Annotated in this window: 151 protein-coding genes and 9 pseudogenes (1 of these 160 cut by a window edge); 65 read left to right on the top strand and 95 right to left on the bottom strand. The window is 59.4% G+C overall.

What is annotated here, in order from left to right:
• Positions 1-22 precede the first annotated feature (22 nt).
• The 6 genes from O8B93_RS08145 to O8B93_RS08120 all read right to left on the bottom strand — a co-directional run bounded on the left by O8B93_RS08145 (position 23) and on the right by O8B93_RS08120 (position 5,992).
• Positions 23-952 carry an IS110 family RNA-guided transposase gene (locus tag O8B93_RS08145; protein ID WP_269709328.1) on the bottom strand — a complete coding sequence of 310 codons (930 nt, stop codon included), beginning with the start codon at positions 950-952 and terminating at the stop codon, positions 23-25.
• A gap of 446 nt (positions 953-1,398) precedes the next feature.
• A complete protein-coding gene (locus O8B93_RS08140) occupies positions 1,399-2,115 on the bottom strand; it encodes an ABC transporter ATP-binding protein (RefSeq protein WP_269709327.1) in 717 nt (238 codons plus the stop codon).
• Positions 2,096-2,860 (bottom strand): ABC transporter ATP-binding protein, encoded by a 765-nt coding sequence (locus O8B93_RS08135; protein ID WP_269709326.1) that lies wholly within the window; start codon positions 2,858-2,860, stop codon positions 2,096-2,098. Before O8B93_RS08135 ends, O8B93_RS08140 begins: the two co-directional genes overlap by 20 nt.
• Positions 2,857-3,864: a branched-chain amino acid ABC transporter permease gene (locus O8B93_RS08130; protein ID WP_269709325.1), complete on the bottom strand. Its 1,008-nt coding sequence runs from the start codon at positions 3,862-3,864 to the stop codon at positions 2,857-2,859. The genes O8B93_RS08135 and O8B93_RS08130 overlap by 4 nt, the downstream gene beginning before the upstream one ends.
• 1 nt (position 3,865) lies before the next feature.
• Positions 3,866-4,729, bottom strand: a complete 864-nt coding sequence (locus O8B93_RS08125) for a branched-chain amino acid ABC transporter permease (RefSeq protein ID WP_269709324.1) — start codon at positions 4,727-4,729, stop codon at positions 3,866-3,868.
• 90 nt (positions 4,730-4,819) lie between these two features.
• Complete coding sequence (locus O8B93_RS08120; protein WP_269709323.1) at positions 4,820-5,992, bottom strand: ABC transporter substrate-binding protein; 1,173 nt, start codon at positions 5,990-5,992, stop codon at positions 4,820-4,822.
• 344 nt (positions 5,993-6,336) lie between these two features.
• Between O8B93_RS08120 and O8B93_RS08115 the strand changes: the two genes are divergently transcribed.
• Entirely contained in the window at positions 6,337-6,711 is a 375-nt protein-coding gene (locus O8B93_RS08115; protein ID WP_269709322.1) for a hypothetical protein, read from the top strand.
• Between the two features lie 84 nt (positions 6,712-6,795).
• Here O8B93_RS08115 and O8B93_RS08110 read toward each other — a convergent pair whose 3' ends face one another.
• The 7 genes from O8B93_RS08110 to O8B93_RS08080 all read right to left on the bottom strand — a co-directional run bounded on the left by O8B93_RS08110 (position 6,796) and on the right by O8B93_RS08080 (position 17,193).
• Positions 6,796-7,620 carry an AraC family transcriptional regulator gene (locus tag O8B93_RS08110; RefSeq protein WP_269709321.1) on the bottom strand — a complete coding sequence of 275 codons (825 nt, stop codon included), beginning with the start codon at positions 7,618-7,620 and terminating at the stop codon, positions 6,796-6,798.
• Between the two features lie 119 nt (positions 7,621-7,739).
• Positions 7,740-9,473 (bottom strand): M14 family metallopeptidase, encoded by a 1,734-nt coding sequence (locus tag O8B93_RS08105; protein ID WP_269709320.1) that lies wholly within the window; start codon positions 9,471-9,473, stop codon positions 7,740-7,742.
• A gap of 5 nt (positions 9,474-9,478) precedes the next feature.
• Complete coding sequence (locus O8B93_RS08100; protein WP_020811984.1) at positions 9,479-10,327, bottom strand: ABC transporter permease; 849 nt, start codon at positions 10,325-10,327, stop codon at positions 9,479-9,481.
• Positions 10,328-10,333: 6 nt separating this feature from the next.
• Positions 10,334-11,257 (bottom strand): ABC transporter permease, encoded by a 924-nt coding sequence (locus tag O8B93_RS08095; protein WP_003505487.1) that lies wholly within the window; start codon positions 11,255-11,257, stop codon positions 10,334-10,336.
• 76 nt (positions 11,258-11,333) lie between these two features.
• Positions 11,334-12,869, bottom strand: a complete 1,536-nt coding sequence (locus O8B93_RS08090) for an ABC transporter substrate-binding protein (protein ID WP_269709319.1) — start codon at positions 12,867-12,869, stop codon at positions 11,334-11,336.
• A gap of 41 nt (positions 12,870-12,910) precedes the next feature.
• Positions 12,911-14,731: an ABC transporter ATP-binding protein gene (locus O8B93_RS08085; protein WP_269709318.1), complete on the bottom strand. Its 1,821-nt coding sequence runs from the start codon at positions 14,729-14,731 to the stop codon at positions 12,911-12,913.
• A 560-nt stretch (positions 14,732-15,291) separates the two neighbouring features.
• Positions 15,292-17,193, bottom strand: coding sequence for a bifunctional sugar phosphate isomerase/epimerase/4-hydroxyphenylpyruvate dioxygenase family protein (locus O8B93_RS08080; RefSeq protein WP_269709338.1), 1,902 nt, complete (start codon positions 17,191-17,193; stop codon positions 15,292-15,294).
• Between the two features lie 122 nt (positions 17,194-17,315).
• On the opposite strand from O8B93_RS08080, the gene O8B93_RS08075 reads away from it, so the two are divergent.
• A complete protein-coding gene (locus O8B93_RS08075) occupies positions 17,316-18,008 on the top strand; it encodes a TetR/AcrR family transcriptional regulator (RefSeq protein ID WP_121692129.1) in 693 nt (230 codons plus the stop codon).
• On the opposite strand, the gene aroQ is transcribed toward O8B93_RS08075, so the two are convergent.
• From aroQ to pcaD, 12 genes are all read right to left on the bottom strand, one after another.
• Entirely contained in the window at positions 17,983-18,426 is a 444-nt protein-coding gene (gene aroQ / locus O8B93_RS08070) for a type II 3-dehydroquinate dehydratase (protein WP_269709317.1), read from the bottom strand. The genes O8B93_RS08075 and aroQ overlap by 26 nt on opposite strands.
• Positions 18,423-19,292, bottom strand: a complete 870-nt coding sequence (locus O8B93_RS08065; RefSeq protein WP_269709316.1) for a shikimate dehydrogenase — start codon at positions 19,290-19,292, stop codon at positions 18,423-18,425. Before O8B93_RS08065 ends, aroQ begins: the two co-directional genes overlap by 4 nt.
• 71 nt (positions 19,293-19,363) lie before the next feature.
• On the bottom strand, positions 19,364-20,125 hold the full coding sequence (locus tag O8B93_RS08060; protein WP_006316555.1) for an amino acid ABC transporter ATP-binding protein: 762 nt from the start codon (positions 20,123-20,125) through the stop codon (positions 19,364-19,366).
• A gap of 30 nt (positions 20,126-20,155) precedes the next feature.
• Positions 20,156-20,992, bottom strand: coding sequence for a transporter substrate-binding domain-containing protein (locus tag O8B93_RS08055; protein WP_269709315.1), 837 nt, complete (start codon positions 20,990-20,992; stop codon positions 20,156-20,158).
• A 34-nt stretch (positions 20,993-21,026) separates the two neighbouring features.
• Positions 21,027-21,866: a transporter substrate-binding domain-containing protein gene (locus tag O8B93_RS08050; RefSeq protein ID WP_269709314.1), complete on the bottom strand. Its 840-nt coding sequence runs from the start codon at positions 21,864-21,866 to the stop codon at positions 21,027-21,029.
• A gap of 43 nt (positions 21,867-21,909) precedes the next feature.
• Complete coding sequence (locus tag O8B93_RS08045) at positions 21,910-22,560, bottom strand: amino acid ABC transporter permease (protein WP_006316552.1); 651 nt, start codon at positions 22,558-22,560, stop codon at positions 21,910-21,912.
• A 10-nt stretch (positions 22,561-22,570) separates the two neighbouring features.
• The gene (locus O8B93_RS08040; RefSeq protein WP_269709313.1) at positions 22,571-23,239 is read right to left on the bottom strand and encodes an amino acid ABC transporter permease; all 669 of its coding nucleotides are present in this window, start codon (positions 23,237-23,239) and stop codon (positions 22,571-22,573) included.
• A 368-nt stretch (positions 23,240-23,607) separates the two neighbouring features.
• Positions 23,608-24,669: a 3-carboxy-cis,cis-muconate cycloisomerase gene (locus O8B93_RS08035; protein ID WP_269709312.1), complete on the bottom strand. Its 1,062-nt coding sequence runs from the start codon at positions 24,667-24,669 to the stop codon at positions 23,608-23,610.
• A gap of 18 nt (positions 24,670-24,687) precedes the next feature.
• A complete protein-coding gene (gene pcaG / locus O8B93_RS08030) occupies positions 24,688-25,308 on the bottom strand; it encodes a protocatechuate 3,4-dioxygenase subunit alpha (RefSeq protein ID WP_269709311.1) in 621 nt (206 codons plus the stop codon).
• Between the two features lie 2 nt (positions 25,309-25,310).
• Positions 25,311-26,051, bottom strand: coding sequence for a protocatechuate 3,4-dioxygenase subunit beta (gene pcaH / locus O8B93_RS08025; protein WP_080812824.1), 741 nt, complete (start codon positions 26,049-26,051; stop codon positions 25,311-25,313).
• A complete protein-coding gene (gene pcaC / locus O8B93_RS08020; RefSeq protein WP_269709310.1) occupies positions 26,048-26,497 on the bottom strand; it encodes a 4-carboxymuconolactone decarboxylase in 450 nt (149 codons plus the stop codon). The genes pcaH and pcaC overlap by 4 nt, the downstream gene beginning before the upstream one ends.
• 3 nt (positions 26,498-26,500) lie before the next feature.
• On the bottom strand, positions 26,501-27,298 hold the full coding sequence (gene pcaD, locus O8B93_RS08015) for a 3-oxoadipate enol-lactonase (RefSeq protein ID WP_269709309.1): 798 nt from the start codon (positions 27,296-27,298) through the stop codon (positions 26,501-26,503).
• Between the two features lie 94 nt (positions 27,299-27,392).
• On the opposite strand from pcaD, the gene pcaQ reads away from it, so the two are divergent.
• Positions 27,393-28,337, top strand: a complete 945-nt coding sequence (pcaQ, locus tag O8B93_RS08010) for a pca operon transcription factor PcaQ (protein ID WP_269709308.1) — start codon at positions 27,393-27,395, stop codon at positions 28,335-28,337.
• Here pcaQ and pobA read toward each other — a convergent pair.
• Positions 28,331-29,503: a 4-hydroxybenzoate 3-monooxygenase gene (gene pobA, locus O8B93_RS08005; RefSeq protein WP_269709307.1), complete on the bottom strand. Its 1,173-nt coding sequence runs from the start codon at positions 29,501-29,503 to the stop codon at positions 28,331-28,333. The two genes, pcaQ and pobA, sit on opposite strands and share 7 nt — an antisense overlap.
• 117 nt (positions 29,504-29,620) lie before the next feature.
• Here pobA and O8B93_RS08000 point away from each other — a divergent pair, with 117 nt between their 5' ends.
• Positions 29,621-30,550, top strand: coding sequence for a helix-turn-helix domain-containing protein (locus tag O8B93_RS08000; RefSeq protein ID WP_269709306.1), 930 nt, complete (start codon positions 29,621-29,623; stop codon positions 30,548-30,550).
• On the opposite strand, the gene O8B93_RS07995 is transcribed toward O8B93_RS08000, so the two are convergent.
• On the bottom strand, positions 30,520-31,281 hold the full coding sequence (locus O8B93_RS07995; protein ID WP_269709305.1) for an IclR family transcriptional regulator: 762 nt from the start codon (positions 31,279-31,281) through the stop codon (positions 30,520-30,522). The two genes, O8B93_RS08000 and O8B93_RS07995, sit on opposite strands and share 31 nt — an antisense overlap.
• 139 nt (positions 31,282-31,420) lie before the next feature.
• Here O8B93_RS07995 and O8B93_RS07990 point away from each other — a divergent pair, with 139 nt between their 5' ends.
• The 10 genes from O8B93_RS07990 (at position 31,421) to O8B93_RS07945 (ending at position 41,829) form a co-directional block, all read left to right on the top strand.
• Entirely contained in the window at positions 31,421-32,128 is a 708-nt protein-coding gene (locus tag O8B93_RS07990; RefSeq protein ID WP_269709304.1) for a 3-oxoacid CoA-transferase subunit A, read from the top strand.
• Complete coding sequence (locus O8B93_RS07985) at positions 32,125-32,820, top strand: CoA transferase subunit B (protein WP_269709303.1); 696 nt, start codon at positions 32,125-32,127, stop codon at positions 32,818-32,820. The genes O8B93_RS07990 and O8B93_RS07985 overlap by 4 nt, the downstream gene beginning before the upstream one ends.
• A 10-nt stretch (positions 32,821-32,830) precedes the next feature.
• Positions 32,831-34,036, top strand: coding sequence for a 3-oxoadipyl-CoA thiolase (gene pcaF, locus O8B93_RS07980; RefSeq protein WP_269709302.1), 1,206 nt, complete (start codon positions 32,831-32,833; stop codon positions 34,034-34,036).
• Positions 34,037-34,498: 462 nt separating this feature from the next.
• Positions 34,499-35,527: a LacI family DNA-binding transcriptional regulator gene (locus O8B93_RS07975; protein ID WP_269709301.1), complete on the top strand. Its 1,029-nt coding sequence runs from the start codon at positions 34,499-34,501 to the stop codon at positions 35,525-35,527.
• A 283-nt stretch (positions 35,528-35,810) separates the two neighbouring features.
• On the top strand, positions 35,811-36,752 hold the full coding sequence (locus O8B93_RS07970; protein ID WP_269709300.1) for a sugar ABC transporter substrate-binding protein: 942 nt from the start codon (positions 35,811-35,813) through the stop codon (positions 36,750-36,752).
• Positions 36,753-36,904: 152 nt separating this feature from the next.
• Complete coding sequence (locus O8B93_RS07965; RefSeq protein ID WP_269709337.1) at positions 36,905-37,813, top strand: sugar ABC transporter substrate-binding protein; 909 nt, start codon at positions 36,905-36,907, stop codon at positions 37,811-37,813.
• Between the two features lie 48 nt (positions 37,814-37,861).
• Positions 37,862-38,758: a sugar phosphate isomerase/epimerase family protein gene (locus O8B93_RS07960; protein ID WP_269709299.1), complete on the top strand. Its 897-nt coding sequence runs from the start codon at positions 37,862-37,864 to the stop codon at positions 38,756-38,758.
• Between the two features lie 10 nt (positions 38,759-38,768).
• On the top strand, positions 38,769-39,779 hold the full coding sequence (locus O8B93_RS07955; protein ID WP_269709298.1) for a Gfo/Idh/MocA family protein: 1,011 nt from the start codon (positions 38,769-38,771) through the stop codon (positions 39,777-39,779).
• An 8-nt stretch (positions 39,780-39,787) separates the two neighbouring features.
• Entirely contained in the window at positions 39,788-40,573 is a 786-nt protein-coding gene (locus O8B93_RS07950) for a TIM barrel protein (RefSeq protein ID WP_269709297.1), read from the top strand.
• A gap of 209 nt (positions 40,574-40,782) precedes the next feature.
• A complete protein-coding gene (locus tag O8B93_RS07945) occupies positions 40,783-41,829 on the top strand; it encodes a LacI family DNA-binding transcriptional regulator (protein ID WP_269709296.1) in 1,047 nt (348 codons plus the stop codon).
• Positions 41,830-42,072: 243 nt separating this feature from the next.
• Here the strand turns inward: O8B93_RS07945 and O8B93_RS07940 are convergent, their stop codons facing one another.
• The 6 genes from O8B93_RS07940 to O8B93_RS07915 are packed head-to-tail and all read right to left on the bottom strand — an operon-like array spanning position 42,073 to position 50,213.
• Entirely contained in the window at positions 42,073-43,122 is a 1,050-nt protein-coding gene (locus O8B93_RS07940) for a carbohydrate ABC transporter permease (RefSeq protein WP_269709295.1), read from the bottom strand.
• Between the two features lie 2 nt (positions 43,123-43,124).
• Positions 43,125-44,120 (bottom strand): carbohydrate ABC transporter permease, encoded by a 996-nt coding sequence (locus tag O8B93_RS07935; RefSeq protein ID WP_269709294.1) that lies wholly within the window; start codon positions 44,118-44,120, stop codon positions 43,125-43,127.
• 1 nt (position 44,121) lies between these two features.
• Positions 44,122-45,225 carry an ABC transporter ATP-binding protein gene (locus tag O8B93_RS07930; protein ID WP_269709293.1) on the bottom strand — a complete coding sequence of 368 codons (1,104 nt, stop codon included), beginning with the start codon at positions 45,223-45,225 and terminating at the stop codon, positions 44,122-44,124.
• On the bottom strand, positions 45,225-46,577 hold the full coding sequence (gene pglB, locus O8B93_RS07925; protein ID WP_269709292.1) for a polygalacturonase PglB: 1,353 nt from the start codon (positions 46,575-46,577) through the stop codon (positions 45,225-45,227). Before pglB ends, O8B93_RS07930 begins: the two co-directional genes overlap by 1 nt.
• Positions 46,578-46,582: 5 nt before the next feature.
• A complete protein-coding gene (gene bglB, locus O8B93_RS07920) occupies positions 46,583-47,677 on the bottom strand; it encodes a beta-galactosidase BglB (RefSeq protein ID WP_269709291.1) in 1,095 nt (364 codons plus the stop codon).
• 13 nt (positions 47,678-47,690) lie between these two features.
• Positions 47,691-50,213, bottom strand: a complete 2,523-nt coding sequence (locus O8B93_RS07915) for a hypothetical protein (protein ID WP_269709290.1) — start codon at positions 50,211-50,213, stop codon at positions 47,691-47,693.
• 194 nt (positions 50,214-50,407) lie between these two features.
• Here O8B93_RS07915 and O8B93_RS07910 point away from each other — a divergent pair, with 194 nt between their 5' ends.
• Positions 50,408-51,688 (top strand): ABC transporter substrate-binding protein, encoded by a 1,281-nt coding sequence (locus O8B93_RS07910; RefSeq protein WP_269709289.1) that lies wholly within the window; start codon positions 50,408-50,410, stop codon positions 51,686-51,688.
• Positions 51,689-51,921: 233 nt separating this feature from the next.
• Positions 51,922-53,904: a phosphatase PAP2 family protein gene (locus tag O8B93_RS07905; RefSeq protein WP_269709288.1), complete on the top strand. Its 1,983-nt coding sequence runs from the start codon at positions 51,922-51,924 to the stop codon at positions 53,902-53,904.
• Between the two features lie 56 nt (positions 53,905-53,960).
• On the opposite strand, the gene O8B93_RS07900 is transcribed toward O8B93_RS07905, so the two are convergent.
• From O8B93_RS07900 to O8B93_RS07880, 5 genes are all read right to left on the bottom strand, one after another.
• Positions 53,961-55,184 carry an MFS transporter gene (locus tag O8B93_RS07900; protein WP_269709287.1) on the bottom strand — a complete coding sequence of 408 codons (1,224 nt, stop codon included), beginning with the start codon at positions 55,182-55,184 and terminating at the stop codon, positions 53,961-53,963.
• On the bottom strand, positions 55,184-57,613 hold the full coding sequence (locus O8B93_RS07895) for a TonB-dependent siderophore receptor (RefSeq protein WP_269709286.1): 2,430 nt from the start codon (positions 57,611-57,613) through the stop codon (positions 55,184-55,186). The genes O8B93_RS07900 and O8B93_RS07895 overlap by 1 nt, the downstream gene beginning before the upstream one ends.
• A 118-nt stretch (positions 57,614-57,731) precedes the next feature.
• Positions 57,732-58,715 carry a FecR family protein gene (locus O8B93_RS07890; RefSeq protein ID WP_269709285.1) on the bottom strand — a complete coding sequence of 328 codons (984 nt, stop codon included), beginning with the start codon at positions 58,713-58,715 and terminating at the stop codon, positions 57,732-57,734.
• An 84-nt stretch (positions 58,716-58,799) separates the two neighbouring features.
• The gene (locus O8B93_RS07885; protein WP_269709284.1) at positions 58,800-59,306 is read right to left on the bottom strand and encodes an RNA polymerase sigma factor; all 507 of its coding nucleotides are present in this window, start codon (positions 59,304-59,306) and stop codon (positions 58,800-58,802) included.
• Positions 59,307-59,513: 207 nt separating this feature from the next.
• Positions 59,514-60,662 (bottom strand): ROK family transcriptional regulator, encoded by a 1,149-nt coding sequence (locus O8B93_RS07880; RefSeq protein ID WP_269709283.1) that lies wholly within the window; start codon positions 60,660-60,662, stop codon positions 59,514-59,516.
• A gap of 145 nt (positions 60,663-60,807) precedes the next feature.
• Here O8B93_RS07880 and O8B93_RS07875 point away from each other — a divergent pair, with 145 nt between their 5' ends.
• From O8B93_RS07875 to O8B93_RS07850, 6 genes are all read left to right on the top strand, one after another.
• A complete protein-coding gene (locus O8B93_RS07875; RefSeq protein WP_269709282.1) occupies positions 60,808-62,037 on the top strand; it encodes an ABC transporter substrate-binding protein in 1,230 nt (409 codons plus the stop codon).
• Between the two features lie 84 nt (positions 62,038-62,121).
• A complete protein-coding gene (locus O8B93_RS07870; RefSeq protein WP_269709281.1) occupies positions 62,122-63,162 on the top strand; it encodes an ABC transporter ATP-binding protein in 1,041 nt (346 codons plus the stop codon).
• Positions 63,162-64,016: an ABC transporter permease gene (locus tag O8B93_RS07865; protein ID WP_269709280.1), complete on the top strand. Its 855-nt coding sequence runs from the start codon at positions 63,162-63,164 to the stop codon at positions 64,014-64,016. Before O8B93_RS07870 ends, O8B93_RS07865 begins: the two co-directional genes overlap by 1 nt.
• Positions 64,013-64,879 (top strand): ABC transporter permease, encoded by an 867-nt coding sequence (locus O8B93_RS07860; protein WP_405049046.1) that lies wholly within the window; start codon positions 64,013-64,015, stop codon positions 64,877-64,879. Before O8B93_RS07865 ends, O8B93_RS07860 begins: the two co-directional genes overlap by 4 nt.
• A 46-nt stretch (positions 64,880-64,925) precedes the next feature.
• Positions 64,926-65,822 carry a glycerophosphodiester phosphodiesterase family protein gene (locus O8B93_RS07855; protein ID WP_269709277.1) on the top strand — a complete coding sequence of 299 codons (897 nt, stop codon included), beginning with the start codon at positions 64,926-64,928 and terminating at the stop codon, positions 65,820-65,822.
• Complete coding sequence (locus tag O8B93_RS07850) at positions 65,819-66,604, top strand: inositol monophosphatase family protein (protein ID WP_269709276.1); 786 nt, start codon at positions 65,819-65,821, stop codon at positions 66,602-66,604. Before O8B93_RS07855 ends, O8B93_RS07850 begins: the two co-directional genes overlap by 4 nt.
• Before the next feature lie 77 nt (positions 66,605-66,681).
• Here the strand turns inward: O8B93_RS07850 and O8B93_RS07845 are convergent, their stop codons facing one another.
• The 4 genes from O8B93_RS07845 to O8B93_RS07830 form a co-directional block, all read right to left on the bottom strand.
• On the bottom strand, positions 66,682-67,257 hold the full coding sequence (locus O8B93_RS07845; RefSeq protein WP_269709275.1) for a flavin reductase family protein: 576 nt from the start codon (positions 67,255-67,257) through the stop codon (positions 66,682-66,684).
• 11 nt (positions 67,258-67,268) lie between these two features.
• On the bottom strand, positions 67,269-67,604 hold the full coding sequence (fdxA, locus tag O8B93_RS07840; RefSeq protein ID WP_269709273.1) for a ferredoxin FdxA: 336 nt from the start codon (positions 67,602-67,604) through the stop codon (positions 67,269-67,271).
• A 103-nt stretch (positions 67,605-67,707) separates the two neighbouring features.
• On the bottom strand, positions 67,708-68,307 hold the full coding sequence (locus O8B93_RS07835) for a superoxide dismutase (RefSeq protein ID WP_269709271.1): 600 nt from the start codon (positions 68,305-68,307) through the stop codon (positions 67,708-67,710).
• A 163-nt stretch (positions 68,308-68,470) separates the two neighbouring features.
• On the bottom strand, positions 68,471-69,040 hold the full coding sequence (locus O8B93_RS07830) for a TetR/AcrR family transcriptional regulator (RefSeq protein ID WP_269709336.1): 570 nt from the start codon (positions 69,038-69,040) through the stop codon (positions 68,471-68,473).
• 45 nt (positions 69,041-69,085) lie between these two features.
• On the opposite strand from O8B93_RS07830, the gene O8B93_RS07825 reads away from it, so the two are divergent.
• Positions 69,086-69,610: a dihydrofolate reductase family protein gene (locus tag O8B93_RS07825; protein WP_269709269.1), complete on the top strand. Its 525-nt coding sequence runs from the start codon at positions 69,086-69,088 to the stop codon at positions 69,608-69,610.
• 93 nt (positions 69,611-69,703) lie between these two features.
• Here O8B93_RS07825 and O8B93_RS07820 read toward each other — a convergent pair whose 3' ends face one another.
• Entirely contained in the window at positions 69,704-70,744 is a 1,041-nt protein-coding gene (locus O8B93_RS07820; RefSeq protein WP_269709267.1) for an aldo/keto reductase, read from the bottom strand.
• 159 nt (positions 70,745-70,903) lie between these two features.
• On the opposite strand from O8B93_RS07820, the gene O8B93_RS07815 reads away from it, so the two are divergent.
• Entirely contained in the window at positions 70,904-71,809 is a 906-nt protein-coding gene (locus O8B93_RS07815; protein WP_269709265.1) for a LysR family transcriptional regulator, read from the top strand.
• A gap of 99 nt (positions 71,810-71,908) precedes the next feature.
• Here the strand turns inward: O8B93_RS07815 and O8B93_RS07810 are convergent, their stop codons facing one another.
• From O8B93_RS07810 to O8B93_RS07800, 3 genes and pseudogenes are all read right to left on the bottom strand, one after another.
• Positions 71,909-72,694 (bottom strand): 2-keto-4-pentenoate hydratase, encoded by a 786-nt coding sequence (locus tag O8B93_RS07810; RefSeq protein ID WP_269709264.1) that lies wholly within the window; start codon positions 72,692-72,694, stop codon positions 71,909-71,911.
• A 176-nt stretch (positions 72,695-72,870) separates the two neighbouring features.
• Positions 72,871-73,164, bottom strand: coding sequence for a hypothetical protein (locus O8B93_RS27885; protein ID WP_309568498.1), 294 nt, complete (start codon positions 73,162-73,164; stop codon positions 72,871-72,873).
• Positions 73,164-73,379: pseudogene (locus O8B93_RS07800) on the bottom strand (transposase domain-containing protein); the annotation flags it as partial. The pseudogene O8B93_RS07800 and the gene O8B93_RS27885, both read right to left, overlap by 1 nt.
• A gap of 76 nt (positions 73,380-73,455) precedes the next feature.
• Between O8B93_RS07800 and O8B93_RS07795 the strand changes: the two are divergent.
• Positions 73,456-74,557 (top strand): annotated as a pseudogene (locus O8B93_RS07795) (IS110 family RNA-guided transposase).
• Between the two features lie 282 nt (positions 74,558-74,839).
• Here O8B93_RS07795 and tnpC read toward each other — a convergent pair.
• The 4 genes and pseudogenes from tnpC to O8B93_RS07775 form a co-directional block, all read right to left on the bottom strand.
• Positions 74,840-76,204, bottom strand: a pseudogene (gene tnpC / locus O8B93_RS07790) (IS66 family transposase); the annotation flags it as partial.
• Between the two features lie 72 nt (positions 76,205-76,276).
• Entirely contained in the window at positions 76,277-76,591 is a 315-nt protein-coding gene (gene tnpB / locus O8B93_RS07785) for an IS66 family insertion sequence element accessory protein TnpB (RefSeq protein WP_269709335.1), read from the bottom strand.
• A gap of 29 nt (positions 76,592-76,620) precedes the next feature.
• Complete coding sequence (tnpA, locus tag O8B93_RS07780) at positions 76,621-76,983, bottom strand: IS66-like element accessory protein TnpA (RefSeq protein WP_269709262.1); 363 nt, start codon at positions 76,981-76,983, stop codon at positions 76,621-76,623.
• Positions 76,984-77,308: 325 nt separating this feature from the next.
• A complete protein-coding gene (locus O8B93_RS07775; RefSeq protein WP_269709261.1) occupies positions 77,309-79,072 on the bottom strand; it encodes an ABC transporter ATP-binding protein in 1,764 nt (587 codons plus the stop codon).
• A gap of 458 nt (positions 79,073-79,530) precedes the next feature.
• Between O8B93_RS07775 and O8B93_RS07770 the strand changes: the two are divergent.
• Positions 79,531-79,680, top strand: a pseudogene (locus O8B93_RS07770) (integrase core domain-containing protein); the annotation flags it as partial.
• A gap of 290 nt (positions 79,681-79,970) precedes the next feature.
• On the opposite strand, the gene O8B93_RS07765 reads toward O8B93_RS07770, so the two are convergent.
• The 12 genes and pseudogenes from O8B93_RS07765 to O8B93_RS07715 form a co-directional block, all read right to left on the bottom strand.
• Positions 79,971-80,597, bottom strand: coding sequence for a hypothetical protein (locus O8B93_RS07765; protein ID WP_269709260.1), 627 nt, complete (start codon positions 80,595-80,597; stop codon positions 79,971-79,973).
• 415 nt (positions 80,598-81,012) lie between these two features.
• Positions 81,013-81,699, bottom strand: a complete 687-nt coding sequence (locus tag O8B93_RS07760; RefSeq protein WP_269709259.1) for a recombinase family protein — start codon at positions 81,697-81,699, stop codon at positions 81,013-81,015.
• Entirely contained in the window at positions 81,689-81,886 is a 198-nt protein-coding gene (locus tag O8B93_RS07755) for a hypothetical protein (RefSeq protein WP_269709258.1), read from the bottom strand. The genes O8B93_RS07760 and O8B93_RS07755 overlap by 11 nt, the downstream gene beginning before the upstream one ends.
• Before the next feature lie 161 nt (positions 81,887-82,047).
• Positions 82,048-82,290: pseudogene (locus O8B93_RS27925) on the bottom strand (integrase core domain-containing protein); the annotation flags it as partial.
• Positions 82,291-82,308: 18 nt separating this feature from the next.
• A pseudogene (locus O8B93_RS27920) lies at positions 82,309-82,503 on the bottom strand (transposase); the annotation flags it as partial.
• A gap of 85 nt (positions 82,504-82,588) precedes the next feature.
• Positions 82,589-82,871 (bottom strand): annotated as a pseudogene (locus O8B93_RS07745) (transposase); the annotation flags it as partial.
• 78 nt (positions 82,872-82,949) lie between these two features.
• Positions 82,950-84,587: a rhamnan synthesis F family protein gene (locus O8B93_RS07740; protein WP_269709257.1), complete on the bottom strand. Its 1,638-nt coding sequence runs from the start codon at positions 84,585-84,587 to the stop codon at positions 82,950-82,952.
• Between the two features lie 262 nt (positions 84,588-84,849).
• The gene (locus O8B93_RS07735; protein WP_269709255.1) at positions 84,850-85,974 is read right to left on the bottom strand and encodes an acyltransferase family protein; all 1,125 of its coding nucleotides are present in this window, start codon (positions 85,972-85,974) and stop codon (positions 84,850-84,852) included.
• Positions 85,974-87,827, bottom strand: a complete 1,854-nt coding sequence (locus tag O8B93_RS07730; RefSeq protein ID WP_269709254.1) for a methyltransferase domain-containing protein — start codon at positions 87,825-87,827, stop codon at positions 85,974-85,976. The genes O8B93_RS07735 and O8B93_RS07730 overlap by 1 nt, the downstream gene beginning before the upstream one ends.
• Positions 87,827-88,747, bottom strand: coding sequence for a glycosyltransferase (locus O8B93_RS07725; protein ID WP_269709253.1), 921 nt, complete (start codon positions 88,745-88,747; stop codon positions 87,827-87,829). Before O8B93_RS07725 ends, O8B93_RS07730 begins: the two co-directional genes overlap by 1 nt.
• 54 nt (positions 88,748-88,801) lie before the next feature.
• Positions 88,802-89,878 carry an NAD-dependent epimerase/dehydratase family protein gene (locus tag O8B93_RS07720; protein ID WP_269709251.1) on the bottom strand — a complete coding sequence of 359 codons (1,077 nt, stop codon included), beginning with the start codon at positions 89,876-89,878 and terminating at the stop codon, positions 88,802-88,804.
• 322 nt (positions 89,879-90,200) lie between these two features.
• A pseudogene (locus O8B93_RS07715) lies at positions 90,201-91,047 on the bottom strand (IS3 family transposase); the annotation flags it as partial.
• 64 nt (positions 91,048-91,111) lie between these two features.
• Between O8B93_RS07715 and O8B93_RS07710 the strand changes: the two are divergent.
• Complete coding sequence (locus O8B93_RS07710; protein ID WP_405049045.1) at positions 91,112-92,143, top strand: IS110 family RNA-guided transposase; 1,032 nt, start codon at positions 91,112-91,114, stop codon at positions 92,141-92,143.
• A 256-nt stretch (positions 92,144-92,399) separates the two neighbouring features.
• Here O8B93_RS07710 and O8B93_RS07705 read toward each other — a convergent pair.
• From O8B93_RS07705 to O8B93_RS07670, 8 genes and pseudogenes are all read right to left on the bottom strand, one after another.
• Positions 92,400-92,657 (bottom strand): annotated as a pseudogene (locus O8B93_RS07705) (transposase); the annotation flags it as partial.
• A gap of 208 nt (positions 92,658-92,865) precedes the next feature.
• Positions 92,866-95,217 carry a glycosyltransferase gene (locus O8B93_RS07700; RefSeq protein WP_269709250.1) on the bottom strand — a complete coding sequence of 784 codons (2,352 nt, stop codon included), beginning with the start codon at positions 95,215-95,217 and terminating at the stop codon, positions 92,866-92,868.
• 157 nt (positions 95,218-95,374) lie between these two features.
• Positions 95,375-96,361 (bottom strand): glycosyltransferase family 2 protein, encoded by a 987-nt coding sequence (locus O8B93_RS07695; protein WP_309568497.1) that lies wholly within the window; start codon positions 96,359-96,361, stop codon positions 95,375-95,377.
• Complete coding sequence (rfbA, locus tag O8B93_RS07690; protein WP_269709248.1) at positions 96,348-97,214, bottom strand: glucose-1-phosphate thymidylyltransferase RfbA; 867 nt, start codon at positions 97,212-97,214, stop codon at positions 96,348-96,350. The genes O8B93_RS07695 and rfbA overlap by 14 nt, the downstream gene beginning before the upstream one ends.
• Positions 97,211-98,104 (bottom strand): dTDP-4-dehydrorhamnose reductase, encoded by an 894-nt coding sequence (rfbD, locus tag O8B93_RS07685; protein WP_269709247.1) that lies wholly within the window; start codon positions 98,102-98,104, stop codon positions 97,211-97,213. The genes rfbA and rfbD overlap by 4 nt, the downstream gene beginning before the upstream one ends.
• 4 nt (positions 98,105-98,108) lie before the next feature.
• On the bottom strand, positions 98,109-99,164 hold the full coding sequence (gene rfbB / locus O8B93_RS07680) for a dTDP-glucose 4,6-dehydratase (protein WP_269709246.1): 1,056 nt from the start codon (positions 99,162-99,164) through the stop codon (positions 98,109-98,111).
• A gap of 2 nt (positions 99,165-99,166) precedes the next feature.
• On the bottom strand, positions 99,167-99,736 hold the full coding sequence (rfbC, locus tag O8B93_RS07675) for a dTDP-4-dehydrorhamnose 3,5-epimerase (RefSeq protein ID WP_269709245.1): 570 nt from the start codon (positions 99,734-99,736) through the stop codon (positions 99,167-99,169).
• A 333-nt stretch (positions 99,737-100,069) separates the two neighbouring features.
• Positions 100,070-100,306, bottom strand: a complete 237-nt coding sequence (locus O8B93_RS07670) for a helix-turn-helix domain-containing protein (RefSeq protein ID WP_269709244.1) — start codon at positions 100,304-100,306, stop codon at positions 100,070-100,072.
• A gap of 401 nt (positions 100,307-100,707) precedes the next feature.
• Here O8B93_RS07670 and O8B93_RS07665 point away from each other — a divergent pair, with 401 nt between their 5' ends.
• Positions 100,708-101,118, top strand: coding sequence for a hypothetical protein (locus O8B93_RS07665; protein WP_269709243.1), 411 nt, complete (start codon positions 100,708-100,710; stop codon positions 101,116-101,118).
• A gap of 167 nt (positions 101,119-101,285) precedes the next feature.
• Here the strand turns inward: O8B93_RS07665 and O8B93_RS07660 are convergent, their stop codons facing one another.
• The 5 genes from O8B93_RS07660 to O8B93_RS07640 form a co-directional block, all read right to left on the bottom strand.
• Entirely contained in the window at positions 101,286-103,352 is a 2,067-nt protein-coding gene (locus O8B93_RS07660; RefSeq protein WP_269709242.1) for an ATP-dependent helicase, read from the bottom strand.
• Positions 103,353-103,618: 266 nt separating this feature from the next.
• Positions 103,619-104,356, bottom strand: a complete 738-nt coding sequence (locus O8B93_RS07655; RefSeq protein ID WP_269709241.1) for an ABC transporter ATP-binding protein — start codon at positions 104,354-104,356, stop codon at positions 103,619-103,621.
• Positions 104,353-105,198 (bottom strand): ABC transporter ATP-binding protein, encoded by an 846-nt coding sequence (locus O8B93_RS07650; RefSeq protein ID WP_269709240.1) that lies wholly within the window; start codon positions 105,196-105,198, stop codon positions 104,353-104,355. The genes O8B93_RS07655 and O8B93_RS07650 overlap by 4 nt, the downstream gene beginning before the upstream one ends.
• A complete protein-coding gene (locus tag O8B93_RS07645; RefSeq protein ID WP_269709239.1) occupies positions 105,185-106,084 on the bottom strand; it encodes an ABC transporter permease in 900 nt (299 codons plus the stop codon). The genes O8B93_RS07650 and O8B93_RS07645 overlap by 14 nt, the downstream gene beginning before the upstream one ends.
• A complete protein-coding gene (locus tag O8B93_RS07640; protein WP_269709238.1) occupies positions 106,081-107,109 on the bottom strand; it encodes an ABC transporter permease in 1,029 nt (342 codons plus the stop codon). The genes O8B93_RS07645 and O8B93_RS07640 overlap by 4 nt, the downstream gene beginning before the upstream one ends.
• 206 nt (positions 107,110-107,315) lie before the next feature.
• Between O8B93_RS07640 and O8B93_RS07635 the strand changes: the two genes are divergently transcribed.
• From O8B93_RS07635 to ligD, 7 genes are all read left to right on the top strand, one after another.
• Complete coding sequence (locus tag O8B93_RS07635) at positions 107,316-108,029, top strand: FadR/GntR family transcriptional regulator (protein ID WP_092733321.1); 714 nt, start codon at positions 107,316-107,318, stop codon at positions 108,027-108,029.
• Positions 108,030-108,095: 66 nt separating this feature from the next.
• Complete coding sequence (locus O8B93_RS07630) at positions 108,096-109,076, top strand: mannonate dehydratase (protein ID WP_269709237.1); 981 nt, start codon at positions 108,096-108,098, stop codon at positions 109,074-109,076.
• A gap of 127 nt (positions 109,077-109,203) precedes the next feature.
• Complete coding sequence (locus O8B93_RS07625; RefSeq protein WP_405049047.1) at positions 109,204-110,742, top strand: ABC transporter substrate-binding protein; 1,539 nt, start codon at positions 109,204-109,206, stop codon at positions 110,740-110,742.
• Between the two features lie 292 nt (positions 110,743-111,034).
• The gene (locus O8B93_RS07620) at positions 111,035-112,138 is read left to right on the top strand and encodes a hypothetical protein (protein WP_269709235.1); all 1,104 of its coding nucleotides are present in this window, start codon (positions 111,035-111,037) and stop codon (positions 112,136-112,138) included.
• 188 nt (positions 112,139-112,326) lie between these two features.
• Entirely contained in the window at positions 112,327-114,666 is a 2,340-nt protein-coding gene (locus tag O8B93_RS07615) for a bifunctional diguanylate cyclase/phosphodiesterase (protein ID WP_269709234.1), read from the top strand.
• Positions 114,667-114,909: 243 nt separating this feature from the next.
• Positions 114,910-115,743: a non-homologous end joining protein Ku gene (ku, locus tag O8B93_RS07610; protein ID WP_269709233.1), complete on the top strand. Its 834-nt coding sequence runs from the start codon at positions 114,910-114,912 to the stop codon at positions 115,741-115,743.
• A gap of 3 nt (positions 115,744-115,746) precedes the next feature.
• The gene (gene ligD, locus O8B93_RS07605; protein WP_269709231.1) at positions 115,747-118,239 is read left to right on the top strand and encodes a DNA ligase D; all 2,493 of its coding nucleotides are present in this window, start codon (positions 115,747-115,749) and stop codon (positions 118,237-118,239) included.
• 3 nt (positions 118,240-118,242) lie between these two features.
• Here ligD and ku (O8B93_RS07600) read toward each other — a convergent pair whose 3' ends face one another.
• The 3 genes from ku (O8B93_RS07600) to O8B93_RS07590 form a co-directional block, all read right to left on the bottom strand.
• A complete protein-coding gene (gene ku, locus O8B93_RS07600) occupies positions 118,243-119,034 on the bottom strand; it encodes a non-homologous end joining protein Ku (protein ID WP_269709230.1) in 792 nt (263 codons plus the stop codon).
• Positions 119,035-119,120: 86 nt separating this feature from the next.
• Complete coding sequence (locus O8B93_RS07595; RefSeq protein WP_262518960.1) at positions 119,121-120,125, bottom strand: inorganic phosphate transporter; 1,005 nt, start codon at positions 120,123-120,125, stop codon at positions 119,121-119,123.
• Positions 120,125-120,769 (bottom strand): DUF47 domain-containing protein, encoded by a 645-nt coding sequence (locus O8B93_RS07590; RefSeq protein ID WP_010974029.1) that lies wholly within the window; start codon positions 120,767-120,769, stop codon positions 120,125-120,127. The genes O8B93_RS07595 and O8B93_RS07590 overlap by 1 nt, the downstream gene beginning before the upstream one ends.
• Positions 120,770-120,882: 113 nt before the next feature.
• On the opposite strand from O8B93_RS07590, the gene O8B93_RS07585 reads away from it, so the two are divergent.
• Positions 120,883-121,422, top strand: a complete 540-nt coding sequence (locus O8B93_RS07585; RefSeq protein WP_269709332.1) for an NUDIX hydrolase — start codon at positions 120,883-120,885, stop codon at positions 121,420-121,422.
• Between the two features lie 20 nt (positions 121,423-121,442).
• Here the strand turns inward: O8B93_RS07585 and O8B93_RS07580 are convergent, their stop codons facing one another.
• Both O8B93_RS07580 and O8B93_RS07575 read right to left on the bottom strand, forming a co-directional pair.
• Positions 121,443-124,589, bottom strand: coding sequence for an efflux RND transporter permease subunit (locus tag O8B93_RS07580; protein WP_269709229.1), 3,147 nt, complete (start codon positions 124,587-124,589; stop codon positions 121,443-121,445).
• A 1-nt stretch (position 124,590) separates the two neighbouring features.
• Positions 124,591-125,748, bottom strand: a complete 1,158-nt coding sequence (locus tag O8B93_RS07575; protein WP_269709228.1) for an efflux RND transporter periplasmic adaptor subunit — start codon at positions 125,746-125,748, stop codon at positions 124,591-124,593.
• Between the two features lie 179 nt (positions 125,749-125,927).
• Here O8B93_RS07575 and O8B93_RS07570 point away from each other — a divergent pair, with 179 nt between their 5' ends.
• The 4 genes from O8B93_RS07570 to O8B93_RS07555 all read left to right on the top strand — a co-directional run bounded on the left by O8B93_RS07570 (position 125,928) and on the right by O8B93_RS07555 (position 130,393).
• Positions 125,928-126,602: a response regulator transcription factor gene (locus tag O8B93_RS07570; protein WP_269709227.1), complete on the top strand. Its 675-nt coding sequence runs from the start codon at positions 125,928-125,930 to the stop codon at positions 126,600-126,602.
• Entirely contained in the window at positions 126,599-127,933 is a 1,335-nt protein-coding gene (locus O8B93_RS07565) for a sensor histidine kinase (protein WP_269709226.1), read from the top strand. The genes O8B93_RS07570 and O8B93_RS07565 overlap by 4 nt, the downstream gene beginning before the upstream one ends.
• 450 nt (positions 127,934-128,383) lie before the next feature.
• Positions 128,384-129,370, top strand: coding sequence for a DUF535 family protein (locus O8B93_RS07560; RefSeq protein WP_269709225.1), 987 nt, complete (start codon positions 128,384-128,386; stop codon positions 129,368-129,370).
• 144 nt (positions 129,371-129,514) lie between these two features.
• Positions 129,515-130,393, top strand: coding sequence for a DUF3313 domain-containing protein (locus tag O8B93_RS07555; protein ID WP_269709224.1), 879 nt, complete (start codon positions 129,515-129,517; stop codon positions 130,391-130,393).
• Between the two features lie 59 nt (positions 130,394-130,452).
• Here O8B93_RS07555 and O8B93_RS07550 read toward each other — a convergent pair whose 3' ends face one another.
• Positions 130,453-131,361 (bottom strand): hydrogen peroxide-inducible genes activator, encoded by a 909-nt coding sequence (locus O8B93_RS07550; RefSeq protein WP_269709223.1) that lies wholly within the window; start codon positions 131,359-131,361, stop codon positions 130,453-130,455.
• A gap of 208 nt (positions 131,362-131,569) precedes the next feature.
• On the opposite strand from O8B93_RS07550, the gene katG reads away from it, so the two are divergent.
• The gene (gene katG / locus O8B93_RS07545) at positions 131,570-133,741 is read left to right on the top strand and encodes a catalase/peroxidase HPI (RefSeq protein WP_269709222.1); all 2,172 of its coding nucleotides are present in this window, start codon (positions 131,570-131,572) and stop codon (positions 133,739-133,741) included.
• An 89-nt stretch (positions 133,742-133,830) separates the two neighbouring features.
• Here the strand turns inward: katG and O8B93_RS07540 are convergent, their stop codons facing one another.
• Positions 133,831-134,007: a hypothetical protein gene (locus O8B93_RS07540; RefSeq protein WP_269709221.1), complete on the bottom strand. Its 177-nt coding sequence runs from the start codon at positions 134,005-134,007 to the stop codon at positions 133,831-133,833.
• Positions 134,008-134,215: 208 nt separating this feature from the next.
• Between O8B93_RS07540 and O8B93_RS07535 the strand changes: the two genes are divergently transcribed.
• Positions 134,216-135,109, top strand: a complete 894-nt coding sequence (locus O8B93_RS07535; protein ID WP_269709220.1) for a helix-turn-helix domain-containing protein — start codon at positions 134,216-134,218, stop codon at positions 135,107-135,109.
• Between the two features lie 148 nt (positions 135,110-135,257).
• Here O8B93_RS07535 and O8B93_RS07530 read toward each other — a convergent pair whose 3' ends face one another.
• Positions 135,258-137,378, bottom strand: coding sequence for a TonB-dependent siderophore receptor (locus O8B93_RS07530; RefSeq protein ID WP_269709219.1), 2,121 nt, complete (start codon positions 137,376-137,378; stop codon positions 135,258-135,260).
• Between the two features lie 221 nt (positions 137,379-137,599).
• On the opposite strand from O8B93_RS07530, the gene O8B93_RS07525 reads away from it, so the two are divergent.
• Genes O8B93_RS07525 through O8B93_RS07510 form a run of 4 tightly spaced genes read left to right on the top strand, consistent with a single transcriptional unit; the run spans position 137,600 to position 141,499 of the window.
• Positions 137,600-138,610 (top strand): iron-siderophore ABC transporter substrate-binding protein, encoded by a 1,011-nt coding sequence (locus tag O8B93_RS07525; RefSeq protein WP_269709218.1) that lies wholly within the window; start codon positions 137,600-137,602, stop codon positions 138,608-138,610.
• Positions 138,607-139,650: a FecCD family ABC transporter permease gene (locus O8B93_RS07520; protein ID WP_269709217.1), complete on the top strand. Its 1,044-nt coding sequence runs from the start codon at positions 138,607-138,609 to the stop codon at positions 139,648-139,650. Before O8B93_RS07525 ends, O8B93_RS07520 begins: the two co-directional genes overlap by 4 nt.
• Positions 139,647-140,687, top strand: coding sequence for a FecCD family ABC transporter permease (locus tag O8B93_RS07515; protein WP_269709216.1), 1,041 nt, complete (start codon positions 139,647-139,649; stop codon positions 140,685-140,687). The genes O8B93_RS07520 and O8B93_RS07515 overlap by 4 nt, the downstream gene beginning before the upstream one ends.
• On the top strand, positions 140,684-141,499 hold the full coding sequence (locus O8B93_RS07510; RefSeq protein WP_269709215.1) for an ABC transporter ATP-binding protein: 816 nt from the start codon (positions 140,684-140,686) through the stop codon (positions 141,497-141,499). Before O8B93_RS07515 ends, O8B93_RS07510 begins: the two co-directional genes overlap by 4 nt.
• Here O8B93_RS07510 and O8B93_RS07505 read toward each other — a convergent pair whose 3' ends face one another.
• The 3 genes from O8B93_RS07505 to O8B93_RS07495 all read right to left on the bottom strand — a co-directional run bounded on the left by O8B93_RS07505 (position 141,500) and on the right by O8B93_RS07495 (position 143,120).
• Positions 141,500-141,790, bottom strand: a complete 291-nt coding sequence (locus O8B93_RS07505; RefSeq protein ID WP_269709214.1) for an addiction module antidote protein — start codon at positions 141,788-141,790, stop codon at positions 141,500-141,502.
• Positions 141,783-142,085, bottom strand: coding sequence for a type II toxin-antitoxin system RelE/ParE family toxin (locus O8B93_RS07500; RefSeq protein WP_269709213.1), 303 nt, complete (start codon positions 142,083-142,085; stop codon positions 141,783-141,785). Before O8B93_RS07500 ends, O8B93_RS07505 begins: the two co-directional genes overlap by 8 nt.
• A gap of 162 nt (positions 142,086-142,247) precedes the next feature.
• Positions 142,248-143,120: a helix-turn-helix transcriptional regulator gene (locus O8B93_RS07495; protein WP_269709212.1), complete on the bottom strand. Its 873-nt coding sequence runs from the start codon at positions 143,118-143,120 to the stop codon at positions 142,248-142,250.
• Positions 143,121-143,254: 134 nt separating this feature from the next.
• Between O8B93_RS07495 and O8B93_RS07490 the strand changes: the two genes are divergently transcribed.
• From O8B93_RS07490 to O8B93_RS07465, 6 genes are all read left to right on the top strand, one after another.
• Positions 143,255-144,469 (top strand): amino acid ABC transporter substrate-binding protein, encoded by a 1,215-nt coding sequence (locus O8B93_RS07490; protein ID WP_269709211.1) that lies wholly within the window; start codon positions 143,255-143,257, stop codon positions 144,467-144,469.
• Between the two features lie 69 nt (positions 144,470-144,538).
• Positions 144,539-145,411, top strand: coding sequence for a branched-chain amino acid ABC transporter permease (locus tag O8B93_RS07485; protein ID WP_269709210.1), 873 nt, complete (start codon positions 144,539-144,541; stop codon positions 145,409-145,411).
• Positions 145,408-146,316, top strand: a complete 909-nt coding sequence (locus O8B93_RS07480; protein WP_269709209.1) for a branched-chain amino acid ABC transporter permease — start codon at positions 145,408-145,410, stop codon at positions 146,314-146,316. Before O8B93_RS07485 ends, O8B93_RS07480 begins: the two co-directional genes overlap by 4 nt.
• Complete coding sequence (locus O8B93_RS07475; RefSeq protein ID WP_269709208.1) at positions 146,313-147,041, top strand: ABC transporter ATP-binding protein; 729 nt, start codon at positions 146,313-146,315, stop codon at positions 147,039-147,041. Before O8B93_RS07480 ends, O8B93_RS07475 begins: the two co-directional genes overlap by 4 nt.
• On the top strand, positions 147,034-147,756 hold the full coding sequence (locus O8B93_RS07470) for an ABC transporter ATP-binding protein (RefSeq protein ID WP_269709207.1): 723 nt from the start codon (positions 147,034-147,036) through the stop codon (positions 147,754-147,756). The genes O8B93_RS07475 and O8B93_RS07470 overlap by 8 nt, the downstream gene beginning before the upstream one ends.
• 16 nt (positions 147,757-147,772) lie before the next feature.
• Positions 147,773-149,224, top strand: a complete 1,452-nt coding sequence (locus O8B93_RS07465) for an aldehyde dehydrogenase (RefSeq protein WP_269709206.1) — start codon at positions 147,773-147,775, stop codon at positions 149,222-149,224.
• 29 nt (positions 149,225-149,253) lie between these two features.
• Here the strand turns inward: O8B93_RS07465 and O8B93_RS07460 are convergent, their stop codons facing one another.
• Positions 149,254-150,150: a choline sulfate utilization transcriptional regulator gene (locus O8B93_RS07460; RefSeq protein ID WP_269709205.1), complete on the bottom strand. Its 897-nt coding sequence runs from the start codon at positions 150,148-150,150 to the stop codon at positions 149,254-149,256.
• A gap of 94 nt (positions 150,151-150,244) precedes the next feature.
• Between O8B93_RS07460 and O8B93_RS07455 the strand changes: the two genes are divergently transcribed.
• Together O8B93_RS07455 and betC are read left to right on the top strand one after the other, a co-directional pair.
• The gene (locus O8B93_RS07455; RefSeq protein WP_269709204.1) at positions 150,245-151,198 is read left to right on the top strand and encodes a choline ABC transporter substrate-binding protein; all 954 of its coding nucleotides are present in this window, start codon (positions 150,245-150,247) and stop codon (positions 151,196-151,198) included.
• A 14-nt stretch (positions 151,199-151,212) separates the two neighbouring features.
• The gene (betC, locus tag O8B93_RS07450) at positions 151,213-152,727 is read left to right on the top strand and encodes a choline-sulfatase (RefSeq protein ID WP_269709203.1); all 1,515 of its coding nucleotides are present in this window, start codon (positions 151,213-151,215) and stop codon (positions 152,725-152,727) included.
• A gap of 15 nt (positions 152,728-152,742) precedes the next feature.
• On the opposite strand, the gene O8B93_RS07445 is transcribed toward betC, so the two are convergent.
• The 6 genes from O8B93_RS07445 to O8B93_RS07420 are packed head-to-tail and all read right to left on the bottom strand — an operon-like array spanning position 152,743 to position 159,255.
• Positions 152,743-153,636: a carbohydrate kinase family protein gene (locus O8B93_RS07445; protein WP_269709202.1), complete on the bottom strand. Its 894-nt coding sequence runs from the start codon at positions 153,634-153,636 to the stop codon at positions 152,743-152,745.
• Positions 153,633-154,673 (bottom strand): ABC transporter ATP-binding protein, encoded by a 1,041-nt coding sequence (locus tag O8B93_RS07440; RefSeq protein ID WP_269709201.1) that lies wholly within the window; start codon positions 154,671-154,673, stop codon positions 153,633-153,635. Before O8B93_RS07440 ends, O8B93_RS07445 begins: the two co-directional genes overlap by 4 nt.
• Positions 154,673-156,187, bottom strand: a complete 1,515-nt coding sequence (gene argH, locus O8B93_RS07435) for an argininosuccinate lyase (protein WP_269709200.1) — start codon at positions 156,185-156,187, stop codon at positions 154,673-154,675. Before argH ends, O8B93_RS07440 begins: the two co-directional genes overlap by 1 nt.
• A gap of 4 nt (positions 156,188-156,191) precedes the next feature.
• Positions 156,192-157,034 carry a carbohydrate ABC transporter permease gene (locus O8B93_RS07430; RefSeq protein WP_006312430.1) on the bottom strand — a complete coding sequence of 281 codons (843 nt, stop codon included), beginning with the start codon at positions 157,032-157,034 and terminating at the stop codon, positions 156,192-156,194.
• The gene (locus tag O8B93_RS07425) at positions 157,031-157,972 is read right to left on the bottom strand and encodes a carbohydrate ABC transporter permease (RefSeq protein WP_269709199.1); all 942 of its coding nucleotides are present in this window, start codon (positions 157,970-157,972) and stop codon (positions 157,031-157,033) included. The genes O8B93_RS07430 and O8B93_RS07425 overlap by 4 nt, the downstream gene beginning before the upstream one ends.
• Before the next feature lie 17 nt (positions 157,973-157,989).
• Positions 157,990-159,255, bottom strand: coding sequence for an extracellular solute-binding protein (locus O8B93_RS07420; RefSeq protein ID WP_269709198.1), 1,266 nt, complete (start codon positions 159,253-159,255; stop codon positions 157,990-157,992).
• Between the two features lie 246 nt (positions 159,256-159,501).
• Between O8B93_RS07420 and O8B93_RS07415 the strand changes: the two genes are divergently transcribed.
• From O8B93_RS07415 to O8B93_RS07405, 3 genes are read left to right on the top strand one after another with little or no spacing between them, the layout of a single operon-like run.
• The gene (locus O8B93_RS07415; protein WP_269709197.1) at positions 159,502-160,728 is read left to right on the top strand and encodes an ROK family transcriptional regulator; all 1,227 of its coding nucleotides are present in this window, start codon (positions 159,502-159,504) and stop codon (positions 160,726-160,728) included.
• A gap of 19 nt (positions 160,729-160,747) precedes the next feature.
• On the top strand, positions 160,748-163,150 hold the full coding sequence (locus tag O8B93_RS07410; RefSeq protein WP_269709196.1) for a PIG-L family deacetylase: 2,403 nt from the start codon (positions 160,748-160,750) through the stop codon (positions 163,148-163,150).
• Positions 163,147-164,058: a DMT family transporter gene (locus O8B93_RS07405; protein ID WP_269709195.1), complete on the top strand. Its 912-nt coding sequence runs from the start codon at positions 163,147-163,149 to the stop codon at positions 164,056-164,058. The genes O8B93_RS07410 and O8B93_RS07405 overlap by 4 nt, the downstream gene beginning before the upstream one ends.
• A 9-nt stretch (positions 164,059-164,067) precedes the next feature.
• Here the strand turns inward: O8B93_RS07405 and O8B93_RS07400 are convergent, their stop codons facing one another.
• Both O8B93_RS07400 and O8B93_RS07395 read right to left on the bottom strand, forming a co-directional pair.
• Entirely contained in the window at positions 164,068-164,529 is a 462-nt protein-coding gene (locus O8B93_RS07400; protein ID WP_269709194.1) for a hypothetical protein, read from the bottom strand.
• A gap of 77 nt (positions 164,530-164,606) precedes the next feature.
• On the bottom strand, positions 164,607-165,494 hold the full coding sequence (locus O8B93_RS07395; RefSeq protein WP_269709193.1) for an AraC family transcriptional regulator: 888 nt from the start codon (positions 165,492-165,494) through the stop codon (positions 164,607-164,609).
• Between the two features lie 197 nt (positions 165,495-165,691).
• Here O8B93_RS07395 and melA (O8B93_RS07390) point away from each other — a divergent pair, with 197 nt between their 5' ends.
• From melA (O8B93_RS07390) to rbbA, 8 genes are all read left to right on the top strand, one after another.
• The gene (gene melA, locus O8B93_RS07390) at positions 165,692-167,158 is read left to right on the top strand and encodes an alpha-glucosidase/alpha-galactosidase (RefSeq protein ID WP_269709192.1); all 1,467 of its coding nucleotides are present in this window, start codon (positions 165,692-165,694) and stop codon (positions 167,156-167,158) included.
• Positions 167,159-167,262: 104 nt separating this feature from the next.
• On the top strand, positions 167,263-169,350 hold the full coding sequence (locus O8B93_RS07385) for an ABC transporter substrate-binding protein (RefSeq protein ID WP_269709191.1): 2,088 nt from the start codon (positions 167,263-167,265) through the stop codon (positions 169,348-169,350).
• A gap of 144 nt (positions 169,351-169,494) precedes the next feature.
• Complete coding sequence (locus O8B93_RS07380; protein WP_269709190.1) at positions 169,495-170,502, top strand: ABC transporter permease; 1,008 nt, start codon at positions 169,495-169,497, stop codon at positions 170,500-170,502.
• 1 nt (position 170,503) lies between these two features.
• A complete protein-coding gene (locus O8B93_RS07375) occupies positions 170,504-171,640 on the top strand; it encodes an ABC transporter permease (protein ID WP_269709189.1) in 1,137 nt (378 codons plus the stop codon).
• A gap of 13 nt (positions 171,641-171,653) precedes the next feature.
• Complete coding sequence (locus O8B93_RS07370; protein WP_269709188.1) at positions 171,654-173,321, top strand: ABC transporter ATP-binding protein; 1,668 nt, start codon at positions 171,654-171,656, stop codon at positions 173,319-173,321.
• 22 nt (positions 173,322-173,343) lie between these two features.
• On the top strand, positions 173,344-174,717 hold the full coding sequence (gene melA / locus O8B93_RS07365; RefSeq protein ID WP_110759525.1) for an alpha-glucosidase/alpha-galactosidase: 1,374 nt from the start codon (positions 173,344-173,346) through the stop codon (positions 174,715-174,717).
• Between the two features lie 393 nt (positions 174,718-175,110).
• Positions 175,111-176,175, top strand: a complete 1,065-nt coding sequence (locus O8B93_RS07360) for an HlyD family secretion protein (RefSeq protein WP_269709187.1) — start codon at positions 175,111-175,113, stop codon at positions 176,173-176,175.
• An 11-nt stretch (positions 176,176-176,186) separates the two neighbouring features.
• Positions 176,187-176,639, top strand: partial view of a ribosome-associated ATPase/putative transporter RbbA gene (rbbA, locus tag O8B93_RS07355; protein WP_269709331.1) — the start only. 2,322 nt of this gene lie beyond the right edge of the window; 453 of the gene's 2,775 nt are visible here — the first part of the coding sequence; the start codon lies at positions 176,187-176,189; its stop codon lies off the right edge, out of view.

Genomic DNA, 176,639 nt, shown 5'->3' with positions numbered 1-176,639 from the left:
GAATGAGCGACTGTCTTTGATGTCAAGCGTTTTGCCATGGTTTGTTGTCTCTGATGATGGCGTTTAGGATTGTCAGGAGCTTTCGCATGGTTGCGACGACGGCGACTATTTTAGGCTTTCCTGCCTGAACGAGGCGATCACGAAAGATTTTGAGGGTCGGGTTATGCCTGATGGCGACGAGAGCTGCCATGAACAGCACCGCCCGGACCTTGCCCCTGCCACCACCGATGAAGCTCTTGCCTTTCCATGTTCCCGATTGCCGGGTCCATGGCGCCAGCCCCGCCAGAGAGGCAATCTGACGCCGGTCGAGACTGCCCAGTTCCGGCATCTCGGCAAGCAATGTGCGGGCGGTTGCGGGACCGACACCGGGTACCGACGTCAGCAGCGTCTCACGCACGCGCCACAGGGGCGACTTGCGAATATGATCGTCCATCTCCGCATCGATGCTGTCCACCTCCCGACGCAGGGCGGCAAGCAGGCGCTGAATGCTTTTGCGGGTCGCCTTCTCCAGCGCCATGCGTAACCGGTTCTCTTCGGCCACGATCATCTGCACGATCTGCCGCCTGCGGTCGACAAGTGCCGATAAAAGCTGGGTTTGCTGATCACGCAGAGGCCGGATCTGTGGCTTGGTGGCAGACACGAAAGCGGCAATCACTGCCGCATCGACCGCATCGGTCTTGGCACGGCGACCGATGGCATTGGCATAGGCACGCACCTGCGCCGGATTGACCACAATCACCGCAAATCCGGCCGCCGAAAGCTTTGCCACGGCCAGCGTCTCGAAGCCGCCGGTGGCTTCCAGCGCGACGATATCGGCATGAACGTCTTTGAGACGCTGCGCCAGATCATCGAGCCCGGCATGGCTGTTCTCGACGAAGAACGCCATGCCCGATACTGCCAACGCCACATCCAGACGGTCCTTGGAAACATCGATGCCAACAATATTATCCATCTTATCCCATCCTTGCCTAATCGGGCTTCGCACACGCAAGCGGCCCCGGCGACTGTTCGGGTTCGATGAAAAGGCGGATGGAGACCCTGGCTCATTCACGGGATCAATGTCCCCAGGGGGGATCGGTCTTCCATCCACAACCGCACGAGCGACAATATCACAGTGCGACGAAATCAAGTTACAAGGGNATACTGCCAACGCCACATCCAGACGGTCCTTGGAAACATCGATGCCAACAATATTATCCATCTTATCCCATCCTTGCCTAATCGGGCTTCGCACACGCAAGCGGCCCCGGCGACTGTTCGGGTTCGATGAAAAGGCGGATGGAGACCCTGGCTCATTCACGGGATCAATGTCCCCAGGGGGGATCGGTCTTCCATCCACAACCGCACGAGCGACAATATCACAGTGCGACGAAATCAAGTTACAAGGGGGAGGGTGGCTCAGTGCAGCCCGCCAACCCCGAGATGCGTGTCGATAATACCAGGGTTCTCAGAAAGCTCGCTCGACGGCCCTTCCCAGACGATGCGGCCGCGTTCCATGATGATGGCGTGGTCGGCGAAGTCGATGGCCATCTGGATGCGCTGTTCGATGAGGAGAATGGTCATTTCGCCGGATTTGGCGAGTTTGGAGAAGGCGGCCATCAGTTCTTCGCAGATGACGGGAGCGAGGCCTTCGAGCGGTTCGTCGAGCAGCAGCACGCGCGGCTGGCCGAGAATGGTGCGGGCGGTGGAGAGCATCTGCTGTTCGCCGCCGGAAAGTTGCGAGCCGAGATTGCGGCGGCGCTCCTTCAGGCGCGGAAACAGCGTGTAAGCTTCCTCGATGGCCGATTTCGGACGGGTCTTGAGGCCGACGAAGAGGTTCTCCTCGACGGTCAGCGTCGGGAAAACATCCCGCGTCTGCGGCACGTAACCGAGGCCGGCCTTGGCGCGGGCAGCACTCGGCAAAGCGGCGATGTCCTGTCCGCCAATGCGGATATCGCCGGCAAAACGTTTCGTCTGGCCGGCCAGCGTGGCAAAGAGGCTGGTCTTGCCGACGCCGTTCCGGCCGAGAACGGCAAAACGCGAGCCCGAGGGCACGGAGAGCGACAGGCCCTCGATAACCCTTGTCGGGCCATAACCGGCGGTGAGGTTGGCGATTTCAAGCGGCGCAGCGGGCATTGGCGTAACTTCCGAGATAAGCTTGGCGGACTTCCGCATTGCTGGTGACATCATCAGGGGAGCCATCGAAGATGACGGCGCCGGCCGCCAGAACCACGACACGTTTGGCGAAGCGGAAAACCAGATCCATGTCGTGCTCGATCATCAATATGGCGAGATCGGCGGGCAGCCGGTCGAGCGCCTGTTCGATGCGCGCGGTTTCCGTGGAAGGCACGCCGGCGGCCGGTTCATCGAGCAGCAGGATTTTCGGGCGAAGCGCCATGGCAAGCGCGATCTCGATCAGCCGCTGCTGGCCATAGGCGATTTCACGCACCCTTGTTTCGGCAAGCGGCAGAAGGCCAAGCGTGCCAAGAATATCGCGTGCTTCGTTCATGACCGAGGGCATGGCGCGGTATCTGCCGAAAATCCGGCCGGTCTTGCCTTCCCGCTGGAGAATGGCGAGCGCCACATGTTCCTCGGGCGTCATGTCCTGAAACAGCCGGGTCACCTGGAAGGACCGGACGAGGCCGCGCTTCACTCGCTGGCTGGCGCTGAGGTTTGTGACGTCCTCGCCGGCGATGCGCACCGTGCCGGCTGAGGGTTTGATATTGCCGGTGACGAGATTGACGAAGGTCGTCTTGCCGGCGCCATTGGGACCGATCAGCACCGTGCGGTCTCCCGGCGAAAGCGACAGCGAGACGTTGTTGGTGACGACAAGGCCGCCGAAATTCTTCTGCAGGCCGGAGACTTCGAAAATGGCGCTCATTTGCGATCTCCCCGCAGGCGCGCGATGATCTGTTCACCCGCGCCGTAAAGCCCGCGCGGTGCAAACAGCACGACGGCAATCAGCAGCAGGCCGACAATGGTGAGCCAGTGGAACGGATTGGCCGCGGACACCACATCCTCGAACCACATGAAGGTGACGGTGCCGATCAGCGCGCCGTAAAGCGAGCCCGCGCCGCCGAGAACCAGCATGACCAGCCCCTCGGCCGAAAGCGTGAAGCTGAGGCTGTCGAGCCCGACGACCTGGGTGGAGATGGCGTTCAGCGCGCCACCAATGCCGGCGACGATGCCTGATATCACGAACATCTTCAAGATCGTGCCGTTGACGGCGCCACCCATGGCCTGAATGCGGATGCTGTCCTGCTTGACGCCACGGCACAACATGCCGAAGGGCGAATTGACCACGACCCTGAGGGCGAGGAAAACAAGGAGCAGCAGACAGACGCCGTAGATATAGGCGGTGCGGCCGAAGAGGTCGAATTCGAAGGTGCCGAACAGGGCGTCCGGGGAAACACCTGACAGACCGTCGCTGCCGCCTGTCCAGCCCGATGCCTTGTTGGCCGCCTCATGGAACAAATGGATGACGGCGATGGAAAGTACCAGCTGCGGCAGGCCATGGGCGCGCAGCAGAACCGTGCCGGAGAGCAGCCCGGCGACGCCGCCGGCTGTCGCGCCGATTACGGTCATGAGAAGCGGGTCGGTGATCTCGAAATGGGCGGCGGCGATGCCGGCGGCGTAGGCGCCGGCGCCGAAGAGTGCGGCATGGCCAAGCGTGGCGACGCCGCAATAACCGGTAACGAGATCGATCGACAGCACCAGCAGCGCAATGGCGATGATGCGGGTCAGAAGTGCCAGATTATCTGGAAACAGAAAGTAGCCGATGATGGCCGCGGCGATGATGAGGAGCGGCCCCGCGAGCGTGCGCAGCGGCGAGCGCGCCTTCGGGATCTCTGCCGTTTCAGTCACGTCGTTCATGAGCACCGCCATCTCATTTCGCCCTTCCGAGAAGGCCGCGCGGGAACAAGGTGATGATCACGATGACCGCCAGATAAAAGAAGAATTCGCCATATTCGGGGGCGAGATACCGCCCGGTCGTATCGATGGTGCCGAGCAGCAGGCAGGCGATCAGCGCGCCGGGAATGGAGCCCGCGCCGCCGACCGAAACCACCACGAGGAAGGTGACCATGTAGCGCAGCGCATAATAGGGTTCGACCGGCAGCAGTTCCGCGCCGATGACGCCGCCCATGGCGGCAAGGCCAACGGCGATGGCGAAGCTGACGGCGTAGATAATCTCGGTGCGCACGCCGAGCGCGGCGGCCATGGCGGCATTATCGACAGCGGCCCGCAGCTTGATGCCGAAGGCGGTCTTTTCGAAGGTGAACCACAATGCACCTGCCACGGCCAGCCCGCAGGCGATGGCGAAGATGCGGTGGGTGGCGATGGTGCGGAAGCCGAGATCGGTGGGGCCGGCCAGCTGCTGCGGCAGCGGAATGGTTTTCAGCGTCGGCCCGAACACGAAATTGGCGATGCCGATGATGCAGAAGGTGATGCCGATCGTCATCAGCACCTGCGTCAGTTCCGGTGCGCCATAGATGCGGCGATAGAGGAAACGCTCGAGCGGAATGGCGATCACGATGGTGCCGACGATGGCGACGAGGATTGCCGCAGCATAACCGAGGCCAAGGCCGTGGGCGGCATAGGAGGCGAGATAACCGCCGATCATGGCGAAAGCGCCATGCGCCAGATTGACAACCCGCATCAGCCCCATCGTCACCGAAAGGCCGATGGAGATGATGAACAGGACCATGCCATAGGCAAGCGCATCGATGAGGATGCTGAAGACGGTCTGCATGCTGAAAAAACTCCTCCCGGTGCAGCGATGCCCATCCGGGCTGGAGACGGGCCGCTTTTGGCAGCCCGACAACGTTGCTAAAGCTGCCTTTTACTTCGCGGCGGCGAGACCCGGATCACCCTGCTTTTCGAAGGTCTGGACTTCCTTGTTGTAATAGCTGCCGTCATCCGCCTTGGCGACTTCGCGCAGATAGATGTTCTGCGTGATGTGGCGGCTTTCCGGATCGATGCTGACAGGGCCGCGCGGGCTTGTCCAGGAAAGACCCTTCACCGCCTCGACTGCCTTTTCCGCATCCTGTTTGCCGCCGGTCGCCTCGATCATCTTGCTGATGACATACATGCCGTCAAAAGCGCTGACGGCAGGGAAGGACAGTTCCTTCGGATTACCGATCGCCTTGGTGGCGGCTTCCACGAAGGTCTTATTCTCAGGTGAATCATGCGAGACGGCGTAATGGAAGGTCGTCTGCATGCCGAGTGCGGCCTCGCCCAGCGCTGGCAGGTCGGATTCCTGGGTGAGGTCACCCGGTGCGAAGAGCTTAACGCCTGCGGATTTCAGGCCGTTATCGTTGAAGGCCTTGACGAAACCGAGCGTGGTCGGGCCCGACGGCAGGAAGGCGAAGACGCCTTGCGCGCCGGAATCCTTCACGCGCTGCATGATCGGGCTGAAATCATTGGTGGAAAGCGGCATGCGGATGGTTTCCACCACCTCGCCACCGGCGGCGGTAAATGCCGCCTTGAAGGCATTTTCGGCATCGACGCCCGGGCCGTAATCGCTGACCAGCGAAATGACCTTCTTCACACCGCCATCAAAGGCCACCTTGGCGATGGGGGTGGAGGTCTGCCAGGTGGTGAACGAGGTACGCACCACATAGGGGCTCTTCGTCACGATGGCCGAGGTGGCGGCATTCATGATGACCATCGGCACATTGCCCTGTTTCAGGAGCGGCGTGACGGCCATGGCGTCAGGGGTGAAATAGAAACCGGCAAGATATTGCACACGTTCCTTCACCACCAACTCCTGCGCCAGCGCCTTGGATTGCGCCGGATCGGCCTGCGGCACGTCGCGATAGACGACCTCGACCGTGTCATCGCCGACCTTGTTGCCGTGCAGGGCAAACCAGGCGTCAATGCCGGCCTTGAAGTTCTTGCCCTGCAGCGCAAACGGGCCGGAGAACGGCCCGACCACGCCCACCTTGATCGTTTCTGCATAAGCGGCAGAGCTGAAGCAGATGGCCGCGATTGCGACGGTGATCCGAAATTTCATGATTTCCTCCCAGTTTATCCGTGGCTCCCATCCACCGATCCAGACTTGCCAGATTGATGAGTGAAAGAGCCAATGTAAAATGAAATAAGGGGGGCGATAAATAACCTGACGGTTATCAATAAGCCAGCATTTCGTTCTACTCCATACCGCCGTGATGGATAAGCGCCGCTGCTGCCAGTCTAAAAAAACGGCCGCCGACGGACTTGGCATGTCGTGAGAACAGTTTCGCGCAAACTCAACGCGGGATAGTGACGATGTAGAGACGAAACCAATGCCTTAACCAGTTCTAAGGGGATTGTTCGTAGTCTCGCCAAGCATATTTTGGAACTTTATTTGGTGTCTTGATGGGCGAATATCAGAATAAAGCTGTTGAGCTGATGCGCAGTCGCGTCGGGGAAAATACGCTCAACAACAGGATCGAGCGTCGTGAGGCATTCCTGCGCAAGGCGCTGACGCTCTATCACGCCATGGGCGGAACGGTGGAGGACCTGCAGGCCGCCGTGAAGGATGCCGTATCCGCGCCGGCGCCCAGCATCGATGTGGCCGTCGGCGACGTCATGTACAAGCTTGCAGCGATCGGCCACGTTGCCGATATCGATATCATTCAGGCGGGTTACAACAAGCTCGATGCAGCCAACCTGCATATTCTCAGCAAGGGCAAGAAGCTGCTGCAGAAGCAGCGGGACCAGAAGCTCGCCACCGCCGCGTCGGCAAAATAAGCGGACCGCCTCCGGTTGGGCGGCGGCCCATGCACCATATGCCCCAACGCTGGCTGGGACATATGGTCTTTACAGGCCATTGTTTCAGGCGATGACGGGTATCCAGATTTCCACGCTTCCCCGCCCGGTCTCAGGATTGAAGCGCCGGTCATAACGTTCGAAATCGGGAGAGTCGGCGGTTTTCAGTCCGGCATCGGGCAGCGCCTTGTTCCAGATCGTGTAGACCGTTCGGGGAAGATCCGAGATGTGGCCGTTATGGGTGAAGACCGCGTAGGATTGCGCTGGCAACTCGATATGATCCATGCCCGGGGTTTTCGTCAACGCCTGGACGCCGGCGAGATAGGTGCAGTTGCCGGCTTCATCGGCGGCGCTGCACACTCCGTAAGCAGCCCCGGATACCACCTCCTCGACCTCGCTTTCGCGCAGATTGAAGCGCTGCCAGAGGGCGGGAATGGTGCTGTTATTCTCCAGCGAGCACGGGGTGCTGAGACCCACAACCATAAAGGCGTCGGCACGGCGCATTTCCGGCGGCTGGACTTCGACGAACATGTCGTTTTTCATTTTTAATGGCTCCATGAGATCAAGGGACGAGGTTGATCGGGCCTTGCGAACAGTGCTCGGTAATGCATTGAAATAATTCGCAAAGGCTCGCGTGAACGCCTCATGGGACCCGTATCCCGCATCAAGTGCTGCGGTGAGAATGTCGCCATCGTACCGTGCGATGGTTTCCGCCGCCCTGGAAAGGCGGCGTGCCCGGACGTAGGACATGATCGACAGGCCGGTGGAAAGCTGGAACAACCGGCACATGTGATGTGTGCTGATCGCGCAGCGATCCGACAGGACCGTCAATGTCAGGTCCTTGTGCAGATCGGTTTCGATCTGCCAGATGAGCTTGTCGAGAGCGGGCATGGGGCCTCCTGTGGTTCACGCCCTTACCATGCAAAACCGCTCCGCTTCCTGCTTGATCGGGTTTGACTTGTTATCGCCTTTCCCGCCGCTTTTGCCACCGCCGTTTCCGGCGGGCTCCATCAGGCGACCTGTGGTGACAGAATCTCCTGCCAGGCATCATAGGCGGATAGAACTGTTTCCATCTGCGCGGTGTGGCCGGTGATGAAATCGTCGCCATAGATGGTTTCATCGGGATATTCGGTGATCAGCGTCATCGGCACGGTGTGGCGGTCGTCCACGGAGGAAAGGCACGGAAAGCCGTTGATGATGCGGAAACCGGTTTCGCCGGCGTGGATTTCATAAAGCGCGATCTGGCGGTTGTTGTAGTCCAGAAGTCCTGGAATGGCGCCGAGATGGCGGGTCACCCGGTCGAGCAGCGCTTCGGCCTGTCTTTCCCAGTCCGCATGGTGGCGGATGATGAGGAAGAACCCCTTCGGCAGCGTCCACATGGCGAAATTGCGCGGCACATAACCGGATAGAGGCCGGGTCCACTCGTGAGAGGGATAACCGTGCAGGTTCACATGCAGGCGCGCGCCACTCATCTCCTGCGCCTTGAAACGGATTTCCTTCTCGTTGAGATGCGCGCCCGAATTTTCCGGGGTGCGATATTCGAGGTCATCACCAAGAGCGGTGTAACGCGCCGCATGGTGCATATGGCGCGGATTGTCGATGCGCAGCCGCTGGTGCAGGGCATAACCGTCAGGATTTTCCAGCGGTGAGATGGTGAAATGCGCGCCCTTGCGCTCCGCGAGCTTGCGGGCGGCACGGATGGCGCCGACGATGCCTGTCGTCTCGTTGGGGTGCTGGCCGCCACTCACCATCACGGCGGCATCGCTGCCGGCCACGTAGCGGGCGGAGAGGACGCGGCCGGCGCGCGAGCGGGCCTCGAAGGTCTCGCAGCCGATATCCGCCAGCAGTTCCGCCAGTTGGCTTGCCGCAACCGGTTCCCGTGCTTTATCGATCGGCTGATTGTCGCTATCGAGGAAGGTGGTGCTGAGCGCGCGGGTCTCGATGCGCAACGAGACTTCGCCTGCGCTCTTGACGATTTCTGGTACGATCTGGCCGGGCTTCAGGCCGCGGTCACCCAGCGGGCGGCCGGATTTCTTCTGGAAGAACTCCAGGAGGGAGAAATAGAAATCCTCATGCAGCGCTTCGCGCAGGCTGACGACCTCATCGCCGACGGAAAGCGGCAGGTCTTCGGCCGGATGCGCCACGCGGATGTTCAGTTCTTCGAAATAGGGCTCCTCATCGCCCCAGCCGTGGTTGGCAACGGCATGGATCGCCGCTTCGAAAAGCCGCTCGTAATCCGTTTCCAGCCGCTCGCCCGCAGCATCGCCGGCGAGCCGTAACCAGCCGGTTGGCGAGACATTGGTTTCGCCGACGATATCGGTATGAACCCGGTTTGGGGCCAGAACCTTCAGGGTTTCCTGCTTGCCGTTGCGGCTCAGCGTCACGTCATAATGGAAGGCGTCGTCGTCGCGGGCGATGAAATCGATCTTGGTATCGCCCACTAAAGCCGCAAGCGGATAGGCCTCCAGCCGGAAACGGTTTGCGGGCGCATTTACGTGTACTGGGTAACGCACCTTTATGGTATCGACGCCATCCAGATTGATCTCTTCCAGAAAGGTGAAGAGAAGCGGTTTGTAGGCGCTGCGGATGCGGGCGCTGACGCCTTTTTTCTTCAGCCTTTCTTCGGTCTCGCGGCGGCTTTTGACGTCATCGAAGGTCCATGCCTCGAAGGACTGGCCGGGCATGGCGCGAGCGAGAAGCGTATCCAGCGTGCGCTCGAAGGTCTGATCGAAAATCTGGCTCATCTGGATTACCTCGAGGTTCTGCCTGTTGGGTCAAGGCTGTCGCGCAGCCAGTCGCCGAGAAGGTTGAGGCCAAGCACGGTGAGCAGAATGGCAAGACCGGGGAAAACGCTGACCCACCATGCCGTCTGCAGGTAAGTGCGACCATCCGCCAGCATGCCGCCCCAGCTCGGAATGGTCGGATCGACGCCGAGGCCGAGGAAGGTGAGGCTGCTTTCCAGCAGGATGTTATTGGCGACGTTGAGCGTCATCAGCACGATAACAGGGCCGATGAGGTTCGGCAGCAGATGCTGGAGGATGATACGCCAGTCCTTCACGCCGATGGCGCGGGCAGACAGGATGAATTCCCGCTCCCTGAGCGTCAGCACCGAGCCGCGCACGAGGCGGGCATATTGCACCCATTGCGAGACGATCAGGAGGATGATGGTGTTGGTGAGGCTGCCGCCGACAATGGCGATGAAGGTGATGGCCAGAAGAATGAAGGGCATGGCGAGCTGGATATCGGCAAAACGCATGACCAGCATGTCCCAGAAGCCGCGATAATAACCGGCGACCAGACCGACCGCGACGCCGAAGATGACCGCGCCGATGACCGAGGTAAAACCGACCAGCAGCGAAATCTTGCCGCCGGCGACGACACGGGCGAGCACGTCACGGCCGAGCGGATCGGTGCCGAGCGGATGGGCGGCATTGGCGAAGGGCTTGGCAAGGCGCGCCATCAGGTCGATCTTGTCCGCACCGCCCGGAAACAGCACGTCGGAAAAGACGACGGCAAGGCAGATGACGGTCGTGAGGAACGCGCCGAGGACGAATTCGAGATTGGTGAAGCGCGCGAGACGCGAGGTTTTGGCAGCCATCGTCACTTACTCCGTGCGGATGCGCGGATCGACAAGCCCGTAGGCGATATCGACCAGAAGGTTGATGCCGACGATCATCAGCGACAGCACGGTGATGACGGCCTGAAGCACGGGATAATCACGCGCGCCGACCGCATCGAAGGCCAGCGTGCCGAGACCCGGCCAGTTAAAGACGCGCTCGATGACGACGATGCCGCCGAGAAGCCCGCCAAATTGCAGGCCGAAATAGGTGATGAGCGGAATGGCGCAATTGCGCAGCGCATGTTTGTAGAGAACCTTGCTTTCGCTGAGGCCCTTGGCGCGCGCCACCATGACATATTGCGAGCGCAGCGTATCCAGCATCGCCGTGCGAACGAGGCGGACATTGGTGGCGGTGAGGATCACACCCATGGTGACCGATGGCATGATGTAGCTTGCAAAGCCGCCCATGCCGCTGGGCGGCAGCCAGCCGAGCGTAATGGAGAACAGCAGCACCAGCATGGTCGCTAGCCAGAAATTCGGGAAGGACAGGCCGACGAGCGAGAAGATGCGGATTACCTGATCGGCCGTCTTGCCGCGCGAGGTCGCGGCCTTGATGCCGAGCGGAATGGAAAGCGCGATCGACACCGCCATCGAGATAAAGGCGAGCAGCAGCGTGGCGGGCAGGGCATCGGCGATGAGCCGCGAGACCGGCGTGCTGCCGGTGAAACTGCGGCCGAAATCGAGTGTCACGAGGCCCTTCAGGAAACTGAAATATTGCACGAAGAACGGCCGGTCGGTGCCCAGCGCCGCGCGAATGCGCGCCAGATCGTCTTCCGTCATGCTGCCGCCGCCCTGGAACATGGTGACAGCCGGATCGCCGGTGAGGCGAATGGCGAAAGAAACGAGAAGGGTGATGGCGATGACGACAAAAATCGCCTGCAGCAATCGCTTGATGAGGAAACCGGCCACGTTTTTTACCTTGAAGAGAGACCCGACCTTGCCCGCATTGCGGCGGGCAAGGTGTGTTGATCAGAAAACAGCCTGATTATTCGACGGTGACGTCGGTCAGCTTCAGGCGGTTATCCGGCGGTGCGACGAAACCCTTGACCCGCTTGTTGATGCCGTAAATGGCATTGGTGTTGTAAAGCGGGATTTCCAGCGCGCGTTCGGCGGTATAGCTGCCGATTTCCTTGAGGATCTTTTCGCGCTCGGCACGGTCGGTCAGCGGACGCTGGGATTCCAGGAGCTTGTCGAGCTTCTCGTCCTTGTCGTAAGGGTTCCACTTTTCACCCGAGTGATACATGGAATAGGCCGTGTTGTCGTAATCGAAGGTCCAGCCGCCCCATTTCTGCTGGAACATCGCGCCGGTCTTGCCCTGCGGAATGATGTCGTTCAGCAGAACGTTGGTCTCATAGGGCTTGATGGTGGCGGTAATGCCGACCATGGAGAGGTAGCTGGAAATAACCTGCGCCACCTCGTTCATCGTCGCGTCATTGCCGCGGATATCGATCTGCAGCGCCGCACCTGCCTTGACGCCTGCTTCCGCGAGGAGCTTTTTCGCACCTTCAGGATCGTAAGGCAGCGGCTTCAGTTCCGCGTCGTAACCGAAGGACAGCGCGCTCTGGAAGCTTGCAATCTCGGATGCCTGACCGGCGAGGATCGACTTGACAATGGTGCCGCGGTCGACGGCCATGATGATCGCCTTGCGCACCTTCGGATCGGCTGTGATGCCGTCACGGGTGTTGAAACGCAGCGCATCCACCGTCGGGCCGGGAACGCTGACGATCTCAAGCTTGGAATCGCCTTCGATGACCGGGATCATGCCGATCGGGATTGTCGGCGGAATGACGAGGTCGACGCGGCCGGCCTGCAATTCGGCAACGGCGGTCGCTGGCTCGGCGATGAAGCGATATTCAAGCTCGGAGAGTTTTGGTGCACCGCCCCAGTAATCGGGATTGGCTTCCAGCTTGATATTGGTCTTCGGCGCGTAGGAAACGAATTTGAACGCGCCGGTGCCGACAGGGTTGAGGTTGAAATTGTCCTCGCCCTTTTCCTTGATATATTCAGGCGGAACGATCATGCCGCCATAACCGGCAAGCTTGGTGAGCAGCACCGGATCGGGGGCCTTCAACTTCATATCCACCGTGTAATCGTCGATGACATCGACGCTTTCGATGGCGACATAGTTGGAGCGCTGCGGGCCCTTGGCACCCTGTTCGCCAAGAAGGCGCTCGAAGGTGAACTTGACGGCGGCGGCGTTGAAGGGTTCGCCATTGTGGAACTTGACGTTCTGGCGCAGCTTGAAGCGGATGCGCTTGCCCTCATCCAGCTCTTCCCAGGATTCGGCAAGGCCGGGCGCCAGCTTCAGATCCGGGCCGCGATAGGTCAGGCCATCGAAAATGTTGGTGGCGACCGCCGCCCACTGCACGAGGAAGGTGTCGATCGGATCCCAGCTGCCCGGGTCCTGCGGGCTGGAAATGGTCATCTTGCCGGCGGCGAAAGCCGGTGCGGCGGTGAAGGCCGTGGCGGCCATGGCAAGCGCGACGAACGTTGTCGTCATCCCCTTCTTGATTATTGTCATCTACCTGTTCCTCTTCAGATGGTTGCGGTTCTGGTTGTTATTCAGGTGCTCTTCGCGATGAAGTGGCCCGGATTGATTTCCTCATGGGCGAGAATGGCCGGCTCATCGCCGACACGGCGCACGGGATTGGGTATTTCGCCCTCGATCATGGCGATGCGGCGCTCAATGGTCGGGTCGGCAACCGGCACGGCCGACAGCAGGCGGCGGGTATAATCATGCGTCGGCGTTTCGAACACCTGCCGGCGGCTACCCATTTCCATGATCTGGCCGAGATAAAGCACGGCGACGCGGTGGCTCATCTTTTCCACGACAGCCATGTCATGGCTGATGAAGAGATAGGCGAGGCCACGCTCGGCCTGCAGATCCATGAACAGATTGATGATCTGCGCCTGAATGGAGACATCGAGCGCCGAGAGCGCCTCATCGGCAATGATGAGCTTCGGATCGGAGGCAAGCGCGCGGGCAATGCAGACGCGCTGGCGCTGGCCGCCGGAAAATTCGTGCGGATAACGCGCGGCATGTTCCGAGCTGAGGCCCACGCGTTCCAGCAACTCATCCACGCGCCGGCGTACGGCCTTCTGATCATTGATCAAACCATGGGTGTTGATCGGCTCGGCAATGGAAAAGCCGACCGTCTTGCGCGGATCGAGAGAGGCGAAGGGGTCCTGGAAGATGTATTGCACTTCCTGGCGCATGCGGAAGCGTTCCGCCGCCGACATCTGCGAATAGCTGCGTCCGTTGAAGGCAATTTCGCCCGACACGGCCGTCTGCAGCTGCTGAATGGTGCGGCCGATGGTGGATTTGCCCGAACCGGACTCGCCCACCAGCGCCAGCGTTTCGCCGGCGTGAATATCGAAGCTCACCTTCTGCACGGCGCTGCAACGGTGCGTCGCCTTGCCGAACAGGTTCTTGCGAATATCGAAGCGAACGAACAGGTCCTTCACCGATAGAAGCGGTTTCTGATCGTATTTCGCGGTGTCCTGAACGCGCTCTTCACCGATCACCACAGGCTGGCCATCCTGCAACACGGTGAGCGGTAGCCGCTTCGGGAAAGCTTCGCCTTCCATGCTGCCGAGGCGCGGTACGGCGGAAAGCAGGGCGCGCGTATAAGGGTGCTGCGGGTTGGCGAAGATATCCTTCACCGGGCCTTCCTCAACCTTCTTGCCCTTCCACATGACAACGACGTCATCGGCCATTTCCGCCACCACGCCCATATCATGGGTGATGAAGACCATGCCCATGCCGAGTTTCTTCTGCAGGTCGCGCATGATGTTGAGGATCTGCGCCTGAATGGTCACATCGAGCGCTGTCGTCGGCTCGTCGGCGATCAAAAGCTTCGGCCGGCAGGCGAGCGCCATGGCGATCATCACACGCTGGCGCATGCCGCCGGACAGCTGGTGCGGATAACGCTTGAGAAGCTCGGCCGCATCGGGCAGGCGCACCATTTCGAGCAGCTCGCGGGCTTGCGCCATGGCAGCCGTCTTGCCGAGCTTCTCATGCAAAACAAGCACTTCGCAGATCTGGTCGCCGATGGTGAAGACGGGATTGAGCGAGGTCATCGGCTCCTGGAAGATCATGGCGATCTCCTTGCCGCGGATCGAGCGCATCTCTTTCTGCGAAGCCTTCAGCAAGTCCCTGCCTTCAAACAGGATTTTGCCGGTGGGGTAGGTCGCGCCCATCATGTCCGCAAGGCGCATGGTGGAGAGCGAGGTGACAGATTTTCCCGACCCGGATTCACCGACGACCGCGACGGTGCGGCCGGGTTCGACGCGGAAGGAGATATCGTCCACGACGCGGCTGTTACCAAACTCGACGCTCAGGCCTTCGACGGACAGGAGGGCGTTTGCGTTTGCGGCAGTCATATTATCGTCTCCGTCATGGCTCGCGCGGCAATTCTGGCGCAGTCGTCTGAAATGGAAAAGGGGAAAAGGTCGCGGGCAGGCATTCGCCGGGCGGTGCCATGCGGACAGGACAGGAATGTCACGAGGGACCGCATGTCTCAGGCCGCTTTGCCGGTGGAAGGCGCCTTGGACGCCGCCGGGCAATTCAAAGCCCGCAATGCCACGGAAGCGCGGCTGATGACCTCACAGGTACCATCAGGATAATTTGCGTCGGCCGCAGATTCCACGATGCGCATGAAACTTTATTCCCCCACCCTTGTTTTGCCGAAAAAGCTAACAAAACAGAACAATCATGTCCAGAGTGTTGAACAATTTTTGTGTACTGCTCTACAAATGCGCAATGTGCATTTTAATTGGGCGCGGTTTAGTGCGGGGCATGCCGAGATTAAGCTTTGCGGATGGTCTATCGCGTCCTCTCTCCCTCATTCCTGTGACGAGCACAGGGATGAGGGAAGGGGAAGGTGGCGGCAGGATGGAAGGAGCACCCTCCTGCCTCAAAGCCACCGATTTCATGCAGGCTGTTATTCCTTCGGCATGCCAACGGGAGGCGCAAGGCGGCGTTGCGCGGCGATGCGGAAGGGGGCGTTCATGGCGCCATAACCGCCGTAAGCGCCGCGCCGTTCGATGATCTCGAAAAAGAAACCTTCCCCGAAGGTGCGACTGTAGATCTGGAAATATTCGCCATTGTCGTCGCGGTCATAAAGAATGCTCGCTTCTCGCAGGGCATCGGAAAACTCCGGCTCCAGCCCGAAACGGGCTTCGAGGTCGTCGTAATAATTGCGCGAGATCGGCAGGGCGTGAAAGCCGCGCGCCTGCATCGCCTTGGCCGTGGCGAAAATGTCGTCGGTGGCAAAGGCGATGTGTTGGATGCTGGTGCCGAAACCTTCGGCCAGGAATTTGCCGGCGAAGGTCTTGCGATTGTCCGCGCCGTTCATCGTCAGGCGGAAATGCGGTGAGGGCACGCTTTCAATCGCCTGGCTGCGCACCAGCCCACCTGGATCGACCACATCGATCATCGGGGTGCGGCGGGAGGAAAACAGCGAGGTGTAGAACAGAAGCCAGGTCAGCATTTCATCATAATGCGTTGTTTGCGCGAGATGATCGATGCGCGTCAGTCCGGCATCGCCCTGTGCTTTCGGGCTACCCGTGGAGACGAATTCCTTGTCCCAGATGGAGGCGAGCGCCGGTGACGCATCGAGGAAATAGATGACGCCATTGCCGACGCCCTGAATGGCGGGAACGGCGACTTCGCCTGTCTTGCGTGGTTCCGCGAAGGTCGGTGCGCCGAGCGCTTCGGCGCGCGCCAGCGCCGCTTTGGCATCGTCAACCTTCAGCCCGAAGGCATAGGCATTGGTGCCGTGGATCGAATAGGAAGCACCGGCAAAGCTGTCGCCGTCATCGCTGGTATTGATGACAATGCGGATATCGCCCTGCGTATAAAGATCGACCGCGCGGTTGCGGTGCTGCGCTGATTTTTCAAAACCGAGCGTGGTGAGCAGCGCTTCCAGATTGGCCTTTTCCTCCGGTGCCGTGGTGAACTCGACAAATTCCACACCCTGCGTCTCAACCCGTTCCGGCATGGCGGGCACGTCGATGCGGATATCGGGTTCAAGACGCCGCACCTGGTCCATGAGGTTGATCAGCGAACGGTGGCCATCTTCGGCAAGCAGTCGGGCGGAGCCGCCGCGGAACTGGTCGTTGAAGATTTCCAGCGACAGCGGTCCGCTATAACCCGTCGCGGCCACGGCGCGCATGAAATCCACGACAGGCAGATCGCCTTCACCCGGCATGTTGCGGAAATGGCGGCTCCAGTAGAGCAGGTCCATGTCGATCAGCGGCGCATCGGCCAGCTGTACGATGAAGATCTTGTCGCCGGGAATGGAGCGGATCGAATTGGGATCGATCTTGCGCGACAGCGTGTGGAAACTATCGAGAATGATGCCGACATTGGCGTGATCGGCACGGCGCACCACCTCCCAGGCATCGCGGTGATCGCTGATATGGCGGCCCCAGGCCAGCGCCTCGTAACCGACGCGCACGCCATGTTTTGCGGCCAGTTCACCGAGCTGATGGAAATCAGCGGCGGCGCGGTCGATGCCGCCGAGCGAGACCGGAGAGACATTCGAGCAGATCAGCATCAGATCGGTGCCAAGTTCGCCCATGATATCGAATTTCCGCTCAGCCCTCTCGAAAGCACGGGCGCGGTGCGGTTCCGGCATGCCCTCGAAATCGCGGAACGGCTGGAAGAGGGTGATATCAAGCCCGTGATCGGCGGCAAGCGCCTTCACCTCGCGCGGAGAGGCGTCATAGGTCAGGAAATCATTCTCGAAAATCTCCACGCCGGAAAAGCCGGCCTTGGCGATGGCGGCCAGCTTTTCGGGGAACTCGCCGCTGATCGACACGGTTGCGATGGATGTGCGCATTGGCATGCCGTGTCTTCCTGTGTCATAGCTCGCCATATTGCCTTCCTTTTCAGCCTTATGTACTAATTGGTTAATAAGCAGGGCGTGACCTTAAGGCCGCCGCCGCACCGATGGAATGGATGATGACCAAAAGCGCGACTTCGAACGCAACCCGAGAAAGCCGGCAGGCGAAGCGCGATCCGGAAGGGGTTCGCCGCGACATTCTTTCCGTCGCCATGGATGAGTTTTCGCAGAACGGCCTCTCCGGCGCGCGCATTGATGAGATCGCGGCGCGCACGCGCACGTCCAAGCGCATGATCTATTATTATTTCGGCGACAAGGAAGGCCTCTACAAACGCGTCCTGGAGGAAGCCTATGCGCAGGTGCGCGGCGGCGAAGGCAACCTTGAGCTGGATGATCTGGAGCCTATTGCCGCGCTGGAGAAACTCTGTCGCTTCACCTTCGAGCATCATCGTCGCAACCCCGCTTTCGTCCGGATGGTCATGACGGAGAACATTCACCACGGCAGGCACATCAGGGTTTCGGAGGCGATCCGCAACGTCAACCGGCCTGCCATCGAAATCATGCGGCGAATATTGAAGCGCGGGCAGGATACTGGTCTGTTCCGGCCGGGATTGGACGCTCTTGAGCTGCATTGGCAGATCAGCGCACTGTCTTTTTACAACGTCTCGAACACCGAAACTTTTTCGTTCAATTTTGGCGATACGCTTTTCAGTGAGGCTGGCCAGGAAGCGCTGTCCGCGCATGTGGCGGAGATGTTGCTGCGCTATGTGCTGAAGCCCGAGCATATTACGAGGATCGGGAAAAACGGTTGATGAGGTGGCTTAGTGCCACCCCGTAACCTTCGATGCCAAGACCGGCGATCACGCCTTCGGCACGGGTCGACACATAGGAATGGTGCCGGAAGACCTCGCGTTTGTGGATGTTGGAAATATGGACTTCGATGACTGGCGCCTCGAAGGCGTTCAGCGCATCGAGGATCGCCACCGACGTATGGGTAAAGGCGCCCGGATTGATGACGATACCCGCGGACTTGCCGCGGGCTTCATGGATCCAGTCGATCAGCTCATATTCCCTGTTGCTCTGGGCAAAAAACAGCTCGTGGCCGGCGGCTTCGGCGATGGCACGGCAATCGGCCTCGACATCGGCGAGCGTCTCGTAGCCGTAGATTTCCGGCTGGCGCTGGCCGAGCAGATTGAGGTTCGGACCGTTCAGGATCGTAAAAAGGCTCATGCCACGCCCTCCGCCATGCAAAGTTCTGTGAAATGCGCCGTCATGCGTTTCGCATCCGGCTCGCGGCCGCAAAAGAGGCGAAATGCGCCGACGGCCTGGAACACGGTCATGCCGCCGCCGGGCAGGGTTCGGCATCCCTTGCTGGCCGCGGTCGCCAGAAGCTCGGTCACCAGCGGCATATAGACGATATCGGCGACCCAGTGCTTTGGTTCGATCAGCTCGGCTGCAACAGGCATGCCGGGATGGGCGGGCATGCCCATCGGCGTGGCATGGATCAGGCCATCGGCAAAGGGCAGCGAGTCGGCCGGGTCCTTGACCGCGAAGGCGCGGCCTTCGCCAAAACGGGCATTGAGTTCGTCGGCGAGACGTTCGGCTCGTGGAAAATCCCGGTCGAAGATATCGAGACGGCTTATATCGAGCTTCAACGTGGCATGGGCCACCGCAACGCCTGCACCACCTGCGCCGACCAGAAGCGCCCGGTCGCGCTTTGCATCCGGCAGGCCGCGCACGAAGCTTTCGTAAAAACCGTACCAGTCGGTATTGTGGCCGATGCGGCGTCCATCCCGGAAGACGACGGTGTTGACCGCGCCCAGCATGCGGGCATCGTCGGAGAGTTCATGCAGATGCGGAATAACGGCCTGCTTGAAGGGATGCGTGATGTTCGTCCCGGCAAAACCGCGCGCCTCCAGCTCGTCGAGAAGAGCGGGAAGGCTACTCTGCGGCAGTTTGCGGGCGGTAACATCCACAAGCTCGTAGGAATAGTCGAGGCCATGGGCCGCACCCTCGCGCATGTGCAGCGCGGGCGATTTGGAAAGCTGGATGTCGGCGCCTATCAGGCCGACCTTGTAGGCGGTTTTTTCTGTCATGATCAGGTGTCGCTCATCGGACGGTGTGGGAGAGGCGGGACAATCCCGCCCGCCTTAAGAGCGCGCGAACCTCAGTGGTGGGCGAGAATTTCGCCGAGGAACGTGCGCGTACGCTGGTGCTTGGGATCGCGGAAGAATTCTTCCGGCGGGCCTTCCTCGATGATCTCGCCTTCCGACATGAAGACCACGCGGTCGGCCACCTGGCGGGCGAAACCCATTTCATGGGTCACGCAGATCATCGTCATGCCGTCGCGGGCAAGGCCGATCATGGTGTCGAGCACTTCCTTCACCATTTCCGGGTCCAGTGCCGAAGTCGGCTCGTCGAACAGCATCGCCTTCGGTTCCATGCACAGTGCCCGGGCAATCGCCGCACGCTGCTGCTGGCCGCCGGAAAGCTGTGCCGGGTACTTGTCGGCCTGGTTGAGAATGCGCACGCGCTCCAGATATTTGCGGGCCGTCGCCTCCGCATCGGCCTTGGAGAGACCCTTCACCCGCATCGGGGCAAGGGTACAGTTTTCCATGATAGTCTTGTGCGGGAAGAGATTGAAGCTCTGGAACACCATTCCCACTTCGCGGCGAACCGCATCGATGGCGCGGCTGGAATCCGACAGCGTGGTACCCTCGACCGTGATCTTGCCCTCCTGGATTTCCTCCAGATGGTTGATGCAGCGGATGAGGGTGGATTTGCCCGAACCCGACGGGCCGCAAAGAACGATCTTTTCGCCTTTGCGAACCGTCATGTTGACGCCTTTAAGCGCATGGAAGGCTCCATACCACTTTCCAACCCCTTCAAGGGCGATCAGCGGAGCCTGTGCGGCGGAGGATTGCGACATGGAACTTTCCTTCATGCTTTACAGCGGCGTTTAGTTGATGGTGTAGGGAATGTCGGGAAGCGAGGCCGGGAAGTCCGGAACCGGGCGCTTCATCCATTTGGCATAGACTTTTGCGAGGTCGCCATTGGCCTTGGCCTTGTCGAGCCAGGCGTTGAGCGCCTCGTTCCAGTCCTTTTCACCGGGGCGCGTGGCGGCGCTGTTATAGAGGGTCACGAGGTCGAACTTCACCTCGTAATCCTTGCCGCCAGCCGCCGCGAGACGGTCTCCATAAAACTGGTTGCCGCCGATCGCCTCGATCTGGCCCGACAGGATCGCCTGGATGGTGGCGGCGTCGTCATCGAAACGAAGGATATTCGCTTTCGTACCCGCACCGGCAGTCAAGGCTGTGTCCATCGGGCTGGATTTCGGCGCGCCAACGGTCATTCCGGTCAGATCGTCAAAATTGACGATCTTCTTGTCCTTGGTGGCGTAAACCGACATGACGTTATGCGCGTAAGGCTGTGCATATTGCACGTTCTTGGCCCGTTCCGGCGTCATCCCCATCGACGCGAACAGGGCGTCGACCTTGCCGGTGCGCAGCGACGGAATGCGGTTGGCGACGGCAAGCGGCACGAACTCCACTTTCAAGCCGAGATAATCCGCAAACCCTCTGGCCAGGTCGGCATCGTAGCCTTCCTGCACGCCGGAGGAATTGATGAAGCCCCAGGGCGCGTTGTCACCCTGAATGCCGATTACGATCTTGCCGCTGGATTTTGCCTCTTCCAGCGTCCGGGCGTCTGCCCCTGCGGGTGTCAGGATCGGCAGCAGCGCTGCCAATCCGACTGCGAGGGCCGTCCGCCAACGTATCTTTGTCTCAAAGATTCCCATTGGTTACTCCTCCCAATATACCTGTCCCGATCCTTCACTTCACGGTGAAAGGAATGTCCGGCAGGCTTTCCGGGAAAGCGGGAACTTCGCGCTTCATCCACTTGTCGTAGATCTTGGCCAGCTGGCCGTCCGATTTGATCTTGTCGAGGAAGGCGTTGACGGTTTCGTTCCAGTCCTTTTCACCCGGCCGGGTGCCGGCGCCGTTATAAAGCGTCGTGAGATCGAATTTCGGCTCGTATTTGCCTTCGGCCGCCTTGTTCAGCCGGTCACCATAAAACTGGTTGCCGCCGATGACCTCGACCTGACCAGAGATGAGTGCCTGAATATTGGCGGCATCATCGTCGAAGCGCAGGATGTTTGCTTTCGAGCCGGCGCCTGCCGTGATCGAGGTGTCCATAGCGCTCGACTTCGGCACACCGACGGCCACGCCGGTCAGATCGTCATAGCCGGTAATCTTCTTGTCCTTGGGGCCATAAACGGAGAGCACGTTGCCGGCATAGGGCTTGGAATATTGAATAGTCTTGGCGCGCTCGGCGGTCATGCCCATGGTCGCGAACAAGAGGTCGACCTTGCCGGTCAAAAGTGCCGGGATGCGGTTGGCCACGGCGAGCGGCACGAATTCCACCTTGACGCCGAGATAGTCGGCAAAGGCCTTGCCGATATCGGCATCGAGACCATCCTGCACGCCGCTGGAATTGACGAAGCCCCATGGCGAATTATCGCCCTGAATGCCGATGACGACCTTGCCCTTGGCCTTGGCCTCTTCCACCGTGGCGGCGGAAGCATCGACCGGCGCGACAAAGGGCAGGGCGACGGTTGCCGCGGCGAGCGCGAGCAGCGCGCGGCGTGAGAATTTCATGTTGGTAGTTTTCATCTTTTGCTCCTCCTTACAAAGCTGATGAGATGATTTTTGACGATTAGCGGGATGCGGCCTGCAGCCGCTTTTCAACGCCGGCGCCCCACAGGGAAAGCGGCCAGCAGATCAGGAAATAGATGATGCCGACGATGGCGAAGACGGTGAGCGGACGGAACGTCTGGTTGGAGACGATCTGGCCGGCGCGCGACAGCTCGACGAAGCCGACGATTGCCGCAAGCGAGGTGCCCTTGATGAGCTGTACGAGGAAACCGATGGTGGCCGGCAGTGAAATCTTGAAGGCCTGCGGCAGAACCACGTCCTTCATGCGTGACACGTAATGCAGGCCGAGCGCATTGGCAGCCTCGGTCTGGCCCTTCGGCACTGCCTGGATGCCGCCGCGCCAGATTTCGCCGAGGAAGGCGCTGGCATGCAGGGTAAAGGCAATAGCGACCGCGATCCAGGCATCGACGTTGAGGCCCGCAAGCGCCACGCCGTAATAAACCACGAAAAGCTGCATCAGGAGCGGCGTGCCCTGGAAAACGGCGATGAAAGCCATGCTCGCGCGCTGGATTGCCGGGCTGTCCGCGACGCGGGCCAGCGCCACGCAAAGGCCGAAGACACCGCCGCCGATGAAGCCGATCAAGGTCAGCGCAAGGGTCCATTTCAGGCCTTGCATCAGGAAGAAGAGTTCGTTGGGACCGATTGATGCCATTGTCTTTTCCTCACTTGACCGGATAGCTGAAGGATGCACGCGAGATGAGCGCGAAAATGCCCATCATCAGCGAGGAAATGACCAGATAGAGCAGCGTGATCGAGAAATAGACCTCGAAGGAACGGAACGTATCTGCCTCGATCTTCTGCGCCACCGAGGTCAGTTCGTAAGCCGCAATCGAGGTGCAGACCGAGGTGGTCAGCGTCAGCATGATGAACTGGCTGGTGAGCGAGGGATAAACCGCCCGCAGCGCCGGCTTCAGGATGATATGACGGAAAATCTGCGCGCGGTGCAGGCCGAGCGCCAGTCCCGCCTCCACCTGGCCCTTGGGAATGGAATCGACGCCGCCGCGAATGATTTCAATCGCATAGGCGCCGCCGTTGAGAGCGAGCGCGATGATGGCAGTCACGGTCGGGTTGAGCTTGATGCCGATCTGCGGCAGGGCGAAGAAGATGAAGAATATCTGCACCAGAAACGGCGTGTTGCGGATGGCTTCCACAAAACCGATGACGAGCGCGCGCAGCAGCTTGAAGCGTGAACGGCGGGCAACGACGCCGAGAACGCCGATGACTGTCGCGAGCGACATGCCGGCAATCGCCAGGCCGATTGTCGCAAGACAGGCCAAAAGCAGCTCGGGCAGGCGCTCTATGACCGCCGAAAAATCGAGACTGTAAGACATTCTTCCTCCCAACCCGTTCGGGTCCGAACAGGCGTTTCGCCTTGTCCGCATTGCTCCGGAACCTTGCGGCGCCAAAGCCCTCCATTTTTGTCAGTTCCTGCCGCCGCAGGCTTTGAGCCTTCCTCACCGGCATGGTGTTAATCATAATGTTTGTACCAGTTAGTTCATTTTTGTGTCAAGCATTATGTCCGGTTAAAAAACAGCTTTCGCGCTGTTTTTTCATTTCTTGAATTTTCGAATAAAGTGTTTTTATCAATGACTAAGACGTGAAACCGCAAGCGCTTTCCACGCGCGGCCAACCCGCCTCCGGCACGCCGTCTGGCAGTGCCGGAAACCCCTTGATGCGATCAAAACGAACCCGCCTGCGGCTAGTTGCCGTTCGTACCGAGCCTGTCTATCTGCACTGCCAGCCGTTCGGCGATCAGCAGCGAGGCACCCGTTGCCGTCACCATTTGCGGAAGCGACAACCATTCCAGCATCCAGCCCGCGCCGGACCGTTCCTGTTCATGCACGAGCGACTGGTGCAGCGCGGAGATCTGCACGGCATTAAAGCGGGCAAGCGCCACCAGCGTTTCGGCATTGACCGGATTCTGCTTGTGCGGCATGGCAGAAGAACCGCCGCCGCCGGAGAGACGGATTTCCGTACCGAGCTCGGCCATCAGCGCAATATCCTGCCCGAACTTGCCGAGCGTCCCTGTCACGAGCGAGAGAATATTGCCGAATTCGGCGATGCCGTCGCGCTGGCTTTGCCATTGCTGTTTGTCAGCGAGACCGAGCCGCCTGGCGAGATCGGCCCGCACGGCTCCGGCAGTGTCGCCGAGCTTTTCCAGCGTTCCGGCCGCACCGCCGAATTGCAGGGCAAAACCGCTCTGCGCGAAGGTTTCCAGCCTGAGCAGGTGGCGCTCAAGCGGCGCGATCCAGCTTGCCGCGCGGTCGGCCACGGTTATTCCTATGGCAGCCTGCATGCGGGTGTAACCGGTGAGCGCATTATGGCCATCGCGGGAGGCGATGTCTCCGAGCGCATCGATGAGCTGGCCGAGCCGGGCAGCGATGATTTCCGTCGCCATTTTCAGCCGCAGCATCAGGCTGGTATCGATGACATCCTGGCTGGTTGCGCCGAAATGCACCTTTTCCGCCGCCTTGCCGGCGACGGCTGCCCGCATCTGCCGCACTAGTTCAGGCACCACCACGCCGTCTTTGGCGACGCCATGGCGAAGGGCGGTCATATCGGCGGCAAACTCCGAAAGCCCCGAGACGATCGCCTTCGCCACATCCTCGGAGATGATGCCGGTCCCCACTTGCGCCTGCGCCAGTGCCGTCTCGAAGCGGATCATGGCGTCGATATCCGCTTTTGCCGAAAAAAGCTCGACGATCTCGCTATCGCCGAAAAGGCCTGAGAGAAACGGATGCTCGAAGGGGGAAAGGCTCATTTCACTTGTCCGTTGGGCTCAGATATCGAAAAACACGGTTTCGCCTTCGCCCTGAAGGCGGATATCGAAACGATAGACGTTGCCTTCCTCCTTTTTGGCGACAAGCGTGGCGATGCGGCTTTTCTGCTCGATGCGGGCGAGAACCGGGTCGGCCGCATTGGCCTCCTGTTCCTCCGGGAAATACATGCGGGTCTGCAGGCCGATATTGATGCCGCGCGCGACGATCCAGAAGGTGATGTGCGGCGCCATCGGGCGGCCATCGCGGAACGGCACCGTGCCGGGCTTGATGGTCTCGAAGACGAATTCGCCGGTATCCATGTCACCCGGCGAGCGGCCCCAGCCGATGAAGTTCGGGTCGGCCTTGCCGCGGGTTTCGCTGGGGCTGTTGTAATAACCGTCGGTATCGGCCTGCCAGATTTCGATCAGCGCATCCTTCAGCGCCATGCCCGCACCGTCATAGACTGTGCCGCGCACGCTTATGCGTTCACCGCGGGCCTTGTCGTTATAAAGCGGACCGGAACCCAGATCCTTTTCGAACACGCCTTCGATGCCGACGAAATTCGGCGTGCAGCCGATATGTACATAGGGGCCTGCCGTCTGCGAGGCGGTTTCCTTGAAATAGTTGAGCGGCTGAACCATGGTCAGTTGCCCTCCATGCGGTTTTCGAAAAGGGTCGAGCGGCGGCCGCGCAGGACGATATCGAACTTATAGGCCAGCATGTCCATCGGCAGCGTCGCATTCATGTCCAGCGGCGCGATCAGTCTTTTGATGGCATCCTCATCCGGAATGGTCTTGACGATCGGACATTTCCAGATCAGCGGGTCGCCCTCGAAATACATCTGGGTGATCAGCCGCTGGGCAAAGCCGTGGCCGAAGACCGAGAAATGGATATGGGCCGGTCGCCAGTCATTGACACCATTCGGCCAGGGATAAGCGCCGGGCTGGATGGTCTTGAACCAGTAATAACCGTTCTCATCCGTGATCGTGCGGCCGACGCCGCCGAAATTCGGATCGATGGCGGCAAGGTAGCTTTCCTTCTTGTGGCGGTAGCGGCCGCCGGCATTGGCCTGCCAGAATTCCACCAGCGCGCCATCCACGCCGCGGCCACGCTCGTCCAGCACCCGGCCATGCACCAGAAGGCGCGGGCCGATGGGCATTTCGCCGGGGCGGGCATAGTTGAGGATGAGGTCGTTATCCAGCGGGTTCAGCATGCCATGGCCGAAGACGGGGCCGGTGATCTCGCTTTTTGTGCCTTCCAGCGAAATCAGCGCGCGTTGCGGCGAGCGCAGGATCGAGGTCTTGTAGCCGGGCGCATAGGCCAGCGGGTGAATATCGCGGTTGCGCGCGAAGAAGGGCCCGGTTTCAGGCGGCTGGTTGCTCATTTCGTCTCCTCCCCATCGCCAGAATTATCAGTGCCAGACTTATCAGGGGAACTATCGGCCTTCATGCTGGCCAGGGCAAGCTTGGCGATCTTGAAAGCGTGGTTGGCGGCGGGAACGCCGGCATAGATCGCCACATGCAGCAGCGCTTCGCGAATATCCGCCTCCGTGGCGCCGGTATTGACGGTGGCGCGCACATGCATGGCCAGTTCCTCATCCTGACCGAGCGCTGCGAGCAGGGCGATGGTGACCATCGAACGCTCGCGCTTCGTCCAGTGGTTGCCGGACCACACCGTGCCCCAGGCGGCCTCGGTGATGAGCTGCTGGAAGGGCTGGTCGAAGCCGGACGTCATGGTTTGCGCCCGGTCGACATGGGCGTCGCCCAGCACCGAGCGGCGGGTCTTCATGCCCTGTTCGAAACGTTCGTTCTTGTCGATATGGTCCGCCATCGGTCAATGCTCCGGCAAGGTCTTGAGAAAAATCGAGGCTGCCTGCGCATAAGCGAGCGGCTGTTCAAGGCAGGGGATGTGGCCGCAGCCGGCAAGGGTGACGAAGCGGCTTGCGGGGATGAGGCCCGCCAGCGACTGCACCAGTTCCGGCGGGGTGGAGCCGTCCTGATCACCCGCGATACAGAGCGTCGGCACGGCGATGCGCTCCGCCTCTTCGGTGAAATCCGCATCGCGGATGGCGGCGCAGGTGCCGCTATAACCCGCTTCCGGCTGTTGCGAGAGCATGTTGCGCGCGCCGGCATAGGCGGCATTCTCGGGCTGGCGGAAGGTGGGCGTGAACCAGCGCTCCATGACGGGGTCGACCAGCGAGGCGAGGCCATCGGCGGCGATCTTGTCGATGCGGGCATTCCACATCTCAGTCGTGCCGATCTTGTGAGCGGTATTGCTGAGCACCAGTGCCCGAACGAGATCGGGCCGGCGGGCATAAAGCCCCTGCGCAATCAGTCCGCCGACGGACAGGCCCCAGATGACGGCGCTTTTGACGCCGAGATGATCGAGAAGCGCAATCAGGTCACCGGCATGATCGTCGATGGAATAGGGAGCACGCCCGACGTCGGAAAGACCATGGCCGCGCTTGTCGTGCAGCACATAGGCATAGTCATCGCCAAGCGCCTCGATGACCGCATCCCAGATGCGGAAATCCGTGCCGAGCGAATTGATGAAGGCGATCACAGGCTTGCCGCTGTCCAGTCCCTTGACGCGATAATGGATCACAGTCTCGCCGCAGTGCAGAAAATGCATGGCATGCTCCTCCTGCGAAGAATATTGCAAGCCGGTTCCGGTTAAGTAAAATGACATTATCGATGAAAATCATAACCACTGGATTATATGAGCGATGGTCGATCAGCGTATCAAGTTCCGCCACCTGCAGACCTTCGTGGAGGTGGCGCGCCAGAAAAGCGTTATCCGCGCTGCGGAAATCCTGCATGTCAGCCAGCCGGCGGTGACGAAGACCATTCGCGAACTGGAAGAGATTCTCGGCGTGTCGCTGTTCGACCGGGAGGGGCGCGGCATTCGCATCAGCCGTTATGGCGAGGTCTTTCTGCGCCATGCCGGTGCGACGATGACGGCGCTGCGACAGGCGGTCGATTCGGTCTCGCAGGAGGCGGCGCGTGCCGGTCCTCCCGTCCGGGTCGGCGCCCTGCCCACGGTTTCGGTGCGGATCATGCCGCAGGCGATGGCCGGTTTTCTGGCGGAAAAGACCGGCAGCCCGGTGAAGATCGTGACGGGCGAAAACGCCGTGCTTCTGGAGCAGCTGCGCGTCGGCGATCTAGACCTCGTCGTTGGGCGTCTCGCCGCGCCGCAGAAAATGGCGGGCTTTTCCTTCGAACATCTCTATTCGGAGAAAGTGCGTTTCGTGGTGCGCGCCGGCCATCCGCTTTTATCACCGGGTCTTTCGGTGTTCGATCACCTGCATGAATATCCGGTGCTGATGCCGACACGGCAATCGGTGATTGGCCCTGTCGTCGAGCAGTTCCTGATCGCCAACGGCGTTCCGGCCCTGCCGATCCGTATCGAAACCGTGTCCGACGCCTTCGGCCGCGCCTTCCTGCGCACCAGTGATGCGATCTGGATCATCTCGGAAGGCGTGGTGGCAGCGGATGTGGCCGATGGCATTCTGGCCATCCTGCCGGTGGAGACCGGCGATACCAGCGGCCCGGTGGGGCTGACGGTGAGGGCCGATACGCAGCCCTCGTTGCCGCTGTCGCTGCTGATGCAGGCTATTCGCGAGGCGGCGGGTGAGCTGCTGGATGGGAGGGCGGAGGCTGCCTCTCAGTAAGGAAGCCCCACATAATTCTCCGCAAGCGCCGTGGAAGCGGCGCGCGATTGCACGAGATAATCCAGTTCGGCCTCCTGGATGCGCTGGCCGAAATCCTCCGTATCGGGAAAACGATGCATCATCGTCGTCATCCACCATGAGAAGCGGACGGCCTTCCAGACGCGCGAAAGCGCCTTCTGCGAATAGGCATCGATGCCGGCTTCAGATTTTTCGCGATAAAACTCGATCAGCGCCTCGCTCAGATAATGCACGTCGCTGGCGGCGAGGTTGAGGCCCTTGGCGCCCGTCGGCGGCACGATATGGGCAGCGTCGCCTGCGAGGAACAGCCGACCAAACCGCATTGGCTCGCTGACGAAGGACCGGAGCGGCGCGATGGATTTCTCAAAGGATGGACCGGTCGCCATTTCATCCGCATGGTTTTCCGGCAGGCGGCGGCGGATTTCATCCCAGAAACGCTCGTCGCTCCAGTCTTCCGGCCGGTCATCCAGTGAACATTGTATATAATACCGGCTGCGTGTGTGCGAGCGCATGGAACAGAGGGCAAAACCGCGCGGATGGTTGGCATAGATCAGTTCGTGGTTGACGGGCGGCACGTCGGCGAGAATGCCGAGCCAGCCGAAAGGATAGACCTTCTCGAATTCCTTGATCGCGCCTTGCGGCACGGATTTGCGGCTGACCCCGTGGAAACCATCGCAACCGGCGATGAAATCGCAATCGATCCGGTGGGTTACGCCGTCTTTCTGATAGGTGACATAGGGGCTTGCGCCATCGAAATCATGCGGTTGGACATTGGCGGCGTCGTAGATGGTCACAAGGTTTGCCGCCTCGCGCACATCCATCAGATCATGGGTGACCTCGGTCTGGCCATAAACCATCACGCGTTTACCGCCCGTCAGATCAAACAGATCGATACGGTGGTCGCGACCATCGAAGGTCAGCGAAAAACCGTCATGCGGCAGGCCTTCGCGGTGCAGGCGCTTGTCCGCGCCAACCTTTTCCATCAGCTGCACCGTGCCTTCCTCCAGCACGCCGGCGCGGACACGGCCGAGGATGTAATCCTTGCTGACCCGGTCGAGAATGGCGGTCTCTACGCCGGCTCTCGCCAGAAGCTGGCCCAGCAGCAGCCCCGATGGGCCGGAGCCGATGATGACGACCTGTGTACGCATTGTTTCCTCCCGAACTTGTCTCCGGTCAAGAAATTGACCAAGGCCGGTCACAAGCTCAATGGACTTTCCGGCCCGTAAATTGCACAATCCGACCATCGGACGGAGGAGCGGGGTGGGATGCGGGTAACTGCCAATGAAGGGCTTTATGGCGAAGAAGGCGTACAGGGCACCGATTTTCGCTTCCATTGCGAGACGCTTTTTTCGCGAAGCAGCCTGCACCGCTTTGAAATCGGTCTGCACCGTCATGCCGCCTTTCTGCAAATCTTGTACATTTTTGGCGGTGAGGGCGATGCGTTGCTGGAGGGTCGCATCGAGCCGATCCGCCCGCCGGTCGCCATCATCGTGCCGCCGGGTTTTGAACATGGCTTCCGTTTTTCACGCGATATTGGCGGGGTGATCGTCACCATGCTGCCGGGAGCGCTGCCGGCGTCGGTGCAGGCGCTTTTGCTGCGGAATTTCCAGCAGCCGGTGCTTGTGCCCTTGCGGGATTTTACTGAGAAAGAGGGTCTGCGCAGCGGTTTCGAACGGATTTCCACGGAATATGAGGCGCGCGAGATCGGTCGCGATGCGATGATCGAAGGCCAGCTCGCCACCTTGGTTGCGCTTCTTTCACGGGCGGCGCGACCGCTTTTGGAAACCAGCGGCGAGGGCCTTGCTGAGCAGCGTTTCGAACGGTTGCTCTCGCTGATTGCCCGCCATATCCGCGAGCCGCAAAAAGCCGGATTTTATGCAGGGAAACTCGGGCTTTCCGAAACCCACCTTAACCGGCTCGTCCGTTCGGTTTCCGGCCTCAGCCTGCAACGGCTGATCGCTAAGCGTCAGATCGAGATCGCCCAGCAGGAGCTGATCTTTACGGTCTCCAGCGTGCAGATGATCGCCGAAGGGCTGGGTTTTGCCGATCCCGCTTATTTCAACCGCTTCTTCAGGCGGGAGACCGGCATGACGCCCCGCACCTGGCGTCTCGCCGAACAGCGCAAAATGGGTGATATGGGCGCGCGGCTGACACCGCCTCAGTCTCAGACCAGCATTCTCGCCAGTTCCCGCTGAACGGAGAGAAGCGCCGGCAGATAACGCTCCACCAGATCTTCCATTGAGGCGACTGAAGCGGCAAGCCCGACATTGAGCGCAGCAACCGTCTGGCCACGCACATTTTTCAGCGGTACGGCGATGGAGCGAAGACCAATCTCCACTTCCTGATCGATCAGCGCATAACCGCGATGGCCGGTCACCTCGATTTCGGCGAGCAGAGCTTCCATGTCGGTGATCGTCTTTTCCGTGCGGGCGACCAGCCGGGAGGCTTCGAGAATATCGCGCTGCCGCTCGGGTAGCTGCACGGAAAGAAGAACGCGGCCCATCGAGGTGCAATAGGCGGGCAAGCGCGACCCCGGCATCAGTGCAATCGACATCACCCGCTGCTGCGCGGCGCGAGCCACATAAACGATTTCGGTCTCGTCCAGAATCGAGACGGAGGTGCTCTGGCCGATTTCTTCCGAGAGGTGGTCGATAAGCGGCTGCACGATCTTCGGCAGCGGCATGGTGGCAAGACAGCCGGTGCCGAGCCGCAGCACCTTCGGTGTCACGGTGAAGAATTTGCCGTCATAGGCGGCATAACCAAGCTCCGAAAGCGTCAGCAGACAGCGGCGCGTCGTGGCGCGGTCCAGCCCGGCGATCTCCGCCGCATCTGAAATCGACAATCGCGGCCGCTCGGCGCTGAAAGCCTCGATGACCCGCAATCCCTTGGCGAGACCGCCCATCATGTCTCTTTCGCTGACGGCCATGCCTAAGCTCCATTTTGTGCGATATACGAACAAAAATCATATAACGCACAAAATCCTTGCCGTCGATGCAATTTCGGCTTTACCTCATGGCCACGCAGCCTTGCCGGTCCATCCGCTTGGCTGGATGGAGGTTTTGAGAATGGACAAGACAATCAAGAGCGCCGAAGAGGCGCTTTCCAGCATCGGTGACGGTGCGACGATCATGATCGGTGGTTTCGGCGGCTCCGGCGCGCCGATCGAGCTGATCCACGCGCTGATCGACAGGGGACCGAAGAACCTCACAGTCATCAACAACAATGCAGGCAATGGCCGCATCGGCATCGCGGCGATGATTGATGCCGGCATGGTCAAGAAGATGATCTGTTCGTTTCCGCGCTCTTCTGATCCGCGTGCCTTTACAGACCGGTATCTGGCCGGCGAGATCGAGCTGGAACTGGTGCCGCAGGGCACGCTCGCCGAGCGCATCCGCGCCGGTGGTGCGGGTATCCCGGCCTTCTACACCCCGACGGGCTTCGGCACGGAACTGGCTGAAGGCAAGGTCATCGCGGAATTTGACGGCCGCTCTTATGTGCAGGAACGCTGGTTGAAGGCGGATTTTGCCATCGTCAAGGCGGAGCTTGGCGATACCTATGGCAACCTCACCTACAACAAGGCAGGGCGCAATTTTAACCCGCTGATGTGCATGGCCGCGAAGACCACCATCGCGCAGGTCTCCAAGATCGTCGCTGCCGGCGAGATCGACCCGGAGCATGTCGTGACGCCAGGCATTTTCGTGAACGGCGTCGTGGAAATCCCCGATCCGCAACAGGAAGAAGTTCTCATTCGTGCGGGAGTAGCCTACGCATGACCCAGACCATCGACACCCGCGAAGACATCAAGCTCTCCAACGCCCAGATCGCCTGGCGCGCGGCGCAGGACATCGAGGACGGCGCCTATGTCAATCTCGGCATCGGCTTTCCGGAAATGGTGGCGCGCTACCAGCCGCCCGGCCGTCAGGCGATTTTCCATACCGAAAACGGCATTCTCAATTTCGGCGAAGCGCCGCCGGAAGGTGAAGAGGACTGGAACCTCATCAATGCCGGCAAGAAGGCCGTGACGCTGAAACCCGGTGCCGCCTTCTTCCACCATGCCGACAGCTTCGCCATGGTGCGCGGCGGGCATCTCGATGTGGCGATCCTCGGGGCCTATCAGGTGGCGCAGAATGGCGATCTCGCCAATTGGCGCGTCGGTTCCAAGGGCGTGCCGGCCGTCGGCGGGGCCATGGATCTGGTGCATGGAGCCAAGCAGGTTTTTGTCATCACCGAACATGTCACCAAGAACGGCGAACCGAAACTGGTGGAAAAATGCGCTTTCCCGTTGACCGGCGTTGGCTGCATCACCCGCATCTATACCAGCCATGCGGTCATCGACGTGGTGGATGGCCGTTTCGTGCTGCGTGAAAAACTGCCGGCAATGACATCAGAGGAATTGCAGGCCATGACCGGAGCGCCTTTGGCGGTCGATGGCGAGGTCGCCGATCTCGTCGCCCCGGAACTTTAAGGAAAAACCGATGACCGACGCATTCATCTGCGACTATATCCGCACGCCCATCGGCCGCTTCGGCGGCGCGCTCTCCTCCGTGCGGGCCGACGATCTCGGCGCGGTGCCGCTGAAGGCGCTGATGGAACGCAATCCTTCCGTCGACTGGGAGGCCGTCGAGGATGTGATCTTCGGCTGCGCCAACCAGGCGGGCGAGGACAACCGCAATGTGGCGCGCATGTCGCTGCTGCTTGCCGGCCTGCCGGTTTCCGTGACCGGAACGACGATCAACCGGCTGTGCGGCTCGGGCATGGATGCCGTCATCGCGGCCGCCCGCGCCGTCAAATCGGGTGAGGCGGAACTGATGATCGCCGGCGGCGTGGAAAGCATGAGCCGTGCGCCCTTCGTTCTGCCCAAGGCCGAGAGCGCCTTCTCGCGCAATGCTGAAATCTATGACACCACCATCGGCTGGCGTTTCGTCAACCCGCTGATGAAGGCGCAATATGGCGTCGATTCCATGCCGGAAACGGGCGACAATGTCGCCGTCGATTATCAGGTCTCGCGTGAGGATCAGGATGGCTTTGCGGTGCGCAGCCAGCAGAAGGCGGCGGATGCGCAGGCCAATGGCCGTCTCGACAAAGAGATCGTCTCGGTGACGATCCCGCAGCGCAAGGGCGATCCGCTTGTCGTCTCCAAGGACGAACATCCGCGCGCGACCAGTCTCGAAGCGCTGGCGAAGCTGAAGCCGGTGAACAAACGCGATGGCGCGACGGTGACGGCGGGCAACGCATCTGGTGTCAATGACGGCGCGGCCGCGCTCATCATCGCGTCGGCGGAAGCGGCGAAGAAATACGGTCTCACCCCCATCGCCCGCATCCTCGGCGGTGCCGCGGCCGGCGTGCCGCCGCGCGTCATGGGTATCGGCCCGGCCCCGGCCTCTGCGAAGCTGCTGGCCCGGCTCGAGTTGAAGCAGGAGCAGCTCGATGTGATCGAGCTGAACGAGGCCTTCGCCAGTCAGGGCCTTGCGACGTTGCGTCAACTTGGCATTGCTGATGACGATGCGCGGGTGAATGCCAATGGCGGCGCAATTGCGCTTGGCCATCCGCTCGGCATGTCGGGTGCCCGCATTGCCGGCACGGCGGCGCTGGAGCTTTCGCTCACCGGCAAGCGGTTGGCGCTCGCCACCATGTGCATCGGTGTCGGGCAGGGTATTGCCGTGGCGCTGGAGCGGGTCTGACGAGATCAGCGGCATTCGGTATCGGGATAGGGGGCGAATGCTGCTGTAAAAGGCTATGAACGCCGCTGCCGCAGTTTCATTACGGTGGTTGGGCCGTTCAGGCCGCTGGCCGACGATTTGCTTGCGTTGGCCCATACCATACCACCCCATTCTCCTCATTCCCGTGCTTGTCACAGGCATCCAGCCGACGCGCGTCTGCGCCGTGAAGAGACTCCTTCAGTCCAAGGATTTGGGCTGGCTGGATTCCTGTGACAAGCACAGGAATGAGGGAGAAGGCGTGGTATGCTAGTCGTATTGGCTAGTCGTGATGGACTGGTGAAGCAGAAACTGTTCAAGCGGCGGCGGATCGGAATTTTTGCCGCGACGCTCCCCGCCATATCCCTTCGCCATGTTGGATTCCATCATCATCCGTGACATGTTTTGCAAGAGATGACAGGAATCTTTCCGCCTGCGGGAGCCAACATGAAGCGTCCAACCATCACCGATGTCGCAAAATCCGCCGGCGTCAGCGTCGCCACCGTTGACCGGGTGCTGAACGGCCGCCTGCCGGTGCGGGAGGAAACCGCGCGGCGGGTGTTCGAGGCGGCGGAGAAGATCGGTTTTCATGCCGCCAACATCATTCGCCAGCGCATGCTGGCCGATATGCCGTCCTATAGTCTCGGCATCATCCTGCGCAAGGAACGGCATGCCTTCTACCAGACCTTCGCCGACGAGCTGGAGTTTGCGGCGCGCAATATCCGGGATCGGCACCTCACCTTGCGCATCGAATTCGCCCAGTCCGGCGAGCCGGGCGAGCTTGCAGCCCTGTTGACCGGCATGAAGGGCCGCGTGCAGGCGGTGGCCGCAACCGGGCCGGACCATCATGATGTCACGGCCGCCGTCGAGGCGCTGAAGGCCAAGGGCATACCAACGTTTTCGTTGCTCTCCGATTTTGCCCAGGGCGTGCGGGAAGCCTATCTCGGTGCCAACAACATGAAGGTCGGGCGCACGGCGGCGTGGATGATTTCCCGGCTGGCGCGCGGCAAGGGCAAGGTGCTTCTTCTCCTCGGCGGCCACCGTTTCCACGGCCATTCGCTGCGCGAAACCGGGTTTCGCAGCTACATGCGCGAATATGCGCCGGAATTCGAGGTAATGGACGCATTGATCACGCTGGAAACACGCCGGCTGACCTATGAACTGGTCATGGACACCATCGCCAAGCACCGGGATCTCGTCGGCATCTATTGCGTCGGCGGCGGCATGGAGGGGGTGATCGAGGCCCTGCAGCAGGAAAACCGGCAGGAAAACATCGTCTGTCTGGTGAATGAACTCACCCCCGAATCCCGTCAGGCGCTGTTGGAACGGCGCATCAGCGGCGTCTTCCAGACCCCGCTTCGCGAACTCTGCACCGACCTTCTGGCCACCATGGTTCACACGATCGAACATGGCATGGCGGAAACGCCGGGACAGCGTTTCGTGCCCGCGCATCTGTGGGTTCCTGAGAGCCTGTGATGGTTTGATAGATTCCATCATAAACCCGGCGCCTGTTTCTATCATGCTTGATGGTTTTGCGTGCTGCTGATGCGTTGACGCCGCGACCGGACTAGGAAATCTTGGCCGCCTGTGGAGCGGGCAGGAGGCCGACCTTCACGACACTAGATTATTTCAGGGTTGCTTGACGCCGCGGATTTTCCTTTGCGGCGAAGGGGCAGCTTTTTGCCGGAAAGCCATGACAGCGCGAAATGCGCGAGAGGGCGCAACCGGTTCTTTTCAAAGGGGTTTGGAGGAGAACGACATGAAAAGACATTTCGCAATTGCAGCTTTCGCCGCGATGCTGGCAACGGGCGCATCGGCGCAGACCGTCGGGGTTTCGATGGCCCTGTTCGACGATAATTTCCTGACGGTGCTGCGCAACGGCATGATCGATTATTCCAAGGGTATGAACGGCGTTTCGCTGCAGGTTGAGGATGCGCAGAACGATGTCGGCAAGCAGCTGAGCCAGGTGCAGAATTTCGTTGCAGCCGGCGTCGATGCCATCATCGTCAATCCGGTCGACACGGACGCGACCGTAGCACTTTCGCAGGCCGCAGCCGCCGCCGGCATTCCGCTTGTCTATGTCAACCGCCAGCCGGTCAATCTCGACAGCCTGCCGGACAAACAGGCCTTTGTCGCCTCCGATGAAAAGCAGTCGGGCACCCTGCAGACGCAGGAAGTCTGCCGGCTGTTGAAGCAAGCGGGCAAGACGGACGCCAAGGCCGTGGTGATGATGGGCGAGCTTTCCAACCAGGCGGCGCGCATGCGCATGCAGGATATCAAGGATGTGGTCGCCACGCCCGATTGCGGCTTCATCAAGCTCGTCGAGGAACAATCCGCCAACTGGTCGCGCACGCAGGGCTCGGATCTGATGACCAATTGGCTTTCAGCCGGCGTTGAGTTCGATGCCGTCATTTCCAACAATGACGAGATGGCCATCGGCGCCATCCAGTCGCTGAAGGCGGCGGGCCGGTCGATGGACAGCGTCATCATCGCTGGCATCGACGCCACGCAGGACGCGCTTGCCGCCATGGCGGCGGGTGATCTGGATGTGAGCGTTTTCCAGAATGCCGCAGGCCAGGGTACGGGTGCGCTGGATGCAGCGCTGAAACTCGCCAAGGGCGAAACCATCGACAAGAAGGTCTTCGTTCCCTTCGAACTGGTCACGCCTAACAACCTGAAGAACTATCAGGCCAAGAACTGAGCCATGGCCACGCCGAGGCGACTTCCCCGCTCCCGGGGAGTGCCGCCGGGCAGGCCGAACGCGCCGGAGCCGGCAGGATGGCCGGCTCCGGCGACACGACATGAAGCAACCAGCGGCGATTTCCGCGGGAGGAAACCTTGAAAAAACTATTGATGGCGACGGCACTCAGCATTTTCGCGACACCGACCCTTGCCGAAACCCGCATCGCAGTCTCGATGACGTCTTTCGACAATCCGTTTCTGACGATCCTGCTCAACGGCATAAGGGCCGAGGCCGGGCGCGATAAAAACATCGAGCTTCTGGTCGAGGATGCCCAGCTTGATCCGTCAAAGCAGCTTAATCAGGTGCAGAATTTCATCGCCAATGGTGTCGATGCGATCATCGTCAATGCCGTGGATGGCGATGCGACTGCCGCAATCACCAAAGCCGCGTCCGCTGCGAAAATTCCGCTCGTTTATGTGAACCATCCGCCGGCCGAACTGGAAACCGGCCTGCCTGATGGAACGGCCTTTGTCGGTTCCAACGAACTCGATTCCGGCACCATGGAAGCCGAAGCTGCCTGCAAGCTGATGGGCGGCAAGGGCAAGGCCGTCATCCTGATGGGGCCATTGGAAAATCACGCGGCGCTGGTGCGTACCAAGGATGTCGAAACGGTATTTTCCAAATCGGACTGCAAGATCGAAATCCTCGAAAAGCAGACGGCGAACTGGAGCCGCACGCAGGCGCAGGACCTTGTCTCCTCCTGGCTGACGGCGGGTATCCAGTTCGATGCCGTTATCGCCAATAATGATGAAATGGCGATAGGCGCCGCGCAGGCCCTCAAGGCAGCGGGCGTTTCCATGAAGGATGTCGTCATTGCCGGCATCGACGCCACGCCGGACGGTCTTGCTGCCATGCAGGCCGGAGACCTCGATATCACCGTCTACCAGAATGCGACGAAGCAGGGTGAGGTCTCCGTCCAGACGGCGGTGAAGGCCGCTGCCGGGCAAAGCACGGAAAAGACGCTCTGGGTGCCTTTCGAACTCGTCACACCGGAAAATATGTCCGCCTACGCGAAATAAGCCCCGGGGCTTCGGCCCCGGTCCGTTTATCACTCCACTGGAAACACCATGAAACATACGCTCGATCCACACATGTTCCGGCACCTCTCCTTGTCTGAGACCTGCCGCAAGGTCGCAGACCTCGGTTATGACTACGTCGAACTTTCGCCGCGCCCGGATTTCCTCTCCTGGTGGACACGACCGAAGGTCTATCCCGAACGGGTCGCTGAATTCAAAAAGGCGTTGAAGGACCATGGTGTCGGTCTCGCCACGCTGCAGCCCATGTATCGCTGGGCAAGCCCCTATCCGGACGAATGGGAGGTGGCGATCGACAACTGGAAACGCGCCATCGAGATTGCCGTCGAGATGGAATGCCCGATGTTCGTTTCGGAATTCGGCCGCGGTGGCTCGCCGGAGCGCAGCCTCAACGACCGTTCCGGCCTGCATCGCCCGGAAACCTGCGAGGCGCAGTTCTTCCGCGCCATGGATATTCTGGTGCCGATCCTCGAGCGGGAAGGGCTGGTGCTGTCGCTGGAGGCGCATCCCGAAGACTGGCTCGAGGAAATCGCCCCGGCCATCGACATCATCAAGACCATCAATTCCAAGGCGGTGAAGGCCTCTTTCATCGCGCCGCACACGTTCTTTTACGGGCCGGACATGGTGGCGAACCTGCGCGCGACCGAGGGCCATCTGGTGCATGTGCGCCTTGCCGATACCTATGACCACAACAAGTCGTCGCAGCTGCGTTATATCGTCAATCCGCCCGGCTCGAAGGTCCGAGTGCATCAGCATACCGATTTCGGCCAGGGCGAGATCGACTGGGAAACATTCTTTGCGACGCTTGCCGACATGAAATTCGATGGCGTGCTGTCGAACTGCGTCTTTGCCTGGGAAGACCGCGTCGATGAAAGCGCGCGGTTCATGCTCAGCGAAACCCGGCGATACGTCGCCAAATACTGGAAATGAGGTTTTTCAGATGACTGTGAGAATTGGTGTCGTCGGCACCGGCGCAATCGGGCGTGATCACGCCCGCCGTATCAACAAGGTTCTCGGCGGCGCGAAGATCGTTGCGCTCAGCGACGTCAATCGCGCCTCGGCCGAGGCGGTCAAAAACGACATCGCCCCGGATGCCGCCATCTTCGCCACCGGCGAGGAACTGATCGCATCGCCCGATGTGGATGCCGTGCTCGTCACGTCATGGGGCGCAACCCATGAGCAATATGTGCTGGCAGCCATCGCCGCCGGCAAACCGTGCTTCTGCGAAAAGCCGCTGGCGACAACGGCGGAAGGTGCAGGACGCATCGTCGACGCCGAGGTGGCGCATGGCAAGCGGCTGGTTCAGGTGGGCTTCATGCGCCGTTATGATGCTGGTTACGTGGCGCTGAAACAGGCCGTGGACAGCCGGATCGGCGCGCCGATCATGGTGCATGCCGCCCACCGCAACCCGACGGTTCCGGAGCAATATGTCACGCCCATGGCGATTCACGACACGATGATCCATGAGATCGACGTGCTGCGCTGGCTGCTTGACGATGACTATGTTTCGGCCCGCGTCCTCTTTCCCCGCTCCGCCGCCCGCAGCCATGCGAAGCTGAAGGACCCGCAGATCGTCATTCTGGAAACCGCCAAGGGTACGATCATCGACGTCGAAATCTTCGTCAATTGCCACTACGGCTATGATATCCAGTGCCAGGTGGTGGGTGAGGACGGCATTGCCAGCCTGCCGGAGCCGATGTCGGTGCAGACGCGCCTCGGGGCCAAGCTGCAAAACGATATCCTCACCGACTGGAAGGATCGCTTCGTCGCCAGCTATGATGTGGAGTTGCAGGACTTCATCAATGCTGCGGCAAAGGGAACGGCGTCCGGACCGAATTCCTGGGACGGCTACGTGGCCGCCATCACCTCCGACGCCTGCGTGGCCGCGCAGGAGACACAAGGGGCGGCCGTCGCAATCGAACTTCCCACCCGTCCGGCCCTTTATCAGTGAGGTCTTTCATGCGTTTTGCCATCAACCACATCACCGCGCCGAAGCTTTCCCTTGAGGCGTTCTTCGCAACCGCCCGTGAACTCGGCCTCACCGAAGTCGAAATCCGCAACGACCTGCCTGATATCGTCGGCACGACGGATCCGGTCGCGGTGAAGGCGGCGGCCGAAAAGGCTGGCGTGACGATCATCTCGATCAACGCGCTTTATCCCTTCAACGTCTGGTCGGGCGACCTGCCGGAGCGGGCCGTCGCCATGGCTGATTATGCGGCGGCAAGCGGCGCGAAGGCGCTCGTCATGTGCCCGCTCAATGACGGCACGGCCGTCTCTTTCGACGATCTCGTCACGGCGCTGAAGGCCATGAAGCCGATCCTCGAGGAACGCGGCCTGACCGGCCTTGTCGAGCCGCTCGGCTTCCCGGTGTCCTCGCTGCGCACCAAGGCCGAGGCCGTGAGGGCAATCGATGCGGCCGGCGGTGGTGATGTCTATAAGCTGGTGCATGACACCTTTCACCATCACCTTGCGGGCGAGACCGAGTTCTTCCCCGAACGCACCGGCCTCGTCCACATTTCCGGCGTCACCGACCCCGCCGTCTCCGTCGCCGACATGCTGGACGCCCACCGTGTTCTCGTGGATGGCGACGACCGGCTCGAGAATATCGCGCAGATCAGGACGCTGGAGGCGGCCGGTTACAAGGGGCCTTACAGCTTCGAGCCCTTCGCGACGGAAGTGCATGAGTTGAAGGACCCGTTGGCTGCCGTGAAGGACAGCATCGACCATATCTCCCAGGCGCTCTGACCGCCTTACCGCCCGCAGCTTGCTGCGGGCGGTGCTTTTGGCCAGGTGATGGCAAAAACCCAAAGAAATCAATTCCGCATTTACGGATGTTACTGTAGTCTTCCGCTAACGAGAGAGCAGCAAACAGGCACGGCTATTCTTCAGATCGACTGCGCGGCGCAGGCTTTCTGCCCGAACCGTCCGAAGAAGAGTGGTTGAATTTCCCCTATATGAAAGCGGATAGGAAAACGACGCTTAAGGATGTGGCGCGGGAGGCGAATGTTTCGCTGAGCACCGCTTCGCATGCCATCAACGGCACCGCGCCCTTGACCACGCAGGTTCGCGAACGGGTGCTGGAGGTGGCCCGCACGCTCGGTTATCTCGAAAACCGCCGGCAGAAGGCGACCATCGCCACCCTGCGCGTCGTGCTTCTGGCCATGACCAATGACGCCGCACCGCAGAGCGACCTCAACATGGTCAGCTGGACGATGCTGAACGGTTTTCGGCGCGAATGCGAGCGGCGCGGCATTCGCATCGTTCCCTATGTCAGCGCGACGAGCCGGATTGATCCGGTCGCGGTGGTGGCGGCTGCGGATGGAGACAATGTCGATGGGATCGTGGTTCTCAACGATGACAGGTCGCAACTGGTCGAGGCGCTGTCGGCGCTTGGCCGGCCAGTGGTGCTTATCAATGGTGAAGACCCGGCCATGATCGTTGACACGGTGACGGCGGAAAACCGTTTTGGCGCGCGGCTCGGCATCGAACATCTGCTATCGCTCGGGCATCGCAATATCCTGCATATCACCTGGAAGGGGCGCACGACAATCCGCCGTCGTTATGATGGATACAGCGACGCCTATCTCGCGGCGGGCCTTGCCGTGCCTTCGGACATGGTTGTCGAGGTGGAAAGCTTTGAGCCGCAATGGGGTGAGGCCGCCATTCGCCGGCTGCTCGCCGAGGAACGCCCGCTCCGAAACGCGACGGCGATCTTCTGCGCCGCTGACAATCTGGCGCTCGGCTGTCTGAAGGCGCTGACGGAGGCTGGAATCCGGGTGCCGGATGACGTCTCGGTGCTGGGTTTCGACGATATCATGCCGGCGGCCTTCAGCGCGCCGCCGCTCAGCACCATCCAGCTGCCGGCCGACCGGTTGGGCGGTGCGGCGCTTGCGCTGCTGGAGCAGCGGCTGGTGGCGGCCGATCCGACGCGCCCGGCGCACCGGCTGGAACTCGGTTGTCGGCTGGTGTTAAGGGGCAGTATCGCGCCGCCGCCGAGATAGGGTGTTGGAGTGTCGCCTTGTGCTGGCGGCTGAATAGACGCCAGCCGATTAATTCTCACGTCATTCCGGCCTCGAGCCGAAATCTAGCCAGCCCAAATCCTTGGGCTGAAAGGACTCTTCTCGCCATGCAGACGCGCGTCGGCTGGATCCCTGCTCAAGGCCGGGATGACGGAGGAGGGGACGGGCCTGCGCCATCCCAATCGCCTACGGGCTGTGGTTTTACCACAAGCCGCAATGCTCCCCTTACTTCATCCCCGTGCCGGCAATGCCTGTCGTGATGTAGCGCTGCAGGAACAGGAACACGACGGTGACGGGTGCCAGGCTGAGGAAGGTCATGGCGAGGATATAGTGCCATTGCACCGAGAACTCGCCCTGGAAGGCGTTAAGCCCCACCTGCAGCGTGAAGTTTTCGCGGCTGCTGAGAACGATCAGCGGCCAAAGGAAGTCGTTCCAGCGCCACAGCACAGAGAAGATCGCGAGGACCGCGAGTGCGGGTGCCGTGAGCGGCAGGATGATGCGCCAGAAGATGCGGAATTCGCTGGCGGCATCGACGCGCGCCGCCTCGATCAGCTCGTCGGGAATGGTCAGCATATATTGCCTGAGCAGGAACACGCCCGTCGGCGTGGCGACGGTGGGAATGATGACGCCCCAGAGATTGTCAACGAGGCCGACGCCGACGATGACGAGATAGGCCGGCACCATGACGACGGTGAGCGGGATCATCAGGGTGGAGATGATCAGCACGAAGATCGCTTTTTCGCCACGGAAGCGGTATTTCGAGAGTGCGAAGGCAGCCATGGCGTTGACGATCAGCGTCAGGACCGTTGCGACGAAGGTGACGAAGACCGAGTTCTTGAGGAAGGTCAGGAAGCTGAACTGCGTCAGCGGATCGGTGAAGTTCTCCGTCGCGATGGTCAGTTTCTGAACCGGCGTTATCTCGCGTGTGTCGACGCTGACGGGAGGGCCGGGATTGGCCGGATCGACCATCTGGGCTTTCAGGCCGACGCGGCGGACCATGGCCATGTCCCGCTCAGCGCCGTCGATGGTCGCTTTCCACAGGCTGAGCGGCTTGTCGTAACCCTGAACCTCCACCTGCACGGCGGCGCGGGGCAGAAGGCTCGGCGGAAATCTTGTGATCTCGGCTTCCGGTTTCAGCGATGACATGGCGGCCCAGACGACCGGGATGAGGACGGCGAGCGTGCCGCCGATGAGCCAGACCCAGGAGAGGATATCGGTGAGGCCAATCCGGCCGGGGCGGCGGGTGCGCGTGAGGAAAGAGACGGCGTTGGACATGGTCAGGACTCCATCTTTTTGCCGAGGCGCAGCTGCACGAGGGTGAGCGCGAGAAGCACAAGGCCCATGAGAACCGATGCGGCGGAGGCAAGGCCAAACAGCCTCAGATCGCTGCCAAAGGCCATCTGGTAGATATATTGCACGACGAATGTATTGGCCGTTCCTGGCCCGCCACCATTGGTCAGAACCCATGCCTCGTCAAAGATTTGCACCGAGCGGATCATCAAGAGGATGAGCACGACGAGCAGGTTGGGGCCGAGAAGCGGCAGGGTGATGCGCAACAGCGTGCGCCGGGGCGAGGCGGCATCGATGGCGGCGGCTTCATAAAGATCCTTCGGGATGGCCTGAAGGCCGGCGAGCAGGATCAGCGTATAAAAGCCCATATGGAACCAGACCGACACGACGACCACGAAAAAGCGCGACCAGCCGACATCCAGCAGGAAGATTTCCGGCGGCACGCCCAGCATCTGGAAGAAGGCGTTGAGCAGGCCGTTGCGGTCCAGAAACCATTTCCAGATGAGGCCGATGACAACGGGCGACAGCAGCACCGGGTAAAAGAACATTGCGCGGAAGAAACCGCGCGCGGCAATCGCCCGGTTGAGGATAAGCGCCGTGATGAGCGCGACCAGCAGCGTGGCGACGACATTGAAGGCGACGAACCACAGCGTGTTCCAGATCGCGGTCCAGAACAGCGATTCCCGGCAGCTTCCGGGGTCCATATAGCTCTGGCAATCCAGCAGCTTGCCGAAGTTCTCCAGGCCGACAAAGGGGCGGTCGGAGATCAAAAGTTCGGTGCCGCCGGTAAAGGCGTAACCGACCGCAATCGCAATCGGCAGGAAGGTGAAGATGCCGAAAAGAACGAGGTTCGGCATCAGGAAGATATAGGGCATGCGCCTTTTGCCGATCACCCGCTCGATGAAGTTGAGCGGCACTTCGGCGATCGCCATCACGGCGTCGAGCGCACGGTCGGACAGTCTCGCAAGCGTCGGATTGGCCATGCTAACCCCTCCCTTCGCTCGCGATGCGCGGCAGCGCCAGTTCGCTGGCGGGATCGAAGACATGCACCTTTTCCCGTGCCGGCATGATCTTCAGCACCGAGCCGGAAGCGGGCGCGAAATGACCCGCCTGATGCACGATGATCTGCTCTTTCTCACCCTGGAGATTGCCGTAGAGATAGGTCTCGGTGCCGAGGCTTTCGTGATATTGCACCTCGAAGGGCAGGCCGGCTTCCGCGATGGCGAAATGCGAGGGGCGGATGCCCGCGAGAACCGCCTGTCCGGGGCTGACGGTTACGGGATCGACGAGGCATGGCAGCGACACGCCGTAACCGGCGTCGATGGCGATGTTGCCGTCTTCTCCCTTGGTGATGGTGCCCTTCAGCATGTTCATGCGCGGCGAACCGAGGAAACCGGCAACAAAGAGGTTGCGCGGATTGTCGAAAAGCTCAAGCGGGCTGCCCACCTGTTCGATACGTCCGGCGCGCAGCACCACGATCTTGTCGGCCATGGTCATGGCTTCCACCTGATCGTGGGTGACATAGATCATCGTGGTCTTGATATCGCGGTGCAGCCTCGTGATTTCGGCGCGGGTCTGCACGCGCAGTGCGGCGTCGAGGTTCGACAGCGGTTCGTCGAACAGGAAGATGTCAGGCTCGCGCACGATGGCGCGGCCGATGGCGACGCGCTGGCGCTGGCCACCGGAAAGCTGTTTCGGCTTGCGGTCTAGATAGGGCTCGATGGCCAGCATACGCGCCGCCTCGTTGATGCGGCTTTCGATTTCCGCCCGCTTGAAGCGCAGGTTTTCCAGACCGAAGGCAAGGTTTTTGCGCACGCTCATATGCGGATAAAGCGCATAGGACTGGAAGACCATGGCGATCTTGCGCTCGGCCGGAGACAGCGCGCTGACATCGCGATTTCCGATGGCGATGCTGCCAGACGTGATATCTTCCAGACCGGCGATGATGCGCAGCAGCGTCGATTTTCCGCAACCCGAGGGGCCGACGAAAACGACGAATTCGCCGTTTTCGATCTGAAGATCGATATCATGCAGCACATGAACGGCGCCGAACGCCTTGTTGAGGTTTTCGAGTTTCAAACTTCCCATCACCTGCTCCCTTCATTCGAGCCCGTCGTCGCGACGATCTCTTGGCCGTTCCAGCCCTCCGGCAAGGGCATCGCTCTTTTGATGGCGACATCATGCGCCGAAAATCCGTGAACGCCCGAAAGATAGATCGCGGGCATGCCGCCCGGATAGTCCTCCATGCCGACAATCCGGCCCTGCGCATCCTGCGTCCAGGCATTGGCGCGGCCAGCCGCATCGGCGCTTGGCGCGATATCGGCATTGGTGGGGCGCAGGTCATATTGTAGGCCGGTGCCGAGCTTGCCGGGCTGCTGCGCAAGCGTGACACGCTCCAGCCTGACATTGTGAATGCCGGCCTTTGAGGTGGAGACGAGGTTGATCGCCCCTTCCATGGAGCCGCCCAAATCTTCCACCACGAGGTTTTCCACCCGGCCGGCCTGCCGTTCGGGGCGACGGTCCACGACGGTGACGGTGACCGCTTCACCCGAACCCCAGAAGCCGCCCGGTGTCTCGTGGCACTCGGTCTCGATCCGCGAAAAGCGGATGTTGCGCATCGCGCCGCCATCCCGGGAGAACAGACCCATGCCGCGGTTGGACTGCACGACCTTGCAATCCTCGAACACCACATTGGTGAAATCACCGAAAGACTCGGTGCCGAGTTTCAGCGCGCAGCTCATGCTGGAAACGGTGCAGCGGCGCACCGTGATATCGGCGCAGACCCCCACCGCCTTGCCATCCGGCCCGGCGCTCGTCTTCAGGCAGATGCCGTCATCGGCGGTCGAGATAAAGCAGTCCTCGATCAATGCGCGCCGGCAGGCGTCGAGCACGATGCCGTCCGTATTCGGCAGACGGCGGTCGTTTTCGATGCGCAGGTTGCGGAAATGGAGGTCCTCGCAATCGACCATATGCAGCGTCCACATGGGGGAGCCGCTGACGTGGAGGTTTTCGAGGCGCACGTTGCGGCAGGCTTCCAGCACCATGACGCGCGGGCGTTTCTTTGCCGGGATATAGGTTCCCATGGCCGTGTCATCGCCGATGACGAAGTTTTCACCGCCGGCCTCGATGCGGCCGGGACCCGTGACGGCGATGTTGTTCGCGCCTCTCGCGATGATCATGCCGCGATCGGAGTCTTCGGCAATCACCGAAACCCGGGAAAGCGCGTAGGCGTCGTAATCGGAAACGGGGGCAAGCACCGCATCTTCGGCAAGGTGCAGTTCCACACCGCTTTTGAGGTGGAGGCCGGCGCTGACATGACGCCCGGCCGAGAGAGACACACGGCCGCCGCCTGCTGATGACACGGCATCGATAGCCTGCTGGATGGCCGCCGTGGCATCAAGGCCACCTGTGGCGACTGTAATGTCCTGACTGATGGTCATGATGTTCACGATGCCTTTGGCCTTTTCAGGAAAACGTCGATCAGAAGCAGCATCGTCAGCGCCTGCCCGTAGGGCGTGGGCAGATTGGGAATGCGGCGGTAGAAATCAAGATCGTGGCCCATCGGCGTGCCGTCGGAAACCCCGTGAACGACGCCTTCGTCATCGATATTGCCAAGCACGGCCTTCAGCGCGCGCTCCGCATGCGGCCGGTTCTCCTCGCCGAGAATGCCGGCCTCGATGCCGCGCAGAATGCCGTAGGCGATGCCGGCCGTTGCCGATGTCTCGACCGGCGAGGTCGGGTCATCGAGCAGCGTGTGGAACATGCCGTCTTCGCGCTGATATTGCCTCAGCGACCGCACCTGGCTTGAAAGCACATTGGCGAGGAAACGTTTGTCCTTTCCGGCAAGCGTCGGCACCAGCTCGAAGAGTTCGGGAATGGCGACGGTGATCCAGGAATTACCGCGCGCCCAGAAGGCGTCCGCGAAATTGTGGCGGCCGTTGAAGGTCCAGCCGTGATACCAGAGCCCGGTGACGGGGTCGGAGAGATACCGCGCATGGATCATGAACTGGTAGACGGCTTCGTCGATCCAGTCCTGGCGTTTGCAGACCACACCGGCGCGAGCGAGGAACAGACAGGCCATGAACAGCGTATCGTCCCATAATTCGCCCTCATTCAGCCGCTCCTTGACGACATGCTGGAAGCCGCCATCTTCGGTTTTAGGCAATTCATGCACCAGCCAGTCGGCCCAGTCTTCCACCAGCGCGCGGAAATCCGGCCGGTCGACATGTTCTGTCAGGATGACGAGCGGCAGCATCGGCGCGGAGCTGTTGATCTGGCGCGGCGGCAGGCCACGGTCGATCTGCCAGCCATACCATGTCACGAGGTCGTCCAATGCCTTCTGGTCATTGGCGGCGAGCGCCCGGCGCAGGAAGCCGTAAAGGCCCACACCCACTTCCCAGTCCCATTCGTCGAACTGGATCTTGCCATCGGAACCGTCGCTGACCAGACCTTCCTGAATGCCCTTGAGGCGGCTGAAGGCGGCGGCGACATTGTCGATGGTCGTCCGGAGAGTGTCTTTTTCCATGCTTGGCTGGTTCATCTGGTCATTCCGCTTAGGAGTAAAAGGGGCGTGCCGCGTCGTCCGAAGTGGGATCGGCGCTGTCGAAGGTGATTTTCGGTTGCGGTTGGTCGTGGTCGAAGGCCACGGTCTGTCCGCCGATGGTGAAGCTGCCGTCCCATGTGAGGGTGAGAACCGCGCCGCCTGATGGCGTGACCGAGAGCCGCCGGTTTTCGGCGTCGAAGGTGACCTGCGTGGCGAGAATTTTCTCACGGAAGCCGGCGAAGTCTTGATTGTCGCCGCAGCCGATGACGCCGATCCAGCCGGCGCGGCGTCCGGGCGATCTGATCTCGCGGTTGGCGGTGGCGCCAGAGGTGACGGGTTCAAGTCCGTTCGTGGCGTAGAGCGCCGCGAAACCTTGGCCCGAACGGGTGATGAGCCAGTTGCCCTCCATCAGCACCTCGTCCAGCCCGTCGCGACCGAGATAGGCATGGGTCCAGTCATTGCGGTGATCCCCGGTGTCGAAGATCAGCATTGCGATATCGCGGTGCTGCGCCACGCGCGGCAGGATGCCGCTGCCGGCCCAGTAGGAAGGGCGCTGCGTACCCCATGGATCGTCTTCGCCGGGATGATTGACCCAAAGCCGCGCCATCGGGTGGCCGGCAAGCTTGATGTCCATGACATGCTGCTGGTGCCCCTTGCGGCCGGTCTTGTGATCGACGACGGTGGAAAGCTGGGCGGCTTCGTTCTTGAACAGCACGAGCTTGCCGGGCTCCAGCCCCTGCGCATACCGCGCCTCGACCATGCGGCCGCTTGTCAGCTGTGAGAGGGCGGCAAGATGCGCCGGCGGCAGGTAATCACCGCAGCAGAACATCGGCAGCGAGGCGACGCCATTGTTGAGCCAGCCCTTGCCGAAGGCAACCTCGGCAAAGGGCGCCAGCTCCGTCAGCGGCCCGGCGCGCAACTCCTTGTCATAGGCTCGCCCTTGAGAACCGGAAGGGACGCCGCCGAGTGTATGCAGCGCGATCATTTCGAAGATGAGATCAAGCTGGTAGCGCGCGCGGGCGGCAAGTTCCGGCCCCGCCCAATGTTCGATGGCGAGGAGGCCGATGAAATCCACGGGGTAATAGGCGGCCGAATTCCACTCCGCGAGGCCATGCGCCTCGACGCTGTCGAACCAGCGCTCCAGCCGGTCCGCCGCCAGCGCCGCCTGCTCGCGTCCGGTACGTCCGGAGGCGGTGAAAGTGGCGTCCGGCAGATAGTCGCCGGCGAGCAACTGGCTGGTATGGAAGCAGAGGACGTGGTTTTCGCTCCAGAACCACATGACGTCGTTGCCCGGCTCGTCCACCCAGTAGCGATAGCCAAGGATCGAGGCATCGATGCGCGCCCGCATGTCCGCCGGCAACCGGTCACCATAGGCGCGTACCAGCCAGAGTAGCGGGATCATGATGAAGTCGGAGCAGTCTTCGCGCCGGTCGATGGAGTGCAGCGTCGCATCAACGATGCCGCCGATCGTCTTGATGTCATCGCTGCCGGTGGCGACCATGGCCAGCGCGCGGCCGATGCGCCAGGCGCCAAAACGGGCGCTGAAGGAGAGCGCTGCCTTCTTCCGCTCGTTTATTTCGCCAGAGGATGCTTGCGGCGCGATATCGCGCATGAAGGCGGCATCGATAACGCGGGTGACGGTGCCGGATCCCGATCCGAGGGTGATCCTGATGCCGTGATACCCGTCGGCAATACCAATCGTCTCGGGGATCGTCAGTGAGGATTGCCCGGCCTTCAGCACGGTCTCGACATCGGCGAGTGCGGCGCGCTCATGGCCATGGCTTTTGACTGCGATGTGCACCGGCAGGTCGTGCGCAGGTGCTGCGCCGAAGACAAGCTCGAGCGCGCTGCCAAAAAATGCGTCGCGGGCCGGGTGCACGTCACGCACCAGCGCGGCCAGACGTTTCGTCTCTTCGCGGTTGAGGGGGACCGGCAGCACGACGGTCAGCGGTACGGCATCGATGACCTCAAGCTCGACGAACCAGATGATGTCGCGCTCCGCCAGGTCTTCGCAGAGCAGCAGCACCTCATTGTCGCCGGCGGCCAGATCAAGTGTGACATCGCGGCTGCTTTCGACATTGCGGATGAAGGGTTCGAAGCGCAGTTGTTCGACGCCGTTTATCCAGATGCGAACGCCGCCGCAGGTGCGAAGCCGCAGGTGGGCCTGCCGTGCCGCATCGGTGCGGAAGGTGCCTTTCAGCCAGCGCTGCACATGGGTGGGAACATGCCAGAAGCCGGTGAATTCAACGCGACGGTTGGAACCCGGCAGGTTGAGATGTGATACCGGCCAGTCCGTGTCAGGCTTGATGTCGCGGCCGATCATGGTCTGCTGGAAAGCCTTCCGGCAGGGCAGGTCGCCGACATCGACGAAACCGTTGATGAAGCGATAGTTGACCCGATCCTCTGCCGGTGCCGGCGTGCCCGGAAACGATGTCTCCACCAGATCAGAGACGATCCATGCCGTCACCGTCTCGCCGTTGCCGACGCTGTAGGTCGGCTGCGAGGCGCTTGCCGCTAATGCTGCATCCGTCATATGGATCGCCTCCCGTCGATCTGTAATGAAATTATTTTCACGAACCGATCTTCGCTTTTTCACGTCGATTTGTGTGATTTACATAAAACAAACAGCTTGACGTTTATTCTGTCAAGTCGCAAAACATTATAAATCGAATTTGGCAGAGGAGCTTTTGTTCGGTTTGTGAAAATGTTTTCATTGGGAGGATGAGCATGATGAAATTATTTTCGGGGGTCAGCGCCCTCGTATTTGCCTCCGTCGCCGGTCTGGCGGCCGCCCAGGCCGAGACCCGCACGATCACGTTTCTTTTTACGGATGACGATCAGGGTTACGTGCAGCGCATGGCCGCGCTCAGCAAGGAGTTCGAGGCGGCCAATCCTGATGTGAAGATCAATTTCGTATCGTCGGGTTATGATGCGGTTTCCAAGCAGCTGCCGGTGCAGCTGGCGGTGGGCGAAGGCCCTGATATCGCCAAGATCACCGACTGGCAGCTGGCGCCCTATTATCTCGACATGCGGCCTTACATGAAGGATGCGGAAGCCTTCGCGAAGCTGCATGGTTCCAGCCTCGACCAGCTCCGCCTGCCCAATGTCAACGATCCGAAGTCGATCAACGGCTACATGGCATCGCAGACGCTGAACCTGCCCTTCGTCAACAAGACGCTGTTCGAGCAGGCCGGCGAACCCTTGCCCGGTCCGACCGCGAAATTCAGCGAGATCGTCGAAGCCTCCGCCCGTGTCGCCAAGGCGACGGGCGTGCAGATCCCCTTCACAATGGACCGTTCCGGCCACCGTTTCTCCGGCGGCGCCTTCTCTTATGGTTCGACCTATGTGAAGGACGGCAAGTTCAGCTTCCCGGATGATGCGGCGAAGAAATATATCGCCGATCTCTTTTCGTGGACGCAGAATGGCAGCTTCCCCAAGGAAATGTGGGGTGCCGCCGGCGGTTCGCAATACAAGAACATGGGTGACGAGTTCGTCAACGGCAATGTCGTGACGTATCTGGCCGGCAACTGGATGGTCAATCCGTTCCAGAACAAGATCGGCGATACCTTCGAGTGGACCGCGATCAATGCCCCCTGCGGCGATGCCGGTTGCTACGCCATGCCGGGCGGCACCGCGATCGTCGGCTTCAAGCGCACCAAATATCCTGAAGACGTGGCCCATTTCATCGAATTCCTCGGCTCCGAGAAGGTGCAGCGGGAAATCGCCGAAAACTACGTCATCCTGACCGGTGCGGAGATCGCCGATCCGCAATACAAGCTGAAGAGCGAAAACGCCAAGGCGGCGATGCAGGTCTTCCTCGACAACAAGAAGAACGTGCCGCGGGCCGCCCGCGAATTCGAGCGCGCCAAGGGCGGCAGCGCCATGTATCAGCAGATCGTGCAGCGCATGAGCCAGCTGATCGTCGGCGAACTGACGCTCGACCAGACCTACAAGGTTCTGGAAGACGATGTCGCCAAGATCAACGAGGCGGTTGCGGTCAAGAAATAATCGGCACCCATCCGGCCTTGCCGGAAGAATGCAGCCATCGAAGACCATGCCCGGAGCCGGCCTCCGGGCATATCCATCCCCTCCTTGCGAGCGGATATTGCCGCATATGCTGTCTCGATAAGCCCCATCGAAAAACTGAAATAAGCGCGGTTTAAACCTGATGACGAGGCGCGCGGAAAACCGCGTCGCCTGTTTTCGTCACGCGTCATTCGCTGCAAATCATAGGATTCGTTATGGCCAAACTGAATATGTCGTATTTTCCGTCTGTACGCTCGACCCTGCTTGCTTCCGCAGCATTGCTGGTTCTCGTTCAAGGCGCCGAGGCATTCGATCGCAACGGACCGGCGGGTCAGGGTTATGCCATCACGGTGCCGGAGCCTGCGGCGTCCTATCCGCTGCCGCTTGCCGACAATTACCGCAACCAGACGGGCAAGAATGCCAAAGGCGAGGAGGTTCGCGCCTATGACGACCGGGACAATCCGATCATCGAGATTCTCTCCGGTTTCAACCGCATCTGGACACTCGGCGATGAAAAATGGGCCGATGGCGGCGCCAATGGCGATGGTCCGGCGGATTTCAGCCATGTGAAGATCGTCGATCCCGCCGTCTGGCAGGAAAACATGCGTTACGTGCTGTCCGTGACCGGCGACAACCGTACGCGCGCCGCTGCCTTCGAAGCCTATATGAACGACCGCCGTTCGCAGGGTTACAGCGTCATCGATGGCTTAGGCCCGCTTTCCGACTGGTATCGCGAAGGGGCCGGCGCGACAACGACGATCAATCATACGCTTGCCGATTTCGACCCGAATGAGGTCGTCACCCGCAAGGAAGACGACAAGGGCACCGAGGCCGGTGCGGCCGATAGCGAGCTGAAGGATTTCGTCGCCTTCATGAAGGTGATCCGCGGCCCGGAAGGCACGACATCGCCGGCGAAATATTTCTATTCCTCGCCGCGGCCCTGGCGCATGAATGACAAGGGTGAGGTGATCGAGACCGGCAAGGAAACGATTGGCGACCGTAGCTTCGAAAGCTACGACAGCGACCCTGGTGTCATCGTGCCGGCGCTGAAATATGCCCGCGAAAATCGCGGCCGTGCCAAGGATGGCGGTTTTCCGAGCGGGCATACCAATGCCGCCTATCTTGCCGCCATCGCTTATGCCTATGCCGTGCCGGAACGTTTTTCCGAATTGCTGACGGCGGCTTCCGAACTGGGTGAAAGTCGCATCGTCGCCGGCATGCATTCACCGCTCGACGTGATCGGCGGCCGTATCACCGCCACCGCCATGGCCGCCGCCATGTTGCAGGATCCGAAAAATGCCGAGGTGAAGAAGGCTGCGCTTGACGCCGTACAGGCCTATTTCGCCAAACGCCTGCCGCAGGGCCAGTCCCTCGTCGATTTTGCCCATGGTGCAAAGCCTGACGTCGACCGCTTTGCCGATGCGGCGAAGAACGGCGGGGATTATCGTCGGCGCATGACTTTCTCCTTCAGCCGGGACAAGGCCGCAGGCGACGCGGCGATGGTGGTGCCGAAGGGGGCCGAGGTTCTGTTGGAAACGCGACTTCCCTATCTGAATGCCGCAGAGCGCCGCGCCGTGCTGTTTTCCACCGGCATTGAGGCCGGCTATCCACTGCTTGACGACAGCAATGGTTGGGGCCGGATCAACCTCGTTGCCGCTGCTGGCGGTTATGGCGCGTTTGACGGCGATGTCGTGGTGACGATGGATGCCGCGGCAGGCGGTTTTAATGCGGCAGACCGCTGGACGAACGATATTACCGGGGCAGGGCGCCTCGTCAAATCCGGCAGCGGTGCGCTGACGCTCAGCGGTGACAACCGCTACAGCGGTGGCACGATCGTCAGGGACGGAACGCTGGTGGCGTCCACCGCCGATGCGCTTGGGACCGGCGGCGTGCTGGTGAGCGGCGGCACACTTTCGCTCGGCGGAGAGAAGGACGTCATCATTGGTGGCGATTATGAGCAGTCGGGCGGCACGCTGGCGCTTGATCCGCAGAAGGCGCTGCTGCACGTCGAGGGCAATGTGGTGCTGGAGGGCGCAACGCTGAAACTCACCTTTGACGGCGGCGCACCGGCTGCCGGCACGCGGCTCGACGTGATTTTCGCCAACGGACTGGCCGGCACCTTCACCACGATCGATGCGGGCAATGTGAAGGTGCGGCCGGTCTACAATGGCTCGGCACTGTCGGTGGTGGTTGAGTAGGTTCAACCAAGGTCCTGCCGGGCGCGGTTCTAGTCGCCGCGCCCGGTGGTTTTCGTTCAGGAGCGCTGCCGCCGCATCAGCAGGAAGATGACGGGTGCGGCGAGCATGGAAACGATGGCGGCAAGCGCAAAGGACGCCTGATAGCCGAATTTTTCGGCAATCGCGCCGGCCCCCAGCCCGCCCGCCATGCTGATGATGCCATCCATGCACTGGAACAGGGTGAAATCGACGCCTGCTTGTCGGGGGTCGGACCAGCCCATGAAGCAGGCGTATAGCGCAACGAAGCCGATGGACATGATGCCCGAAGAGCTTGCCACCGCCACCGCCATGACCACCCATTGCGAGACATCGCGGTGGACGCTGAAATAGGCGAAGAGGCAGAGCAGCGCCGTCTGCACGAAGATGGCGACGAGCAGAACCCGCGACGCGCCGTAAAGCCTGACCAGCGTGCCGCCGAGCAGCGCACCTGCAAAACCGATGATCATGCTGCCCACACCATTCAGCGCGCCGATGGTGGCGAGATCGAAACCGTAATCGACCAGAAACGGGCCGAGCATGGCCAGCCCCCATTTCTGCGCGGCGACATAAACGGCTGCGACCAGAAGGCCGGTGCGGACTTCCCGCCGCTGCAGCGCATTTCTGATGGATGGCAGGTGGTCGCGGGTCTGCACGGCCGTTTTCGCGGCCGGGCCGAACAGGAAGGGTAGCGCCAGCAGGATGACAATTCCGGCCATGACCAGCGTGGCACTCGTCCAGCCGGAACGTTCCACGAGCACCAGAAACAGGCCCGCGCCGATGGCCGAACCGAGATAGGAGCCGCCCACCTGCGCGGCGTTGCCCCAGCCATGATGTTCAGCCGCCAGCGTTTCGACAGCATAACCGTCACAGGCGATATCGACGGTCGCGGTCACCAGCGCAACCACCGACAGGATGGCGATGGCGACGGAAACCGGCGAAGGGCCCGTGAAGGCGAGGAGGGCGAGGCCGCAGGCGCAGGTGACGATACCCGCGCCGACGATCACCCGCGAGCGGTTCCTGCCGACCGGCGGCAGGCGGTAACGCTCCACATGCGGCGACCACAGGAATTTCAGCGCCCAGGGCAGAGCGACCAGATAGAGCAGGCCGATCTGATCCAGTGGCAGGCCGGCGGTTCTGAGCACCGCGGGCAGACCGAGAAAGGTCAGCCCGCCAATGACGCTCTGGCCGACATAAAGCCCGCCGACCGAAACGAAGACGGCGGCCGGCGAGGGCTTTGTTGTGGCGGGATTCTTCTGCAACATCAGAAACGATACCGGATGCTGCCGATGACCTTGCGGCCTTCGTCATAATAGCAGAAGCCCGTTGTGCACACCTGTTTGACTTCGTCGAGGAGGTTGGTGGCATTGATCTGCAGCTTCACGCCTTCCAGCGAAGGCAGGGCTTTGCCGAGATCGTAGCGCAGCGAGGCATCAACGAAGGTGCGGGCCTCATTGTCGAGGATAGGCGTGTGCTGGTTGTCGCCGAAGCTCGATCCGACATAACGCAGGCCCGCGCCGATGCCGAGCCCTTCCAGCGCGCCATCCTGGAACTCGTAATCGGCCCAGAGCGAGAAGGTGTGATAAGGCGAGGAGTTGAGCTGCTTGCCGACCGTTTCCGACGTCAGTTTGGTGATTTCAACGTCGTTATAGGAGTAGGAGCCGATGAGGCTCCAGCCATTGTCGAGCGAGGCCGTGGCTTCCAGCTCCACCCCGCGCGAGCGCAGATCGAGCTGGCGCAGCAGGTTGATGCCGGAGGAGGTCTCGTAAACGGTGGCGTTGTCCTGATCCAAATTGAAGAAGGCGGCGCTCAGCAGGGCATTATATTGCGGCAGGGCGTATTTGACGCCGAGTTCATATTGCTTGCCGACCGTCGGTTGCGCCTGTCCCGTCACCGTTCCCGTGGTGATGATGACACCCGGATTGGCGACGAAGGAGGTGCCGTAGCTGACATAGGGCATCACGCCGTTGTCAAAGACATAACCAAGGCTGGCGCGGCCCGTCGTTTTGGTTTCATCGCCGCCATAGGTGGGAGCCGTTACCGCACCAACCGTCTGGGCCTGATATTCGGTGTCCAGCCAGTCGTGGCGAATGCCGGCCGTCAGGCGCCAGCGGTCTATCTCGATCTGGTCCTGCGCATAGATGCCCAGCGTGTTCATGCGCTGCTTCAATATCAACGATACGTCAGGCACATAGGTGAAGGTGTCGGTAAAGGGACTGGTGCCGCTACCCTGTTTTGATGTGTAGGACATGTGGCTGAAGTCGATGCCCGTCAGCAGCGTGTGTCGGGCCGGTCCGGTGTCGAATTCGGTCTTGAGGTAATTGTCGGCGGAAACGCCTTCATTATCCTCGATGGTGATGCCGGGATAACTGGCGAAGACCCATTGCTGGTCGGCCGAAAGCGCGGAATAACGCGCCTTGCTGTAGAAGGTGACATTGTCGTTCAGTTCATGCTCGAACTCATAGCCGATACGCCATTGTTTTTGCTCGAAATCATTGAATCGGGAATCGCCGCCATAAACCGATGTCGCACCGATAGAGGTGCCGCTCGCGCCATATTTGTTGATGTAGCCCCAGGTGCCGCCGGTGGTGCTGTCCATATATTCGCCGAGCACGGTGAGCTTGGTGCCGGCATCCGGCTGGAAGGTGAAGGCGGGGGCGATGAACAGCCGGTCGTCCTTGATGGCGCTGATCTCGTTGCGGCCGTCGCGGGCAACACCTGTCAGGCGGTAGAGCATGGTCTTTTCGTCATTGACGGCGCCGGAAAGATCGAACGCGCCCTGCACGCGGCCGAAGGAGCCATATTGCAGCTCCACCTCACGCAGCGTCTCTTCGGTCGGGCGCTTCGAGACGATGTCAACGATGCCGCCGGAGCTGCTTGCGCCATAGATGGAAGCGGCAGGGCCACGCAGGATGGAGACGGCCTCCACGCCATAGGGTTCCAGCCGGGCGCTGCCGTTCTGGCTGCTGACCTGCCGCAGCCCGTCGCGGAAGATGCCGGTGGTGCTGAGATCGGTGCCGCGCACCTTGAAGGCGTCGAAACGCGGCTCTGCGCCGTATTGGCCGATGCGCGCCCCGGGCGTGTAGTTCAGCGCCTCCGAGAGGTTCTGCGGCTTCAGGTCATCCAGCTGCTTGCGGCTGACGGTGGTGATCGACTGGGCGGTTTCGGCAATCGGGGTGTCGGTCTTGGTGGCGGTGCGGCCGGATTTGCCGACATAGCCCTTGCTTTCCAGAATGCCCTTGGCGCCTTCGAGGCCATTGCCCTGCACGGTGATGGGGGCGAGCAGGGTGGTGCCGGCGGCAGCCGATCCGCCGCCTTCTCCGGCCTGATTTGCGGGATCGAAAATGCGGACCGTGTTGCCGCCGGCCAGGGTGTAGTTCAGTCCCGATCCGGCCAGAAGTCCGCTGACGGCGGCCGAGACGCTGAGCGTGCCGCTAACGCCTGCCGTGCTGCGACCCTTTGTGATGGCTGAAGGGTAGACCATGCGCAGATTGGCCTGACGGCCGAAGGTGAGGAGGGCGTTTTCCAGCGGGCCGGCGGGAATGGAGACGGTCACCGTTGCGGGCGCACCGCTTGCGGCAGGCGGTGTCTGCGCTCTGGCGGCGCTGGCGCCGGGACCTGCCACGACGATGCCCCCGATGATCGCCGTCGTCGTCAGCCAGAACCAGCCGCGTGCCTGCTTGCCCAAATTCATGTCTTGCCCTCTCACTCATGATCTCATGCCGTCCCGGCGAAAGCCGAAACGGGTGCTGATTGACTAGAGTGAAAAGACAGGCTGCCTCCTGACGTCGGAGCGCCAAAAAAATTACTTTTTATCGCGAGCGGACAAAAACCAGCATGTCCGAAAGCCGCGACACCGAGACGGGAAGGCTTTCTTCGAGAATGGTGAGCGCCTGATCGGTATCCTTCAGGTCGAATATGCCGGATACGCGCTGCCTTGCCGCCGCCTCATCGAGGATGACGATGCGGCCCCGGCGATATTGCGAGAGAATATCAAGAACCTCGCGCAGCGGCTGGCTGGAGAAGATCAGCTTGCCCTCGCGCCAGGCCATGCTGCTGGCGACATCCTTGCGGGCGCGTAGCAGCTTGCCATTGTCGCCAAGCGTGACGGTCTCGCCGGGGGTGAGAATGGCGACATCGGTGCCCGTCGTCACCTCGACGCGGCCTTCCTCCACCTGCACTTCCTGCGGCAGCGCGCCGCTGCCGGCGCGCACCGAATAATGGGTTCCGAGCGCCTTTGCCGCCAGTGATCCGTCTTCAACGATGAAGGGCCGCTCCGGGTTTTTCGCGACATCGAAATAGGCTTCGCCGCGAAGCAGGGTGATGCGCCGCTCGTTCTGCGAATAGTGTACGGTAATCGCCGTGTCGGTATTCAGGCTGATGCGGCTGCCATCTTCCAGTGACAGCATCCGCGTTTCGCCGATTTCGGTGTAATAATCCGCCTGCCAGCGGTCCGTCAGTCCGCTTTTCTCCGCAAACAGCGCCGCAAGTCCGATAAGGCAGAGACCGGCGACACCTGACAGCATCGCCCGGCGAGACACGCGCCGGTTTTTCGGTTCGGCCGGTGCAAGCTCGATTTCGCGGAGTTCTCCCCAGAGATTTTGCATGTCCTCATAGGCGGCGGCATGGGCGGCGTCGGCTCGCAGCCAGATATGAAACGCCTCGCGCTCCGCTTCGGTCGCGTCTGCGGATTGCATGCGCGCCACCCACAGCGCAGCCTCTTCGGCCAGCCTGTCACCGGTCAGACTATCATCAATTAGGCCGCCATCCTTCAGACCGTCCGGGCGTTCGTTCATGTCCTGATCTGCCGTTTGTTGCGTGCCGATGTTTATTCCTTTTCCCTTATAGAGTGAAAAAGGATGCGAACACCTGATGCCGGATTACATTTTTATTTGTGCGCGGAGCTGACGGCAGTGCAACAGCGCCTTGATGATGTGTTTTTCCACCATGTTGCGGGAAATGCCAAGCCGGGCGGCGATCTCGCCATTGGACTGTCCATGCAGCCGGCTCAGCACGAAGACCTGCTGGCAACGTTGGGGCAGTGCCTCGATGGCGCGCGCCATCAAGATCAGATGCTGCCGTCCGGCGACGATCCGCTCCTGTCCGGGCTCATCGCAGGCAATGGCAAAACCCGCCTCATAGGGGGCAAATAACGGCCGCTCGCGCGACTGGCGAATGACCGTCAGTCGCGCGACGGATCTGGCAATCTGGAAGAGATAGGCCTGCGGATTGTCGATCAACGTCGCTTGCGAGACTTCCAGCGCCCGCAGCAGGGTTTCCTGCATCGCATCGGCGGCATCTTCCCGGTTCTGTAGCCGCCGGCGGAAAAACCGCAGCAGGCGGTTTTCTTCCTTGGCGTCAAGAACCTCAAACAGGGCTTTGCTCATCAATCGACCCGGTGACGTATTGGCACGGCGCATGAGGCGAGATGAAAATCCGCGCACCACGCCATGCGGCAGTAAACATGACTATAGATGTCATATTTACTTTCTTCGGGCGCCTGCTGCCAACCCGTAAAAAACCGGGGGGCCGGATCAGGCTCACGTTTCCGTGATGATTGTTGCGGGATTACATCAGCCTGTCTGGCCCGCCCGCTACAGGAAGTAGCGCACCCGGAGCGGCAGCAGCGCAGCACCGATCGCGGATGGATCGCCCTTCGTTTCGCTGAGAACCAGCTTCGCCTCCTTCGGGCCGACGCCATAACGGTGCTCGCGCCGGGAGGGCATGTGCGTGCGTTCGATCATCATCTGGCCGAGCGCACGCGGCAATTGCCCGCCGAAGACGATGGCCTGCGGATCGAGGACTGCGATCAGGCTCGCCACCAGCCTGTCCACCTGCGGCATGGTTTCCGTCAGCCATTCTTCCACGCCCGGCCATGAGGGGTCGAACTGCTGATAGAGCGGTTCGATCGAATGGATGTCGACGCCGTTTTTCTGCAGGGTAGCGATCAGATATTGCAGGGCCGGTCGTTTCGGCGATTCATCCGGGCTGTATATGCCGCTGAATTCGCCGGCATTGCCATGGAAGCCGTGAAACGGCCGGCCGCCGAGGATCAGTCCGCCACCGAAACCATAGTTGAAGGACAGATAAGCGAAGGTCTGGCACCAGGAGCCGACACCACGAAGGCTTTCACCGATCGCACCCGTGGTGGCGTTGTTTTCCAGCCAGACCGGCAGGTGGAACCGTTTCTCGAGGATCGGCTTCAGGTCCATCAGCGACCAGTCGCGCAGGGGCTCCGGCGCATTGAAGGCGCGGTCTTCCGACACGAAGAAGCCGGACATGGAAAAACCGAGGCCAAGCAGGCGCGCGCGCGGGATCCCGTGTTCTGCCAGCAGCCGTTCGAGCGCCACCGACAATGCCGCAAGCGTCTCCTCGCGGTCTTCCGGAAGCATCTTAAGTTTTTCCTCGACAATCACGTCGCAGCGGAAATCGGCGATGCAGATCACCACGGAGTCCGTGTTGATGGAAATGCCGAGCGAATAGGCCGCTTCCGGCACCAGCTCGATGGTGGGGCTCGGCTGACCGCGTGTGCCCTTGAGCGGCGCACCGGTTTGCAGAAGCCCGCGCTCCTGAAGGCCTTCGATCAGCCGGTGCACGGATTGCTGCGTGAGGTTGGTGTGGCCGGTGATCGAGGCGCGGGCAATGGGGCCGTGACGGCGCACGATATCCAGAATGAGACGCTCGTTTTCGCTGGCAAGCGGCTCGCGGTCGAAGGTCTGGTGCGGCGTCTGATCTGTTGTCATGGCCTTGGATAACGGCTGTACAGGGCGGCGGCAACACGGGCCACTGGTTTGCGACGTCATTTTTCACTGGACTGTCATAAATATTACACTTAGAGTGTATTAATAAGGGGCCGGTCAACAACGGCTCCCCAGGAGGAACCATTCAATGCGCATGAAATTTTTTGCGATCGCCGCGCTTGCGCTGGCGACGACGGCAGCGCCGTGCCTTTCGGCAGACAGCAACATGAAAAACCTCGACTTCGATCTGTCGAAGGTCACGCGCGACAATTTCTACGACATCGTCGTTCCCGCCGCCAAAGCCGAGGGCACGGTCACGATGTATAATTTCGCCGGCAGTTTCGCCGATACATGGAAGGAACTGATCACCCGTTTCGAAGCCAAATATGGCATCAAGGTCGCCTATAGCGACGTGAAGGGCGATCAGGCGAACCAGCAGCTGATTGCGGTGCAGGCGGCAGGGCAGGATTCGCCCGTCGATGCCTATTTCGCCGGTGGTGGCAGCTACCCGTTGCTGTCTGCCAAGGGCGTTGTCGGCAATATTGCGCTGACGAAAATCCTGCCGAACATGGCCAATTACAATCCTGAGCTGGCCGAGACCGTTTTCGGCAAGCCGCATGGCGGCAGCTTCCCGCTGGTGCACCTCAACCAGACTGCCATCGGTTATGACTCTGCCTTCGTGAAAGCCGACGATGTGCCGAAGAGCTTCGAGGACCTTCTCATCTGGGCCGAAAAGAACCCCAAGCGGCTTGGTGTCACCCTGCCGGCCAAGGGTGGTTCGGGCGGGGGCTTCATCTATTCGGTCGCACTCAATTATCTTACCGGCGACTGCCGCAAGCAGCTGACCGACTATAACCAGACGCTGCAGCAGGCCGAAGACTGGGCCATGGAGTCCGAGTGCCTCACGCCTGTCTGGGATTATTATCGTCGTCTTCTCGCCGTGGCCGAACTGACCAACGGCAATGCCGATACGCTCAACCTCATCAACAACCAGCAGCTCTACATGGGCACGGTCTGGGAAGATCAGGTCATGAGCTTCCTCGGCACCAAGCAATTGCCCGACAGTTTCCGCGTTACGCTTCTGGAAAAAGGTCAGGTTGGCTCCGGTGACGCGATGTTCGTGCCGGCCAATGCGAAGAACGTCGCCTCGGCGCTGCTGCTGATTGACATGGCGATGAGCAAGGAATTTCAGCTCTGGAAGCTGGAAAACAAGGCCTCGCGCTCTCCGCGCACCGATGTCACCAATGATCTGATGCCGAAGGCCGTGCAGGAGCATGTGCTGCCGCAGAGTGTCTATCCGCGCCTGTCGCTGCCGGCTTTCTGGGACATGTCGACAGCGCTTGCCGAAGCGCTCGATGAAAAAGTCCTCAACCAGTAACGCCGCCGGGATTGCCGGATCGTGTGGCCGCAAGGGCCTGCACGGTCCGGATACCCTTGGTCAAAAATATGAGGGAGGCTCGCCATGAGTGAACTCGAAATCAGCAAGATCAGCAAGGATTACGGGGCGAGCCGGGCGCTTCATCCGGTGTCGATTACCGTGGAGCGGGGCGAATTCGTCACCATTCTCGGGCCCTCCGGTTGCGGCAAGTCGACGCTTTTGCGCATCCTCACCGGCATCAGCCAGCCTTCGGGCGGCGAAATCCGGCTGGGTGGCAAGCGTATCGATCAGGCGCCGCCGGAAGCGCGCGATATCGCCATGGTCTTCCAGTCCTATGCGCTTTTCCCGCATATGTCGGTCGCCAAAAATCTCGGCTTCGGGCTGAAGATGAAGAAGGTCGCGAAGGATGAGCGGGCGCGGCGCATCGCCCATGCGCTGGAAATTTGCAATCTCATCGGTCTGGTGGATCGCATGCCGCGGCAACTGTCCGGCGGCCAGCAGCAGCGCGTGGCGCTGGCGCGCGCCATCGTCATGCAGCCAAGCCTGCTCCTGTTTGACGAGCCGCTTTCCAATCTCGATGCCAAGCTTCGCGACACGCTGCGCCATGAGCTGACCGAGCTTCACCGCCGCATCGGTGCGACAAGCCTTTATGTGACGCATGATCAGGCCGAAGCCATGGCGATGTCGGACCGGATCGTCGTTATGAATGCCGGCCGGGTGGTCGAGATCGGCACGCCGCTTGAGCTTTACCGGGCGCCGAAACACGCCTTCACCGCCGGCTTTCTCGGCCAGACCAATCTTCTGCCGGTCTCCGCTGAGGGCCAGCAGGCGCAGTTGCCCTGGGGCCAGCCCGTGACATTAGATCGGGCTGCGGCCGGCAATGTGCAGATTTCCGTTCGTCCGGAAAACATCCACATCCGCGCCGATCAGGCCGGTGACGGCACGGTTTCCGCCGTTTCCTTCATGGGTGCCAATGCGCTCTATACGGTTGATATCGGCGGCCGCCAGATAAGGGTCAGCCAGTCCGGCGCGGAAACTTTGATCGATGCGGGGCAAAGGGTCTCCCTGCAGTTTCCCGGTTCGGTCCATCTTCTCGATGACAGGATGGCGGGGGAGGCGGCATGATGGCCGGGCTTCTCCGCGACAGGCGCGCCCAGCTTCTCCTCCTGCTTTTGCCGGGTGTTGGCTATCTTCTGGTCTTCTTCGGCGGGCCGCTGCTGTCGGCGCTGATCGGCAGCTTCAGGCAAGAGGATGGCAGCTTCACGCTGATGTTCTATCAGCGGATTTTCACCCGTGCATCGATGATCCGGGGTCTGACGACCTCTATCTATTACGGCGTCATGCCGGTCATCGTCTCGCTTGCGGCCTCGGTGCCGCTGGCGCTTCTGATCCGCAAGAGCTTTTTGGGGCGAAAACTGTTCAGTGGCCTCTACAAACTGCCGATGGCCGTGCCGGGCATCATCGTTGGCCTGATGGTCATCGTCGTCTTCGAAAGGGGCGGTTTTCTTGATCGTCTGGTCGCGCCACTCGGGCTCGAACTGCCCAAGCTCGTGCGCGACGACTGGGGCATCGGTGTCATTCTCGCCAGCGTCTGGAAGCAGATACCCTTCATGACGCTGATCATCACCAGCGCCTTTGCCGCCATTCCCGAGGATATTCGTTACGCCTCGCGAACGCTTGGCGCTTCGCGGCTGAAAACCTTCTTTTTCGTGGAAGTGCCGCTCGCCATGCCGGGCATCACCGCCGCCATTCTTCTGACCTTCATCGGCTCCATGGGCTCCTATGCCATCCCCGATATCGTCGGCCCGCCGACGGCCCGGCCGCTTTCGGTGCTGATGATCCAGGAGTTCAACCAGGGCCGTTTCAATCAGGTCTATGCCATGGGCATGGTTCTGAGCCTCTTCGCCGTCACCGTACTCATTCTTTATTATTCCCTGACATCCCGCATCGGCCCCGGCCAAAACCGAGGAGACGCATGATGAGTGCCATCACGATTGAACCTGCCATCACTCCCCGCCGCCGCGCCTTCACGCCGGAGGACCGGATTTTTGTCTCGATCGGGCTGTATGGAGCGCTGACGCTCGCCATCGCCCTGCCGCTGGCTCTCATGTTCCTCTGGAGCATTGCCGATGGCTGGTCGCCACCACTTGTCGTGCCGGAGCATTACACCACGGCGCGCTGGGCAGGCATTCTCGGCGATGCAAGTCTCATCCGCGCCGCGATCAACAGCATCGTCATCGCCATCGTCGTCACCTTCCTGACGGCGGCTATCGCGTTACCCACCGCCTGGGCCATGGCGCGGTTTCCCTTCCGGCTGAAACGGCTGGTGGAGATTTTCATTCTGGCGCCGATCATCATTCCGGGGCTGGTCGTCGCTGTTGGCATCGGGCAGGTGTTTCTGCTTTTCGGCCTTGCCTATTCGGTGACGGGGGTCATCCTCGTGCAGATCGTCGGCACCCTGCCGCTGATGATCCGGCTGATGACGGCGGCGCTTGAGACCATTCCCGACGATCTCATCCATGCCGCGCGCTCGCTGGGTGCCGGAACAATCGGCATCGTCCTCCACATCATATTGCCGCTGGCGGTGCCGGGTCTTCTCGCCGGCGGGTTGATGTCCTTCATCGGCAGCTTCGAGGAATTCGACAAGTCCTTCATTGTCGGCGCGCCCGTCGTCGAGACCCTGCCGATCAAGCTTTACATGTATCTCGACCCCTATTCGATGCAGCTGCCGCTTGCCTCCATCGTCTCCTTCATCCTGCTTCTTCCCGCACTCATCGTTTTCATCATCGCCGGCCGCATCCTGCGCGACGATCTGATGGCGGCGGGCATGGGGAAAATCTGATCCGGGTAGCCAAGCCCGGTAATTGCAACGTCCGAAAGTGAAAACCATGCACCAAAACCTTGCCACCTCCCGAAAGACCTCCAATGCCTGCAATGTTCTCGCGCTCTGCGCGCGCGACAATCCGGCCATCCTGACCATCGCCCATCGCGGTTTCTGGACGGCCACCGCCGAAAACTCACTGGCCTCCGTCCGCGCCGCGGTTGCGGCCGGTGTCGAGATGATCGAGATCGACACACAGGCGACGGCCGATGGCCGGCTGGTCGTCATTCACGATGAAACGCTTGACCGCACGACGACAGGCAAGGGAACTGTGAGCATGCTGCCGTTCGAGGTGGTTCGCGCAGCGAAGCTGAGGGCCGGTGCGGGTGGCGACGGTGCTGATGTGACCGATGAATGCGTGCCGACGCTGGAGGAATTGCTGGAAGAGGCGCGTGGCAGGATCACCGTCAATATCGACACCAAATTCACCCGCGATCTGCCGCAGGTCATGGAAACCGTGCTGCGGCTCGGCGTCGAGGATCAGGTGCTGGTGAAGACCGATATCGATCCTGAGGCCAGCCGTTTCGCGGTGCTGGACACCAACTGGTTCGGCAAGATCCCGCATATGCCGATGTTCCCGGTCAGAAAGGGCAAGTTCGCCGAGGATCTGCGCCGGATCGAAGCCTTGAAGGCGCCGATGATCGAAGTGAAATTTACCGATATCGCCGATCTGGCCGAAGGCCGGGCCGAGATGGAGCGTCAGAATATCCGCCTGTGGATCAATTCGCTTGACGTTTCCCATTGCCTTGATTTCAACGATACGCGGGCGCTTTCAAACCCCGAATCCGTGTGGGGTGCTCTTGCCGAGGCGGGCGTCGGCGCGATCCAGACCGATGAAGTCGAAGCCTTCACCGGCTGGCTGAAGGCGGGCGCCGGTGAAACGGGCAGGGCGTGGACACGATGAGCGAGCGTCTCGACCGCGCCGTCGCCATCATCGAGGAAGCGATGGGCCTTGCCCTTCGCTTTTTCGAGGCGCGCGACACCATTGCCACCCGGACGAAGGGTTTTCAGGATTTCGTCTCGGAAGCCGACACCACGGTCGAAAAGCTGGTGCGCGACCGTCTGGCGGCGGCCTTTCCCGGAGAAACGGTGCTGGGCGAAGAGATGGGCGGCGTGGCCGATGACGCCTACTGGATCATCGATCCCATCGACGGCACCGCCAATTTCCTGCGCGGTTCTCCGCTCTGGGGGATTTCACTCGGTTTCGTGCGGAACGGGCGTCCGGAACTCGGTGTCGTCGCCATGCCGGTCTTCAAGGATATCTATGCGGCGGCTGACGGGACCGGGCTGATGCTGAACGGCAAAGCGCTTCCCCGTCATGTGCCATTCGCGGATGTGCAGGTCATGTCGCTCGGCGACAGCGCCGCCGCCGATGCGGAAGAGGTGGCGGCTCTTACCGTCGGGCTCAGGCATGCGGGCTGGGTGGTGGAATCCATCCGCTCGACATCAATCGGCCTCGCCTTTGCCGCGCGCGGCATATTCGACGGCCATCTGCAGAAACTGACGACCATGTGGGACATCGCCGGCGGCGTCGTTCTGGCAAGGGAAGCCGGTCTTGATGTCCGCATCGGAACCCGGCCCGGCAGCGGCATTCCGTGGGTTGCTGCGGGAACGCCGGGGCTAATGGCGGTGACGGAAGGGCTCTGGCCGGAAGTCGTTGAAAAGGTGCCGGCGGAACCTGCGTGAACTTCTCCACTGTTGCCGGCTGTTGTCGAGGCACCCGGCAATCCTTGCCCATTCCTCGGGATGGCCGGGGCACGGCCTCACGAAATAACGGGGTTGCCTTCCTCTGTGCCGGCATAGCCCCGTTCGCTCCAGAGCAAGGCTTTGCGCAACGGATCGGACGTCGCTTCGATGATGGCGCCGACGAAGAGGATGTGGTCGGCGGCATCGATGGAGCCGACGAGTTCGCAATCCATGGAGAGCAGTGCCTCGGCAAGCCTTGGGCTTCCCGAGGGCCACACATCCCAGCTACCGACGGAAAACCGGTCCGGCAGGTTTCCTTTACCGGCAAACACGTCGGCGACCTCCTCCTGCCCTCTGGACAGCGCCGTGACGGAAAATCGCCGGCTTGCGGCGATGAGATCGACCATGCGGCTGCTGGCGTCGATGGAGATCATCAGAAGTGGCGGCTCGGCGCTGAGCGGCATGAAGGATGTGATCGTGCGCCCGATCCGCTCACCCGCATGGGAGGCCGTGGCCACGGCCACCGTGAAGGCGAGGCCCGCCATGGCGTCCTTGAATTCACGCGGTGAGATCGTCGGAGAGGCCGAGGCTTTCAGCGGAACATGCGCGTGATTGACCACACCGCCATCGATCAGCCTGAGATTATGAGACATGCAGTGCCGGGCTAACCGCCCGCTCCCGGGTTCTTGGAAAAAATGGAAAACTTGGCTGCGGCACCGTTCATGATGTCGGCATTGTCAGACGGCGGTCTTTTCTGGTGCACGCGCGGCCAGATGCCGGAATAGTGGCGATTGAGGTCGAGCCAGACATGCAGCCCGGCCTCGGTATCCGGCCGGATCGCCGCGGCCGGACATTCGCGCTCGCAGATGCCGCAATCGATACATTGATCAGGGTGAATGACGAGCATGTTCTCGCCTTCATAAAAGCACTCGACCGGGCAGACTTCCACGCAGTCCATGTATTTGCAGGCGATGCAGTTTTCGGTGACGACATAGGGCATGGGGATGCTCGAATGGAGTTGCAGCCGGACGGCGGCTGTCCGGCTGCGCCTGACCCGACCGGCCGCCCAGGGCAGCGGGGCCGGCCGGGTCGGTGGGCTCAAATCAGAGGCGGGCGGCGACTGCCTGCCAGTTCACCAGATTGTCGAGGAAGTTCTCGACATAGGCCGGACGCTTGTTGCGAAAATCGATGTAATAGCTGTGTTCCCACACATCGCAGCCGAGAAGCGCCTTCTGGCCGAAGCACAGCGGGTTGACGCCATTTTCCGTGCGGGTGATCTTCAGCGTGCCATCAGTATCCACCACCAGCCACGCCCAGCCCGAGCCGAACTGCGAGGCACCGGCGAGGGCAAAATTCTGCTTGAACAACGCCACCGAGCCGAAAGACTGCGTCAACGCATCTTCCAGCGGGCTAGGGATCGCGTGGTTTTGTGGCCCCATGATCTCCCAGAAGAGATTGTGGTTCCAGTGCTGGGAGGCATTGTTGAATATGCCGGACTGCGCGACCGCACCCTTCTCATAGGTGCCGCGCACGATGTCTTCGAGGCTGCTTTTTTCCCATTCGGTGCCTGATATCGCCTTGTTGAGATTATCGACATAGGCCTTGTGGTGGAGATCGTGATGGAACTTCAGCGTCTCCTCGGACATGCCCGAAGGGGCGAGCGCATCATGGGCATAGGGGAGGTCGGGAAGCTGGAAAGCCATGGGGTATCCTTTGTCAACTGTTCGCTCAAGAGCATGGAAAGAGCCTTGCGAAAACAAGGTGACAATACTTCTAGGACCTCAATCACGGTTGAGGTCAAGCGGTTTTTGGAGGATGAATTCACCGGCTGGCGGGCTTGGGAAACATGCGCCCCGATGGCGCGGATTACCGCTCGTCGACCTTCACCACGGCGACCCATTCTTCAAGCGCCCTGCGGATTGCTGAGCCGGCATCTTCCCCGCGGACAAAAGCCCACCATGTATGTGCGCCTTGCCACACGGCGGCCATCTGCCATCCCAGTCGTTCCGCGCTCTCATTTTTACGGGTAAGACGGCGGCCAAGCGCGTGGGCGAGGGTGTGTCCCCAGAGTGCTCCTCTCGCCCGCAGCTTCGGATTGCGAATGTCTTCCCTGAGCAGCAGCAGCCCGTCACTGGCGTTCTGTTCCGCGGATTGAGGCGGCATGAGGCGCATAAGAAGGGATATGGCGCCCTGCGGCGTCAATGGCTCCTCCTCATCGGCCGTTTCCGTTTCCGTCTGCAACCTGTCCCAGGCACGCAGAAGCACGGTTTCGACAAGGTCTTCACGCTTGCCGTAACGCTGCACCAGGGTTGCCGCAGACAAGCCGCAGGCCTTTGCGGCTGCGGCAAAAGTCAGCCCGTCGGGGCCTGTCTGCAACATGAGGGGCAGCAGGGCATCCAGCACCTGATCATCTGAAATCGTCTTGTGTCTTGGCATGGAAATATATAAACGTATATTCATTTATAAATCAAGGAGGATGATATGGCGGTCATTCGCGGATATATCGCGGCTAGTCTGGATGGGCGGATCGTTTCGGGAGACCGCTCTCTCGACTGGCTCTACAAATATGATGACATGGACCTCGGTGAGCACGATTACCGGCTTTTCCTGAAGGGAATTCGAACCGTGGTCATGGGGCGTGCGACCTATGATTTCATCGCCAGCGAACCGTCGCCCTGGGCTTATGGAGATCTGCGCGTCATCGTCGTCACGTCGCGGCCGATTGAGGCGCCCAAGGGACCTCTGGAGGTGCGCAGCGATGTAGCATCGTTGATCAGGGAATTGCGCGCGCTCAATGACGGCGATGTCTGGATGCTGGGCGGCGGAAAGCTGCAAATGGCCTTTCTGGAGCGCGGCGCACTGGATGAAATCGAGATTTACGTCATCCCGGAAATCCTCGGTTCAGGCGAACCTCTTTTTCCTCTCACCGAGCATAGGGCAAGCCCGAGCCTGCTCAGCGCCAAGGCGATCCAGAAAGGCTGCGTGAGATTGCACTACCGCTTTTGATCGCGTCATCAAGGGCGACGGTACTCTCCCGTTTTTCAGGCGAGTGGAGCTGCTCGGAGCGCCACCACGCCGCGGGCCTTGTAACGCCGGGACCTAGCCGCTGATGGCAGGCGGATTAAGTCGGGCAAAGCCCGCCTGCCGCTGATAGGGAAAATGCGGGTATGGGGCGGCCGTCTCGCTGGCCTCGTCCAGCCTTGCTACCTGCGCCGATGTCAGTTCCCACCCCACGGCACCAAGGTTCTGGCGAAGCTGTTCCTCGTTGCGGGCGCCGATAATGACGGTGGAAACCGTGGGGCGCCGGAGCAACCAGTTGAGAGCGACCTGCGGCACAGTCCTGCCGGTTTCTTCCGCTACGGCGTCCAGCGCATCGACCACGCGGTAGAGATGCTCTTCATCCACCGGCGGGCCGAAGCTTGCGGTCTCATGCAGGCGGCTGCCCTCGGGCAGCGGCGTGCCACGGCGGATTTTCCCGGTCAGGCGTCCCCAGCCAAGCGGGCTCCAGACCATGGCGCCCAGACCTTGATCGGCGCCGAGGGGCATCAGATCCCATTCGTAATCCCGACCGATCAGCGAATAATAGACCTGGTTGACCACATAACGCGGCCAGCCATAACGGTCCGCGACGCCAAGCGATTTCATGATCTGCCAGCCGGAAAAATTCGACACGCCCGTATAGCGCACCTTGCCGGACCGGACGAGCGTATCGAGTGTCGACAGCACCTCCTCCACCGGCGTAAAGGCATCGAAGGCATGGAGCTGCAGAATATCGATATAATCGGTCTTGAGCCGCCGTAGCGCATCGTCCACCGCACGCGCCAGCCGGAAGCGGGAGGAGCCGGCCTCGTTTGGCCCATCTCCCATCGGCAGGCTGGTCTTGGTCGAGATCAGAACGCTGTCGCGCCGCCCCTTGACGGCTTCGCCGAGCACCTCTTCTGACGCTCCGTTGGAATAGACATCGGCCGTATCGAACAGGTTGACGCCGGCTTCGAGGCAGATATCGACAAGGCGACGGGCCTCCGTGGCATCAGAGGTGCCCCAGTTGCTGAAAAGCGGACCGGAGCCACCGAAGGTTCCCGTGCCGAAACTTAAGGCCGGCACTTTGAGGCCGGATTTGCCGAGATAGCGATATTCCATGGGGCATTGCCTTCTTGGTTCGGGATGGTACCGCGCCGGGCATGTGGCCGCCTCGTGCCTGTCCATTCCGTGGTGGGTTGCGATGGTCCTGAAGATAGACACTCGCGCTTGCATGAAATAGAATGCCGAAAATACTATCACTTGTGAGATGAAGTCATCATGGCGCGACTGGAAATCAACCGGGCAGGGGAGATGGAAATCTTCGTGCGGGTTGTCGAACTCGGAGGTTTTTCACGCGCGGCGGCGGTGGCGAAGATGACGCCTTCGGCGGTGAGCAAGCTCATCGCCCGGCTGGAAAGCCGGCTGGGAACGCGTCTCCTCAACCGATCCACCCGGCAGCTTCAGATAACGCCGGAGGGCTGTGCTTTCTACGAAAGGGCCACCCGTATCCTCGCCGATCTCGAAGAGGCCGAACGCGCCGCCGGAGAGGGCGAAAAGCCCATCGGTCGCGTGCGGATCAACACCAGCGCTTCTTACGCAACACATATCCTTGCGCCCATCCTGCCACGGTTTCTGGCGCTTCATCCTGATATCACGCTTGATATCGTGCAGACGGATCTGGTGGTTGACCTTCTCGCAGAGCGCATGGATGTCGCAGTTCGCGCCGGGCCGTTGAAAAGTTCAAGTCTGGTCGCGCGAAAACTCGGCGAGACCCGCATGGTCATCGCCGCCGCCCCCGACTATCTGGAGCGCTGCGGCGTGCCGCAAACCATCAGCGATCTCGAAGGGCACAATTGCCTTGCGCTGGGTTACGCCCGGTCGACCGATGGCTGGCCTCTGCAGGACGGCAGCAAGACCGTCGTCATTCCCGCGGCGGGACGTGTGCAGGTCAGCGATGGCGAGGGCCTTCGCCGTCTGGCGCTTGCCGGTGTCGGGCTGGTGCGCCTGGCGGCTTTCACCGTGCGGAAGGATATCGCCGCCGGCCGGCTGGTCTCCGTTCTCGATCATCTCGATACCGGCGAAACGGAGACGTTTCATGCCGTCTATGTCGGCCAGCGGGGACCATTGCCCTCACGCATCCGGGCATTGCTCGACTTTCTCGGTGAATATGGGCGGGTGAAATGACGCATCGCAAAAACGGGCGCCGGTTAGAGGCGGCGCCTGTTTTCCGTTCCCCGATCGGTCGTTCGGTAAACGGGATCGTTCACCCGAGGGACGGGAGGCTTATTCTTTCGGGCCCGACAGGGTGAAAGCACCGACCGATTCCAGCCTGATGTGGGTATCGCCGGAAAGTGTGCCCGGAATTGCCCCGCAGAGGCTGCCTGTCGTCACCACATTGCCTGCCTTCAGCATGCCTCCCGTGTTGAGTGCCCCATTGGCGAAGGCCAAGAGCGGCGCCAGTGGATCGACATTCGGGTGTTTCACCGTGGCATTGAAGAGTTCCATTGATCCCTCGGTGACGGTGAGCTGCGGCAGTGCATCGCCGTTACCGGCAAAAACCTCCACTATGCCCTTATCCACCACCGGGCCGATGGCAAAGCCATGGTTGGCAAGACGGTCCGCGAGAAAGAGCGGAAACGGCACCTGATTTTTCTCCGCCAGCCGGTAGCGGAGAAGTTCGACACCCAGATGGACCTTGTCGATATAGCGCATCAGACCGGTTCTGGTCAGTGGCCCTTCGGTGGCGGCTGGGATATCGGCGGACAGCGTGAAGCAAATCTCGACTTCGATACCTTCCGTGCCATGAAGAGGAAAAGAAGCGATATTGGCTTCATTGACCTGGCAGCAATCGAACATGGGCGCCCCGACGGCCTCGCCATCCGGGCGGATTGCCAGCTTCCAGCCGGCAACCGGTTTTCCCCAATATCCGGCAAAGCCCTGCTGAACCGCCATCGCCTCTGCAAGCGTGGCGGGAATGAAGCCCTCCGCCTCCAGCTTCGCCAGAGGAATTCTCGCACCCTCCCGGCTCGCTTTTGCAAAACTCTGCGCCAGTTTTTCGATCGCCGTCATTCCGCTCATGTCTCCTGATGATCTCATGCGCTAAATGCTGTCACGATTTAGCGCTGTCTGCCAAGGTCATCAATGCCGAGTTGGGTTCCGACTTTGTAGTTGGGGGAGGCCGCCCAATGCATGGGAGCAATGTGAGCGTCCGGCGAACGCATTTTTCGGGTGTAGAGAGATGGAAGTTATAGGCTGCGTTTCATCTCATCGGCCATGATGCGGTTGATTATTTTGGGATCGCACTGTGTGTCGATGAGGAACTCGCGGATACCGCTGTCCCACGTCCTGATGTCGGCGAGTAGGCTTTGAAGTTCTTCGATGCCATTCTCGGTCAGACCCTTCGTGCCATCGCTAACGTAAACGAGCTCGCCCTCGGAGATGTTGTCCGAGTTTGCGGTCACTTCTTCGATCAGTTCGAGGTTCTCGCTGATCATGCGGGCGACTTGGCCGAGTGTGTAGATGAACCTTGAGTGCGCCATCAGGCGGCCTCGCATCGAGCGTTTTCTGGCGTCCAGTTCCAGGGCAGCAGGTCTTCAATTCGATCCTTGGGATGATCCTGGATCCGGGCGAGGACATCTGTCAGATACACCTCCGGATTTTGGCCCTGCAATTTGACCGTTTCGATGATAGTCAGGATGTTGGCGATGCGCTCACCGCCCTTGTCCGAGCCGGCAAACAGCCAGATGCTATGACCATTCCTCCTTGCGATGTCGCGCGTTGAGCGAAGCATAGCCTGGTGCCATTTCGGCCGATAGGAGGATGGATTCGTCATGACTGACTACGAAGCATATATTGGGTTGGACGTCCACAAAGACTCAATCTCCGTTGCCATTGCAGACGCTGGCCGATCTGGCGAGGTCCGTCTTTTCGGAGCCATTCCAAACGAGCCAGATGCGATCTCCAAGCTTGTAAAGAAGCTTTCGAACAGGCACGGACGGCTGGAGTTTGTTTACGAGGCAGGGCTGTGTGGATACAACGTCTTTCGGCAAATTGAGGCGTTGGCTTTGTTTGCCGGGTAGTCGCGCCAAGCCATACCCCTGTCCGGCCGGGCAATCGGCAGAAGAACGACACTCGCGACGCCGTGATGCTTGCAAGGCTGTTGCGCGCCGGAGAACTTACCTTCGTTTGGGTTCCTGATGTCGTGTAGTGCGAGCTCGATCTGTCGCGTCTAATGATGCGCGGAAAACACGAACATTGATCCAACTGTTTTTGTTAAAGCATGACCTTCGATATTCAGCCAAGTCATGGACCTCAAGGCATAGAGCCTGGCTACGCAATCGACATTTCCAACATCACGCGCAGCAGATCGCGTTTCAAAGCGATCCTAACCGACTGGAGCAGGCCGAGGCCCGCAAAAGGGAGCTGGAGGATCAGATCGCCGTCATTTCTCAAACATGGTCCCTGGCACGTACAGTGATGAACCTTCAGGCTTTCAAAGGCATAGGCTTGGTCATTGCCGCAACACTGGTCGCTGAGGTCGGAATATTCTCCCGCTTCGACAATCCCAGGAAGCTTATGGCATACCTTGGACTGGTTCCTCGAGAGCACTCAAGTGGCGGTTCCGTTCGGCCACGCGGGATAACGAAGACAGGCAACTCGGCACTTCGCGCCTTGCTGTTTGAAGCTGCCTGGTCCTACCGCGTTTAGGCCAAGGTTGGGAACTGGATGCATAAGCGACGCCCGGACGTCCCGCAGGCCATTAATGACATCGCCTGGAAAGCCCAGGTGAGGCTGAGCGCACGATACCACAAATTAGTCGGATCAGGGAAGAAGAGCAACGTGGCCATCACCGCGGTCGCTCGCGAACTTGTCGGCTTCCTATGGGATGTTGCTCGCAAAATTGAAGTCGAAACAACGTCACCTGCTGCTTGAGAGCTAACCCATAATCAGCGATCCGGAATGGTCAGGGCGTCGGGAGCGGAGAAGGAATCCTCGAGCAAAAATTTGGACGGGTTTATCCTATGTCCGCAGCCAGATCGAGGCAGCCTTCCAACGCATCGTCACCATTGGGTAGCCAATCCCAGGACAAGAGTTTGAGCAACCGAGTATTCCTGGCGCTCTGACCCATCCTGACCGCGACACCATGCTACGCGCTGCCTGCGACCCAGGTGGTGTTTTAAAGTGCGCCTTAAACCATTGATAATGGTAATAAGAATTCTTCCTTCCGATTCCAAGCGGTCTCATGGCTCGTTCAGCGATGTTGTTGTCGATTTCGACCCGGCCATCGTCCATGTAGACGCTCAAAGCTGCCCATCGAGACAGGGCATATCGCATCGCCTCGGCCAGCCTCTGCTTCTGTGGCAAAGTTGGGAGCGTGGTTTCGATCCAGACCTTGAGCTCGTCCAGAACCGGCCGGGCATGGTGTTGGCGCAGGGTGTGCCGCTCGTCAGCCGACATGCCTCGGATACGGTTCTCGATATCGTAGAGAACGCCGATACGCGACAGCGCTTCCTCAGCGATCGGAGATGGCTTCAGCTTGATCACATCATGGAACTTGCGCCGCACATGCGCCATGCAGGCGGCTTCGATGATCTGGTTGCCGTAGAGTTTCTTGTAGCCGCCATAACCGTCGGCATGCATGACGCCGTTGAAGCTTGCCAGGTGGTCAGCCGGATGCGCGCCTTTTCGATCAGGACTGTAGTAATAGGCGATGGCTGCGGGATTGGCGGATTGATAGCCACTGCCATCAAAGACGTAGTAGACCCAGACCCTGCCGGTTTTGTCTTGCCCCGCCCCGGGGTCGAGAACATCGACCGGGGTATCGTCCGTATGTATTCCGTCGAGTGCTGCGATATGGGCCCTGATCAACAAAACGAGTGGTGTCAGCAAAGCGGATACGCGGCCGACTCAGTCGGCCATCACGGATCGGGAGATGTCTATCCCCAGCCGGTCGTACATCTCGGATAGCTGGTAGAGGGGGATGTGATCGTCGAATTTGGCGATCATGATATGGGCGAGCAATCCCGGCCCGGGTTTGCCGCGCTCGATCGGCAAGGTCGGCATTTCGCCAGCCACTGTCGTGTCGCATTCCCTGCAGATCATGCGCTTCTCGACATGCCGGACAATCTTGACCGACGCCGGCACGTGCTCCAACATCTGGACCACCCTGTCGGCAGCCTTCAGGAACGAGGTGCCACCGCAGGTCGGGCAATTGCAGGGAGCCACATAGATCAGTTCTTCGGTGGCGAGACCATCGGGCAATGGCATACGCTTCGGCTTCTCGGATGCGTCGTCCAACTCCGGCAGAGGAGTTTTGCCGGAGCGCAGTTCAGCTTCGGCACGGGAGGCCTCAATCTCCTCCAGCATCAGTTCAAACTGCTCTATCTTCCGGTCGATCTTTTTCGAAGAGGCGCTATGCTGCCGATGTCGGAGCAGCTCCAGTTGCGCGCGAAGAAGCCCGATGATGGAGTCTCGCTTGATGACCTCGGCTTCCTGACTCTCAAGCTTCGCCGCCTGTTCGGCGACAAGTGCGCGCAAAGCAGTGAGCTCATCCTGACTGTCCAGCGGCGCTGTATCCATACCCGTAAATCTAGCTGATTTGCCTCCGACACGCTAGCATTGAGCCCCGGATGTCACTGCAAAATATAGCTTTTAGCCCATTCGAGCAGGAGGGGACGTCCAGGCCGGGCGCCGCCAATCGATCCTCTCAACGAGCATTGAAAGCTGCGCCTGCGTCAGGTGCGCGACGCCCTCTTTGGCCGTCGGCCAGGGAAAGTATCCGCGTTCCAAAATCTTGTAAAACAGGCAGAACCCCTGGCCGTCCCACCACAGAAGTTTTATCCGGTCAGCGCGTTTTCCGCGGAAGCCGAAGATTGCGCCCGAGCCCGGCGCCTCCTTCACGACCGTTTCAACCAGCGCCGACAGAGCATCAATGCCACGCCGCATATCGGTCACTCCACAGGCCAGATAGACTCATACATTCGCCGATGGTCCGATCATGCCGCCTCCACGCAAGCGACCAGCGGGCCGAGCAGCTTCAACTCGACGTCAACCGAAACCTTCAAGCACCGACCGTTTCGAAGCAAGATCTCGACGATCGCCGGCCTCGTTACCGTGGTAGACGCCTGACTTACGCCAACCTCCTCCATGATTTCTACTGGAAGGAACACCGTCGGTCGATCCACATAGTTGAACGACTTCCGCCACAAGCGGATCTGGCCCGGATGAATGTCGTGTCGGCGCGCCACATCGCCAATGCGAGCACCGGGCTCATCAGCTTCCGCAAGTATCCTCAGCTTCGCCTCGTCCGACCAACGCCGTCTGCGCTCGGTACCGGACATGATCTCTACGCGGGCCATGAAACCTCTTTGTTCTGGTATTAATGTCAGCACTAATGCTGGTTCTAATGCCAGAACATCGCCCGATTTGCCCCATCAGCAAAAACAGCTCACCAGACGCTCACGGAGCAATTGTCATCTCTTGTCGCTAAAAAAGAATGTGGTCGACCAATCAGCATCAGTATGACCTGATAGGGGTGGCTGCGAAAATGTCGGAAATTTTGCCGCTTTCGACGAGGGAAGGGCGCGATTTGAAAACCGCGCGGCGGCAAAATGCTTCCAGATGCATTTTCTCTTTTCAGAGAAGCGAATTCGGGCGGCATTGCCACCCGAATCTATTCGTTGATCAGGCGACGTCCGCGTCGAACTGGATGCTGTGAAGGCGCCTGTAAAGACCGTCGCTGGCCAACAATTCGCGGCGGCTGCCCTGTTCGACAACTTCGCCATTATCCATCACTACGATCTTGTCGGCACGATTGATGGTGGAGAGACGGTGGGCGATGACAATAGAGGTCTTGTTGAGGGTCAGACGCTCCAGCGCATCGCGCACCAGCGATTCGGATTCCGAATCGAGCGCACTCGTTGCTTCATCGAGGATCAGAATATCCGCATCTCTCAACATCGCACGCGCAATGGCGACACGCTGGCGTTGGCCGCCTGACAGGCCCGAACCGTTCTCGCCGAGCCTTGTGTCGTACCCATTCTGCATCTTCATGATGAAATCATGCGCATTCGCGGCCTTTGCGGCGGCAATGATCTCTTCGTCGGTCGCATTGTCGCGGCCGACAGAAATATTGTGCTTGATCGTACCTGAAAACAGGAAGGTTTCCTGGCCGACATAAGAAACATGTTCACGCAGGCTGGCGAAGGAAACGTCTCGCAGATCCATCCCGTTGATTTCGACGGAACCGTTTTGCGGATCGTAGAGACGCATCATGAGATTGATGATGGTGGATTTACCGCTGCCGGAGGGGCCGACCAGTGCGGTCATCTTGCCGCCCTCGAAGAGGACGCTGACGTCCTTCAAGACCGGCTGGCCGGATACGTACTCGAAGCTGACGTTTTTGAGCTCGACATCGCCGCTTGCTTTTTGAAGAGCAACGGCGTCCTGTTTCTCCGCAAGTGTCAGCGGGGCGTCCAGAACCTCGAACATCATGCGTACGCCAATCATGCCGCCTTCGATTTGTACGCGCATGCGAGCAAGCCGCTTTGCGGGTTCGTAAGCAAGGAGAAGAGCCGTGATGAATGCCATCAAATCTCCGGGGGAGCCACCTTTTTCGAGCACGGTGTAGCCAGAGACGGCAATTACCACGGCGATAGCAAGGCCAGACAGCGTCTCCATGATCGGGCTCGTCGCTGCTTCCAGTTTGGCTATGCCGTTAGCCCGCTGTTCAACATCGGAAACCGCTTTGTTCATGCGCTGACGCATCAGCTTTTCCAACGAAAAAGCCTTGATTACCCGCACACCGATGCTGGTTTCCTGGACGACGTTAACGATTTCGCCCAGTGAAGCAAGTTCGGCCTCCATGATCTTCCGGACGCGCCGCAGCACGAGACGAACGCTGAAGATCGCCACAGGACCGATAATCATGGAAATCGCGCTCAGAAGGAAATTCTGGGCAAACATCACGATGATCAGGCCAAGAAGGGAGAATAGATCGCGGACGAAAGATGTGACGATTGTGTCGATCACGCTGCGCGCAGCCTGGGCGTTGTAAGTGACGCGGACAAGGAGTTCTGAAGATGGCAGGTTCTGGAAGAAGGACACGCCCTGCTTCAGAAGCCGATCGTAAATCTTACGTTGTTGTTCGGCAACGATGCTATTGCCCGCTTTGCTGAGATAGTAGCTTTGTACGAAGGTAGCGAGACCCTTGACGATGAAAATGGCCGCAACAGCAAACGCAATCTCAAGAACGACATCGAAACCTTGCTTCAAATACACGCTATTGACGATATCACGCATGATCCACGCGCTGAGAGAGGTCGTGCCAGCAACCACCAGCATTGCCACAATTGCCGCAGAGTACCAGCCAACGTGTTTTTTGAAGTTTTCCTTAAAAAGCCGCGTCAGCAACTTTTTGTCGTCTGGCGACAAAAATGATCCGATCACTTAAGCATCCTTGCGAATTCAAGACGGGGTCCAAAAAAGAGCGCTCGCATTGCTTGCGGCGCCGTATCACCTCACTAAAACAACCATTTTCGTCAACCTAGTGGCGTAGGTGAACCAATGCTAGGTCTTATCCACTCAACCGTCCGTCGCGACGCCAATTAATATTCCAAGCTATCATCAATACCTTCATAATTCCCACGGAGGAAGAGTTGCTCTGGAACTATAAATTTGATGCAGATCGCGTCACGCAGATAGTCTCCATCCATCGGCATGTCAATATATGAAGTGTTTTCGGACGGGTACTTGAGGGCTCAATACAAGGAGTTTTGCCTCAATGAGAAAGGATCGAGTGCATAATGGCCGACAAGCTAAAGCGTTAAGCCAGTAACTCAACCTCCCACGTCGATCTCAGATAAAAAATGCGATCGCCGGACGCTCACCGTTAATTGGCGGGGGGATTACCGATGGATGGCAGGGGCGCGTGGCAGGACAACGTCTTCGTCGAACGGCTCTGGCGGTCGATCAAATACGAAGAAGTCTACCTCCACGCCTACAAGACCGTGTCCGAGGCCCGCGTCGGCATTGGCCGATATCTGACCTTTTACAATCGTGTTTCATAACGCCTATCTTTCTATGTTTTTGAAGTAAATAGGTTTACTTGATTTTTGGGCGATCCCGCGGGGTATCTGGGGTTCTGTCGCGCGCGATCGACGAGCTGTTTTGTTTGCGGGAGTTCAAGCTTTGAGTGACTGAAGATCCATGGGCCGGCCGGCAAGGGATGCAGGGCCTCGATCTCACCTGATTCCGATGCGATTCTCAATGTTTTTGGCGTAACGCCAAGTAGCTTCGCCGCCTTTCCCAGATTGAGCCAAGGCTCTATCCCTTCTGACTGCGGTCGTTAGACCGGGATATTGCGGTACGACCGGAGTGCTGTGACGCGTTCACTTGTCCAGCGATTGCCATTGCCGGTGGTCAATCCATTGCGATTGAGTATGCCAGCAATCAGGTCGTCGGGCGTAGCGTTTCTTTGGCCATGACGTCGCTTCGGCAGTCGCAGTTCGGTGTGAACTCCACCAGCCCAATGGATGACAAGGACGATCTCGGAAGCCACATCGTCGAGATCGGCAACCACTTCATGAATGACCGTGCGCAGAATCCGTTTTTTAAGTTTGGTATAGGTTGCCGGCGCCGACCAGGCGGCGCGAAGGTTTCCGGCAAGAGCGGCGATATCCAACATGGAATACGACGACACTTGCGGTATCGCAGCTTTGTGGCTGGCAATCTTATTCTCGATCTCGCCAACGCTAGTGAGAGCCTTGTTCCAGCGCGCCTCGAGCTCCGATGCCACCAGCCGGCTCTCCGGATCAGTAGCGTAATATTGCCGGAATGCCCGATCGGCCGTAAAGCTCGCCGCCTCGAGATCTCGCTGAAGGGCGTCGTGAACTTGATCACGACGGTTGGCTATGTTGCGTTCTGCTTCAGCGCTAGCAGCAATGGCTCCCGGTTCAAAGACGCCAAGCAGCATCTCCTCGATCGCATCGTCGACCCGCAGGCCGCCGAAGGCGATGCAGCGAGGCTCACCGTTGTCGAGCAGGCCACGCCAGCAGGAATAGCGAGGAATGTTATGATTGTTTCCAGTGTACCGGACCGTCAGCTTCCGCCTGCGCCTCTTACAACGGAACGGTCGGCAAGCTGAGCGTCGCCATGCTTCGGCGCCCCGTTATGTCGGCTGGCAGCCACAGTATTGCTGACCATCTTGCGGATCTCCTCGGCCCGTTCCCAACTGACATAGCCTTCGTGGGCATCCGCGATTAAGGCCAGCTATTCATTGGGCGCCTCGCGGCGAATTCCGGATCGGCCATCGTATCCCGGCACGGAGCGACTCTTACCATAAGCATACGCACCTCCGTAGATCGGGTTCTCAATCATCCGATGGATGGTTACGTAATTGGGCCTGCGCCAGATGACCTCGCCTCCAGGCCCTGCTCAAGGAACCATAGCAACGCCTGCCGCGCACTGCCGAGTTCGGCAACCTTGTTGAAGACGAGCACAATGGCCTCTTGAATGTGCCGGTCGGGATCCTTCTCGATCCTGTAACCGGCTTTCAAGAATCCAATCAGGACATTAACGACAAGCTCGCCGCGGCGAGCCTTCTCATAGCGGGCGGAAAGAGAAGGTTGGCGCAAGAGATCCAGCGCATACTCGTTGAGGCTGCCCTTCAGCCCCAAAAGCAGGCGGTCATTACCCTGGCGCGGCGCATAGACCGCTTCCTGGTCGATCAGAACGGTGTCGACGACGCGGCACATCTCAATGAGCTGTTGCCAATCCCGGCTGTTGCGGGCAAAGCGCGATACCTCTCGTGCTGCAGCCGCCCCAACCTTCCCAAGGCAGACCTTGGCAACCATCCGGTCGAAGCCGGCGCGGGTTACGCCTCCGGCTGCCGAACGACCAAGATCTTCATCAACTGTTTCGATCTGCGACCAGCCAAGTGCCGTCAGGCGGTCACGCATGGCGTATTGAAGGGCGCTGCTTTCGCGGTTGTGCAGAACCTGATGAGCCGATGATTGTCGGACATATAGAATGGCCTTGCGCTCAAGATGGTGGGCGCTGATCTTCTCATGCATCATGACCGGCCTCCTTCGACTGGGAGGCGCTCTCGCCGTTGGCGTGGTCGACGAGCAGCCGTACGATGAGTGCCGTCAACGCCTGTTGTGTTCCTTCCGGCAACGTCTGCCATTGCGGCATCGCTGGTGTCTTCCCGCTGTGTATGCTCGAGAACAGATCGAACTGATATGTCGTAAACTGGCGAGGCATGGACATCTCCCCGACTCGTTTCGTGAGAGATCAATGCTGCGCTCATATCCGCGCCTTGTGACGGAGTGCCTGCCTCTTCCAGCAACTTTGCCAAAGCAAGAGAGGTGGCTCGGTTTGCCTGAACAGTTTCGGGCGTTTGGTTAAGTGGATTTCCGCCTCGACTATGCCGCCACTATCATCGGTGCCAGCGCGTTGGAGTAGGCCTGATCAGGCGTCTGCCGGTCAAGCGATGAATGTGGGCATCGGTTGTTGTAAAAGGTGAGATATCGGCCAATGCCGACACGGGCCTCGGATACGGTCTTGTAGGCGTGGAGGTACACTTCTTCCTATTTGATCGACCGCCAGAGCTGTTCGACGAAGACGTTGTCCCGCCACGCGCCCTTGCTATCCATCGAAATGGCGATTTCGGCCTTCTGACCTGCCGGTTCCACCTTCGCTTCATCGCCGAAAACGCCTGTCGCCCCCTCAAGAAGCTGGTCTTTCCACCGTTTGATCTGGTTGGCGTGCACATCAAACTGCTGGGATAATTCCACCAGCGTCTGCTCGCCTCGGATGGCCGCCAGTGCAACCTTTATCTTGAAAGCCGGACTATGGTTCCGGCGTGGTCGTCTCGTCATGGTATCTCCTGTTTCCGGCATCTAAGCCGAAGTCAGGCAGAAATTCCACTTAAACCCACTGTCCAGATTTCCCGAGCCACCTCTGGTTGATCCGTCCCCATAAACCCGCCGCTCGCCACTCGTAAAACAGGCCTGCACAGTTGTAAAAGGCGGAAAATCCTTGGGCAGCATTCACCACTGACAACCCGTCGAAGCAATGCAGAGCAACGCATTCATAACCTCGCGAAGATCGGTGCTACGCGGCCTGCCCAAACGCCTTGGTCCAGATAGGCAGGACGGTCAATCCCCATTCCCGATCCGTCAGGTCACTTGCATAGCGGCGCGCGCGTCGGGCATATTTGCCAACGGGTGAAATCAGTCCAACCCATTGTGGTCTTCGTTCGCACTAAGCAAACAAACATAATCACAAATGACTGATTTCACTCAACTCTTTTTCGGTCAGGCTCTTAGAGACGCTCTATTTCAATGCTGTCATCCTTTTTCAATGCTGTCAAAAATGATGTCGCTCTTTCGATATCATCAAATGGTATTTGACGAATAACATCATCCGGTAAATCCCACCATTTACTAGCTAAAAGGGTTTGGATTGTATCCTCATCAAATCTATAATCTATAACTTGTGCGGGACTCCTTACTACAATGGCATAAGGAGGAACATCCCTAGTAACAACGGCTCTTGCACCAATAATTGCGCCATCTCCTATTTTAACTCCATTCTTGATCCAGGCACCATCCCCAATCCATACGTCGTTGCCTATTATTACAGGCTCAATGTACCAAAATCCGTCGTAGGTTGGCATTTTTTGAGATTTAAAACCTAATTCATCGAAATAGAAAAACGGTGACGTCGATAAAAACGCTTTTGGGTGATTTCCATGCCCTATTACAACTCTTTGACCAATAGAGCAGAATGACCCAATAACCGTTCCTACACTCACAATACATATGTCTGGTGCGGCGTAGGAATATCGACCAATGTGTTGGATATTGGGAATCCATGTCTCCATCAAATTAGCTTCAGGCTTTTTGTAACGAAAACAATCTAGATAGCGTTTCCAAATTAGATCTTCATGCTCGAACGGAACGGGGCCATTGGTCTCTTCTGCAAGTATCCTTCTGAAAGACCTTCTAACTTTTCGGCTCGGGTGAACACGTGACCCAATTTTCATTTTATATTTTTGAAGACGTGAGACAGGACGATTCTGAGCTAGGGCGACGTTGTTGCCAGGTGGCGTAATTGGTTTCTGAGTTCTCGCCATGTTTTCAAGAATCATGGAAACATCATAGTCGGTGCGACTTTTGATGAAATTTGTTATATGCTCGATCTTTTGAATACCACTTCCAGGTTCAAACCGACCATTTGAAAAAAAGAGTGCTCGCCGCTTTATAAATGGGCAGCTATCCTCCACCAACAGACGATCTGCACAAGTGATTATAAAGTTTGCCGGAGAAACGTTGGCATATTTTTCAGTTGATGCCCAGCTAGCGAAAGTATAACCGCGAGCCGCGAAATATGGAGTCTGGGATAGCTCGTGAAGATTAACAGAGTCTGCGTAATTTTCAATTTTTGGTAGTTGATTCCAATAATCTTCAAAATCTTTAGTGGAAATTAAAGATCTACGATAGGAAACAAAAAAAGATTGAATATGCTGAACTTCCAAGCCGTCGGTCTTTTTTTGATTATAGCCAGCCAAGCCCCAGAAATCGCAAGCTGTTGAATCCATTTTTTTGAACATATCTGAAAGTGGAAGTACTGGGCCATACAATGTGAAGTTTGTAACGAGAACTTCATCAAAGTCCGCAATATACTCATATCCCAATTGCTCGAATGCTGCTTTGTATGCCCAAGCATCAAGTCCATAATTTTCTCTGATTATTAATGTATTCGACGCGGAGCTAAGCTTATTGTACCCATCTTCGTTTACATGTCCATTTACAACTACTACGACTTTGGATGCATAGTTATAAAGTGAATTTAGGGCATGAATGACATAATCATCAACGATGCCATCGGCATCCCAGAAAAAATAAACAATCAGTCGATTTACTTTTTTCTCAAGCGTGGTCATAGAAATTCCATCCATCGTATAGTCCTTTATTAAGCATACCTAATTGTAGAATTCAGTCGCGCGGCCATCCAAATGTGCAACAACAAGCGGCACACGGCGACGAAATAGAGATATCCCCTTAGTAGGTCCACAATGCTTGACCGAATCCGGACTTCGACCGCGTATGGAGCGATAGTCGGTCAATGCTTCGGGGCAACAAATCGCACACGAACTTAAGCTCTAGCGACATGTCATCGTAAGTGATCACGATGTAGCGCACGGTCTACCGCACCTCGTGTCAAGTACTCACGCCCTGCTGAACCGCAAACGGCGGTGTTGCTCTCTCGGGGGCAACCACCTCTGCGCGCCTCACCCTCTGACGGGGCTTCAACTTCAGAGCCGGTTCTTCGATTAGCTTCCAAGAGAGCACTCCGAGAAGCAGAGTGGGAGCTACAGCAAGAAAGAAGTTTAGCCAATGATTGGCCGAAGGCAGGAAGTGTGCAACAATCTGCTGGCATAAGAAGCCGTAAAGATATGCCCCGTAGGAAAAATCGCCGTATCGCTCAAGCCAAGCAAAAACTGGCTGTGCAGCGTGACCGAATGCGAGAGTTAGGTACGGCACCACAATCAGCGCCACTACCTCAGAGCGAAGCCAATCGGTGGCAAGCAGTGGGAGCAACAGGAGCATGAGCACAGCTACCTGCAGATTCAGGTATTGCCCCCTTTTGCACCACAATCGATATGCGGCCCCCCAGAGGAAATATGGCGCCATCTCCAGTGCATTCAACGAGTTGGTGCCCCAAAAGACCGGGGGCGCATCGGGAATATGTATGCGGGTAAACCAAACTGAAGCTGCTGACAGCGCTAGCGCCGCAACAACCACAGCATATCGAGACATTGGCAGAAGAAGAACAAGCGGCATGATGAGATACATCAGGAATTCGACTGGCAGCGTCCACAGCGAGCCATTTACTGCGTTGGGATAAATGTTGCTCGCAAACATGCCAGGCAAGCTGTAGTTGGGCAATAAGCCCACATTCCAAAAATAGCTCCATGTACCGGATTTGGCAAAGTAGGTACTGACAGGCAATACCGTGAGTGTTGGCCCCACAAGGAGAACAGTGACTAGGCACAGAATGATCAGAGCAGGAAAAATTCGTAAACTGCGCCGGAGAAGGTAGCGCACCACGTTCGGATCTCGCACCCAACTCTCCGATATGAGGTAGCCGCTGATCACAAAAAACACCTTCACCGCGAGCGTGGATACCGGGCTACCCAGATAACCCGGTCCATGACCACCGGAGAGTGGAAAAGAATGACCAAAAACCACAAGCACAGCAGCGATCAGTCGAATAGCGGCGAAGTTGTCTCCGTGCTGTTCACTCGCATGCTGCTCCTGCGTTCTAGTTGGAACCACAGTCATTACCTTCGCCGATCACCATGAAAAATCCTCATTTTTCGCCAAGATCCCGACCGCCGAAGGCGAGCCAAGAGTGTTGCAAGTTGTAAGTATGTCATGCTCGCAAGATCCTCGACCCTAGGATCTTTTCGCCCTCTCCTCATTGCGGGCCAACGCATGGGTGCTGACCAGCGCCAACTTTTCGAAGAGAGAATTGCGGTGATCTCTCTCTCACACGACGCCCTGTCTCCTTCATGCACAGGCATTCCGATCATTGCCAGATTGTACAGATCACGCAACTGTTGAGCAGAGCCGGGCGGCAGGAGGATCGGCAGGTTGTCAATCTTCCCGTAGATCGCGAGGTGGTTTGACTTCCACTCGGCTTCATTATGATCAGTACGTGAGGAGTCTTCTGTCCGCTTCCACCAATGATAGATTGAGGTGATCTCTTGGGACGAGCTTACCCCGACAACGATCGCAACCCGTTGCAAAAAATCCCAGTCTTCAGTGGTTGTCAGCGATTCGTCGAATCTGATGTTGAGTTCATGGAACGCGCCATGTGGAAAGGCGAGCGCGCACGTTGGAGATTGGTTCATCACCAAGTGCTGGACAATGTCGAAGACAGCCCGATAAGGGTCGAATGCACCGACTGCGCGAACCCCTTTTCTCCCGCCAACAGTCACAGTATCAACGTCTTGGCGGGCACAAATCGCACGGAGCACTGCACCCGGCTTCTTTTCTGCAAGTGTTCGGAAAGTCGAAACCCAGTGCGCCATCGGAATGTCGTCATCGTCCAGAATGGCAATATATTCCCCGAGTGCTTCTTCAAAGCCGCGGTTGAGCGGTCGGGTCCGGTTGCCATCATAGACTCGAATAAGCCGAGTGGCGTTGCGAAGCCACTCTGGAGTGTCCTCTATCGCGCGTTCTACAGACATCTGTTGTTCAAGCGACAATTTGTGCCCGACTACAAGCAACTCGAAGTCTCGGTCTTCTTGGCCAGCTAGCGCTGTCAATGCCTCATCTAAGCAGTGCGGACGCTTGCCCTGAGTCCGCATGACAATTGACAAGAACGGACGTTCGGAGTGCCGCGCACTATCTTCAAGGTAAGCGTGGGCGGTCACTTGCGGTCCTGCAACAACCAAACTTACAAACTGATTTACAACGGCTGAATCATCAATATTCTCGCGCAAAGATTTCAAAACGGAATGGAGTGTTGTTCCCGTTGCAAGCGCAGGGTGAGTGTCCGGGAAATACTGGTCGCTGCTAACCAAATCCACGTCGTTGCGGTCAACAATATGCAACCCGGCTGCCCCAAAGGTCCTCTTAAGCGAGATACGACTGAATAGCCTGGTATGTGTGTGGTCGAGCAGACCCGAGCGCGTATAGTCCCAATGACCGAATGCCAATTTAAAGCCAATATCGCGGTGTGCAACATTAGGGACACTAATAATCGCTGGAGCATTTGTTTGGCCAATTAGCTCGCGAATCACGCGCAAAACCATATCGCCATTCGGCAAGTGCTCGAGCGTGTCAAGCATTGTCAATGAGCCCACCTGTCGCCCAGCCAGGATCTCGCGAAGAGCGTTCAAAGTCTGCTCGTAAGTATCGAACAGGAGTTCATGGGCTTCGAAGCCGCGAAACTTGAGCGATTGCAAACCCTCTGCCGCACCATCAATACCAATGTAGTCGCGCTCGAGTATCTCTGTGAGCGGTTCAGCAATTCGGCCAAAACCACAGCCTAGATCGAGATGAACGGTTCGCGTTCTATCCCGCACTTCCGGGTCAACGGTTCGGTATCGCGCAAGTAATGCCAGCGCATGCCCGTAAACGTTGTCATGCTCAAATGCATGATCATAGTGTCCATCTAGGTTCAACATCAGAGTATGTACCTATGCTTGGTATAAAAATGACCATCGAATCCGCCGATGCGATGGGCAGCGTCTCGTGGTGTCGGCAGCGTCCCAGCCGCTTCCTTCTCTTCGAACTTCTTGAGCGCGGCTAGTTCGTCGGGACCACCCTTGCGAAATCTAGATGCAATTCTCTTAACGAGATCGGGTCTTGACCACTTGTGGGCTATCAATAGACCTGCCTCGGCCGAGTAGCGACGTTCGGCACTAGATGGCTGCCAAGCACCTTGTTGCGAGACGCGTTTGTCGTGAAAAACGACGGCACTAGGCATGAAGATTACCTTATATCCCGCCTCGCGTACGCGCCATGAATAATCGACATCATCGCAATACAGGAAAAATGTATCTGCATCGAACCCCTCAATCGCGTTGAAAAGAGCAGTTGGGGTTAGCGCGCAAGCCGTCGTCGCCCAGCCTGTCTCTCCGGTATTTGGATCGTAGGCCTTGGGGTGCTCGATTGGAAGTTGCTTAGCCTCCACCATCCCCGTCTTTTCGTCACTGAATGGTGCAAGCATGTTTTCGAACAGCCGTGGGGAGACCACAACGTCGGGATTGAGAATGAGCAGAAAGTCGGTATCCGCGTGCTCCGCTAGGCGATTGTGCCCTCGAGCGGAACCAAGGTTCTCGTCAAAAAAACGATACGATAGTTTAAATGTCCCTGAAAATTCAGTTGACAAGCGTTCAAGCGCGGCCTCAGAAAGACAGCGTTGCGCAGACGTATCGCCATAACTCACGCGTACCTCGGTGCAGTGCCCGTCCCTTACAGCGAGTTCAATTGCCCTTGTGAGGGACTCCAGAGCTCTGCGGATCGACGTTTCATCTACATGATAGAGAATTGATTGAACCTGAATCGACACGCCACAATGGCTTGTTTTTGGTAACTGAAACATGTTCCCCACTCTCTAGTCTTATTCTGCTACCGTAGTTCGGCGAGCATGCGCCTATCAAATGTGTCCGCCACGAATCAGCCAATTGCCGACGCGCTTTGAACCTTCGACAAACGAGACCTTCGGCGAAACACCTGTTGTTGCGCGCATCGCACCTACGTCTGCAACAGCTGCTCTGACATCTCCATCACGAAACTTGCCGCAAATCACAGGCTTAGCTGCCCCATGCAGTTCAGCAATCACTTGGGCGGCTTCCAAGATGGTCGTTTCCGTCCCGGTGCCCACGTCAAATTTGTGATCAACCACACTATTGTCTGCCAAGACACTTTCGATGACTTTAACGACATCATCAATGTGAACAAAGTCGCGGCCTATAAGCCCATCTTCATAGACTGGTATCGCCTGACCTTCTCGAGCAAGCCGATGAAATACATTGATAATCCCGGTATACGAATTATAGGGTGACTGCCCTTCGCCATACACATTTTGAAGTCGCAGTATACTCAGCGGGACCCCGAATGCTCCACACCACGAAGCGAGAATGTGCTCCTGTGCTAGCTTGGTCGCTCCATATACGCTGGTCGGCCGTGGTACGACAACCGATGCGTTGTGCGGGATGGGTGTAGCAGCGGCTCCGCTAGGGCCGCTGGGTACCCATTGTCCTTGGGCCAACATTTCGTGGGTCCGAGGTTTCGGATAGAAATCTACTCCAGTCGAAGTGTCCCGCCACATGCCCTCGCCATAAATGGCGCGGCTTGACGCCAAAACGATGCGGTTGGGTCGAACATTCGCGCGTGCGAACGCATCGAGCATTTCCGTGGTCCCGACTACATTGACCGAGGCATGACGTGTTGCCTCGGTAAGCGACTGCGCTGTTCCCGTTTCCGCGGCCAAATGCACGACCTTCACCGGTCGGTATTCCGCTAAGAGATCAGCCCAAGTATTCGCGTCTCGCACGTCCCGCTTCAGCAGAATGACGCGGTCGTCCATAAATTCGGACCGTTCTCCACTAGGATGTACCTGCTCAAGAAAGCTATCGACAGCGACCACCGGCAGACCAGACGCGCAAATGAGCTTGCTGAGAGCTGAGCCTATAAACCCCGCACCACCAGTTACTATAATACAATCACGCATTTAATCGCTCCGGCTAATCTTTTACGTAGGTCGGCAGGCCATTTCCCGCCCCATAAGCACAATGTTTCTTTTCGTATATAGCCTCGAAAATAACAAATCTACGTGGCTAGGCCAATTTTTCCCCAGCAATCGACACAACGCGAAGATACATGGGGCCGTTTGGCGGCCACACGGCATCGACGAACTTGCGCCACATGTGGACATGGCAAAATACCAACTGCGTAGGGGCGACATAGCCCTCCTGGAGTGATGAGGGTGTGCGGCCTCGGCACCTGCTCTAAGCCCCAAGTTTGGAGCGCCGGGAATTGGAGTTTTCCGGCTGTTACCACGATGACGGGCTGGTTGCGCCACCGGGATTATGCATCGCAATCGGGACCTTATACCCGATTGCCGAATGAGGGCGATCCTCATTGTAGTATCGACGCCAAGTCTCCAACGTTTCGCGCGAATCCGCAAGGGTCAGGAACCAATGCGCGTTCAGGCACTCGGCCCGAAGCTTGTTGTTGAAGGCCTAGATGAAGCCGTTATCGGTCGGTTTTCCGGGCCGAGAGAAGTCCAGAGTGACGTTGTTGGCGTAGGCCCAAAGGTCGAGGTCGCGAGAGATGAACTCGTTGCCATTATCGACCCTGATCGTTTTGGGATAGCCCATGCCCTTGCAGATACGCTCCAGCGTCTGAACCACATCCTCACCGCGATAGGTGAACCGTGCGTCGGTGGCGGGGCAGTAGCGCGAGTGCGTGTCGACCACAGTCAGGATGCGTAGCTTCTTGCCGGTCGCGAGCTGGTCGTGAACAAAGTCCATCGCCCAGACATCGTTCGGCCCGACCGCCTCCTGGCGATCGTCTCTGAGCTTTGCCTTCACCCGACGCTTGGGATGCCTGTTGCGCAGCTGAAGGCCTAACTCGCTGTAAATCCTGCGCGTCTTCTTCATATTGATCTTCCATCCATCGCGGCGCAAGTGGACATGGACACGCCGGGTAGCCATACCGCACGCGTGTCTCGCAAATCTCCTTGATCCGTCTCTCGAGTGGGGCCTGTTCGGTGCGACGGGACTTGTAGTGATAGGTCGACGTGTCGAACTTCAGCGCCTGGCAGGCCCGTCGGATCGATATGCCCCAATCCACCAACATCCCGTCGATCAGCTTGCGCTTCCGGACAGGCCTCAGAGCTAATGGGATGGTCCGCGTTGTCTCCCGAGAGCATAGTGGGGATGGGCAAAGGAGGGCCCTGATTATGAATCGTAACCAACCGCAGGAGTGCGCCGTCTTTGGAGTAGATATTGGAAAGAACCTCTTCCATGTCGTGGGCCTTGATTGCTCAGGCGCGATCGTTCAGCGCGTCAAATTCCGACGTGAGACTTTGTTGCAGTTTTTCGAACGGGCTCACCGGACGCTTGTTGGAATGGAAGCCTGCCCGGGATCGCAATGGCTCGCGCGCAAACTGCAGACGATGGGTCATTTCGTCTGCATTATCCCTGCGCAATTCGTGAAGCCCTATGTGAAGTCGAACAGGAATGACATCATCGATGCCGCGGCAATCGCCGAGGCTGCAACGCGACCGACAATGCGTTTTGTTGGTGTCAAGCAAGCGGATCAGGTTGACCTTCAAATGCTGCACCAGGTTCGTAGCCGACTGGTATCGGCCCGGACGAACCTGATTTGCCAAATGCGCGCCCATTGCCTCGAGCATGGTGTCGCGATGCGGCAGGGAGCTGGCGTATTCAAGGTCGACATTTGCCGGGTTATGGATGACCTCGACAATGATCTGACGCCTATGGCGCGATCTGTTCCACGAGATCTACATGATGATTTCCGCCGGCTCGAAGCCCGGATCAGACAGGTCTCCGACGACATTGAGAAGATCGCCGATACCGACGAGCGCGCAAGACGCCTTATGACAATTCCGGGGATCGGGCCGCTTGGCGCAACCGCCATACTTTCCGCGATCGGTGATCCGACACGCTTTTCCAAAGCCCGGGACGTTGCGGCTTGGCTGGGCCTGGTGCCTCGACAATATTCCACCGGAGGGAAGCAGAACCTCCTGGGCATCAGCAAACGCGGCAACAATTATCTTCGTCGCTTGATCATTCAATGTATGCTGCATCTCGATCGCGGCAAGGATCGTCTTGGCGTCTGGATCGACACCTTGCGGCTGAGAATGCATGTTAACAAGGTGACCGTAGCTTTGGCTGCCAAGCTGGCCCGTATCGTTTGGGTTGTCCTGACAAAGCCGGGGGCCACGTACATGCGTCAGGTCGCAGCTTGACCCAATCGCCTTTCTGGCCGTTGAGGCCGGACAGATTGCGAGGTTCGAGGGTGATGACGAGACAGTTGATCGACATTCTGTAAATCCTGGTCGAAAGCGGGCTTCGTGCCCGAAGAAGCTATTTGGAAACAGAATGTGCGGATCTCATCAGGGCCTGGCTGCAACAGCAGTCCACTCGCGAGAGGCCGGATACATTTACGCAAACTGCTATCGCCGGAACCTAAAATCCTTGCAATGACAGGGCGGACCATACATTTCGGCGGATGACGTCCTGCAACATCTCGCGGTCCAGTGTCAGATCCGCGACGATCTTCTTGAGCCTGGAATTCTCATCTTCCAGAGCCTTTAATCGCCGCATCTCGTCGGGCAGTAGACCCGCATACTTCTTGCGCCAATTAAAATAGGTCGCCTGGCTAGTTCCAGCTTTCCGGCAAATCTCAGCCACCGGCACGCCATCGTCACCCTGCTTGAGAATGAACGCCTTCTGTGCGTCCGAAAAAATCGATGCTTTCATTGCTTCCGCTCCTGTTCCCAGCCGGGAATCTAGCGCGAAAAACTCCAATCAAAAACGATCCAGTTTTTGGGGATCAGAGCAATCAGAGCAGTTACTGGCAGCTAGGATCTCAATCTTCTCTTCGTCCGACCAATTCCTGCGCTTGCGACGCCCTGTGATGAGCTCCACACACCGATAATCGCTATCATCATGCATGGCAAGCGTTGCATTATTGAACTTTCATGCTGCTGTGAAAAGCATCGTTGCTTTTGATCAGTGAAAGGTATTCCTCAAGGTATTCTGATGCCAACTGTTTGATGTCGAAGCATTTACCTAAGCTGATTGCGGTCTCACGCAGTTCCTCTCTCAGAGATGCGTCGAGAATTTTCTCCATGATTTGCGAAAGCTCATCCACAAACATTTCTGTATCGTCAATTGGCTTAAAAATGATGCCGGCTTGTTTTGAATCAAGTGTCGTCATCCTTTTGATTTCACCAACGTCAGTGGCAATGCACGGAATTCCGACCTGAAAAGCTTGAATAAGGCTTAGCGGAAATGACTCGCCTGGATATCGGCTAGGAAGCAGAGCTACGTCACTAAGTCGATATAGTCCATGAACCTCGCTGATGAATCCGAGAAAATGAATCGTGGGGTCGCTGGCCGCGATCTTTTTGGCATCTTCTACGCTGGTTCCCTCTCCGGCCATAAGTAACGCCAATGGAATGTCTGGGCGACGTTCCCGCAATTTCAGGTAAGCTCTAACGGCCTCGATCCATCCTTTGCCTTCGACACCCCGTGCGGCCAGAGAAAAGACAATCGCGTCTTTCGATATTCCCAAGTCCGTTCGAGTTTTTGGAAATGGTCTCTCATCCACCGGAATGGCATTTCGTACTTTTAAGAACTTATTGTCTGGTATGTTCAAGCCTTCGAACGGTACACGGTTGCGTTCGGCTAAATATGCAAATCGATCGACCTTTTTACTCCATCGACTAATTCTACTCTTTGAAATTTTCATGGCTTCGTAAGAACCGTGCAATGTGCAGAAGTATGCACATGGTAAGTCGCCATTTTCGAGGAAGAGTTTATCGACGTTCGCTACATGAGAATGAACAATCGATATCCCCGCACGTTCCAAAAAGTTCACGGCACCCATCTCTCGAACATGGTTCGCATTGTAGATAGGTATCGCGGGGTTCAATAGTTGTTTCACCCGTTGTTGATCGTCGGTGGTGTGAATCTGTAAAACCGAGACGACCACTCCCAATTCGTGGAGCGCATTTGCCAAGTGAATAGGCAATATTTCACCGCCACCGAAAGTGAAGCCGAGTAGTCCGATTAAGATGTGAGGCTGAACGCGCGACGTTGCTTTCAACTCATTTTCTTTGATAATTGTTTCGAATTTTTGTCCGCCTACGCGTGAGCGTTTAAAATTTTTATAGGATTCAGCGAGAAACCGCGCTAGTATTTCTTCCGGAATCAGCCATTTTGATTTTAAAATCTTCATGATGCGAAAGTATTCATCGTAATATGATGGATCGCTTTGTGCTTTTTTTCCGGACGTATTATTGGCGTGTATTCGAAAGTAACTTACTGCCGTGGGTTCATATGCGATTTGTCCTCCACTCGCGATAACGGAATAGAGGAACCAATCGGCCATGATTTTAAATTCCGAGGCCTGAGCCCAAACATCTTCAGAAATGTGAAAACGACGCCATAACGAGCCACCAACATTGGGTATGGCATTTTTAACACCAAAGCCGTTGCAAAACCATTCGGATGCGGGTCGGACGATTGTGTGATCCCATATGCCCGGTTCGCATTCTTCGCGGTAATCATCCAGCCCCTGTACAAATTCGCCGCTGGTATTAGCATACTGGACACTTCCAAAAGACAGCATGACGCTCGGATCTCTGAAGGCGCGGATTGCACGCTCCACAAATGTTGGTTCGCAGAAGTCATCGCTTTCGCAAATCCACACGACGTCACCCGTTGCCTGCGAGTGACCTTTCGCCCATTGCCGAAATACGCTGCCAGAATTCTTCGTTGCGAACACTGACTTTATGCGTGCGGGATGTTTACTTACATACGCTTCTATTATCTCGCGACTATTGTCGGTCGAACAGTCATCTAGAATTATGATGTCAATAAGGGGATAGGTTTGATTAAGAATACTCTCAATGCGTTGTGGTAGATAATTCGCATGATTGTAGTTTGGAACAATCGCGGTGACCTTCAATCCGGTCTTGTTTCCTAATTCAGATATGCGTTTTGCTAGTGCTTCATTTTCATTGATGCGTCGATAATATTTTATGCAGAACTGGTCGACCTTCCGCACCAACAACATCGGATCACGTTTTTCCGCAGACTTGAAAAAACGCTCGCGTCGACGCTGGCTGAACCGCTCAATCTTTGAAAGCTTGTAAAGCAACCGCGAGTAAAGCAGATTTTTAAGTAGTCGCATTAGCGACACGTTGCCTGCCCAGTTTCCACGTTGGAGCGAATCTACCTCCCCGGATATGAAATCGATATCGGCGATCAGATTGTCCATCAGTTTGCTTTCGTCTTCACGGCGTGTGGCCAAATCGCATTCCTGACTTTGTATAGGTTCCGGCAACATGCTTCGCATTTGGATCGCGATAACTTATTCTGGTTCGCAAGTCGAGCACATGATTTTGACAGGTGACCCGCCACGCCGGGGCATATCACTCACGTTTCCACGCACTATCTGGACGTCGCGCTTAAAGTTCTGTCGGGGTGTTGAACGAATCGACAGTGGAGAATTCGGACAAGGTTTTACCGAGAGCGCCCTGGAGAAATCCGATAGCTTTTGCCCTGCGCCGTGCTGAAAAAAGCACTTGAGGTGAGAGAAAGAGAAGACAGGCTTGCAGGAGAGTGGAGGTTTTAGCAAACGGCCTATGGTGCTTTTTTCCAGCATAAATCCTTGACTGAGCCATGTGATATGCCTTCAGTCTGGCAATCTCTGGAGACCGTCCAGAGGAGTGACCAGCTGAATGAACTACTGTTGATTTTCGCACAAACATCAGCTCGCCAAGAGCTGCTAAGCGTAGAGATAGATCATCGTCTTCATGGTACATAAAAATATTGGGATCGAAACCACCAACATAGTCGAAGCTTCTTTTGGATACAAAGAGCGCGGCACCGCTCAGTACCGGGACTATTGCGTCTTCACTTGGCCAGCCTTTGCTCATGTAGAGTTGGCGAGGCAAAAGCCAAGATCGCCTCTTAAAGTACGGGCTTCCGTCTGCGTTATAAATTCGCGGATTAAAAGCAACTGCCGAAGTATACTGAGCAGCTGCTTCAAGAAGAGCCTCGATTGCCCCCGGATTTAATCTAGCGTCGGGATTCACAAAGAAAATCCAAGGGGACTCGGCAACTTCAGCTCCGGCGTTGCAGCCCCGACCGAATCCGAGATTTTTATCGAGTTTCACAACTCTGACGTTCCTTTTTGGAGGGAGATCGGCAAAAGTATTCGTGTGCCCGTTGTCCACTAGGACGATTGGGGTTTCGTCCGGAATCGACGTAATCATATCCCGGACAAGCCCATCGCTTTTGTAACAAACCGAAACCACTGTAACGGCGGAAAGTGGTAACGCTGTCATTTCAACTCCAATAGCATCTGGCCAATGATGAATGTCCACATCGAAAGGCAGGTTGTTGACCCCTTGTGGAAATTGGCCGGTGAAGCGTTCTTTACGACGCGGCAAGCTTTCTCAAATAAACGCCATAATCGCCCTTGCCGGCATTTTCTGCTATAATGTCAAACTCCGCTTCTGTTATGAAACCCTTAGTGAGTGCAATCTCTTCAGGGCAAGCAATCTTGAAACCCTGTCGCTTTTCCAGCGTACGCACGAATTCACCGGCTTCAAGAAGACTGTCGGGTGTTCCCGTATCTAGCCAGGCGTAGCCGCGCCCCATGATCGACACTTTAAGCTTGCCGCGCTCAAGATATATGCGATTTACATCGGTAATCTCGTATTCGCCACGTGTCGAAGGCTTGAGGTTGGCTGCGATGTCGACCACATCGGCGTCGTAAAAATAAAGACCGGTTACTGCCCAACTGGATTTGGGCTTCGCGGGCTTTTCTTCGATGGAAATGGCTCGCATTTCGCTATCGAAATCGACCACACCATAACGCTCGGGATCGTTGACGTGATAGGCGAAAACAGTCGCGCCATCGATTACGCCCGTGCCGGCCTGCAGAAGTTCCGGCAATCCGTGACCATAATATATGTTGTCGCCCAGGATAAGGCACGAAGGCGAACCCGCCACGAAGTCTGCCCCGATTATATAGGCCTGCGCCAGCCCATCTGGACTTGGCTGAACAGCGTATTCGATGGAAAGACCCCATTTTGCGCCGTCACCCAGAAGAGACTGGAAAAGCGGCATGTCATGGGGTGTCGAGATGATGAGAATTTCACGAATGCCGGCCAGCATCAACGTGGTCAGCGGATAATAGATCATCGGCTTGTCGTAGACCGGCAGGATCTGCTTCGAGACCGCCAATGTCATTGGATGCAAACGCGTGCCGCTGCCTCCGGCCAGAATGATGCCCTTCATGGCGTTTCCTTTTTGCTCTGCGCAAGAGCGGTGACCACCGCGCGCGTTGATGTTTGCCAGGCCGGCAATCTTATTCCGAAGACCTCTTCCAGTTTGCTGCAATCAAGCCGGGAATTTACTGGGCGCTTGGCCGGGGTAGGGTATTGCGCCGTCACGATATCGTTGACGACCATCGGCTTTCCGCCATTTTCGGCGGAAAATGCGAATATCTGTTTCGCGAAATTTGCCCAGTTGGTTTCACCCGTTCCAGACAGATGAAAAACGCCACGCAGACGGAGGGAAGAATCTGCCGAAAGCTGCCTTGCGATTTCGATGATTGCGCTGGCGATATCGTTTGCCGAGGTGGGGCATCCGAACTGGTCCGCAACCACATTGATTTCGTCGCGGCTTTCACCTAGCCGGAGCATGGTCTTCACGAAGTTGTTGCCATATTCCGAATAAACCCATGCGGTGCGCAGAATGGCGTGATTGGGGGTATTGTCCGCGACGGTCTTTTCGCCTTCGAGCTTCGAGAGGCCGTAGACGGACATGGGGCCAATCGGGTCAGTTTCGACATAAGCCGTAGCCTTGGTCCCATCAAAAACGTAGTCCGTGGAAAGATGAATAATTGGAACGCCCAGTTCCTTTGCCGCTTGCGCGACGGCTCCTGCTCCATCCCGGTTGACAGCGAAAGCAAGCTCCGGCTCGCTCTCTGCCTTGTCGACAGCGGTATAGGCGGCAGCGGAAACCACGACGTCGGGCCTTGCGTCACGTAGTGCCTGCAACACAGTTTCAGGTTGGGCGAGATCGAGTTCGGGTCGACCCAGAGCTATGATCTCCAGATCGACACTCGCCAATGCCTGAAGGGCGCTGACGACCTGTCCGTTTTTACCGGTCACTGCAAGCCGCATTCGTTCAGCCTTTCGTTAGAACGCCGAGGCGCTCTCCGGAGTACACACCCTCGCGCAGCGGCTGCCACCACCACGCATTGTCGAGATACCATTCTACTGTCTTGCGGATGCCGGTGGCGAAGTTTTCCTGCGCTTTCCAACCGAGTTCGGTTTCAAGCTTGGTCGCATCGATGGCGTAGCGGGCGTCGTGGCCGGGACGATCCGTCACGTATTTGATGAGCTCGGCATAGGGCGTGGATTGCGGGCGCAGCTCGTCGAGAATGGAACAGATGCAGTTCACCACATCGATGTTCTTTTGCTCGTTTCTGCCGCCGACATTGTACTTCTCGCCGGCAAGTCCCTTCTGCACGATGAGCCACAAAGCGCGTGCGTGGTCTTCCACGTAGAGCCAGTCACGTATGTTGGCGCCGTTTCCGTAGACTGGCAGCGGCTTGCCTTCCAATGCGTTGAGGATGATCAACGGAATGAGCTTTTCCGGGAAATGGAATGGCCCGTAATTGTTGGAGCAGTTGGAAATCACGACCGGAAGGCCATAGGTGCGCTGCCAGGCCGTGGCGAGATGATCGCTCGCGGCTTTCGAAGCGGAGTAGGGCGACGACGGATCGTAAGGCGTTGTTTCCTCGAAAAGGCCATCGTCCCCGAGCGAGCCATAAACCTCGTCGGTGGAGACGTGAAGCATGCGGAAATTCGCCTTGGCGTCATCCGCAAGGCCGCTCCAATATTGCCGCGCTGCTTCCAGCATCGTGAACGTGCCATTGATATTGGTCTGAATAAAATCAGCGGCGCCGGTTATTGAGCGATCGACATGGCTTTCGGCGGCCAGATGCATCACATAATCCGGCTGAAATGTCGCGAAGGCGTCATTCATTGCGGCCCGGTCACATATGTCGGCCTGAAGGAAGCGATGGTTCGGTGCGTTCTCAATTGGCTTGAGGGAGGCGAGGTTCCCCGCATATGTCAGCTTGTCTACGGTGAGAACATCCGCGCCGACCTCGCTTACAAGATAACGGACGAGGGCCGAGCCGATGAAACCGGCGCCGCCGGTGACTAGAACGCGCATAATCAGTTCCCGGTGTTCTGATAAGTGAAATATTCAGGCAATTCGGATAGGAGCGGTTGCTTGGCATCCTTGTCGGAAAGCACGCAGCCATCATTGTTTGGCCAGTTGATACCGATGGCCGGGTCGTCCCATTTAACACCGCGGTCATGTGCTGCGCTGTAGGGGGCCGTCACCTTGTATGAGATAACAGTATCTTCGACGAGCGTCATGAAGCCATGGGCAAATCCCGCCGGTACCCAAAGCTGCTCACCGTTTTCCGGAGACAGCTCGACAGCTGCCCACTGACCGAAGGTGGGTGAGCCTGTTCGGATGTCGACCGCCACGTCGAGCAGCCGCCCATGAATGCATCGAACAAGTTTGCCCTGCGCAAAGGGTTCCGCCTGAAAATGGAGCCCACGCACGGTTCCTGCCTGTGCAGACAAGGATTCATTATCTTGCACGAACTCCACATTCGCTACATTTTCGCGAAACCACTCCCGTTTGAAAACCTCGCTGAAGTAACCCCTGTTGTCGCCAAAACGAGCCGGGATTATCTTTTTCAAGCCTGATATCGGGAATACTTCTAGTTGCACTTCGCGGATCCTGTCTCATCTGCCTACTCAGGGTGATATGACTTTATCGGGACGGACAGTCAATAACGCTTTCTTGATCACCCACACAAGGGCATCCTTCATTCGCGCGTTGAGGTCTATGATGCGGCAGCCCACCGGGCTTCTCATTCCCCCATCGCCCGCATCCGCGCGCCCACGTCGATGCGGATCCGCTGCACGCTGCGTTCCGAGGTGGCGGCCGAAACCAATGGCCGCGTGGCCGTCTCGAAAGATTGCAGCAGGGTTGCCGGTATACAGCGGGTTTTTGGTGCGTAGACGCGCCGGACGCCCTGCAGGTTTTTCTACGTGTGATTTTTAGTTGCTCAGAGGCGTAGCAAGCCTAACGCCCACTCCCTTGCCGCCGGATTCTTCGATGAATTCTATGCCGGAGGCTTCGAAAGCAGCGCGCACGGCATTCATTGTGGAGGATTTTAAAGCCTCCCCTCTTTCCAAACGCGCCACTGTATCAGGAGAAATTTTGGCCTCTTTCGCCAAATCTCTTGTTCCCCATCCCAGAGCTGCTCGAGCCATTTTGCATTGAATAAAGTTCATTTCGTAATGCTGATACGATTTCTGTTGAATAAGGCGGCAGCTTTGTTATCGTATCAATGATACGAAAATCTCGTTTCGAGAAATGCCCAAAATCAAGCTTATGGGAGCTCAGATCATGGATGATTCTGAGAATAGCAGATATTTGTCTATTGTAACACGACGCAGAGTGCTTTCCGTGCTTGCGGCCTTGCGGCCTTGCGGCCTTGCGGCCTTGCGGCCTTGCGGCCTTGCGGCCTTGCGGCCTTGCGGCCTTGCGGCCTTGCGGCCTTGCGGCCTTGCGGCCTTGCGGCCTTGCGGCCTTGCGGCCTTGCGGCCTTGCGGCCTTGCTGGCGTCGCAGGCTAGCGCATCTGAAGAAGCTAGAGGAACGGAGACACCGCCTGCCTCAGAGGTTGACTATCGGGTGATCGCTCTTTGGCAAAAATGGCTCAAGGCACATGACGAAACTCAGCGCCTTTGTAAACTACAACAAGGCGTTGAAAGTAGGATGGTGGTCGCCGTCGGCTTCCCGCAGGTCAAAATCGCATTGCCGGGCAGGGCTGTAACAGTCTGGGCTTCGAGTCAGGAGGAGATTGATCGGATATGCGGCGACGCTCCTGAGCATCAAACCATCAAAGCTGAGGCACTAACTGCCCTTTGGGAACGGCAGGAAGCTTGGGATCGTTTAGATGAAGCATGGGGATACAGTCGCGCTCAGAAGGCCGAGATACGGTCTGACCGCCTTGAAATGCAGCTGGCGAAAGCATTGTGGGCGGAGCCTGCGATATCGATCACCGGAGCCATTGCTCAACTGCATTCCATTCATGTCACCTGATAGCAGCAGGGCCTGCCGGATGAATTCCCGTGGCTGGAACTCCGTATGGTTCTTGATGATCTGTCAAAAAATGTGCTGTCAGCATGAAGTTGCGAGCGAAATCCGCCCGAGTTTCTATTTCCTTGCTTTGGCACGGAATCTTTGACGCATAAAGCTCGCATCGCTAGCTACTTCCACATCGCCCGCATCCTTGCCCCCACATCGATACGGATCTGCTGCGCGCTGCGTTCCGAGGCGGCGGCTGAGGCCAATGGCCACGTGGCCGTCTCGAAAAATTGCAGCAATGTCGCCGGTATGAAGCGGGTTCTTGCGGCGTAAACATGCCGGTCGCCCTGATGGTTCTGGCCGCCGGTGAAGAAGCGTTGCGGGGTGATCAGCGACAGGCTGTCCTTGGCGCGGGTCATGGCGACGTAAAGCAGTCGGCGCTCTTCCTCCAGTTCCTGGGTGGTGCCGACCCCAAGGTCGGAGGGTATGCAGCCATCGACCACGTTGAGGATGAAGACGGATCGCCATTCCTGGCCCTTGGCCGAATGGATGGTCGAGAGGCTGAGATAGTCTTCGTCGAGAAGCGGCACGCCGGCCTGATCGCTGGTGGCATCCGGCGGGTCAAGCGTCAGCTCGGTCAGAAAACGCTCGCGTGAAGGATAACCGCCGGCGATCTGCTCGAGTTGCTGCAGATCGGCCTTGCGGGTGTCGGCATCCTCATGGATGCGTTCGAGATGGGGCTCGTACCACAGGCGTGCCAGCCCGATTTCGCCTGGCCAGCCGTTCTGGCTCCGCCTCAGGCCCAGCAGCAATTGTGTGAAAGCCGTCCAGTCGTCACCGGTTTTCGGCGGTGGTGGAATTTCGGCAAGGGCCAGCAGCGGCTCAGGGTCCGGGGCTATCGTATCGAGGATATTGCCGGCTTTCTTCGGCCCGATGCCGGGCAGCATCTGCAGCAGCCGGAAACCGGCGACGCGGTCGCGCGGGTTCTGCGCGAAACGGAGCACGGCCAGCATGTCCTTCACATGGGCACTGTCGAGGAATTTCAGGCCGCCGAATTTGACGAAGGGGATGTTGCGGCGGGTGAGCTCGACTTCGAGCGGGCCGCTATGGCTGGAGGTGCGGAACAGCACGGCCTGCTGTTTCAGCGTCGTGCCGGTTTCGCGATTGGCGAGAATCTGGTCGATTATGAAATTCGCCTGTTCGGTTTCATCCTTCACCGTCACGAGCTTCGGTCGTTCAAGTGAGGGCCGCTCTGTCCACAGGTTCTTGGTAAAACGTTCGCGCGCCAGATCGATGACGCCATTGGAGGCGGCCAGAATCGGCTGCGTCGAACGATAGTTGCGATCCAGCGTGATGATATCGGCCGCCGGGCTGAAGCATGCCGGAAAATCGAGGATGTTGCGCACTGTCGCAGCCCGGAAGGAATAGATCGACTGCGCATCGTCACCCACCACGGTCAGCCCGCGTCCACCGGGTTTCATCGCCATCAGCACGGATGCCTGCAGCCGGTTGGTATCCTGATATTCGTCCACCATCACATGGTCGAAACGGTTGCCGATGTCATCAGCCAGAACGGGATCGCTGACCATCTGCGCCCAGTAGAGCAGGAGATCGTCGTAATCGAGCACGTTCTGGATCTGCTTGGCCTCGACATAGGCTGCAAACAGTTCCTTCAGCTCGCTCTGCCAGTCGGAGACCCATGGATAGTGCTGGCGGAGGATGTCTTTTAACGGCATCTGGGAGTTCACGGCGCGCGAATAGATCGCAAGGCATGTCCCCTTCGTTGGAAAGCGGCTTTCTGTCTTGGAGAAACCGAGTTCGTGCCGGACAAGGTTCATCAGGTCGGCGCTGTCTTCGCGGTCATGGATGGTGAAATCGATATTGAGGCCGATCTGCTCGGCATAGATGCGCAACAGGCGTGCGCCGATGCCGTGGAACGTGCCGGACCAGGCGAGGGCATCGGTCATGATTGCCGAATTTGCCCCGAGAACCTGCTTGCAGATCCGCTCGACACGCCGCGACATTTCCGAGGCAGCCCGCCGCGAAAACGTCATCAGCAGGATGCGGCGGGGATCGGCGCCATTCACGATCAGATGGGCGACGCGGTGGGCAAGCGTATTGGTCTTGCCGGAACCGGCGCCGGCAATGATCAGCAGCGGACCGGCCGTCTCTCCATCCGCCAGGCCGACACCGTGTTCCACCGCCTTGCGCTGCTGCTCGTTCAACTTGTCCAGATAGGCAGCCGCCATCCTCGCATTCCCCAATATTCGCGCATCCACGAGGGTCGCTTCAGAAATTGCCACGGCGGTATCGGTCCACCGGTCGCGTCGTTGCTGCGATGATTAGCAAAGACTCACTTATGAAGCTAGAACAAATGCTGAACGCATGGCCTTTGCTGTTTTTGGCCAATTCCGACGTGATGCCACGGCGTTACGGCAGAAGTAACGCTCGGCGAATCTTTACGGAAAATGGAGACCGGCTGAACTGATCCAGACGCGAGCGGCCCCTTCCGTTTTCACAGGAAGCTGCTTTCGAACAGCTCAGCGGAGTAGGGCGCATGGGTCACGCCGGCTTCAAGGTCTGCCTTGGTCAGTTCATCGACGAAACTTCCATTCTGCATCACGAGAACCCGGTCACACATATGGGCGATGACCGCGAGATCGTGGCTGACGAGAACGAAGGTCAGGTCCCGTTCCTCGCGCTGGTCGGCAAGCAGGTTCAGGATTTCCGCCTGGATGGAGACGTCGAGCGCCGATGTCGGCTCGTCGAGCAGCAGGATCGGCGGCTCGAGTATCAGGGCGCGGGCGATGGCCACGCGCTGGCGCTGGCCGCCCGACAGTTCGTGCGGAAACCGTTCGGCGAAATGTGCGGGCAGGCCGACCTGTTGCAGGGCAGCTGGCACTTTCGACCAGCCATCGCCGAGACCCATGGCGCGGATCGGTTCGGCCAGAGCCCTGCCGATGCGGTGGCGCGGATGCAGCGAACCATAGGGATCCTGGAACACCATCTGCGCCAGTTTCAGTTCCTCGCGGCTGCGCAGCTTGCCGACCGGCTTGCCGTCAAAGCTGATCGAACCGGTCCAGCCGCCCTCCAAACCCGCCAGAGAGCGCAGCAAAGTCGACTTGCCGCAACCGCTTTCGCCGACGATGCCAAGCGTTTCGCCTCTATTGACCTTGAGGCTGACACCGCGCACGACGTGGTTTTGGTGTTCCTTCGCGCCGTAGACGACATCAAGCTTGTCCACCGTGATCATCGCAGCACCTCCGCATCGATTGCCTGACGGTCCAGCACCTTGAGACGGCGGACCGGGTTGCGGGGATCGGGCATCGCCGCGATGAGGCCGCGCGTATAGGGATGCTGCGCCTCTTCAAGTTTCGTCAGCGTCTCCACCACACGCCCGCCATACATGACGAGCACGCGCTCGCAGAAGGCTGCAACCATGCGGATGTCGTGGCTGATGAGGATCAGGCCGGCATCGTTTTCGCGCACCATCTCGTCCAGCAGCAGCAGGACATCCTTGCGCACGCTGACATCGAGAGCCGAGGTCGGCTCGTCGGCGATGACGAGCTTCGGTTTTGCCAGCAACATCATGGCGATCATGACGCGCTGGCCCATGCCGCCCGAAATCTGATGCGGATAGAGCCCCATCACCCGGTCGGGGTCACTGATGCGGACGCGCAGCAGCATGTTGCGCGCAGCGTCTCTGGCCGCGGCACCTTTAAGCACCAGATGCAGTTCCGCCGCCTCCGCGACCTGTTTTCCGATCGGCAGCACCGGGTTCAGCGAATAGCGCGGGTCCTGCATGATCAGCGCCATCTCGCTGCCGCGGATGGCGCCCATCTGGCGCTCGGATTTTTCGAGCAGCGGTTCGGAGAGGAAATCCATGCGCTCGGCGGTTACCGTGGCGCTTTTTGGCAGAAGCCGCATGGCCGCCCGGCCGGTCGTTGACTTGCCTGAGCCGGACTCACCGACGATACCGACCCTTTCGCGGCCGACATCGAAACTGACATCGGAGACGGCCGGAATGCTGTTGCGGCCGAACCGGACATTGAGGTTGCGGACCGAGAGGATGGGGGGGCTATCAGGAGCGGGCATGGCGCGGATCCAGGAGGTCGCGCAGCGTATCGCCGGCGATGTTGAAGGCAAGGCTCGTGAGCAGGATGGCGATGCCGGGCATGACGGCGACCCACCAGTAGTCGAGCATGAATTTGCGGCCGCTCGAGATCATCGCGCCCCATTCCGGCAGCGGCGGTTGCGCGCCGAGACCAAGAAAGCCGAGCGAGGCCGCGGTGAGGATGATGCCGGCCATGTTCAGCGTCAGTCGCACGATGACGGAGGGAATGCACATAGGCGCTATGTATAAAAACAGGATGCGCAGCGGCGAGGCGCCATAAAGACGGGCGGCGGCGACATAGTCGGTATTGCGAACGACCAGGGCTTCCGCACGGGCAAGGCGCGCTATCGGCGGCCAGGCCGTCAGCGAGATGGCGATGATCGCCGTGCCGAGACCGGCACCCATGGCGGCCGCGAAGGCAAGGGCCAGAACGAGCGACGGGAAGGACAGCACGATATCGGTGGCACGCATCAGGATCGCATCGGTGCGCCCGCCGAAGAAACCGGCCATGACGCCGATGGCAAGTCCAATCGGACCAACGATGATCGAGACCGAAAGCACGGTCTGGATGGTGATGCGGGTGCCATAAATGAGCCGGCTGAAAATATCACGGCCGAATTCGTCGGTGCCGGCCAGATGCGCCCAGCTCGGAGGCTGAAGCGCGTTTTCGAGAACCTGGCTGGCCGGGTCGTAGGGGGCAATCAGCGGCGCGAAAATGGCGACCAGAACCAGAATGGCCAGAATTGCAAAACCGAACATGCCAAGCGGTTCGTCCGCGAGCTTGCGCAGCGTGCGCCCCGTGGTGGTTGACAGGCGGGAGAGGGCGCTGCGGCGAGGAACGGGATTGGTGTGGGTGATGTCGGTCATCGTGCGACCTCCCGTGTCCGGGGATCGAGCGTTGTATAGGCCAGATCCGCAAGGAAATTGAGCATCATGAAGACGAAGCCGATGACGATTGTGGCCGCAAGAATGGCATTCATGTCGCCGATGAGCAGCGCGTTGGTCATATATTGGCCGATACCAGGCCAGGAAAAGACGATCTCGGTAACGACGGCGCCTTCCAGCAGGTTGCCATAGGAGATTGCGAGAACGGTAATCAGCTGCACGGCGATGTTGGGAAGCACATGCCGGGTGATCGTCCGTGTCGGGCTGACGCCCTTTGCCCGTGCGGCGATCACATAGTCCTGGCTAAGCTGCTCAAGCGTGAAGGCGCGGGTCATGCGGGTAATATAGGCCATTGCCATGTAGGCGAGAATGATGGCCGGCAGGATGATGTGCGACAGCGCGTTCCAGAAGATTTCCGTTTCGCCCGCAAGCAGACTGTCGACGAGCATCAGCCCCGTTTTCGGTTCAACGATGCCTTCGTAGAAAACATCGACCCGACCGGGTCCGCCGACGAGGTTGAAGCTGGCGTAGAAAACCACAAGGCCGACGATGCCGAACCAGAAGACCGGTATCGAATGTCCGACCAGCGCAAAGACGCGCGCGAACTTATCGATGAACGTATCCCGGAAGAGGGCGGCAGCGAGGCCGAGCGGAACACCGATGATGGTGGAGATGATGATGGCGAGCGTGGCGAGCTCGAAGGTGGCGGGGAAGGCCTGTGCCAGATCGCGGGTCACCGGGTTCCCCGTCAGGATCGCAATGCCGAAATCGCCATGGAGCAGGCCGCGCAGATAAATGAAGAACTGCTGGTAGAGTGGCAGATCGAGACCAAGTCGTGCCCTCATCGCCTCATAGGCTTTTGGATCGGCAAGCTCGCCGACGATCGCGCCGACCGGATCGGTCGGCATGACGCGGCCGATGATGAAGGTGATGCAGAGCAGGATGAAGAGGCTGACGATCAGTTGCAGGAAACGATGTCCAAGCCCGCGCAGGGAAATTTCCGTCATTGCTGACCGCGCTTTCCTGCAGGAAGCCCTTCAGTGCCAGAGAACGCAAAAGCCGCTCGCCGCAGACGCGCAATTCTCCTCTGTAAAAACTCTTGATGGTACTTCATCCCAACTCCTCCCTGAGCTAACATGAAAACATATGACGTGCTGCCATGTCATCATATGAGTAACGAAGGGATTCGTATTCTGCAAGAGGGAAGAGTGGCATGATTGGCGATAAGGCGAGGCCGCGGGAGAGGCGGGCACAACAGATCATCGATAATCTCAGCGCAGAAATTCGCAGTGGAAAACTGAAAAATGGTGACCAGTTGCCCACCGAACCGCAGCTTGAACGGACCTATGGCGTGAGCCGGACGGTGGTTCGCGAGGCAATCGCCGATCTTCGGTCTGCGGGTTATGTCGTTCCCATCCAGGGCAAGGGTGTTTTTGTCAGCAATGCCAGCGAATGGACCGGTGTGAAGCTGACGCAATCGGAAGTCGGCACGATTGCCGAAACCCTGGAAATGCTGGAATTCCGGCTTGCAACAGAAGGCGAAGCGGCGGCGATCGCCGCTTATCGCCGCACAGCCCAGCAGGAGGCTGCAATCTCTGCGGCGCATAGGAAAATGGCTCGCGCCATCGATGCCGGCGAAACCACTGTCGATGCCGATTACGAGTTTCATTCCGCCATCGCGATTGCCACCAATAACCGCTTTTACCTCGAGGCCCTTCGCCAGTTTGGCTCACGCTCCATTCCTCGCGGCCAGTTTCCGACGCTGCCGGAAACCGGCAATGCGAATTATCTGCGCAAGGTGCAGGCGGAGCATGAGGCTATCCTGCGGGCCATCGTAGAGCAGGACCCCGAGGCAGCACGAAAAGCCATGCGTGAGCACATGCTTGCGAGCCAGCGTCGATACCGGTTGCTTTCGGAAGCGCAATAGCGTCTCGACACTCATCTTATTTCATGCGATGTCATATGATGACTTGCATGGGAGAGGAGAGAATCGATGTATGTCGGTACCCAGGTTGCTGCGCGCGATGATGAGGATTTCAAGGTTTGGGCGCAGCTCGGCGTCAAAAACATAAGCGCTGACCCGCCCGGAAAACCCGCTAGCTGGGTTCTGGATGACTTCGAGCGTCTGCGCGACAAGGTCGAAAGCTTCGGCCTCGTTCTGGACATGGTGCAATTGCCGCTGCCGTCCCGTCCCATCGAACAGGCATCGTATCCGGATATCCTGCTTGCCGGTCCGGAGCGTGACCGGCAAATCGATGCCGTCTGCACGATGATTGAAAATATCGCAAAAGCCGGCATTCCGGCGGCGAAATACAATCTCAACCTCATCGGCATTCCGCGCACCGAAATGGAACTTGGCCGCGGCGGTTCGCTGAACGAAGCCTGGCGGTGGGACAAGGCCGACCACAATGCCGATCCGGGTCTGGCCGGTGTTCTCTCCGAAGACGATAACTGGGAGCGGATCGACTATTTCCTGGAGCGCGTCGTGCCGGTTGCCGCAAGCAACAAGGTGCGCCTCGCCTGCCACCCGCATGATCCTTACACGCCGCCGGGCTACAAGGGAGTCACCCGTGTGCTCGGAACCGTCGAGGGACTGAAAAAATTCGTTCAGATGCGTGAAAACCCCTATCACGGGTTAAATTTCTGCCAGGGGTCCATCGGCGAGATGCTCGACAATCCGCGCGAGGAGATCGACGATATCATCCGCTGGTTCGGCAGCCGCGACAAGATTTTCAACGTCCATTTCCGCAATATCAGCGGCGGCAAGCTGTCCTTCATGGAAACCTTCCCCGATGAAGGCGACATGGACATGGTGCGCTCGCTGAAACTCTATCATGAGCTTGGCTATCGCTACATGATCATGCCCGACCATGTGCCGACGATCGCCGGCCGCGATCCTGTCGGCGTCGCTTTCGGTTTTTGTTACGGCTACATCGCAGCGCTGATCGAAGCGCTTGATAACAAACATCTCTGACTTTTTCGGGCCGGCGGCGTTGTGCAGTGTCGCCGGCCCTTTTTCCATCTTGAATGACCGATCTGTAGGAGGAGCAGGTATGAAAAAATCTTTGATCCGTCTCGCATTCACCACGGCTTTGGGCGCGATGCTGATGCAGGCGTCCCCAGTTTTCGCCAAAACGCCGAACGACCAGCTCATTGTCGCAACGTCGCTGGCGCAGGTGCTGTCACTCGACCCGCATCAGGCCACCGAAGCAAAAGCCAACGAAATCATGGCCAATCTCTACGATCGGCTGATTTCCGTCGATGGGTCGGGCAAGGTTTCCCCGCAACTCGCCGAGCGCTGGGAGACAGACGAGAAGGGCATCACCTTCCATCTGCGCGAAGCGAATTTTGCTTCCGGCAACCCGGTGACGTCGGCTGATGTCGTATATTCGTTCAGCCGCCTGTTGAAGATGAACCAGGCCGCCGCCGCGAACCTGAAGCGCGTTGGTTATAACGCCGATAATGTCGACAAGCTGGTGACCGCCCCGGATGAAAAGACGGTGCGGATTGGTCTTTCGGGGGAAACGACCTCCGAACTGCTGCTCTATCGGCTCGCCATGGTCATCGCCAGCGTCGTCGACAGCAAGGAGCTCAAGTCGCATGAAGTCGATGGCGATTGGGGCAATGGCTGGCTCAGAACCAATTCCGCCGGTTCCGGGCCCTTCACGCTTAATCGCTGGTCACCGAATGAGATCATCATTCTGGAAGCGAACAAGGATTATGTGGCCGGCAGCCCGAAAATGCGCCGCGTCATCGTGCGGCATGTGCCGGAAAGCCAGGTCGAGCGCCTCATGCTGGACCGTGGTGACATCGACATCGCCAGCGCGCTGACGGCGGCCGATCTCGCCACCTTTAATAACAAGGAAGGCTTTCAGATCCAGCGCGTGCCAACGGGCGGTTTTTACGTCCTGTCCATGAATGCCGGCAAGGAGCCCCTGTCGAACCCGAAGGTTCGTGAAGCGATTGCCTATGGTATCGATTACAAGGGGATGGAAAAAACCATCATGGGTCCTTACGGCCGCGCGCGGACCGTGCCGGTGCCGGAGAACTTCGAATACGCCATCCCGAGCCCGGACTGGAAACTCGATGTTCCCAAGGCCAAGGAACTCCTCAAGGAGGCCGGTTATGAGAACGGCTTCACGCTCAATCTGAAGACGATTGCACAGACGCCGCGCATCGACCTTGCCACCGCCATTCAGGCCTCGCTCAGCCAGATCGGCATCAAGGTCAATATTCAGCAAGGCAATGGCTCTGATGTGATCGCCGCGCACCGTGCACGCGATTTCGATCTGCTCATTCCACAGACCGGCGCTTATATGCCCAATGTACTCGGATCGATGGAGCAGTTTTCCAGCAACCCCGACAATTCGCTTGCTGCAAACAATGCCGGCAATTTCGTCTGGCGCTCCGCCTGGGACATCCCGGAACTGACGGCGCTCACGGCGAAGGCTTCGCTGGAGCCCGATGCCAAGAAGCGGGGCGAAATCTACACGCAGATGCAGGAAATGTTCGTTGCGCAGAAGCCAGCAGTGCTGCCGCTTTTCGAGCGATACGAGCCGATCGTGCTGAATGCGCGGGTGAAGGATTATGTCGGGCATCCAAGCCAGACGACCCGCCTGGAAAACGTGACGAAGGAATAACGAGCAGGCAAATGCTTCCCTATGAATAGAGAGCGGGCGGTTTTACCGCCCGTTTTTATTTCAGTCTGCTTGGCGGCTTGCGGCAACCTTGGCTCTTTGGCTTGCGCGGCTTAAGCGCCAGCCACGATGTCGCGTGCATTTTCTGGAAATACGCAATTCTTGCGACTATCCCGTGAATTTTTGGGGTTTTCTCCAAGGCTTCACCGGATTAGACACCGGTGGTGACCATTCCTTCCGTCGGGTACGAGCCACAGGCTTCGCCCGCCACTCTCTCGCAGATGTGTTGTCTCCCATGAATCTTGCCCAGATAAAACTTCCGTCGCGGCCGTTGAGCCTCAAGCGTGGCGTCATTTCGGTGCCTCCTGCCTATTATTTTTCCATTCCGGTGCTTGTGGCGATCCTTGCCGTCATGCTTGTGGCCGAAGGTCCGGGCATTCTGCGCGATTATCAGATCAGCAAGGACCCGCTGGAAATCGAAAACGGCGATATCAACGGCAGCTGCAAGACGCGCAAGGCGATCTTCACGACCTGCGAGGCGGAGCTTTCCTATGATCATGGCGGCGTCAGCTACAAGAAGGACGTCGAGGTGATGTTCGTCGATTTCCATTCCGGCGATTACGAAACCGGACTGGTCATTTCCGCGAAGAACCCGGGACTCGCAACGATTTCGCTGGGTCTCGACATGCTCTGGAACCGCATCATCACGCTTGGCGTGTTCGTTGCCCTACTTGGTTTCGGCAGTCTCGCGATGCTGTTCACGCTTATCCGTGTGCTGCGTGTCCGCCTGCAGCTGCGGCATGCAGCACCTTTGACCGTCATTCCCGTTGCACTGACGGCTGTGGCCGAAAAGCGCAGCCGTCTATTCGTCACCTATGCCGATACGGTGAGGGACGGGAAGACCAAGCGGCAATCCTTCACCCATCTTGAGCGCGGTCGCATTCCCGTTGTCGTCGGCCACACCGACAAACATGATGTGGCGCTGGCGGTCGTGCATGGCAACAGCGCACTGCCGGTTCTCATCGACGACCAGCTGGAGCGGATCGACCTTACGGAGAAGGAGAGGGCAGAGGCTCTCGCTTCGCTTGCCCCGCTGCTTGCGAATGAGACACAGGCGGGTGCCGCGGCCCAGGGCGCGGCGATAAAGAAAGGACCGAGCCTCCTGCGAAGGCTGGGAACGTTCGTTGCCATCGTAGCCCTCATCATCGTCGCGGTCTTTGGTTACTGGCTGTGGTATGTCACCAGTGCTCCGTCGCAGTTCAATTCACCCGGCATGGACATCAACAACATGCTGCCGACGGCACTCAACGAGTGGGGTTGTGCGCGCTTGCAGGAGCGTTTCTCCGATGGCCCAGCGCCTTTCGGGTGCACCGCAGCCGATTACCGAAGCTGGAAATAAAGCCTCGGGCCACCATTTTCTTCGGGCCGGTTTGCCGAAAGTGTTACAGCTTGGCACGCTGGCCCGGACACTTTTTCGTGCGCGAAAAAATATTGATACAATTATCAATGGTTGCATTAGAGATTTATAAATAAAGCACTCCCATAGTGCCACCGTGAGCGGTTCTTCAGAGGCTGGGAGAGTGCATCATGTTCACGGTTTTGGAATGCGTTGCCATACAGCACGACCATGCGGTTGTTCTTCTTGCAGCTGTTATCTGCTTGCTTGGCATGTTTGCTTTTTTTCATCTTCTGTTGCGCGCTGAGGAAAGTCCGGCGGGCCGCAAGCCCTATTGGGTTCTGGTTGCGGCCTTTGCCGCGGGACTGAGCGTCTGGGCCACCCATTTCGTCGCCATGCTGGCCTATAAGGGCGCGGTTCCGATTGGTTACGACTTCTTTTTTACGGCTCTTTCGGCCCTTCTGGCCGTTTTTGGCTTCTGGCTGGCGCTCACGGCCCGCTCGCAGGCCATCTACAGTTCACTTGTCGTCGGAACGCTGGTCACGTTGTCGGTTGCCGTCATGCATTTCGTCGGAATGGCGGGCATGGATGTCGCGGCCACGATCAGCTATCGGTGGGGCCCGGTTCTCAGCGGTTTTGCCGTCGCCTTGGTGGCTTTTGTTCTGGCCTTTTTCCTTTTTCATCGTCTGGGCTCATGGAAGCGCATCGCCGCGCCCGCCGGAGCGGCGATCTTCGGCATCTGCGCGCTGCATTTTACCACCATGTCAGCCACGGTGCTCACGCCGGATCCATCCGTGTCAGGGCCTGACCCCGACAATGTCGCCAGGCTGATCATGATCTGCGCCATTTCAGGCGTCACCTTCCTGATCCTTTCCTCCACCGCCGTCGCCGCTCTGGTGGATCGTTACCTTGTCGATCTCAAAGGGCTGGTGGATGCGACGCTGGATGGCCTCGCCGTCGTCCGTGACGGGCGGATCGTGGAGTTGAATACCCGGTTTGCCGGCCTTCTTGGCCGGGATGAAGCATCGCTGGTCGGACAGAACCCCGATGATCTCTTCAAGGCCATCGATGGACAGCCCGCCTATCTGCCGCGTCCTGCGCCGGTGGAGGCGATCCGCGAGCGGGGCGGGCACGCACAGGTCTTCGAACTCGGCGTGCGCACGATCGAATATCGCGGCCGCCCCTGCGAGGTGATGGCCATTCGCGACCTGACGGAAAAGCGGGAAGCGCAGCGGGAAATCGAATATCTCGCGCGCCACGATGTCCTGACCGGCCTCTCCAACCGCACCATGTTCCAGACCCGTCTTCACCAGCAGATCGAGAATGGCGACGAGGAGGACGAATTTGCGCTGCTGGCGCTCGATCTCGACCGGTTCAAGGCGGTCAACGACATATTCGGCCATGCCGAAGGCGACCGCGTCCTGAAGAAAGTCGCCGCCATCCTCGATGAATGTGCAAGGGCAGGCGATGTGGTCGCCCGTCTTGGCGGCGATGAATTTGTGATATTGACCACCCGGCATACGAAGGCGGACGAAGCGCGCCTGCTGGCCGAAACGATCCTTGGCATGTTCGCCCTGAAGATGAATGTCGCCAATGACCCGACCGCCGTCGGTGTCAGCATCGGCATCGCCGTGTTCCCGCGCGACGGTCGGGATGATGAAAGCATCATGCACGCGGCAGATCTGGCGCTTTACCGCGCCAAGGTTGGCGGGCGCGGCATATTGGCTTTTTACGATCCTCTGATGGATCAGGAGGCGCGTGAGCGCCGGCAGCTCGAAACGGATTTGCGGCTTGCCGTCAATCGCAACGAGTTGCTGTTGAACTACCAGCCGGTCCTGTCGGTGGAATGTGGTCAGGTCGTCGGTTACGAGGCGCTGGTGCGCTGGCAGCACCCGACAAGGGGCGTGGTCCCGCCGGATGTCTTCATCCCTATCGCGGAGGAAAGCGGGATCATCATCTCGCTCGGCGAATGGGTGCTGCGTGAGGCCTGCCGTCAGGCAAGCACCTGGGCGCCGCATCTGAAGATCGCGGTGAATGTCTCGCCCTTGCAGTTTTCGCTGGCCAATCTCGGCCATGTCGTCTGCACTGTGCTGATGCAGACCGGACTTTCGCCGAACCGGCTGGAACTGGAGATTACCGAGGCAGCACTTCTCAAAGACCGCAAAGCGACTTTGGTCATCCTCAACCAGCTGAAGGCGCTCGGTGTTGCCATCGTCATGGATGATTTCGGCACGGGGTACTCTTCGCTCAGCAACCTGCAGAGCTTCCCCTTCGACAAGATCAAGATCGATCGCAGCTTCATCGCCGCCATGAGCGAGGATGACAATGCCCGCGCCATCGTGCGTGCGGTGATCGGCCTTGGCCGCAGCCTCGATCTGCCGGTCACGGCGGAAGGGATCGAAACGGACGCGCAATACCGCATGGTGGTCGATGAGGGTTGCGCCCAGGCGCAGGGTTATCTCTTCGGCAAACCGGATGTGGCTCCGGCTCCTGCCGCGAGCACCGCCAAACGCAAGAAACATTCCGTTTGATCAGAGATGCGACGGCGCACGGCGCCGTCGCCCTCCTTTCCCATGTTCGATGGAACGAGAGCGTAGGCAGATCGTTAGGATTGCGTGTGATGTGTCCACGCTGCGCTGACCGGCTGCATGATGCCCCAGTCATGAACGCGCCACGGATGGACCTCTATCCATGGGAGAGACTGCGATGACAGACCGCCTCAAGCCTCAGGATCCGTGCAGAGAGAACCGGCACGCCGGTGAGGGGCGACGGCCATGAACCGCCGGGCGAGCTGGAAGGGGCACCTCTCATTTGCCGATTTCAACTGCGAAATCGGCCTTTATTCCGCGCTTACCTCGGCGGAGAAGATTTCGTTCAATATCGTCAACCGCAAGACCGGTCACCGCGTCGAGCGGCAATATGTCGATAGCGATACCGGCGAGCCGGTGGTTCGTGATGATCAAGTCAAAGGGTATGAACTCGACAATGGCGACCATATCGTCATCGAGGGAGACGAGATCGCAAAGCTGATGCCTGACAGCGACAAGGTCATCCACGTCAAACATTTTCTGCCCTGTGACGAGATCGACAAGCTCTATTTCGACAAGTCCTATTATCTCGCGCCGACCGGGGAGGGTGGCGAAGGGGCGCTGACGCTTCTCGCCAAGGCGATGGACGACGAGAATGTCGTGGCACTCGGCGAAGCCGTGCTTTTCCGCCGCAACCGCATTCTGCTGATCCGCCCGAGCGGCAAGGCGCTTGTCGCGACGACGCTGAATTTCAGCTACGAGGTTCGCTCGGAGACATCCGTTTTCAAGTCGATCCCCGATATCGAGTTCGATGATGAAATGCTGGAACTTGCCGGCCACATCATCGAAAAACGGGCGGGTACATTCGATCCGGCCGACTATAGCGACCGGTATAATGATGCGCTGGCGGAACTGGTGAAAGCCAAGATCGAAGGCCGGGAAATCGCCAAACCACAGCCGCGCAAGGAAGACAATATCATCGATCTCAAGGAGGCCCTGCGCCGCAGCGCCGGTGCCGGAGCAGGCAGCGCAAAAAAGGCCACGGCATCAGGCCGCAAGGCCTCGCGGAAAGCGAGCTGATCCATGGGATTGCAGACCTATAACGCCAAGCGCAGTTTCGACAAGACGCCGGAGCCTAAAGGCACAAAGACTGAAAAACCGGGATCGAGCTTCGTCATCCAGAAACACGATGCCCGCCGCCTGCATTATGATTTTCGCCTGGAAATGGATGGGGTGCTGAAAAGCTGGGCGGTGACGCGTGGCCCGAGCCTCGATCCCGAAGACAAGCGCCTTGCCGTGCATGTGGAGGATCATCCGCTGAGCTATGGCGACTTTGAAGGCGTCATCCCCAAGGGACAATATGGCGGCGGCACCGTGATCGTCTGGGACCGCGGCGTCTGGCAGCCGATTGGTGACGCCCGGAAAGGTTACCGCAAGGGCCATCTTGAATTTGAACTGGAGGGTGAAAAGCTTAGGGGGCGCTGGCATCTGGTGCGCATGCACGGCAAGCCCGGAGAAAGCCGGGAGAACTGGCTGCTGATCAAGGGGGACGATGAGGAGGCGAGGCATAAAGGCGGTGCTGATATTCTCGAGGAAAGGCCGGAATCCGTAAAGACCGGCCGCAGTGTCGAGGAGGTCGCAAAAAAACCGGAGGATACCTGGAATTCCAAGCCGGTCTCGAAAAAGGCCGCTGCCTCGACATCCGGCCAGAAACAGGCGCATGCGCTGCCCAAAGGAGCACGCAAACAGGCCTTGCCATCTTTCGTGCCGCCCGCACTCGCCACGCTGAAGCCGAAACTGCCGGAGGGATCACGCTGGCTGCATGAAATCAAATTCGATGGTTACCGCCTGCAGGCGCGTGTCGATCAGGGCAAACTTCAGCTTCTGACCCGCAGCGGGCTGGACTGGACGGAAAAATTCGGCGCGGCAGTGGCGGCGGCACTCACGGCGCTGCCGGCAGAAACTGTTCTGATCGACGGTGAAATTGTCGTCGAACGCGATAGTGGCGCTTCCGATTTCTCCGCCTTGCAGCAGGATCTGAGCGAAGGACGCGACGACCGGTTTGTCTTTTATGCCTTCGATCTCCTTTATCTCGATGGCAGCGATCTGCGCGGCGCGGCGCTGAGCGAACGAAAGGCGCTGCTGGAAAAACTGTTGCCGGCGGGCGATCCCCATCTCCGCTACAGCCAGCATTTCGAGGAAAGTGGTGCGCTGGTGCTTGATCACGCCTGCCGGCTCAGCCTCGAAGGCGTGATTTCCAAGGTCAAGAGCAGCAAATATGTTTCCGGCCGCAAGGGCGAATGGGTAAAGTCCAAATGTTCGATGCGGCAGGAATTTGTCATTGGCGGTTATACCGTCTCCTCGACTTCGGAGCATGCCGTCGGCTCGCTGGCACTCGGGGTCTATGAAAACGGCAAACTGCGGCATGTCGGCCGTGTCGGCACCGGTTATTCCAGCGAAGTCGCGGAGATGATATTTTCTCGTCTGCAGCCGCTGGAACGCAAGAACAGCCCCTTCGGCGACAAGCTGACCGCGCTTGCCCGCCGTGATCTCCATTTCGTGAAACCGGAACTCGTGGCGGAAGTGGAGTTTCGCGCATGGTCGGGAGATGGCAATCTGCGTCACGCATCCTTCCGGGGGCTGCGTGAAGACAAACCGGCGGGCGAAATCGAACGCGAGGAGAAGGCCGTGTCGGATACCCATACGCCGCAGTCGAAGATCAAGTTCACCCATCCCGACCGGCTCTATTGGCCGGATGACGGCGTGACCAAGGAGGGGCTTGCCGACTATTATGCGCAGGTATGGCGGTACATGGCGCCCTTTGTCGTCAACCGGCCGCTGGCGCTGCTTCGCTGCCCGGAGGGAATAGAGGGCCAACGGTTTTTCCAGAAACACGCCTGGCGCGGCATCAACAAGGCAATCGAGCAGATCAAGGATCCCAAGGACAAGGGTGGCGAACCGCTGATCCGCATCACTGATTTCGACGGCATGATGGCGCTCGTGCAATCCGCCGCGCTTGAAATCCACCCCTGGGGCGTCACCACTGCCAATTGGGAAAAGCCTGACATGATCACCATGGATATCGACCCCGGCGAGGATGTGGCCTGGGACGCGGTGATCGAGGCGGCGCAAGAACTCAAACGGCGCTTCGAAGAGGCGGGCCTTGTCGCTTTCGTCAAGACGTCGGGTGGCAAGGGGCTGCATGTGGTCTCGCCGCTGAAACCGCAGGCGGGCTGGGCGCCGGTCAAGGCCTTCGCCACAGCCATGGCGGCGGATATGTCGAAGGCTGAACCGGAAAAATATCTTTCCGTCGCCACCAAGGCGAAACGTCAGGGCCGCATCTTCATCGATTATCTGCGCAATGGCCGGGGCAACACGGCGGTGGCGGCCTATTCGACCCGCGCCCGGCCGGGTGCGGCCATTTCCGCACCGTTGGAGTGGTCTGAACTGACGGCGGAGATCGGCCCGGCCCATTTCACCGTCAATAATATCGGCACGCGGCTCTCCGCCCTGAAAAAAGACCCGTGGGACGACTTTTTTGCTGCCGCCGAACCGCTGCCGAAAAAGGCGCGCTGATCCTCAGCTTGGTTTTTCGGCGGCGATGCTCTTCTTCAGCGCATCCATGATGTTGATGACATTGCCGCCGGTCTTGGCCATCGTGCCGGCCTTCTTCTTGGAGGAGGAGACCTCGTCTCCCTTGGACTTCAGCAGCGACTTGATCTTTTTCTGGATGGGGTCCTGCACCAGGGTCGGCTTCCAGCTGGTCACCTGTTTGCCGATGCGTTTTTCCATCGCCTGCAGCAAAGGCGTTTCGATTTTCATCTTCGGCTCCAGCGCGTCGATGCTTTCGCGCACTTCCTCGCCGTAATGCAGCGTCCAGAGAATGATGCCCTTGCCGGAAGGTTCGAGCAAAACGGCTCTTTCGCGGCGATAGATTACCAGACGCGCGATGCCGAAAACGTCATTCGCCGTCATGGCTTCGCGGATGACGCTGAAGGCTTCGGTGCCGATCTTGTCTTCCGGGCGAAGGAAATGCGGGCGGTCGTACCAGATCCAGTCGATCGAACCCTTGGGCACGAAGGTTTTGATATCGATGGTGCGGGTGCTTTCCAGCGCCACCGCATCGATCTCGTCATCCTCCAGCAGCACGTAATCGTCCTCGCCGCGCGGAAAACCCTTCACCTGATTTTTCGCGGCGACCGGTCTGTGGGTGACGCTGTCGACATACCGGCTTTCGACGCGGTTGCCGGTTTTACGATTGAGGATGTGGAAGGAGTATTTATTGCTCTCGGTGGTCGCGGGCGTCAACGAAACGGAGGCTGTCACCAGCGACAGCTTCAGATAACCCTTCCAGAAAACCTGCCGTGCCATTGTCTTGCGATCCGCTTCGCCATTGGTCTCCCGGAACAACAGCGGCAGGGCAGCTTTTGTTCCGGGAGAGTGGCAATCGGTAACGATCAGCCGAACAGTGACGTCAGTCCATAAACACCGGCGGAGATGAGCGCTGCGGCCGGCATGGTCACGACCCAGGCGATGACGATATTGCCTGCTAGCCCCCAGCGCACCGCAGAGACGCGGCGGGCGGCGCCCACGCCAATAATGGCGCCGGTGATCGTGTGGGTGGTGGACACCGGAATGCCGAGCCATGTGGCGCCAAACAGCGTCAGTGCGCCACCGGTTTCGGCGCAGAAACCCTGCATCGGGTTGAGTCGCGTGATTTTCGAGCCCATGGTATGCACGATGCGCCAGCCGCCGAACAGTGTGCCGAGCGCCATGGCCGACTGGCAGGAAATCACCACCCAGAAGGGCACGTAGAAGCTCTGTCCCAGATACCCCTGACTGAAGAGCAGCACGGCGATGATGCCCATGGTCTTCTGCGCGTCATTGCCGCCATGGCCGAGTGAATAAAGCGAGGCGGAAATGAACTGCATGACGCGGAAGGTGCGGTCGACCGCGAAAGGCGTCTGCCGCACGAACAGCCACGACACGGCAAGGACGAGAAGCAGCGCCAGGAAAAAACCGATGGCCGGCGACATGAAGATGGCGCCGACGGTCTTCAGTAGACCCGACCAGACGATCGAATTAAAGCCCACCTTCGCAAAACCGGCACCGACGAGACCGCCGATCAGCGCGTGCGACGAGCTGGAGGGGATGCCGAAAATCCAGGTGACGATATTCCAGACGATCGCCCCGATCAGTGCGGCGAAGATGACCTGCGGTGATACGATGGCCGGATCGATGATACCGGTGCCGAGCGTTTCGGCCACATGCAGGCCAAAGAACAGGAAGGCGATGAAATTGAAAAATGCCGCCCAGGCGACCGCATATTGCGGCCGCAGCACACGGGTGGAAACGATGGTCGCGATGGAATTGGCGGCGTCGTGCAGGCCGTTCAGGAAATCGAAGAACAGCGCGATGGCGATGAGGCCGACAAGCAGCGGCAGGGCAAGTGCGACATCCATCAGACGTTCTCGATCACGATGCCGCTGATCTCATTGGCCACATCCTCGAAGCGGTCGACGACCTTTTCGAGTTCGCCGTAGATTTCGCTGCCGATCATATAGGCCATGGCATTGCCGTTCGCGCCGTGGCGGCGGAAGAGGTCTTTCAGCCCCTGATCGTGGAGATCGTCGGAGCGGCCTTCGACGCGTGTCACCTCTTCGGCGATGGCGGAGAGGCGCTGCGCGTTCGCGCCGACCTTGTTGAGAAGCGGAATGGCTTCCGCGATGAGGCCGGCCGCGCGGACGATCTCGTGTCCCATCTCCTTCATCAGCGGGTCGAACTCGCTCTGTTCGAACAGGCGGATGGTCTTGACCGTCTTGTGCATCATGTCGATGGCGTCATCCATGGACTGGATGAGGTCCTTGATGTCGCCCCGGTCGAACGGCGTGATGAAGCTGCGTCTGACCGCAAGCAGAACCTCGCGAGTGATGTCATCGGCCTGATTCTCAAGGGCGACAATGAGGTCGCAGTTCTTCTCGACGTCGATGCCGCTCAAAAGTTGATCAAGGGCTGCAGCCGCTTTGATGACGGTTTCGGAATGTTTGCTGAACATGTCGAAGAAACGGTCCTCGCGCGGCATCAGCTTGCGAAAAATACTCATCATGCGAATTGGCCCTCAATGGCGCTATATTAGTTGTGGGGGGTGATTGTCATAAAACTGTCATAAATGCACGCGGGGCATTGATGCAACCCGGAAAATCGGCACTATCAACGGATATGAAACCCGCCAAGAAACGCCGGAAGACCCGCCCGGCCCGTCCACTGACATTGCTCCAGCAGCTGGCTGCTGTTCCGGAAAAGCTCTTCACCGGCGCTTTCCGGCAGCAATATGCCGCGATCTGCTTCCGTTATGCCGATGGCGGCAGTATCGAAATTCTCCTCGTCACCTCCCGGACCAGCGGCCGCTGGATCATTCCGCGCGGCTGGCCGATGAAACGCAAGAAGCCGCATCAGGCGGCGGCCATCGAGGCATGGGAGGAGGCGGGCGTGCGCGGCCGGGTGAGAAAGGACGCCATAGGCCGCTATACCTATCTCAAGATGCTCGACAATGGTGATGTCGTGCCCTGCATGGTCGATGTCTTCCAGATCGAAGTGACGGAGGTTGATGCGAGTTTCAAGGAAAGCGGCGAGCGCCTCTTGCAATGGGTGCGCCCCGACGAGGCGGCAAGACGCGTTCGCGACATCGAGCTGAAATCGTTGCTGGTTGATTTCAAGCCCAAGGGCAAAAAGAAGCGCCAGGACAGCGAGAAGCCCTGAGCGCCACGCCGAAGATCGGCTTAGATCGTTGACGCCGTTCGATTTTTTACTCCCGTTTCTGCCACCTTGTCCGGTGCCTTCGGCAGCAGGCGGGCGAAACGCCGCGTGATGCTGTCGATATAGGACAGGATGGCGGGCACCACGATCAGGGTCAGCAGCGTGGAACTGATGAGACCGCCAACCACGGCATGCGCCATGGGTGCGCGCTGGGCGCCGCCTCCGCCAACGGCGAGACCGAGTGGGATCATGCCGAAGATCATCGCCAGCGTCGTCATGATGATGGGGCGGAAGCGGATGACGCCGGCATTCGCCAGCGCCTCATTGAGGGTGAGGCCGCGCCGCCGCTCGCGATTGGCGAAATCCACCAGCAATATGCCGTTTTTGGTCACGAGGCCCATCAGCATGATGAAGCCGATCAGCGAGAACATATTGATGGTGCTGCCGGCCACCATCAGGCCGATGAGGACGCCGACGAGCGACAGCGGTAGCGACACCATGATGGCAAGCGGCTGCAGGAAGCTGCCGAATTGCGAGGCGAGCACGATATAGATGAAGATGATGGCCATGCTGAGCGCCGTAACCATATGACCGACGGTCTCCTGCATGGTTTCGGCCTCGCCGCCGAAGCGGACGCGATAACCGGCCGGCAGATCGAGGCCGGCGGTCAGGCCCTGCAAGACCGCCGTTACATCCCCAAGCGTACGACCGGTGATATTGGCCGACACCAGTATTTCGCGGCGATTGTCGATGCGGCGGATTTCCGCCGGTGCCGCCACGATGCCGATATCGGCGACCTGATCGAGGCGTACCATCAGCGGCGCGCCGTTCGCCCCCGTGCGGTCGGTCGCGATCATCAACTCCCCGAGACGTGCCGCATCGGAGCGCCGCTCGACGGGCAGGCGAATGACGATATCGTAGCTGTTGCCATTCGCATCGGTCCATTTCGAAACATCCTCGCCGCCGATGAGGGGAGACAGGGCGGCGGCGAGATCGGCCCTGGCAATGCCGAGATCGCTTGCCGCTGCGGGCTTCAATCGGACCGAGAGGATGGAGGTCACGTCCTTGGCGCTGGAGGTCACATCCACCAGACCCGGGATTTTTTTCATGTCTTCCACAAGACCGTTTGCGATTTTTTCTAGGACTGCCCTGTCGTCGCCGAGGACGCTGAGCTGCACCGGGCTTTCGCCGCCGCCGAGACCGTTCTGCAGGATATTGATCTCAATACCGGGAATTGCCGACAGGCGTTTGCGAACCGGCTCGGCAAGGGAAAGTGGGGTCTGCGTGCGTGCCGACAGCGGTACGAGCCCGACAAGAATGGCGGCGCGATGTTTGCCGGCCGCACCGCCGGTATTGACGGTGGAATAAAGCATCTCGACTTCAGGAAATTCCCTGAGTGCCTTTTCGACCTGCCTGAGCTTTACCGTCGTATAGTCGAGCGAAGAGCCGACCGGTGCGGTGACATTGATCTGGAAGCGTCCCTCATCGGCATCGGGCACGAATTCCGTACCGACCAGCGGCACCATCAACAGGCTGCCGATAAAAATGCCTGTGGTGGCAAGCAGGGTGACGAGCCGGTGACGCAATGTCCAGCCGATCGCATGCCGGTATTGCCCGGCCATCCATTCGAAGCCGTGGTCAAAACGGGAGATCAGGCGGCCAATCGGACCACGCTTCGCATCGGCCTGCGCATCGGGATCATACCAGACGCTCGACAGCATCGGATCGAGCGTGAAGGCGACGAAAAGCGAGATCAGCACGGCGGCGGAAACGGTGACGCCGAACTGGTAGAAAAACCGGCCGACGATACCGTCCATGAAAGCGACCGGCAGGAAAACCGCCACGATCGTCGCCGTCGTCGCGATCACCGCAAGCCCGATTTCACCGGTGCCGTCGAGGGCGGCGCGCAGATGGGATTTGCCCATGTGCAGATGGCGGGTGATGTTTTCGCGCACCACGATGGCGTCGTCCACCAGAATGCCGATGGACAGTGTCAGTGCCAGCAGGCTGAGCGTATTGAGCGTGAAACCCAGGAAATCGATCACGGTGAGCGTGCCGATGATCGCGATCGGCAGCGTCAGCCCGGTGATGACCGTGCTGCGCCAGGAATTGAGAAACAGGAAGACGATGGCGACGGCGAGTGCCGCACCTTCGATCAGCGTGGTCTGCACCTGGGTCACGGATTCCTCGATCGGTATCGATGAATCCGTAACGACGCGCAGCTGTAGATTTTGCGGGGCAAGCTCGGCATTGAGTGTTTCGAGGCGCTTCCTCACATCGCGCACAACCTGCACCGTATTGGCGTCCTGAACCTTGACGATGTCGATCGCCAGCGCCGTCTGGCCATTATAAATGGCGCGGCTTTCGGCATCGGCCGCCCCTTCGGACAGGGTGGCGACGTCGCGCAGCGGGACGGCCACGCCGCCACGCCTTGCCACGACCATATCCAGCAGGGCCTCGGGTTCCTCGATGCGGCCCTGCACTTGAATCGTGCGTTCGGAGACGGGATCGACGATGCTGCCGGCCGGGCTGTTGCTGTTTCCCGTCCGCAACGCAGTCACCACCTCGTTGACACCGATTCCCAGCGCGCGCATGCGCGCCTCGTCGATCGTCACATTGATCTGCCGTTTGCGGCCGCCGACCAGCGTTGCCTGTCCGACGCCTGCAACCGTCGTCAATTGCCGCACTACCTTCTGCTCGGCGAGGGTGGTGAGTGCAGGCACAGCGAGCGATGTCGAACTGATCGCCAGCGACAGGATCGGCTCGGCGGCAGGATCGAACCGCGAGATCGTGGGCTTTTTGACATCCTCCGGGAAATTCGCCTCGATCGGGGCGATCTTGTCGCGCACCTCCTGCGCGGCGGCCGAACTCTGAACTTCGAGCTTGAATTTCGCAACGACGACGGAGCGCCCCTCATAGGAGGTGGACGTCACCTCATCGAGGCCGCCGATGGCGTTCAGCGCATCCTCGACCGGGCGCGTCACTTCCATTTCCACCGTTTCCGGCGTCGCGCCCGGATAGGCAGTGACGACCACCACCACGGGAACGTCGACATTGGGATATTGATCCAGCCCCAGACGCTGCAGCGAAAAGGCGCCCATGACCAGAAGCGTCACCATCATCATGGTCGCGAAGACGGGATGGCTCACGGATATGCGGGTCAGAAACATCTCAGCCTGCCTTGTCGATGGTGACGGCCATATCAGGGCGCAATTCGGGGAGGGGCGCCGTCAGGATCGTCTCGCCATCCGCAAGACCCGCGCCGATCTCGATCAGGCTGCCGCCGTCCCAGTGTGGCCCCACGGCGACCGTCTGGCGACGAAGATGGCCGTCCTGCACCTTGAGCACATGGTAGCCCGTCTCATCCTTGCGCAGTGCGATGGCGGGCACGACGAGCGCATCGTTTTTTTCGCGCAGCAGAATGGATCCGCCGGCGAACATTCCACCCCACAATAGCCCATCGCGATTGGTAAGCCTGAGATAGACGGCAACGACCCGCGTGCCGTCCTCGGCCACCGGGCTGATGCGCTCTACCGTGCCTTTGACGATCCGGCCGGCGAGGCCGTCAATCTCCAGTTCCGCCGTCTGGCCGCGGGCGACGCGCGGAATATTGCGGGTGGCGACGAGAACCTTCGCTTCCAGTTCGCTGGTATCGACCAGCGTCAGAAGTTCGCCATCGGCGCCGATACGCGCGCCCGTCTCTGCCACCCGCCGGGTCACGGTGCCAGCGAATGGCGCGCGGATTTCGGCGTTGCGAAGGGCAAGGCGGGCGATATCCACCTGCGCTGACAGGCTCTGGACCCTTGCGGTCTTGACCACGACATCGCTTTTCGCCTTGTCGAGCTGCTCCGCCGAGGCGATGTTTTTCGCTGCCAGTTGCTCGGTTCTTGCCAGCGCCTGCATCGCCAGCGTCAGTTCGGCCTCGGCCGCATCCCGGTCGCTCTGCCGGAGCAGCAGCGTTGATTGCAACTCGTCGGTTTCGAAACGCACAAGCACGTCGCCCGCCCGAACCACCTGTCCTTCCCGGACGTTCATGTCGAGAATCTTTCCGGCCTCTCGGGCGCGGATCACCACGCGGCTGACGGGCTGAAGCTCACCGCTGATGCTAAGCCGTTCCGCCATCGGGCGCATGCCGATCGTCGCTATTTCCTGGGCTGTCAGTTCGAAGGGAATGCCGGCCGGGCTCATCGCCGCCGCCGCCACGATACCCTTGACGCGCTCGTTCGCATCCACGCTTCCACGTGCCGGATCAAGAGCGGTGACGACGAGAACGCAGCCCGCAAGCGCGCCCCCTGCCTTGATCGTTCCCTTTACCCATCGCAGCGCCATATCGTGATCCTTCCAATCGCTGGACCGCCGGTCACGGTGGTCGCATCGCCTGTCTCGCAGGCGGATGGCCTCTGGATAGGCAACCACAATTGCAGCAGCATTACCCGGCTGTGGTTTCTTCGCCGCAATACTGCCGCAACCTTTCTGGCAGACAACAGATAGCAAAGGGACGGTGATCCATGAGACTTCTGTTGATCGAAGATGAAAAGCAAATGGCGGATGCGCTGTCGGCAACGCTCGGCAAGCAGGGCATCGTCATCGACCATACGATGCGGCTCGGTGACGCGATGGAGCTGACGCGCCAGCACCTTTACGATGCCATTCTGCTTGATCGCCGGTTGCCGGACGGGGAAGGGCTCGCCTTCATCCCTAAACTGCGCCGCGCCGGCGTCGATACGCCGATCATCCTGTTGACGGCGATGAACGAACCGGAGGACCGCATCGCCGGGCTGGATGGCGGCGCGGATGACTATCTCGGCAAGCCGTTTCTCGTCGCCGAGCTTTTGGCGCGGGTACGTGCTGTTCTGAGACGGCCGTCAGGCCTCGCACCGGCGGAGATTGCCGCTGGCCGGATCGTAATCGACCCGCTGCATCTCAGCGTCACCATCAATTCGCTTCCCTTCGATCTTCCCAGACGCGAGCTTCTGGTCCTCGTCGCGCTCGCCAAACGCAAGGGCAAGTCGGTACTGCGCTCCACCCTCGAGGCGGCCGTCTACAATTACGAGGAGGAAATCCAGTCCAATGCGCTCGACGCGCATATATCGCGGCTACGCAAACGCCTGCTCGATGCCTCGGCCGGGGTGAGCGTGCACAATATTCGCGGCATCGGTTATCTGCTGAAGGAGGACGCATGAAAGCGCAGGGCAAGTCCAATCCGTCCCTTTGGTGGCAATTGAGCTGGCAGCTCAGCATCGTCGTTTCCGCCATGATCGCCGTCGTTATCATCGGGTTGTGCGTTTATGGATTGGCGATCCTTTCGCCCAATATCGCGCTTTGGGGCGGTCTGTCGGAAGCACTTGACGAGTCGCTGTCGCTTGATCCGCAAAAGGGGCTTGTGGTTACCGATGGCCCGACGCTTCGGGCCCTGACGGCAGAAAACGGTACGCTCTGGTTTACGGCTTCCACGCTGGATGGGCGGGTGGCCACCTATGGCGCCGTGCCGGCCGCATATGCTGAATTGTCCCGGTATCTCTATCTGTTGACGGATGCCGATATTCGCGGGGGCGAAGGCGTCGCCGAGGCGGCCATGGTCGAGAGTCTGGAGACGAAGTGGGGTCCGGTCAGGGTCATGTTCGGCGGAACCACGCATGTGAGGGCGCAGTTCCTGACGCTTCTTGCCGAGACCTACAAGATTTACGTGCCGTTGCTGGCGGTCATCCTGCCTGCCGTGTTCTTTTCCGTACCCCGCATCGTGCGCCGGGCACTTGCAGGTCTTAGTTCCGTCGTCAAAAAGGCGCCGGAGATCGACCCCCGGCGCGGCGGTTCGAAGCTTCCCGTCGAAGATGTGCCGCGCGAAGTCGTCCCGCTCATCCTTTCCTTCAACAGTATTCTTGAGCGGCTTGAAGAACAGTTCCGGGCACGGCAACGGTTCCTCATCGATGCGGCGCATGAGCTCAGAACGCCGATTGCCATCATGCAGACCCGGATCGAGGGTTTGCCCGGGCCGGAGCGGCAACGTCTGTTGGCGGATGTGGCGCGCCTGGGTGAGACCGCCGAACAGCTTTTGGCGTTCGAGCGGAATGACCAGGTGAACGATCGGCGCGAGCGGGTGGATCTCGTCGATATCACCCGTACCGTCGTTGCCGATCTCGCACCGCTTGCGCTTTCGGCGGGTTATGACATCGCCTTCGAAACGGCGGTCGCGGCCTTTGAGTTACAGGGCAACCCGTTCACGCTGCCGCGCGCCATCAGCAACATCGTGCGCAACGCCATCGATCATGGTGGAAACACGGGGATGATCCATGTGTCGGTTCTCGCCGACGGTGAAATCGTGATTTCCGATGAAGGGCAGGGGATAAACGAAGACCAGCAGGAGCGGATTTTCGAGCCATTTTACCGAATCACGCCGCGCAGCACCGGTGCCGGACTGGGCCTCAGCCTCGTCAAGCAGATCGTCACCAATCACGGCGGACGGGTCTTTCTGGAGAGCAGCGCCTTCGGAAGCACCTTCCGGCTGCGTTTCTGAGCGTGGTTTGCGCCATGTCCAGAGGAACGATTGTAATCTTGCCGCAATTTGCGCCGCCGTATCGCGAAATCAACCATGCCAGCCGGAGCATATCCAGTGAAACGACAGCGGAATCCGTTTCCCCGGGCTTCCTGCGACAGGGCGGTCGAGAGACGAGGCGTCACCTTCGTCATCTTGCTCTTCGCTGTCATCATGCCCGGCTACATCTCGGTGACGCATGCGCAGTTCTGTCCAGTCGGCCACAAACTCGCGGGATCGCGCGTCTTTGCGAAGGCCAGAGGGTTGGCCGCCGTCGAAATTATTATAAAAAGCCTTTTTTATCAGCTCGTTAAGTCTCTATTCCCCTCTGCCGCTTCCGGCCCGTAGGGGCTTTTCAAGCAATTCCTGAGTCATTGAAATTTTATCTCGTTTCAACCGGTTTTACACGCTCGTCCTCCTCCCAGGCAAACCATGATGTCACCCTCCGAAAACGCAATATTCCAGACCGATGCCAGCCCCGAAAACGCCGATCCGGCCTTTCTCTTCCCGCAAACGACACTCGCCGGTGATGGACGGCCCCCGCCGCGGTTCTTCCTGGGGCGAAGCATCGCTGCATTCATGTTTCGCACCCATTGGAAACGCGGTTTTCTTCTGTGGATGCGGTTTGCAGCACACCCGTTTCTGACCTTGCGCTGGTGGCGGTTTCTCTGCCGGTTTTCGGCAGCCGAACAACTGCCGCCGCCTCATGACGATCTTCTGCAGAAGCCGTTTTCGAAATTCCTCGTTGCGAAACTCTCCTATGCAAACCGTCTTGAGCTTCTGAGAGAGAACTTTCGACTGGCGAGCCATTGTTTTGCAAAAGATGTCCTGGCTGCGGTTTGGGCTGGCGGAACGGTGGAGACGGGCGTCGTGCACGGCCGCTCCGATGAATACCGGTGCAGCCTTGGTCTTGCCGACCGCTGCGGCGGACGACATGAAGGTGCCCTCGCCATCCGGCTTAGCCGATGTAATGACGAAGCGATATTATGGACGGCAAAATTTCTTTTCGTGACCAAAGGTGGACGCAGGACCATCGTCGTCGGCGGCATGCAGGGTCCCCGTGCGGCAAAACAGGAAATGGTGACCGTCACCCGCGATCTCTTCGGTCTGCGTCCCAAGGAAGCTGTTCTGATGGCAATGCAAGCTTTCCTCGATAGCGGTGCCGGCCGTTATCTGGCCGTGTCCCAGGCCCGCCACCCGATCAATTGTCGTCGCAGCCGACGGCAAAAGATGCTGTTTTCAGACATCGATTCCTTCTGGAGCGAACGCTCGGCCGAACCCGACGACATATTCGGTTTTGAGGTCCCGATTTCCGGCATGGACGGCACAGACAAACGCAGCCGGATGAAGGCCGCGTTCTTCCGCGCTGCTGCCGGGCTTTGCCATTCCGGGAGATCGGATCAACGGAGCAGCACATAGGCGCATTGCCTTGTTGCACTGTCCTGTTGCGCAGCGGTGTGTCCGTGTTGCTGCGTCCGGGGGGTAGTGATTGTAATGTTGCCGCAATTTTGGCTGTCGTACCGTGTGGGGCATAAGATCAACCACGCAACCGGAGTACGTGCAGTGCAACAACGGTGGAATCTGTTACCCCGGGCTTCCGGCGAGAGGGGTCGCCGCAGCCGCGGCGCCGCCTTCGCGACCTTGCCCATTGCGATTATCATGTCCGGCTGCAGCTCGGTGCCGCTGAAGGAAGGCGGTACGCTGACGTCCTACGCCCAGCTCAGCCCTGCCAAAGGCAAGTTCACCAAATCCCGGACTTTCGTTGACACCTACGGGTTGGCCGGCATCAAGACCGTCGCCATCGTGCCGACCACCTTTTCCTTTGCGGCCTCGTCGCGGGTCACATCGGAAAAGGACCGTATCCTTGTTTCGAATGCGCTGGATCGCGCCATCTGCGTGGCGCTCAGTGACAAATACCGGATCACCGCCCTTGGCCAGCCGGCGGACATGACGGTGCGCACCGTCGTCACCGATCTGGTGCCGACCAACAAGGCCATGGCGGGAGTGTCGACGGCGGTTACTCTCGGCAGCGGTTTTGTCCTGCCCGTCAGCGTGCCGCGTCTGCCTGTCGGGCTCGGCGGACTGGCCGTCGAGGCTGAGGCGGTGGACAATACCGGCGTGCAACGCGCGGCGGCCGTCTGGTCCAAGGGTGCGAACTCCATCACCAGCAAACCCCGTGTGTCGGAAATCGGCGATGCCTATGGGCTTGCCGCCGATTTCTCCAATTATTTCGCACGCATTCTGGTGACGGGCAAGGTCTCCGATGGCCTGAACCTCTCCATTCCCTCCGGCCAACGCATCCGCTCCGCGCTGGGCGGAAAACCCAAATATGTCGAATGTGACGCCTATGGCCGTTCACGCGGCTTGCAGGGCATGGTGGCCGACAAGTTCGGCGCGCCACCCGAATGGACCGACAGACATGCAAGGGCAGGGTCGCGATAGGCAGCCGCCCTTTCCAGATCGCGCGCGTTACGATGCGCGCGATCATCCGGCCGAAGCCATTATGGCGCGAGACCGAGTTTCTGAAGGCCACATTCCCGAACAATCTCCGAAATATGGGCGAATTGCGCCGAAAGCGGATTGCTCTTGCGCCAGACGATGCCGATGGTGCGGGATGGGCGCGGCTCCGCCAGACGGAACACCGAGACGGTGGATAGTCGCGTCTCCATATCGACCGCCATCTGCGGAATGAGCGTGACGCCGATACCCGCGCCAACCATCTGTACCAGCGTCGACAGCGAGCTGCCTTCCATCAGCACGCGCGGCGGCGCATTCGTGGTGCTGCAGAAGGAAAGCGCCTGGTTGCGGAAACAATGGCCTTCCTCCAAAAGCAGCAGGCGCATTTCACCCAGCTTGTCGGCGCTCGGCACCGGCATGCCGGCATCCTCCATCGGCCGCACCAGAATGAATTCTTCCGAAAACAGCGGCACTTCTTCCAGAGATGGTTCCGAGACCGGCAGCGCAACGATTGCCATGTCGAGCCGGGCTTCGAGAAGGTCTTCAATGAGCTTCTGCGTCACCGCCTCGCGCGGGCGTGCTTCCAGTCCGGGGTAATGCCGGGTCAGCGTTTTGATCACCTGCGGCAGAAGATAGGGTGCGACGGTGGGAATGACACCGATGCGCAGGCGGCCGCTGAGAGGGCCATGTCCTGCGCGCGCCAGGTCCTGCAACTCGTCCACCGAACGCAGTATCGCCCGGGTGCGCTCGGCAAATTCCTCACCCAGCGCCGTCAGTCGGATCTGGCGGCTGCCGCGTTCGACGAGCGGCGCACCGATCAATTCCTCCAGTTCCCGGATCTGCAAGGATAGTGCAGGCTGGGAGATGGCGCAGGCTTCCGCGGCGCGCCCGAAATGGCCGATTTTGGCCAGCGCATCGAAATAACGGAGATGTTTCATGGAGAGGGCAATCATAAGCTCAGCATATCGCAGCCTTTAGAATATACAATTGGAAATTATGGAACCCGGCTGTTAGTCATCTTCATGACAGAAAGAAGCTGTAGCTGTGGATGATCATCGGCATCGCAGCAGGTCGTTTGAGACCTGCCGCTGCCTCTGGCTCGGAATGCTGCACATGTCGAACTGATAATTTGTTTAATTGATAAACCCATCGGAGGGCGAAATGGACGCAACTTCAAAACCGGCTGGCAAGTGTCCCGTCATGCATGGAGGCAATACGGCCTCCGGTAAATCGGTGACCGAATGGTGGCCGAACGCGCTGAACCTCGATATCCTGCATCAGCACGACACCAAGACCAATCCGCTCGGCACCTCCTTCAACTATCGTGAAGCGCTGAAGACGCTTGATGTCGAAGCCCTCAAGGCCGATCTGCGTGCGCTTATGACGGACAGCCAGGAATGGTGGCCGGCCGACTGGGGCAGCTATGTCGGCATGATGGCCCGCGTTACCTGGCACGCGGCCGGTTCCTATCGTGTCACCGACGGTCGCGGCGGCGCCAACACCGGCAACCAGCGCTTCGCACCGCTCAATTCTTGGCCGGACAATGTCAACACCGACAAGGGCCGCCGCCTGCTGTGGCCAATCAAGAAGAAATACGGCAACAAGATTTCCTGGGCCGATCTCATCGCGCTCGCCGGCACTATCGCCTATGACGTCGCGGGTCTGAAGACCTTCGGTTTCGCCTTCGGCCGTGAAGACATCTGGGCACCGGAAAAGGACACCTATTGGGGTGACGAAAAGGAATGGCTGGCGCCAAGCGACGGTCGTTATGGCGATGTCACCAAGCCCGAGACGCTGGAAAACCCGCTTGCCGCCGTGCAGATGGGCCTCATCTACGTCAACCCGGAAGGTGTCAACGGCAAGTCCGATCCGCTGGCAACGGCGGCGCAGATGCGCGAAACCTTTGCCCGCATGGGCATGGATGACGAAGAAACCGTCGCCCTGACGGCCGGTGGCCACACCATCGGCAAGTCGCACGGCAATGGCAGTGCTGCCAATCTCAGCCCCGATCCGGAAGCTGCTGGCCCGGAATATCAGGGCCTCGGCTGGATCAACACCAAGGGCCGCGGCATTGGTCGTGACACCGTGGTGTCGGGCATCGAAGGTGCCTGGACGAGCGAACCGACCAAATGGGACAACGGCTTCTTCGACATGCTGTTCAAGCATGAATGGACTTTGACGCACAGCCCCGCCGGTGCATCGCAATGGGCGCCGATCACCATCGCCGAAGAGGACAAGCCTGTTGACGTCGAGGATGCCTCGATCCGCACCATCCCGATGATGACCGATGCCGATATGGCCCTGAAGGTCGATCCGATCTACCGCGAGATTTCGCTGAAGTTCAAGGACGATCAGGACCATTTCTCGGACGTCTTCGCCCGTGCCTGGTTCAAGCTGACGCATCGCGACATGGGGCCGAAGTCCCGTTACATCGGCCCAGACGTTCCGGCTGAAGACCTGATCTGGCAGGACCCTATCCCTGCCGGTTCCACAGGTTACGATGTCGCTGCCGTCAAGGCGAAGATCGCCGCTTCCGGCCTGCCGGTCGCCGATCTGGTTGCGACCGCATGGGACAGCGCCCGCACCTTCCGCGGTTCGGACAAGCGCGGCGGCGCCAATGGCGCCCGCATCCGCCTAGCACCGCAGAAGGACTGGGAAGGCAATGAGCCCGCCCGTCTTTCCCGCGTACTTTCGGTTCTGGAGCCGATCGCCCGTGAAAGCGGCGCAAGCATCGCCGATGTGATCGTTCTCGCTGGCAATTACGGCGTGGAGCAAGCGGCGAAAGCGGCCGGCTTCGATATCGCCGTGCCTTTCGCGGCCGGCCGTGGTGATGCTTCCGCCGAGCAGACGGATGCCGACAGCTTTGCGCCGCTTGAGCCGCTGGCGGATGGTTTCCGCAACTGGGTCAAGAAGGACTATGTCGTCAGCCCCGAAGAACTGCTGCTCGACCGGGCGCAGCTTCTCGGTCTCACAGCGCCGGAACTCACCGTCCTCATCGGCGGCCTGCGCGTCATCGGCGCCAATTATGGCGGTGCGGCGCATGGCGTGTTCACCCAGACACCGGGCGCGCTGACGACGGACTTCTTCGCGACGTTGACGGATATGGCCTATTCTTGGGTTCCGACCGGCAACAATCTCTATGAGATTCGTGACCGCAAGACCGGTGCAGCCAGATATACGGCGACCCGTGTCGACCTCGTGATCGGCTCCAACTCCATCCTGCGCGCCTATGCGGAAGTTTATGCGCAGGACGATAGCAGGGAAAAATTCGTCCGCGACTTCATTGCCGCCTGGACGAAGGTGATGAACGCCGACCGTTTCGACCTCGTCTGAGCGGAAAGGCGACCACCCAATAAGGCAACACCTCCCCGAGCGATCGGGGAGGTGTTTTTTTGACCTTGTCAAAGCATCCAAAAATCACATCAGCGGCGGTCGGAAGATGGAACCTGCCGGTCAGGGGAGGATTTTTCGGTTCTGCCCGCAGGCGTCTTGCCACTCTTTTCATTTTCATGCGCATCAGGCCCGGCGACAATAACGCCACGGCCCTGTTCCTCGCGCTTCTTGTCTGCGAAGTCGCCCGGTTCCTTCTTGCTATCCATGACAGTCTCCCGTGTTAAATTCATCTCATGGACTTAACGGGTCCCCCGGGTTGAAGGTTCCGCGTGAGCGAATGTTTCATTTTATAACGATCTTTGCTATTAACATGAATTGATAAGTCATGTTATTGGCGTGGGGCGCGATGTCTGTTGCGGCGTTTGCCGCTTCCCGCGTCCCCAACCTCGGCTCGACAACCGGACGGTAACCGCATTGAGTTTCTGGCATTCCATGACCTGGCACACGGAAGGGATCAGCGTCACTGCGCCGGTCAAATGGCGCCAGTTTGACGGGCTGGTCAGCGCGTTCTGGGAGGCCGAAAGCCAGATGGGGGCGAAGGGTTATTATCTGGCTGCTGATCCCCGCATCATGATTTTCTTTAATGACGTATCGTCGAGAATCCGGATTTCCAACCGCGATGGCGAGCTTTCGCAGCATTCGCGGCCGATGACGCGGGCGGTCTATGTGCCGGCCGGTGTGCCGATGTGGACAAGCAGCAACGCCACGCATCGCTTTTCGCACCTCAATCTGCATATTCACAAAGACCGGCTTTTGCGCTTCCTGTCGCCAGCGGTGGGTGGTTCTGCGGCCATGACGGCGCTGCGCCGTCCGGTGGAGATACAGGATATCGGCGCGGTGGAAACGCTCGCAGGCCTGCTTGTCGATGAACTGGCCGAGCCTACGAAACATCCGCTTTATGCCGAAAGTCTGGTCGGCGGCATCGTTGCGGGTCTGCTGGATATTCCCGGTCCGACGCCCGAGCAGGCCAATGGCAGGCTGACGCAGGCGCAGATGAACAGGTTGCTCGCCCGGGTCGAAAGGCGTGGCGACGACCGCATGACGGTTGCCGAAATGGCCGATATTGTCGGGCTTTCCGAAAGCTGGTTCGCGACGGTGTTTCGCCAGACCACGGGCAAGACACCGCTGCAATGGCAGCTGGAGCGGCGTATCAACGTCGCCCAGAAACTTCTGCTGGAAGGCGATCTGACCGTCGCCGATATCGCCGCGCAGCTGGGTTTTTCGGATCAGGCCCATCTGACCAAGGCCTTCCGCCACTCGGTGGGTGATACGCCGGCCGCCTGGCGGCGCATGCACAGGCTGCTTTGATAGCGGGTCGGTGTCGTGCCGGTTACGTTCAGCGGTTTGACGCGTTCCATAAACCTCGCTCGACGTCATCCTCGGGACAAGCCAGAGGATGACGTTGAACATTAGGAAAATTATGCAATACGCTGAAAAATATTGATAATCGTGACGTTTACCACGTCTTCCGCAGTGTGACGGAAAACGCCCGGCCGGGATTGTAGAAGTCAGCGCCGAACCCGCCATAAGCGACGTGTTTTTCGTTGAAGAGGTTGGAAACGTTCAGGTCCAGGGAGGCGGTTTCCTGGATTTTGTAGCTTAATGCCGCATCCACGGTGATGCTGCTGCCGGTAGAGACCTTGTTGGCATTGTCGAAATAATAAGAGCCGGTGTAGCGGCCGCCGAGACCGAAGGTCGTGTCGCCGAAGTGGTCGTTGCCCTCGAGCGTATAGTTGACCCACAGTGAAGCCTGATGTTCCGGCACGAATTGCGGCCGGTTGCCGACATTGCCGCCCGTGCCGTTTTCGGTGATTTCCGCATTGAGATAGGAGTAGGCTGCCGTCAGGCTGAGATTGTCGGTGACCTCCGCCTTGGCTTCCAGATCGAGACCGCGCACGCGCACTTCGCCGATCGTGGTGGGCAGGCTGGTGATCGGGCTGGTGACGGTGATGTTGTTTTTCTTCAGGTCGTAGATCGAGGCTGTGAACAAAGCGGGGAAAGCCTCCGGCCGGTATTTGATACCAAGCTCGATCTGTTCGCCGCGCTCCGGTTCCACGGTGAGGCCCGATGCCGGCACCACCGATTCGGCGTAGCTGATATAGGGTGCGATCTCGTTGGTGACCTTGTAGGACACACCGATGCGCTTGGTCAGTTCGCTGATGTCGCCGCTCGCCGTTGTGCCGTTCAGCCGGTTGGTCTGGTCGGTGTCGATCCAGTCATTGCGCAGGCCGGCGCTGACGATCAGCCTGTCGAAGAAGGTCAGGTCCTGTTGCAGATAGATCGATTTGGTCTTCTGGTCCGTCAGCGAGTTGGAGAAGAGCGGCACCGAGGAGGGTGCGCCGGTATAGACCGGGTTCATCCAGTTGATGCTTGGGGCCGATCCGAAGTAGTTTTTGCTGCTGGACGAGTAGTCGTTATAGAAGACGCCAACGAGGCTGCGGCTTTCGACGTTTTCGAAGGTTGTGTCGTATTGCAGCCGTGTGTCGATCAGGAAATTCTCGGTCTCGGTATCGTTGCCGAAATAGGAGCGGTTGGCGATTGTCGAACCATTGGTCGGCGTGGACGAGATATAGGCATAACCGAAATCGGTATTTGTCTTGCTGTAGCGCGCATTGGAACTCAGCGTCAGGCCGGAGCCGAAATCGTGGTCGAACATCACGCTCAGCGAATTGCGGTTGGTGCCGCGGTAGTTGTAATCCGGTTCGCCGAAGAAACGGCTCCTGTCGAAATGCGAACCGACCGGATGGCCGCCGCCGCCGGGAACGCCATCCTTGTTGAGATGATCGTAAACCACGGTCAGGCTGGTGACATCGGTGGGACGCCAGGTCAGGCCGCCCATGAAGAATTTCTCGTCATCGCGGGAATAGTCATATTCCGCATCGGCATTTCTGAGCTTGCCGGTCAGGCGATAGGACAACGTATCGTCGTTGGTGATGTTGTCGCCAAAGTCAAAGCCGGTTTCGGCGCGGCTATAGGACCCGCCGGTGATATAGGCTTCGCCGAAGCGGGTGCGTTTCGGAACCTTGGTGGAATAGTTCACAGAGCCACCGGGATCCGAGACGCCAAAGGTGGTGGAATTGCCGCCCTTCAGCACTTCCACGCGCTCATAGGCATAGGTTTCCTCACGCGCCGCACCAAAAGGGCGGCCGAGCGTCAGGCCGTCGCGATAGGTATAGGCATCGAAGCCGCGAATCTTGAAATAGTCGAAACGATCGTCGGAGCCGTAGAAATCCGTGGTCACGCCGGCCGTATATTGAAGCGCTTCTTCCACGGTCTGCACACCGCGCTGCTGCATTTCCTTGGCGGTGATGACGGAAACGGAGGCTGGCGTATCGAGAATGTCGGTCGCCATCTTGCTGCCGCTCGTCGTGCGGGTGGCGACGATGGACTTCTGGTCATTGTCGCCGCTGTCGATGGTGATCCGTTCCAGAACCGTGCTGCCGCTTGTATTGGCAGCCTCCTGTGCCAGCAGGGGGCCGGGCAGGGTGGCGACAAGCGCCGTGCAGGCAAGCAGGGTGGCTTGCCCGTAACGGTATGGCGCGGTTTTACGGTTTTTGCCGTGGATTTCGATTTTCATTGCCAGATTCCAGAAGTTGATGCCCCGATCGCCGTTTGCACGGCCCACTCTCGAAGCGCCCAATAACTTGAGAAAGTTTGTCCGGTATTGTAACTTTTTGTGGTTTTGTACAAAACCCCGGAAATTTCACCGCTGTTCGGGCGGCATCTCTTCCTTAGGCTTGACGGGGGCATATGAAGCTGAGAGTTCAAGTCCACTTTTGAACCTTTGAGAGCTTCGTCATGCTTCGTCCGTTCCGCTGCCTCGTACCGGCCCTTGTGCTGTTTCTGTCGATAATCGCGCCGAATATTGCCTCGGCGGATGACGCGACGACCTATCCCATCGTCATCAAGCACGCCTTCGGTACGACGACGATTGCGAAGAAGCCGCAGCGGGTTGCCACTGTCGCCTGGGCGAACCATGAGGTGCCGCTGGCGCTTGGCGTCGTGCCTGTCGGTTTTGCCGCCGCCAATTTCGGTGATGATGACGGCGATGGCCTGTTGCCCTGGGTGGCGAAGCGGCTCGCCGAACTCAAGGCGGACAAACCGGTTTTGTTCGATGAGGGCGACGGCATCGATTTCGAGGCCGTGGCGGCAACGCAGCCGGATGTCATTCTCGCGGCCTATTCCGGTCTCAGCCAGTCCGACTACGATACGCTGAGCCAGATCGCGCCCGTGGTCGCCTATCCCGTTTCCCCCTGGGCGACGGACTGGCGCGAGATGATCCGGCTGAACAGCGCTGGCCTTGGCATGGTTGCGGAAGGTGAAGCGCTGATCAAACGCATCGAAGGCGAAATTGCCGAGGTGGTCGCAGGCCATCCGCAGCTGAAGGGGAAGTCGGCGATGTTCGTCACCCATCTCGATGCCACCAATCTCAGCGTTGTCAATTTTTACACGGCCAATGACAGCCGGGTGAAGTTCTTCGCCGATCTCGGGCTTGCCTCGCCGAAAAGTGTCGTGGAAGCGACGAAGCCGGGACAATTCGCCGCTGGTGTCAGCGCCGAGCGTGTTGATGCCTTCGATGATGTCGATATTGTCGTGACGTATGGCAGTAAGCCGCTGTTCGATGCCATGCGCGCCGATCCGCTGCTTGCTCGCATGCCCGCGGTTTCTCGCGATGCTATCGTCATGCTCGGCCGCGATCCGCTCGGCACCGCTTCCAATCCAACGCCGCTGTCGATTTCCTGGGTGCTGAAGGACTATGCCGATCTTCTGGCTAAAGCGGCGGACAAATCCTCCGGAAAATCGCAATGATAATGCCGGGATCCGGTAACGGTCCGGCCGTGCTGCTTGCCGGCCGCTCCAACCGCAAACGAACGGCGTGGCTCAGCGCTTTGCTGGCGCTTCTCGCAGTCCTTTGCGGGCTTTCGGTCGCCATCGGCACGCGTGACGTATCGCTGGCCGATATCACAGCGGCGCTTGCCGGCCGGGTCGAAACGGTTGCGGAAGCGGCGGTTGCGGTTCGCATACCGCGCACGGTGCTTGCGCTTCTGGCCGGTGCCGCACTCGGACTGGCAGGAGCCATCATGCAGGGCGTCACCCGCAATCCGTTGGCCGATCCCGGCATTCTCGGCGTTAATATGGGTGCGTCGCTCGCCGTCGTCATCGCCATCGTCTGGTTCGGCATTGCGTCTTCACAGGCCTTCATCATTGCCGCGATTGTTGGTGCGGGCCTCTCGGCCATCTTCGTTTATGTCGTCGGTTCGCTGGGACGGGGCGGGGCCACGCCGCTGAAACTGGCGCTTGCCGGTGCCGCCACATCCGTCGCCTTCTCGTCATTGGTCATCGCCGTGGTTCTGCCGCGCAGCGATATTGCCGGCGGCATCCGCGCCTGGCAGATCGGCGGTGTCGGCGGCGCGACCTTCGAGCGCATCGAGACCGTTCTGCCGTTTCTGGCTGCCGGTTTTGCCATCAGTCTGCTTTCGGCGCGCAGGCTGAATTCGCTGGCGCTGGGTGACGAGCTCGCCGCCGGCCTTGGTGAAAATGTCGCTGTCGCCAGGGCCGTGGCCTCTTTCGGCGCCATTCTTCTCTGCGGTGCGGCCACAGCCATCTGCGGGCCAATCGGCTTTGTCGGGCTGGTGGTGCCGCATCTGTGCCGCCTGCTTGTCGGTGTGGACAATCGCTGGCTGCTGCCATTTTCCGCGCTTGGCGGCGCCTGCCTGCTGCTTGCCGCCGATATTGTCGGCCGCATCGTCGCACGGCCGTCCGAACTCGATGTCGGCATCGTTACCGCGCTGGTCGGCGCACCGTTCTTCATCTGGATCGTCAGACGCCAGCGGGTGCGCGAACTATGACCATGCACGCTGCCGTCATCGACACACTGGTCTTGAACCGCCAGACCCGGCAGCGCCGGCGTCGCCTTGTCATAACCATCCTGTCGCTCCTGCTGATTGCCGCATTCGCCCTGACGCTGATGCTGGGGCAATCCTTTACGCCGCCCGGTGAGGTGATGCGCGTCTTGGCTGGCGAGGATATTGCCGGTGTCAGCTTCACTGTCGGGCAATTGCGCCTGCCGCGTGCGCTGCTTTCGGTGCTGGCCGGGCTGAGCTTCGGGCTGGGCGGTGTTGCCTTTCAGATCATGCTGCGCAATCCGCTAGCCAGTCCCGATATTATCGGCATCAGTTCCGGCGCGAGCGCTGCCGCCGTCTTCGCCATCGTTGTTCTGCAGCTGAACGGGCCGCTTGTCTCGGTCTTTGCCGTCCTCGCCGGTCTTGGCATTGCGCTGCTGGTCTATCTCCTGTCCTTCCGCAACGGCGTGGCGGGAACACGGCTCATCCTTGTCGGCATCGGCGTTTCTGCCATGCTCGAAAGCTTCATCGCCTATATTCTTTCAGTCGCGCCCGCCTGGACGCTTCAGGAGGCGATGCGCTGGCTGACGGGCAGTGTCAACGGCGCCAAACTTGCCCAGACGTCGCCGCTCCTCATCGCGCTCATCCTGTTCGGCGGGTTGCTCATCAGTCGTGCGCGTGATCTCGAGGCGTTGCGGCTCGGCGATGATGCCGCGGCCGCACTCGGCGTGCGGGTTGGAAAAACCCGCATCATCGTCATCATCGCCGCCGTGGGCATGATCGCTTTTGCAACGGCGGTCTCGGGACCTATCGCCTTTGTCGCTTTCCTGTCGGGGCCGATTGCCGCGCGTATCGTCGGCAGCAACGGCTCGCTGCTCGTTCCCGCCGCACTTGTAGGCGCGGTGCTGGTGCTGGTGGGGGATTATTGCGGCCAGTTCCTGCTGCCGGGTCGATACCCGGTCGGCGTCGTTACCGGTGCGCTGGGCGCGCCCTATCTGATTTACCTTATCGTGCGGGTCAACCGCAGCGGAGGCTCGTTATGACCGGCCACTCCCTTTCCGTGAACGGCCTTTCGGCTGGCTACGGCGAAACCCTTATCATCGAAGGGCTCGATCTCGTTGTTCCGCGCGGCAGGATCACGGTCATCGTCGGCGCCAATGCCTGCGGCAAGTCCACACTTCTCCGCAGCATGTCGCGGCTGATCACGCCGCGCGCCGGGCAAGTCCTGCTCGATGGCAAGTCGATCCACCGGCTTCCTTCGAAGGAACTGGCGCAGTGCATGGGCCTTCTGCCGCAGTCGCCGATCGCGCCGGAGGGTATTGTCGTTGCTGATCTCGTCAGCCGTGGCCGACATCCGCATCATGGAATGTTCGCCCGCTGGTCGCGGCAGGATGACGAGGCGGTTGCCGCGGCCCTCGTCGCCACCGATACGGTGGACCTTGCCGAGCGGCCGGTGGATGAACTGTCGGGCGGCCAGCGGCAACGGGTCTGGATCGCCATGGCGCTTGCCCAGCAGACCGACATATTGTTGCTGGATGAGCCCACAACCTTTTTGGATATCAGCCATCAGGTCGAAGTGCTCGATCTTCTGACCGACCTCAACCATGCCCGGGAGACCACCATCGTCATGGTGCTGCACGATCTCAATCTCGCAGCCCGTTATGCCGATCATCTCGTGGCCATGACGGACGGGAAGCTGCATGTCTGCGGCACGCCGGAAGAGGTGCTGACGGAAGAGAATGTCCACCACGTCTTCGGCATCGAAAGCCGGGTCATCGAAGATCCGACCTCCGGCAAGCCGATGATGCTGCCGATCGGGCGGCACCGGGTGGTGGTGGATGATGTCAGGTGCTGATCATGCCGCCTTGTGTTTGCTGGTGAGCTGAAAACCCAGGGAGTTGAGGACGGCGATCGTCGTTTCAAGCGTCGGATTTCCCGCCTCGCTAAGCGATTTGTAAAGATGCTCTCTGGCAAGTCCGGTTTCACGCGCTACCTGCGTCATGCCTTTTGCACGCGCAATAACACCAAGCGCATTTGCTATGTATGCCGCATCATTGGTAGCGAACGCATCCTCCAGAAACACCTCAATGGCTTCATCGCTCCTGAGGTGTTCGGCGGGATCAAAGTTCGTGAATTTCTCACTCATCGTCATCACTCCATTGCGCCGCAATCTGCCTTGCGGCTTTAATATCCTTCTCCTGCGTGCTTTTGTCCCCGCCGCAAAGGAGAAAGATAATGACATCACCTGACCTCACGAAATAAACCCGATAGCCTGGCCCATAATGGATGCGCAATTCGTTGATGCCATTGCCAACGGGAGCGACGTCGCCTGCATGACCGAAGGAAAGCCTGTTCAGACGGGACGTAATCAGAGCCTTGCCCCTTTCATCCTTCAGTTTGCCAAACCATTTTTGAAATGTTGCAGATTGCTTTAGCTGCATTGTAATTGAGACTGTAATTTATAAGTTACAAAATGTGAAGATGGAATATTGAGAACCGAAATCGGGTAGGTGAAAGATGTTGCTGGTCTGGCAGCACAGGAAGGCTGCCGGACTGCAATGGATAGCAATAAGTCGCTGACGTTACAGCCTTATGCCAAGCCGTCACGGCCACGCCGCATAGGATGGTGGCGGCACGTTCTGCATCCGCATTGCAGCCCGGCGGAAACGTCCGGGAGAGGTGCCCTCGTTGCGGGTGAAGAAGCGATTGAAGTAGCCGGGGTCCTGAAAGCCCAATCGAAAGGCAATTTCAGCAACTTGCAGCGAAGAGTTCAGAAGAAGGTCGCGCGCCTCGGACAGCAGTTCCCGGTGAATATAGGCCTGCGGCGAAAGCCCCGTGGCCTTGCGCACCGCAAATCCCAGGCGTTCACGGTTCACGCTCAGATATCTAGCATAATCATCCACGCCCCATTGGTCGCGCTTGTGCTGGCTCACCAGCAGGACAAACCGTTCGGTAAGGCTGCCGGGGGTGGAGATGGCGGCGGCAATATCGGCGATGGCGTGCTGGCAGATGCGAATGAGGGTAACGCAGAGCAGGCTGGCGATGATCGTGTCCGAACCGGTTGTTGCGCGGACATTCTCGCTGGCGATGGTCTCCAGATAGCCCGCCAGCTCCTGCCGGTCTCTTTCCGCCGGCGCCTGCGTCAGAACACGCTGCAATATGTTGCGCACGGCGCTGGCGCTCGTGCCGGTGGGCATCGCATGGGCAAGCCCGATTTCCGTGGTCCTCAGCAGCGATCCACGGCTTCCGGCATGCAGGCGCAGGCGGCCGGCGGGGCCGATGGGCAGCCAGACGAGTCCCGGCGCGGCGACGGGCAGCGTCTTTTCACCCTGTGTGATCTCCGCTTCGCCGGCGGAAAGGAGAAGCAGATGGGCGCTATCCGATTCCAATCGGAATTCGGATATGCGCAGCGTCGAGGCGAGGGTGCGCGCCGTAATCTCCACGCGATTGCCGGCAATCTGGCTTTGCAGCGGCATTATGCCTCCAAAAGTACAATAATGCGCTACACTAGTGCATTTTATATGCGGCTGTCATTGCTAAACTTTGCTCAGCGCAGGGGAAAGCCTTGAGGAGAACGGCAACCCCGATAAGGCGCTTTGGGAGGAACATCATGAATTGTCTGAAGCGCAGAACGCTGTTCTGCCTGCTCTCCGGTGCTGCCCTGTCGGCGGTATCTTTCGGTGTTGCCAACGCGCAGGACCGCACGTCGGTGAAGATCGGTTATGCCGTTTCAAAAAGCGGCGCCAATGCCACAGGTGCTGGCATCACCACCATTCCAAACTACAAATTATGGGTGAAGGAGGTCAACGATGCCGGCGGCCTCACTTTGCCGGATGGCAAGCGTCTGCCGGTGGAAGTGGTCGAATATGACGACCGTTCCTCGGCCGAGGATGCGGTGCGGTTCACCGAGCGTCTGGCCAGCCAGGACAAGGTCGATTTTATTCTGCCGCCATGGGGCACCGGCTTCAATCTGGCCGTCGCACCGCTTTATGAGCGCTTCGGTTATCCGCAGCTTGCTGTTACCGGCGTGACCGACAAGGCGCCCGAATTTGCCGCGCGCTGGAAGAAGAGCTTCTGGATGCTGGGCGGCGGTCATGATTATGCCAATGCACTGGCCGACGTTTTGAAAGCCGCGCGCGAGGCCGGCCAGATCAATGACAAGGTCGCGGTGATTTCCGTGGCTGACGGTTTCGGCATCGATCTCATCAAGGCCGCGCGGCCGGCGCTGAAGGAAGCGGGTTTCACACTCGCCTACGACAAGACCTATCCGGTCGGCACCTCGGATTTCGCAGCGCTGGTCAACGAGGCGGCGGCGAGCGGTGCGGACAGCTTTATCGCCTTTTCCTATCCGCCCGACAGTTTCGCGGTGACGAAACAGGCGCAGACGGCCCGGTTTAACCCGAAGGTTCTTTATGTCGGCGTCGGCGGTGCTTTCCCGATCTTCCCGAAGGTCTCCGATGGCAAGCAGGAAGGCGTGATCAGCATCGGCGGCGTTGATGGCAGCAGCGACAGGATCGAGGATTATTTCAAGCGACACGAGGCCTTTATCGGCGCCAAGCCGGATAGCTGGGCAAGCGCCATCACCTATGCGAGCCTCGAAATGCTGGCCCAGTCCGTTCAACGCGTCGGCCTCGACAAGGCGGCGGTGGCAAATGAACTTTCGACGGGAAGCTTCGACACCGTCATCGGCCCGGTCAAGCTTGAGGACAACCAGCTTCGGCAGCTCTGGTGGGCGGGGCAATGGCAGGGTGACCGCTTTGTGGCGATTGCGCCGGCAGACCGTTCAGGCGCGGCAAAGCCGGTCATTCCGAAGCCGCAATGGTGAGCCTTTGCCGGCCGGGCCGTGAACCCCGGCCGGCAGGCTTCAGCCATCTTCCAGACTGGAGACATTCCCTTGTTTTTATCCACCCTCATCTTCGGCTTGATGCTGGGAGGGACCTATGCGCTGATCGCGCTTGGACTTTCGCTGCAATATGGCATCGCCCGCATCATGAACCTTGCTTATGGCGAAGTGCTGATTGCGGCTGCCTTCATCGCTTTCGTGCTGTTTTCCAGCTATGGCCTGTCGCCGCTCTGGTCGCTTTTCATCATCGTGCCGCTCGGTTACGCCCTGTCTTTCGTGATCTACCGGGTCATGATGCGGCCGCTGGTGCGCCGTTCGGGCGGCTCGGGCCGTCTGGAAGTCGATTCCATTCTGGCGACCTTCGGGCTGCTCTTCGTTATCCAGGGCATCATGCTTGTGGCGTTCGGCGGCAACTACCATTCCTATTCCTATCTTGCCGAAGGCGTCGATATCTTCGGCACGACCGTGGCGCTGAACCGGCTCTTGTCCTTCGGCCTGTCGGTCGCGATCGGTGGAGGGCTTTATCTGGCGCTCACCCACAGCCGCTGGGGTCTCAACCTGCGGGCGGTGGCGCTTGCGCCCAAATCCGCGCCGCTGGTTGGCATTGATGTGAACCGTGTGGCCTCGATCGGCTTTGCCCTTGGCGGCGCGCTCGCCGTGGCCGGCGGCGTGATGATCTCGATGTACCAGACCTTTTCCGCCTCTTATGGCGTGGTCTTCACCATGAAGGCGCTTGTTGTCGTCATCATGGGCGGTGTCGGCAATCTGCTGGGCGCGCTGGTGGCCGGCCTGCTGCTCGGTCTCGTGGAGACCTTCGTGCTCGTTTATGTCGATCCCGGCCTCACGCTTGCCGCCACCTATCTGCTCTTTCTCGTGGTGCTACTCTGGCGTCCGGAAGGCATCTTCGCAAGGAGGGGCAAATGATCCCGCTTCTCATCGGCCTTGCCGCAGCTGCGCTGCTGGCGCTTTCCCCCTTCTTTTTCGATGCCTATGGCGTCGGCGTCATCATCGGCCTTCTCGGTTATGCGACGCTCGCCTCCGCCTGGGCGATGTTTTCCGGCCCGACCCGTTATATTTCGCTCGCTACCGTCGCCTTCTTCGGTGTCGGGGCCTATACGGTCGCGGTGCTGAGCGAGGTTCTGCCCTGGCCACTGGTGCTCCTGTGCGCGGCCCTTGTCGGCGCGGCGCTGGCGCTTGTCGTCGGGCTTTCCACGCTGCGCGTCGCCGGCATTTATTTCGTGATCTTTTCCTTTGGTCTTGCCGAACTCATCCGCCAGCTCATCACCTGGTACGAGGTGAATGTGACGGGTACGCTTGGCCGCTACATCTTCCTGCCGCTGGAACCGCAGCATGTGCTCTGGCAATTGCTGGCGCTGGCTGTCATCACCCTTCTGCTGGCAATCCTGATCGATCGCAGCAAGCTCGGACTGGCGCTGAAGGCAATCGGCGACGACGAGGTCGTGGCCGCCCATGCGGGCATTAATCTTGCCCGCACCAAGCTGACGCTCTTCGTGCTTTCATCCACGATCATCACGCTTGTCGGCGCCATTCAGGCTCCGCGCTGGGTCTATATCGAGCCGGCCATCGTCTTTAATCCGCAGGTATCTTTCCTCACCGTCATCATGGCGCTGCTTGGCGGAGCCACGCGCCGCTGGGGACCCATTCTCGGTGCGGTGCCGCTGTTCCTGCTGTTCGAGTGGCTGGGCGCGAACTTCCCCAACCATTTTTCCATCATTCTCGGCGCTCTCTTCATCCTCATCGTCTTCGTGTTGCCGGATGGCGTGCTGGCGGCGCTGGAGAAATTGCGCAAAAAGGAGAAAGCCGCATGAGCGTCGTTCTCGAAATCACCGATATCCGCAAGACCTTCGGCGGGCTGAAGGCGGTGGATGGGCTTGGCCTCACCATCAAGGCCGGCGAGGTCGTCGGGCTGCTCGGGCCGAACGGTTCCGGCAAGACGACGCTGATGAACCTGATCTCCGGGGCGCTGAAGCCGACCGAAGGGTCGATACGGCTGAAAGGGCAGGAGATTGCCGGCCGGCGGCCGGATGTGATTGCGCGCGCCGGCGTGGCGCGCACCTTCCAGCTGGTGCGGCTTTTGCCGTCGCTTTCCCTGCTAGAAAACGTTGCCGTATCGGCGATGTTCGGGCCGCAACGACTGTCCCGTCTCGACGCGGAGAAGGTTGCGCGGGCCTGCCTCGAAAGAATAGGTCTTGCCGGGCGGGAGACGATGCCGGCCGGCGATCTCACCTATATCGACCAAAAACGCCTTGAACTGGCGCGTGCGCTGGCGGGCGAACCGAAGCTTCTGCTTCTCGACGAATGGCTCGCGGGGCTCAACCCCACGGAGCTGCAGGAAGGAATAGCGCTGATCCGGCGGCTGGCATCCGAGGGTACGACGATCCTGTTGGTGGAACATATCATGGCCGCCGTGCGCGCGCTCTGCCCGCGCTCGGTGGTCATGGCGGCCGGACGCAAGATCGCCGACGGGCCGACGGCCGTGGTGCTTGATGATCCGCAGGTCATTTCCGCCTATCTGGGAGCGGCACATGCTTGAAATAGACGCACTGACAATCCGCTACGGCAAACATCTCGCAGTTGACGGCATATCGCTCAATGTTGCCGAGGGCGAAACGGTGGTGCTGCTCGGCGCCAATGGCGCGGGCAAGTCATCACTGCTGAAAGCGGTCGGCGGCATGGTGGCTCCGGCCTCCGGCGAAGTGCGCGTCAACGGTGCGTCGCTTGCCGTTGTCCCCGCCCATCAGATTGTGGAACGGGGCGTGGCGCTGGTACCGGAGGGACGGGGAATTTTCGCGGCGCTGACGGTGGAGGATAATCTCCGTCTCGGAGCCAATCCCCGCCATGCCCGTTCAGCGGAAAAGACGACGCGCGAACATATTTTCTCGCTGTTTCCGCGACTTGCGGAGCGGCGGCAGCAGCTTGCCGGCACCATGTCCGGCGGCGAACAGCAGATGGTTGCCATCGGGCGGGCTTTGATGTCGGCCCCGGATTATCTGCTGCTGGACGAGCCGAGCCTTGGGCTTGCGCCCATCGTCACGCAGGAACTCTTTGCCGCCCTGGCGGAGATCAAGAAGAGCGGCCTTTCCATTCTGCTTGTGGAGCAGAATGTGCGCGAAAGCCTTGCGCTTGCCGACCGCGGTTATTTGCTGGAAGCAGGGCGGATCGTCGGGGCAGGCACGGCGCAAGCCCTGTCCGCCGATCCTGCCGTGCAACGGGCGTTTCTCGGCGGCACCACCGCCGCCATTGTCTGAATTCAGGAGGAAGACCATGCAGACTGTCAATCTTTTCATCGGCGGCGATCATTGCCCGGCCACGAGCGGCAAACGTTTCGAACGCAGCAACCCCATCACCGGCGATGTGGCGACCAGCGCAGCGGCGGCAACGGTAGAGGACGCCACGCGTGCGGCCGATGCCGCGGCGGCGGCTTTCCCGGTCTGGTCGGCAACGCCGCCCGGCGAACGCCGCCGCCTGCTTCTGGCTACCGCACAGGCGCTTCTCGCCGCCGGGCCTGATATTACCCAGGCGATGAAGGAAGAAATTGGCGCAACCGATGCCTGGGCCGGGTTCAACGTCAAACTGGCGAGCGACATGCTGGTCGAGGCGGCAAGCCTGACCACCCAGATCAAGGGCGAGGTCATCCCCTCCAACCGTCCGGGAACCATGGCGATGGCATTGCGCCAGCCGGCAGGTGTTGTCCTGTCCATGGCGCCGTGGAATGCGCCCGTCATTCTCGGCGTGCGCTCCATCGCCACGCCACTTGCCTGCGGCAATACGGTTGTTATGAAGACCTCGGAACTTTGCCCGCGCACCCATGCGCTGATCATCGAAGCCGTCGCTTCCGCCGGTCTGCCCAAGGGCGTGCTCAACGCCGTCTCCAATGCGCCGGAAGATGCGGCAAAGATCGTCGATACGCTGATCGCACACCCGGCCGTCAGGCGCGTGAACTTCACCGGCTCGACCCGCGTCGGCCGGGTGATTGCCGAAACGGCCGGCCGTTATCTGAAACCCGCTTTGCTGGAGCTTGGCGGCAAAGCGCCGTTCATCGTGCTTGATGACGCCGATATCGATGCGGCTGTCGCGGCTGCTGCCTTCGGCGCTTATATGAACCAGGGCCAGATCTGCATGTCGACGGAGCGCATCATCGTGCTCGACAGCGTTGCCGATAGATTTGTGGAGGCCTTTGCCAAAAAAGCTTCGAGCCTCACGGCCGGGGATCCGCGTCAGGGCAAAACACCGCTCGGCTCGCTGGTCAGCGCCGAAGCGACATCGCGCATCCGGGCGTTGGTGGATGATGCCGTTTCCAAGGGCGCGCGGCTGGTCGCGGGCGGCGGCGGCAACGGCACGATGGTGGATGCAATCGCCGTCGATGGCGTCACCCCCGCCATGCGGCTTTATGCCGAGGAAAGCTTCGGTCCCGTCGTCTCCATCATCAGAGCGGGCAGCATCGATGAGGCGGTGAGCATCGCCAACGAAACCGAGTTTGGCCTCTCCGCCGCGATCTTCGGCAGGGATCAGGCGCGGGCGCTTGCCATTGCTGCCCGGATTGAAAGCGGCATATGCCACATAAACGGCCCAACCGTTCACGATGAGGCGCAGATGCCCTTCGGCGGCGTCAAGGCCTCCGGTTACGGCCGCTTTGGCGGCACGGCGGGCATTGCCGAATTCACCGAGTTGCGCTGGGTCACCCTGCAGGACGGGCCGCTGCATTATCCGATCTGAACGGGAATCTTAACCGTTGGCGGGCGGCGTTATCGCCGCTCGTCGATCAGCCAGCCGGTCAGTTTCCTCACGGCACTGTCGCTGCTTTTCGGTCGCATCAGCCAGTAGCCGCGACCGGGTGCATCGAGGCTCGGGCCGGCCGTCACCAGCACGCCGGCCTCGAGCAACGGATCGACCAGCCCGGCCCAGCCGAGCGCGAAACCCTGTTCGCCGATGGTTGCCTGCACCACCATGGTGTAATTGTTGAAGCTGATATCGCCGCCATCGTGTTCGGCACCTCTCTGCACACCGAAATGCTTGAAATAGGCCGCCCAGTCGAACCAGTGCGCTTGCGAGGTGTTTTCGAGATGGATGAGCTTGCGTCGCGAAAAATCCGCGATGGTCGCGGGGGCGGGCGTTTCAGCCAGAAGGGCAGGTGAGCAGACCGGCGTCACCTTTTCCGAAAGCAGCAATACAGCCCCGTCGCCCGCTTCCTGCCGCGTACCGAAAATGATCATCACGTCGCTATCGTGTTTGCCTTGCGCCATCGGGTCCTGCGTGGCGACGATCTGGATGTTGATATCCGGGTTGAGGACGCGAAAACCATGCATGCGGGGAATGAGCCAGAGAGACGAAAAAGCATAGTCCGTGTGCAGGCGGATGGTCTGGCGTTCCTCCGTCCGGCGAAGCTGCTGCGCCAAAAGGTCGATGGCGTCGACATTGCGCGAAACGATCTCGAATAGCCTTTGTCCCTCGGCCGTCAGTTCGATGCCGCGATGTTTGCGGCGGATGAGCGCGACACCGAGTTCCTCCTCCAGCCGGCGAATCTGATAGCTGACGGCCGGCTGGGTCAGTCGCAGGGATGCCGCCGCCGCCGTCAGGCTGCCGCGGCGGGCGACCTCGGTAAAAATGCGCATCCATCCCAGATCGAGCGGTCGGTCTGACATTAAAATTCCTTATATCAGTCATCGAAAAATACCCGCTTCACAGGCAAAAGCAACGTGGTGTTCAATAAACTGGACTAATAAAAGGGGAGCCGCAATGAAAACCATTTCTCATCTGCATCGCATCGCCGCCGGTCTCATTCTGTCCGTGGCCGCCTTCTCCACCCCGCTTCAGGCTGCCGATGACGCGGCCTGCAAGACGATCCGCCTTAGCGATCCCGGCTGGACCGACATTACCGCCACCAATGGCGTCGCCTCCGTCCTGCTTGATGCGCTGGGCTATGAGGCCGACGTCAAGACGCTGTCGGTGCCGATCGGCTATCAGGCAATGAAAAACGGCGAGATCGACGTTTTCCTCGGCAACTGGATGCCGGCGCAGAAATCCTTCGTCGACGACCTGAACGCCGCCAAGGCGGCCGAGGTGATGACGAAGAACCTTGAAGGGGCAAAGTTCACGCTGGCGGTGCCGGCCTATATGGCGGAAAAGGGCGTCAAGGATTTTGCCGATCTTTCCAAACATGCCGACGAGTTCGAGAGCAAGATTTATGGCATCGAGCCCGGCGCACCGGCCAACCAGAATATCCAGAAGATCATCGACGCCAATGATTTCGGCCTCAAGGGCTGGCAGCTCGTCGAATCCGGCGAACAGGCCATGCTGGCGCAGGTGGAGCGGGCGGGCAGGGACAAGAAGGCGGTGGTCTTCCTCGCCTGGGCGCCACACCCGATGAACGAGAAGATCGATATCGCCTATCTCTCCGGCGGTGACGCCTATTTCGGCCCGAATTTCGGCGGCGCGGAAGTCTATACGCTCGCCCGCACCGGCTGGCCGCAGCAATGCCCGAATGCGGCGACGCTCTTCACGAACCTGAAGTTCGATATCGGCATGGAAAACACCCTGATGGGCTCGATTCTTGGCGGCGAGGATTCCAAAGCGGCGGCAGCGGCCTGGCTGAAATCCAATCCGAAAGCGCTGGATGGCTGGCTGCAGGGCGTCACCACGCTCGATGGCAAGCCGGGTGCGGATGCTGTCAAAGGCAAGCTTGGTCTCTAAGCCGGAAAGTCGAAATGCCGCGTCCCAATATCCTGATCCTGATGGCCGACCAGTTCAACGGGACGTTTTTTCCCGATGGTCCGGCTGATTTTCTCCACGCGCCACATCTGAAAACATTGGCGAAGCGGTCCGTCCGCTTCGCCAACACCTATACGGCAAGCCCGCTCTGCGCGCCGGCCCGCGCCTCCTTCATGTCCGGGCAATTGCCGAGCCGCACGCGGGTCTACGATAATGCCGCCGAATTCGCTTCCGATATCCCGACCTATGCCCATCATCTGCGGGCGGCGGGTTATTACACCGGCCTTTCCGGCAAGATGCATTTCGTCGGCCCGGACCAGATGCACGGTTTTGAGGAGCGCCTGACGACGGATATCTATCCGGCGGATTTCGGCTGGACACCCGACTATACCAAGCCCGGCGAGCGGATCGACTGGTGGTATCACAATCTTGGTTCGGTGACTGGCGCGGGTGTCGCCGAAATCACCAACCAGATGGAGTATGATGATGAGGTGGCCTATCACGCCACCCGCAAGCTTTACGATCTGTCGCGTCGTCTCGACGATCGGCCGTGGTGCCTGACGGTCAGCTTCACCCATCCGCACGACCCCTATGTGGCACGGCGCAAATTCTGGGATCTCTACGAGGATTGCCCGGCGCTCGACCCCGAGACGGAAGCGCTTTCCTTCGATGAGCACGACCCGCATTCGCAACGGCTGCTGGAAGCCTGCGACCATCGGGCTTTCGATATCTCGCCCGAAGAGATACGCCGGGCACGACGCGGTTATTTCGCCAATATCTCCTATATCGACGAAAAGGTCGGCGAAATCCTTGATGTGCTGAAGGCGACGCGGATGGAGGAGGACACGATCATTCTCTTCCTGTCCGACCATGGCGATATGCTGGGCGAGCGCGGTCTGTGGTTCAAGATGTGTTTCTTCGAGGGCTCCGCCCGCGTGCCGCTGATGATCGCCGCACCCGGTTGGCAGCCGGCTTTGATCGATGCCCCTGTCTCGACACTCGATGTCACACCGACGCTGTGTGGTCTGGCGGGTCTCGATATAACCTCGCTCAAACGCTGGACCGATGGCGAAGATCTGGCGTCACTGGCCGCGGGAACCGGCGGGCGCGGCCCGGTGCCGATGGAATATGCCGCTGAAGGCTCCATCACGCCGCTCGTCGCCATCCGTGACGGCCGCTACAAGCTCTCGGTCTGCGAGGCCGATCCGCCGCTGCTTTACGATCTTGAGGCTGATCCGGAAGAGCGCATCAATCTTGCCGGCGATCCCGCTCTCAGCGATGTGCTTTCATCGCTTTCCGCCGAGATTGACCGGCGTTGGCAATTGCCGGTGTTCGACGCCGCTGTTCGCGAAAGCCAGGCGCGGCGCTGGGTGGTCTACAAGGCGCTACGCAACGGCGCCTATTATCCGTGGGATTACCAGCCCCTGCAAAAGGCCTCGGAACGCTACATGCGCAACCATATGGACCTCAACGTGCTGGAGGAAAACCAGCGTTTTCCGCGCGGGGAATGACGCGGGCAGGGCGCCTCACGCGGCGGCGGTCACCTGGGGTGCACCGCCTGCCGCCTGTACTGCGAGGCTACCCGCCGTAATGCCGGCTTCGAGGCAATGTTGGTCGTCCTGCGCCTGAAGCCAAGCATCAAGAAAACCAGCATTAAAGGCATCGCCCGCGCCGGTCGTATCGACCACCGGAACCTTCTGAGCTGCACTATGGTGAAGCCCAGCGGCAGAAGATACCCATGCACCTTCCGCGCCGCCTTTGAGGGCGACGATCGGAAAAGCCTCCGCCAATGCCCTGATGGCCGCTTCCGGTTCCGAATGTCCCGTGATCGCTTCGGCCTCTTCAAGATTGGGCAAAAACACGTCGACGCCGGCACAGGCCTTGAGCAGGCCTTTGTCATAGATCAGCGCTGCATCCCAGCTCGGATCGAGCGAAACGGACAATCCGCTTGCCTTGGCGCGCGAGACCAGATCGGGCATCTCATGCAGAGTAGCGAATTCGGCGATGTGCAGATGCCGGGCCTTGTCCCATGCAAAGGCGGCATCCAGCGTCGAAGGCCGGGCGGCACCAGCGCGGCGCGTCAAAAATGCCCGGTCCTGACCGACCACTGTCGCTACCGTGACTTGCGGTCCTGCATCTGTTGCATGTTCTAGAAATTGCAGGTCCACGCCGCTTTGCGCCATTTTTTCACCGATATCACGCGAAAACGTATCGGTGCCGAGCCTTGCCAGCAGCGCAACCGAGCGGCCTATATGGGCAAAATGTGCCGCGGCAATGAAGGCTCCGCCGCCGGCGGCGATTTCCATGTCGCGGGCAAACAGTTCCCGGCCGAGCACGGGCAATTCATCGAGCCCGGTGAAAATGAGGTCGCAATAGATCCGGCCGACGCTGATGACGGCTGTTTTTTCTGTTGTCATCATGCGCGGCCCAGAAGCTTTTCCGTTTTGGCATCGAAAAGATAAAGCGAACCTGCTTCCGCCCTGCATTGCAACCGGCTGCCGACAACGGGAATGGATTTGCCTCTGGCCGTGGCAATCACCGAGGTCGCGTCGGTGTCCAGATGAACAAGCGTCTCTGGCCCGAGCGGCTCGACAGCCGTTACCGTTCCCTCAAGCGTAAACGTTCCCTGCGGGGCTTGGCTTTCTCCAACCAGCAGGTCATGCGGACGAACACCGACCAGAAGGTCACCCGTCGCGGAGGGGGCGACGCTGCTGGTTGTTCTTGAACCCCGCATGAGGTTCATCGAGGGGCTGCCGATGAAGCGGGCGGTGAAAATATCGACGGGTGTTTCGTAAAGTTCCGTCGGTGTGCCGACCTGCAGGATATGACCGTCCTTCATCACCACGATACGGTCAGCCATGGTCATGGCTTCCACCTGATCATGGGTGACGTAGACGGTTGTTGTCTTAAGACGCTGGTGCAAGCGTTTGATTTCAATGCGCATCTGCGAGCGCAACTGAGCGTCGAGATTGGATAGTGGTTCGTCGAACAGAAAGGCGGCGGGATCGCGGACCATGGCGCGGCCGATGGCGACACGCTGGCGCTGGCCGCCCGACAGGGCCGCGGGACGGCGGTCGAGCAGGGCCTCAAGCCCCAGCACCCGGCCGGCCTCTTCGATGCGCCGGTTCTTTTCCGTCTTGTCGAGTTTTGCGGTGTAAAGCCCGAAGCCGATATTCTGGCGAACCGTCATATGCGGGTAGATCGCATAGTTCTGGAAGACCATGGCGATGTTGCGCTGTTTCGGTTCCTTCTCGTTGACGATGTTTCCGGCGATCTTCAACGTGCCGTCGGAAATCTCTTCCAGCCCGGCGATCATGCGCAGCGTGGTGGATTTTCCGCAGCCGGAAGGACCGACAAAAACGACGAATTCGCCGTCTTCAATGGCCAGGTCTATGCCTTTGACCGCTTCGACCTTGCCGTAGCGCTTCACGAGTTGATTGAGTTCGATTGTCGCCATTATCGCGCTCCCGTCAGGGCGGTGAATTTCTCTGCCAGTTCGGCGGCCTTCGCCGCTTCGTGCTCGGCGGATCGCTGCGCTTCCGCTGCCAACTCACCAAGCTTGTCTCGATAGGCCGCAATGGCCTCCCGCATCGGCGCGGGGGCGGGGCCGCCGAAGCGGCTGCGAACGGCGACGAAATGTTCCGGCGAGACGATCTGCCTGAATTTTTCCTCGTCGATGCCGGTGTCGCGCCCTGTCAGTTCATGGAAGGCCTTGCGGAACGGCTGGTAGCCGTCATTCGGCAGATCGCCTTTCAGCGCGACAACGCTTTTGGCGACGGTCGCGGCAATTTCATGCGCCTGCCGGAACGACAGGTCTTCGATACGAACAAGCGAATCCGCCAGTTCCGTGATGGTGATGCAGGAACGGCGAATGTTCTGGTCGACCCTTTCAGGATCGATGCTGATCTGGCAAACGAGGCTGGCGAGAAGGTCGAGAACCCGGCCGGCGGAGGCGAAGGCTTCATAACCCATGCCCTGCGTCTCGCCTTCACTGTCATTCATGTCGGTGAAGGGCGTGTTATGCATCACATCCAGCATGGTCCGTGCCCGCCCGAATGTCTGGCTGGCGAGGTGGCGCAGATGTTCGATCGGCACCGGGTTGCGCTTCTGCGGCATGATTGAGGAAATCTGCACCAGCGAATTCGGCACGTAGATCTGGCCGACTTCGAAGCTCGTCCAGAACTGGAAATCCTGAATGAGCCTTCCGAGATGCAGGAACATCAGTTCGATCGCGCCATAGGTCGCTGTCGTATAATCCACGGCGGCGATGCAGGAATAGGAATTGCGCAGTGGCGCGGCAAAGCCGAGCAATTCGGCAACACGCGCCCGGTCGATGGGGAAGCCCGAGGTGGTGATGGCGGCGGCGCCCATCGGCGAAAGATCGACGATACGTCGCGCTTCGGCAAAACGCTCGATATCCCGGATCAGCACCTCGATGGCGGCGGAAAGGTAGTGGCCGAAGGTGGTGGGCTGGGCCGGCTGCCCATGCGTATAGGCCACAATCAGCGTGGATTGATTGCGCTCGGCGGCATCGATCAGCGCTTTTAAGAGAACGCGCGCCTTGGCGGTGAGCGTGTCGATCTTGTCCTTGAGGCCGATCTTGAACAAGGTGTGATCGATATCGTTGCGCGAACGCGCCGTGTGAAGGCGGCCGGCTACATCGACGCCGATGCGGGCTTTCAGCTCCTTCTCGATCAGGAAGAAGAAATCCTCCACTTCACCGGTATAAACAAGCTCCGATGTTTCGATGGTCCTGTCGATATCCTCAAGCGCGCCGGCGATCTTGGCTGCTGTTTCGGCATCGAGAATGCCGGTCTCGCGCAGCATGACCAGATGAGCGCGGTCTATGCGGCGGAAGCCGTCGACATGGTGGTTCTTGGCGCCGTCGAAAAGCGGGCGCAGCACGGTTTCCTTGTAAACGGGATCGGGAAACTTGCTGGTATCCGACTGGCGCGGGTTGATATCGGCCATGATATTATCCTTTCAGGCCCGCCAGCATCACACCGCGCACGATGTAGCGTTGCAGGACGATGAAGACGATGAGGGTGGGGATGGTCGCAATGGCTGCGCCCGTCATGATCATTTCCCACTGGATTTGCTGTTCTACCGCGAAGCTCGAAAGACCGACCGGCAGGGTGTAGAGTTCCTTGCTTGTCGTGACGATCAGCGGCCAGAAAAAGGCTGTCCAGTTGCCGAGGAAGGTGAAGATCGCGAGTGCGGAGAGCGCCGGCGTCACCAGTGGCAGGGCGACTTTCCACCAGATCTGGAATTCGTTCAGCCCATCGACGCGCGCCGCCTCGAGGAAATCGTTCGGAACCGTTTCGAAGAACTGCTTCATCAGGAAGGTGCCGAAGGCCGTCATCATGCCTGGGAACATGATGCCCCAGTAGCTGTCGAGCCAGCCCAGCTGGCTGGACATCAGATACCACGGGATGACCAGCATTTCCGTCGGTATCATCAGCGTGGAAAGAATGGCGAGGAAGATGAAGTAGCGCCCGCGAAACTCGAATTTCGCCAGGGTATAACCGACCAGACTGTCGAAAAAGCAGTTGGAGACGGTGACGAGAACCGCAACCAGTGTCGAGTTGAAGAACCAGCGCAGGAAACGGCCATCGGCCATCACGGTCATGTAGTTCGCAATTGTCGGTGCCGCGGGAATGAGCCTGAGATCATAGACCTGATCCGCCGTCTTGAACGAGGTCGCGAACATGAACAGCAGCGGCGAAACCATGATCAGGCCGCCAATGAACAGCAGCGTCCAGGCGACGATGCGGCCGGGGCGGATGCGGGCGTGGGAGAGTGGCAAGGCTTCGCTCATTTCTTTTCCCTCAGCACCCAGAGCTGGACCAGCGACACGACAAGAAGAATGGTGAACAGGACGACCGTCTGCGCAGCGGCATAACCCATCGCATAGGAATTGAATGCGGTCTGGTAGATCATCAGCACCAGCGGTTTGGTGGAGCCGAGCGGCCCGCCCGGATCATTGGTGGTCATGTTATAGACCTGGTCGAAAATCCGCAGGAAACCGATCGAGGAAAACACCACGAGGAAAACGGTGGTAGGCTTCAGGAGCGGAAGCGTGATCTTGCGCAGGATTGCCCATTCACCCAGCCCGTCGATGCGGGCGGCTTCGTAGAATGTTGTTGGAATGGCGCGCAGGCCGGCCATGAAGATGATGATCTGGAAGCCGAGCCCCGCCCAGATGGCGGTTACCATGACGGAATAAAGCGCCTGATCGGTGGATCGGATAAATGGCTGCTGGGGAATGCCGATCATGCCGAGCACGTCGTTGATGATGCCGATGGGCGGCGGCTGATAAAACCAGCGCCAGACCCAGGCCATGGCGGCGGCCGTCGTCAGATAGGGCAGGAAATAAAGCGCGCGGATGAACCCGTGCAGAATGCGCACCCGGTCGAGATAAAAGGCGATGACGAAAGCCAGCACGAGGCTGATCGGCGTGCCGACGATGAGATAGGTGAAGGTGTTCTTGAACACCTTCCAGAATTGCGGGTCCTTGAACAGCTTGACGTAATTGGCGATGCCGATGAATTTTGCCGGCCGCAGCAGGTCCCAGTTGGTGAAGGACAGATAGAAGGCCTGCAACGTCGGGTAAAACCGGATGACGCTGTAAAACAAGATCGGGATCGCCAGAAAGCTCCAGATCCACAAAAGCCGTTTCGTGCGCATGGAAAGGCGATCTCCGAAGGAGCCGCCGGGGCGGCCGGATACCGCCCCCTGTTGATCTATCGCTGTCATGTCTGAACCTGCGGTTTTCAGGGTTTCGCCGCGTTGATGATTTCCTGCTCGGCTTCAGCTGCCTGTTTGACGGAATCTTCGACCGACTGACCTTCGAGCAGGACCCGGTTGGTCATATCGATGGCGTTCTGCCGCTGGGCAGCCTCATCCATGAACAGCGTTGTATGGGCATATTCTAGACCCTTCAGGAACGGTGCGTAGATCGGGTCCTTCAGGTTTTCTTCGGTCAGCGCTGCAGAACGCCGCGCCGGCAGTTCGCCCACCGTCTTCAGCCAGATCGCCATGGCCTCTGGCGAAGAGATATAGGCGAGGAATTTCTTGGAGGCCTCAAGCTCTTCACCCGTCGTCTTGGCGCTGATGCCGTTGGCGAAATAGCTCGCATAGTTGGAGCGGATGTTCTTGTCATTGGTGGGAAGCTCGGTCACGCCCCACTCAAAATCCTTGATGGTGCGGAACGAGCCCAGCCGGAAGGTGCCGTCGATGGTCATGCCAGCCTTGCCGGCGCGGAAGGCGGCCTGGCCTTCATCCATGAAGCCGACCTGACCGATCTTCTTTTCAAGCTGCAGGCTGGTGTAAAATTTCAGGGCCTGAATACCCGGCTCGCTATTATAGGTCACTTTCTGGTCGTTGTCGGCATAGGGTTCGCCACCATATTGGCGAATGAGGACTTCACGCCACCACTGGTGGTCCTGGCCGCCCATGTCGAGCGTGGAACCTGCAACTGTCAGATTTCCGGCGGCGTCGTGTTTGGCGATCTTTTCCGCCGCAGCGACGAATTCATCAAGCGTCTTCGGCGGATTGGCGGCGTCCAGACCGGCCTCGGTGAAGAGCTTCTTGTTGTAGAACAGCGCCAGCGAGCGAACCGCCGTCGGCAGGCCGTAATAATCGTCGCCGCGCTTCATCGCGCTGACGATCGGGAAGAATTCGCTTTCGATCTTGTCATGCGGGAAGGCATCTTTAGGCAGCGGCTGCAGGATGCCGCCGGCCGCGAACTTGTCCAGCCAGCCGTAGAACAGCTGCATCACGTCAGGGCCTTTGCCGGAAAGATTGGCGGCGATGACGCGCGTCTGGTAATCGGCGTATGGAAAGGTCACCTGCTTGACGGTGATGTCAGGATTGGCCTTCTGGAATTCCGCGATCAGCTCATCCATGGCCTTTACGCGTGTGTCGAAGACATATTGCCAATATTCGATTTCAACCGCCTGCGCGGCGTTGAATGCAAATGTGCTGAAACCGGCGACCAAGCCGGCGAACAGAGTTGCCCTGCGCATGTAACCCTCCATTTCCTCCGTCCGGTCTTCCGGATGCGGAGTGATCGTTCCCTTTATCCGCGCTTTCGCGCGCGCTCATTGACTCGGCCGGTAACGGGAATTTCCGTATCCCACCCCATACGAGCCTGACCCCCGGTCGTTCTCTACGGTTCTCCGAACACGGGCATTTGTCAATAAGATAATTTACTTGAATTATTGTATTGCGCTTATCGTCATTTGGACGCTATGAATTTTCTAAGGGACGGGGAAATTGAAGAGATGACGGTGCACACGGTAGATACCTATCCCGTAGCAATCGGAAAAAATCCTGAGCGCAGCCGCGAGCACAACAGGCGAGTCGTCCTCGACCTTGTGCGCCGGCACGGCTCGCTCGGCCGCGCCCAGATCGCCAAGATCACCCATCTGACAGCCCAGGCAGTCGCCAATATCGTCGATGAGCTGGTGGGTGAGGAGTTGCTGAAGGAACTCGGCCGCCGTCGCACCGGCAGGGGCCAGCCGCCGATCCAGTTCGCTGTCAATCCCGATGGCGGCGCGACGATCGGCGTAGAAATCGCGGCTGACCACATGGTCACCGTCGGCCTCGATCTGGCGGGAGTGCTGCGCACCCATCGCGTCACGCCGCTCAGGGACACAACGCCGGAGGCCATATTCAAGACCTTTGCGGCCGAGCATGCGACGGTCGCGAAAAATCTCGGATGTAGACTGCTCGGCACCGGCGTCGTCATGCCGGGGCCTTTTGAGATCGATGGCATGACATCGGTGGGGCCAACGACCCTTTCCGGCTGGGGCGGCATCGATGCCCGCCAGATGCTGAGCGATGCCTGCGGCCAGCCGGTGGTGGTGGAAAATGACGCGACAGCCGCGGCTGTCGGGGAGCGCCTGTTCGGCGCGGGGCTGGCGATCCCCAATTTCTGCATGATCTATTTCGGCGTCGGTATCGGTCTTGGCATCATTCAGGATGGTGCGCCCTATCGCGGCGCGTTCGGAAATGCCGGCGAAATCGGCCATGTCACCGTTTCACCAAAGGGCAGGCTTTGCCCCTCCTGCGGGCAGAGAGGGTGTCTCGAAGCTTATGCCTCGGCTTACGTGCTGAAGGAAAAACTTGGGCGCGCCGGTGTTGCCGATACGGAACTTGACGATCTCGACGCCCTGTTCAAGGCAGGCCATCCTGTGGTGATGGAGTGGATCGACGAGGCCGCGGCCCATCTGGCGCCCATGGTTGCGATGCTGGAAAACATTCTCGATCCGCAGACGGTCATTCTCGGCGGTGCGTTGCCCGAAGCCATCATCAGCGAGATCATTGCGCAGATGGGGCATCTGCCGACCTCGGTCGCGAGCCGGCGGCAAAGGGAGTTGCCGCGCGTCATGCACGGCAAATCCGGACAGCTGACGGCAGCACTCGGCGCTGCCGCCCTGCCGCTGTTCGACATCGTCACACCAAAACTCGAGACGTCCTCGGGTGCCGCAACGCAGGTGCCCGGCTGAATATTGGAGGAGACCGCCCATGCTTAATCCCCGGGAGCGCATCGAACGGCAGATGGCCGATCCATGGCTTATTCGCCTGCACCGCAAGCTGAGCGCGCTGAAATCCACAGTCACCGTCATGCATACCGGGGCGCATCCCGACGATGAGCAGAACGGACTTCTCGCCTATTTCCGCATGGAACTCGGCATGCGTATCATCATCGCCTGCTCCACACGCGGCGAGGGCGGGCAGAATGCGCTGGGGCCGGAGCGGCTCGGCGCGCTCGGCGTCATCCGGTCGCGGGAGCTGGAGGAGGCCGCGCGTGTCATTGATGCTGACATCAGCTGGCTCGGCCATGGCCCGGCGGATATCATCCACGATTTTGGTTTCTCGAAGGATGGCGACCAAACTTTTGACCGCTGGGGGCAGAAGCGCATCGTCGAAAGGCTGGTCCGCGCCTATCGCAAGGAGCGGCCGGATATCGTCATCCCTACCTTTCTCGATGTGCCGGGACAGCATGGCCACCACCGCGCCATGACGCGCGCGGCGAAAAGTGCAATCACGCTGGCCGCCGATCCTTCGGCCTATCCGGAGCATTTTGCCGAGGGGCTCAAGCCGTGGCGGGTGGCGAAGTTCTACCTTCCGGCATGGTCGGGCGGTGGCGATACCTATGACGATGAAGTGCCGCCGCCGGAAACAACACTGACGGTGAACGCGCCGGGCAAGGAACAGGCAACCGGTGCGCAATATGACCGCATCGGGGAGTGGTCGCGTTATTACCACGCTTCACAGGGGATGGGCCATTGGCCGAAGCAGGCGCAGGAAGTCTGGCCGCTGCATCTCGAACTTTCCAGTGGTGCGGGGGGCGAAGAAAGCTCGATCCTCGACAATCTGCCGTCTTCTCTTGCCGATCTTGCCGCATTCCCGGGTCTGGATGGCGAGTTGGTAAATGCACTGGTGGAGGCGGAACGGGCCATCGCCGAGGCAATTTCGGCCTTTCCCGACAGGCGAAGCATCACGGCGCAACTCCTGAGCACAGCCGCGCTGTTGCAGAAGGTCGACGAGACCGCGAGCGCGGATTTCAAGGTGTTGCACGGGCACAGGATCGCACGCAAACGGGCGCAGGTTGATGCGACCATTCTGACTGCACTCGATCTTTTCGAGCGGGCCTATGCCGAACCGGCGGAGATCGTTCCGGGTGGAAGGTCGGCCCTTTATGTGGAACTGGCCGACAGGGCGGCTGAATTTGAAGTTGAGATCGCCCCGGTCCTGCCTTCCGGTGTTTCGTCGTCGGTTCAGTCGCGTGGCCAGACGCTGGTCTTTTCGCTTGCCGCTGATCAGGATGCCCCGGTTTCCGGGCTCTATCAGCCGGACTGGAAAGCAGCGGGCGGCAATGGTCATGCCTCGGTGCGCCTTGCAGCAAAGGTTGAAGGCCGTGAGGTGTCCGCCTTCTACGATCTGGAGGAACCGTTTTTTGTGACGCCCGCGCAGTCGCTGATGATCTCGCCTGAGGCGCTGCTGGTTCCGCTTGGGCAAGGGCAGGGCGCACAGGGTTTTCAGGTTCAAATCAAGGGTGCTGATGCACCGGTTTCGTTTCGCGCTGCCGGTGGCTGGAGCGTGCGCAAGAGTGGTGATGACTGGTTGGCCGAACGCACTGGAGAAACGGCGCCCGGCCTTGCTGAGATAGAAGCGAGCGTCGGTTCGCAACCGGCCTTTCAGATTACCCCCATCGCCTATCCCCATATCGGCAGGGCAAGATTTCTTGCCCCTTCCGCCCTCAAAATCCTCTCGCTGGACCTCAAACTGCCGGAGGGCGCCCGTGTGGGTTATATCGGCGGCGGTGCCGACAGGGTGGGCCTCTGGCTAGCGCGAATGGGTCTCGATGTCACCGAACTCGATGCACAGGCGCTCGGCGGCGATCTCTCCTCCTTCACCACCATTGTCGTTGGCATATTCGCCTTCGGCATCCGCAGGGATCTGGCCGCGGCAACGGAGAGGCTCCATCGTTTCGTGGAGAATGGCGGGCATCTGGTTACGCTCTATCATCGTCCGACGGATGGTTGGAACCCGGAGACAACGCCGGTTCGGCGTCTCGAAATCGGCAAGCCGTCACTGCGCTGGCGGGTGACGGACCCGAAAGCGGAGGTGACGGTTCTTTTGCCCGATCACCCGCTGCTGACAGGCCCCAACGTCATCGACGCCGCCGACTGGGCGGGCTGGGACAAGGAGCGCGGGCTCTATTTCGCCTCGCGCTGGGATGATGTCTACGAGCCCTTGCTTGCGATGCATGATGTCGACGAACAGCCGCTCAAAGGCGCGCTGGTCTCGGGCGTCATCGGTAAGGGCCGGCACACCCATACCAGCCTTGTGCTGCATCACCAGATGGACAAGCTTGTGCCGGGGGCGTTCCGCCTGATGGCCAATCTCGTGCAGCCGGCGTGAATGGCGACGGCCAAAGTGAGAAACAGGAAAACCCGCGCGAAACGGATACACGCGCGGGCGTTGGCTGGCTGTTGCTGGACATGACCCTTGTCTCGGGTGGCATGACCGCGCTCGTCAAGGCGCAGGGCGTCACCTATCCCGCCTTCCAGCTCGTCTTTATCAGGGCGATGATCGGTCTGATCTTCATCCTGCCGCTGATCTGGCGGCACAGGGGAGAGATGGTGCGTGTCAAATATCCCTGGCGCAACCTCTTTCGCATCTGCTGCAACGCCATCGCACTCACCAGCAATTTCATCGCCATCACCCTCTTGCCGCTTGCGACCGTCAATGCCGTTGGTTTTTCCCGGCCATTGGTGACGATGGCGATGGCCGTTGCCTTTCTTGGCGAAAGCGTGAGCCGATTTCGCTGGACGGGAGCCTGCCTTGCATTCGTCGGCGTTCTGGTCGTCATCGGGCCTGATGGCGCGGAGTTTGGCGTGGGCGTGCTTGTCGTTCTGGTATCGGTGGTGTTCGGCGCGCTGGCGGTGATACAGACCCGGGCACTGCGGCAGGAGAACACCACGGTCATGATGGTGTTCTATACGGTCGGGCTGGCGGTCATCACCGCCGTTCCGGCAATCTGGACGTGGAAGCCGGTGGCCTCATTCGACTGGGTTGCGCTGCTCGGCATCGGATTGCTGGCACAGATGGGGCAATATTGTTTTCTACGGGCCTATCGTATCGCGGACGCCAGTGTGCTTGCGCCCGTTGGTTACCTGTCGATCCTGTTCGTGACCGCTGTCGGATATTTCCTCTTCGATGAGGTGCCCGAAACCCGCGTTGTGTTTGGTATCGTCATCATCCTCGTTTCGCTGCAGTCGACCGCCCTTGCGGAATATCTCCTGAAGAGGTGGCGACGCAAACGGTGACTGTTACCGCTACTGCGCCAGAAGGCGCATCCGGATCCAGCTCAGGGCCGAAGCCTTGGCGCGATCATAAAAGGCACGGGCAAAGCGCACATAACGCATGATCCACGCCAGCCAGCCATAGGTAAGCAGCTTTTCCCGGCCCGCATGATAGATGCGCTCGACAATCAGGAAGGTGGAAAGATGGGCAAGGATCGTCAGGACCACCCCAGACTTGAAAGCGCCATGGGCGATGAGGACGAGGCCGACGATCTTCATCGGCTCGGCGATTGCAAAGGGCACGGCAAGACAGAGAAGAATGGCAAGGCGCGGCAATTGCGCGATCCGGCCTTCCAGCCGCCGGATGAATGTCAGGTTTGATATCGCCCTGATGACTGGCCGATAAAGCGGGCGGAAAATACCGTCGAGAACAAGGGCGAAAACGATGATTGCCCTGATCGGAAAGACGAGGATCGTCCTGATTTTGCTGTTCACCTCGATCGGTCTCCAAAAAGGGCGTAACGCCCATCCTTAATCGCCTGAAACATGTCAAAACCAAGTCGCATTTCGCGTCAACGTTGTCGAACGCTCGCATACATACCGGTGGTGCGGAATTCGCTGGGATTGGTGCCGTAAAGCCTGCGGAAAACCTTCGAGAAATAATTCGGATCCTCGAACCCACACAGCACCGAAACCTCCTTTACGGGAATGTTCGCGGCGGTGGTGAGAAGTTTGGCTGCACGCCTGAGCCGCCGCTGCAGGACGAATTCCGCTGGCGGCAGACCCTCGCTCGCCGTGAAGATGCGGGAAAAATGCGCCCGGCTGAGGCCAGCTACCGCCGCAAGGTCGCTCACCGAGAGCCGCTCGCCGAGATGGCTGTCGATATAACTCAGCACCTGTTGCAGGGTGCGATATTCGCCGCCAAAGGAGGGGTGCGAGCCGAAGACATCATCATAAAGCGTCATCGCCGCCTCATAGGCGACAGCCGAAGCAGCGCCCGGCGTTTCCGCGCCATTGACGAGGCGCGAGCAGCATTCCGCAAGATGATCGACGGTTTCGGGCTGGAGCTTGAGGATCGGGCCGGTAACGGAGAGTATATTGCGGTGAATGCGCAGGGCTTCCTCGCCATTCATGGAAATCCAGAAGAACTCCCATTCCTTGCCGTCTTCCAGCCAGTAGCGGTGATTGTGCGGGATCAGCAGCAACAGGGTTTCGCCCGGCCTCACCACATAATGGCGGTTTTCGTAACGCAGGTTGCCCTGTCCGGCGATGCTATATTGCAGGACGGTGAAGGGCGTCTGGCCGCGTTTGCGCCCGTCCCAGTCATAATTGCCGCCTCGGCGGATTTCATAACCGCTGCTGGTCGGCATGGTGTGCAGCGTCTGGCGGCCGCGCGGCAGCGAGACGGTGCGCATGCCGGGTCCCTGATCGATCAAATCACGCAGCACAAAATTACCCATGAAAGCATAATCCTTCTCTGGTTCTCTCCGTCTTTATACGCATAATCCCGATCCGAGGAGACAGCCAGAGGGATATTGCTGCTGAAAAATTGGGAGGAATGCCGGTTTTTCGGGATTCTCACGGGTATTTTTCTGCAGCGCCATTTTATGATCCTTCGGCCCGTTTCACCCGTTCGATTTGCAACAGAGGTGGCGTTATGAGTTTCAAAATCGCTATTATTGGCGCAGGCAGCGTCGGTTTCACGAAAAAACTGTTCACCGATCTCCTGTGCGTGCCGGAGTTTCGCGACATTGAAGTCGCGCTGACGGATATCAGCCAGCACAATCTCGATATGATCAAGGCGATCCTTGAAAAGATCGTCGAGGCCAATGGTTTCCCGGTGAAGGTGACAGCCGATACCAATCGCCGCCGTGCGCTCGAGGGTGCGAAATACATTATCAGCTGCGTGCGGGTCGGCGGTCTGGAGGCCTATGCCGATGATATCCGTATTCCGCTGAAATACGGCATCGACCAATGCGTGGGCGATACGATCTGCGCCGGCGGCATCCTCTATGGCCAGCGCAACATTCCGGTCATTCTGGATTTCTGCAAAGATATCCGCGAGGTCGCCGCACCGGGCGCGAAGTTCCTGAACTATGCCAACCCGATGGCCATGAACACCTGGGCGGCCGTCGAATATGGCAAGGTGGACACGGTCGGTCTCTGCCACGGCGTGCAGCATGGCGCGGAACAGATCGCCGAAATCCTCGGTGCGAAATCCCCGTCTGAACTGGATTACATCTGCTCCGGCATCAACCACCAGACATGGTTCATCGATCTGAGGCTCAACGGCCGCAAGATCGAAAAGGACGAGTTGATTGCCGCTTTCGAGGCGCATCCGGTCTTCTCGCAGCAGGAGAAGCTGCGCATCGACGTGCTGAAGCGGTTCGGTGTCTATTCGACCGAAAGCAACGGTCATCTCTCGGAATATCTGCCGTGGTATCGCAAGCGGCCGGAGGAAATCGCCCGATGGATCGACATGTCCGACTGGATCCACGGTGAAACCGGCGGGTATCTGCGCCACTCCACCGAAACGCGCAACTGGTTCGAAACCGAATTCCCGCAGTTTCTCGCCTCGGCCGCCAAGCCGATCGATCCGGCAAAGCGCTCCAACGAACATGCGAGCCATATTCTCGAGGCGCTGGAGACGGGACGTGTCTATCGCGGTCATTTCAACGTCAAGAATAATGGTGTCATCAGCAATCTGCCGGCCGATGCCATCATCGAGTCACCCGGTTTCGTCGATCGTTTCGGCATCAACATGGTCTCGGGCATTACGCTGCCGGAAGCCTGTGCTGCCACATGCATGGCCTCCATCAATGTCCAGCGCATGTCAGTCCATGCGGCGGTGAGCGGTGACATCGATCTCCTGAAGCTCGCCGTGCTGCATGATCCGCTGGTGGGCGCCGTCGCCACGCCGGAGGAGGTCTGGCAGATGGTGGACGAGATGGTCGTAGCCCAAGCGCGCTGGCTGCCGCAATATGCCGATGCCGTGCCGGCGGCGAAGGAAAGGCTGGCGAAATCCACCGTCAAGACGCGTGACTGGGCGGGGGCCGCCCGCCGTAACGTGCGCTCTATCGAGGAGTTACGGGCCGAAAAATCTGCAGTGAAAAAGGCTGTCTGAGGAAAAGCATGGAAACAGGCCGGCGGCGGAAGGGAGTTCGCCGTCCGGTTATAACGATCACAGAGGGTGGGCGGTCGAAGAGCTGCCATTTGGGAGGAAAAACGATGTTACTTCAACGCAGGATCGGTATCATCTCGGCACTGGGGCTCAGTGTTTCGATGATCGCACTCAATGCGCATGCCTTCGAGACCACCACGCCGCCCGAGCCGCCGCAATTTCCGGCCGAAGGCAAGATCAATTATGTCGCGCGCGACTCGATCCTCGAATTCAAGGCGCTGCCGAGCTATAGCGAACCCGACTGGGTCAGCGAGAAATTCGAGAAGGCCGGCAAGCTGCCGCCGCTGAAGGAGCGTCTGCCGGAAGAGCCGCTGGTCTACAAGACGGGCAACATGCCCGATGGCGTCGGCGTTTACGGTGACACGATGCGCCATGTGGTCGGCGGCAGGCCCGAGGGCTGGAACTACATTGCCGGCCAGAGCCAGGGCTGGGGCGGCATCGATATCGCCCTTTCCGAATGCCTGACCCGCACCGCGCCGCTTTTCCAAGTGGATGCCAAGGACACCGAACCGCTGCCCAATCTGGCCAAAAGCTGGGAATGGTCCGAGGACGGCCACAAGCTGACGATGCATCTCGTCAAGGGCGCGAAATGGTCGGATGGCGAAGCCTTCAACGCCGATGACGTGATGTTCTATTGGGAAGATGCGGTCATCGATCCCAACGTCTCACCGCTTGGCGGCGGTGCATCGCCCGAGGCTTTCGGTGAGGGAACGACGCTTAAGAAGATCGATGACTATACCGTCGAATGGACGTTCAAGGCGGCTTTCCCCAAGCAATATCTCTACACCATGGCCTATCCGAATTTCTGCCCCGGGCCGTCGCATATTCTGAAACCCCAACACCCGAAATATTCCAAGAACACCTATAACCAATTCAAGAATGCTTTCCCGCCTGAGTATATGAACATGCCGGTCATGGGCGCATGGGTACCGGTGTCGTATCGGCCGGATGATCTCATCGTGCTCAGACGCAACCCCTATTACTGGAAGGTGGATGAAAAGGGCCAGCAGCTGCCCTATCTCAACGAAGTCCACTACAAGCTTTCCACCTGGGCGGACCGCGATGTGCAGGCCGTGGCGGGATCGGGCGATTTCTCCAATCTCGAACAGCCGGAAAATTTCGTCGCCTCGCTGAAACGTGCCGCCGATCCCAACGCGCCGGCCCGCCTTGCCTTCGGGCCGCGCCTCATCGGTTATAATCTGCAGATGAATTTCTCCGCCAATGGCTGGGGCAATCCCGACGAGCGCGGACAGGCGATCCGTGAGCTGAACCGCAACGAGGTCTTCCGCCAGGCCGTCACTTCCGCTCTCGATCGCAAGGCGATTGGTGACTCGCTGGTGAAGGGGCCTTTCACGGCGATCTATCCGGGCGGTATTTCTTCCGGCACCAGCTTTTATGATCGCGCCTCTACGGTCTATTACCCCTTCAACCTTGAGGGCGCCAAGGCGGCACTGGCCTCGATTGGCCTCAAGGACACCGATGGCGATGGTTTCATGAATTTCCCCAAGGAAACGCTCGGTGGCCGTAATGTCGAAATTACCCTTCTCGTCAATAATGGCTACGCGACGGACAAGAGCCTAGCGGAAGGTCTTGTCGGCCAGATGGCAAAACTCGGCCTGCGCGTCGTCATCAACAGCCTCGATTCCAACCAGCGTGATGCGGCCCATTATGGCGGGCAGTTCGACTGGCTGGTGCGGCGCAATGCCACCGAACTCTCATCCGTGGTGCAGAATACCGAGCAGCTTGCCCCCGTCGGCCCGCGCACCAGCTGGAACCACCGCGCCCCCGAAGGCAAGGAGCTGGACCTGATGCCGTTCGAGAAGGACATGGCCGACATCGTGCGGAAATTCATCTCCTCGCAGGACAATGCCGAACGGGCGGAACTGATGAAGCAGTATCAGAAGGTCTATACGCAGAACCTCTATACGATTGGCCTCACGGAATATCCCGGTGCGCTCATCGTCAACAAGCGGTTCTCCAACGTGCCGCAGGGTACGCCGATCTTCATGTTCAACTGGGCCGAAGATTCCATCATCCGCGAACGCCTGTGGGTGGCGGCCGACAAGCAGGGCAAATACGAACTTTTCCCTGAACAGCTTCCCGGCAAGCCGGGTGAGGGCGGCCCGATCAACTAAAGCATTTCCAGTAAAAATGCGTCGCGGTTTTACGTCCGGAAAATGCGAAACTTGAAGAACTCCTCCCGGAGCACACCCGGTACCGGTCGCGCGTGAAGCGCGGCCGGAGACACACGGCCAATCCAAACCGAGGAAGACCGTTCGATGCTGAGATTTCTGACGATACGCGTGGCATCCGCCATTCCGGTGCTGTTGATCCTGAGCGTGGTGACCTTCGCCATCATCCAGGCACCGCCCGGCGATTATGCCGACTACATCCGCTCGCAGCTGATGAACCAAGGCGGGGCGTCCTTCGAACAGGCGGAAGCGCAGGCGCAGGCCTATCGTGTCGAACACGGCCTCGATCAGCCGCTTGTCGTGCAATATTTCAACTGGATCGGCGGCATCGTCACCCGCGGCGATTTCGGTTACAGCTTCTATTACAACAAGCCGGTTGCCGATGTGGTTGGCGAACGCCTGCCGCGCACCATCGCGCTGGCGCTGGTCTGCCACATCTTCGCATCCATTCTCGGCATTGCCTTCGGCATCTGGGCGGCTACGCGGCAATATTCCTGGGTCGACAACCTGCTCTCCACCATCGCCTTCCTCGGCATGACGATCCCGCGCTTCCTGATGGCGCTGATCCTCGTCTATCTCATGGTGTTTCATTTCGACGTGTCGGAGATCGGTAGCTTCTTCTCGCCGCAATATGGCGGTGCGCCGTGGTCATGGGGCAAATTCGTCGATCTCGTCAGCCATGTCTGGCCGGTGGTCGCCATCGCCGTCTTCGGTGGGCTGGCCTATAATATGCGGGTGATGCGCGGCAATCTGCTCGATACTCTGAATGCGCAATATGTCGAGACGGCCCGCGCCAAGGGGCTTTCGGAAGGTGCGGTCATCATGCGCCATGCCGTGCCGAATGCCGTGCACCCGCTGGTCATGTATCAGGGTGTTGTGCTGCCCTACATGCTGAGCGGCGAAATCGAGACTGCCATCATCTTCGCGCTGCCGACCGTCGGCCCTGCCATCGTTGGCTCCATGGCGGTGGGGGATGTCTATGTCACCGCGACCTTCATGATGGTGCTGGCCGCCACGCTGATCGTCGGCAACATCATCGCCGACATGCTGCTTGCCATGCTCGACCCACGCGTTCGCGAATTCGGGAGGGCCTGAGATGATGGCGTTTGAGGAAGTGAAAAACGAAACTGCCATCACCCCCAAGCCTGAACGCGGCACGCAGGGTAACGAGTCCTATCTCGCGCTGGTTTGGCGGCGTCTGAGGCGCTCCTTCACCGGCATGGTCGGGCTGGTGCTGGTGGTGCTGCTGATCCTGATCGCCGTCTTCGCGGATTTCTTCGCGCCGATGAACCCGCTTGAAACCAATGCCAGCTTCTCGCCGCCGCAGGTGGTGCGGTTTTCGGACAAGGACGGCAAGTTCAGTCCGTTCCCCCGCGTTTACGCGACTGCCGAAACGGAAGAGCTTGATCCAGTCACCTTCCAGCCCATCGTCGGGCCGGATTACGACAATCCCGTTTATCTTGGTTTCTTCGTGAAAGGCGCGGAATACAGGCTTCTGGGTCTCATTCCGATGAGCCGGCATTTCTTCGGCTCGACGGACGGCAAGCCGGTGCATTTTCTCGGAACCGATAAATTCGGACGCGACGTGCTGTCGCGCGCCATCTACGGTTCGCGTATCTCGCTTGCCATCGCGCTCAGTGTCGTCGCCATCGTCACCGTCATCGGCACCAGTGTCGGGCTGATATCTGGCTATTTCGGCGGGCCGCTGGATGCCTGGGTGCAGCGTTTCGTGGAAGTGGTTCTCGCTTTCCCGCAATTGCCGCTTTATCTCGCGCTGACATCGCTCATCCCGGTGACCGCGCCAACCACCGTGTTCCTCGTCTTCGTCGTCGGCGTCATGTCGGCGCTCGGCTGGGCGCAGATGTCGCGGGAGGTGCGTGGCAAAACGCTGGCGCTGGCGCGTATCGATTATGTGCGGGCGGCCATTGCCGTCGGTGCCACCGATAGGCGCATCATTTTCCAGCATATCCTGCCGAATGTGATGAGCCATGTGATCGTCGCCGTGACGCTGCACATTCCAAGTGTCGTGCTGCTCGAATCCTTCCTCGGTTTCCTCGGCTTTGCGGTCAAGCCGCCGCTCATCTCCTGGGGGCTGATGCTGCAGGATACCGCGACCTATTCGGTCATCGGTTCCTATCCCTGGATCCTTGCCCCGGTCGGTTTCGTGCTGGTCACTGTTTTCGCCTTCAACGCGCTGGGCGATGGCCTGCGCGATGCCGTCGATCCCTATTGAGAGGAGCGTGCAAATGGTTGCTGCCCAGAACAACGCCTACGCGCCCGCCATCCGCTTCGATGCCGATGACCGTCAGGATAACGCCATCATCGATGCCCGCAATATTGCCGTCACCTTTAAGGTGGAACACGGCACCGTGGAAGCAGTGAAAGATATTTCCTTCCAGCTTTACCGGGGAGAGACGATTGCGATCGTCGGCGAATCCGGTTCAGGAAAATCGGTGACGGCCCGCACCATCATGGGGCTTTTGACGAAGCGGGCTTCCGTTTCGAAATCCGCGACTGTCCGGTTCAATGGCGACGACATTCTGAAGTTTTCGAGCCGCCAGCGGCGGGCGTTGCGTGGCAACCGCATCTCGATGATATTTCAGGAGCCGATGAGTTCGTTGAACCCGATCTATACGATCGGCAGCCAGATCGTCGAGGCGATCCGGGTTCATTCGAGGCTCAGCCGGAAAGAGGCGGAGGCGAGGGCGCTCGATCTTCTGCGGCAGGTGCAGATACCGGAGCCGGAAGCACGGCTGAAGCAATATCCGCATCAGTTGTCCGGTGGCCAGCGGCAGCGTGTGATGATCGCCATGGCGCTCTCCAATGATCCGGATGTGCTGATTGCCGACGAACCCACCACCGCGCTCGATGTGACGGTGCAAGCGCAGATCCTCAACCTCATTCGAGACTTGCAGAAGAAGCGCGGCATGGCCGTTGTTCTCATCACCCACGACCTGACGATCGTGAAGCAGTTTTCCGATTACGTCTATGTCATGCAGCATGGCGAGATGCGTGAGCACAATACCACGGAGCGGCTGTTTGCAGCGCCCCAGCATCCTTATACGAAAAGGCTTCTTGCCTCCGAACCGCGTGGCACGGCAAAGCCGCTGCCGGAAAATTCCGGCGTACTGCTGACGGCAAGCGGCGTGCGCGTGTCCTTCATGATGCGATATGGCGGCCTGTTCAAACCCGAACTGAAGGAACTGATCGCCGTCGACAGCCTCGGCTTGACCCTCAGGCGACACGAGACGCTGGGGCTTGTCGGTGAATCCGGTTCCGGCAAGACAACCTTCGGGCAATCGCTGCTGCGGCTGAACGAGCCGGTGGGCGGCGAGGTGGTCTTCGATGGCGAGAGGGTCGATGGGCGTTCTCGCGCTCAAATGCGGCCCCTGCGTTCGCGTATGCAGATCGTCTTTCAGGACCCGTTCGCTTCGCTCAACCCGCGCATGACCATCGGCCAGATTATCGAGGAAGGGCTGATCATCAATGGTTTGGGTAAAAACAAAGCCGAAAGGCTGGAGCGGGTGCGCGATGCGCTGGAGGCGGCGGGCATGCCCGGCAACATCCTCTCACGGTTTCCGCACGAATTTTCCGGCGGTCAACGCCAGCGCATCGCGATTGCGCGGGCAGTGGCGCTGGAGCCGGAATTCATTCTGCTCGATGAGCCGACCTCGGCGCTCGATCTCTCCGTTCAGGCGCAGATCATTGATCTCCTGCGCAAGCTGCAGGATGAGCGCGGCTTAAGCTACCTGTTCATCTCGCACGACCTGAAGGTGGTGCGCGCGCTTTGCCACCGCGTCATCGTCATGCAGGGCGGCAGGATCGTCGAGGAAGGGTCCGTTGGGGACGTGCTGACCAAACCGAAAACCGAATATACTCAGCGGCTTGTACGAGCCGCCTTCGAAATCGCTTGAATGCCAAATGCCGGAGGTAGAAATGGCAAGAGATCCCAAGATCACATTTATCGGCGCAGGTTCCACGGTGTTCATGAAGAACATCATCGGGGACGTGCTACAGCGTCCGGCCCTTTCCGGCGCCACCATCGCGCTGATGGATATCAATCGCGAGAGGCTGGAAGAAAGCGCCATTGTCGTCAACAAGCTGATTTCGACGCTCGGGGCAAAGGCGAAGGCCGAGACCTATACCGACCAGAAAAAGGCGCTTGCCGGTGCCGATTTCGTCGTCGTCGCTTTCCAGATCGGCGGTTACGAGCCCTGCACGGTCACCGATTTCGAGGTGCCGCGCAAATATGGCCTGCGCCAGACCATTGCCGATACGCTCGGTGTCGGCGGCATCATGCGCGGCCTTCGCACCGTGCCGCATCTGTGGAAGATCTGCGAGGACATGCTGGCCGTCTGCCCCAACGCCATCATGCTGCAATATGTGAACCCGATGGCGATCAACACCTGGGCGATTGCGGAAAAATACCCGACGATCCGGCAGGTTGGCCTTTGCCATTCGGTGCAGGGCACAGCCATGGAACTCGCCCATGATCTCGATATCCCCTACGAGGAAATCCGCTATCGTTCGGCCGGCATCAATCACATGGCGTTTTTCCTCGAATTCGAGCATCGCCAGCCGGATGGCAGCTACAGGAACCTTTATCCTGATCTCGTGCGCGGCTATCGCGAAGGCCGTGCGCCAAAACCCGGCTGGAACCCGCGTTGCCCCAACAAGGTGCGTTACGAGATGCTGACGCGGCTCGGTTATTTCGTCACCGAAAGCTCCGAGCATTTCGCCGAATATACACCCTATTTCATCAAGGAGGGACGCGAAGACCTGATCGAGAAATTCGGCATTCCGCTCGATGAATATCCAAAGCGCTGCATTGAGCAGATCGAGCGCTGGAAGGGGCAGGCGGCCGCTTATCGTTCTGCCGACAAGATCGAGGTGAAGCCATCAAAGGAATATGCCTCTTCCATCATCAATTCCGTCTGGACCGGCGAACCCTCTGTTATCTACGGCAACCAGCGCAACAATGGCTGCATCACCTCGCTGCCGGCCAATTGCGCGGCGGAAGTGCCTTGCCTCGTCGATCATAACGGCGTGCAGCCGACTTTCATCGGCGAATTGCCGCCGCAGCTTACCGCGCTGATGCGCACCAACATCAATGTGCAGGAACTGACAGTGCGGGCGCTGATGAGCGAAAACCGCGAGCACATCTTCCATGCGGCGATGATGGACCCGCATACGGCGGCGGAACTGGACCTCGACCAGATATGGTCGCTGGTGGACGACCTTCTCGTGGCCCACCGCGACTGGCTGCCGGAATGGACGCAGGTGGAAGTGAAACGGGCGCGGGCGGTGTAGAGCTTGATCGCAGTGATATAAGCAAGACCGCAGGTTCACCCTGCGGTCTCAGCGCGATAGCCCTCTCCTCCGTCATGCCGGACTTGATCCGGCATCCAGCCACGGCGCGTCTGCGCCGTGAAAATAGTCTGTCGCGATCAATGACTTGATCGCACTAGACCCCGGATCAAGTCCGGGGTGACGAATACTTATTGCGCAGTCACGTCTGTATCTACTGTTCACTTGACGTGTGTCAAAGCCTCGAGGCGCTTCCTCACCTAAACAGCCCCCAGCAACCTGCCTTCTCCCTCCAATATGGGAAATGTCAGGTACGAATTATGAACGTAAAGGTGGCTGGCTTCTTCGGTTTCATCGTATTACGGTTGAAACCTGAAGGGTTCATGGGGAAGACGGATGTCTAAAAAAGGCTTGCTCATTGGTCTGGTGGTTCTGGTTATTGCCGGTGTCGCCTATTTCTCCTGGTCAAAGCTGAAGGGGGAGGGACTTCCCGCCGGCTTTGTGGCCAGTAATGGCCGGATCGAGGCTGTCGAGATCGACATCTCCACCAAAACCGCCGGCCGCCTTCAGGATATCATGGTGCGCGAAGGCGATTTCGTGAAGGCCGGGCAAGTGCTTGCGCAGATGGACACGGCCCAGCTGGAAGCCAAGAAACGTCAGGCGGAAGCGCAGCTTCGTCGCGCGAAAATTGCGATCGATACCGCCAACAGCCTCGTTGCCCAGCGGGAAGCGGAGAAGACCTCGGCACTTGCGGTGGTCGAACAGCGCAAAGCCCAACTCGATTCCGCCTCAAAGACCAATACACGCTCGAAACAGCTGCTGACGGGCAACGCCGTCTCGCAGCAGATCGTAGACGATAGCGAGGCTGCCGAGCAATCCGCCCGCGCCACGCTTGCCTCGGCGCAGGCTTCGCTTGCCGCATCCGATGCGGCAATCAATGCCGCCAAGGCTCAGATCGTTGATGCGGAAGCGGCTGTCGACGCCGCGCAGGCCGATATTGAGAGCATCGAGACAGACATAGCCGATGCCACGCTGAAATCGCCCCGCGATGGCCGGGTGCAATATCGTATCGCCCAGCCGGGAGAAGTGCTTTCCGCCGGTGGACGGGTTCTCAACCTCGTCGATCTCGGCGATGTCTATATGACGTTTTTCCTGCCGACGGCCGAGGCAGGCCGCACGTCCATGGGCTCCGATGTCCGCCTCATCCTCGACGCCGCGCCGCAATATACCATTCCGGCCAAGGTTTCCTTCGTCGCCGATGTCGCGCAATTCACACCCAAAACGGTTGAGACCGAAGAGGAGCGCCAGAAGCTGACGTTCCGGGTGCGCGCGCAAATTCCGCAGGAGCTGCTGCAGAAATATATTCAGTACGTCAAAACCGGTCTGCCCGGCATGGCCTATGTCCGGCTTGATCCGCAGGCCGCCTGGCCGGAAAACCTCGAACGCAATCTTGTGAAGTGAGGGTGGCCGTGATGGTCGCGCCCTCGACAAGTACGAAAAACGATCCGAATGCGCCGGTCGCGCGGCTGGCGGATGTGCGGCTGGCCTTTGGCAGCACGGTAGCGCTGGCCGATATATCGGTGGAGATTCCCGCCGGCCGGATGATCGGGCTGATCGGGCCAGATGGTGTCGGCAAATCCAGTCTGCTGTCGCTCATCTCCGGTGCACGTGCCATACAAAAGGGAAAAGTAGAGGTTCTGGGCGGCGATATGTCCGATCCGCGCCACCGCGAGGATACTTGCCCGCGCATTGCCTATATGCCGCAGGGCCTCGGCAAGAACCTCTATCCGACCCTGTCCGTCTTTGAGAATATCGATTTCTTCGGCAGGCTGTTCGGGCAGGGCAGCAAGGAGCGGCAGGCGCGTATTGCCGAATTGCTCAAGAGTACCGGTCTGGAGCCTTTTACGGACCGCCCGGCCATGAAG

It is taken from the genome of Martinezella rhizogenes (assembly GCF_027460065.1).
GTDB lineage: Bacteria > Pseudomonadota > Alphaproteobacteria > Rhizobiales > Rhizobiaceae > Agrobacterium > Agrobacterium rhizogenes_C.
The sequence above is the reverse complement of the archived record's forward strand: the minus strand, read 5'-3'. Positions and strand labels throughout refer to the sequence as shown.

Excerpts from the sequence above, each read along its gene's own strand:
- O8B93_RS08145 (WP_269709328.1), bottom strand. The coding sequence starts at position 952 with ATGGATAATATTGTTGGCATCGATGTTTCCAAGGACCGTCTGGATGTG.
- O8B93_RS08140 (WP_269709327.1), bottom strand. The coding sequence starts at position 2,115 with ATGCCCGCTGCGCCGCTTGAAATCGCCAACCTCACCGCCGGTTATGGC.
- O8B93_RS08135 (WP_269709326.1), bottom strand. The coding sequence starts at position 2,860 with ATGAGCGCCATTTTCGAAGTCTCCGGCCTGCAGAAGAATTTCGGCGGC.
- O8B93_RS08130 (WP_269709325.1), bottom strand. The coding sequence starts at position 3,864 with ATGGCGGTGCTCATGAACGACGTGACTGAAACGGCAGAGATCCCGAAG.
- O8B93_RS08125 (WP_269709324.1), bottom strand. The coding sequence starts at position 4,729 with ATGCAGACCGTCTTCAGCATCCTCATCGATGCGCTTGCCTATGGCATG.
- O8B93_RS08120 (WP_269709323.1), bottom strand. The coding sequence starts at position 5,992 with ATGAAATTTCGGATCACCGTCGCAATCGCGGCCATCTGCTTCAGCTCT.
- O8B93_RS08115 (WP_269709322.1), top strand. The coding sequence starts at position 6,337 with ATGGGCGAATATCAGAATAAAGCTGTTGAGCTGATGCGCAGTCGCGTC.
- O8B93_RS08110 (WP_269709321.1), bottom strand. The coding sequence starts at position 7,620 with ATGCCCGCTCTCGACAAGCTCATCTGGCAGATCGAAACCGATCTGCAC.
- O8B93_RS08105 (WP_269709320.1), bottom strand. The coding sequence starts at position 9,473 with ATGAGCCAGATTTTCGATCAGACCTTCGAGCGCACGCTGGATACGCTT.
- O8B93_RS08100 (WP_020811984.1), bottom strand. The coding sequence starts at position 10,327 with ATGGCTGCCAAAACCTCGCGTCTCGCGCGCTTCACCAATCTCGAATTC.
- O8B93_RS08090 (WP_269709319.1), bottom strand. The coding sequence starts at position 12,869 with ATGACAATAATCAAGAAGGGGATGACGACAACGTTCGTCGCGCTTGCC.
- O8B93_RS08085 (WP_269709318.1), bottom strand. The coding sequence starts at position 14,731 with ATGACTGCCGCAAACGCAAACGCCCTCCTGTCCGTCGAAGGCCTGAGC.
- O8B93_RS08080 (WP_269709338.1), bottom strand. The coding sequence starts at position 17,193 with ATGCGCACATCCATCGCAACCGTGTCGATCAGCGGCGAGTTCCCCGAA.
- O8B93_RS08075 (WP_121692129.1), top strand. The coding sequence starts at position 17,316 with ATGACCAAAAGCGCGACTTCGAACGCAACCCGAGAAAGCCGGCAGGCG.
- aroQ (WP_269709317.1), bottom strand. The coding sequence starts at position 18,426 with ATGAGCCTTTTTACGATCCTGAACGGTCCGAACCTCAATCTGCTCGGC.
- O8B93_RS08065 (WP_269709316.1), bottom strand. The coding sequence starts at position 19,292 with ATGACAGAAAAAACCGCCTACAAGGTCGGCCTGATAGGCGCCGACATC.
- O8B93_RS08060 (WP_006316555.1), bottom strand. The coding sequence starts at position 20,125 with ATGTCGCAATCCTCCGCCGCACAGGCTCCGCTGATCGCCCTTGAAGGG.
- O8B93_RS08055 (WP_269709315.1), bottom strand. The coding sequence starts at position 20,992 with ATGGGAATCTTTGAGACAAAGATACGTTGGCGGACGGCCCTCGCAGTC.
- O8B93_RS08050 (WP_269709314.1), bottom strand. The coding sequence starts at position 21,866 with ATGAAAACTACCAACATGAAATTCTCACGCCGCGCGCTGCTCGCGCTC.
- O8B93_RS08045 (WP_006316552.1), bottom strand. The coding sequence starts at position 22,560 with ATGGCATCAATCGGTCCCAACGAACTCTTCTTCCTGATGCAAGGCCTG.
- O8B93_RS08040 (WP_269709313.1), bottom strand. The coding sequence starts at position 23,239 with ATGTCTTACAGTCTCGATTTTTCGGCGGTCATAGAGCGCCTGCCCGAG.
- O8B93_RS08035 (WP_269709312.1), bottom strand. The coding sequence starts at position 24,669 with ATGAGCCTTTCCCCCTTCGAGCATCCGTTTCTCTCAGGCCTTTTCGGC.
- pcaG (WP_269709311.1), bottom strand. The coding sequence starts at position 25,308 with ATGGTTCAGCCGCTCAACTATTTCAAGGAAACCGCCTCGCAGACGGCA.
- pcaH (WP_080812824.1), bottom strand. The coding sequence starts at position 26,051 with ATGAGCAACCAGCCGCCTGAAACCGGGCCCTTCTTCGCGCGCAACCGC.
- pcaC (WP_269709310.1), bottom strand. The coding sequence starts at position 26,497 with ATGGCGGACCATATCGACAAGAACGAACGTTTCGAACAGGGCATGAAG.
- pcaD (WP_269709309.1), bottom strand. The coding sequence starts at position 27,298 with ATGCATTTTCTGCACTGCGGCGAGACTGTGATCCATTATCGCGTCAAG.
- pcaQ (WP_269709308.1), top strand. The coding sequence starts at position 27,393 with ATGGTCGATCAGCGTATCAAGTTCCGCCACCTGCAGACCTTCGTGGAG.
- pobA (WP_269709307.1), bottom strand. The coding sequence starts at position 29,503 with ATGCGTACACAGGTCGTCATCATCGGCTCCGGCCCATCGGGGCTGCTG.
- O8B93_RS08000 (WP_269709306.1), top strand. The coding sequence starts at position 29,621 with ATGCGGGTAACTGCCAATGAAGGGCTTTATGGCGAAGAAGGCGTACAG.
- O8B93_RS07995 (WP_269709305.1), bottom strand. The coding sequence starts at position 31,281 with ATGGCCGTCAGCGAAAGAGACATGATGGGCGGTCTCGCCAAGGGATTG.
- O8B93_RS07990 (WP_269709304.1), top strand. The coding sequence starts at position 31,421 with ATGGACAAGACAATCAAGAGCGCCGAAGAGGCGCTTTCCAGCATCGGT.
- O8B93_RS07985 (WP_269709303.1), top strand. The coding sequence starts at position 32,125 with ATGACCCAGACCATCGACACCCGCGAAGACATCAAGCTCTCCAACGCC.
- pcaF (WP_269709302.1), top strand. The coding sequence starts at position 32,831 with ATGACCGACGCATTCATCTGCGACTATATCCGCACGCCCATCGGCCGC.
- O8B93_RS07975 (WP_269709301.1), top strand. The coding sequence starts at position 34,499 with ATGAAGCGTCCAACCATCACCGATGTCGCAAAATCCGCCGGCGTCAGC.
- O8B93_RS07970 (WP_269709300.1), top strand. The coding sequence starts at position 35,811 with ATGAAAAGACATTTCGCAATTGCAGCTTTCGCCGCGATGCTGGCAACG.
- O8B93_RS07965 (WP_269709337.1), top strand. The coding sequence starts at position 36,905 with ATGGCGACGGCACTCAGCATTTTCGCGACACCGACCCTTGCCGAAACC.
- O8B93_RS07960 (WP_269709299.1), top strand. The coding sequence starts at position 37,862 with ATGAAACATACGCTCGATCCACACATGTTCCGGCACCTCTCCTTGTCT.
- O8B93_RS07955 (WP_269709298.1), top strand. The coding sequence starts at position 38,769 with ATGACTGTGAGAATTGGTGTCGTCGGCACCGGCGCAATCGGGCGTGAT.
- O8B93_RS07950 (WP_269709297.1), top strand. The coding sequence starts at position 39,788 with ATGCGTTTTGCCATCAACCACATCACCGCGCCGAAGCTTTCCCTTGAG.
- O8B93_RS07945 (WP_269709296.1), top strand. The coding sequence starts at position 40,783 with ATGAAAGCGGATAGGAAAACGACGCTTAAGGATGTGGCGCGGGAGGCG.
- O8B93_RS07940 (WP_269709295.1), bottom strand. The coding sequence starts at position 43,122 with ATGTCCAACGCCGTCTCTTTCCTCACGCGCACCCGCCGCCCCGGCCGG.
- O8B93_RS07935 (WP_269709294.1), bottom strand. The coding sequence starts at position 44,120 with ATGGCCAATCCGACGCTTGCGAGACTGTCCGACCGTGCGCTCGACGCC.
- O8B93_RS07930 (WP_269709293.1), bottom strand. The coding sequence starts at position 45,225 with ATGGGAAGTTTGAAACTCGAAAACCTCAACAAGGCGTTCGGCGCCGTT.
- pglB (WP_269709292.1), bottom strand. The coding sequence starts at position 46,577 with ATGACCATCAGTCAGGACATTACAGTCGCCACAGGTGGCCTTGATGCC.
- bglB (WP_269709291.1), bottom strand. The coding sequence starts at position 47,677 with ATGAACCAGCCAAGCATGGAAAAAGACACTCTCCGGACGACCATCGAC.
- O8B93_RS07915 (WP_269709290.1), bottom strand. The coding sequence starts at position 50,213 with ATGACGGATGCAGCATTAGCGGCAAGCGCCTCGCAGCCGACCTACAGC.
- O8B93_RS07910 (WP_269709289.1), top strand. The coding sequence starts at position 50,408 with ATGATGAAATTATTTTCGGGGGTCAGCGCCCTCGTATTTGCCTCCGTC.
- O8B93_RS07905 (WP_269709288.1), top strand. The coding sequence starts at position 51,922 with ATGGCCAAACTGAATATGTCGTATTTTCCGTCTGTACGCTCGACCCTG.
- O8B93_RS07900 (WP_269709287.1), bottom strand. The coding sequence starts at position 55,184 with ATGTTGCAGAAGAATCCCGCCACAACAAAGCCCTCGCCGGCCGCCGTC.
- O8B93_RS07895 (WP_269709286.1), bottom strand. The coding sequence starts at position 57,613 with ATGAATTTGGGCAAGCAGGCACGCGGCTGGTTCTGGCTGACGACGACG.
- O8B93_RS07890 (WP_269709285.1), bottom strand. The coding sequence starts at position 58,715 with ATGAACGAACGCCCGGACGGTCTGAAGGATGGCGGCCTAATTGATGAT.
- O8B93_RS07885 (WP_269709284.1), bottom strand. The coding sequence starts at position 59,306 with ATGAGCAAAGCCCTGTTTGAGGTTCTTGACGCCAAGGAAGAAAACCGC.
- O8B93_RS07880 (WP_269709283.1), bottom strand. The coding sequence starts at position 60,662 with ATGACAACAGATCAGACGCCGCACCAGACCTTCGACCGCGAGCCGCTT.
- O8B93_RS07875 (WP_269709282.1), top strand. The coding sequence starts at position 60,808 with ATGCGCATGAAATTTTTTGCGATCGCCGCGCTTGCGCTGGCGACGACG.
- O8B93_RS07870 (WP_269709281.1), top strand. The coding sequence starts at position 62,122 with ATGAGTGAACTCGAAATCAGCAAGATCAGCAAGGATTACGGGGCGAGC.
- O8B93_RS07865 (WP_269709280.1), top strand. The coding sequence starts at position 63,162 with ATGGCCGGGCTTCTCCGCGACAGGCGCGCCCAGCTTCTCCTCCTGCTT.
- O8B93_RS07860 (WP_405049046.1), top strand. The coding sequence starts at position 64,013 with ATGATGAGTGCCATCACGATTGAACCTGCCATCACTCCCCGCCGCCGC.
- O8B93_RS07855 (WP_269709277.1), top strand. The coding sequence starts at position 64,926 with ATGCACCAAAACCTTGCCACCTCCCGAAAGACCTCCAATGCCTGCAAT.
- O8B93_RS07850 (WP_269709276.1), top strand. The coding sequence starts at position 65,819 with ATGAGCGAGCGTCTCGACCGCGCCGTCGCCATCATCGAGGAAGCGATG.
- O8B93_RS07845 (WP_269709275.1), bottom strand. The coding sequence starts at position 67,257 with ATGTCTCATAATCTCAGGCTGATCGATGGCGGTGTGGTCAATCACGCG.
- fdxA (WP_269709273.1), bottom strand. The coding sequence starts at position 67,604 with ATGCCCTATGTCGTCACCGAAAACTGCATCGCCTGCAAATACATGGAC.
- O8B93_RS07835 (WP_269709271.1), bottom strand. The coding sequence starts at position 68,307 with ATGGCTTTCCAGCTTCCCGACCTCCCCTATGCCCATGATGCGCTCGCC.
- O8B93_RS07830 (WP_269709336.1), bottom strand. The coding sequence starts at position 69,040 with ATGCCAAGACACAAGACGATTTCAGATGATCAGGTGCTGGATGCCCTG.
- O8B93_RS07825 (WP_269709269.1), top strand. The coding sequence starts at position 69,086 with ATGGCGGTCATTCGCGGATATATCGCGGCTAGTCTGGATGGGCGGATC.
- O8B93_RS07820 (WP_269709267.1), bottom strand. The coding sequence starts at position 70,744 with ATGGAATATCGCTATCTCGGCAAATCCGGCCTCAAAGTGCCGGCCTTA.
- O8B93_RS07815 (WP_269709265.1), top strand. The coding sequence starts at position 70,904 with ATGGCGCGACTGGAAATCAACCGGGCAGGGGAGATGGAAATCTTCGTG.
- O8B93_RS07810 (WP_269709264.1), bottom strand. The coding sequence starts at position 72,694 with ATGACGGCGATCGAAAAACTGGCGCAGAGTTTTGCAAAAGCGAGCCGG.
- O8B93_RS27885 (WP_309568498.1), bottom strand. The coding sequence starts at position 73,164 with ATGGCGCACTCAAGGTTCATCTACACACTCGGCCAAGTCGCCCGCATG.
- tnpA (WP_269709262.1), bottom strand. The coding sequence starts at position 76,983 with ATGGCCCGCGTAGAGATCATGTCCGGTACCGAGCGCAGACGGCGTTGG.
- O8B93_RS07765 (WP_269709260.1), bottom strand. The coding sequence starts at position 80,597 with ATGCTGCTTGGCGTCTTTGAACCGGGAGCCATTGCTGCTAGCGCTGAA.
- O8B93_RS07760 (WP_269709259.1), bottom strand. The coding sequence starts at position 81,699 with ATGATGCATGAGAAGATCAGCGCCCACCATCTTGAGCGCAAGGCCATT.
- O8B93_RS07755 (WP_269709258.1), bottom strand. The coding sequence starts at position 81,886 with ATGCCTCGCCAGTTTACGACATATCAGTTCGATCTGTTCTCGAGCATA.
- O8B93_RS07740 (WP_269709257.1), bottom strand. The coding sequence starts at position 84,587 with ATGGATGGAATTTCTATGACCACGCTTGAGAAAAAAGTAAATCGACTG.
- O8B93_RS07735 (WP_269709255.1), bottom strand. The coding sequence starts at position 85,974 with ATGACTGTGGTTCCAACTAGAACGCAGGAGCAGCATGCGAGTGAACAG.
- O8B93_RS07730 (WP_269709254.1), bottom strand. The coding sequence starts at position 87,827 with ATGTTGAACCTAGATGGACACTATGATCATGCATTTGAGCATGACAAC.
- O8B93_RS07725 (WP_269709253.1), bottom strand. The coding sequence starts at position 88,747 with ATGTTTCAGTTACCAAAAACAAGCCATTGTGGCGTGTCGATTCAGGTT.
- O8B93_RS07720 (WP_269709251.1), bottom strand. The coding sequence starts at position 89,878 with ATGCGTGATTGTATTATAGTAACTGGTGGTGCGGGGTTTATAGGCTCA.
- O8B93_RS07710 (WP_405049045.1), top strand. The coding sequence starts at position 91,112 with ATGAATCGTAACCAACCGCAGGAGTGCGCCGTCTTTGGAGTAGATATT.
- rfbA (WP_269709248.1), bottom strand. The coding sequence starts at position 97,214 with ATGAAGGGCATCATTCTGGCCGGAGGCAGCGGCACGCGTTTGCATCCA.
- rfbD (WP_269709247.1), bottom strand. The coding sequence starts at position 98,104 with ATGCGGCTTGCAGTGACCGGTAAAAACGGACAGGTCGTCAGCGCCCTT.
- rfbB (WP_269709246.1), bottom strand. The coding sequence starts at position 99,164 with ATGCGCGTTCTAGTCACCGGCGGCGCCGGTTTCATCGGCTCGGCCCTC.
- O8B93_RS07670 (WP_269709244.1), bottom strand. The coding sequence starts at position 100,306 with ATGAACTTTATTCAATGCAAAATGGCTCGAGCAGCTCTGGGATGGGGA.
- O8B93_RS07660 (WP_269709242.1), bottom strand. The coding sequence starts at position 103,352 with ATGGCGGCTGCCTATCTGGACAAGTTGAACGAGCAGCAGCGCAAGGCG.
- O8B93_RS07655 (WP_269709241.1), bottom strand. The coding sequence starts at position 104,356 with ATGATCACGGTGGACAAGCTTGATGTCGTCTACGGCGCGAAGGAACAC.
- O8B93_RS07650 (WP_269709240.1), bottom strand. The coding sequence starts at position 105,198 with ATGCCCGCTCCTGATAGCCCCCCCATCCTCTCGGTCCGCAACCTCAAT.
- O8B93_RS07645 (WP_269709239.1), bottom strand. The coding sequence starts at position 106,084 with ATGACCGACATCACCCACACCAATCCCGTTCCTCGCCGCAGCGCCCTC.
- O8B93_RS07640 (WP_269709238.1), bottom strand. The coding sequence starts at position 107,109 with ATGACGGAAATTTCCCTGCGCGGGCTTGGACATCGTTTCCTGCAACTG.
- O8B93_RS07635 (WP_092733321.1), top strand. The coding sequence starts at position 107,316 with ATGATTGGCGATAAGGCGAGGCCGCGGGAGAGGCGGGCACAACAGATC.
- O8B93_RS07630 (WP_269709237.1), top strand. The coding sequence starts at position 108,096 with ATGTATGTCGGTACCCAGGTTGCTGCGCGCGATGATGAGGATTTCAAG.
- O8B93_RS07625 (WP_405049047.1), top strand. The coding sequence starts at position 109,204 with ATGCTGATGCAGGCGTCCCCAGTTTTCGCCAAAACGCCGAACGACCAG.
- O8B93_RS07620 (WP_269709235.1), top strand. The coding sequence starts at position 111,035 with ATGAATCTTGCCCAGATAAAACTTCCGTCGCGGCCGTTGAGCCTCAAG.
- O8B93_RS07615 (WP_269709234.1), top strand. The coding sequence starts at position 112,327 with ATGTTCACGGTTTTGGAATGCGTTGCCATACAGCACGACCATGCGGTT.
- ku (WP_269709233.1), top strand. The coding sequence starts at position 114,910 with ATGAACCGCCGGGCGAGCTGGAAGGGGCACCTCTCATTTGCCGATTTC.
- ligD (WP_269709231.1), top strand. The coding sequence starts at position 115,747 with ATGGGATTGCAGACCTATAACGCCAAGCGCAGTTTCGACAAGACGCCG.
- ku (WP_269709230.1), bottom strand. The coding sequence starts at position 119,034 with ATGGCACGGCAGGTTTTCTGGAAGGGTTATCTGAAGCTGTCGCTGGTG.
- O8B93_RS07595 (WP_262518960.1), bottom strand. The coding sequence starts at position 120,125 with ATGGATGTCGCACTTGCCCTGCCGCTGCTTGTCGGCCTCATCGCCATC.
- O8B93_RS07590 (WP_010974029.1), bottom strand. The coding sequence starts at position 120,769 with ATGATGAGTATTTTTCGCAAGCTGATGCCGCGCGAGGACCGTTTCTTC.
- O8B93_RS07585 (WP_269709332.1), top strand. The coding sequence starts at position 120,883 with ATGAAACCCGCCAAGAAACGCCGGAAGACCCGCCCGGCCCGTCCACTG.
- O8B93_RS07580 (WP_269709229.1), bottom strand. The coding sequence starts at position 124,589 with ATGTTTCTGACCCGCATATCCGTGAGCCATCCCGTCTTCGCGACCATG.
- O8B93_RS07575 (WP_269709228.1), bottom strand. The coding sequence starts at position 125,748 with ATGGCGCTGCGATGGGTAAAGGGAACGATCAAGGCAGGGGGCGCGCTT.
- O8B93_RS07570 (WP_269709227.1), top strand. The coding sequence starts at position 125,928 with ATGAGACTTCTGTTGATCGAAGATGAAAAGCAAATGGCGGATGCGCTG.
- O8B93_RS07565 (WP_269709226.1), top strand. The coding sequence starts at position 126,599 with ATGAAAGCGCAGGGCAAGTCCAATCCGTCCCTTTGGTGGCAATTGAGC.
- O8B93_RS07560 (WP_269709225.1), top strand. The coding sequence starts at position 128,384 with ATGATGTCACCCTCCGAAAACGCAATATTCCAGACCGATGCCAGCCCC.
- O8B93_RS07550 (WP_269709223.1), bottom strand. The coding sequence starts at position 131,361 with ATGATTGCCCTCTCCATGAAACATCTCCGTTATTTCGATGCGCTGGCC.
- katG (WP_269709222.1), top strand. The coding sequence starts at position 131,570 with ATGGACGCAACTTCAAAACCGGCTGGCAAGTGTCCCGTCATGCATGGA.
- O8B93_RS07540 (WP_269709221.1), bottom strand. The coding sequence starts at position 134,007 with ATGGATAGCAAGAAGGAACCGGGCGACTTCGCAGACAAGAAGCGCGAG.
- O8B93_RS07530 (WP_269709219.1), bottom strand. The coding sequence starts at position 137,378 with ATGAAAATCGAAATCCACGGCAAAAACCGTAAAACCGCGCCATACCGT.
- O8B93_RS07525 (WP_269709218.1), top strand. The coding sequence starts at position 137,600 with ATGCTTCGTCCGTTCCGCTGCCTCGTACCGGCCCTTGTGCTGTTTCTG.
- O8B93_RS07520 (WP_269709217.1), top strand. The coding sequence starts at position 138,607 with ATGATAATGCCGGGATCCGGTAACGGTCCGGCCGTGCTGCTTGCCGGC.
- O8B93_RS07515 (WP_269709216.1), top strand. The coding sequence starts at position 139,647 with ATGACCATGCACGCTGCCGTCATCGACACACTGGTCTTGAACCGCCAG.
- O8B93_RS07510 (WP_269709215.1), top strand. The coding sequence starts at position 140,684 with ATGACCGGCCACTCCCTTTCCGTGAACGGCCTTTCGGCTGGCTACGGC.
- O8B93_RS07505 (WP_269709214.1), bottom strand. The coding sequence starts at position 141,790 with ATGAGTGAGAAATTCACGAACTTTGATCCCGCCGAACACCTCAGGAGC.
- O8B93_RS07500 (WP_269709213.1), bottom strand. The coding sequence starts at position 142,085 with ATGCAGCTAAAGCAATCTGCAACATTTCAAAAATGGTTTGGCAAACTG.
- O8B93_RS07495 (WP_269709212.1), bottom strand. The coding sequence starts at position 143,120 with ATGCCGCTGCAAAGCCAGATTGCCGGCAATCGCGTGGAGATTACGGCG.
- O8B93_RS07490 (WP_269709211.1), top strand. The coding sequence starts at position 143,255 with ATGAATTGTCTGAAGCGCAGAACGCTGTTCTGCCTGCTCTCCGGTGCT.
- O8B93_RS07480 (WP_269709209.1), top strand. The coding sequence starts at position 145,408 with ATGATCCCGCTTCTCATCGGCCTTGCCGCAGCTGCGCTGCTGGCGCTT.
- O8B93_RS07475 (WP_269709208.1), top strand. The coding sequence starts at position 146,313 with ATGAGCGTCGTTCTCGAAATCACCGATATCCGCAAGACCTTCGGCGGG.
- O8B93_RS07470 (WP_269709207.1), top strand. The coding sequence starts at position 147,034 with ATGCTTGAAATAGACGCACTGACAATCCGCTACGGCAAACATCTCGCA.
- O8B93_RS07465 (WP_269709206.1), top strand. The coding sequence starts at position 147,773 with ATGCAGACTGTCAATCTTTTCATCGGCGGCGATCATTGCCCGGCCACG.
- O8B93_RS07460 (WP_269709205.1), bottom strand. The coding sequence starts at position 150,150 with ATGTCAGACCGACCGCTCGATCTGGGATGGATGCGCATTTTTACCGAG.
- O8B93_RS07455 (WP_269709204.1), top strand. The coding sequence starts at position 150,245 with ATGAAAACCATTTCTCATCTGCATCGCATCGCCGCCGGTCTCATTCTG.
- betC (WP_269709203.1), top strand. The coding sequence starts at position 151,213 with ATGCCGCGTCCCAATATCCTGATCCTGATGGCCGACCAGTTCAACGGG.
- O8B93_RS07445 (WP_269709202.1), bottom strand. The coding sequence starts at position 153,636 with ATGATGACAACAGAAAAAACAGCCGTCATCAGCGTCGGCCGGATCTAT.
- O8B93_RS07440 (WP_269709201.1), bottom strand. The coding sequence starts at position 154,673 with ATGGCGACAATCGAACTCAATCAACTCGTGAAGCGCTACGGCAAGGTC.
- argH (WP_269709200.1), bottom strand. The coding sequence starts at position 156,187 with ATGGCCGATATCAACCCGCGCCAGTCGGATACCAGCAAGTTTCCCGAT.
- O8B93_RS07430 (WP_006312430.1), bottom strand. The coding sequence starts at position 157,034 with ATGAGCGAAGCCTTGCCACTCTCCCACGCCCGCATCCGCCCCGGCCGC.
- O8B93_RS07425 (WP_269709199.1), bottom strand. The coding sequence starts at position 157,972 with ATGACAGCGATAGATCAACAGGGGGCGGTATCCGGCCGCCCCGGCGGC.
- O8B93_RS07420 (WP_269709198.1), bottom strand. The coding sequence starts at position 159,255 with ATGGAGGGTTACATGCGCAGGGCAACTCTGTTCGCCGGCTTGGTCGCC.
- O8B93_RS07415 (WP_269709197.1), top strand. The coding sequence starts at position 159,502 with ATGACGGTGCACACGGTAGATACCTATCCCGTAGCAATCGGAAAAAAT.
- O8B93_RS07410 (WP_269709196.1), top strand. The coding sequence starts at position 160,748 with ATGCTTAATCCCCGGGAGCGCATCGAACGGCAGATGGCCGATCCATGG.
- O8B93_RS07395 (WP_269709193.1), bottom strand. The coding sequence starts at position 165,494 with ATGGGTAATTTTGTGCTGCGTGATTTGATCGATCAGGGACCCGGCATG.
- melA (WP_269709192.1), top strand. The coding sequence starts at position 165,692 with ATGAGTTTCAAAATCGCTATTATTGGCGCAGGCAGCGTCGGTTTCACG.
- O8B93_RS07385 (WP_269709191.1), top strand. The coding sequence starts at position 167,263 with ATGTTACTTCAACGCAGGATCGGTATCATCTCGGCACTGGGGCTCAGT.
- O8B93_RS07380 (WP_269709190.1), top strand. The coding sequence starts at position 169,495 with ATGCTGAGATTTCTGACGATACGCGTGGCATCCGCCATTCCGGTGCTG.
- O8B93_RS07375 (WP_269709189.1), top strand. The coding sequence starts at position 170,504 with ATGATGGCGTTTGAGGAAGTGAAAAACGAAACTGCCATCACCCCCAAG.
- O8B93_RS07370 (WP_269709188.1), top strand. The coding sequence starts at position 171,654 with ATGGTTGCTGCCCAGAACAACGCCTACGCGCCCGCCATCCGCTTCGAT.
- melA (WP_110759525.1), top strand. The coding sequence starts at position 173,344 with ATGGCAAGAGATCCCAAGATCACATTTATCGGCGCAGGTTCCACGGTG.
- O8B93_RS07360 (WP_269709187.1), top strand. The coding sequence starts at position 175,111 with ATGTCTAAAAAAGGCTTGCTCATTGGTCTGGTGGTTCTGGTTATTGCC.